At 40.3% G+C, this 188,872-nt stretch carries 171 protein-coding genes and 2 tRNA genes (1 of these 173 running past the window's edge); 96 read left to right on the top strand and 77 right to left on the bottom strand.

Features of this window, described 5'->3' with window-relative positions; genetic code table 11:
• The coding region (locus GYX91_RS05755) for an integrase core domain-containing protein (protein ID WP_144340592.1) at positions 1-117 on the top strand (117 nt) is incomplete at its 5' end.
• Between the two features lie 473 nt (positions 118-590).
• Here GYX91_RS05755 and guaA read toward each other — a convergent pair.
• The 12 genes from guaA to GYX91_RS05695 all read right to left on the bottom strand — a co-directional run bounded on the left by guaA (position 591) and on the right by GYX91_RS05695 (position 12,511).
• The gene (gene guaA, locus GYX91_RS05750) at positions 591-2,156 is read right to left on the bottom strand and encodes a glutamine-hydrolyzing GMP synthase (protein ID WP_084551170.1); all 1,566 of its coding nucleotides are present in this window, start codon (positions 2,154-2,156) and stop codon (positions 591-593) included.
• 183 nt (positions 2,157-2,339) lie between these two features.
• Entirely contained in the window at positions 2,340-3,035 is a 696-nt protein-coding gene (locus GYX91_RS05745) for a hypothetical protein (RefSeq protein ID WP_174830163.1), read from the bottom strand.
• 36 nt (positions 3,036-3,071) lie between these two features.
• A complete protein-coding gene (locus GYX91_RS05740) occupies positions 3,072-3,578 on the bottom strand; it encodes a hypothetical protein (RefSeq protein WP_174830162.1) in 507 nt (168 codons plus the stop codon).
• A gap of 304 nt (positions 3,579-3,882) precedes the next feature.
• Positions 3,883-4,416 (bottom strand): hypothetical protein, encoded by a 534-nt coding sequence (locus tag GYX91_RS05735; RefSeq protein WP_174830161.1) that lies wholly within the window; start codon positions 4,414-4,416, stop codon positions 3,883-3,885.
• Between the two features lie 295 nt (positions 4,417-4,711).
• A complete protein-coding gene (locus GYX91_RS05730; protein ID WP_174830160.1) occupies positions 4,712-5,227 on the bottom strand; it encodes a hypothetical protein in 516 nt (171 codons plus the stop codon).
• A gap of 107 nt (positions 5,228-5,334) precedes the next feature.
• Positions 5,335-5,592, bottom strand: a complete 258-nt coding sequence (locus tag GYX91_RS05725; protein ID WP_078474877.1) for a hypothetical protein — start codon at positions 5,590-5,592, stop codon at positions 5,335-5,337.
• A 321-nt stretch (positions 5,593-5,913) separates the two neighbouring features.
• The gene (gene smpB, locus GYX91_RS05720) at positions 5,914-6,360 is read right to left on the bottom strand and encodes an SsrA-binding protein SmpB (protein WP_078474876.1); all 447 of its coding nucleotides are present in this window, start codon (positions 6,358-6,360) and stop codon (positions 5,914-5,916) included.
• A 137-nt stretch (positions 6,361-6,497) separates the two neighbouring features.
• Entirely contained in the window at positions 6,498-7,838 is a 1,341-nt protein-coding gene (locus GYX91_RS05715; RefSeq protein ID WP_078474875.1) for an MFS transporter, read from the bottom strand.
• A 94-nt stretch (positions 7,839-7,932) separates the two neighbouring features.
• Complete coding sequence (gene ilvC, locus GYX91_RS05710; RefSeq protein WP_025330776.1) at positions 7,933-8,949, bottom strand: ketol-acid reductoisomerase; 1,017 nt, start codon at positions 8,947-8,949, stop codon at positions 7,933-7,935.
• Positions 8,950-9,035: 86 nt separating this feature from the next.
• Positions 9,036-9,527, bottom strand: coding sequence for an acetolactate synthase small subunit (gene ilvN, locus GYX91_RS05705; protein WP_025331818.1), 492 nt, complete (start codon positions 9,525-9,527; stop codon positions 9,036-9,038).
• A gap of 12 nt (positions 9,528-9,539) precedes the next feature.
• Entirely contained in the window at positions 9,540-11,264 is a 1,725-nt protein-coding gene (ilvB, locus tag GYX91_RS05700) for a biosynthetic-type acetolactate synthase large subunit (RefSeq protein ID WP_078474874.1), read from the bottom strand.
• Between the two features lie 389 nt (positions 11,265-11,653).
• The gene (locus GYX91_RS05695; RefSeq protein ID WP_174830159.1) at positions 11,654-12,511 is read right to left on the bottom strand and encodes a chorismate mutase; all 858 of its coding nucleotides are present in this window, start codon (positions 12,509-12,511) and stop codon (positions 11,654-11,656) included.
• A gap of 240 nt (positions 12,512-12,751) precedes the next feature.
• On the opposite strand from GYX91_RS05695, the gene GYX91_RS05690 reads away from it, so the two are divergent.
• From GYX91_RS05690 to GYX91_RS05655, 8 genes are all read left to right on the top strand, one after another.
• Positions 12,752-13,750, top strand: a complete 999-nt coding sequence (locus GYX91_RS05690; RefSeq protein ID WP_100115707.1) for an HlyD family secretion protein — start codon at positions 12,752-12,754, stop codon at positions 13,748-13,750.
• A gap of 1 nt (position 13,751) precedes the next feature.
• Positions 13,752-16,556, top strand: coding sequence for a ribosome-associated ATPase/putative transporter RbbA (gene rbbA, locus GYX91_RS05685; RefSeq protein WP_174830158.1), 2,805 nt, complete (start codon positions 13,752-13,754; stop codon positions 16,554-16,556).
• Positions 16,557-17,684: an ABC transporter permease gene (locus GYX91_RS05680; protein ID WP_037394999.1), complete on the top strand. Its 1,128-nt coding sequence runs from the start codon at positions 16,557-16,559 to the stop codon at positions 17,682-17,684.
• A 31-nt stretch (positions 17,685-17,715) separates the two neighbouring features.
• A complete protein-coding gene (locus tag GYX91_RS05675) occupies positions 17,716-19,194 on the top strand; it encodes an efflux transporter outer membrane subunit (RefSeq protein WP_174830157.1) in 1,479 nt (492 codons plus the stop codon).
• Positions 19,195-19,351: 157 nt separating this feature from the next.
• Positions 19,352-20,908 carry a patatin-like phospholipase family protein gene (locus GYX91_RS05670; RefSeq protein ID WP_110414243.1) on the top strand — a complete coding sequence of 519 codons (1,557 nt, stop codon included), beginning with the start codon at positions 19,352-19,354 and terminating at the stop codon, positions 20,906-20,908.
• An 893-nt stretch (positions 20,909-21,801) separates the two neighbouring features.
• The gene (aspT, locus tag GYX91_RS05665; RefSeq protein WP_037476278.1) at positions 21,802-23,502 is read left to right on the top strand and encodes an aspartate-alanine antiporter; all 1,701 of its coding nucleotides are present in this window, start codon (positions 21,802-21,804) and stop codon (positions 23,500-23,502) included.
• Positions 23,503-23,532: 30 nt separating this feature from the next.
• The gene (locus GYX91_RS05660) at positions 23,533-25,125 is read left to right on the top strand and encodes a bifunctional aspartate transaminase/aspartate 4-decarboxylase (protein ID WP_025330768.1); all 1,593 of its coding nucleotides are present in this window, start codon (positions 23,533-23,535) and stop codon (positions 25,123-25,125) included.
• Between the two features lie 168 nt (positions 25,126-25,293).
• Positions 25,294-26,034: a glutamine amidotransferase gene (locus GYX91_RS05655; RefSeq protein WP_202983729.1), complete on the top strand. Its 741-nt coding sequence runs from the start codon at positions 25,294-25,296 to the stop codon at positions 26,032-26,034.
• A gap of 19 nt (positions 26,035-26,053) precedes the next feature.
• On the opposite strand, the gene GYX91_RS05650 is transcribed toward GYX91_RS05655, so the two are convergent.
• Together GYX91_RS05650 and GYX91_RS05645 are read right to left on the bottom strand one after the other, a co-directional pair.
• Positions 26,054-26,410 (bottom strand): YkvA family protein, encoded by a 357-nt coding sequence (locus tag GYX91_RS05650; protein ID WP_078475639.1) that lies wholly within the window; start codon positions 26,408-26,410, stop codon positions 26,054-26,056.
• A 38-nt stretch (positions 26,411-26,448) separates the two neighbouring features.
• Positions 26,449-26,916, bottom strand: coding sequence for a histidine phosphatase family protein (locus tag GYX91_RS05645; protein ID WP_174830156.1), 468 nt, complete (start codon positions 26,914-26,916; stop codon positions 26,449-26,451).
• Between the two features lie 255 nt (positions 26,917-27,171).
• On the opposite strand from GYX91_RS05645, the gene ubiA reads away from it, so the two are divergent.
• The 12 genes from ubiA (at position 27,172) to GYX91_RS05585 (ending at position 38,240) form a co-directional block, all read left to right on the top strand.
• The gene (ubiA, locus tag GYX91_RS05640; protein WP_174830171.1) at positions 27,172-28,002 is read left to right on the top strand and encodes a 4-hydroxybenzoate octaprenyltransferase; all 831 of its coding nucleotides are present in this window, start codon (positions 27,172-27,174) and stop codon (positions 28,000-28,002) included.
• Positions 28,003-28,151: 149 nt separating this feature from the next.
• A complete protein-coding gene (gene ptsN / locus GYX91_RS05635; protein ID WP_025330763.1) occupies positions 28,152-28,607 on the top strand; it encodes a PTS IIA-like nitrogen regulatory protein PtsN in 456 nt (151 codons plus the stop codon).
• 12 nt (positions 28,608-28,619) lie between these two features.
• On the top strand, positions 28,620-29,582 hold the full coding sequence (gene hprK / locus GYX91_RS05630; RefSeq protein ID WP_025330762.1) for an HPr(Ser) kinase/phosphatase: 963 nt from the start codon (positions 28,620-28,622) through the stop codon (positions 29,580-29,582).
• Positions 29,563-30,423 carry an RNase adapter RapZ gene (rapZ, locus tag GYX91_RS05625; RefSeq protein ID WP_174830155.1) on the top strand — a complete coding sequence of 287 codons (861 nt, stop codon included), beginning with the start codon at positions 29,563-29,565 and terminating at the stop codon, positions 30,421-30,423. The genes hprK and rapZ overlap by 20 nt, the downstream gene beginning before the upstream one ends.
• Before the next feature lie 89 nt (positions 30,424-30,512).
• Positions 30,513-31,436 (top strand): ribosome biogenesis GTPase YlqF, encoded by a 924-nt coding sequence (gene ylqF, locus GYX91_RS05620; protein WP_174830170.1) that lies wholly within the window; start codon positions 30,513-30,515, stop codon positions 31,434-31,436.
• Between the two features lie 53 nt (positions 31,437-31,489).
• Positions 31,490-32,080 carry an SMC-Scp complex subunit ScpB gene (locus GYX91_RS05615; protein WP_174830169.1) on the top strand — a complete coding sequence of 197 codons (591 nt, stop codon included), beginning with the start codon at positions 31,490-31,492 and terminating at the stop codon, positions 32,078-32,080.
• A 10-nt stretch (positions 32,081-32,090) separates the two neighbouring features.
• Positions 32,091-33,128: a pseudouridine synthase gene (locus GYX91_RS05610; protein ID WP_174830154.1), complete on the top strand. Its 1,038-nt coding sequence runs from the start codon at positions 32,091-32,093 to the stop codon at positions 33,126-33,128.
• Between the two features lie 237 nt (positions 33,129-33,365).
• Positions 33,366-33,857 carry a PAS domain-containing protein gene (locus GYX91_RS05605; protein ID WP_232335786.1) on the top strand — a complete coding sequence of 164 codons (492 nt, stop codon included), beginning with the start codon at positions 33,366-33,368 and terminating at the stop codon, positions 33,855-33,857.
• Entirely contained in the window at positions 33,854-34,603 is a 750-nt protein-coding gene (locus tag GYX91_RS05600; protein WP_174830153.1) for a phosphate/phosphite/phosphonate ABC transporter substrate-binding protein, read from the top strand. Before GYX91_RS05605 ends, GYX91_RS05600 begins: the two co-directional genes overlap by 4 nt.
• A gap of 150 nt (positions 34,604-34,753) precedes the next feature.
• On the top strand, positions 34,754-35,707 hold the full coding sequence (locus GYX91_RS05595; RefSeq protein ID WP_174830152.1) for a tRNA-dihydrouridine synthase: 954 nt from the start codon (positions 34,754-34,756) through the stop codon (positions 35,705-35,707).
• Entirely contained in the window at positions 35,704-36,510 is an 807-nt protein-coding gene (locus GYX91_RS05590; RefSeq protein WP_174830151.1) for an RNA methyltransferase, read from the top strand. Before GYX91_RS05595 ends, GYX91_RS05590 begins: the two co-directional genes overlap by 4 nt.
• A 140-nt stretch (positions 36,511-36,650) precedes the next feature.
• Complete coding sequence (locus GYX91_RS05585) at positions 36,651-38,240, top strand: YdgA family protein (RefSeq protein ID WP_174830150.1); 1,590 nt, start codon at positions 36,651-36,653, stop codon at positions 38,238-38,240.
• 85 nt (positions 38,241-38,325) lie between these two features.
• On the opposite strand, the gene mutL is transcribed toward GYX91_RS05585, so the two are convergent.
• The 4 genes from mutL to GYX91_RS05565 all read right to left on the bottom strand — a co-directional run bounded on the left by mutL (position 38,326) and on the right by GYX91_RS05565 (position 43,231).
• The gene (mutL, locus tag GYX91_RS05580; protein WP_174830149.1) at positions 38,326-40,248 is read right to left on the bottom strand and encodes a DNA mismatch repair endonuclease MutL; all 1,923 of its coding nucleotides are present in this window, start codon (positions 40,246-40,248) and stop codon (positions 38,326-38,328) included.
• A 41-nt stretch (positions 40,249-40,289) separates the two neighbouring features.
• Positions 40,290-40,934 (bottom strand): DedA family protein, encoded by a 645-nt coding sequence (locus GYX91_RS05575; RefSeq protein ID WP_084554406.1) that lies wholly within the window; start codon positions 40,932-40,934, stop codon positions 40,290-40,292.
• 294 nt (positions 40,935-41,228) lie between these two features.
• On the bottom strand, positions 41,229-42,395 hold the full coding sequence (locus GYX91_RS05570; RefSeq protein WP_174830148.1) for an NAD(P)-dependent alcohol dehydrogenase: 1,167 nt from the start codon (positions 42,393-42,395) through the stop codon (positions 41,229-41,231).
• Positions 42,396-42,487: 92 nt separating this feature from the next.
• Positions 42,488-43,231, bottom strand: a complete 744-nt coding sequence (locus GYX91_RS05565; protein WP_084565693.1) for a glucose 1-dehydrogenase — start codon at positions 43,229-43,231, stop codon at positions 42,488-42,490.
• A 106-nt stretch (positions 43,232-43,337) separates the two neighbouring features.
• Here GYX91_RS05565 and GYX91_RS05560 point away from each other — a divergent pair, with 106 nt between their 5' ends.
• The 7 genes from GYX91_RS05560 to GYX91_RS05530 all read left to right on the top strand — a co-directional run bounded on the left by GYX91_RS05560 (position 43,338) and on the right by GYX91_RS05530 (position 53,129).
• Entirely contained in the window at positions 43,338-44,231 is an 894-nt protein-coding gene (locus tag GYX91_RS05560) for a LysR family transcriptional regulator (RefSeq protein WP_174830147.1), read from the top strand.
• A 91-nt stretch (positions 44,232-44,322) separates the two neighbouring features.
• Positions 44,323-45,990, top strand: a complete 1,668-nt coding sequence (gene ettA / locus GYX91_RS05555; RefSeq protein WP_025330751.1) for an energy-dependent translational throttle protein EttA — start codon at positions 44,323-44,325, stop codon at positions 45,988-45,990.
• A 195-nt stretch (positions 45,991-46,185) separates the two neighbouring features.
• Complete coding sequence (gene lon, locus GYX91_RS05550) at positions 46,186-48,630, top strand: endopeptidase La (RefSeq protein ID WP_084565690.1); 2,445 nt, start codon at positions 46,186-46,188, stop codon at positions 48,628-48,630.
• A gap of 200 nt (positions 48,631-48,830) precedes the next feature.
• Entirely contained in the window at positions 48,831-49,100 is a 270-nt protein-coding gene (locus GYX91_RS05545) for an HU family DNA-binding protein (protein ID WP_025330749.1), read from the top strand.
• Between the two features lie 153 nt (positions 49,101-49,253).
• A complete protein-coding gene (locus GYX91_RS05540) occupies positions 49,254-50,786 on the top strand; it encodes a peptidylprolyl isomerase (protein WP_174830146.1) in 1,533 nt (510 codons plus the stop codon).
• Between the two features lie 112 nt (positions 50,787-50,898).
• Complete coding sequence (locus GYX91_RS05535) at positions 50,899-52,245, top strand: aldehyde dehydrogenase family protein (RefSeq protein WP_174830145.1); 1,347 nt, start codon at positions 50,899-50,901, stop codon at positions 52,243-52,245.
• Positions 52,246-52,355: 110 nt separating this feature from the next.
• Complete coding sequence (locus GYX91_RS05530; RefSeq protein WP_174830144.1) at positions 52,356-53,129, top strand: toxin-antitoxin system YwqK family antitoxin; 774 nt, start codon at positions 52,356-52,358, stop codon at positions 53,127-53,129.
• Between the two features lie 9 nt (positions 53,130-53,138).
• On the opposite strand, the gene GYX91_RS05525 is transcribed toward GYX91_RS05530, so the two are convergent.
• The 5 genes from GYX91_RS05525 to GYX91_RS05505 form a co-directional block, all read right to left on the bottom strand.
• The gene (locus GYX91_RS05525) at positions 53,139-53,435 is read right to left on the bottom strand and encodes a CHY zinc finger protein (protein WP_078475625.1); all 297 of its coding nucleotides are present in this window, start codon (positions 53,433-53,435) and stop codon (positions 53,139-53,141) included.
• Between the two features lie 154 nt (positions 53,436-53,589).
• On the bottom strand, positions 53,590-54,828 hold the full coding sequence (icd, locus tag GYX91_RS05520; RefSeq protein WP_174830143.1) for an NADP-dependent isocitrate dehydrogenase: 1,239 nt from the start codon (positions 54,826-54,828) through the stop codon (positions 53,590-53,592).
• Positions 54,829-54,972: 144 nt separating this feature from the next.
• Positions 54,973-56,043: a DNA polymerase IV gene (gene dinB, locus GYX91_RS05515; protein WP_174830142.1), complete on the bottom strand. Its 1,071-nt coding sequence runs from the start codon at positions 56,041-56,043 to the stop codon at positions 54,973-54,975.
• An 85-nt stretch (positions 56,044-56,128) separates the two neighbouring features.
• Positions 56,129-57,175, bottom strand: coding sequence for a lysozyme inhibitor LprI family protein (locus GYX91_RS05510; RefSeq protein WP_174830141.1), 1,047 nt, complete (start codon positions 57,173-57,175; stop codon positions 56,129-56,131).
• A gap of 154 nt (positions 57,176-57,329) precedes the next feature.
• Positions 57,330-58,460, bottom strand: coding sequence for a M14-type cytosolic carboxypeptidase (locus GYX91_RS05505; RefSeq protein WP_084554133.1), 1,131 nt, complete (start codon positions 58,458-58,460; stop codon positions 57,330-57,332).
• 421 nt (positions 58,461-58,881) lie between these two features.
• On the opposite strand from GYX91_RS05505, the gene lepA reads away from it, so the two are divergent.
• From lepA to GYX91_RS05465, 8 genes are all read left to right on the top strand, one after another.
• Positions 58,882-60,672: a translation elongation factor 4 gene (lepA, locus tag GYX91_RS05500; RefSeq protein WP_084551952.1), complete on the top strand. Its 1,791-nt coding sequence runs from the start codon at positions 58,882-58,884 to the stop codon at positions 60,670-60,672.
• 3 nt (positions 60,673-60,675) lie between these two features.
• The gene (gene lepB / locus GYX91_RS05495) at positions 60,676-61,665 is read left to right on the top strand and encodes a signal peptidase I (protein ID WP_174830140.1); all 990 of its coding nucleotides are present in this window, start codon (positions 60,676-60,678) and stop codon (positions 61,663-61,665) included.
• Between the two features lie 77 nt (positions 61,666-61,742).
• Positions 61,743-62,468, top strand: a complete 726-nt coding sequence (gene rnc, locus GYX91_RS05490) for a ribonuclease III (protein ID WP_078475618.1) — start codon at positions 61,743-61,745, stop codon at positions 62,466-62,468.
• A 66-nt stretch (positions 62,469-62,534) separates the two neighbouring features.
• Positions 62,535-63,053, top strand: a complete 519-nt coding sequence (locus tag GYX91_RS05485) for a DUF2867 domain-containing protein (protein WP_084565680.1) — start codon at positions 62,535-62,537, stop codon at positions 63,051-63,053.
• A gap of 219 nt (positions 63,054-63,272) precedes the next feature.
• Positions 63,273-64,196 (top strand): GTPase Era, encoded by a 924-nt coding sequence (gene era / locus GYX91_RS05480; RefSeq protein ID WP_084565679.1) that lies wholly within the window; start codon positions 63,273-63,275, stop codon positions 64,194-64,196.
• A 192-nt stretch (positions 64,197-64,388) separates the two neighbouring features.
• Positions 64,389-64,949, top strand: a complete 561-nt coding sequence (locus GYX91_RS05475; protein WP_174830139.1) for a class I SAM-dependent methyltransferase — start codon at positions 64,389-64,391, stop codon at positions 64,947-64,949.
• A gap of 30 nt (positions 64,950-64,979) precedes the next feature.
• The gene (locus tag GYX91_RS05470) at positions 64,980-65,843 is read left to right on the top strand and encodes an ATP-binding protein (RefSeq protein WP_174830138.1); all 864 of its coding nucleotides are present in this window, start codon (positions 64,980-64,982) and stop codon (positions 65,841-65,843) included.
• Positions 65,844-65,917: 74 nt separating this feature from the next.
• Positions 65,918-66,748 (top strand): murein L,D-transpeptidase family protein, encoded by an 831-nt coding sequence (locus GYX91_RS05465; RefSeq protein ID WP_174830137.1) that lies wholly within the window; start codon positions 65,918-65,920, stop codon positions 66,746-66,748.
• Between the two features lie 204 nt (positions 66,749-66,952).
• Here the strand turns inward: GYX91_RS05465 and GYX91_RS05460 are convergent, their stop codons facing one another.
• Together GYX91_RS05460 and xseA are read right to left on the bottom strand one after the other, a co-directional pair.
• Positions 66,953-67,822 (bottom strand): DUF4261 domain-containing protein, encoded by an 870-nt coding sequence (locus tag GYX91_RS05460; RefSeq protein ID WP_174830136.1) that lies wholly within the window; start codon positions 67,820-67,822, stop codon positions 66,953-66,955.
• Positions 67,823-68,026: 204 nt separating this feature from the next.
• Positions 68,027-69,379, bottom strand: a complete 1,353-nt coding sequence (gene xseA, locus GYX91_RS05455; RefSeq protein ID WP_174830135.1) for an exodeoxyribonuclease VII large subunit — start codon at positions 69,377-69,379, stop codon at positions 68,027-68,029.
• A gap of 120 nt (positions 69,380-69,499) precedes the next feature.
• On the opposite strand from xseA, the gene lpxK reads away from it, so the two are divergent.
• The 6 genes from lpxK to GYX91_RS05425 all read left to right on the top strand — a co-directional run bounded on the left by lpxK (position 69,500) and on the right by GYX91_RS05425 (position 73,891).
• On the top strand, positions 69,500-70,537 hold the full coding sequence (gene lpxK / locus GYX91_RS05450) for a tetraacyldisaccharide 4'-kinase (protein WP_174830134.1): 1,038 nt from the start codon (positions 69,500-69,502) through the stop codon (positions 70,535-70,537).
• A 273-nt stretch (positions 70,538-70,810) separates the two neighbouring features.
• The gene (locus GYX91_RS05445; RefSeq protein WP_025330730.1) at positions 70,811-71,002 is read left to right on the top strand and encodes a Trm112 family protein; all 192 of its coding nucleotides are present in this window, start codon (positions 70,811-70,813) and stop codon (positions 71,000-71,002) included.
• A complete protein-coding gene (gene kdsB / locus GYX91_RS05440) occupies positions 70,995-71,762 on the top strand; it encodes a 3-deoxy-manno-octulosonate cytidylyltransferase (protein ID WP_037476341.1) in 768 nt (255 codons plus the stop codon). The genes GYX91_RS05445 and kdsB overlap by 8 nt, the downstream gene beginning before the upstream one ends.
• Before the next feature lie 49 nt (positions 71,763-71,811).
• Positions 71,812-72,459, top strand: coding sequence for an adenylate kinase (adk, locus tag GYX91_RS05435; RefSeq protein ID WP_037394928.1), 648 nt, complete (start codon positions 71,812-71,814; stop codon positions 72,457-72,459).
• 116 nt (positions 72,460-72,575) lie between these two features.
• Entirely contained in the window at positions 72,576-73,106 is a 531-nt protein-coding gene (locus GYX91_RS05430; RefSeq protein ID WP_174830133.1) for a CNP1-like family protein, read from the top strand.
• An 8-nt stretch (positions 73,107-73,114) separates the two neighbouring features.
• Positions 73,115-73,891, top strand: a complete 777-nt coding sequence (locus tag GYX91_RS05425) for a TSUP family transporter (RefSeq protein ID WP_025330726.1) — start codon at positions 73,115-73,117, stop codon at positions 73,889-73,891.
• Positions 73,892-73,914: 23 nt separating this feature from the next.
• On the opposite strand, the gene tadA is transcribed toward GYX91_RS05425, so the two are convergent.
• Both tadA and bioB read right to left on the bottom strand, forming a co-directional pair.
• Positions 73,915-74,646: a tRNA adenosine(34) deaminase TadA gene (tadA, locus tag GYX91_RS05420; protein WP_174830132.1), complete on the bottom strand. Its 732-nt coding sequence runs from the start codon at positions 74,644-74,646 to the stop codon at positions 73,915-73,917.
• 128 nt (positions 74,647-74,774) lie between these two features.
• On the bottom strand, positions 74,775-75,824 hold the full coding sequence (bioB, locus tag GYX91_RS05415) for a biotin synthase BioB (protein WP_174830131.1): 1,050 nt from the start codon (positions 75,822-75,824) through the stop codon (positions 74,775-74,777).
• Positions 75,825-76,014: 190 nt separating this feature from the next.
• Here bioB and GYX91_RS05410 point away from each other — a divergent pair, with 190 nt between their 5' ends.
• Entirely contained in the window at positions 76,015-76,743 is a 729-nt protein-coding gene (locus GYX91_RS05410) for an SDR family NAD(P)-dependent oxidoreductase (protein ID WP_174830130.1), read from the top strand.
• Between the two features lie 35 nt (positions 76,744-76,778).
• Positions 76,779-77,870, top strand: coding sequence for a tRNA (uridine(54)-C5)-methyltransferase TrmA (gene trmA, locus GYX91_RS05405; RefSeq protein ID WP_174830129.1), 1,092 nt, complete (start codon positions 76,779-76,781; stop codon positions 77,868-77,870).
• A gap of 90 nt (positions 77,871-77,960) precedes the next feature.
• Here the strand turns inward: trmA and aspS are convergent, their stop codons facing one another.
• On the bottom strand, positions 77,961-79,769 hold the full coding sequence (gene aspS, locus GYX91_RS05400; RefSeq protein ID WP_037395221.1) for an aspartate--tRNA ligase: 1,809 nt from the start codon (positions 79,767-79,769) through the stop codon (positions 77,961-77,963).
• A gap of 71 nt (positions 79,770-79,840) precedes the next feature.
• On the bottom strand, positions 79,841-80,557 hold the full coding sequence (locus GYX91_RS05395) for a DUF502 domain-containing protein (RefSeq protein ID WP_078475603.1): 717 nt from the start codon (positions 80,555-80,557) through the stop codon (positions 79,841-79,843).
• Positions 80,558-80,989: 432 nt separating this feature from the next.
• Here GYX91_RS05395 and GYX91_RS05390 point away from each other — a divergent pair, with 432 nt between their 5' ends.
• Together GYX91_RS05390 and GYX91_RS05385 are read left to right on the top strand one after the other, a co-directional pair.
• Positions 80,990-83,257: a DNA internalization-related competence protein ComEC/Rec2 gene (locus tag GYX91_RS05390; RefSeq protein WP_174830128.1), complete on the top strand. Its 2,268-nt coding sequence runs from the start codon at positions 80,990-80,992 to the stop codon at positions 83,255-83,257.
• A gap of 70 nt (positions 83,258-83,327) precedes the next feature.
• Positions 83,328-83,768: a hypothetical protein gene (locus GYX91_RS05385; protein ID WP_174830127.1), complete on the top strand. Its 441-nt coding sequence runs from the start codon at positions 83,328-83,330 to the stop codon at positions 83,766-83,768.
• Positions 83,769-83,832: 64 nt separating this feature from the next.
• Here GYX91_RS05385 and lolA read toward each other — a convergent pair whose 3' ends face one another.
• A complete protein-coding gene (lolA, locus tag GYX91_RS05380) occupies positions 83,833-84,447 on the bottom strand; it encodes an outer membrane lipoprotein chaperone LolA (protein WP_025330717.1) in 615 nt (204 codons plus the stop codon).
• Between the two features lie 285 nt (positions 84,448-84,732).
• Positions 84,733-85,146, bottom strand: a complete 414-nt coding sequence (locus GYX91_RS05375; RefSeq protein ID WP_078475601.1) for a DUF1090 domain-containing protein — start codon at positions 85,144-85,146, stop codon at positions 84,733-84,735.
• A 154-nt stretch (positions 85,147-85,300) separates the two neighbouring features.
• Here GYX91_RS05375 and GYX91_RS05370 point away from each other — a divergent pair, with 154 nt between their 5' ends.
• On the top strand, positions 85,301-86,152 hold the full coding sequence (locus GYX91_RS05370; protein WP_174830126.1) for a ferritin-like domain-containing protein: 852 nt from the start codon (positions 85,301-85,303) through the stop codon (positions 86,150-86,152).
• Positions 86,153-86,195: 43 nt separating this feature from the next.
• On the opposite strand, the gene GYX91_RS05365 is transcribed toward GYX91_RS05370, so the two are convergent.
• From GYX91_RS05365 to GYX91_RS05335, 7 genes are all read right to left on the bottom strand, one after another.
• Positions 86,196-87,083, bottom strand: coding sequence for a metal ABC transporter substrate-binding protein (locus GYX91_RS05365; RefSeq protein ID WP_110414211.1), 888 nt, complete (start codon positions 87,081-87,083; stop codon positions 86,196-86,198).
• 36 nt (positions 87,084-87,119) lie between these two features.
• On the bottom strand, positions 87,120-87,995 hold the full coding sequence (locus tag GYX91_RS05360; protein WP_078475598.1) for a metal ABC transporter permease: 876 nt from the start codon (positions 87,993-87,995) through the stop codon (positions 87,120-87,122).
• Positions 87,996-88,000: 5 nt separating this feature from the next.
• A complete protein-coding gene (locus GYX91_RS05355) occupies positions 88,001-88,729 on the bottom strand; it encodes a metal ABC transporter ATP-binding protein (RefSeq protein WP_110414493.1) in 729 nt (242 codons plus the stop codon).
• A 191-nt stretch (positions 88,730-88,920) separates the two neighbouring features.
• The gene (mnmC, locus tag GYX91_RS05350) at positions 88,921-90,501 is read right to left on the bottom strand and encodes an FAD-dependent 5-carboxymethylaminomethyl-2-thiouridine(34) oxidoreductase MnmC (RefSeq protein WP_110414210.1); all 1,581 of its coding nucleotides are present in this window, start codon (positions 90,499-90,501) and stop codon (positions 88,921-88,923) included.
• Positions 90,498-92,627, bottom strand: coding sequence for an AsmA family protein (locus GYX91_RS05345; RefSeq protein ID WP_174830125.1), 2,130 nt, complete (start codon positions 92,625-92,627; stop codon positions 90,498-90,500). The genes mnmC and GYX91_RS05345 overlap by 4 nt, the downstream gene beginning before the upstream one ends.
• A 266-nt stretch (positions 92,628-92,893) precedes the next feature.
• Entirely contained in the window at positions 92,894-93,349 is a 456-nt protein-coding gene (locus GYX91_RS05340; RefSeq protein ID WP_174830124.1) for a copper chaperone PCu(A)C, read from the bottom strand.
• 80 nt (positions 93,350-93,429) lie between these two features.
• Positions 93,430-94,221 carry an inositol monophosphatase family protein gene (locus tag GYX91_RS05335; protein WP_174830123.1) on the bottom strand — a complete coding sequence of 264 codons (792 nt, stop codon included), beginning with the start codon at positions 94,219-94,221 and terminating at the stop codon, positions 93,430-93,432.
• Between the two features lie 225 nt (positions 94,222-94,446).
• Between GYX91_RS05335 and GYX91_RS05330 the strand changes: the two genes are divergently transcribed.
• The 4 genes from GYX91_RS05330 (at position 94,447) to clpP (ending at position 98,361) form a co-directional block, all read left to right on the top strand.
• A complete protein-coding gene (locus GYX91_RS05330; protein ID WP_037395203.1) occupies positions 94,447-95,259 on the top strand; it encodes an RNA methyltransferase in 813 nt (270 codons plus the stop codon).
• Between the two features lie 44 nt (positions 95,260-95,303).
• Entirely contained in the window at positions 95,304-96,170 is an 867-nt protein-coding gene (locus tag GYX91_RS05325) for a DUF1853 family protein (protein ID WP_174830122.1), read from the top strand.
• Between the two features lie 174 nt (positions 96,171-96,344).
• A complete protein-coding gene (gene tig, locus GYX91_RS05320) occupies positions 96,345-97,664 on the top strand; it encodes a trigger factor (protein WP_174830121.1) in 1,320 nt (439 codons plus the stop codon).
• Between the two features lie 85 nt (positions 97,665-97,749).
• Positions 97,750-98,361: an ATP-dependent Clp endopeptidase proteolytic subunit ClpP gene (gene clpP, locus GYX91_RS05315; RefSeq protein ID WP_025330704.1), complete on the top strand. Its 612-nt coding sequence runs from the start codon at positions 97,750-97,752 to the stop codon at positions 98,359-98,361.
• A gap of 138 nt (positions 98,362-98,499) precedes the next feature.
• On the opposite strand, the gene rodA is transcribed toward clpP, so the two are convergent.
• Genes rodA through GYX91_RS05290 form a run of 5 tightly spaced genes read right to left on the bottom strand, consistent with a single transcriptional unit; the run spans position 98,500 to position 104,101 of the window.
• Positions 98,500-99,606, bottom strand: coding sequence for a rod shape-determining protein RodA (gene rodA, locus GYX91_RS05310; RefSeq protein ID WP_174830120.1), 1,107 nt, complete (start codon positions 99,604-99,606; stop codon positions 98,500-98,502).
• 8 nt (positions 99,607-99,614) lie between these two features.
• The gene (gene mrdA, locus GYX91_RS05305) at positions 99,615-101,654 is read right to left on the bottom strand and encodes a penicillin-binding protein 2 (RefSeq protein WP_078475591.1); all 2,040 of its coding nucleotides are present in this window, start codon (positions 101,652-101,654) and stop codon (positions 99,615-99,617) included.
• Positions 101,651-102,148 carry a rod shape-determining protein MreD gene (gene mreD, locus GYX91_RS05300; protein ID WP_174830119.1) on the bottom strand — a complete coding sequence of 166 codons (498 nt, stop codon included), beginning with the start codon at positions 102,146-102,148 and terminating at the stop codon, positions 101,651-101,653. Before mreD ends, mrdA begins: the two co-directional genes overlap by 4 nt.
• Entirely contained in the window at positions 102,141-103,031 is an 891-nt protein-coding gene (gene mreC / locus GYX91_RS05295; RefSeq protein WP_174830118.1) for a rod shape-determining protein MreC, read from the bottom strand. Before mreC ends, mreD begins: the two co-directional genes overlap by 8 nt.
• A gap of 32 nt (positions 103,032-103,063) precedes the next feature.
• Positions 103,064-104,101, bottom strand: a complete 1,038-nt coding sequence (locus GYX91_RS05290) for a rod shape-determining protein (RefSeq protein WP_025330699.1) — start codon at positions 104,099-104,101, stop codon at positions 103,064-103,066.
• Positions 104,102-104,291: 190 nt separating this feature from the next.
• On the opposite strand from GYX91_RS05290, the gene gatC reads away from it, so the two are divergent.
• The 14 genes from gatC (at position 104,292) to GYX91_RS05220 (ending at position 116,952) form a co-directional block, all read left to right on the top strand.
• Positions 104,292-104,579, top strand: a complete 288-nt coding sequence (gene gatC / locus GYX91_RS05285; protein ID WP_084551919.1) for an Asp-tRNA(Asn)/Glu-tRNA(Gln) amidotransferase subunit GatC — start codon at positions 104,292-104,294, stop codon at positions 104,577-104,579.
• Between the two features lie 90 nt (positions 104,580-104,669).
• Positions 104,670-106,127 carry an Asp-tRNA(Asn)/Glu-tRNA(Gln) amidotransferase subunit GatA gene (gatA, locus tag GYX91_RS05280; protein ID WP_174830117.1) on the top strand — a complete coding sequence of 486 codons (1,458 nt, stop codon included), beginning with the start codon at positions 104,670-104,672 and terminating at the stop codon, positions 106,125-106,127.
• A gap of 15 nt (positions 106,128-106,142) precedes the next feature.
• Entirely contained in the window at positions 106,143-107,585 is a 1,443-nt protein-coding gene (gene gatB, locus GYX91_RS05275; protein ID WP_255454431.1) for an Asp-tRNA(Asn)/Glu-tRNA(Gln) amidotransferase subunit GatB, read from the top strand.
• A gap of 18 nt (positions 107,586-107,603) precedes the next feature.
• A complete protein-coding gene (gene lptE / locus GYX91_RS05270) occupies positions 107,604-108,089 on the top strand; it encodes an LPS assembly lipoprotein LptE (RefSeq protein ID WP_084551916.1) in 486 nt (161 codons plus the stop codon).
• Positions 108,086-109,069 carry a DNA polymerase III subunit delta gene (gene holA, locus GYX91_RS05265; RefSeq protein WP_174830116.1) on the top strand — a complete coding sequence of 328 codons (984 nt, stop codon included), beginning with the start codon at positions 108,086-108,088 and terminating at the stop codon, positions 109,067-109,069. Before lptE ends, holA begins: the two co-directional genes overlap by 4 nt.
• 44 nt (positions 109,070-109,113) lie before the next feature.
• Positions 109,114-109,548 carry a type II toxin-antitoxin system RatA family toxin gene (locus GYX91_RS05260; RefSeq protein ID WP_037393303.1) on the top strand — a complete coding sequence of 145 codons (435 nt, stop codon included), beginning with the start codon at positions 109,114-109,116 and terminating at the stop codon, positions 109,546-109,548.
• Entirely contained in the window at positions 109,538-109,822 is a 285-nt protein-coding gene (locus GYX91_RS05255) for an RnfH family protein (protein WP_306181055.1), read from the top strand. The genes GYX91_RS05260 and GYX91_RS05255 overlap by 11 nt, the downstream gene beginning before the upstream one ends.
• Before the next feature lie 46 nt (positions 109,823-109,868).
• Complete coding sequence (pth, locus tag GYX91_RS05250) at positions 109,869-110,444, top strand: aminoacyl-tRNA hydrolase (protein ID WP_174830115.1); 576 nt, start codon at positions 109,869-109,871, stop codon at positions 110,442-110,444.
• Between the two features lie 18 nt (positions 110,445-110,462).
• A complete protein-coding gene (gene ubiD, locus GYX91_RS05245; protein WP_174830114.1) occupies positions 110,463-111,941 on the top strand; it encodes a 4-hydroxy-3-polyprenylbenzoate decarboxylase in 1,479 nt (492 codons plus the stop codon).
• Between the two features lie 59 nt (positions 111,942-112,000).
• A complete protein-coding gene (locus GYX91_RS05240; protein WP_174830113.1) occupies positions 112,001-113,638 on the top strand; it encodes a phospholipase D family protein in 1,638 nt (545 codons plus the stop codon).
• A gap of 60 nt (positions 113,639-113,698) precedes the next feature.
• Positions 113,699-114,268, top strand: a complete 570-nt coding sequence (locus tag GYX91_RS05235; RefSeq protein WP_078475581.1) for an aminodeoxychorismate/anthranilate synthase component II — start codon at positions 113,699-113,701, stop codon at positions 114,266-114,268.
• Between the two features lie 45 nt (positions 114,269-114,313).
• A complete protein-coding gene (trpD, locus tag GYX91_RS05230; protein WP_084548459.1) occupies positions 114,314-115,357 on the top strand; it encodes an anthranilate phosphoribosyltransferase in 1,044 nt (347 codons plus the stop codon).
• 109 nt (positions 115,358-115,466) lie between these two features.
• Positions 115,467-116,759: a serine--tRNA ligase gene (gene serS, locus GYX91_RS05225; protein WP_174830112.1), complete on the top strand. Its 1,293-nt coding sequence runs from the start codon at positions 115,467-115,469 to the stop codon at positions 116,757-116,759.
• 117 nt (positions 116,760-116,876) lie between these two features.
• Positions 116,877-116,952 (top strand) — tRNA-Lys (locus GYX91_RS05220).
• Positions 116,953-117,240: 288 nt separating this feature from the next.
• On the opposite strand, the gene GYX91_RS05215 is transcribed toward GYX91_RS05220, so the two are convergent.
• Positions 117,241-117,894: a LexA family transcriptional regulator gene (locus GYX91_RS05215; protein WP_100125565.1), complete on the bottom strand. Its 654-nt coding sequence runs from the start codon at positions 117,892-117,894 to the stop codon at positions 117,241-117,243.
• A gap of 208 nt (positions 117,895-118,102) precedes the next feature.
• Between GYX91_RS05215 and GYX91_RS05210 the strand changes: the two genes are divergently transcribed.
• The 3 genes from GYX91_RS05210 (at position 118,103) to polA (ending at position 123,182) form a co-directional block, all read left to right on the top strand.
• Positions 118,103-119,098, top strand: a complete 996-nt coding sequence (locus GYX91_RS05210; protein WP_174830111.1) for an SHOCT domain-containing protein — start codon at positions 118,103-118,105, stop codon at positions 119,096-119,098.
• Positions 119,099-119,267: 169 nt separating this feature from the next.
• Positions 119,268-119,798, top strand: a complete 531-nt coding sequence (locus tag GYX91_RS05205; protein WP_084587364.1) for an inorganic diphosphatase — start codon at positions 119,268-119,270, stop codon at positions 119,796-119,798.
• 588 nt (positions 119,799-120,386) lie between these two features.
• Entirely contained in the window at positions 120,387-123,182 is a 2,796-nt protein-coding gene (gene polA, locus GYX91_RS05200; RefSeq protein WP_174830110.1) for a DNA polymerase I, read from the top strand.
• Positions 123,183-123,333: 151 nt separating this feature from the next.
• Here polA and rpe read toward each other — a convergent pair whose 3' ends face one another.
• Entirely contained in the window at positions 123,334-124,029 is a 696-nt protein-coding gene (gene rpe, locus GYX91_RS05195) for a ribulose-phosphate 3-epimerase (protein ID WP_025330678.1), read from the bottom strand.
• A gap of 117 nt (positions 124,030-124,146) precedes the next feature.
• Between rpe and GYX91_RS05190 the strand changes: the two genes are divergently transcribed.
• Entirely contained in the window at positions 124,147-124,548 is a 402-nt protein-coding gene (locus tag GYX91_RS05190) for a Spy/CpxP family protein refolding chaperone (protein ID WP_174830109.1), read from the top strand.
• A 131-nt stretch (positions 124,549-124,679) separates the two neighbouring features.
• Here GYX91_RS05190 and GYX91_RS05185 read toward each other — a convergent pair whose 3' ends face one another.
• The 6 genes from GYX91_RS05185 to dnaB form a co-directional block, all read right to left on the bottom strand.
• Positions 124,680-125,135: a type IV pilin protein gene (locus tag GYX91_RS05185; RefSeq protein WP_025330676.1), complete on the bottom strand. Its 456-nt coding sequence runs from the start codon at positions 125,133-125,135 to the stop codon at positions 124,680-124,682.
• 27 nt (positions 125,136-125,162) lie between these two features.
• Positions 125,163-125,768 carry a PilX N-terminal domain-containing pilus assembly protein gene (locus GYX91_RS05180; protein ID WP_174830108.1) on the bottom strand — a complete coding sequence of 202 codons (606 nt, stop codon included), beginning with the start codon at positions 125,766-125,768 and terminating at the stop codon, positions 125,163-125,165.
• 36 nt (positions 125,769-125,804) lie between these two features.
• A complete protein-coding gene (locus GYX91_RS05175; protein WP_174830107.1) occupies positions 125,805-126,692 on the bottom strand; it encodes a PilW family protein in 888 nt (295 codons plus the stop codon).
• Positions 126,689-127,195 carry a hypothetical protein gene (locus GYX91_RS05170; RefSeq protein WP_174830106.1) on the bottom strand — a complete coding sequence of 169 codons (507 nt, stop codon included), beginning with the start codon at positions 127,193-127,195 and terminating at the stop codon, positions 126,689-126,691. Before GYX91_RS05170 ends, GYX91_RS05175 begins: the two co-directional genes overlap by 4 nt.
• A gap of 18 nt (positions 127,196-127,213) precedes the next feature.
• The gene (locus GYX91_RS05165) at positions 127,214-127,930 is read right to left on the bottom strand and encodes a Tfp pilus assembly protein FimT/FimU (RefSeq protein ID WP_174830105.1); all 717 of its coding nucleotides are present in this window, start codon (positions 127,928-127,930) and stop codon (positions 127,214-127,216) included.
• A 112-nt stretch (positions 127,931-128,042) separates the two neighbouring features.
• Entirely contained in the window at positions 128,043-129,434 is a 1,392-nt protein-coding gene (dnaB, locus tag GYX91_RS05160; protein ID WP_084548507.1) for a replicative DNA helicase, read from the bottom strand.
• 213 nt (positions 129,435-129,647) lie between these two features.
• On the opposite strand from dnaB, the gene GYX91_RS05155 reads away from it, so the two are divergent.
• Positions 129,648-130,232: a superoxide dismutase gene (locus GYX91_RS05155; RefSeq protein ID WP_078475568.1), complete on the top strand. Its 585-nt coding sequence runs from the start codon at positions 129,648-129,650 to the stop codon at positions 130,230-130,232.
• A 72-nt stretch (positions 130,233-130,304) separates the two neighbouring features.
• Here the strand turns inward: GYX91_RS05155 and GYX91_RS05150 are convergent, their stop codons facing one another.
• From GYX91_RS05150 to radA, 10 genes are all read right to left on the bottom strand, one after another.
• The gene (locus tag GYX91_RS05150) at positions 130,305-131,117 is read right to left on the bottom strand and encodes a MetQ/NlpA family ABC transporter substrate-binding protein (RefSeq protein ID WP_174830104.1); all 813 of its coding nucleotides are present in this window, start codon (positions 131,115-131,117) and stop codon (positions 130,305-130,307) included.
• 236 nt (positions 131,118-131,353) lie between these two features.
• On the bottom strand, positions 131,354-132,022 hold the full coding sequence (locus tag GYX91_RS05145) for a methionine ABC transporter permease (protein ID WP_174830103.1): 669 nt from the start codon (positions 132,020-132,022) through the stop codon (positions 131,354-131,356).
• Positions 132,019-133,032, bottom strand: coding sequence for a methionine ABC transporter ATP-binding protein (locus GYX91_RS05140; RefSeq protein WP_025330667.1), 1,014 nt, complete (start codon positions 133,030-133,032; stop codon positions 132,019-132,021). Before GYX91_RS05140 ends, GYX91_RS05145 begins: the two co-directional genes overlap by 4 nt.
• A gap of 195 nt (positions 133,033-133,227) precedes the next feature.
• Positions 133,228-134,007, bottom strand: a complete 780-nt coding sequence (locus tag GYX91_RS05135; RefSeq protein ID WP_174830102.1) for a ChbG/HpnK family deacetylase — start codon at positions 134,005-134,007, stop codon at positions 133,228-133,230.
• Positions 133,988-134,401: a GtrA family protein gene (locus GYX91_RS05130; protein ID WP_084551893.1), complete on the bottom strand. Its 414-nt coding sequence runs from the start codon at positions 134,399-134,401 to the stop codon at positions 133,988-133,990. Before GYX91_RS05130 ends, GYX91_RS05135 begins: the two co-directional genes overlap by 20 nt.
• Entirely contained in the window at positions 134,401-135,360 is a 960-nt protein-coding gene (locus GYX91_RS05125) for a glycosyltransferase family 2 protein (protein WP_084586193.1), read from the bottom strand. Before GYX91_RS05125 ends, GYX91_RS05130 begins: the two co-directional genes overlap by 1 nt.
• A gap of 84 nt (positions 135,361-135,444) precedes the next feature.
• Positions 135,445-136,848, bottom strand: coding sequence for a glycosyltransferase family 39 protein (locus tag GYX91_RS05120; protein ID WP_174830101.1), 1,404 nt, complete (start codon positions 136,846-136,848; stop codon positions 135,445-135,447).
• A 259-nt stretch (positions 136,849-137,107) separates the two neighbouring features.
• Positions 137,108-137,758, bottom strand: coding sequence for a fumarylacetoacetate hydrolase family protein (locus tag GYX91_RS05115; protein ID WP_174830100.1), 651 nt, complete (start codon positions 137,756-137,758; stop codon positions 137,108-137,110).
• Positions 137,759-137,900: 142 nt separating this feature from the next.
• Complete coding sequence (locus GYX91_RS05110; RefSeq protein WP_174830099.1) at positions 137,901-138,203, bottom strand: putative quinol monooxygenase; 303 nt, start codon at positions 138,201-138,203, stop codon at positions 137,901-137,903.
• Positions 138,204-138,292: 89 nt separating this feature from the next.
• Positions 138,293-139,666, bottom strand: a complete 1,374-nt coding sequence (radA, locus tag GYX91_RS05105; protein ID WP_174830098.1) for a DNA repair protein RadA — start codon at positions 139,664-139,666, stop codon at positions 138,293-138,295.
• Positions 139,667-140,290: 624 nt separating this feature from the next.
• Between radA and putP the strand changes: the two genes are divergently transcribed.
• The 5 genes from putP to secF all read left to right on the top strand — a co-directional run bounded on the left by putP (position 140,291) and on the right by secF (position 145,896).
• Positions 140,291-141,778, top strand: a complete 1,488-nt coding sequence (gene putP, locus GYX91_RS05100) for a sodium/proline symporter PutP (protein ID WP_174830097.1) — start codon at positions 140,291-140,293, stop codon at positions 141,776-141,778.
• A gap of 127 nt (positions 141,779-141,905) precedes the next feature.
• Positions 141,906-142,580 carry a DNA repair protein RadC gene (gene radC / locus GYX91_RS05095; protein WP_084551887.1) on the top strand — a complete coding sequence of 225 codons (675 nt, stop codon included), beginning with the start codon at positions 141,906-141,908 and terminating at the stop codon, positions 142,578-142,580.
• A 124-nt stretch (positions 142,581-142,704) separates the two neighbouring features.
• A complete protein-coding gene (gene yajC / locus GYX91_RS05090; protein ID WP_025330657.1) occupies positions 142,705-143,004 on the top strand; it encodes a preprotein translocase subunit YajC in 300 nt (99 codons plus the stop codon).
• 96 nt (positions 143,005-143,100) lie between these two features.
• Complete coding sequence (secD, locus tag GYX91_RS05085; protein WP_174830096.1) at positions 143,101-144,954, top strand: protein translocase subunit SecD; 1,854 nt, start codon at positions 143,101-143,103, stop codon at positions 144,952-144,954.
• A 6-nt stretch (positions 144,955-144,960) separates the two neighbouring features.
• On the top strand, positions 144,961-145,896 hold the full coding sequence (gene secF, locus GYX91_RS05080) for a protein translocase subunit SecF (RefSeq protein WP_100125577.1): 936 nt from the start codon (positions 144,961-144,963) through the stop codon (positions 145,894-145,896).
• A 179-nt stretch (positions 145,897-146,075) separates the two neighbouring features.
• On the opposite strand, the gene GYX91_RS05075 is transcribed toward secF, so the two are convergent.
• Positions 146,076-146,717 (bottom strand): hypothetical protein, encoded by a 642-nt coding sequence (locus GYX91_RS05075; protein ID WP_084554245.1) that lies wholly within the window; start codon positions 146,715-146,717, stop codon positions 146,076-146,078.
• A 194-nt stretch (positions 146,718-146,911) separates the two neighbouring features.
• Between GYX91_RS05075 and GYX91_RS05070 the strand changes: the two genes are divergently transcribed.
• Both GYX91_RS05070 and GYX91_RS05065 read left to right on the top strand, forming a co-directional pair.
• Positions 146,912-147,265 carry a Spx/MgsR family RNA polymerase-binding regulatory protein gene (locus GYX91_RS05070; RefSeq protein WP_037393418.1) on the top strand — a complete coding sequence of 118 codons (354 nt, stop codon included), beginning with the start codon at positions 146,912-146,914 and terminating at the stop codon, positions 147,263-147,265.
• An 18-nt stretch (positions 147,266-147,283) separates the two neighbouring features.
• Positions 147,284-148,024: a UDP-2,3-diacylglucosamine diphosphatase gene (locus GYX91_RS05065; protein ID WP_174830095.1), complete on the top strand. Its 741-nt coding sequence runs from the start codon at positions 147,284-147,286 to the stop codon at positions 148,022-148,024.
• Positions 148,025-148,313: 289 nt separating this feature from the next.
• On the opposite strand, the gene rho is transcribed toward GYX91_RS05065, so the two are convergent.
• The gene (gene rho, locus GYX91_RS05060) at positions 148,314-149,573 is read right to left on the bottom strand and encodes a transcription termination factor Rho (RefSeq protein ID WP_025330651.1); all 1,260 of its coding nucleotides are present in this window, start codon (positions 149,571-149,573) and stop codon (positions 148,314-148,316) included.
• Positions 149,574-150,180: 607 nt separating this feature from the next.
• On the opposite strand from rho, the gene GYX91_RS05055 reads away from it, so the two are divergent.
• The gene (locus GYX91_RS05055) at positions 150,181-150,753 is read left to right on the top strand and encodes an FKBP-type peptidyl-prolyl cis-trans isomerase (protein ID WP_025330650.1); all 573 of its coding nucleotides are present in this window, start codon (positions 150,181-150,183) and stop codon (positions 150,751-150,753) included.
• Positions 150,754-150,812: 59 nt separating this feature from the next.
• Here the strand turns inward: GYX91_RS05055 and GYX91_RS05050 are convergent.
• The 4 genes from GYX91_RS05050 to GYX91_RS05035 all read right to left on the bottom strand — a co-directional run bounded on the left by GYX91_RS05050 (position 150,813) and on the right by GYX91_RS05035 (position 153,223).
• Positions 150,813-150,888, bottom strand: a tRNA-Asn gene (locus GYX91_RS05050).
• 123 nt (positions 150,889-151,011) lie between these two features.
• The gene (gene argB / locus GYX91_RS05045; protein WP_174830094.1) at positions 151,012-151,926 is read right to left on the bottom strand and encodes an acetylglutamate kinase; all 915 of its coding nucleotides are present in this window, start codon (positions 151,924-151,926) and stop codon (positions 151,012-151,014) included.
• Between the two features lie 264 nt (positions 151,927-152,190).
• The gene (ruvX, locus tag GYX91_RS05040; protein WP_174830093.1) at positions 152,191-152,652 is read right to left on the bottom strand and encodes a Holliday junction resolvase RuvX; all 462 of its coding nucleotides are present in this window, start codon (positions 152,650-152,652) and stop codon (positions 152,191-152,193) included.
• Entirely contained in the window at positions 152,645-153,223 is a 579-nt protein-coding gene (locus tag GYX91_RS05035; RefSeq protein ID WP_025330647.1) for a YqgE/AlgH family protein, read from the bottom strand. The genes ruvX and GYX91_RS05035 overlap by 8 nt, the downstream gene beginning before the upstream one ends.
• A gap of 207 nt (positions 153,224-153,430) precedes the next feature.
• On the opposite strand from GYX91_RS05035, the gene gpmI reads away from it, so the two are divergent.
• The 3 genes from gpmI to GYX91_RS05020 all read left to right on the top strand — a co-directional run bounded on the left by gpmI (position 153,431) and on the right by GYX91_RS05020 (position 157,960).
• On the top strand, positions 153,431-154,954 hold the full coding sequence (gene gpmI, locus GYX91_RS05030; RefSeq protein WP_174830092.1) for a 2,3-bisphosphoglycerate-independent phosphoglycerate mutase: 1,524 nt from the start codon (positions 153,431-153,433) through the stop codon (positions 154,952-154,954).
• Complete coding sequence (locus GYX91_RS05025; RefSeq protein WP_174830091.1) at positions 154,954-156,258, top strand: murein hydrolase activator EnvC; 1,305 nt, start codon at positions 154,954-154,956, stop codon at positions 156,256-156,258. Before gpmI ends, GYX91_RS05025 begins: the two co-directional genes overlap by 1 nt.
• A gap of 139 nt (positions 156,259-156,397) precedes the next feature.
• On the top strand, positions 156,398-157,960 hold the full coding sequence (locus GYX91_RS05020; protein WP_174830090.1) for a S41 family peptidase: 1,563 nt from the start codon (positions 156,398-156,400) through the stop codon (positions 157,958-157,960).
• Positions 157,961-158,826: 866 nt separating this feature from the next.
• On the opposite strand, the gene ppsA is transcribed toward GYX91_RS05020, so the two are convergent.
• Positions 158,827-161,214: a phosphoenolpyruvate synthase gene (gene ppsA, locus GYX91_RS05015; RefSeq protein ID WP_078475550.1), complete on the bottom strand. Its 2,388-nt coding sequence runs from the start codon at positions 161,212-161,214 to the stop codon at positions 158,827-158,829.
• A gap of 420 nt (positions 161,215-161,634) precedes the next feature.
• Here ppsA and GYX91_RS05010 point away from each other — a divergent pair, with 420 nt between their 5' ends.
• From GYX91_RS05010 to GYX91_RS04995, 4 genes are all read left to right on the top strand, one after another.
• Positions 161,635-162,456, top strand: coding sequence for a pyruvate, water dikinase regulatory protein (locus GYX91_RS05010; protein ID WP_174830089.1), 822 nt, complete (start codon positions 161,635-161,637; stop codon positions 162,454-162,456).
• A gap of 674 nt (positions 162,457-163,130) precedes the next feature.
• The gene (locus GYX91_RS05005) at positions 163,131-163,901 is read left to right on the top strand and encodes a gamma-glutamyl-gamma-aminobutyrate hydrolase family protein (RefSeq protein ID WP_084586203.1); all 771 of its coding nucleotides are present in this window, start codon (positions 163,131-163,133) and stop codon (positions 163,899-163,901) included.
• 8 nt (positions 163,902-163,909) lie between these two features.
• Positions 163,910-165,244: a glutamine synthetase family protein gene (locus GYX91_RS05000; protein WP_174830088.1), complete on the top strand. Its 1,335-nt coding sequence runs from the start codon at positions 163,910-163,912 to the stop codon at positions 165,242-165,244.
• 87 nt (positions 165,245-165,331) lie between these two features.
• Entirely contained in the window at positions 165,332-166,720 is a 1,389-nt protein-coding gene (locus GYX91_RS04995; RefSeq protein ID WP_174830087.1) for an aspartate aminotransferase family protein, read from the top strand.
• A 69-nt stretch (positions 166,721-166,789) separates the two neighbouring features.
• Here the strand turns inward: GYX91_RS04995 and GYX91_RS04990 are convergent, their stop codons facing one another.
• The gene (locus GYX91_RS04990; protein ID WP_174830086.1) at positions 166,790-167,488 is read right to left on the bottom strand and encodes a class I SAM-dependent methyltransferase; all 699 of its coding nucleotides are present in this window, start codon (positions 167,486-167,488) and stop codon (positions 166,790-166,792) included.
• Between the two features lie 159 nt (positions 167,489-167,647).
• Here GYX91_RS04990 and GYX91_RS04985 point away from each other — a divergent pair, with 159 nt between their 5' ends.
• Positions 167,648-169,603: a LysM peptidoglycan-binding domain-containing protein gene (locus tag GYX91_RS04985; RefSeq protein ID WP_174830085.1), complete on the top strand. Its 1,956-nt coding sequence runs from the start codon at positions 167,648-167,650 to the stop codon at positions 169,601-169,603.
• Positions 169,604-169,680: 77 nt separating this feature from the next.
• Here GYX91_RS04985 and GYX91_RS04980 read toward each other — a convergent pair whose 3' ends face one another.
• A complete protein-coding gene (locus GYX91_RS04980; RefSeq protein ID WP_174830084.1) occupies positions 169,681-170,544 on the bottom strand; it encodes a DMT family transporter in 864 nt (287 codons plus the stop codon).
• 257 nt (positions 170,545-170,801) lie between these two features.
• Here GYX91_RS04980 and GYX91_RS04975 point away from each other — a divergent pair, with 257 nt between their 5' ends.
• The 4 genes from GYX91_RS04975 to GYX91_RS04960 all read left to right on the top strand — a co-directional run bounded on the left by GYX91_RS04975 (position 170,802) and on the right by GYX91_RS04960 (position 176,441).
• Complete coding sequence (locus tag GYX91_RS04975; protein WP_174830083.1) at positions 170,802-171,128, top strand: hypothetical protein; 327 nt, start codon at positions 170,802-170,804, stop codon at positions 171,126-171,128.
• Between the two features lie 29 nt (positions 171,129-171,157).
• Positions 171,158-172,486 (top strand): MFS transporter, encoded by a 1,329-nt coding sequence (locus tag GYX91_RS04970; protein WP_232339906.1) that lies wholly within the window; start codon positions 171,158-171,160, stop codon positions 172,484-172,486.
• Between the two features lie 123 nt (positions 172,487-172,609).
• Complete coding sequence (gene uvrA / locus GYX91_RS04965) at positions 172,610-175,438, top strand: excinuclease ABC subunit UvrA (RefSeq protein ID WP_174830082.1); 2,829 nt, start codon at positions 172,610-172,612, stop codon at positions 175,436-175,438.
• Positions 175,439-175,598: 160 nt separating this feature from the next.
• Complete coding sequence (locus GYX91_RS04960; RefSeq protein WP_037393445.1) at positions 175,599-176,441, top strand: MetQ/NlpA family ABC transporter substrate-binding protein; 843 nt, start codon at positions 175,599-175,601, stop codon at positions 176,439-176,441.
• An 84-nt stretch (positions 176,442-176,525) separates the two neighbouring features.
• Here the strand turns inward: GYX91_RS04960 and GYX91_RS04955 are convergent, their stop codons facing one another.
• From GYX91_RS04955 to GYX91_RS04930, 6 genes are all read right to left on the bottom strand, one after another.
• Positions 176,526-177,098 carry a pseudouridine synthase gene (locus tag GYX91_RS04955; RefSeq protein WP_037393446.1) on the bottom strand — a complete coding sequence of 191 codons (573 nt, stop codon included), beginning with the start codon at positions 177,096-177,098 and terminating at the stop codon, positions 176,526-176,528.
• Between the two features lie 65 nt (positions 177,099-177,163).
• Positions 177,164-177,958, bottom strand: a complete 795-nt coding sequence (locus GYX91_RS04950; RefSeq protein ID WP_037393448.1) for an ABC transporter ATP-binding protein — start codon at positions 177,956-177,958, stop codon at positions 177,164-177,166.
• Positions 177,955-178,857, bottom strand: coding sequence for an ABC transporter permease (locus GYX91_RS04945; protein ID WP_025330629.1), 903 nt, complete (start codon positions 178,855-178,857; stop codon positions 177,955-177,957). The genes GYX91_RS04950 and GYX91_RS04945 overlap by 4 nt, the downstream gene beginning before the upstream one ends.
• A 103-nt stretch (positions 178,858-178,960) precedes the next feature.
• The gene (locus tag GYX91_RS04940; protein ID WP_174830081.1) at positions 178,961-179,959 is read right to left on the bottom strand and encodes an ABC transporter substrate-binding protein; all 999 of its coding nucleotides are present in this window, start codon (positions 179,957-179,959) and stop codon (positions 178,961-178,963) included.
• A 288-nt stretch (positions 179,960-180,247) separates the two neighbouring features.
• On the bottom strand, positions 180,248-181,051 hold the full coding sequence (locus tag GYX91_RS04935; RefSeq protein ID WP_174830080.1) for a squalene/phytoene synthase family protein: 804 nt from the start codon (positions 181,049-181,051) through the stop codon (positions 180,248-180,250).
• A gap of 129 nt (positions 181,052-181,180) precedes the next feature.
• On the bottom strand, positions 181,181-181,846 hold the full coding sequence (locus tag GYX91_RS04930) for a DUF421 domain-containing protein (protein ID WP_174830079.1): 666 nt from the start codon (positions 181,844-181,846) through the stop codon (positions 181,181-181,183).
• 381 nt (positions 181,847-182,227) lie between these two features.
• Here GYX91_RS04930 and rlmB point away from each other — a divergent pair, with 381 nt between their 5' ends.
• Genes rlmB through GYX91_RS04915 form a run of 3 tightly spaced genes read left to right on the top strand, consistent with a single transcriptional unit; the run spans position 182,228 to position 184,420 of the window.
• Positions 182,228-182,971 carry a 23S rRNA (guanosine(2251)-2'-O)-methyltransferase RlmB gene (rlmB, locus tag GYX91_RS04925; RefSeq protein WP_037393454.1) on the top strand — a complete coding sequence of 248 codons (744 nt, stop codon included), beginning with the start codon at positions 182,228-182,230 and terminating at the stop codon, positions 182,969-182,971.
• A 58-nt stretch (positions 182,972-183,029) separates the two neighbouring features.
• Positions 183,030-183,464 carry an NfeD family protein gene (locus tag GYX91_RS04920; RefSeq protein ID WP_025330624.1) on the top strand — a complete coding sequence of 145 codons (435 nt, stop codon included), beginning with the start codon at positions 183,030-183,032 and terminating at the stop codon, positions 183,462-183,464.
• A 2-nt stretch (positions 183,465-183,466) separates the two neighbouring features.
• Positions 183,467-184,420: an SPFH domain-containing protein gene (locus GYX91_RS04915; protein WP_037393457.1), complete on the top strand. Its 954-nt coding sequence runs from the start codon at positions 183,467-183,469 to the stop codon at positions 184,418-184,420.
• A 128-nt stretch (positions 184,421-184,548) separates the two neighbouring features.
• Here GYX91_RS04915 and GYX91_RS04910 read toward each other — a convergent pair whose 3' ends face one another.
• Positions 184,549-184,926 carry an Mth938-like domain-containing protein gene (locus tag GYX91_RS04910; protein WP_174830078.1) on the bottom strand — a complete coding sequence of 126 codons (378 nt, stop codon included), beginning with the start codon at positions 184,924-184,926 and terminating at the stop codon, positions 184,549-184,551.
• A gap of 146 nt (positions 184,927-185,072) precedes the next feature.
• Between GYX91_RS04910 and GYX91_RS04905 the strand changes: the two genes are divergently transcribed.
• The 3 genes from GYX91_RS04905 to GYX91_RS04895 form a co-directional block, all read left to right on the top strand.
• Positions 185,073-186,386: a homoserine dehydrogenase gene (locus tag GYX91_RS04905; RefSeq protein WP_174830077.1), complete on the top strand. Its 1,314-nt coding sequence runs from the start codon at positions 185,073-185,075 to the stop codon at positions 186,384-186,386.
• A 337-nt stretch (positions 186,387-186,723) separates the two neighbouring features.
• Entirely contained in the window at positions 186,724-187,230 is a 507-nt protein-coding gene (locus GYX91_RS04900; protein WP_174830076.1) for a type IV pilin protein, read from the top strand.
• 96 nt (positions 187,231-187,326) lie between these two features.
• On the top strand, positions 187,327-188,872 hold the 5' portion of the coding sequence (locus GYX91_RS04895) for an ATP-binding cassette domain-containing protein (protein WP_084565603.1). Its footprint extends 359 nt past the window's final position; the window shows 1,546 of its 1,905 coding nt (coding positions 1-1,546); it begins with the start codon at positions 187,327-187,329; the stop codon falls past the right edge of the window.

Raw genomic sequence — 188,872 nt, 5'->3', positions numbered from 1 at the left:
GAACAAGCAAGAAAAATAACGGAAGAATGGTTAGAAATATATAACACAGAAAGACCGCATGAAGCATTAAATAATATGACACCAATTGAATATAGAAACATGAAACAAATAGCATGATTTTCTACTTGGTTTGTGTGCTAACAATGGGGTATTTACACTTAAGAAACTTGTTTTGCTTAATTGCAGCCTGTCAAAGCCAAGTTAAATCTCTAATAGTTTGAGTGACCCATAGGCTTTAAAAGATGTTGATAAAGTACGTCAACTTGGACGAGTGTTATTCGTTTCAAATTAATGTGGTAGGTTAGCGCAAGTCTAAAACTTAGCTAATAATTAGAAAAAAAAACAACAAGCAAAGGGATTAAGCTTACACAAAGTCCTTTACTAATATTTATTATCTAATTTTTTCACTTGAACAAAGGCACTGACATAGAATTGTCGGCATTCTCTGAATATATTAAGCTTTACCTTTTATTTTACGATAAAAAATAGTAGTGGATATTACCAAGCTTTAATAAATAGAAAAACCAGCTAATCTAATCGATATAACTGGTTTTAAGAAAGAATATTAGGAGTTAATAAAAACTAAATTTCTATTCCCACTCAATAGTGGCTGGCGGTTTACCGCTGACATCATAAACGACACGGTTAATGCCGCGTACTTCATTGATGATGCGATTGGAAACACGGCCGAGCAGGTCGTAGGGGAGGTGGGCCCAGTGTGCTGTCATGAAATCGCTGGTAATTACTGCTCGCAGGGCTACTACGTATTCATAGGTGCGGCCGTCTCCCATTACACCTACGGATTTTACTGGCAGGAATACAGCAAAAGCCTGGCTGGTTTTATCATACCAGGATACACCGTCTTCGTCGCAGGTATTACGCAACTCTTCAATGAATATATGGTCAGCACGGCGCAGTAAATCGGCGTATTCGCGTTTTACCTCACCCAGAATTCGCACACCCAGACCCGGACCGGGGAAGGGGTGACGGTAAACCATATCACGTGGTAATCCCAGCGCAACACCCAGTTCGCGTACTTCATCTTTGAACAAATCGCGCAGTGGTTCCAGCAATTGCAGATTAAGTGTTTCAGGCAGGCCGCCTACATTATGGTGGCTTTTAATAGCATGTGCTTTTTTGGTTTTAGCACCGGCGCTTTCGATTACATCAGGGTAGATGGTACCTTGTGCCAGCCATTTTGCATTTTGGCGTTTGCCGGCTTCTTGCTGAAAGACTTCGACAAATTCGGCTCCGATGATTTTACGTTTACGTTCAGGATCGGTTTCACCGGCAAGTTTGGCGAGAAAATCGGCAGAGGCATCAACGTGAATTACATTGACGCCAAGGTTTTTGCCGAACATATCCATGACCATTTGCGCTTCCTGATAGCGTAACAGCCCATGATCTACAAAAACGCAGGTGAGCTGGTCGCCAATGGCGCGATGAATCAGTGCAGCAGCTACGGATGAATCTACTCCGCCGGAAAGGCCAAGAATAACTTCATCGGAACCAACCTGTTCGCGAATTTTGATAATGGCTTCTTCGATATAGTTAGGCATAGTCCAGCTGGGTTTGGCCTGACAGATATCAAGTACAAAGCGGTTGATTAGTTCACGTCCCTGTTTGGTATGGGTAACTTCAGGATGGAACTGAACACCGTAAAAGTGCTTGTGCGGGTTTTCAATGATGGCATACGGACAGCTTGGTGTATGTCCGATACTTTTAAACCCTTCTGGCAGTTTGCTTACTTTATCGCCATGGCTCATCCACACATCCAGTGTGTTAGGCTGGTTATCAAAAATGCCATTGGTAAACTGGCTGTCTTCTGTATGTACCTGAGCATAACCGAATTCGCGCTGATCTCCACCGCTCACTTCGCCGCCCATGGTATGTGCCAGCCATTGCATGCCATAACAGATGCCAAGAATGGGTATACCGAGATTGAGAATTTCCGGGTTAGCCTGATAGTCTGATTCATAAACTGAATTGGGACCACCGGACAGGATAATGCCTTTAGGGGCGAATGCCTTGATATCTTCAATAGGCATGTCAAATGAATGTAATTCACAATAAACATGAGCTTCACGTACGCGCCGGGCGATAAGCTGGGTTACTTGTGAACCAAAATCGAGAATTAATATTTTATCCTGATTCATGCTAGGCTCTTGACAGGTTTTATGTATGAAGCCAGTTATTTTAACACTTTTCCGGTTTTATTTCTGCAAGTGCTTTGTTCTGGAAAAAACAGTTTTTGAAAACCAGACATCAGATTTGGATAAAGATATTTAATAAATTGATATGTGATTGTATGTTAGGTTATCTGCTCAGAATATTAGTGGTTATATTGCTGTACTCACACATTTTAATGATTCTCTTTTTTCTTTTGCAAAAGATTTCAGAATATTGATAAAGTTGTTTTGATAATCGTAATCAGCGATATTTTCTACAATTCCGTCACTAAATTGTATATAAAAGTGTATATCTTCTTTTATGTTTGAGTTTTTATTAAATGTCATAACAAATTCAAAGGCTTTTATATTGTCAGGATAATTTTCGCTGGAGATTAATGCATTAGGTTTGATTATATGCTGAACAAATACAATAGATTCCAGATAAGATATATCTATTTTTTCATTTTCTACATAGATTGCATCTGGTGTGAAAAGAACCTTTTTAATTAATTCATTAGTATTTTTGAATTTAATAACTGCAGGGATTACTATAAATAGAAGAATTGTTGACCAAAACCAAAAGTATTGCCCAAAGACGAAAGGAATCAAATAAGCACAAAAATAAATAAAGTAAACGAAATAATTAATATGTGCAAAAAGTTTATTAGAGGTAAATTTTTTAGATTCACTTCTCCATTCTTGCATGACTTTTAAATTTTGTGCTTGGTCATTCATAAAATCTCTTTCTTGGATTCTGCATGATTTAAAATTTACAGGATAGATTTTTATAAAGTTTGATGCAATAGATAAAGTGGTTTGATTTTTAAGTAAAATATGTTGGTGGATATTTTTTTTCTTATTCATATTCTACCAGCATGAATAATTTATTATTCAGAAATATTAGATTGCTTTACCAGAATCTTTTAGTAACTCTCTTCTTTCTTTTGCTAAAGTTTCCAGTATAGTGATAAAACGGTCTTCAAAGTTATAATACTGATATCTTCGTCGAAATGATTTAACAAATGCCATGTAAAAATATATTTCTTCTTTAATTATTGGATTTTCAGTAAATTTTATGCAGAATTTACATGTAGTCCCTTTATATGGAGAGTATACATGATTAATAAATGTAATTGATTTAAGATAACAGATGTCTATTCTTTTTTCTTCTATATAAATTGCTTTTAATGAGAAATTAATTTGTTTAATATTTTTTCTTTGAGTTTTATAGAGTATCCAGAAAATAAAAGTCACTACTGCTGCAAATAAAGCTATTGATATGATAAAAAAATCTTGATCTTTAAATGATATATTTGATAGATATATAAAACAAACATAAGCACTTAAAGCTGTAAAAAACAAATAAATATATGCATAATCATTTGAGCAACAATGCCATTCTTGCATGATTTGTAAATATCTGGATCGGTCATTCATAAAATTTAAGTACTCAGTTTTCTTAAATTAGGTATGGAATGTTAGTAGTGCTTGCTTTTATTGATAGAGCTATATAATTTTAACACAATTTAACTTTTGTATCTGGTTAAATTATTAAATTCAATGTGATTTAAAGTGTATAGGAGCGGTTTTTATGTGGTTTGATGCAATAAGTAAATTAATATGACTTGATTTTTAAGTTAAAAATATGTTGGTGGATATTATTTTTCTTATTCAGGTTCTACCAGCATGAATAACTTATTTTTCAGTAAAATTAGATTGCTTTACAGGAATCTTTTAGTAACTCTCTTCTTTCTTTTGCTAAAGTTTCCAGAATAGTGATGAAACAGTCTTCAAAATTATAATCCTGATACTTCCATCGAAATGGCTTACGGAATTCCATGTAAAAATATATATCTTCTTTAATTACCCGGTTTTCAGTAAATCTTATGCAGAACTTAAATGTAGACCCTCTATTATAAGTTGGGTATTTAAGTTTAATAAATGTAATTGATTTAAGATAAGATATATCTATTTTTTTGTTTTCTATATAAATTGCTTTTGGTGTGAAATAAACCTGTTTAATTTTTTTTCTTTTAGTTTTAAAAAGTTTCCAGAAAAAAAAAGTACTTATTGCTGCAAGTAAAGCTATTAATGTGTTTAAAATCTGATCTTCAAATAATATATTTAACTGTTGATCTTTTAATATTATATTTAATAGGTACATAAGGCAAATATAAGCACCCGTAGCTCCAAAATACAAATGAATAAATGCATGATATCTTGAACAACAATGCCATTCTTTCATGATTTTTAAATATTGGGATCGGTCATTCATAAAATTTGAATATACAGTTTTTTAAATTAGGTATGGAATGTTAGTAATGGTGTTTGCATATATTGATGTAGCAATACTATTTTAACATAATTTAACTTTTTTGTCTGGTGAAATTATAAAATTCAATGTGATTTAAAGTGCACAGGAGCGGTTTTTATGTGATTAGATACAATGAGTAAAGTGATTATGTGATTTGATTTTTAAATAAAAATATGTTGGTAGATATTATTTTCCTTATTCAGATTCTACCAGCATGAATAACTTGTCATTCAGATATATAAGATGCTTTACCAGAATTTTTTAGTAGCTCTCTTCGTTCTTTTGCTATAGTTTCCAGAATAGTAATAAAGCGGTTTTGATAGTCATAATCTTCATTCCATTCAAATAGCCTATTACCAAATGCCATGTAAAAATATACATCATCTTTAATTACTGGGTTTTTGGTAAATTTTATGCAGAACGTAAATAGAGCTTTATTTAAACTAGGGTATGGTTGTTCAATCAATGTAACAGATTCAAGATAAGATATATCAATTTTTTTACCTTCTATATAAATGTCTTTTGATGTGAAGTAAACCTGTTTAATATTATTTCTTTTAGTTTTAAAGAGTTTCCATAAAAAAAGTGTACTAATTGCTGCAAGTAAAACTGTTATTATGCTAAAGTTTGGACATTTAAATAATATATTCATTAGGTACAAAAAACAAATATAAGCACCTACAGATCCAAAATATAAATAAATAAATGCATAGGCTCTTGAACAACAATACCATTCATGCATGATTTTAAAATCTTGTGGTCGGCCATTCATAAAATTTGAATAAACAGTTTTCTTAAATTAAGTATGGAGTCTGATGGTAAATAAAATATTTATTTAATAATTCATGTTTACCGGCATTTTCGCGGACTTTTTCCTTTTAGTTCTTCATTTGTCCTGGTGTCGTAAATCCGGACTGTGGCTTTAGGAAATGCCTTACATAGTACAATTTTTGAGCGATAAATTCCTGTTCCGTGAGCCAGCATTTGTACTTTAGGTGCCAGGTCGTTACCATTTTCATCCAATGCAACGAGACGGTAATCTCCGTTTAATGTCATACAGCCGTTTAGCAATAAAATTATTGATAGCAGACCGATTTTCTTCATCATTACACACCCTGTATTGTTAATAATGCTTGCCTGTATTGATACAGTAATACAAGTTTAACATAATTTAACTTTTTTATGTCTAGTTAAATTTAACTATTTATTATATTGAGAATGGATGTTAAAGGATGATTTATAAAATACTGATTTAATAATAGATTATGATTAATTTGATTTGGTTTATATGAAATGTGATTTTCTGGAGTTTATTAGCTGTATTATTTTACCAGATAAAAAGAGATGCTTTAATTAGTTTAATTTTTTTATTTATACGGGAAATTAATGAATTTAATTTCCCGTTTTATTATTAATATTTGCCAGGATTTAGCGTGTTTGTTTAAGCAGGCGTTGTTTTTCACGATTCCAGTCTTTTTCTTTACTGCTTTGGCGCTTGTCATGCTGTTTTTTACCTTTGGCCAATCCCATATCGATTTTTACATAACCATGGCTGTAATGCATGTTAACAGGCACAAGGGTATAACCACTGCGTTCTACTTTGCCTATCAGTTTGTTGATTTCTGATTGTTTCAGTAATAGTTTTCGCTGTCGTACCGGGTCGGGTTTTACATGATTGGATGCAGTGGGTAGTGCAGTAATATGACTGCCAATCAGGTAAAAAGCACCTTTTTTCCATTGAATATAGCTTTCTTTGATTTGAACTCGTCCTGCACGAATAGCCTTTACTTCCCAGCCTTCAAGAACAATTCCGGCTTCTATCTGTTCTTCGATAAAGTAATCGTGAAATGCTTTTTTATTGTTGATAATGCTCATTTTAGATATCTGCTACATAATATTTTTGTGTCTATTTTAGCAGAAAGATTTATTATGAAAAGAGATTGAAGTAATAATAATGTGAATTAACTGCAAAAATTAAAAAACCGATTGGTTAAATCGGTTTTTTATCTGCTTTAATTTTCAATTTCCTGTTTATGTGTTTCTGGTAGCAGTAGTACTGCAATCATACTCAGTATACAGGCGGCAATCAGAAACCAGCCTATATATACTGTACCCTGTAAACCATATGTTTCAACCATCCATGCGGCAGCAAACGGGGTCAGTGATCCGCCCAGAATACCGCCAAAGCTAAAGGAGATAGCTGCACCGGTATATCTTACGTTGGTAGGGAATATTTCAGGTAAGAAAGCCGCTAAAGGTGTCCACAAGATACCCATTATAAACAGAGCAGAGGATAAGAAAATGGCAGCTGTAATGGCACTGGAAGAATTGATTAAGTCACCAAAAAAGAAACCGATTATGATTGTGGCTATACCACCTATAAGAAATACCGGGCGACGGCCGATTCTGTCTGAAAGCCATGCAGATATCGGGGAACCGACTGCCATAAATACAATGGCACCCATGAGAATGGATAAATACTCAATTTTATTAAATAATGCTGTACTTTGCCACTCATGCTTTGTAGTAGCATATTGTAAAGAAAATACGGTTGTTAAAAAGAACAGGGTAAAGCACGACGTGGCGGCCAAAGAGCCTAAAAAAAGCTGATTGTAATGTTTGCGTACAGTGTCAGTCAGAGGGATTTTTACAGCACTCTGTCTGGCAACCATGGTACGAAAAGCATTACTTTCAATAATGGACATGCGAACATACATACCCAGACCAACCAGAACAATGCTCAGTAAAAATGGGATACGCCAGCCCCACGACATCATTTGTGCATTATCAAGATTTTTGGATAAAACAATGAAAATCAGGCTGGCAGTAATGAATCCGATAGGAGGCCCAATTTGCGGAAACATAGCAAAAAGAGCACGTTTACCTCTGGGCGCATTTTCGGTAGCCAGTAAAGCGGCTCCGCCCCATTCACCACCTAAGCCAAGACCCTGACAAAAGCGCAGGACGCATAAACAAACCGGTGCAATAATACCTGCCTGCTGATATGTCGGCAGAACACCGATCAGGGTTGTACTGATACCCATTATCAGTAATGATGCTATCAGGGTGGTTTTACGGCCAACTTTATCGCCAAAATGTCCGAATAATCCAGCACCAATAGGGCGGGCAACAAAGGCTATTCCAAAAGTAAGAAATGAGGACATGATGGCAATTGCCCGATCCTTGGTTGGAAAAAACAGGTCGCTTAATACGAGTGCAGCAGCAAGCCCGTATATGTAGAAGTCGTAAAACTCTACGGCTGTACCTACGAGGCTGGCAATCGCTACTTTGGTAGGGGAGTTCTGAGTAATTTTGTTTGCAGATTCAGACTGCGGAGCGGGTGGAGTAGTCATATTCTTTCTTGAATTCGGGGTTTAAAAAAAGCTTGTATATGAAAATGCATACACAAGCTTTTTGCTTTGTTACAAACAGACTTAAGCAGCTATATTAGTTTTTATCCTGATCAACCAGTTTGTTTTTGGCAATCCATGGCATCATGCTGCGTAACTGGTTGCCAATGATTTCGATCGGATGATCAGCATTCTGACGACGGCGGGCAGTCATTGACGGATAGTTGGTTGCACCTTCTACGATAAATGATTTGGCATAGTCACCATTCTGAATGCGTTTTAATGCCTCGCGCATAGCCTGACGTGAATGTTCATTTACGACTTGCGGGCCGGTGAAGTATTCGCCGTATTCGGCATTATTGGAAATGGAGTAGTTCATGTTTGCAATACCGCCTTCGTAGATTAAATCTACAATCAGTTTCATTTCGTGCAAACATTCAAAATAAGCCATTTCCGGAGCATAGCCTGCTTCTACCAGTGTTTCAAAACCGGTTTTGATTAATTCAACCAGCCCGCCGCACAATACGGCCTGTTCGCCGAAGAGGTCGGTTTCAGTTTCTTCTTTGAAGGTTGTCTGAATCACGCCGCCTTTGGTACCGCCATTGGCGGCAGCATAGGATAAAGCGATGTCGCGGGCACGACCGGTTGCATCCTGATGTACTGCAATCAGGCTGGGCACACCACCGCCTTTCAGGAATTCACTGCGTACCGTGTGACCAGGGCCTTTGGGTGCAATCATCACTACGTCAAGATTTTTGGCCGGAATAATCTGGTTGTAATGAATATTAAAACCATGAGCAAAAGCTACTGTGGCATTGTCTTTCAGATTAGGCGCGATTTCATTCTGATAAACTGCCGGCTGAAATTCGTCAGGTGTCAGAATCATCACTACGTCGGCCGCTTTTGTGGCTTCTGCAACTTCCCGTACGTCATGACCGGCATTTACTGCTTTATGCCAGGAATTACCGCTTTTGCGCAGCCCGACGATTACGTTTACACCTGAATCTTTCAGGTTGGCAGCGTGAGCATGACCTTGTGAGCCATAACCGATGATGGCTACGGTTTTGCCTTTGATTAATGAGAGATCTGCGTCTTTATCGTAATAAACTTGCATTGCTATTCCTTCAATTTAATGTGTTGATTTTAAAATCAGGGTTTTAATATGTTTTTAGGTCGGATAATGCTTTAAAAATGTCCGGCTTAAATACGTAACATGCGTTCGCCGCGACCTATGCCTGCTGCACCGGTACGTACGGTTTCCAGAATAAGGGTTTTGCCCACGGTATCCAGAAAGGCATCTAGTTTGCTGCTGGTGCCGGTGATTTCCACTGTATAGGTTTTGTCGGTTACATCAATGATGTGTCCGCGGAAGATATCGGTCAGACGCAGTATTTCATCGCGATCCTTGCCGGTAGCACGCAGCTTAACCAGCATTAATTCACGTTCAACGTAGTTGCTATCGTTCAGATCGATAACTTTGATAACTTCTATCAGTTTATTAAGCTGCTTGGTTATCTGTTCCATTACTTTGTTATCGCCGCTGGTGACAATTGTCATTCGTGACAGGGTTTTGTCTTCTGTTGGAGATACGGACAGGGAATCGATATTGTAAGCACGGGCTGAAAACAGACCAACAATACGGCTCATGGCTCCGGCCTGATTTTCCATCAGAATAGATAAAATGTGTCTCATGATGTGCTCCGGCTATTCTTCTCTCATATGTGGCGGTAATACCATTTCATCCAGACCTTTACCATTGCCTACCATGGGATAGACATTTTGAGTACGGTCGGTAATGAAATCCATGAATACCAGTCTGTCTTTGAGTGCAATGGCTTCTTTCAGTGCACCTTCGATGTCGGCTGCTTTTTCCACTCTGATGCCAACATGCCCGTAGGCTTCAGCCAGTTTGACAAAGTCAGGCAATGATTCCATATAGGTTTCAGAATAGCGGTTGTCATAATAGAGTTCCTGCCACTGACGAACCATGCCAAGGAAGCCGTTATTAAGATTGATCACTTTAATCGGCAGACGATACTGATAACAGGTGGAAAGTTCCTGGATATTCATTTGTATAGAACCTTCACCGGTAATACAGAATACGTCTTCTTCCGGTTTAGCCAGTTTGGCACCCATAGCATAAGGTAGTCCAACGCCCATTGTGCCCAGCCCGCCGGAGTTTAGCCACTGGCGTGGGCGTATGAATGGATAGTACTGTGCTGTAAACATCTGGTGCTGGCCAACATCCGATGTGATGAGGGCATTGTTGTCGGTCAGTTTTGCCAGTGTCTGGATTACTTGCTGAGGTTTGATAATTTCATCTGAACTTTCAAACCAGATGCTGTCACGGCTGCGCCAGTTTTCGATGTTTTTCCACCATCTGTCCAGTGCATTACTGTTAAAGTTCAGATTCTGCTTCTGCCACAGGGCTAGTAAATCAGCCAGAACGTTTTTAACATCACCAACAATGGGTACGTCTACTTTTACGCGTTTGGCAATGCTGGACGGGTCGATATCAATATGGATGATTTTTTTGCCATCGTCAGTGAATTTATCGGGTACGGAAATAACACGATCATCAAAACGGGCACCGACAGCAAGTACTACATCGGCATTTTGTAAAGCAATATTAGCTTCGTAGCTGCCATGCATACCTACCATGCCAAGAAATTGACGGTTGGTGGCAGGAAATGCGCCTAATCCCATCAGGGTAGAGACACAGGGTGTACCGGTAGACTGAATAAAATCGGTAAGGATGTTGCTGGCATTACCCAGGATTACGCCTCCGCCGTACAGTACAATTGGTCGTTTAGCTGCAGCCATCACTTGTGCTGCTTTTTTTATCTGACCTGTATGTCCCTGCGTAACGGGCTGGTAGGAGCGGATATTGATGTCTTCCTGCGGGTAGCTGAATTTCGCCATTGCCTGGGTCACATCTTTAGGTACATCAATCACTACCACACCGGGTCGGCCGGTGCGCGCAATTTGAAAGGCTTTTTTAACTGTTTCTGCCAGCTCACTTACGTGGGTAACCAGAAAATTATGTTTTACACACGGGCGGCTAATGCCGACAGTATCGACTTCCTGAAAGGCATCAGTACCGATAGCAGGTGAGCCAACCTGACCGGATATGACCACGAGCGGGACAGAATCGGAATTGGCGGTGGCTATGCCGGTTATGGCATTGGTAGCACCCGGACCTGATGTTACCAGGGCGACTCCGATTTTTTCTCCGTTGCTGGCGCGTGAGTATGCATCAGCAGCATGAACTGCAGCCTGCTCATGACGGACTAGTATGTGGCGGAATTTTTTTAATTGAAAGATGGCGTCGTAGATTTCGAGAACTGCTCCGCCGGGATATCCGAAAACATATTCTACATTCTCGGCTTTAAGACTCTGCACGAGTATTTGTGCACCTGAAAGTTGCATATCAACCTCTTATGTTCTAGTAGTCCGACTGATACATTGCCAATGCATCTTCATCCGGTAAGATTAATAAGTGTAAACGGCGGTTTAGGGTACGCGAATATACTTATTGTGATGATCTGTTGGCTCTGCATCCGGTAGTCGGAATAGCAGGTTTGGGTTAGCTAAATGAGTGTTTACGATAAAACAGGTATAGATGTTAAGCAAGCGCTAATTTTGAAAAGAATGCTAGTTATATGATTATATTAATTTATTTTATGCTAAAAATTTTATATTTTGCGCAATATTATACTTGTTTTAGACAAATTTAACGTTGCAAATGATTAAATTTGTCTAAATTTATAAATAATATATGTTTTTATAAAATTATTGATTTTGGACTTATTGTCCAGTTAATGTATGACAATATGAGCACCTGCAGCTTGTGCCAGTTGCATAAGTGTTGCACTGTCCATATAGGCATGAGCGAGGCGGGAAATATTGGCCACAATGGGCAAATGAGTAATCTGTCTGGCTTTAACAATGGCTTCTACATCAAGGCGGTAAGGAGCGTTTCGCTCCAGACTTAATGTGCCTGCTTCACCCAGCATCAGATGATGATTGCCTTTTAAGGCAATATGCTCAGCTGCAATCAGCCATTCATCTACCTGATGATGTTTGTCTTTGCAGAGTACAACCGGAATATTCAGACAGCCTACTTCGTTAAGGAGGGTGCGATTAGACATTAATTCTCCGCCCAGATAAATAATATCTGCTTCTGCCTGTAAAGCTGGTTCTAGCTGGCGCACATCCCTGATACGCAGCCAGACGGGCTTGTTGGCTGCATGTGCCTGCTTAATCTGTTGTTGCATGCAGATATTGGTTTGCGGCACTGTCGAATAAGGTGAAAATGCCTGATAAAAAGGATCGATAAAGACATTAGCTCTTTCCGGAAGCCGGGTGCCGCTCATGCTGTCGACTATATGAAAATGGTTGCCGCCAAAGTTCTGTCCTCGTACGGTGATAACTGTATCCTCGGGCTGACTTTCACGACTGATGATGCGCCAGTCCTGTAGTATGCGCATGGCTTTTTCAACGCCGGCAAGTGCTTCTAGTTCGCGTGGTTCGAAGACTCTTTCATCACCAACAGCTCCGATGATGGTGCGTTCTGCGCCACGGGATAAATGTTCGTGCAATCCGCGTCCACGGATAAAACTGATGACATTGCTGATCTGTGTTTCGGTTGCCTGACACTGCATTACGATAATCATATCCGAATTCCTTGAAAACAGTATTCTGATTGTCAGAAAAAAACAGAATGCTGACAAGTGGCAATTAGTTGTTTAGCACTCAGAATTTGCTTGGCGTAATTTTCGCAAATATGTAACAGTAATAGTAAACTATTGTTATTGATGAAATGAATGGATATTTTATGTGTTAAATTGTGTGAGCAGGATATGGCGAGTTTCGTGATGCGGAACCAATAAAACAGTTTGTTCAGGGAAAAATAAATGAAAACAAAAAAACTGTTGTTTGTGTTGGTGGTACTGGTATTAGCCGGACTGGCGGTGTGGATTAATATGCGCAGCCATACTGATTTACCTGATGGTTTTGCCGGCGGTAATGGCCGTATGGAACTCAAGCGGCTGGATGTGGCTACTTTATATGCTGGTCGTGTCATTGAGATGAAAGTGGATGAAGGTGATGTAGTTGCTAAAGATCAGGTTCTAGCTGAGCTTTCATCTGATCAGACCAGTAGCAGGCTGGATGCTGCCCGTGCAGATAAACAGCGTGCACAGGAAAATGTCTCTAAAGCAGAAGCAGAAATTGCCGCTCAGCAGCAGATACATAAGGTTGCTCAGATGGATTTGGATAATGCGCGTCAGCTTAAATCAGATGAGCTGGTATCCTCACCTGAATTACGCCGGAGACTGGCTGAACGTGATGCTGCAATAGCCAGAGTTAAATCTGCTCAGGCAGCCCGCGCTGAAGCTCTGGCAGCAGTACAACAGGCTCAGGCTCAGATTAATGCTACTTCTTCTGCTAATAACGATATGCTGATACGTGCGCCTAAAGCCGGGCGTGTAGAGTATCGTATTGCCGAGGCCGGTAATGTACTGGGTGAAGGTAATAAAGTTGTGTCATTACTTGATCCATCTGATGTAACGCTGTCGGTGTATTTACCCACAGATACTATCGGTAAATTAAAGCTTGGGGATGAAGCAAGGATTATTCTGGACGGAATGAATGCAGTCTGGCCGGCTAAGGTGGATTTTATTGATTCCAATGCTCAGTTTACGCCTAAATTTGTAGAAACTCAGAATGAACGGCAAAAGCTGATGTATAAGGTTAAGCTAAAAATTCCGCCTGAGATTGCATTGAAATACAGTGGACTGCTTAAGGGCGGGCTGACAGGTAACGGATATATCCGTTTTGATAACAATAAAACATGGCCGCAGCAATGGCAGGTAAATTTACCCAGTATAAAACAATCTGCCAAAGGTGCCTGATATGGATAGTACGGCCAAAGCGCAGGCTGTAACAGGAGAAGAATGGGCTGTAGATTTACGCCATGTTTTTCATCAGTACCGTCAGACGAAGGCATTGCAGGATGTATCATTGCAAATCCGGCGCTGTGCAACGGTGGGTCTGATTGGTCCGGACGGGGTGGGTAAGTCTACTTTGCTGTCTTTGATAGCCGGTGTAAAAATTATTCAGCAGGGCGAGGTACTGGTATTTGGCGCCAGTATGGCGGACAAGCATAGCCGGCAGTCGCTAAGCCACCGGATTGCGTTCATGCCGCAAGGGCTTGGTCAGAATCTTTATCCAACATTGTCGGTTAATGAAAACGTAGATTTTCATGCTCGTTTATTCGGTTTGCGCGGACGTATGCGTCACGAACGTATTGCGCGTTTGTTGCGGGCGACAGGATTATCACCTTTTGCTGACCGACCGGCAGGTAAGCTTTCAGGCGGAATGAAACAGAAATTAAGTTTATGCTGTGCGCTGGTGCACAATCCGGAATTACTGATTCTTGATGAACCAACTACTGGGGTGGATCCGTTATCGCGCCGGCAGTTCTGGCAGTTGATTGATGAATTGCGAGCAGAAAATCCAGATATGACGGTGATTGTGGCCACGGCGTATTTTGATGAAGCAAAGCGCTTTGAATATCTGCTGGCAATGGATAATGGTCGTCTGATTGTCAATGCGCCCACTCAGCAGGTTTTAGATGATACCCATACGGATACGCTGGAACAGGCTTATGTCAAACTTTTGCCCGAAAATAAGCAGAATAAATCGGGCAGTCTGCAACTAACGCCGTTTGTTCCGGATAAAGACTCTCCACCGGCGATTGAGGCAAAAGATTTAACCAAACGTTTTGGTGATTTTATTGCCGTTAATAATGTTAGTTTCAGGATTGAGCGGGGCGAAATTTTTGGTTTTCTTGGTTCGAATGGTTGTGGTAAATCAACAACCATGAAAATGCTGACGGGGCTGCTGGATGCCAGCTCCGGTTCTGCTGAGCTGTTAGGTCATACGGTTAATGCCAATGATATGACGACTCGGATGAAAATCGGTTATATGTCGCAGTCGTTTTCTTTATATGAAGAGTTAACGGTACGACAGAATCTGGTACTTTCAGCCCGATTATACCGTATGGATGCTGCACAGATTGATTCTTCTGTTCAGCAGTCTTTACAGGAATTTGATCTGCTTGAATTTGCAGACATTCAGCCTAGTGAAATGCCGCTGGGTATCAGACAGCGTTTGCAGCTGGCAGCAGCCTGTCTGCATCATCCTCAGGTATTAATTCTGGATGAGCCGACATCAGGGGTTGATCCGGTGGCCAGAGATATGTTCTGGCATCATCTGCTAAATTTGTCGCGAAATCATCGTACTACTATTTTTGTCTCTACGCATTTCATGAATGAAGCAGAGCGCTGTGACCGGATATCATTCATGCATCAGGGGCGGGTTCTGGCTATCGGGACACCAGAAGAACTGTGTGAAAGTAAGGATACAGATGATCTTGAAACCGCATTTATTGATTACTTGCAGGAGGCTGTAGATAAAAATCAGCCTAAATCTCAGGTATCTGCTTCAGATACAAAAGAAACCCAAAACACCGCGCATGAAAGCGGATTTGGTCAATCTTCGGGTAAAACAACGGATGTTGATAGCCTGGCTTACTGGCTACAGACTATATGGACATTTGCTGTACGCGAAGGCAAGGAATTACTGCGCGATAAAATTCGTTTATTCTTTGCTTTGTTTGGGCCGGTGGTGTTAATGATGATGGCTGCATGGTCAGTATCATTTGATGTTGAGCATGTGAAATTTGCGGTAATAGATAGGGATCATACGGTAGAAAGCCGTGCTTTGATTGAGCAATTTCAGGGTTCGCGTTATTTTACTTTCACCAGCAATCTTCACAGTGCTGCTGAGATTGATAATACGCTTAAGGTTTCCAATGCGAGAATGGTGATTGATATCCCGCCGCATTTTGGTCGTGATCTGTTGCGTGGCAATAAGCCGGAAGTAGGCTTTTATATTGATGGTACGATGCCGTTTATGGCAGAAAATATTAAAAGTTTTATTTTATCGACACTAAATAACTATACAGCGATGAAATGGACTGAAACAGGTTTGCCAATCTCTCTTAAGCCGGCTGCGCAGATCGCGCCGCGCTATGTTTATAATCAGGATTTTAAAAGTATTTTTGCAATTACCCCCGGTATGATTATGATGGCTATGATGCTGATACCGGTAATGATGACGGCTCTCGGGGTAGTCAGAGAACGGGAAATCGGTTCAATTACTAATTTGTATACTTCCCCCGCATCGGTTAGACAGTTTCTGATTGGTAAACAGCTTCCTTATGTGTTTGTTTCTTTTCTCAGCTATCTGATTCTCGTATGGCTGGCCGTAGTGGCATTGGGTGTACCTGTGCGTGGCAGTTTTCTGGCGATGAGTCTGGGTGCGCTGGCATTGATATTTGCAGCGACAGCTTTCGGTTTATTGATTTCCAGCTTTGTAAAGTCGCAGGTGGCTGCCATTTTCGGTTCGGCAATCTTATCATTAATTCCAGCGCTGAATTTTTCCGGTCTGCTGTATCCGCTGTCTACACTCAGCGGGGTTAATTATTGGTTTGGCTGGAGCTTCCCGACTGCATGGTATCAGTTAATCAGTTTAGGCGGTTTTACTAAAGGCTTAGGCTTTCTGGACTTTATTAATTATTACTTGATATTAATGGTATTTTGTCTGGTATACGTTTTTCTGGCCGGCTGCTTACTGAAGAAGCAGGAGGTATAGATGCTGCAATGGTTTAAAAATGTATGGGTGCTGAGTGTAAAGGAGCTGAAAAGCCTGCTGAGTGATGTGGTTTTAATTGCATTAATGGTAGTCGTGCTGTCTTTAGCCATTTACTCAGTTGCAACCAGTATTACTACCGAAGTGCGCCATGCTTCAGTTGCCATTATGGATGCTGATCACAGTGTTTTGTCTTACCAAATTCGTGATTCTTTGCTGGAACCTTATTTTAAACAGCCGGTAGAAGTAAAGCGTGAAGAAATTGATGCGGCTATGGATAAAGGTGATTATGTCTTTGTACTGGATATTCCGGCCAATTTTGAACGCGATGTGGTCGCAGGACGGTCTCCTACCATTCAGGTGCTGGCTGATGCGACGTCAGTAACGCAGGCTGGTATAGGTTTTAATTATTTAAGCCAGATAATTGATGCACAGACACGTTCTTTTTTACATCAGCAGTCTGCAGTGAAGTTATCTCCGGTTACGCCGGTGTTAAATATTCAGTTTAATCCCAATGGTGAATCCTCATGGTTTATCGCTACGATGAATGTGGTATCCAATCTTACTTTACTGGCGATTATTCTGGTCGGTGCCGCGGTAATCCGTGAGAAAGAGCATGGTACGATTGAACAGTTGCTGGTTATGCCGGTACGACCCAGTGAAATTGTGATGGCCAAGATTTTTGCTAATGGTGCGGTTATCTCAGTAGCTTCTCTGCTGTCTTTATGGCTGGTTATTCAGGGCTGGCTGCATATCCCGATAAACGGCTCAATATTTTTATTTAGTATGGGCATGTTTATTTATTTGTTTTCTGTGGCGTCTCTGGGTATCTGGTTTGCAACGCTGGCTCCTACCATGCCGCAGTTTGGTTTGTTATGTTTGCCGATTTATGTGGTAATGCGTTTACTTTCGGGCTCTGAATCGCCATTGGAAAGTATGCCGGCAGTTTTTCAGTATATAACTTGGTTTTCACCGGAAACTCAATTTACTCAGTTTAGTCAGGATGTGCTCTTTCGGAATGCCGGTCTGGATATTGTCTGGCCGAAAATTTTGATGATGAGCATAATGGGTGTGTTGTTTCTGGCTCTGGCGCTATCGCGATTTCGTGGCATGCTGGCACAGCATTCTTGATGCTTACACCGGATTTTAGGGAAGTATGGTGATGAATAAAACATGGTTGTCTGTATTACTGGCTTTAGGATTGGTGGCAGGTTGCGGCAGAACTGATATTCAGGTGAAATCTACTGTCGGTATGCCACAGCAGTTTGATCAGAATGCGGCAGCACGCGGCTCAGCTGATATCAGCCGCTGGTGGCAAAGCTGGCCGGATCCGGTATTGAATGAGTTAATTGAAACCGGATTAAAAAATAACCGGAATCTGGCCAAAATGAAAGCAAATATGCTTGCAGCACGAGCCAGTGCTGCTATGGCTGAGTCTGATTTAGGACCGCAGGCAGGTGTGGAAAGTAGCGGAGGATTACATCGTTACAATGGTGATAATTCACTTAAAGATTTAAACTTACCGGCAATTGGTAATGCAAAGGATTACTTGCAGGCAACTGGTTCGCCGCAGGGTAATAATCGCCAGCATGTTCATGGTAATACGGTTCAGGCAGGTTTTACAGCCAGCTGGGAGCCGGATGTATTCGGACAGAAACGCAGTGATGCTGATGAAATGCATTATCTGAGCCTGAGCGAAACAGAACGCTGGCATGGTGCGCAGATGATGCTTGGCAGTGAAATTGCCGATAATTATCTGAAAATGCGTGCAATGCAGCAACGGGTAAAAGTAGGTGAGCACAGTGTTGCTACTCTTAAGCAATTGCAGCGATATACGGAAGGGCGTTTTCGTGCAGGTCAGGCATCGGCTTATGATGTCAGAGAAGTTGCGGCAAAACTTTCAGCTATGCAGGCAAAAATTGCTACTTATCAGGCACAAGCTGATGTTTATCAGCGCAATATAGCAGTATTGACCGGTCAGTCTTCGCAAGGATTTGTGGTTGCGCCTGCGTCTTTGGATATTTTTCAGCATTTACCTTCTGCTCCGGCGGGACAGGTTCCACTGGATCTCATTACCCGGAGACCGGATATCCGCACTCAGGAAAATCTGGTGAAAGCGATGAGTGCCGGTTTAGCCAGTGCTAAAGCTGACCGTCTGCCACGATTTTCGCTTAATTTTTTATGGCAGACCGGACAAATACATTTAGACAGCAGTACTTCATATTTAAAAAATACGGCCGGTTTGCTGAATGCAAGCATGACTATTCCTGTGTTTACTGCAGGCAGAATCAAACATAATATTGAGCGGGCTGATGCTCAGTTACAGGCAGCTATTGCCGGATATGACCAGATGATTTTACAGGCTCTGGCTGAAGTAGATAGTGCATATCAGATGCAATTTAGTCTGAATAAACAAAACCGGTTAATGCATGAGGCTCAAATGCAGGCTGCCAGTCAGGCCGGTGCGGCTGAAAAACTGTTTCGCTATGGCGATATGACCCTGGACCGCAGTTTACGGGCACGCCTGAATGCAGAAGATTTGGATGATCAGCAAATTCAGGGCAAACTGGAAGAGGCACGTAATCTGGTTAATCTGTATAAGGCATTAGGCGGTGGCTGGCAAATTACTGATGAAAACTGATTTAAGATAATTAAGCTGAAAATTATGTTATCGTTTAATTTTCTGTTTGTATGAATAAGTGGCAGTAATGGTACACTGATAGATTACATGATAATAGCAATTATTAATTAATCAAAATATATCAGGTATCCTGATATTTTCCGCTCCGGGAGCTGTAATGCCGCTAAGTATTACGAGATCTGTTAGATGGTACCTGCTGATACTGATTGCCGTATTGAGCCTGAGTGCCTGTTCTACACTGCAATATCAGCCTATAGACACAATTGATCATATTGATGAACAGGAGGGTTATCGTATACAACATGCATTGTTAAACAATGATGCGAAGAAAATAGACGATGTAATCGGTATTGTGATGCTTTCCGGTGGCGGAACCCGTGCAGCTGCGTTTGGTTATGGGGTTCTGGAATCTCTGAAAAAGCAGCAAGTAAAAATAGACGGTAAACAGGTGAGTCTCCTTGATACGGTTGATGTGGTTTATGGTATATCCGGAGGCTCAGTTTTAGCTACTTATTTTGGATTACATGGAGCCGATACAATACCGAAATTTGAGCAAAATTTTCTCAATTTAAATTTGCAGAAAATGTTAGTTGGTCAGGTTTTTTCGATGGCTAACTGGTCGCGGCTGGCTTCACCGGAATTTGGCCGCGGTGATTTGTTACAGGAACAGCTGGATTTACATTTATATCATGGCGCTACTTATGCGGATTTAAATAATAAACGTAAGGGGCCGTTTGTGGTAATTAGTGCTACTGATATGAGTTTGGGCAGCCGGCTGGATTTTACGCAGGAGTATTTTGATTTACTCTGCATTGATTTAACTAAATTACCCATTTCCCGTGCCGTAGCGGCATCCAGTGCTGTGCCACTGGTTTTTGCACCGGTAACTCTGAATAACAATGGCGGTAATTGCCATTATCAGTTACCAGATAATCTGGTTGATAGTAATAATGCTGATGCTACCGGCACGACAGCTTTCCGTGCTCAGACACGTACAGCTTATCGTAATAATCTCAAGCAATATCAGGATAGTCAGAAAAGACCTTATATTCATTTACTGGATGGTGGATTAACGGATAATCTCGGATTACGCAGTTTGCTGGACACAACTGAGTTATATAGTAATGAAACTTTGTATGACCAGCTGGAATCAGCGAATATTCATAAAATTATCATTATTAATGTCAACGCCCAGACACAGCGCAAAAATGAAATTGACAGTAGCGCCAGTGTTCCCGGAACTACTGAAGTAGTGAGAGCTTTAACCAGTATTCCGATTGAGAAGTATTCAGAAGATACTCAGCATCAATTTCAGAAATATGTAGACTGGTGGAATGAAAATCGTAGTGAGGGTACACCGCGGGTATATTATATAAGTGTGAATTTACTGGATTTACCTTCTTCCCCTTTAAGGGATAAAGTAATTCATATACCAACAACGTTTTATCTGGCACGCAGTGAAGTGAATAATTTGCGTAAAGCTGCGAAAGAGCTATTAGCCCAATCTGCCGAATATCATCGGCTGATTAAAGATATTGGTGTAGATTCATCCGATACTGATACAAAGGCATTTAGTTTATATGATGAAGAATCTGATGATGGTGATGATTCAGCAGATGCTACAGATCAACCGAATGCAGAAGATAATCCTCAAAATAATTTGAGTAATGTGGTTAATTTTATCAATACTGAATCATTACCTTTATTACGCTGAAAAATTTTATTGTATAGTGAAGCAGATACTTTTATCTGTTTGATTGTTTGAAAAGAGCCTGAAAGAAAATTATTCAGGCTTTTTTATATTCATTTCTGGAAATACTCAGGCTCTTATCAGATATAGCGTGTATATGTCAGGCTAAAATTCTTGTCTGAATTGATTTATTTTAAGTATTAAAGAGTTATTGGTATAAATGTCAATGAAGTAAACCCTTATCAATAAAACCATCTGCCAAAATTCAAATTTGAGAAATCAAAAAATAATTATGTAAAATTTATGTAGTTAAATGGTTTTAATTAGTTATAATTTGAAATGGATATTTTAATTAGCAATTTGTGTTAATTTTAATATCATTTTTTTTAGAAAAAATAGATGATTTGTTGTGAAATGGCAACAGAAATCTGACTGTTTAGCGTAGTTGTTAAACAGGATTCTTATTATCATTTCAATATGTTATAGATTATCAATCGTATTGAAAAATAGTTTATATAGTTTAATAATTAAATATGCATTTTGACTAAATATATTCAATTAGAAATAAATTATTTTATTGGCTAGTAAGATATAAGAATAACAGATTATTTAATAAATTTTATTCAATATAGATATTATAGTTTTAAATTATATTAATATATTAATAAAAAATTCTGAACAAAATCTTAACTTTTCTCTTTAAAATCAGTTGAAAAAAGCAAAAAACAGGATTGGCGCAGGAATGTGAAATTATTCTTACATAGTAATTAAACGCGATTAATTGGATTAATTAAATGCCAATGTTGTTAACAAAATACCAAAATTATCATTAATTTTCGTACATATGAATATTTAGACAAAAATTAAAAGCGCACGAGCGCACACTAGCCTTCGTTCTTTCAGGAGAAGGTAGACATATGTTGAATTGGGTATTGACTAATATTAAGGAATCACCGGTTATTCTGATGTTTCTGTCGTTAAGTCTGGGATATTTGCTGGGCAATATACGCTTCGGTAAGTTCCAGCTTGGCGGGGTTGCCGGTTCCCTGCTGGTGGCAGTGGTCTTAAGCCTGCTCAATGTTCACATTGATTCTGGCCTTAAGGCATTGCTGTTTACTTTATTTATTTACGCTGTGGGTTATGAAAGTGGTCCTCAGTTTTTCCGTTCACTGGGTGTAAAAACTCTGCGTGAAATCTTTCTGGCATTGTTTATCGCCATTACCGGCTTTATTACGGTAATGATTATGGCACGCCTGTTCCATCTGGATAAAGGTCTGGCCGCTGGTCTGGCTGCCGGTGGTTTAACTCAGTCAGCAATTCTGGGTACGGCTGCTGATGCTCTGACACATATGGGTCTGCCTGCCGATCAGTTACAGCAGTTACAGGCTAATGTAGCTATTGGTTATGCGGTGACATATATCTTTGGTTCTCTGGGCGCAATCATAATTTGTATGAATGTGTTACCGAAAATTATGGGTCGGGATATTCGCGATGATGCGGTAGCTGCAGAAGCTGAACAACTGAAAGGTGCTATGGCACTGGAAGGTAATCAGGGGATGGCAATTACGCAGATGGTGGGACGTATCTATGTGGTTGAACATGATATTCAGAAATCTATTAAAGATATTGAATTAGAAAATCTGGGTATTACGATTGAACGCATTAAACGTCACGGTAATCTGATTGACTGCACTCCGTCTACGATTCTGAAACCGGAAGACATCATCCTGATTGTTGGTCGTCGTGAAGCTGTTACTTCTGTCAGCACTTTATTCGGCCGCGAACTAGATGCCGAGCCGGGTCTGGAAGTCATTGTTGATACTAAAAATGTGGTTTTCCGCAATCCTGAGTATGCGAATAAAACCATGGCTGAAATTCGTTCCAAAGTTCATATGAGCGATAAAGATTTTGAAATTCAGCATGGTATCTATCTGATTGAACTGCATCGCAATGGTGAAAAACTGGATCTGACACCTGATACAGAGTTCAAACTGGGCGATGTAATGACCATTTACGGTTCTACAAGTGATATTAACCGTGTCGTACACATCATCGGTGCACCTATTACGGTTAATAGTAAAACTGACTGGGCTTATCACGGTCTGGGCGTAGTACTTGGTCTGATTATCGGCTGGGTAGTAATTCGTATCGGCAATATTCCGATTACGCTTGGTGCCGGTGGTGGTGCATTGTTATCTGGTCTTTTCTTTGGCTGGCTGCGTGCCCGTAAACAGACATTCGGCAATATGCCTGCTGCGGCTTCTCAGTTTATGAAGGATTTCGGTCTGGCCGGCTTCGTATCTGTTGTGGGTCTGCAATCAGGTTTACAGGCAATTACCACTATTAAAGAACATGGTCTGACTCTGTTCCTGATCGGTGTGGTGGTTACTCTGGTTCCGATGATTCTGGCTATTTTCTTTGGTCGCTATGTGCTCCGTTATGACAATGCAGCTGTATTTGCAGGTGCCTTGGCTGGTTCACGCAGTGCCAATCCTGCATTTGGTGAAGTTCTGGATAAAGCAGGCAATGCAATTCCGACTACTCCATTTGCCGTTACATATGCATTAGCCAATGTGTTCCTGACATTGTTAGGTCCGTTGATTGTGGCTCTTGTTTGATATGTGCTTTAACTTCTTGAGGAAACTATTATGACTTCAAAACATGATTTTGAAAAATATGCTAATTTAAGCCCGTTTGAGTTGAAAAATCACTTGATTGATCTGGCACAGAGCCGCAACGATCGGATGATGCTGAACGCCGGTCGTGGTAACCCTAACTTTTTAGCAACATTACCACGCAATGCCTTTTTTGAATTAGGTTTGTTTGCTGCAGAAGAGTCTGAAATTTCTTTCTCTTTCCTGGATCAGAATATCGGTGGTATGCCCTTTAAAGATGATCTGATGGCACGTTTTGACGACTTTATCCGTCGTAACCGCCACAAACCAGGCGTTGATTTTCTGAGCAAAGCCATGTCCTATGTACGTGACCAGCTTGGCTACAATCAGCATCAGTTCCTGTTAGAAATGACTGAAGGTATTTTGGGTTGCAATTATCCTGTACCTGACCGTATGCTGCGCTTGTCTGAAGAAATCGTTAAAACCTATATTCTTGAAGAAATGGGTGCTAAAACGATGTCTAATGATGATATCGATCTGTTTGCAACTGAAGGTGGTACTGCTGCTATGGCATACATTTTCAGTTCTCTGAAACAGAATGGTCTGATTCGTCATGGCGATAAAATTGCTCTGGGCGCACCAATTTTCACACCCTATCTGGAAATTCCAGAACTGAACGATTATGAACTGGAAGAAGTTCTGATCAATGCTGATCCGAAACTGGACTGGCAGTATCCTGAAAGCGAATTGCGCAAACTGGAAGATCCTTCAATCAAAGCATTCTATCTGGTTAACCCATCCAATCCGCCTTCAGTGAAAATGGACGACCGCAGTCTGCAGATTATTGCTGACATTGTGAAAAAACGTCCTGATCTGATTATTCTGACTGATGACGTATACGGTACATTTGCTGAGAACTTTGAATCTCTGTTTACTCTGTGCCCGTACAACACTATTTTAGTGTACTCTTTCTCTAAATACTTCGGTGCTACCGGCTGGCGCCTGGGTGTAATTGCCATGGCCAAAGAAAATGTACTGGACAAGAAAATTGCTGAGCTGCCTGAAGAAGAACGTCAGGTATTGCACAAACGTTATCTGTCTATTACTCCGGAACCGGAAAAACTGAAACTGATCGACCGTATGGTTGCTGACAGCCGTGCTGTTGCTCTGAACCACACAGCTGGTTTGTCTACACCACAACAGGTGCAGATGGTACTGTTCTCTCTGGCCGAAATGATGGATACCAAGAAACAGTATAAAGATGCTCTGATGGCTCTGATTCGCAACCGCAGTGCTGCCATGTACAAACAGTTGGGCATTAAACATGAGTTTAATGAAAACAGTGTGGATTACTACACTCTGGTTGATATGGAAGATACTGCACGTCAGCTGTATGGTGATGAGTTTGCTGAATGGGTTGTTAAAACCAAAAATCCGAATGAACTACTGTTCAGAATTGCGGATGAATCCGGCGTAGTATTGTTACCGGGTAAAGGTTTTGCCGTACGCCACCCATCCGGCCGTGTTTCATTAGCCAATCTGAATGAATACCAGTACAAAGCTATTGGTGCATCTCTGCATAAACTGGCTTGTGAATATCATGAAGAATTTAAAGCCAGCAAGTAATTAATTTTACCTTAGCTTAAATCAGCGCCGCACTGTTTGTGCGGCGCTATTATATTTGCTTTGACTGTATCCTAAATCAAAAATCTGATGAATGGAGATCCTTATATAATTGGATATCTACTTGAAAAAATCGTATAGTTTAACCGGTTCATTCTGATTTTATTGTATATGAGGAGAATAAAATTGCGGGTACATTTTATTATTCATCAGGATTATGAAGAAGCTGCAGCTTGTGAAGAATGGGCATTCAGCAGAGATTATCAGATTTCGCATTCACGAGTATATCTTGGCGACAAATTACCCGAATCTAAAGCCGGTTTCGATATGCTGATTATTATGGGGGGGCCGCAATCACCAGTTACGACAATTGAGGAATGTCCCTATTTCGACACTAAAGCAGAGCAAAGTCTGATTCTCAATGCTATTAATGATGGTAAGGCTGTGCTTGGTATTTGTTTAGGTGCCCAATTAATCGGGCAAGCTTTAAACGGAATGTATGAACACAGTCCTAATAAAGAAATTGGTTATTTTCCAATTTATTTAACTCAAGCAGGTATGGCTGATGAACTTATCTCTCATTTTGATAAAGAAATGCTAGTGGCACACTGGCATGGTGATATGCCGGGTCTGACCGAACAGGCACAAGTGCTTGCCTATAGTAAAGGTTGTCCGCGTCAGATTATCCGTTATGCATCGTTGGTATACGGTTTTCAGTGTCATCTGGAGCTGAATGCAAAAGCTATTGATAAATTAATTTCAGCTTCTGCATCTGAATTAGAGAAAGCAGCTAATTATCCTTTTATTCAGTCAGCAGAGGAAATCAGATCTTTTGATTATTCTGTTATGAACCAGCAGCTTTTTATTTTTATGGATAAACTGATGCGGCTATATCAAAATAATATTGAATAGCTTAGCAGAAAAATATGATTTAACGGTGAAAGAATCGGGAAACAGCTGTTTCAGCCTGAGCTTTAAGTGCTGGTGTGATGGCTTTTTGCAGCTGTCTGCATACCATGGTAATAACCGCAATATCATCAGTAAATCCTATTGGTCCGAGTAAATCGGGAATCAGATCTATAGGACTGAGAAAATAGAGCAGTGCACCCAATATCAGCATTTTACTGCGTAGCGGTGTTTCTGCTGATTTAAAAAGCAGATATAAGGTGTATAGCTGCACCATTACGGGTTTACCCAGAATTAAGGCATTTTTACTAAGCTTTGTGAAAAAGCTTTTTTCATTGAACTGATTATGTCCGATATTGACATTTTTATGTAACCAACTCATCGCTATATGCTTTCATTTGTTGATTATATCTGTATGGTTTATTTTAAAGCAGCGGGTGAAAGAACGACTTTTAGTCGTGCCTGATGGCGCTGTTGATAAAAACGGATATCAAACCACCAAAAAGCTGATTTTTTCACTGACCAGAATTGCTGCGGTAACCAGATGCCGTTGAGCAAATAAGCGCAGAACTGACCTATCCAGGGTTGATGACCTACCCATATCTGTGTAGAAGAAACAGCGTTCTGTTGTTGCAGAAAAGTAGCGAGATTAAGCGGATGGCTGTTAGGATTCAGTAATTTATTAATAGTCAAAGGCTGTTTAAGAAATTCTGCAGTTTGCTGTGCTCTTACTGCTTCTGAGCAGAAAACTTGAAAGTTATCCGGTAAATGCTGATGCAACCATTGAGCACTGGACTTTGCCTGCTGCTGACCTTTAATTGTTAATCTTCGTGCCATATCATTGCGGCTGTCTTCAGCCTCAGCATGACGCCATAAAATTAAATCCATATCTTACTCCTTTGGATTATGGTTTCAGAGTGCAGTTAGCTGTTATGCTTATGCTACAATTATTTGGTTTGCCGACTTCTTTCTGATAGTAGTAGCATCAGTAGTGTTCTGGCAATGTGGCAGAGGCTATCTTTGTATTTTTTAATCATGCATTAACATTGAAAGACAGGTGTGAATCGATTTTTTGTAGAAAGGAAACTGCAAGATAAAAAAAACGGGCAGTTGGCTGAGCGCTTTCAAGTCTATACACAGTTAATGCGTATAGACCGGCCGATTGGTACGTTATTGCTGTTATGGCCAACCTGGTGGGCTTTATGGATTGCTGCAGACGGATATCCGGACTGGTTAATCGTGCTGCTGTTTACAATCGGCACTTTTTTAATGCGTAGTGCCGGTTGCGTGATTAATGATTATGCAGACCGCGATTTTGACGGTGCTGTTGATCGTACCTGTCAGCGACCTTTTGCTTTAAAAAAGGTAAGTAAAAAAGAAGCGCTCATACTGACATTACTATTGTGTATTTTATCTGCATTCTGTTTGCTGCCTATGAATCGGCTTACCTGGCTGATGAGTATTCCCGCACTATTTCTAGCCATGACATATCCGTTTACTAAACGTTTTTTTCCATTACCGCAGTTATATCTTGGTCTGGCATTTTCGTTTGGGATACCTATGGCGTTTGCAGCGATAACTAATCATGTGCCGATGATTGCGTGGATTTTGCTGGCCGCCAATATATTGTGGACTTTAGCTTATGACACTATATACGCCATGGCAGATAAGGAAGATGATTTAAAAATCGGCATTCATACATCTGCAATTACTTTTGGTAATCACGATATTACTGCTGTTATGTTGTGTCATGCAGGGTTTGATCTGCTGATGATTCTGGCTGGCTGGCAGATTCACGCCACTATCTGGTACTGGCTGGCACTGGTAATTGTATCTGTTTTGCAGTATTGTCAGTGGCTCAATATTCGTACGAGAGACCGCAAAATATGCTTTACCATGTTTGTTCGTAATAACCGGATTGGTCTTATCCTGTTTATTGGATTACTTCTGCATTACTGGATAGGCAAATCATGAACGATGAAAGCATTATCAGGTAGAAATAAGAGATAATTTTGTAATTTGATTGTATTGAAATAAATTGCATCTGAATCAGCAAAGTAAATTAGTCCCCTTTTCGGATTAGCCGGCTGTACAGTGCAGTTTGATAGGAATTGAATATGAGCATGAGTTTAATTGGGGATATTTTACCGGTTTCACATGTGGTTCTTGATTTAAATGTAAGTAGTAAGAAACGTCTGTTTGAAGAAGCCGGTCAATTATTATCCGAAGAGGCAGGTTTGTCGCAGGAAGATGTTTTTAATTGTTTGTTTGCACGCGAAAAGCTGGGCTCAACCGCACTAGGTAAGGGTGTGGCCATTCCGCACGGGCGTACCGGTGCAGTGAAGGATACGGTAGGTGCGTTTTTCCGTCTGCAGACACCCATCGCATTTGATGCTCCGGATGAGCAACCCGTCAGTCTGGTATTTATACTATTGGTACCGGAAAATGCATCAACCAAGCATTTGAATGTTTTATCAGAACTGGCCGGAAAATTTTCACAAAAATCTGTACGCAATGCATTATTGTCTGCTACCAGTGCCGAAAGTGTGCGTGAAATACTGATAGCAGAACAGGTATAAGGAAACATTACTATGCCCAGTATTTCGGTACGGCGCTTATATCATGACAATCAGACAAAACTGAAACTTGCATGGTCTGCCGGCACAGCCGGTGCGGATAACCGTATCAGTATTGACGCCGATAAGCCGGTACTGGCGCTGGTAGGACATCTGAATTTTATTCATCCCAATCAGGTACAGGTAATCGGGATTGCAGAAGTCGAGTATCTGAATAAAATTGAAGCGGGTGAAATCAAAACCACGCTTAATGAATTGTTCGATTTGACTATGTCACTGATCATAGTCGCAAATGATTTACCTGTGCCCTATATGCTGCGTGATTATTGTCATACGCATAATGTTCCTTTGCTGACATCCAAAACAGAAAGCCCTTTTCTGATGGATGTTTTGCGAATTTATCTGCAGAGGGTGCTGGCAGCTTCTACAGTTAAATACGGCGTATTTCTGGATGTATTTGAAGTTGGTGTGCTGATAACCGGTCAGTCAGGTCTGGGTAAAAGCGAACTGGCACTGGAACTAATATCACGCGGACATGGCTTGGTGGCAGATGATGCGGTGGAGTTATACCGTATCGGGCCGGAAACACTTGAAGGCCGCTGTCCGGCTATGCTGAAAGATTTTCTTGAAGTGCGCGGTCTTGGTGTTTTGAATATACGGGCAATTTTCGGTGAAACTGCTGTACGACCCAAAAAGCAGTTACAGTTGATAATCAATCTGGTATTGGCCGATGATACCCATATGCAAAGGATTGACCGTCTGAGTATAAAAAGTGAAACTGAAAGCATTCTCAATGTATCTATTCGCAGTGTTACTCTGCCGGTAGCAGTGGGTCGAAATCTGGCTGTATTGGTAGAAGCTGCTGTCAGTAACTTTATTTTACAAATGCGTGGTCAGGACAGTACCAAGCAATTTCTGGATCGTCATAATTCAATGCTGAAAGAGGATGCGGTGAATCATGAGGATAGTATTGATTAGCGGATTATCCGGTTCCGGAAAATCCATTGCTTTACGTTTACTGGAAGATGTTGGCTTTGTCTGTGTTGATAATTTACCAGTAAAGCTGTTGCCTGGTCTAATTGAACACTATGCAGCCAGTCATGTAGCGCAACTTGGCGTAAGCGTAGATATCCGTTCACGCTTCAACCCTGCAGATCTATTGGAACTGGTCACACAGTTACGTACTCTGGGACATCAGGTAGATTTGCTGTTTTTAACTTCTTCAGTAGCCGTTTTACTGCGCCGGTTTTCAGAAACACGCCGCAGCCATCCATTGGCACGGGAACATAAAACATTAAGTGAGAGTGTTTCTGCTGAACAGCAATACATGTCCACTTTGCAAAGCTATGCTTATGTAATAGATACTTCATTACTGAATGTACCGCAATTGCGCCGTCAGATTCAGCAATGGTTGCACTTGCCGGTAGCGCCAATGCGTGTTGTTCTGGAGTCTTTTGGTTATAAATTTGGTGTACCTGCCGGTCTTGATTTCGTTTTTGATGTGCGTTTTTTACCTAATCCCTATTACGATTTCCACTTACGTCCGTATAGTGGTCTGGATGAACCTGTAAAGACATTTTTTTCCGGACAGCCAGTTATGGCAGAAATGATAGATGATTTATCCGGTTTTCTATTGCGCTGGTTACCGCACATGGAAAAAGAAAGTCGCAGTTATGTTAATATTGGCATCGGCTGTACTGGTGGTCAGCATCGTTCTGCTTATATTGTAGAAGCACTGGCAAACAGGTTAAATGCTTATTCAGTATTGATTCGGCACAGACAGTTAGAATTAAGTAATCATTCTGAAAAAACGGTATAATACGCATTATGCGTTATTCAGGCAGCCTGATGTCAGGCTGCCTGAATGTTTTCAGTTTTGATATTTTTGATTTCAGACAAGGACAGTTTATGGCTATTCAGTGGTACCCCGGGCATATGAACAAAGCCAAAAAAGTCATTGCCGAACGGATAAAGAGCGTGGATATGGTAATTGAAGTGCTGGATGCCCGCCTGCCTGCTTCCAGTGCCAATCCTTTGCTGGCAAAACTGTCCGGGAATAAACCAAAATTAAAAATTCTGAATAAGCAGGACTTAGCTGATCCCGAGCGCACAGAGTTGTGGCTGGCTGATTACCGTTCCCAGCCCAATACTAATGTCTTGGCACTGGATGCATCAGAAAAGCAGGCTGCTAACAGAATTATTGCGGCCAGCCGTGCACTGGTTCCTAATCGCTACGGTTTGGACAGACCTCTGAGAGTGCTTATTTGCGGTATTCCCAATGTAGGTAAATCTACCTTAATTAATGGCATGCTGGGTAAACGCAGTGCTAAAACCGGTAATGAACCGGGTATTACTAAGGCTGAACAGCGACTGATACTGGCTGATGATTTCTGGTTATACGACACGCCCGGAATGTTATGGCCGAAAATTATAGTTGAGGAGGCCGGTTATAATTTAGCTGCCAGTGGGGCTGTGGGTCGCAATGCCTTGGATGAAGAGGTGGTAGCACTGGAATTACTGGATTATCTGCGCCGGCATTATTTGCCATTACTACAGCAACGCTATCAGGCTGACCTGAGCGAAAGCCCGCACTGGCTTGATGATCAATGGTTAGAATGGGTAGGTAAAAAGCGTGGTGCATTATTAAGTGGCGGGCGCATTGATTACCAGAAAGCTGCTGAACGCCTGCTGACCGATTTTCGTGACGGACTAATCGGTCGTATTACATTGGAAACGCCCAATCAGTGGGCAGTTTGGTTGAAAAAAGGTCAGCAGCATGAAGCACAGCTTAAGGCAGAACGGGCAGCCAGAAAAGCTGCGCGCAAAGGTTAATCTTTATAGATTATTTAAAACGGATTTCAATTTAAGTATAGAAATATATGACTATGAATCAATCTGTTTCTATCGATGCATTAATTGAAGCTGCATTGCTGACCCAAAGTGAGGCATTAAGTGAAAAAACTTTGTCTGCTCTTACTGAACCACCTTTATCATCAGATGAGTTAACCAGCATACTGCAAGCACTGCAAATACGCTGGCAGGAAAGGGCACTTAATCTGGTGCATAGTGCTGAGGGCTGGCGCTTTCAGGTTACTCATGCGGCTTATCCCCGTTTGGCCAGTCTGGATGTTCAGCGCACCCCCCGTTATTCCCGGGCTGTACTGGAAACACTGGCCATCATTGCCTACCAGCAGCCGGTAACGCGAAGTGATATTGAGGCTATCCGTGGTGTTGCTGTCTCAAGTAATGTTTTACAAACATTACAGGATCGAGGCTGGATAGAAATTATCGGACAGCGTGATAGCCTGGGACGGCCAAATTTATGGGCTACCACAGCTGGCTTTCTGAGTGATTTGCAGCTGGAAGATTTAAGCCAGTTACCACCATTAACAGAATTGGGTGAACTTGTCTTACCTGATTTAAATGAACCTGCCGTAGATCAGTCTACCGCAGAAGAACTGTCTGAAGACAGATAGGAGTATATGAATGAATCAAGCCAAGAAAAAATTAACTAAACGTCAGATACGTGACGGAGTAGCCAGTAAAAGCAATAAACATGTTTCCGGGCGGCACTCTGGCAATAAGACCAAATCAGCTCTCAGACAGCAAAATAATACTGGTGGTAAAGCGGATAGTTCTGTAATTACAGCTAATACAAAAACGAAAGTTCAGCGTGCCAAAAAACTGGTGCAGCGTACGCCTAATCAAGAAATTCAGCAACGGGCACGGATGTTGAAAGAACAGCGTATCAGTCTGGAAAAAATGGAACCTGTAAGACTGCAAAAAGCTCTTGCCGCTTCTGGTGCCGGTTCAAGACGGGAAATGGAGCAGTGGATTAGTCAGGGGCTGGTACGTATTAACGGTAAAGTGGCTCAATTGGGAGACAAAATCACGCCGGATGATGAAGTCAGTGTGCGCGGTTCTGCTATTAATATCAAATGGCCGGATCGTTTGCCGCGCATTATGGTTTATTACAAACAAGAAGGTGAAATTGTCAGCCGTGATGATCCGCAGGGAAGGGTCAGTGTATTTGACCGATTGCCTCAGACAGCCAGCAGTCGCTGGGTAGCCATTGGTCGTCTGGATATCAATACATGCGGATTATTGATATTAACCACCTCCGGCGAACTGGTTAACCGGTTTGCTCATCCGAGTTTTGAAGTAGAACGCGAATATGCTGTTCGTGTTCTGGGTGAACTGAGTGAAGAACAGAAACAGAGTTTGCTCAATGGTGTCGAACTGGAAGATGGTATTGCTCAGGCTCAGCATCTGTGGGAACAGGGTGGCGAAGGAGCGAATAAATGGTACAACATCATCATTAAAGAGGGTCGCAACCGAGAGGTAAGGCGTTTATTTGAAAGTCAGGGGCTGACCGTAAGCCGTCTGGTTCGTGTACGTTTTGGACCGATTGCTTTACCAAATAGGCTGAAACGTGGTCAGTATTACGAACTGAATGAATTTGAAGTAGCCAATGTTATGAAATGGGCTGGTTTATATCAGTCTGAGTCCTCAAAGAAACGGTAAATATAGAGCTTTTTGGAGGTGATAGATGTCTCAACTGTATGTTATATCTAATTAATCAGTGTATATTTTTTTTTACATTAAGTTGAATATTGATTGATTCGTGTCAATAAATAGTGTCTTTTTTTACACAACCTGATTAAATGCTTTGTGTTCTTTTGCTAATCGGCGCAATATATATTGCAAATTAATTTTTGCATTATTTGCTTGGTTGTCCACATTCAAGAAAATGGAGTCATAATGATTTCACCAATGAAAGTGCCAGAAATCGAACACCGCACATTTGAATTGACACATTACGATGGTGTGAAACGCACGGTATATTGTACTGATGTAGAAACAGAGTTTCCTGATGGCTGTCTGATTACTTCCAGAACAGATCTGAAGGGAATTATTACTCATGCAAATGAAGTGTTTGTACACATGAGTGGCTGGTCGCGCGATGAACTGATGGGTGCCGAGCACTATATTTTACGCCATCCTGATATGCCCAAAGTAGCTTATAAAGATTTGTGGGATACTGTAGAGCAAGGAAAGAAATGGCATGGCTATGTAAAAAACCTGCGTAAAGACGGTGGTTTTTACTGGGTTTACGCTACGATAGTACCTAATATCCGCGATGGTGTTATTGAAGGCTATACCTCTGTACGACGTAAACCTTCCCGCAGTAAAGTATTAGAAATGCAGGCATTATATGAAGGCCTCATGAAAGAAGAGCGGGGTGACTCATGACAATCAATTTTTTAATTGCCCCAGACTTTCCTCCTGAATACTATGCCGGCTGGCATTTTCTTAATACTCGCCTGCAACGGCTGATTGATGCACCGGTGCATTTATCTATGGCCAGCAATGCTGAAGAAGAACAGCAGGAAATTGATAAGGATAATGTTGATATTATCTATGCTAATCCGTTCAATGCTTCCAAGCTTATTCGCGAACTTGATTATTTGCCGGTGGTAAAGCCCGTCAATTGTTTTGATGAGATGATTATTGCCAGTAGTGCAGACAGTGAGATCAAGTCACTTGCAGATATCAAACCCGGTATGTCAATTCTGTGTACAGAGAATTACGATGTTAAACTAATTGCTTTGCGACTGTTGGAAGCCGTTGATATAGATGAAAAAGATTTAACGTGGATTAAAAGTGAATCTTTTGCAGCTGTTGCCCGCGGACTGATTCAGAAACAGGGTAATATTGGTTTATTTATGTCCTCTGCCTATCATAAATTAACTGCTATTACACGTAGTCGCTTAAATCTGTTAATTGAAAGTAAAATCAATGATTTATATCATTTGATTTTATTGCATCCGCGTAATGCAGAAATGCTGGAAAACTTACAGAATGCATTCAGTACCATGCGTGATACTCCGGCTGGTGAAATGTTGCTGGAGGACTTGGGTTTAAATGACGGCTTTGAAGTATTGAAAAAAGAAGATGTTGAATTATTAATCGATCTGATTGAAACATTACGCGATTAAAGCTTTTAAAAGCAATTTTATTTTATAATTGTCGACGCAACTTGTTTATAAAACGAGTTGCGTTGTTTTTTGATTTAAGTAATTGTAATTTGTGTGAGCTGTATTATTTTGCAAACTAAAAGTACTGTACCAAAATTATTTTTGGCGCCTATGCAGGGTTTAATAGATGCGCCAATGCGCGATCTGCTAACACGCATTGGCGGATTTGATGTTTGTGTTACCGAATTTGTGCGCATAACTCATACCATTCATGGTCGCTCTATCTGGCTGAAATATATGCCTGAACTGGCAAATAATAATCAAACTCAGGCCGGTACTGCTGTGGCCGTACAGATATTAGGAAGCGATGCAGAAAATATGGCACTGAATGCTCAAAAAGTGGTTGAACTGGGGGCTACACATATTGATTTGAATTTTGGTTGCCCGGCTCCTACTGTTAACCAGCATCAGGGTGGTGCAGTTCTCCTGCAATATCCGGATAAAATTGAACAAATAGTAGCCAAAGTACGCAAAAGCCTGCCAGATAAATTTATGCTGAGTGCCAAAATGCGTCTGGGTTATGAAAATAAAGATCTGGCTCTAGATTGTGCACAGGCCATAGAACAGGGTGGTGCACAGCAGCTAACCGTACATGCACGTACAAAAAGCGAAGGATACCGGCCTCCCGCTCATTGGGAATGGATAGGGCGTATTAATCAGGTAGTTCGTATTCCGGTTATTGCCAATGGTGATGTATTTACACTGGCTGATTATCAGAAAATCCGTGCTGTTAGTAATTGTAAAGATGTTATGCTGGGGCGCGGGGCAATTCAATGTCCGGATCTGGCACGCCAAATTGCTGCCTATAATCATGGGCAAGTAATATCTGCACTATCATGGCAAGAAATTCTGCCGTGGATTAATGATTTTTTTAATAGTTGCTGTGATAAAGCTGCCGAGGGTTCTGCTTATCCGGTATCCAGACTAAAGCAATGGCTGGGCATGCTTAAATTAAATTACCCTGAAGCCGGAAAGTTATTTACCCAGCTGCGTACTTTAGCAGCCGTTAATCAAATCAGTCAGGTTCTTAATCAGCAATTAGAAGAAAGCCAGAATATTGTATGAGTTATAAAATTATACAATCTGCCAGTAATAATGAGCTAAAGCATTTGTCCAGATTAATTGCTCAGTCTCATTACCGCCGTCAGCATCAGCTTGCTGTACTGGAAGGTGTTCATCTGATTGAAACATTCATTCAGGCAGGATATTTAATTCAGACATTATATTTACCGCAACAGCGTATTCATGACTCGGAAATTTCTGATTTACTCGCAGCGATTCCGGCACATCAGGTTGTACTGGTTGCCAACAATCTGCTGGATAAAATCAGTGATTTAGTTAATTCAAGAGAACCTGTGGCAATAGTGAAGTTACCGGAGGTTGTATCTGCATCAGATATTCAGGATGTTATTCTTTTAGAAAGAGTACAGGATCCCGGTAATACTGGCACCATTTTACGCAGTGCTCTGGCTGCCGGTGTTCATAATATTGTACTGAGCAAAGACAGTGTCGATGTCTGGTCACCCAAAGTATTACGTGCGGCAATGGGCGCGCATGCCTATTTGAATATACAGACTGTTTCCGATTTAACAGCCTGGTGTACAGATTATGTCTATCCGTTGTATGCTACGGCATTGAGTCCTGAGTCGCATAGTCTTTATACATTAAATCTGAACGAACCTGCCGGCTGGATATTTGGCAATGAAGGAAGCGGGCTGAGTGCAAAAATGCTACAAGCTGCTTCCAGACTCGTAATTATTCCCATGACCGGTCAGACTGAATCTCTTAACGTGGCTATGGCTGCAACTATTTGTTTATTTGAACAACAGCGGCAGCGGCTTCAGGTAAACACCCTACCAAACAATTAATATTTTTATTTTTCGGGTCTGATTTGCAGATACCGGAATGAAACCAGGGCAGTTATCAGCAGCAAACCCGGCGGACAAATGCTCTGTTTGATGTTATCCTGCTAATCTTGCAGAACGTAGATATATAAGACATTTCAAGCATGAATAAACGTATTGTAACGATTGTTGCTGCCTTAGTGGCGGTTGTATTACTGATTTTACTGGGTTTGCCATATTATCTGGGTATTAAAGCCCAGCAAAGTCTGGACGAACAGCGTGCTTTACTTGCCAAAAATTCTTTTCTGCTGATTGAAAAGCAGAACTATGAACGCGGCTGGTTTAGTTCAACAGAGACTATGCAGATTCGCTTTAAACCCAGTTTTTTTGCCGGTGTACAGCAACAGTTACCGGATAATGTACGCACGGTACTGCAACAACCGATTACTTTGGTTAATCATGTCCATCATGGGTTATTTGCCGGTAGTATTCGTCCTGTACGGGCTCATGTAGAAACTGAGCTGCAGTTCACGCCTCAGGCAAAACAGATTCTTGATCGTTTTTTTGGTCAGAACGCGCCACTACAGCTTGAAAATACTATTAATCTAAGTGGAAGCGGACAAATACATGTTGTAATTCCGAAATTCAATTATGAAGAGTTATCCGGAATTAAAATCAATTGGCAGGGGCTGGATTCAACAATTGATTATGCTAAAGATTTTAATAGTTATGATAGCCATACTGTCAGTCCCGGCCTGGATGTGATTCTGGCGACTAAAGGACATGCGTCTTATCAGGATTTAAAGCTGAACAGCCATACAGAACATGGTAAAACATCACTGGCTTTAGGTAATAGTGATCTGAGTATCAAAAACATTACATTTACATGGAATGATGCATCTGATAACAGTATCCGTTTAGATCAGCTGGTTAATCTGGTAACTAATTTGCAGATAGGTGCATTTATTAGTCCGGCTGGTAGCAGTATTCCTGCCAAAATTAACATTCAGGATCTGAAACTGGCTACTTCTACTCAGGAAAAAGATCAGTGGATTAATAGTAATGGTAAATTTGGTTTTGCTAAATTAGAGTATGGCAATGATGTTTATGGTCCGCTGGATATTGATGCATCTGCCGAACATCTGGATGCAGCCAGTCTGGTGGCGATCAATAACAAAATTACTCAGTTATCAACTCAGAATCTGAATAATGAGCAACTTCGCGCAGCAATTGTATCTGCTGTACGTAATGAGGGGCAGGGACTGTTTACTCATGACCCGCTTATTAAACTGAACAGTTTTAAATTGCAAATGCCGCAGGGCTTAATAGATATACATGGCAGCCTTGGTTTTAAAAACCTGCTTGCCTCTGATATGCAGCAGTTTGGATTAATGCTGAACAAAACTGAGTCAGAGATGGACTTTGCCATTCCTCAGGCGGTAATGGAAAATTTTGCCATCAGTCAGGCGCGTGCCTTTTTTACTGTGGATGCCAGTGCAGGGGGGCCGGAAGCTCTTGAAGATATTGATCAGACAATCCGCTTGATGATTGATAGTGCGGTTAAATCCATGCAGACCAAAGGCTATATACAGGTCGACAATGGGGTTATTAAAACTCATCTGAAATTATTGGGCGGCAAGCTTTATCTGAATGGCAAAATGTGGAATACCGAATCAGAACCTGAGCCGGATTATGCTGAATTACCGGCAGCGTCTGAAACTGCTTCTATCCCTCAAGCTGCCACTAATCACTAACTACCATTAGTATAAAACCTCTTAATCTTGCTGATTAAGAGGTTTTTTATTAATTCATATATCAAATTTTAGTATAGATAATTATTTATTGTCCTCTCAAAAATAAAGCATCCAAATCCTGTAAGCGAAGTTTTACCCATGTAGGGCGACCATGATTACACTGATTAGCACGTTCTGTATTTTCCATATCGCGCAGTAATGCATTCATCTCCGGTAAAGTTAATTTACGTCCTGCACGTACTGAACCATGACAGGCTAAAGTGGAAAGAATGCGGTTTTCCCGTTCCCTGATGACTTCGCTGCTGCCAATTTTCATTAAATCATCCAAAACTTCCTGTACCAGCAGCTTAATATCGCTTTTTACCAGCATAGCCGGTACGGTATGCACCACCAATTGCTGATGATTTTCAACCGAAATATCCAGACCATAATCTTGTAAAGTAGCAGCATATTCATTTGCCAGGGCAATTTCTTCATGGCTGGCATTAAAGCGGATTGGAATCAGTAATGTCTGACTACTTACTTTACCCGTTGCATCACGCTGTTGCTTCATTTTTTCATAATTTACTCGTTCGGCACTAGCATGCATATCGACCAGAATAAGTGCGTCTTCTGCTTGTGCCAGAATATAGATATCAAGTAGCTGGGCAATAGCATATCCCAGTGGGGGAACTATCGTTTCATTTGCCTGTATTGATTGATAAGTAGAATCTATACCGCGTACTTGCTCCAGGTTGGCCAGTTCATTATCAACTTCTGCTGATTGTGGGATACTGATTGTATTGTTTTCAAGTACTGGTTCTGATTTATATAATTCAGCATAAGTATTCAGAGCACTCTGTGATTCTTTTAAACTCAGATTGCGCTGAACCGGTGTATGGCTTCGCTGATATGGTGCCGGAGACTGTATTGCAGTATTGATTTTATTAGAACCAAATACTTGTTGAACTTCAGCCGGCTGTTTTTGCATAATATCTTTGAGTGCTGTTTCCGGCTGGGATACAGAGGTGGTATGGCTGGCATTCGTAGAAGCCAGACATTTATTCAAAGTATGAAATACAAGCTGATGTACAGCCTGACCCTGGCGGAAACGCACTTCAGTTTTGGTTGGATGGACATTTGCATCAACTTCGGTAGGCGGCAAGGTAAGAAACAGGATAAATGCAGGTGTTAAAGCCTGATGTAAAACATCGTTATATGCCTGTTTAACTGCATGCAGAATAATTTTATCCCGTACAAATCGCTGATTGACAAAAATATATTGCTGGCTGGTTTTACCATGTGTAAAAGTGGGTTTACTAATGAGTCCGTGTAAACGCATTTCATTGAGTTTTTCGTCAACACTCAGGCTGGCAGCGGTAAAATCTGCTCCCATAATGACTGAGCAGCGCTCTTGCAGGGATTGTGCAGGCAATGAAAGTATATTTTTATTATTATGCTGTAAACTGAATGCTACTTCAGGATGAGCCAGTGCCAGACGTTCTACCATGGTACGACAATGAGCAAACTCAGTTGCAGGAGATTTAAGAAACTGACGCCTTGCCGGTGTGTTGAAAAAAAGTTCAACTACATCAACAGTCGTTCCAGTGGAATGTGCAGCTGGTTTAACATCACTGAGTTTACCGTCTTCTGCGTAAATTTGAGTTGCGTGATTATCCAAATCCGTACGACTAGTCAGAGTCAGGCGGCTGACTGAGGCAATACTGGCCAGACCTTCACCACGAAAACCCATGCTTACTACCTTTTCCAGATCTTCCAGAGAACTGATTTTACTCGTTGCATGACGATGTAAAGCTAGCGGAATATCTGTCTTATCTATGCCCTGGCCATCATCAGTAACTGACAAACGTTTGATACCACCGGCTTCCAGCTGAATATCAATATGGCTGGCTCCCGCATCCAGACTGTTTTCAATTATTTCTTTCAGTGCATTGGCCGGACGTTCAATCACTTCTCCGGCAGCTATCTGGTTAATTAAATGATCGGGTAATACATGTATCTGACTCATAACATGCCTGTAATATCGTTATTAACAGCAGAAAAGAATATTTAATTTTGCTTTGAAGCTGCAAATCTGTGGCGCAGTATTTCTATAACAGCCGGCAATAGAGAAACAGCAATGATAATAATCAGTGCCAGAGAAAGATTCTGTTTAATGAATGGCAGATTACCAAAAAAATACCCGGCATAAGAAAACAGCACAACCCAGAGGATAGCACCAATACAGTTATAGCGTATAAAATGACCATAATGCATATGTCCCATTCCGGCTACAAACGGTGCGAATGTACGCACTATTGGCACAAAACGGGCAATGATAATCGTCTTTCCGCCATGCTTTGCATAAAATTCCTGTGTTTTGTGTAAATAAATTTGTTTGAATATTTTCGAATGCGGATTTGCAAACAGATGGGCACCAAATTTTTTTCCGATTGAAAAATTCACGGCATCACCGATGATAGCGGCAGCCAGTAACAACACAACCATAAAATGCACATTCATCTCGCCTATAGCAGCGATTCCACCGGCTGCAAACAACAAGGAATCCCCAGGCAGAAACGGAGTAACTACCAATCCGGTTTCACAAAAAATCAAAGCAAACAGAATTACATAAATCCATATTCCATATTGAGTCACAATAAATTGCAGGTGCTGATCAATATGTAAAATGAAATCTATCAGAGTTGAGATTATATTCATGAAGGATAGCAAAGAAATAAATGGTGGTATTTTAACGCAAAGCATTCGGAAACAGCAGGTATATGCATGCTAAAATTAAAATCATAATCATCAGCTCTTCCTTTCAGGCTGATTCTGACTAATTTACACTGATGAATATGCTATGAGCCAATATGTATACTCAATGCTGCGCGTAAGTAAAGCTGTACCGCTACAAAGTCGAAAAGTTCTACCATATTTTTCTTCAATGCTATATCTAATTTGAATGATTTATGACGCAATATCTTGTCTTTAATTGGCTAATTATATCTAAATTGTTGCGGTATCAATTACATAGCGAAATCGGGCTTTTTTAGCTATCACATCTTTCCATGCTTGATTGATTTGATTTGCGCTGATCATTTGAATTTGTGGACGTACTCCCGTTTTAGAACAGAAATCTAAAACCTCCTGAGTTTCAGGAATACCGCCAATCATTGAAGCATTAAAATTTACCTGTGAATATGACATCACAAAATTGCTAATATTGAGCATAAAATCTTTACCCATTCCAACCACTGTAAAATAACCAAATGGCTTCACAGTTGCTCCATATTGTGCCGCATCAAACTGTTCCGGAACTGTAGCAATCATATAATCTAATTTGCCCTTATATGGTTGTAATTTACTGAGATCATCAACCACAATCACTTCTTCTACACCAAGTTGACGGATGTCCTGTTCTTTTTCAGCAGTGGTTGTAAAGGCATAAACTTTGGCACCTTTAGCAATTGCAATTTTTACCGCTAAATGCCCTAAGCCACCAATACCTACTACGCCGACTTTATCTCCTGATTTAATTTTATATTTCATTAGTGGTGAATATGTAGTTATACCAGCACACAATAATGGCGCTGCTTCTGGTAAGCTAATATTATCGGGAATATGTACTGCAAAATGGTCGCGTACAACAATGTGTGTAGAATAACCACCTTGTGTGATTGTGGTTGGTTCACGGCTGTCTGGATTACCATAGGTAAATAACGTTTTATCACAATATTGTTCTAACCCATTTTTACAACAATCACACTCCAAACAAGAATCGACCATACAACCTACACCCGCACGATCACCTACTTTAAATTTGGTCACATTTTTTCCTACAGCAGCAACAATGCCTGTAATCTCATGACCCGGTACTTGCGGATAGGTCTGTTTGCCCCAGTCACCTTTTTGTTGATGAATATCTGAATGACAAATACTGGCATATTTGATTTCGATTAAAACATCATTATCTCCTACAGGTCGGCGTTCAAACTCCCATTGACCCAGTTCTCCGGATTCATCAAAAGCGGCATAGGCTTTGGTTTTTACATTACCACCTATATAGTGATAGGCACTTGGGTCTGATGCTTGAGCGGAGTGAGCCGAGGATATACCTGCTCCGATAGTAGGAGATAATTTTGAATTATGACGATCAGAAAATAAAATACTCATAATAAAATCCTTATCCATTATCTAAAAATGAGGTCGATTTTTTAAGTTTGTTTTTTAATAATTATTGTTAGAAGGAGTGTTTAAAAGTAGAACTAATGGATAGTAAAACCACCGTCTACTACTAATGCATGACCATGCACAAAACTAGCTTTAGAACTACAAAGCCAAAGCACCGCATCCGCAATTTCACTTGGTTTGCCAAGACGACCGACTGGTATATCACGTACTAAATCTTCACCTAATTTTGGATTACGTGTAACTAATTCTTCTAACATGGGTGTGGCAATAACACCTGGGCAGACTGCATTGATCCTAATATTTTTTGCTGCATAATCTAATGATGCGGTGCGGGTCAGACCAATTACACCGTGCTTGCATGAAATATAGGCTGCTTGCCCTGAGAAGGCGGTCAAACCACCTTGTGATGAGGTATTGACAATAGCTCCTTCTCCCTGTTTTAACATTTGCTCAATTTCAAACTGCATACAATTCCATACTCCTTTAAGATCTACTGCTACTGTACGATCAAATTCATCATTAGTAATCTCAGCCATCGGACGTTGTGGGGTTTGAATTCCTGCATTATTAAGAGCCGCATCTAAGCGTCCATAAGTTAACACAATCCATTCAATCATTTTTTTAACAGCATATACGTCAGACACGTCACACTGATATGCTACGGCATGATAACCAGCATCCACTAATTTTTGAGCTTGCTCATTAGGCTTTTTAATGTCAGCCATGATTACTGTTGCACCTTCTTTAGCAAAGGCTTCAGAGCAAGCCAGACCAATTCCCATTGCTGCACCAGTTATTAACGTGATTTTGTTTTTCATGGCTTATTCCCTCTTGTTAAGTAATTAAAATAAATTGTAATCCTCTAAATTATTCCTTAAAATGAATAAAATAAGAAAACACAATTCCAAAAAATGAGATCATGAAATGAATCGATTAGATGCGTTGAAATATTTTGTGATAGCAGCAGAAGTGTTAAGTTTAAAAAAAACCGCAGCGCGATTTTCTGTCTCACCGCAAGTAATCACTCGAGTGATCGCTGAATTAGAAGAGGATTTGGGTGAGCCGCTATTTAAACGGAATACACGAAGTATTACTTTAACTGATTTTGGCGAGGCATTTGTACCTAAAGCAGTACGATTTTTGCAGGAAGAAGAACAGCTATTTGGCACATCTAAAAACGCAGAAGATGAATTATGCGGTACGGTTCGAATAACCTTACCATCGTATCCATATTTTGACCGCATTTTATATCGCTTATTGACTGCACTTGCTCCATATCCACAAATTAATATCGAATGGCGGACTGGTTTTGATATTCTAAAAACCGTAAACGACCAAATTGACATAGGCATTCGCATTAGTAAAAACCCTAATGAACATTGGATTGCTAAAAAAATCTGCGCATTGCAAGAACCGATTGTGGCTTCGCCAAAACTTATCGCTCAAACCGGTTTGCCAAAAGATATGTTTGAATTGGTACAAAAATTTCCGGTGGGTAATATTTTTAATCCAAATAGTGGTAAAGCATGGGATTGGTGTATTGGTGACTTGTCGATACCGCTGGCCAATCCAAGTGTTGTCACTACAGATTTAAAAAGCTTATTACAAGCTGTATTAGCCGGTCGGATTTTTGCACCGATTACTCATCAGGACTGCCAGTGTTATCTTGATTCGGGCGAGTTGGTTATCGTATTCGACAATCATGAAATTGAAATTTGGTCATTTTATCTTTATCGCCCATATCAAACGATTACCCCAAAACGGGTTTTACTGGTCTATGAAATATTGGAAAAAATTTTAACGCAAAGCATTCGTTAACAGCAGGTATATGCATGTTAAAATTAAAATCATAATTATTAGCCGTTCCTTTTCAGGCTGATTCTGACTAATTTACACTGATGAATACACTATGAGCCAATATGTATACTCAATGCTGCGCGTAAGTAAAACCGTGCCGCCTCAAAAACAGATTATCAAGGATATTTCTTTATCTTTCTTTCCCGGTGCCAAAATTGGTTTGCTGGGACTTAATGGTGCAGGGAAATCCACTGTTTTAAAAATTATGGCCGGAGTAGATACCGAATTTGAAGGTGAAGCCATTCCAATGAGTGGTATCAAAATCGGCTATTTACCACAGGAGCCACAGCTTGATGCTGATAAAACAGTAAGAGAAGAAGTGGAATCCGGTTTGGGGGATGTAGCCGGTGCACAGAAAAAACTGGAAGAAGTCTATGCTGCTTATGCAGAACCGGATGCTGATTTTGATGCGCTGGCCGAAGAGCAGGCACGGCTGGAAGCTATTATCGCGGCAGGGGCCGGAGATAATTTAGAACATCAGCTGGAAATTGCTGCTGATGCACTGCGGTTACCAGAATGGGATGCACGGATTGGTAATTTATCCGGCGGGGAAAAACGCAGAGTTGCATTATGTAAATTGCTATTAAGTAAGCCGGATATGCTGTTACTGGATGAACCGACTAATCACCTTGATGCAGAATCAGTAGAATGGCTGGAACAGTTTCTGGTTCGTTTTCCGGGTACAGTAGTAGCTGTTACGCATGACCGCTATTTTCTGGATAACGCTGCAGAGTGGATTCTGGAATTAGACCGTGGGCATGGTATTCCATGGAAAGGTAACTATAGTTCATGGCTGGAACAAAAAGAAGCCCGACTGGAGAACGAAGCTAAAACCGAGGCCGCAAGAATTAAAGCCATGAAGCAAGAGCTTGAGTGGGTAAGACAGAATGCACGCGGTCGTCAGGCTAAATCTAAAGCGCGTCTGGCGCGTTTTGAAGAAATGAGTAATTACGAATATCAGAAACGTAATGAAACTCAGGAAATATTTATTCCTGTAGCTGAGCGTCTGGGTAATGAGGTGATTGAGTTTGAGCATGTCAGCAAAAGTTTTGGTGACAAATTACTCATTGATGATTTAAGTTTTAAAATTCCGCCTGGTGCCATTGTCGGAATTATCGGACCAAACGGAGCCGGTAAATCTACATTATTTAAACTGATTACCGGACAGGAACAGCCGGATACGGGTGAGGTAAAGATTGGTCAGACAGTAAAATTATCAATTGTTGATCAGAGCCGTCACGGTCTGCATGATGATAAAAACGTATTTGATGAAATAGCAGAAGGGCGTGATATTTTACAGGTAGGACAATTTGAAATTCCTGCCCGAGCCTATCTTGGCAGATTCAACTTTAAAGGCAGTGACCAGAGTAAAATTGTAGGAAAACTATCCGGAGGTGAGCGCGGACGTCTGCATCTGGCCAAAACTTTAATTTCCGGTGGTAATGTATTGCTGCTGGATGAACCATCAAATGATCTGGATGTGGAAACTCTGCGTGCACTTGAAGAGGCCTTACTGGAATTTGCCGGCAGCGTACTCGTCGTTTCACATGATCGCTGGTTTCTTGACCGGATTGCCACACATATTCTGGCTGCTGAAGGCGAATCAAAATGGGTATTTTTTGATGGCAATTATCAGGAGTATGAAGCTGATAAAAAACGTCGTCTGGGCGAAGAAGGTGCAAAACCCAAACGCATTCGCTATAAACCGGTAATTCGCTAGTTTGTCTGGCCGGACATATTAAATTCAGATGCTATATATATTTGTCCGGCTAATATTTCTCTTTTTAAAATAAATCTTCTTGATACAGAATTTTTCAATAATTATTCAATATTTGAAATACTTGAAAAAAACTGGTTTAGCACCATTTTAACATCCAATTTAATTGCATATTTCCAGGAAAGATTGAGGCATTACATGGCTGAAATTTATGATTCTGCTCCGTTACAGCCAACCACGATGGCAATGTTGCCTTTGCGTGATGTTGTCGTTTACCCGCATATGGTATTGCCCCTTTTTGTAGGACGTGAAAAATCCATAGCGGCTCTGGATGCTGCCATGGAGCATGATGAACCGGTATTTTTGCTGGCACAGAAAAACGCAGATACTGATGAGCCACATGCTGAAGACATGTATGACATGGGCACAGTAGCCAGTATTCTGCAAGTGCTTAAATTACCTGATGGTACGGTTAAAGTACTTGTGGAAGGTCTGTACCGGGCTAAGGTACAGTATATTGATGAAAGCGGGCCATATGTTGAGGCTCATATAGAAAAATGTACGGATGCCATTGAAGAGGATAAACATGATGATGAGGCATTACGTCGTACCTTATTATCCCAGTTTGAACAGCTGGCGAAATTGAATAAAAAAATTCCGGCAGAAGTCATTACTACTATTAACGGTATCGATACTCTTAGCCGTCTGGCTGATACTATTGCAGCCCACTTGCAGCTGAAACTTGACCAGCGCCAGCAAATCCTTGCTATGACCAATGTGACTGCCCGTCTGGAACATTTACTTCATTTGCTTGAGTCTGAGCTGGATATCCTTCAGGTAGAAAAACGTATTCGCGGGCGAGTAAAGCGGCAAATGGAAAAGTCGCAGCGTGAATATTATCTGAATGAACAGGTAAAAGCGATTCAGAAAGAGCTGGGTGAAGAAGATGATGATCTGGCTAATCTTGAAACGCAGATTCGTCAGGCTGGTATGAGCAAAGAGGCAGAAGAAAAATGTCTGTCTGAATTCAAAAAATTGCGCATGATGCCTCCGATGTCAGCTGAATCAACTGTTGTTCGTAATTATATAGATACGCTGCTTGAATTACCGTGGAAAAAGAAATCCAAGGTAAGCAAAGATATTGGCAAAGCCGATATGATTCTGAATGCCGACCACTATGGTCTCGAAAAAGTTAAAGAACGCATTCTTGAATATCTTGCAGTGCAAAAACGCATGAATCAGCTTAAGGGGCCTATTTTATGTCTGGTCGGCCCTCCGGGTGTAGGTAAAACATCACTGGGTGAATCCATTGCTAAAGCGACCGGACGAAAATATGTTCGTATGGCGTTAGGTGGTGTGCATGATGAGAGTGAAATCCGCGGCCACCGGCGAACTTATATCGGCTCAATGCCTGGTAAAATTCTGCAAAACATGGCCAAGGTTGGTGTTAAAAACCCACTATTTTTACTCGATGAAATTGATAAATTAGGTAATGATTTCAGGGGTGATCCTGCCAGTGCTTTACTTGAAGTGCTTGATCCTGAACAAAACCATTCTTTTTCTGACCATTATGCAGAGGTTGAATTTGATTTATCAGATGTAATGTTTATTGCTACCTCTAATAGTATGAACATTCCGTCTCCGCTACTTGACCGTATGGAAATTATTCGTCTTTCCGGTTATACCGAAGATGAAAAAATTAATATTGCCATGAAATATCTGGTAGCTAAACAGATCAAGCAAAATGGTGTACGCGACGGTGAAATCTGCATTGAGGAATCAGCTGTACGCGATATTATCCGTTATTACACCCGTGAAGCCGGTGTACGTTCACTTGATCGTGAAATAGCCAAAATTTGCCGTAAAGTAGTAATGAAGCAAGCGGTTGCAGCAGAAAATACCAGTAAAGGTAAAAAAACTAAAGCAAAACCAGAAACTATTGTCATTAATGCAGATAATTTACATGACTATCTTGGTGTCCGCCGCTTTGATTATGGAGTAGCGGAAAATGAAAACCGTATTGGTCAGGTAACAGGACTAGCCTGGACAGAAGTGGGTGGTGAACTTTTAACTATTGAAGCCAGCAAATTTCGTGGTAAAGGCAATATTCTGCGTACCGGTAAGCTTGGTGATGTGATGCAGGAATCTGTCAGCGCTGCGTGGAGTGTTGTTCGTTCACGGGCTGAAAGTCTGGGTATCGAGCCTGATTTTTATGAAAAAAATGATATTCACGTACATGTTCCAGAAGGTGCTACGCCGAAAGATGGTCCGAGTGCTGGTAGTGCCATAACTCTAGCTTTGGTTTCTGCTTTTACCGGTATACCGGTACGTGCGGATGTAGCCATGACTGGCGAAATTACTCTGCGAGGAGAAATTCTGCCAATTGGCGGGCTGAAAGAAAAGCTGCTGGCTGCTTTACGCGGCGGAATAAAGCATGTGCTGATTCCGAAAGACAATGTTAAAGATCTGGAAGAAATTCCGGCTAACATCTGTGAACAGCTGACTATTCATCCGGTACAGTGGATAGATGAAGTACTTGATCTTGGACTGGCTTATCCACCCAGCCCATGGCAAAGTACACCGGAAGAAAATGTAATAGCTAATTCAGCGCCTAAGTCAACAACAAAAACCGTAAAACACTGAGTATGCAGCCATTCACCAACACTAATGGTGAATGGCATTGTTTTTGGCATGATTTAACTCAATGTAGATGTGTCGGCGCTTGACATAAAGAATTTGGGCTTGTTATAAAGTAATCGTAATGTATTGTTCAGTTTTTGCCATAAAGGAAATGGTCGGAAACTGAAAATCATATGAACATAACAACAGAAAGGGACTTTATTGTGAATAAGTCTGAATTGATTGAAGCTATTGCTCAGGAAGCCGATTTACCTAAAGCTTCTGCAGCAAAGGCTCTGGACGGTATGATTAGCTCTGTTACTAAAGCACTGAAAAGTGGTGATACTGTAACTTTAGTGGGTTTCGGTACATTTTATGTTGGTGAACGTGCTGCACGTGCCGGACGTAACCCGAAAACTGGCGAGCCATTGCAAATCAAAGCAGCCAAAACTCCTAAGTTCCGTGCAGGTAAAGCACTGAAAGATGCTCTTTGATTTGAATTTTGTAATCAAGCTGGGCGGGATATTTTCCCGCCTTTTTTATTGTTTGTCGCTTTTGTGCATTAATTCTTTAATCAACATGGTTTAGCTTAATAAAAAAAGTTACAATATCGTTCTGTCTGTTTTAAATAAAGTTAACTGAATCTCATGTTTCACATTGTAGAAAAATATAAAACCCCGGCTCAGATTATTCTAGGCGCGATTTGTCTAAGTTTTGTATTTGCAGGCGGCTATTCACTGGCTGTTCCCGGTTCTGATTATGTCAGCAAAGTAGGCGACATAAAAATTAAAATAAACGATGTCAATGATTTTCAGCGGCGTTTACAGAACGCTTCCGGTAATCCGGTAAGTAAACAGCTTGCTTATGAAACACTGCGTGATCAGGCTTATATTCAGCAGGCTGCTAATGATATGAATATTAATGTTTCTATCAGCCAGATAAAACAGGTGATTGCATCTGACCCGAGTTTTCAGGAAAACGGAAAATTTGTAGAAGCCAAATATCGCGCATTTTTACAACAATCAGGAATGACAGAAGAAGCTCTGATAAACGGTATGCGTAAACAGTACGCTATGCAGACTATGCTGAATCTTATGAAAGCCGGTAATCTGGTAAGTGACGTACAGGCCAGACAAATGATTAATCTGTTGCAATCTGCACGTCAGGTACAAACAATTACCTTTCCTGCAACTAATTTTGTCAGTCAGGTAGCTGTTGATGACAGCAAGCTAAAAGCTTATTACGAAGCGAATAAAAAACGTTATTATCTTCCGCAGGCTGTTAAATATGAATTTGTACAATTGTCTGCTGCAGAGCTGGGCGCTAAGGAAACAGTCAGTGAAGCTGAGCTGCAGGAAGCATATAATCAGATTCCGACTTCCGCATCAGCTCCGAAACCTTCTTTGGAAAGTGTAAAAGCACGATTAACTCAAGAGATTCAGATTCGTAAGGGTGCGGCTGTTGTTGCGAAAATGAAAGAAACTGTCAGTGATCTGGCATTTAATAACCCAAAAACATTACAGCCGCTTAATGATAAGCTTGGTTTACAAATTCACAAGGTAGATCAGGGCTGGGTAACACGCGATATGGCCAATGCCAGTGGAATGCCAAAAGCGCTACAAGATGTTTTATTTGGAAATGATGTACTGATAAAACGATATAATTCTGAACCAGTTGATTTGGGTAACGGAACATATTGGGTGGTACGTGCACTGGATGTACGTAAAGAACATCAGGCATCTTTTGCAGAGATTAAACCTCAGATACAACAGGACTACATTGCCGAGGAAGCCAAAAAGCTGGCGACAGCATCAGCTAAGCAGGCTCTTGAAACTTTAAATAAAGGTGACGTTTCCAGTCTGCCATGGTCACCAAGTACAGATCTTACGCCACAACAAGCTGTAGCGATGATGTCTAAGGGTGATTTCCAGCTTTGGATTAAAGCCAAACCTGCAAACAATAAACCGGCATATATTTTACTTACTGATCAGCAAAATCCAGTATTGATTAAAATTAATGCAATTAAACCACCTCAGGATATGGGTAATGTTTTGCCACAGGCTAAGCAAATTATCAGCGAAAATCTGGCACAGAACCTTGCTGTTGCTAATCTGCAATGGTTAAAAAATCGCTATAAAGTGAAGCAGGGTGTACAAAAGCTGGATACGGCTGACGAATAATAAAATTATTATTGACCTTATAAGTTTTATAAGGTCAATATTTTTTGCAGACATATATTGTCTTGTATTCAATACGTATGGATTTACCGTTTGCAGTTGAAGGATTTTTGAGTTGTATACCAGTTATCATGCCATTACAGGTGAAGTTCTATTTACCCGTGAAAATCTGACCAGAGCTGAATTCGATTTACAGTATCAGCAGCTATCCAGTAAACAACGTAATTTTGCCTGTGAAAATGTGCAAACACGCACTCATTATCTTTTAGAGTTTGCTCAGCGACTGGAACAAGCACAAACTGAACTGGCCTATCAGATTTGTATTGAAGTAGGGCGCTGTTTGCGTGAATGTGAAGCAGAAATCAGTAAATCTATTGCTCTGATTCGTTATTATGCACATTTAGCGCCCGAGCTGCTTGCTCATAAAACTATTGCCACGCAGGCAAGCCTGAGTCAGGTTCGTTTTGAGCCTCTAGGAACAGTATTGGCAGTAATGCCATGGAATTATCCGGTATGGCAGATTTTGCGCTTTGCTATTCCTGCTTTATGTGCCGGAAATGCCTGTCTGGTGAAACCGGCACCTTCTGTAGGCAAAATCAGCCAGATGCTGTTTGAATTGATAGGGGATGATTTACCTTTACAACTTGTCTGGCTCAGTAATGATGATATTGAATATGCTATTGCTCAAACACAGGCACTGGCTTTTACCGGTTCAACCCAAACTGGGCGATATCTGGCAGCACTGGCCGGCCGCCATTTACGCAAATGTGTTATGGAGCTGGGCGGAAGCAATGCCTTCATTGTATTAAATGATGCGGATATTAAGCAGGCTGCTGCAGATGCTTGTTATTCACGCTTTCGCGATGCCGGTCAGTCATGTAATGCGGCCAAACGACTGATTATAAATAATGACATTGCTGATGAATTTCTGGCTGTTTTTATGCAACACTGCCGGAAACTGCAAATGGGGGAGCCATGGCTGCCGTCTACAACTTTGGCACCACTGCATCGCAATGATTTACGTACATTGGTTCATGAGCAGGTTCAGGATGCACTTACCCATGATGCACAATGTTTACTTGGCGGTAAAATCCCGGAAAATATACAAGGCTGGTTTTATCCGGCGACTATTCTGGATAAAGTCAATCCGGATTGTCGTGTATATCATGAAGAAGTATTTGGACCAGTAGCGATTATTCTGCGAGCCAGTGATAATCATCATGCATTAACGCTGGCTAATGATAATCCTTTTGGTCTGGGAGCCAGTATTTATACGCAGAACACTTCACAGGCATGGAAATTCGTAGAACATTTAAATGTCGGTAGTGTATTTATTAACCGACATACGAGTAGTGATTTACGCCTGCCTTTTGGTGGAGTAAAAGATTCCGGATTCGGACGCGAATTGTCAGAATTTGGTATTTATGAGTTTGTTAATGTGAAAACCTACTGGCAAAAATAATTGATACATTCATATAATCAATAATTTATTTGAAAAAGAATGTAATATCTATAGATATAATTTTTATTGCATAAAATAATGATTCTACTTAGTAAAAAGGGACAGAAACTATGTATGTAGCCAGACGCTTTTACTGGTTCGTACTCGCCATAATACTTTTTTTGATTGTAATAACAGTTGTATGGCAGATAAAGTCCCAAGCGCATAAAACTGTCAATACAGATATAAACCAGCATGTTGTGAATAAGCAGCCAAAGGTTCAATATCATCAGAATTCTCACCAATCAAAAAACGATCAGGTTAATGAACAGATTCTTCCCGAACCTGAAAAAAACAAATATGATGCTGAATATGCTTTGCCCATAGATCAGTTACAACAGTTAATTCCGGCTATGAAAGAAGGCGTATTACAACTATCGTATCCGGATGGTAAAAAGAAAATACAAGGCAGCTATAAAAAAGGTAAACCAGTCGGACAATGGCATAGCTGGTATCCAAATGGCCGGCTTGCGATTGAAATAAGCTGGAAAAACGGTTTACCGAATGGCAAAACACGCAGCTGGTATGAAAATGGCCATAAACGCGGAGAAATTTATTTCGTTAACGGAAAAGCAGAAGGGCGCTGGCAGCGCTGGTACGCTAACGGGCAGATAAAACAGGACATGACTGTTCATCAAGGCGTGGTAAAAACGATGACCACGTGGGATAACAGCGGACATCTGATCTCTGATGTTGCAATTATAGATAATAAAGTTAGCGGAGTTGTTCTAACTTGGTATGATTCAGGTGCCAAAAAAAGTGAATCTGTATTTGAAAAGAACGAACTAGTACGTAAAACCGAATGGGATGAAGACGGACTAATTGTTGACCTTGATGATAATTAATAATATATATTATTTAAAATAAATATTTTTATGTGATGCACAGCGTGGGTTAAAAGAAGCCTGACAAAACGGACACTGATATTGCTGATACTGTTTATAGGTTAAGAGGGTTTTGCAATTTCCACACATAACCGGTTGGCTATTTTCAGTTGTCATGGCTACAAATGTATGATCACACATCAAATCATGGCATTTAAAGCAGGCATAGTATTGTTTACACTGGGCACATTGAAGAGCAGCGATATCATTTTCATTATGATAGTGTACACAGCGACCGCAAGAATCGGTTTGAATTCCTAAAATCATTGTTTTCAACTTTTCAGATAATATTTATTATAGCTGAACATAAATGTTTTTAAAGATAACTGTCTTTATATATCGAATGGATTATGAATTTTATTTTATAAAAAAACCGAATCCCGTTTCAGGATTCGGTTTTGTGAATACATGATATAAAAATTTACATACGTTCAATCAGAGCCTTACCAAAATCAGAGCAGGAGACTTCTTTTGCACCTTCCATCATACGGGCAAAATCATAGGTGACAATTTTGTCGGCAATGGCTTTTTCAATTGAGGTAATAACCAAATCTGCAGCTTCTTTCCAGCCTAAATGACGTAACATCATTTCGGCAGACAGAATGATAGATCCCGGATTAACTTTATCCTGACCAGCATATTTAGGTGCAGTACCATGTGTTGCTTCAAATACGGCATATTCATCAGAGATATTGGCTCCCGGAGCAATACCGATACCACCAACCTGAGCAGCCAAAGCATCTGAAATGTAGTCACCATTCAGATTCAGTGTCGTAATCACATCATATTCAGCCGGACGCAGCAAAATCTGCTGCAGGAATGCATCAGCAATACAATCTTTAATGACGATATTTTTACCGGTTTTCGGATTTTTAAATTTGCACCATGGTCCATCATCAATTAAAGTTGCGCCAAATTCATTTTTAGCCACTTCATAAGACCAGTCACGGAATCCGCCTTCGGTAAATTTCATGATGTTACCTTTATGAACAATGGTAACACTGTCACGGTCATTATCAATAGCATAACGTATAGCTGCGCGGGTCAGACGTTGTGAACCCTCTTTAGAAACAGGCTTAATACCAATGCTGGATGTTTCAGGGAAGCGGATTTTGGTAACACCCATTTCACCTTGCAGGAAATTGATAATTTTTTTAGCATCTGCTGTTTCTGCAAACCATTCAATACCTGCGTAAATATCTTCAGTGTTCTCACGGAAAATAACCATGTTAACTTTACTAGGATCTTTAAGCGGAGAAGGTACGCCTTTGAAATACTGTACAGGACGTACACACTGATATAAATCCAGTTGCTGACGAATGGCAACATTCAGTGAGCGAATACCGCCGCCTACCGGTGTAGTCATCGGTCCTTTGATTGCTACTTTATATTCTTTAATGGCTTCCAATGTTTCTTCCGGTAACCATACATTTTCACCATAAACTTTAGTGGCTTTTTCACCGGCATAAACTTCCATCCAGACAATTTTTCTGGAACCGTTATAGGCTTTCGCTACTGCTGCATCAATAACGTCTTTCATCACTGGCGTAATATCAACACCAATACCATCCCCTTCAATAAAAGGAATGATTGGATCATTCGGAATAGCTTGGCCAGAAACGATTTTATGACCTTCTGTCGGCACTTTAATGTGACTCATGGTAACTCCTGTGATGTTACTTTTTCTGATAAAGGGCTACTTACTCCCGCTTGCAGCCTGACAGCCTCATTATCCTTTATTTTGTTAACTTAAGCCAGAAAAATGTAGTGCGATGTAGTCGGAAATTGTTTCAGGGCGATATCATCAGAATGCATTTTCAGAAGCCCATAAATCAGGCTGATATTCATGCTGATAGAAATGGCTGATACCCAGACCAATTAGCCGGAATTGTTCGCCATTGTCCGGTAATCGTTTGAGTAAATCCTGCCCGGCAGCAATCAAAGCTGCAGCATCAGGTAAAGGAGAAGAGTAGGTCTGCGAACGTGTATGAATCTGAAAATCGGCAGTTTTTAATTTTAAAGTTACACAATTTCCCTGCAACTGTTTCTGTTGCATCGTTTCTACCAATGTCTGTGCCAGGTCAGGCAGATGGCGGGCGATTTCAATCAGATTTTCATTTTTGATAAGTGTAATTTCCGTAGATATCTGCTGGCGGTTACGTTCAGGAGTAACTTCGCGGTCATCACGCCCCTGAGCTAGATCAAACAGCCGGTATCCCCAGCGACCAAAATGATGCACTAAAACAGATAAATTTACCTGACTTAAATCTCCGACTGTTTTCCAGCCTAAGGCATTCATTTTCTGCTCTGTTACTTTACCGACTCCGGGAATTTTACCTAACGGTAATTTCTGCAAAAAATTCATCACTTGCGAAGGTGCAATAACAAACTGACCGTTTGGCTTGCGCCAGTCAGAAGCAATTTTAGCCAGAAATTTGTTAGGAGCAATACCGGCGGAGGCTGTCAAACCGGTTTCTGACAGAATTGATGCGCGTATTTCACTGGCAATATCCCGGGCATAAGGCAGATTGCCCTGATAATTAGTGACGTCGAGATAAGCCTCATCCAAAGATAAGGGTTCAATTTGATGTGTATAACGGTTAAAGATACTGTGAATATGCTGTGACACTGCACGGTATTTATTGAAATCCGGAGTAATATAAATTGCCTGAGGGCATAATCGCTTAGCTGTAGATACAGCCATAGCAGAATGTAATCCATATTTGCGAGCCGCATACGAGGCAGCACAAATTACTGACCTTGGTCCATCCCATGCTACAACAACAGGTTTGTTTTGAAGTTCGGGACGATCGCGCAACTCTACTGACGCATAAAAAGCGTCCATATCAATATGAATAATTTTCCGATCCGACATGTTTATACTTTATTTATTAAATATGTAGGATCAGACACCAGTAATATAAAAAAATAATACTGATGTCCAGACTAATAATGACGAATTAATGCAGGCTATAACCGTTAAGATACTTAATACGTTCATTAATCATTAGTGTATCACATTCCAGCCGTATTAGTTCCGCCTGAGCGGGCGAACCGGCTTTAGCAGCTTTTGCCTGACACTGACTGGTTTTCTGGGCTATCCATTTCTGTTCTTCCTGCTGCAAGGTATTACGAACAGTATCGTTCAGATTATGCCATTTCGCATTAATAACACTATTGGCATTGCGGTTATTATCCCGTGCCTGCTGCAACTGATCAGCAGTTATATCATTTTGGATAACATGATTGTCATCAGCCTGATTATTACTCTCTGTTGCTAAAGAATGACCGTTAAGAATATCACTAGCCTTCTGAGCTTCCGGGCTGAGGCGATCTAATGGTAAAACCTGGGCATTGGGATTAGTGATCAGCTTGATAGCATCTGCACGATTGTACATATGCCCGGCAATCATGACTGTATCCTTGATACCATAGGGTAATAGTGCATTACCTAAAACAGTACTTAAGGTTTGAATACCCGTCTGATCAAATTTGCTGGCAGAATTGGTTACAGATGCCGCATTAGCATTTGTTCTGTCTGAAACAGGTGCATATTGGATAGGTTTAGAGAAAACATTATCATGCAGAGTAACTTCATTACCTTGCAACTGCTGATTCAGATGGGCAATAAAATCGGTTTTACCAAATAACAACGGAGCATTTGTCTGAATTTGCTGCCAAATATTAGTGGGAACGGTAATTTTTAGCTCACTGCTGCAAACAGGATTACCATTATTGTCTTTATCCAGCTTGCCATCAGATACGGCTACAGATAATTCATGGCTGGCATTGATTACTTTATCTGCATCTACAAACTGACGGCTGTCATTTTGAGCGAACTGATGAACATTATTATTGATACCTGTCTGTAGGGTTTGCTGAATCTGACTGCGAAGCTGCTCACTATTGCAGCTTAGCTTTGCTTTAGATGCTTCTGAATCATCCTTTGAACAGGCTGCCAGAGAAATAATACCGATGATGCTGTATACAAGTATGCTTCTTTTCATGATTGTTTCCTATATTGATGATGGATAAAAGACAACTTGATTACAAATAATGCATCTTTATTATGCTGCGTATGTAATTATTAATCATTTGATTTTACTAAAAAATACAAAAAGCCTGAAATATCTCTCAGGCTTTGGAAACAATATGACTGATTTAACGCAAACTATCCAGTATAGAGTAAATCGGGCTTAAAATTGCCTCCCCCAAACGCAGAGAACGCTGGCCGTTCCAGCCAAAATCGTCATCCGGCCATTGATTATTATCTTTAAATGGCATTTCAAGTGTATAAGCTAAACATTTAAAGGTTTCACCAATGTATGCAGTAGCAATATTCAGATTGGCTTTACCCGGTTCATCTTTTTCATAACCATATTTATCCTGAAAATCCGGGCTTGCTACCAGAAAGGCCTGTTTGAACATTTCCTGTAACGAATGCAGCCTGTCATCGAAGGAAGGAATTCCCTCATTACCTGAAAGAAATACATAAGGAATAGATTCATCGCCATGAATATCCAGGAATAAATCCACCCCTGTTTCATGCATTTTTTCACGTACCAGATAAACTTCCGGACTGTTTTGCATGCTGGGCTGTAACCATTCGCGATTGAGATTTGCTCCGGCAGCATTAGTACGCAGATTACCGAGTACTGATCCATCAGGGTTCATATTCGGAACAATATAAAATGTAGCCTGATCCAGTAAAGCACGTGCTGTCGGATCCTGATGATCTAATAATCGGCCTAACAAACCTTCAATAAACCATTCAGCCATAGTTTCGCCAGGATGCTGACGCGCAATCACCCAGATTTTCAAATCGCTGGCAACCTGATTGCCAATTGTCAGCAGATTAATATCACGCCCCTGAATAGTGCTGCCTAAATCTTCTATCTGACATAAACCGCTGCTCTGGCTGTCACCTAGTAAATTCAGATGTTGTTCATATGAATAAGGTTCGAAGTAGGCATAGTACACACTATTGGATAACGGAGTATGAGAAATAGTTAATATGTCGTTTTCGAAAGTTGTAGGAACACGAAACCAGTTGATGCGATCATAAGAGCACATTGCCTGATAATCTTCCCAACCCTCCGGATAAGCGGATTCAGTTGTATTAATGAAGTTCAGGCGAATATTCTGATAGGCAACACCCTGTACACGGAAATAAAACCATTGCCGAAATTCGGCCGCATTGTCTTTAGGTAATTTGAGCTGGATATTAGCCGGATCACTGGCATCGACAATCTCAATATTACCACCATCAAACTGTGTGCTGATTTTTAGCATACAACTACTTTCATTGAAATAAACAACTGAGTTAAAGATATTGTAGTCTTTCTGGCAGTGACTTTCTATGTTTGTCAGACAAAATTTATGGCAGGATAATATAGTATCGCTTTGCTAATAAATAATTTCTGTACCGCTTAAAATTTATTTTATGAGTTTAAAATTTAATTTGAACATTAAAATATCTGCTTAAAGTGTGAATATTTAAAAATCTGTTAATTTATTAGCACTTTGCCCGGAGTGATAAATTTAATGAAAGCTTTTAAGCTCTAATGTTTGAAAATTAAAAGCTTTTCTGAATTATTATAAATTCTTGGGCGCACTACAGTACATTCCGCTAAAATAAGCAGTTATTTTCTGGTTTTCTGGTATTGATTTATCAGAATGTTGCTGTCTGAATTAATTTGAATTATTGGCTTACATGAACAATATACGCAATTTCTCTATTATCGCCCATATTGACCATGGGAAGTCGACACTGGCTGATCGTTTTATTCAGTATTGTGGCGGTCTTGAAAATCGGGAAATGAGTGCACAGGTACTCGATTCCATGGATATTGAAAAAGAGCGCGGTATTACAATTAAAGCTCAAACTGCAGCTTTACAGTATAAAGCCCGTGACGGGCAGATTTATCAGCTTAATCTGATTGACACCCCGGGACATGTGGACTTTTCCTATGAGGTATCCCGTTCTCTTTCTGCCTGTGAAGGTGCATTACTGGTGGTAGATGCATCACAGGGTGTAGAAGCTCAGACCGTAGCCAATTGCTATACAGCTATTGACCTGGGGGTAGAGGTTTTGCCCGTTCTGAATAAGATTGATTTACCTTCAGCAGAACCTGAACGGGTCATAGAAGAAATAGAAGATATTATCGGAATTGAGGCCATTGATGCTGTACGCTGTTCTGCTAAAAGCGGCATCGGTATTGAGGATGTACTGGAAGAGATTGTAAAAAAAGTACCGGCACCTACTGGTAAAAATGATGCACCGTTAAAAGCGTTAATCATTGATTCATGGTTCGATAATTACGTTGGCGTAGTAATGCTGATACGCATGGTCGACGGAACGGTACGTCTGAAAGATAAAGTTCGTTTCATGGCCACAGGAGCCGAAACACAGGTAGAACAATTAGGTATATTTACGCCTAAATCTGTGCAGAAGCAGGAATTAAAAGCTGGTGATGTAGGCTTTTTAATTACCGGTGTCAAAGAGCTTGGTTCGGCTAAAGTAGGTGATACGATTACCCTGGCGCGGGAGCCGGCCAGCGAACCTTTACCCGGTTTTAAAGAAGTGCAGCCACAGGTGTTTGCCGGTTTATACCCTGTTGAGAGTCACGATTACGATGCATTACGTGAAGCTCTGGAAAAATTACAGCTCAATGATGCTGCACTGAAATTTGAACCGGAAGTTTCACAGGCACTGGGATTCGGTTTTCGCTGTGGTTTTCTTGGTCTGCTGCATCTGGAAATTGTCCAGGAAAGGCTTGAGCGAGAATTTAATATGGATCTGATTACCACTGCACCAACAGTGGTATATGAAATACTGATGAAAAGCGGTGAACGCTTAGAGATTGAAAACCCGTCTAAATTACCTGATATCGGTACACTTGAAGCAATTTATGAACCTATTATCACGGCAACTATATTATTGCCTCAGGAATATGTCGGTGCGGTAATGACATTGTGTAATCAGAAACGCGGTGTTCAGAGAAATATGCAATACATGGGCCGGCAGGTAATGCTGACTTATGAAATGCCAATGAATGAAGTCGTGATGGATTTCTTTGATAAGCTGAAATCAACTTCACGCGGCTATGCTTCGCTTGATTATGAGTTTCTCGAATTCAGGGCTGCAGATCTGGTTAAACTGGATATTCTGGTTAACAGTGAAAAAGTCGATGCGCTCAGTTTGATTGTTCATCGCAGTAATTCAGTTCATCGCGGCAGAGAGCTGGTAGCTAAAATGCGTGAGCTGATTCCGAGACAAATGTTTGATATTGCTGTTCAGGCGGCAATCGGCGGTAAAATTATTGCGCGTGAAAACGTAAAAGCTCTGCGCAAAAATGTGCTGGCCAAATGTTATGGCGGCGATATTACCCGTAAGAAAAAATTATTGGAAAAACAAAAAGCCGGTAAAAAACGTATGAAACAGGTAGGTAATGTAGAAATTCCACAATCTGCCTTTCTGGCGATTTTACAGGTTGGAGATTAATAAATGTCAAACACGATGATTATAGGCGCAGCAATCCTTCTGGTGCTGGGGATAGTTCTATTTTTGAAAAGCTCGAAAAAGCGTGAAGAAAACGGGGAATGGAGCGGAGCATTACAATGGGGGTATTTGCTGATTCTGGTTGGTGCGTTTGGTGTATTGTCGTACAAAATGAGTTTTACCGCAGTTCTGCTGATTTTTGTATTGTTAACAGGAATAGCCTGGATTATCCATCGTAGTCTGAAGAAAAAAAATCCGGGGCATGTAGATAACAATCATTTTACTGATTACATGAGTGGTTTTTTTCCGATTATTCTGGTGGTATTTATTCTGCGCACTTTTTTAGCTGAGCCTTTTCAGATTCCATCTAGCTCTATGCGTCCAGGTCTGATTACCGGTGATTTTATTCTGGTGAATAAATTTACTTACGGTATCCGTTTGCCAATTCTGAATAATGTACTTATTCCGGTAAACAAAGTAGAGCGTGGTGATGTAATTGTATTCAATTACCCCCGAGATACACGTATAAATTATATTAAACGGGTAATCGGTCTGCCGGGTGATGTTATTACATACAAGGATAAAATCCTGTCAATCAACGGTAAAGTAATCACTGATACTGATGAGCAGAAAATTTATAATTATTCCGAACAGGTTCCTCAGTATGGAAATATCAATATGCAGGCTCAGCAGGTAACCGAACAGCTTGGTAATAAATCGATTCAGATACTGAAAATGCCTCAGCAACCCCCAGTTATTCTGCAAGCAGTACATACTGATTTTCCAGATCGGGAATTGTGTAACTATGATACTGATGGCAGCGGGTTTAGTTGTACCGTTCCTGCAGGAAAATACTTCATGATGGGTGACAATCGCGACAATAGTGAAGATAGCCGTTACTGGGGATTTGTAGATGATAAGCTTGTTGTAGGTAAAGCCTTTCTGGTATGGCTGAATATGGGTGATATGAAACGAATCGGTACGAAGATTCAGTAATATCTGATACCGGGCGCAAGATTTTTTCTTGCGCTTTGTTTATATAATTATGGTTATTTATTATCAAAGACGGTTAAATGAGAAAAACTGATGTACGCCATGAAAATGCTTTGAAATATGTACAACAAAAGCTTGGCTATCAATTTAAGCAGTCTGATTTATTGCTGCAGGCTTTAACTCACCGCAGTTACAGTGCATTACACAATGAACGTTTTGAATTTGTTGGTGATTCGATTTTAAATTATTCTGTAGCTAAAATGCTGTTTAATGCATTTCCGCGCCTGACAGAGGGTGAACTTTCACGAATGCGGGCGAATCTGGTTAATCAGGAAACACTGGCTCAGATTGCAACTGAACTAAAAATCGGAGACGCTTTATTGCTGGGTACTGGTGAGTTAAAAAGCGGTGGCTTCCGGCGGCCATCTATACTGGCCGATGCTATGGAAGCATTATTTGCCGCAGTGAGCTTTGACGCAGATTTTAATACTGCTGAGACTGTGGTAAGACATTTATACGCAGACCGCATCCGTAATATTAATCCTCAGAATAGTGGAAAAGATGCAAAAACACGTCTGCAGGAAGCCTTGCAGGCACGACATATGCCATTGCCAAAATATCGGATTGTAGATCAGATTGGCGATGTTCATGATTTACAATTTGTAGTGCAATGTGATTTAGGCGAAACCGGCTTTCAGACTGAAGCAGCCGGACACAGCCGGCGTGAAGCAGAACAACAAACCGCACAAACAGCTCTTGTTTGGTTAGAAAAGCAGTTTCCGGCAGCTAAACCTAGAAAAAAATAAATAAGTTACAATACATTGAAGGTGCCATATTGTTATTACTTATTGTCTTACAATAAAGGGGAAATAATGGGAAAAACAAAATCAATTTCTGAAATACTGAATGAATTACCCGAGTGTGTTAGCCTGATTACGGATAAACCGGACTATCTTGATTGTCAAAAAAAAGAAATCGGTAAAAATATTACAGCTTTTGAAGCATATAAAATGATGACATCACGTCAGCCTGAATGGCTAAGAATATTATTTAAAATCAGAGATAATATAGTTAGACCTGCTGGCATACGTACTATAGAGGGATTTACTTATCTGGATGAAGAGAGGATTCAATCCGGTGAAACAAACGCAGCCCATTTCTTTACTATTACTGAAAATACTGCTGATAAACTTACTTTAGTGATTAAAGATTCTCATTTAGATGTTTGTCTTTGCCTGCGTATTACTGATAATACCCAGCAGCCGGATAAAAAAATGCTTTATCTGATCGCTTCAGTAAAAAATCATAATTTCTGGGGACGGTTATATATGATGCCAGTTAGTAAACTTCATCCGTTTATTGTAAATAAACTATTTGAAAATATTGTTTAATCACTCTGAGGTCTTTCGTTACTTAAGGTATTCACTCGGTGTGAATGACTCTGTTTCTCTGAAATCGGTCGAATAAAACTGTATATATTCAGGTAATTTAGTAGTTTATAATTGGCATCTGCAATGTGTTACTTAGCAGAATTCATTTTACCTGTTTTGAAATAATTCAGCTTATTATCAACCATTTTATGGTTATTTGTATCATTTAAGAAAGAATGTATGTCTGAAGTATCCAGTTACAATTATCCACCTCAGTCAGAAAATTTTCGCTGCGGGTTTGTTGCAATTGTTGGCCGGCCTAATGTGGGAAAATCCACATTAATGAACCACCTTATTGGTCAGAAAATCAGTATTACCAGTAAAAAAGCCCAGACTACTCGCCATAAAGTTAATGGTATTTATACCGATAATGAAGCACAGCTGATATTTGTAGATACCCCCGGTTTTCAGACTTATCACCGCAATGCACTTAATGACCGTCTCAATCAGAATGTTACTGAGGCAGTTGCCGGTGTGGATGTTATTGTATTTGTGATTGAAGCATTGCGCTTTTCGGATGCAGACAGAGAAGTACTGCAACAATTACCTGCACATATTCCGGTAGTGCTGGTAATTAATAAGGTCGATAAGGCTAAGGCAAAAGACCAAAGTGTACTGCAGAATTTTATTGATGAAGTACAGCAGGCATATAAATTCACTCAGGTTGCTCTGGTGAGTGCAAAGCACGGACTGGGCGTGGCTCAGCTTGTACATATTCTCAAGCCCATGCTACCAATAGGTATTCCGCTTTATCCTGAAGATATGGTGACAGACAAATCAGCAAGATTCCTTGCTATGGAAATTGTGCGGGAGAAACTGTTTCGTTATCTTGGTGAAGAATTACCCTACGCTATGAACGTCGAAGTAGAACAGTTTACCGAAGAAGACGGACTATACCGGATTTATATTGCAGTTCTGGTGGATAAGGAAAGTCAGAAGGGCATTTTAATTGGTAAAAGCGGGGAAAAACTGAAAAAAATATCTACTGAAGCCAGACTGGATATGGAAAAATTATTTGAAACAAAAGTTTTTTTAAAGGTTTGGGTAAAAGTAAAATCCGGCTGGGCTGATGACATTCGCTTTTTGCGTGAATTAGGGATGTGAGGTAAGAGTCTGGCACTTCTAAACTTAATATGTATCAATTTTTATTCTGGTATCAGCATTACAGATAAATAAAATTACTATTCATAGTATGCCTGCTCATTTTGTTAATATATAATCTGATATGCTTAATGCTTATTTATCTTAAAGTTAGCCTTGGTGGTTAGCTAAACATCAGACAGCACAAATTAATTTATGCTTCTCAATATTCTGGATTTTGTACATAAAAACATTCAGCAGACTGTACAGGCTGGCGATACAGTCATTGATGCTACAGCTGGTAACGGGCATGATACTTTGTTTCTGGCCTCATGCGTCGGTGCCCATGGTAAAGTAGTCGCTTTTGATATACAGGCTAGTGCATTAGACGTTACCAGTAACAGACTGGTAAAAGCCGGTTATCGTGAGCGGGTACAGTTAATTCAAGCCGGACATGAACATCTGAGTGAGTATATTCAGAGTAAGGTTAGTGCCATCATATTTAACCTTGGATACTTACCTGGCGGAGATAAAAACTGTACAACCCAAGCCAATACAACCCTTAAGGCGATGCAAAGCGGATTAAACCTTCTTACCGATAATGGTGTATTGGCTGCGGTTTTATATCCGGGTCATGAAGAGGGAAGAATTGAAGCGGAAACAATACAAACATGGGCGCAAAGCTTACCGCAACAACAGATAGCAGTGTTGAAATATGCTTTTATTAACCGGATAAATGATGCACCCTTTGCATTAATATTGCAAAAACATTCATAATTCATAGCTATAGAAATTGAAGGGAAATAGATGAAACGTAAGGAATTTATCAATCTGGCTGCAACTGTTTTACAGCGGCTGGATGCCATTTTGCCACCATTGGCTCAGGAACCTGACTGGACGGCAGTTGCTTACCGCTGGCATAAATTAGGTAACAAGGGTATTCTGGAAAGTTTACCAAATCCGCATACTTTTTCTCTGGACTGTCTGGCAGCTGTTGATGAGCAGCGCCGACAACTGGTACGTAATACAGAACAGTTTCTTGCCGGCAGACCGGCAAATAATGTATTAATGACAGGAGCACGTGGTACCGGAAAATCATCATTGGTTAAAGCGTTACTGCATCAGTATGCAGATCAGGGGTTGCGTCTAATTGAGGTTGATAAAAGTGATTTGTTAACGTTACCTGCTTTACTTTCTTTACTAACCGCCAGACCGGAAAAATACATTCTGTTCTGTGATGATTTATCTTTTGAAGACGGTGATGATGCTTACAAAGCATTAAAAACTACCCTTGATGGCGGATTATCCCAGCGATGTGACAATGTACTGGTATATGCTACATCTAACCGCCGGCATTTAATGCCTGAGTATATGGCAGACAATGTGGCTCATACAGGTAATGGCGGAGAAGTTCATCCTCAGGAAGCCGTCGAAGAAAAAGTATCTTTATCGGATCGTTTTGGTTTATGGCTAAGCTTTTACCCATTTGATCAGAATGCATATTTACAGGCTGTACAGAACTGGCTGGAAGAAGCTGGTCTGAATCTGGATGAAACAGCAAGACGTGCAGCATTAAATTGGAGCCAGAGCCGTGGCAGCCGTTCAGGAAGAGTAGCATGGCAGTTTGTATGCGACTGGGCAGGAAGAAATCCTCAGGATAGAATTGTATAGCTAAATCAATTGGTTGTTCTGTATTCAGTTTTCTGATTAACTGCTGGATAACCCGGTCTCAATGGAAACAAATTATGTCTGTATTATTTAGCGAACAATTAATGATATTACTTCCCATATTGATATTTATCGGAAGCATCGGTTTAATTATTTATCCTTTTTTCGCTAATAAAAAAAATCAAGTAAAGACACTATCTCGAAGATTAATGACTATCTGTATGATTGTTATCGGATTTGCGGGGGTAGTTGCAAGTGTATCATTATTTTTTAGAAATTATACTATTGACCAGAAAATTAAAACTATAGATGTAAAAAATACGGCTGTAGTAGTTTCTCCTCCTATTAGTGGTGATAAAATTTATCTGCGAATATTCAAACAAGAGGGAATATTGGAAATATGGTATAAACATAAAAATAACAATTATCAGCTATACAGGACATGGGATATCTGTACATACTCAGGTGGTCTGGGACCTAAAAAAGCCGAAGGGGATGGCAAAAGTCCGGAAGGATTTTACGCAACTGAGAAAAATCTATTAAAACCAAATAGTAATTATCATCTTGCTTTTAACATCGGCTACCCGAATGCCTATGACCGCGCCAATGAATACACAGGGAGTTTTATCATGATTCATGGAAACTGTGTGTCCATCGGTTGCTATGCAATGACTGACAAGGGAATAGAACAAATCTACGCTGTTGTTAATCAGGCTATAAACAGCGGACAGAAGCGAATACCCATTCATATTTTTCCATTCAGAATGACAGCATCAAATATGCAAAAGTTTCAAAACCCAGCTTATATGCCTTTCTGGAGAGAATTGAAGCCTGCTTATGATATTTTTCAGTCAGAGCGCAGAGTAGCTGATATTACTGTACACAATAAGCATTATGTTATTAAATAAACAGAAGCAGTAAGGTAACTGTCTGATATCGTGATATTTAAAATATTAATTAATTGTGTTCGCATATCTGATTGAACAAACAGTTATTTTTTAATTTACCCAAATGTAAAACGACTTCCGATAACAAATTTAATATCAGAAGTCGTTTTTTATTATTTAATAATGGATAATTTTAGCTCAATAATGATTTATAGATTTGTTTAATTATCTACTGATCTCTACAACCAAAACATTACCTATATCTTTCAGAAAGTATTCATTCTCCTGCGGAGATCGCAATGACAACATTTTATTATCGCCAATTTCCATTGTATCCCCAGGATTCATAGTTGCTCCGCTCTGACGCAGATAGGATAAAATATTACCAAACATATCGAAATAGTCAGAACCTTCATCATGGTTATTTGCTAATACAGCAAAATCAGGCAATCCAAATACATCAGCACCGTAAGTGCGCATCCAGACACCTTTAACGTCTTCTAAAATATATTTAACAAACCCGCAGAAAAATAACGGTAAACAATCGCATAAACTCTTTGCACTGTCTTCATCACTAAGTAAGTTACTTAAAACATTTATAGGCAATGAGGAATGAGCGTTTTCATTAATAACTGCTAATGCGTTAAATTCTTCAAAACATACCGCCAGACGGGATAAAGCTAAATATTGTTCTAATACATCTTCATCATGTCCTGTATAGTACAAAATTACATGACTATCATTTTTACGAACTTGATTTTTGACATCCTGACTATAATGTGCTGGCTCTACACACGTTTCTAATGCATCAGCAGGAAAAGGCGCATTGAATCCGATTAGTTTAACTACGTGTTTTCCCCAGCTTATTAAAGCAAAAACGCCTTGTTCAAGCTCTCCGGCAGGGGTTTCGTATTTGACATTTGTTATTGAAGAATCCAGATATTTTAATTTATCTAATAATTTATCTTTATCAAAATTAAGAGAGCCTTTAAATACAACACTTAATCCTATTGATTGTTTAGTATTTGTATTTTCAGCTACCGTAGTATCTGTATCTTTAGATTTTTTACCAAATAAACGAGCAAACAGTGACATTTAAATTCCTATTCTTATTAAGTTAATTGCCTGTCAAAAATTTATTTAACATATATAATAATTTAATTAATTTTGCTTAACATTTCAAAGAATAATTTATTTTTAAATTAAAAATCTGAATTTAAATCAACAAACAATTAATCACCGAATTCTTAGTGATAGCAATTTATGCAATAGAATAGAAATACATTTGAAAAGTATATTTTAATTATCAAATAAATCAGACTGAATTTTCGGTGGAGCAACTTGTACGCTACGTTCACCACAAGCAAAGCGAATATTAAGATACTGGCCGGTTTTTAATTTGTTGGCATCGCGGATTACCTGCCCGCGCTGATTAGTGACCACGCTATAACCTCTGGCGAGAATCTGTAGAGGAGAGACTGCCTGTAACACAGATGTCTGCTGTTGCAGCCGTTGTTGCGCGCGCATAAAAATATTTTGCCAGATTTGATGTAATTGTTGTTTCCGGTATTCAAGTGCCTGTAGTGCATGAATAGTTTGCGGTCGTGTATTTTCCAAACTGCGTTGTTGCTGTATTAGATTTTGCCGATGCTGCCTAATCTGACGCTTCATGCCAATTTGTAACAGACGTGCTAAATCCCTTAGTTGCTGCTGCTGTTGCTGCCAGTTTTGCTGCGGGTGCTTTAACTGACGAGCAAGCCAGTCTAGTTTTTGTGAAGCATCATAATAACGTTGTTCCAGTAATTGGTGTATACGCTTTTGCCATTGAGTAACACTATGTCTTAATTGCTCCATATCAGGGCTAACCAGTTCGGCAGCTGCTGTCGGTGTTGGGGCGCGAACATCTGCGGCAAAATCGGTCAGGGTAAAGTCAGTTTCATGACCAACACCGCTCACAGTGGGAATTGCGCTGTCGGCTACCGTTCGTACGACGATTTCTTCATTATAAGACCACAAATCCTCAATACTGCCGCCTCCTCGGCAAATTATCAGTACATCAGCCAGTGCCTGCTGATTGGCACTGGTAATAGCAGCAGCAATCTGATGTTCACTCCCTGCACCCTGTACGGCTGTCGGATAAACAATCACACGGATACCGCTATGGCGCCGGCGCAGGGTTGTTACAACATCGCGTAAAGCTGCTGCGGCCAGACTGGTCACTACACCGACCACTTTAGGATGAACAGGTAGCGGACGTTTGCGTTCCTTTGAAAATAAACCTTCGGCAGTTAACTGCTGTTTCAGCCGCTCATAAGCTTCATATAATTGTCCCAACCCTTTGTGGCGCACTGCATTAATGGTAATCTGAAACTCACCTCGTGCTTCGTAAATACTGATTTTTCCGGCTACTTCTATATGATCACCTTCCTGTAAGGGCTGGCTCAGCTGCTGTGCCACACCTTTAAACAGTACACATCTGACTTGTGCACGGGCATCTTTTAAAGAAAAATAGAAATGACCGCTGGCTGCACGGGTAAGATTAGAAACTTCACCGCCAACCCATAAATCAATCAGATTGTCTTCAAGCAATTGACGGGCGTAAGCATTGAGTTCAGATACACTTAAAGCAGCCGGAGCAAAGAAATCAGACATAATGGATACCATATTCAGAGCGGTTTTATTCTGTAGATATTATACGGCGTTTTTTTATCATAGTTCAGTTCTGCATATACAGCGTGGTATAGTGCAGCTTTGTAATTAATAGGCAGAGTTATGGGCTGGTTAGCCGGTTTAATACAAAGGCACTGGCAGCATCCGCGTATAGTGCTGGTATTGTTACTGTGGCCGCTTGCACGATTATTTCAAAGTATTGCTTTGTTACGGTGCTGGCTGTACAAATCGGGCATTTTGCCGACTAAAAAACTGCCTTGTCCGGTAGTGGTAATCGGTAACATTCATGTTGGCGGTGTTGGTAAAACACCTTTAGTCGCTGCGCTGGTACAAACCTTACAGCAGCGGCAGATAAGGGTAGGTATCATCAGCCGTGGTTATGGACGTTTAAGTAAAGAAACGGTTATTCTGAATGTCCAATCTACCGCGGCAGAAGCCGGAGATGAACCATTAATGCTGTATCAGCAAACTCAGGCACCGGTTGCAGTTGCTTCTACTCGTGAAGCTGCCGGCAGAGCATTGTTAAATGCATATCCGGATTTGCAGCTTTTATTAAGTGATGATGGTTTACAACATTACGCACTTTGCCGGGATATGGAAGTTATAGTATTTCCGGCCGCAGATATCGGAAAAAAACTGGATATATTGCCTAATGGCCCATTGCGCGAACCAGTTGAGCGCTTACAGGGAGCAGATGCGGTAGTATTCAGTCAGGGTGATGCGAATTCTGTTCAGCAGGCACAGAAACTAAATTTAATAAAAACACAATGGTGTGGTTTCAGTCAATTGAACTATGGCGATTTCTATTGTTTAAATCAGCCGCAACAGACTGCAAAAGCCTATGAATTTTCAGAAAAAAAATGCGCGGCAATCGCAGCCATCGGACAACCGCAACGTTTTTTTCAGGCATTACAGATGCTGGGTATTCATCTGAAAGAAACGATTGCGCTGAATGATCACGCAACTATTCAACCCGAAGACTGGCCTGATGCAGATATAATATTTATTACAGAAAAAGATGCAGTCAAACTGAAAAAACCTTTGCAATATAATATTTGGGTCTTACCACTTTCAGCACAAATCTGCCCGGATTTAGCTGAATTGATTCAGTTAAAATTAGACTTACACCGTTCTAAATAAAATAAATACGTTTCTGCAATGAAAAAGATGCCATGGACTCCGGCTGCTGGTAAAATTTCAATAAATTGTCAGTATATCGTTGGAAGACGATACAAACTGACTACGATTTCAGGTTCTGTATTAAGCAGCCTCTATATTGCCATTTTAATATATGGTAAAGTCATTCAAAGACGATATTTATAAATTATTAACTGGTATTACTGCATTCAGGAAACCTGCTAAATCAACAACCATAAACTTCGCTTGCCAATTTTGCGAAACTAAGGATTAAAAATGAATCAAAAATATCTGGATATACTGGTATGCCCCGAGTGTAAAGGAAAACTGCAATGGCATGCACAGCAGCAGGAACTGTGGTGTAAAGCATCACGGCTGGCTTATCCGGTAAAAGATGGTATTCCCTATATGCTGGTAAATGAAGCTCGTAATTTAACTGATGAAGAATGTACGGCGACACATGAGTAATTTTGTTGTTCTGATTCCGGCACGACTATCCTCCAGTCGTTTACCCAATAAGGCTTTAGCCGATATACATGGTAAACCGATGGTAGTAAGGGTAGCTGAGCGTGCACTTGCCAGCAAAGCCGGAAGAGTAGTTGTGGCAACAGATCATGCTGATATTCAGACTGCATGTCAGGTTCATGGAATTGAAGCTGTTTTAACAGCTCCGGAGCATGAGAGCGGGACAACTCGTCTGGCTGAAGCAGCCGGCATTCTGAATCTCGCTGGAGAAGACTGTGTTGTAAATGTTCAGGGTGATGAACCTTTGATTGAACCTGAGCTGATTAATGCTGTAGCTGAACAATTACAACAAAGTTCAGCACCAATGGCCACAGCAGCACATCTATTAACTGATTACACAGATTTTACAGATGCCAATTGTGTTAAAGTTGTGTTAAACAACAAAAATAATGCCTTGTACTTTAGCCGTGCGGCTATTCCATGGCCGCGTGAATTAATGCGCAGCGGCGCTGAAGTCATGCCGGCAGATATTCCGGTATATCGTCATATTGGCATTTATGGTTATCGGGTACAGTTTTTGCACCAATATGCAGATTTAACTCCATCACCATTAGAACAGGCTGAATCACTTGAGCAGCTGCGCGTACTGTGGCATGGTTACAATATTGCGGTACAAATTACACCGCATGCTCCGGCTGCGGGTGTGGATACAGCTGCCGATCTGGAGCGTGTACGCACGAACTGGACAGAAGTAAAAAAATAAATATTAGTAATAATATTAAATCAAATCACAGATATATTCAGGAGTTGAAATGAAAGTTTTATTATTAGGTGCACCGGGTGCCGGAAAAGGCACACAGGCACAGTTTATTACTGCTGCGTTTAACATACCGCAGATTTCTACCGGAGACATGTTGCGTGCAGCAGTAAAAGCCGGCACACCTTTGGGCATTGAAGCCAAAAAAATTATGGATGCGGGCGGGCTGGTTCGTGACGATATTATTATAGGTCTGGTAAAAGAGCGTATTGCCCAGCCGGATTGTGCTAATGGTTTCTTATTTGATGGTTTCCCGCGTACACTGGCTCAGGCTGAAGCAATGGAAAAAGCGGGGGTGCATCTGGATGCTGTAGTAGAGATTGCCGTACCCGATGATGTCATTATTGAACGTTTGTCCGGTCGCCGTGTCCATCTTGCTTCAGGCAGAACTTATCATCTGGTTTACAATCCGCCAAGAGTCAACAATATTGATGATGAAACTGGTGAACCACTGATTCAGCGTGATGATGATCAGGAAGAAACCATCAAAAAACGTTTACAGGTTTATCACGAGCAAACAGAAGTACTGATTGATTTCTATGGTAAACAAAATGATGCCAATGCACCGGACTATATCCGTGTAGACGGAACCCAACCGGTAGAAGCAGTAAAAACTCAGGTTCTGGCCGCCTTAAAACTTTGATGGCAGAATCCGGCTGTCTGTTCTCATAAGATTACAGACAGCTTTTTGTTGTATGACAAATGATAAACAGTATTTCAGAATAAAGCCGGATTGTATATCCGGTTTCGGAGCATGGTATGAAAGTTACCAAAACCGTATTGACTGTATTACTTCTTGGTGTTTGTGCTTGTGCACTGGCACGCAGGGAAACTTTATATAACGAGCATTATATTGGACCTGATGAAAATCAGCCTTGGGAAGAGCAGGCTGTACCTATGCCTGCGTATCCGGCCAGTAATGAGCAATGGGCAGATATCTATATCAGTCAGACATATCAGGGCCAGCCAAAATTAATGCTGAACAGTATTCAAATCAATACAGACCGTACTATCCATTATATTCTGAACCAGCAATCAGATCAGGGGATTAATAACCTTACTGCTGAAGCTATTCACTGCCCGACACGGCGCATGAAGGTGTTCGGATATGGTGACGATGTGAATAAACGCTGGATACAGCCGCGCAATAGTCAATGGAAAGTAATCGGTACCAGCCTGAATCAACTGGATAAAGTGCGTTCGGTGCTGTATCAGACTTTCTGCGAAGACGGATTACCCCGTAATCAGCAAGAGTTAATTAAACGTATTACCACACGTGCCATGCGTTAGTAGGATATATCGTGGAATGGCTCAGTGACTCTCATATTTGGTGGTTATTAATTATCGGATTCAGTGCCGGTTTAATGGATGCGGCTGTCGGTGGTGGCGGGTTGTTACAGATCCCCGGGCTGTTTGGCGCATTACCACAGAAAACCATCACACCGGTTGTTCTAGGGGTAAATAAATTTGCTTCCGCCTGTGGTACTTTAGTAGCAGCTGTGCAATATACCCGCCGTATACCGGTTCCATGGGCAATGCTGTTACCTGCTGCTGTACTTGCATTTGCTTTTTCATACATGGGTGCTCACGTTGTGGAATATCTGCCCACAGCGTGGATGAAACCGTCCATTCTGGTTATTTTAATCATTATGGCGATTTATACCTTTTTGAAAAAGGATCTGGGTCAGGTTCAGCGCCAAAGCCAGCTGACCAGACGTGAGTATATTATCGGACTGTTAATGGGTGCCTTAATCGGTTTATATGACGGTATATTCGGTCCCGGTACAGGCAGCTTACTGGCTTTTATATTTGTTCGCTTTTTTGCTTTTGACTTTATTACCGCAACAGCATCTTCTAAAGTTATTAATCTCACAACAAATTTTGCCGCACTGATATTTTTTATTCCACATCAGTATGTCGTATGGCATTGGGCAATTCCACTGGCTATTGCCAATCTGAGCGGAGGGATCATCGGTGCTAGATTAGCAATGCGTGGCGGCAGCAAATTATTGCGTAAAGGTTTTATTATTCTTCTGTGTATTATGATTGGTAAATTTGGCTACGATTTACTGTAATTTATGATTGCAGCAACATTGGTTTATACCGGGTTGCGCTTGCGCCGGAAAAAATCCTGTAATAATTGAGTGGATTCATTAGCCAGAACGCCACCAATGATTGCAGTGTGTTTATTTAACTGCTGATTAGTAAATAAATTAATCACACTGCCGGCTGCCCCGGTTTTTGTTTCACAAGCTCCATAAATTACCCTTCTTATTCGTGCCTGTATTAATGCGCTTGCACACATAGCGCACGGTTCCAGAGTAATATAAACATCACAATTTTCCAGACGGTAATTTCCCAATGCTTTACTGGCTGCCGTTAATGCCTGAATTTCTGCATGATGGCTAATATTACAATCAGCGATACAGCAATTGTAGCCATAACCAACCAAGGTGTTTTCACAGACCACAACAGCGCCAACCGGTACCTCATTCAGTATAGAAGCCTGCTGCGCTGCATCCAGAGCCTGATGCATCCATTGCTGCATAATTTTTTCAGACGGAAAGACAGCTACTGGCGGATGCAGTTTAAGCTGCTTGCGCCAGTAATCTTTTTCTTCAGATGTAAACGACTGAACTGAGCGATCTTCTACTAGAGCAATAAATTGCCATAAAAGACTGTCTGTACAGCCTGTACTGATGCTTTTAAATTGTAAAAACGCCGTTAACGCTCCGCGAAGATGTAAATCTTCTAAGCAATGTATGTTAAGTTGTTTAAGAATAGCTATGGTTTTAGGTGCCAGCGGAGGCGTTGTTAACGGCGTGCTCATAAGTAAAGTGCAAATTTATTGTATTGTATCTTACTATAAATACAGGTTTGTGCCATTTGGAATTTTTATGTAATAAATAATAGAATTATTATTCTACTGTACAAAATATATTAAATAACAATGAGTTGTTAAGCCTCGTTAATATTACCAGACATATTATTTTGTGTTTGCTCGGAAATTGCCTGCATAATAGCTGCCCGGTGTATCTCATCACTATAATCTTCACATTGTTCCGGACTGATACCCAATTTAATAAATAAAGCATTATCTTTTTCAACTTGAGGATTGGATGTTGTAAGCAATTTATCTCCATAAAATATAGAGTTTGCTCCTGCTAAAAAAGCCAGTGCCTGCATTTGCTCATTCATTTGTTCCCGTCCTGCGGATAATCGTACATGTGATTTGGGCATCATAATACGGGCAACAGCAAGCATTCTGATAAAATCAAACGGTTCAATATCCTGTTCATTCGCTAAAGGTGTACCTTTAACCTTGACCAGATTGTTGATGGGAACACTTTCCGGATGTTCATCTAAATTAGCCAGTTGAATTAATAAACTGGCTCTGTCTTTTAAAGATTCCCCCATTCCAAGAATTCCGCCTGAGCAAATTTTAATGCCTGCTTCTCGGACATAAGCCAATGTTTGCAAACGCTCTGCATAAGTACGGGTAGTAATGATGTTTCCGTAAAATTCTGGTGAAGTATCTAAATTATGATTATAGAAATCTAATCCGGCCTCAGATAAAGCATGAGCCTGATCCTGTGACAATTTGCCCAGAGTCATACAGGTTTCCATGCCCAGTGCTTTAACACCTTTTACCATCTCCAGAACATACGGCATATCTCTGGCAGTGGGATGCTTCCAGGCAGCACCCATACAGAAACGTGTTGAACCAATTGCTTTTGCAGCCTTGGCTTTTTCAATTACTTTTTGAACTTCAAGTAATTTTTCTTTTTCCAGACCGGTATCGTAATGAACTGACTGGGGGCAATATTTACAGTCTTCCGGACAAGCACCGGTTTTTATAGATAATAAGGTTGAAACTTGCACTTTATTAGCGTCAAAAAATTGTCGGTGTATTGTTTGTGCTTTAAATATCAGATCATTAAATGGCAGTTGAAATAATTTGATAACCTCTGGTAGTGACCAATCATGGCGAATAATGCTTAACGACATAAAAGTTTCCTTTAAATAACAGGCATAAAATTTACATCGCATGATAATACTTAACTTAATAAAGTCAATCTCTCCGTAAATCAAGTTTATATTTAAACAAATTAAAATCTGATTTTTTTACTGCATAAGTAAAGTGTATGATTACTATCTGGCTAGAAACTCAGATAATTTTTGAAAAAGGGAATTTAATATGCAATGTTGTGTAATTATTACTGGTCATAGTCGTGGGTTAGGACGGGCTCTCACAGAATATTACCTGACCAAAGAAGTTAAAGTTGTCGGTCTATCACGGCATGGCTGGGATAATCCGCCGGAAAAATTACTGGAATATTCAATTGATTTTTCTGATGCTGATGCTATGGCGACATTAATCCGTTCAGCCAGCTGGCAAAGTGGTCTTGAAAATAAAAATGAAATTATTCTGATAAACAACGCTGGTATGGTAGAGCCGAATTCAATAATAGGCCAGCAGGATTGTGATGCAATTATTAAAGCGGTAGCCGTAAATATTACTGCACCATTACTATTAACTAATGCGGCGATTGCCGCTACGTCGAAAGCTGAAATTCGCATTGCGCATATCAGTAGTGGTGCCGGGCGGCATCCGGTAGCAGGCTGGAGCGTATATGGAGCCACTAAAGCGGCACTGGATCAGCATGCAGCAGTAGTAGCGGCTGAACAACATCCGCATGTACGTATTGCCAGTATTGCTCCCGGCGTTGTTGATACCAATATGCAGCAAAATATCCGTTCTGCCGATGCTGATAAATTTCCCCTGGTACAAAATTTTATTGGCTTAAAGGATAAAAATCAGTTGCAAAGTACTGAAGATACTGCAAAAAGAATTGCGGATATGATTGCTGCAGATGATTATGGCCGGCAAATTCTGCGCGATGTACGGGAACAGAACGGGGTTTGATATAATAAGCCCTTTTTGCTTTGGCTGATAACTATATGACCGGTATTACTTACCAGCAACAATTATCTGATAAACAGCACTATCTGGAGCAACTATTTGCAGACTGTGCTTTTCCGCCAATACAGATTTTCACTTCTCCGGCTTCTCATTACCGGATGCGTGCGGAATTTCGTATCTGGCATGAAGGAGATAGCTGTAGTTATGCTATGTTTACCCCGGGAGAAAAAGCCAGTACTGGTAATGTATGTAAAATACGTGATTTTGCCATAGCTCATGAAAATATTAACTCATTGATGCCAGTTTTACTGGACAAAATACAGGCCAGAGAAGAGTTAAAAACACGCTTATTTCAAGTTGAATTTTTAACAACACTGGCTGGCGATACGCTGGTTACTCTGATTTATCATAAAAAACTGGATGATGTCTGGGCTAAGTTGGCGAAGTCGCTGGCCACTGAACTGAACATTCAGATCTTGGGACGCAGCCGTGGGCAGAAGGTAGTTCTGGAACGCGATTATGTTATTGAACGCTTAAAAGTTCATAATGAAATCTTTGAGTATAAACAGTTTGAAGGTGGTTTTACACAGCCGAATGCAGAAGTTTGTCAGTCGATGCTGGGTTGGGCTGTTGATGTTGCTCAATCGATCAATGGCGGAGATCTACTGGAACTTTATTGTGGCAATGGTAATTTTACTTTGCCGTTGTCCCGCCAATTTCACAAAGTTCTGGCTACAGAAGTATCAAAAACTTCTGTACAGGCAGCGCATTGGAATATTGAAAATAATCATATCCATAATATTGCACTAGCCCGACTTTCGGCAGAAGAATTTACAGAAGCATTTACAGGCATCCGAACTTTCCGGCGATTGGCCAGCGAGCAGATTAATCTGGCTGATTATCAGTTCAGTACGGTTTTTGTGGACCCTCCGAGAGCCGGTATTGATCATGGCACCCTTAAGTTGTTACAGAAATTTGATAACATTATTTATGTATCCTGTAATCCGGTCACTTTGCACGAAAATCTGCAAACATTATTAGCTACTCATAGCGTTAAACAGGCCGCCATGTTTGATCAGTTTCCTTTCACACCGCATATTGAATCTGGTGTCTGGCTAAAGAGACGCTGATTAAATTTAATTTATAAATAGTACTTTGCCTAAATGATAAAAAAACTGCCTGATAAATTTTATCAGGCAGTTTTTTATCAAAAGAATAAATTAATTTTTCTCTTCAGTCTGCACTTTTTGACGTAAACGCAGGCCAAGCTCACGCAATTGTTTTTCGTCAACATGATTTGGTGCATCTACCAGTAAATCCTGCGAACGCTGAGTTTTCGGGAATGCGATAACATCACGAATTGAATCAGCACCAGCCATCAGGGTTACCAGTCGGTCCAGACCAAACGCCAGACCTCCATGCGGAGGAGCACCGAATTTCAGGTTGTTCAGCAGAAAACCGAATTTATTCTGTTGCTCTTCGGGAGTGATTTTCAGTGCAGCAAATACTTTCTCTTGAATATCTGCACGATGAATACGAATAGAACCACCGCCGATTTCCCAGCCATTTAGCACCATATCATAAGCACGGGCAATACACTGATCCGGTGCAGATACCAGTAAATCCTCATGACCGGCCTTAGGTGCAGTAAAAGGATGATGCATAGCAGACCAGCGATGTTCTTCTTCATCATATTCGAACATCGGGAAATCAACTACCCATAATGGACGCCATTCGTCAGCAAAATAGCCGTTAGCAGCACCATGCTCGTGACCAATTTTAACGCGCAGCGCGCCAATAGCTTCATTAACCACTTTGGCTTTATCAGCACCGAAGAAAATGATATCGCCATTTTGTGCACCGGTTTTCTCAATAATAGACTGCAAAGCACGATCAGAAAGGAATTTCACAATCGGAGATTGCAAACCGCTATCTTCTGTATTGTTTACTTTGCTAATGTCATTTACTTTGATATACGCCAGACCTTTTGCGCCATAGATACCAACAAATTCTGTATAGGTATCTATTTCCTTACGGCTCAGGCTGGCACCATTAGGGACACGTAAGGCAACAACACGGCCGTTTTTCATATCGGCAGCCGCACGAAATACTTTAAACTCTTCCGTTTTCATCAAATCGGTTAATTCGGTAAATTGCAGATTTACACGCAAATCCGGTTTATCCGAACCATACAGGAACATAGCTTCATGCCAGCTCATGCGCGGGAAAACAGGTAGGTCTACAGCCAGAGCTTCCTGAAAAACCAGCTTAACCATGTTTTCAGTGATATCCATGATTTCGTTTTCACTTAAAAACGAAGTTTCAAGGTCTATCTGAGTAAATTCCGGCTGACGGTCAGCACGCAGGTCTTCATCACGGAAACATTTTACAATCTGGTAATAGCGGTCAAATCCTGCCACCATCAGTAGCTGTTTGAATAGCTGCGGAGACTGCGGTAACGCAAAGAATTCACCCGGAAATACACGGCTGGGTACCAGATAGTCCCGTGCACCTTCCGGAGTAGAGCGGGTTAACATCGGTGTTTCGATGTCTATAAATCCCTGACTGTCCAGATAGCGGCGAACAGCCATAGCAACACGATAGCGCAGTCGCAGATTATTTTGCATTACCGGACGGCGCAAATCGATTACGCGGTTAGTCAGACGTACATTTTCACTGATGCTTTCATCATCAATTAAAAATGGCGGGGTGGCAGCAGTATTGAGTATGTCAATTTCTTTGGCTAATAGTTCAATACCGCCGGAAATCATTTTATCGTTTTTGGTACCTTCAGGACGTGCACGTACACGACCGGTAATACTCAGTACATATTCGTTACGGGCAGAGTCAGCCAGAGTAAAAGCTTCAGGTGTATCCGGGTCAATCACTACCTGTACGATACCTTCCCGGTCGCGCAGGTCAATAAATATTACACCGCCGTGATCGCGGCGGCGATGTACCCAGCCTTTTACGGTAACAGTCTGGTCGAGATATTGCTCATTAATTAAGCCACAATAGTTGGTTCGCATTTTGATGCCTTTGTTACTATGATTACGGTTAATTGTGTCATTCAGGATTATCATTTCCGGCCAATCATGCATTAATGCGGTTTGGCTGGTTTGTGTAAAGAGAAAATAGCCTGTAATGATTGGTTGTGCGGTGGTTCATCCGGCTGCACCATACCCAGTGAAATAACATATTTCAGTGCATCATCCACGCTCATATCAATTTCGCGGACATCTTTACTGTTAACCATAATATAGTAACCACCTGTCGGATTAGGGGTAGTGGGCACATATACTGAAATATAATTATCTGACGAAGTTTCTTCAGGGTGGTGTGGCAAGGCGGATGCTAGTTTATCCGGTATGTGACCTGATACGAATCCGATAGTCCAGATATCTGGCTGAGGAAATGGTACCAGTACGGGTGTTTTAAACGACTGCCGGGAATCTGACAATAGAGATTCAGAAACTTTTTTGACTCCGGAATAAATACTTTTTACGACAGGAATACGTCCCCACAACGCATCCCAGGCAGCGAATATTCTGCGTCCGAGCATATTTGCTGCCAGTAAACCAGTGAAAAATACGACAATAATAGCAAACAGTAAGCCTAAACCATGAATCTTGAATCCCAATATTGCCTGAGGCTGCCAGTGAGCAGGCAGAATGTTGACAAGCTGATCTGCCATGCCAATGATATAGCTGATTACCCAGATTGTTACAATAATAGGTAACCATACCAGCACGCCAGTGAGCATGTATTTCTTTAATGATTTTTTCAGTTTTCCGCCCTCGGCAGGCTGTTGTGCCATAGTGTGATTAAGTCCTTTTAATTAAAGCCGGCTTAAAATTATCAAACTTTATATTATACCCATATTTGTTTGTTTTCACAGCGGCATTACTGAGATTAATTAAATTTAATTCAACAGTACAGATACTGAAAATTCAGATTAGCAAAATAACTGTATATTTTCAAAACAACATATTGGAATTTCATCTTAATCCGGATTAAACAATTTTAATAGAACTGAATAAAACCCGTTAATCGAGTATTTATTTTTTCATTTGCCTGATTTAATTTTATGCATGATTATCTGTCCTGTTATTATTTCAGATTTCTATAAATCTAGTATTAAAAAAGCTTTAACGGCTAAAAAATTACAATAACATTTTTAAATTAATTCAGTATAATGTGGTTATGGTAATTACAAATAAATATTTATCTGAAATTAACAGCAGCTTGTATGTCAAAAACTCTCATAGTCAGTGGATGGTTACCGTGGTGGGTATTGGGTGTTTGCGGTTCTTATCTGCTGCCATCACCAGCGATTTTACCGTGGATATATGCTTTTTTTATTTTGTTAGTCTTCACAGTTTTTACGCGCTGGCAGTTTTTTTTGTTTGGTTGTGCTTTATGTGCCGGAATAATATTTGCATTATGGCGCACGGATAATTTATTACAAAATCAATGGCCACGTACTGATAAAGCAAGTGTGCAAAATATTACGCTTACTGTAAGCGATATCCCGCAATATGAACAGCAACGCAGTCGTTTTGTAGCACAGGTTAAATTACCTGATGGCCGGCAACAGCAATGGCTACTTACTGATTATTCAAAACAACAATGGCCGGCTGGCAGCCGATGGCAAATAAAAGCAAAAGTGCGAGCCATAATCGGTGAAGCTAATAAGGTTGGTTTCAATCGTGAAGCATGGGCACTGGCTAATCATATCAGCGCTCAGGCTACTGTGGTAAAAGGTCAGCGCAAAGCACTTCCGGCTGCGTCCGGCTGGAAGGAAAAGCTCACAAACTGGCGCGTCTGGTGCGGCGGCCGATGGGAAACACAATCTCAGATATATCCGCAGGGGGTAGCATTAATAAAAGCACTTACGGTTGGCGAACAGTCTGCATTACCGGCTGAGGCATGGCAGGTATTCCGTCCTTTGGGTTTAAATCATCTGGTCAGCATTTCCGGCTTACATGTAGGCATGTTAGCCATGCTTGCTGCATGGTTTTGCAGCAAATGCTTACAATATCTCCCTTTTCGGGTTTCACAACCATGGATACTGACACGTGGTGCAGCAGTAATTACTGCGATTGTATACAGTGCTCTGGCCGGATTTGCCGTGCCGACCCAGCGAAGTATGCTAATGATTATCATTCTGGCACTGACGTGGCGGCGGGGGTATTTGCGAGCATTTCAAATTTGGTGGCTGACGATAGCACTTGTATTGCTGTTTGATCCTCTGGCCGTTCTTAGTGTTGGTTTCTGGCTTTCTTTTTTGTTAGTTGCAGTTCTGATGTGGGCAGGAGAAGGTGTAAATCATAAAATTAAATTGTTTCAGTTAGTGCAGGCACAGTGGGCTGCCGGGCTTGCTTCAGTCGTACTGGTGGCTTTCTGTTTTGGTTCAATACCTGTCATATCGCCATTGGTAAATGCTCTGGCCATTCCGTGGTTCACACTGGTTCTGGTACCAATAGCATTATTATCAATGATTGTTCCGTTAGATTTCTTGCGTACTTTTGCTGCATATCTTACCGAAAAAACTATGCAGATACTGTACACAATAGCCGAATATGCGCCGGAATATTATCCCGCACATGCACCATTGGCTATGTGGTTACTGGCGATAATGTCTGTTTTAATTATGTTGCTGCCCCGAGGCTGGCATCTGCGTCCGCTATGCCTGCTAATTTTATTGTTAATGCTTAGTTACCGGCCTCCACGTCCCGCTCAGGGTGAAGCATTAGTTAGAGTATGGGACGTCGGGCAAGGTCTGGCTGTAAGCATTAGTACGGCCGGGCATGAATTATTATTTGATACGGGTACAGCATATGCTGCGCAATCGGTGTTATTACCTAATTTACGCGCAGCCGGTATCAGGCAACTTGATACGCTAGTACTCTCACATAATGATGCTGATCATGACGGGGGTGCTGTACTGATTAAAAAGCAGCTGCAACCTAAAAAAATCATCGCCGGACAAATCAGTGCATATCAGTATCCTGTCCACCCATGTACAGCCGGAGCTAACTGGCAGTGGGACAATGTCTGGTTTGAATTTCTTAATCAGCCAGTAGCAACTAATAAAAAAGGAAAAAATGATTATAGCTGTGTTTTAAGGGTAGTCAGTGCTGATAAAGCCGTGTTGATAACCGGCGATTTAGGTAAAAAAGGCGAGCAGGCCTTGCTAAAAGCTTATGGAGATAAATTATTTAGCCAGATTTTAGTTTTAGGTCATCATGGCAGCCGTTATTCAAGTGATGCTGCTTTTATCCAAACAGTTGCCCCTCAATATGCCGTGGCCAGTGCAGGCTATGCAAATCCTTACGGTCATCCGCATATTCAGGTGCAAGCGTTGCTGGCACAGGAAAATATTAGTCTTTTACGAACAGACCGGATGGGAGGAATACAGTCAATTTTATCCGAACGAAATTTGAGCTGGCAGCCATTACAGGTTTATAAACCATACTGGCAACGAAAACCGATAAAACAAACATCAAGGCTATAACAATTAAATGCCATAATGTCCTGGTGTATAATTATAAGGATCTGAAAGTAATCGGATAAAAGGAATCTGTATGTATTGGCGGAAAATTTGCTATTTAGGCATAGTCGTTTTAGCATTGGCTGCTTGTACTACACCTGAGCAAAAAGCTGCCCGTCAGGCCGAGCGTGCAGCAGCAGAAAAGGCTGCACAGCAAAAACTGCAGCTGGATCTGGCTGCACAGTGTGATACCCGTACTGCTGAATTAATGCGGGAACAAATGCAAAACCCGACATTTTTATCTGATCCTGCCAATGCCAAATTAGCAGAAGAATACCGGCAAAGAGTTAATTTGCCTATTTTTCAGAGTTGTTACAAGCTGGCATGGAATAATTATATTAACAAAATTAAATTGCAGCAGGCGCAGAACTGGGCAATGCAGCGCAGATGGGATGATGATATGGACTGGATGATGTTCCGTCCGCGCTGGTGCCGGGGTGTTCATAACGGACGCTCATACGTTTATCGTTGCTGACATCAAATTAATAAGCAATATAAAACAGGCAGGTACAGGCTGCCTGTTATGCTATTAGTCTATTTTACTGGCTTAATACATCTACACCTTTGGGCGGTGTAAATTTGAACTGATTGCGATTAAACTGCGGATGAGTATTAAGCTGACTGAAAGTAATATTGGTCAGATTACCAAAACTGTCTTTCAGCTGCATATTGGCCAGATTGTCACCACGAAAACCAATACGAATATTCTGATAGCCTGTATCGCTTCGTTTTGGAATGGCCCGAACATAATCAATGCCATTACTGCTGCCATCATCTGACAAGGTATAATTGGCATTCAACGCTAATTTATTCGAAAGAATAGCTGCCGGAGAATCGCCAATGGTCTGATTCTGAGAGCGCTTGGTTACCTGAGCTAAGTCCTGATCATATAACCAGACAGTTTTACCATCACCAACAATAGTTTGCTTATATGGCTGTGTATATTCCCAGCGGAAAAGTCCCGGGCGCTGAATGGAAAATGTTCCTGAAGTAGTTTGAGTACGCTTTTTACTGTGAACAGTCTGACTAAACTGACCGGAAATACCATCTGTATCGGAATTGAATTTTTGCAGAGTATCAAGACCTCCGGCATAGGCCAGAGTTAAATTGACAGTCATAAAGCCGGTTAGTATTGCTTTACTCAAAATTCGCATTAATTACTCCTTTGATGAACTACTAAAGGATATTTTAGCTGCTCCTGAACAAAGATGAAACTAAATTAAGCTATTAATCTCTGTTTGTATAATTACAAAATAAATGAATAATGACAATAGTCTTAACAAATAAGGAATTTGAAAATATCTGGCGAATATATCAATCAATGATGGTATAGGGATTTCTTATTAGTTTACATAAAATTTCTAAGAATTTTCAGAAAATAAATTTGCTAATGAAAAAGCCTTAAGTGAAAAGCTCTTTCATCAGCAATATTGGTGCATTTAATGTTTAGCAGCCTGCTCAAAACGGGCTAAATTCTGTTTAGCCTGTTGAAGCTTTGATGTATTTTCGTTTAATTTATTTTGTAATTCAGCAGTTTTTTCTGTATCTCCTTTAGCCTGAGCCTTGGCCAGTTTACGCTGTGTTTCACTGATTTTGCTGTCTAATTTATTAATTTTCTGAGTGTATTTTTGTCGTAAATCATCATTTGAGCAATTTTGGATGATGTCTGCTTTTTGTGCATTCAGCCGGTTAATTTGCTTTTGATTATGGTTAGCCTGTGCATATTGCAATTGTTTTTCAATCTGTTGCTGTTTTTCTTTACAGGTTTGCCAATTATGATCAGCTAGTGCAGGAATGGAAACTGCTAAAGTCAAAGTTAAAAGAACAGCTTTTGTTGTGCGTGAATAATACATTTTTAATCCTTTTATATATTAATAAATTGATATTGTAATTCATAATAGCTGATTAAAACCATTAAATTGTTAAATCATATTAAATCGCGGTTTATTTAGCAGCGACAGGACATGTATACTCAATCATAATTTTGCCATAACGTAACTTCTATATATGTCTATTGTCTTATTACTCGAATCTGCTTTGTTGAGTTGCCAGCCTGAGGAAAAATGTACGCTAAGTTTAACTGCACAGCAACTGTGCTCAGATACACCTGCGAATAGTCTGAGAAGGGATGAAACAGGTGAAATAAAAGATTTTCGTCTGGCCGGACATCCACCGAAACCTGAGTTAGTGCCTCCCTCCAGAGTTACAAACAGAAATTTAACTACTATAGAAGGTTATGCAGCTTTGTTGCATGCAGTTTGTCATATTGAATTTAATGCAATCAATCTGGCTTTAGACGCAGCCTACCGATTCAGATTATTACCGGAAGAGTTCACACGTGACTGGGTACGGATTGCTGCTGAAGAAGCAAAACACTTTCAGCTTATGCGTCATCGTTTGCAAGCAACCGGATATGATTATGGTGATTTTTCTGCTCATAATCATTTATGGGATATGGCTTATAAAACTGCATTTGATCCATTACTGCGTATGGCTTTAGTACCCAGAGTACTGGAAGCACGAGGGTTGGATGTAACACCGGGAATGCGTAAGAAAATTGCTCAAAAAGGGGATGATGAAACTTGTGCTGTATTGGATATTATCTATCGGGAAGAAGTAGGGCATGTACGTGCGGGAAATTACTGGTATCAGTATTTATGTAAACAGCGCGGACTTGAGCCACTGACATTATTTCGTCGCTTACTCAGTCGTTATGATTTATTTATTTTTCGCGGCTATGTTAATCTGGAAGCACGGGAACGAGCCGGTTTTTCCAGTTTTGAACTGGAAATGCTGGAAAATTTTGAGCAAAACCGCCAGACAGATATACATAACTGGCGGCAGGCTTTACAAAATTAAAAACAGCATATAGCCAGCTCTCACTATATGCTTATCTGTAAATTTATTTCATCGCATTGCATAAAGCATTTACATTATAACGGAACATATCAATGTATGTAGCTGCCGGAGCAGCTTTGCTCAGTGCATCAGAATAAAGACGACCAGATATTTTGGTTTGAGTCTCGCTGGCAATACGCTGAACCATCTTCGGATTTTTTATGTTTTCCATAAATATAGCTTTAATATGATCACGCCGGATCTGGCTGATAATAGCGGCAACCTGACGGGCAGAAGGCTCTGCTTCGGTGCTCATACCTTGTGGCGCAATAAATTCAATCCGGTAACGTTTTGCCATATAACCAAAAGCATCATGTCCGGTTAACACTTTTCGTTTTTCTGCAGGCACTGCATTAAACATTTTGCTTGCCCAGTTATTCAATCCGGCAAGTTGTTGCTGATATGCAGTCAGACGCTGCTGATAATAGGCTTTACCTTGCGGATCCACACTAATCAGAGCATTAGCAATGTTGCGTGCATATATTTGCATGAGAACAGGGTCATTCCAGACATGCGGATCGGTATGCTGATGATGTCCGTGACCATCATCAGCCAGCATTAACGGTTTAATATTCTGAGTAACAGTAAACATCGGTACTCGGCTTTGCTGAGCTGCACGTTGCAAAGCAAGAGGTTCAAGCCCCAGTCCATTAAGCAAAATCAGTTTAGCAGTACGCATGTCACGTAAATCTTTACTTACTAACTGATACATATGTGCATCCTGATCGGTACCAATCAGGTTTCGTACCTGTACTCGTTCACCGCCGATTTGCCGTGTAACATCTCCCAGAATACTAAAGCTTGTGATTACCGGTAATGGTGCTGCATGAATTATGCTGGCAAAACCAGTCAGAAATAAAGTTAACAGACAGATAAACAAACCACGTTTCATCAACTAATATCCTAGAATGAGTTTACTGAAAATTTTTCAGGCAATATGATGACGGTGACGTTTATATAACCGCCATAAAATACCGTTTTCACAACCAATAAATAAAGACAGAATATAAACAAAACCACAGCACAAAATAATTGCCGGACCTGAAGGCAGATCTATATAGTAAGAAAGCAGTAATCCGATAAATCCGCATACTATGGCAATACCGGCAGCAATCGTCATCATGCCTCCCATCGTTTTATGCCATAGCCTTGCACTGATAGCCGGTAACATCATCAAGCCTACAGACATCAGGGTGCCTAAGGCCTGAAAACCAGCTACCAGATTCAAAACGACAAGTATTAAAAAGATAATATGCCAGAGTGTCCCTTTTCCGTTTACGGCACGCAGAAACAGCGGATCGATACTTTCCAGCATCAGCGGCCGGTAAATAACAGCCAGTACCAGCATGGTTATACTGCTGACTACCGCAACCAAAGTTAAGGCTGCGCGATCAACCGATAAAATTGAGCCGAATAATAAATTCAGTAAATCGACGCTATTACCACCACGACTGACCAATACCACGCCTAAAGCCAGACAGGTAAGAAAAAAAGCTGCAAAGCTGGCATCTTCACGTACATCGGCAAAGCGGCTGGCCAGACCGGCCAGTAAAGCCATCAGTAAACCGGCAATAAAGCCGCCTAAACTCATTGCGGGCAGACTGAGACCGGCAATCATATAACCAGCAGCAGCACCCGGTAAAATTGCATGGCCTAAAGCATCACCAACCAGACTCATGCGGCGCATCATCAGAAAAACCCCTACCGGTGCCGTCCCCAAAGCAAGAAATACAATAGAGCAGAGTGCATAACGCATAAAATCGTAATCAGCAAAAGGTTCTGTAAGTAAATGGACAATATTCATCAGTTTTACCTGTCACACCACTGGTTTTGTTCATATTGCTGCATAGCTGCCGCTGCCTTTTGCAGATTATTTTCTGTTATGACTTTATCTGTTTTACCTGCTGCAATTTTTTCACGAGCAATTAATAGCGTATTGGAAAAATAGGCTTGTACTTGTTCATAATCGTGCAAAACGGTAATAACAGTACATTTTTGTTGCTGCTGATATGTCTTGAGTATATCCAGTAAAGCAAATGTGGTTGACGCATCGACAGCATTAAATGGTTCATCCAATAATAATACGCTTGCATTCTGAATCAGCATACGCGCCAGCAATACACGTTGAAACTGGCCGTTGGAAAGCTGAGCAATACTGCGGTCTTTATATTGCAACATCCCTACCTGGTTAAGTACATTAAAAATTCGCTGATACATGGTTTTAGATATACTGGCAAAAAAACCGGTTTCATACCATAAACCCATTGCTACCAGTTCAAATACACTCATCGGCTGGCTACGATCAATATCCGACTGCTGAGGCAGATAAGCAATATCGGAACGCTGCAATTTTCCCCAGCTAATTTGCCCGCTATCAGGGCGAACAAGATGCATAATGGCTTTAAGCAAAGTTGATTTACCCGCTCCGTTCGGACCAAATATAGCCCACATCTCATTCTTATTAAAATCAATATTGATATGATGAATAGCAGGTCGATGTCTGTAGCTCACAGTAACATTTAAAAGCTGAATACTCATGATCCGCACACCGCCCATGCATACATTAACCAGAGTAAAACCAGAATCAGGCTTACCCATGACAGACGTTTTATTGCTCCGCAAAGCAAGAGTGAAAACATACTGAGCCTTTAATAAGCAATTTTAATCAAGAATGTTACTATATAACATTACATAAATGATACCTTATAACATTATATATATGCAAAATGTTACTTAGTCTGTTCAGCAAATGTGAATGATTGGTGATGAGTGAGCATCCTGATGGGTAAACGATTCGGATGTAAAGCCTGCTGTAAGCGTACCGATAAAGGAGAGGGCAAACCAAGAATAGATGCAGCTATAGCTTCAGCGCATAGCGGAGCAGTAATCAATCCACGGCTGCCATGAGCGGTATTGATAAATGCTCCCGGCAGCCATGGACAGGGCTGAGTAAGCGGGTAGTTTTTATCCATACGTAACTGCGCATAATACTTGAACATAGCAGATGTATCGCCGATTGGTCCGACAACCGGTAAATGATCATAAGCATCACAGCGTATGGCTGCATGTCCCTGCAAAGGGTTATCAGAATCTAAGTTAGCTGCAAGATGCGGCATCCATTGGCGTAATTGCTGCCAATTTTCTTTTTCGTCTTCACTGGTTAAATCATCATTGGTTTGATTGGGATGAAAGGTAGCACCAAAACACAATTTATCACGCCATTGCGGGGTAATATAACTATTTGCACTCAATGCGCAGTGTGGCTGTACAGCCTTCTGTTTTATACTGGCAGTAGTTGTTTGACCACGTATTTTATGAAGCGGCCATCCGGCTACCGGATACAAAAAATTACTTTCGGCTCCGGCACAAATGACAATATGTGATGCATTAAGTGAAAATGCCTCAAGCTGATTCTGACAATCTATCTGCCATAAATCTTTTTGCCGGCAAATAGCATTTACTTTCGTTGTTGTTAATACCTGAATCAGCGGGTGCCTGAGCATATTCTGAATCCAGCTGAGAGGATTAATTGCAGCGCCATAAGGCCACCATAAACCACTATGCGGCAAATCTATACCGGCAATCTGACTGGCTTCTTCCTGTGTAACCGCATGAAATAATTTACTTTGCGGATTTTGATTAGCCAGCAGCATATTACGTTGCTGTTCTTTTGAATTGTAATTCAGATGGATAACACCGCAATCCAGCCAGCCCTGGCCGGCAGGCAAACAGTTGCTGAGCAGTGCCCGGCTGTAGCCATAGCTAGCTAGTAGTAGCTCAGTCTGAACTGTAGCATGCGCCGAAATTTTTGCGTATAACAGACCAAGATGATTGCCTGAGGCTGCGCTGGCAATTGTATGCTGTTCTATGACTGTTACTGCTATACCACGCTTTGCCAGAGCAAAAGCAGTGGCAGCTCCGGCAATACCTGCGCCAATCACCACCACGGATTTAACCGGTAATAAGTCCGGCAAAGTAAGCCATGGTTTATATCTGAATTCAGAATATACGGGCGTCGTACTTGTACAGGCTAGACCGGGATTAAGCTGAACCCATTGTTCATATACATGCGGCTGAATAAGAATAAATTTTCCTGCATGACGAAATGGATAACTAAATACCGGTTGGTGCTGCCAGAATATCCTGGCTTCAAGCCAGAGCTGTACAATAATCTGGCCAGCAGGTGATTGTGCAGTTAAAGACTCAGGCCAGTCTTGTGCAATTATTATGATTTCTGCCTGCTCATCACTGCCTATCTTCTCAGCCAGTTCATCTGGCTTCGGCCACCCGTGGAAAGTATAAACGCTCATGGCTGACGAGCAGAGGTATGAGTTTCAGAAGAAGAACTGGCTCCCTGATTAAGCCATAACCATTGCTGCTGTAATGTTTGTCGCAAACTGTCCTGTTTTTGTTGCGAAGTGTGTAAACCGGCAGTCAGTTTCTGATAATCAATAGTAAAGGAAGGGCGGCTAAAAGTGCCATTAATGCGTAATGGCAGTAAATTTTGCTGCTGGGCACGCCGGGTAGCAATCAGCACATTATAATCCATTTGCTGCTGTAACCATTTAACACTACCCATACCTTTAATATCAAAGTTATCAGCATGCAATTCTATTCGTCCGTTTTTACTATTACCGTTCTCTACCGGAATAAACAGCTTAATAATACGGAATGGTGTTTGGCTGGTTTCATTGTAAGCAACGGTAGTCTGATTTTCACCGTTTTGCAGAATATTATTGATATCAATCCCATTCCAGAAACCCTGATGGATTTGTAATTTAGCATTACCAGTCAGAGTCGACAGCCATTGATTACGGTTCATTCCATTACCATGTAACTCAAAATCGGCATCTGCAGTTCCATCAAGGTTATGCCAGCCAAATGTATCCTGAAGAAAAGATTTAATCTGCACGTTATTTACATGTTGCTGAATTTTCCAGCTCAAAGGATTGGCATTACTAATCTGTAACATTCCCTGAGTGTTTCCGCCATACATCTGAATACTGAATGGTTGCAGTGTAAAATTATGCACATCAATTGAAAGATTGGTTTTCAGTTGATTCAGCTGCACTTTATGTGTCTGCAAAGAATCGATATTAAGCAGGATATTAACAGAACGGTTTTTAAACCAGTTTTGCCACAACTTTTGCCAGTCAGACGGAAGTATACCGGTAGTATTATCTGTATACGGGCGCAGATTTAGCTGAACAAGATGAATATTTCCATGCACTTTTCCTGAATTTTTATCACTTTGGTAATTTAAATTAATATCCACAGGCTGATTATCGAACAGACCTTGTAATACTAACTGTGCATTTCCGTTGTCATCTCCATGAAGGCTGCCAGTCAGATCACTGATAAACCGCGAATTGGGCAGAGCATTAACAGTATCCTGATGGCTGTTAACCGATAAATTACTAATTTTCCAATGTCGCATATCCAGCCAGTTTAACTGACCGCTCACGGTTAAAGCCGTTTGATATAAATGGCTTTGCCAGCCGCTATCAATCTGAAACTGTGATAAAGACCATTGATTCTGTATCCAGCTAGTATTACTGGCTGATAAAGTTGCATTAATCTCATTATCACCAATTTGTGCGGTAGCCACACCATTTAATTGAGGTAATAAGAGTTTAGCCCAACCAAGTTGCCAGTTCTGGCCATTACCTGAAATATGCAACTGATTATGCTGACTGTGCCATTGCCATTGGACAGCAGTTGTCTGAAAAAGCTGCTGCTGAGGCAGCCAGCGCGCATCAAAATGCCATTGTCCGTTACTATCACCCAAAGAAGGTAAGTTAGTTTTTACTTCCAGATTGACATCCTGCCACTGCATAACTGCATCAGGACGATAAACAGCACTTAGCTGACATTGCATAGTCTGCATGTATTGGCCGCTGAGCGTCCCACCCAGTTTAAGCAAACTGTTATTACCAAGATTATGCCATTGTAAATTTAGCTGATTAATTTTCTGAATATTTTGTCCGTCATTGATGCGGAAGCTGGCATTTTCCAAAATAAAGCGATTAATTTTCAATTGATTATTTTTATGTTGTTGTTCCCATAAATCGCTCAGATTCCATTGCCCCTGACTATCTCTAACAAGATTAACGTGTGCATTTGTAAGCTGTAATTTTTCAATTGTCATGCGACCGAACAAACTTTGCCAACCTAAACCAATTTTCATATCATCAATATGAATATCGTCTGCTTTGCTGAATTTATTTTTAATACGTACATTGTGCAAAATAACTGTAGGGCGTGGAAACATAGCACGGTTTATATCCTGGTCAAAAACAACCTGATGGCCACTATTTGCCATCATGGCATTTACCCGTTTATTAATTTCTTCTGCATTAAATAAATAATGCAAAACGGCTATATCAATGGCCAGCAAAAGGATAATGCTCAGGCAGCTGAATACGATCAGCTTCAACCAGAATTTGCCTGAATGCAATAAGGAAATCATATTGAATTAAAATTGGATTATTCTCAAAAACTTTGTTCTGATTTATCATCAGAACAAAGAAACAAAATATATTTTTTAAATAAAACAAATTCAATCAATAAAATAAAAATATCCTACTGATTAAATTAGAAGCCAACAATCAGCTTAGTCAATTAAGTAAACGAATCTATTGAAAGACCAGTGATTGTAAGATAAAGATAAATGCCAGCCTGTTTAACAGACTGGCTGCAAATCTAATGATGCATATGATGATTATCTGAACCAGAAGAACCGACACTGACAGGAACATTAAGCATTAACGGTTTGGCATAACGAAAAGTTAAACGCACCGGAATTGTTGTCCCTTTTACTAAGGGCTTTTTTAAGCCCATTAACATAATATGCATTTTTCCCGGTTGAAGCTGCGTCACCTTACCGGCAGGCAAGGGCAGACCTTGCGGTAAAGGGCGCATTTTCATAACGCCATCTATTTCGGTTGTTTCATGCACTTCACCAGACATAGCCACCGGGCTGGATACACTCAGTAAAACATCATCTTTACCTGAATGATTATCCAAATCCATAAATACACCACTGGAAGACATTCCCGGCACACTGAACCGTGCCCATGCATGATTAGCAGCAATACCTTGTGCCAATACCAAACCTGCATATGAAGCCAATAAAGTCGAAAACAAAATTTTTTTCATAATTATCATCTTTATAAAAGCAGATATAAAATTTGTTGTACCCGTATGACCTTAACCGGAGCAAGTTGCCATAAAAAACATTATACAGCTAAATGCGGAGCAATAATTTGTAAAAGCTGGGCAAGAATTTTGGGATTTGCAGCAACAATATCCCCACTATCCAACCAAGTTTGTTCACCATGCATATCAGTAACAATACCACCAGCTTCCTGCACAATCAGAGCACCACCAGCAATATCCCAGGGTTTCAGGTTAAACTCAAAATATCCGTCAACTCTGCCGCAGGCAACATTACATAAATCCAGAGCAGCTGAACCTTCTCTGCGACCACCGGCTGTTTTAGCCAGTACGTCTTTTAAAATTGCCAGATAGGTATCCATCATGCTTTGATCAACAACTGGAAAACCTGTGGCTATCAGGCTGCGCAATAAGTCACTTCGATTGCTAACCCGAATACGCTTATCATTAAGCAAAGCGCCCTGACCCCGGCTGGCAACATATAAATCATTCTGTTCCGGTGCATAAACCAGTGCTTCGGCTAAAGTACCTTTATGCAGCAAAGCCATAGAAATAGCGTACTGTTTATGTCCGTGTAAATAATTGGTTGTCCCGTCCAGCGGATCAATAATCCATTGATATTCCGCATTAGTATTACCTAAATGACCAGCCTCTTCACTCAAAACAGCATGATGAGGATAGACTTCCTGAATAGTGTTAACAATAATATGCTCAGCCTCACGGTCTACATCTGAAACAAAATCATTAGCAGCTTTGTTATCAATTTTAATGTTGTTTAAATTGCTGCTGGCGCGATGCATCATTTGACCGGCTTTGCGTGCTGCTTTCCACGCAGTAGTTAATATAGGATTCATGCTAATTCTCGAGATAGGGCTTAAAAGCTAAAACAGATATACAATGGGTATTTTAAAGAACAAATGCCGCATAGAAACGCTGCGGCAATATAAACAGAATATTGCCAATTATACGACAAAAAGTGTTTTTGCCAAAATTATGCTCTCATAGCAGATTGAGAGGCCTGATTTTGCTATAATACGCAGAATTTCTGCATTCAGCAGATTTCTGTATTAATCACTGATATGAATAAACCTGTTCTACCGGATTTTCTCAACAACATTACTATTGTACTTAGCCGAACCAGTCATCCTGCCAATATCGGATCTGCAGCAAGAGCCATGAAAACAATGGGTTTAACCAGACTTACTCTTGTTGCACCGAATTTGATGCAGACGCCAATGACATCTGACCCTGCTAAGTTCGATTATGCCAATCCAGCTGCATTTGTATTACCTGAAGAAAGCTTTATCCTGGCCTCAGGTGCTCGTGATGTACTGGAAAATGCACGGATTGTCGCTACACTGGATGATGCTCTTGCAGATACTACTTTATCTTGCGCCTTAACCAGCCGGCGGCGTGAGTTGTCCGCTCCGCTACATACCCCGCGGGAAATCATGCCCTCATTAATTTCGGCAGCCGGTACAGGTCAGCAAATAGCACTGGTATTTGGAAATGAAACTTTTGGATTAAGTATAGATGAAGTTCAAAGTTGCAATCGTCTGATTACTATTAATGGTAATCCGGATTATTTTTCTCTTAATCTGGCCCAGGCGGTGCAAATTATATGTTATGAATTGTTCAGCCATGTTGATATCAGCATGACACATCTAAAACAAGAACAGAATCTGGCTACTCATCAGCAAACAAGCGGTATGGTAGAACATTTACAACAGGTAATGAATTTGGCCGGCTTCTTTAACCGGCGCAATGAAAAAAGGCTGATGCGACGCATGGCTGCAATGTTCGACCGTGCACAGTTAAGCACAGAAGATATCGATGTCTTGCGCGGATTCTACAATACTGTTAGTCAGCAATTACAAAAAAATCAAAATTAGTATTATATTGTAAATATTTGTCTGCAAAAGAAAAGGGTGCCAGTATGAATTATTCTTCAGATCCGATTTGGTGGCGTTTAAAAAAAACGATCGTACGCGATCTGGCCAGTCTGTTAACGGCACCACCTCCATGGATATCATCTGCCGAGATACCAGTTTCAGTACTATTGGGAGATGAAGGATTCCGATTTTTACTTTCTCTGGATGAGCAGCCTGAAAGCCTGTATTTATTTCTGAAAAAACATGGCGGATATCAGAGCCGCCTGGGCATTTATGCAGAACGTTTACTCAGGTATTGGTTTTTACATGCTCCGCACAGCAGACTGATTGCACATAATGTGCAGGTTCAGCATAATCAGCAAACATTGGGGGCTTTCGATTTTATCGTACAGTTAAATGAAAGTATTTACCATCTGGAGTTAGCAACTAAATATTATGGCAGCCGGTCAAATCAACTTGAAAACTTTACCGGTCTGAATCCGACTGACCAGCTTATTAATAAAATGCATAAAATCCAGCAGCAGCTCAGGTTAAGCACGGAGCCTGCTGCTGAAAATATCCTGAAAGATTTATCTTTGGAACATGAGCAATTGCAACATGCCAGCATTATTCGCGGTATGCTGTTTATGCCTGAACCACAGCAACAATTGCCAGCACCATTAAATTCTTTGAGCTGGCAAGGGTATTATGTAGAAAACTGGGATGAATTTAAATGCTCAGAAAATAGTCGTTTTTACGTACTTGACCATTTATCTTTTCTGTCTCCTGCACGCATCAGTAGTAATGCTATAGTTACCTTCAATCAGATTAAGCAAATCCGCCAGGGTATGGTTGTAGTGGTTGAAGTGCGTGCAGACGGCTGCTGGCATGAAGTGCAGCGTATAATGAAAACAAATTGTAAAAACAACTAAACCTGAACAGCGGCAAGTGTTTTTATCAGTACATAGGTTTTTGTAAGGGCTTATGGTACACTTGCCATTTAATTTTTGTCTGCATGAGTAAATGCCCGTGTGCGTACAGCCCAAAAGCAGTAGCTTAAGACAAATGAAACCAAAACCAGATCAACTGACATCTAAGGGTTTACGATGAGCGTAACAGTAGAAAAATTAGATAATTTAGAGCGTAAAATCATTTTGGCTCTGAACTGGGAAGACATCAGAGCAAAAGTCAACGCACGCATGAAAGTAGCACAGAAACGTGCCCGTGTTGATGGCTTTCGTCCCGGTAAAGCACCGCTGAGAATAATCGACTCTATGTACGGCTATGGTATTCGTGACGAAGTATTGAACGAAATGACCCATAAAGCATTTGAAGATATCATTGTAGCTGAAAAACTAAAAGTTGCTGGTCTGAAAAGCCTGACTGCTTTGGAAGATGCCGATCAGGATGATGAAAAAGTTTATAAAATTGCCGTAGTATTTGAAGAATTTCCAGAAATCAAAGTCGGTGATTTAAGTAATCAGGAAGTAACGAAGTTCAGCACTGAAATCGGTGATGCAGAAATAGATAAAACTGTTGATATTCTGCGCCAGCAGCGTACCCGTTTTAATCATGTTGAACGTGAGGCACGTGAAGGTGATCGGGTTATTATTGACTTTGCCGGCAAAATTGACGGTGAGGCCTTTGCTGGTGGTACTGCTGAAAATTATCCGTTTATGCTGGGCAAAGGCCAGATGCTGCCGGATTTTGAAGCAGGTATTGCTGGCATGAAAGAAGATGACGTAAAAGAAGTTGCCGTTACTTTTCCGGAAGATTACCAAAGCAAAGAGCTGGCAGGAAAAACTGCAAATTTCACTATTACTCTGAAAAACGTTTCTGAAGCAGTTCTGCCGGAAGTAAATGAAGAATTTGCCAAGTCACTTGGTATTGAAGACGGTGATGTCGAAAAAATGCGTGCTGAAATTAAAAAAAATGTCAGCCGTGAAGTAAACCGTCGCGTTAGCGAAATGACTAAAGACAGTGCAATTAATGCATTACTGGCTGCAACACCGATTGAAGTACCTTCCTCACTGATTACAGAAGAAGCTAAAAGCATGGCAGCAAGAATGAAAGAAAATTTTGCTGCTCAAGGTATGGATCAGAAAGATCTGGAATTACCTCTGGACATGTTTAACGAACAGGCTAGTCGTCGTGTTACCATCAGCCTGATTATGGGTGAATTGGTTCGTGAAGAAAAGCTTGAGCCAACAGAAGAGCAGGTGCGTAACGTTATTAATGAATTTGCTGATAGCTATGAAGATCCTCAGGAAGTTATCGACTGGTACTACAACGACAGAAAAAATCTTCAGGCACCTACTTCATTAGCCATTGAGCAGAATGTAGTTGATTATGTATTAGGCAAAGCAAAAGTGACTGATAAAGTACTGACTTTTGATGAAGTAATGGGTCAGCAGGCCCAAGCCTGAATCTAAAATACATAATCTGATATGACCAAGCACCGAAGTAGTTGCAAAGCTGCTTAGGTGCTTTTATTTCAACTGAGGAAAAAATATGTCACATATTGAAAATCTGGGTCTGGTACCTATGGTAGTAGAGCAGAGCGGCCGCGGAGAACGTGCATACGACATTTATTCACGCCTGCTTAAAGAGCGCATTATTTTTATGGTAGGACCGGTTACCGATGAAACTGCCAATCTGGTGGTTGCCCAGTTATTATTTCTGGAAAGTGAAAATCCTGACAAGGATATTTCTCTTTACATTAACTCTCCGGGTGGTTCAGTTACAGCAGGCATGTCAATTTTTGATACGATGAATTTTATTAAGCCTGATGTAGCAACTTTGTGTCTGGGACAGGCTGCCAGTATGGGTGCTTTTTTACTTTCTGCAGGGGCTAAAGGTAAACGTTTTGCCCTGCCTAATAGTCGCGTTATGATTCACCAGCCGCTTATCAGTGGCGGATTAGGTGGTCAGGCCTCAGACATTGAGATCCACGCACGTGAGTTACTTAAACTGAAAAAACAATTAAACGAGCACCTTGCCCGTCATACCGGACAAAAGCTTGAACAGATTGAAAAAGATACCGATCGTGATAATTTCATGTCAGCCGAAGAAGCGAAAAAATATGGTTTGATTGATGAAGTACTAGTCCACAGGCCTAAATAGAATTTTTAGAAGCAGACATTTAGATAGTATATCTACTACAATAAAAAACGAAACCTTCGAACAAGGTTTCGTTTTTTATTGTAGTATTTATAACATGTATGCTAACATTATTTTTATCTTGAATAAATAAATAGAATATTATTGTTTACGCTGATTGCTTATACCCATCAGCATAGCTAAGATTACCATTACTGATAAAGTAGCTGTACCACCATAGCTTACCAATGGCAAAGGCACTCCTACCACAGGTAATATCCCGCTAACCATACCCATATTTACAAATGCATAGCAAAAAAGGGTCATGGTTAATGCTCCGGCCAGGGTTCGGCAATATAAAGTGGGCGCTTTAAAGGTTATATAAAGGCCGCGCACAAGAATAAACGTATATACGGTTACCAGTAAAATATTTCCTATCAGGCCAAACTCTTCTCCAAACACTGCAAAAATGAAGTCTGTAGTTGATTCAGGAATATAATCTAAATGAGTTTGCGAACCTTCTAACCATCCTTTGCCCCATATTCCGCCAGAACCAATTGCTGTCATGGATTGGAGAATATGGTATCCGGCACCCAGTCGGTCTTTAGTTGGATCCAGTAAAGTCAATACACGCATACGCTGATAATCATGCATACCGTAATTCCAGATCAATGGCAGCATAGCAACGAAACCAATAACTGCTGAAATGATGACTTTCCACGGTAAACCGGCAAAAAATATCACGAACAGACCTGAAGCCATAATCAGAGTAGCGGTTCCCAAGTCCGGCTGTTTTAAAATCAGTGCTACCGGAATGAATATCAGTACGAAAGCAATAATATAATGATACCAGCGAATATTACTTTCATTTTTCTGAAAGTACCATGCAATCAGCATCGGGACAGCAATTTTCATAATTTCTGAAGGCTGAATACGGGCTACACCAACATTCAGCCATCGTGTGGAACCATTTACCGTAATTCCGGCAAAATGTACCCCAATTAATAGCAAAATCCCCAAACAATATGTAGGTAAAGCAAAATTACTTAATATCTGAGGAGGAGTACGTGCAATAACCCATAGTAAAATAAAACTTAGAATAGTATGCAGGGTTTTATTTTCAAGCTGACCAAAATCCTGACCATCGGCAGAATAAAGCAAAAATAAACTCATTACATAAATAATCAACATGGCATAAAAAAGCCATACATCCATCGGTGCCCAGAGTTTGATCCAGAGACGTTTAAACCATTTTTGTTCATTGATCATAGTTTATCTCACAGACCTGGTTGAGGACGATAAGCACGCAATAACGGAGGTAGGTCAGTCTGACTATGCTCATTATGTTGTTTTGCATCCATCATGGCATTATTGGATAAATCATTCACCGGTAAATCAGCAGAATTAGTTGCTTCTTTTGCACTAGGGAGATTTTTTAATTTCAAAAGATAAAAATCAGCTAATTGACGAGCCAGAGGAGCCGCTGTAGCACCCCAACCATTGTTTTCAAGAATAACTGCAATCGCTATCTGTGGCTTATCTGCAGGCGCAAATGCAATAAACCATGCATGGTCTCTCAGCTGTACTTTTAATGCTGCCGCATTATAACGTGCACCTTGTTTAATCTGCACCACCTGAGCTGTACCGGTTTTGCCGCCCATAGTATAAGCAAGACCCGAACCCACTGCCGCAGCCGTACCACCCGGTTTTAATACTTTTTGCATAGCATCTTTAACATATTCAAAATTGCCACGTTTGAAAGGAACAGTTCTAACCGGTTGCGGATCGATTAAAGTCATTTTTTTCGAATTATGGTCAAGTAATGCCTGAACCAAATGAGGGCGGTAAACAACACCATCATTACTGAGAATTGCTGTAGCAAAAGCCATCTGCAGAGGAGTATACGCATTATAGCCCTGACCGATGGCCATGCTCACACTATCAGCCGGCTGCCATACGCGTGCCTGAGGTTTAGAGCGGGCAAATCTTTTTTCTTTCCAAGCGCGTGTTGGCAATACACCAGCATATTCATGATTTATATCAATACCAGTCTGCTTACCAAGATTAAACTCAGCTAAATAAGGTGACATACGATCCACCCCCATTTCATAGCCCAGACGGTAAAAAAATGTATCTGACGAAACCTGAATAGCTTTATTCAGATTGGCTGATCCATGACCACCTCGCGCAGCATCCCTGAACTGATGAGTTGATCCGGGAATACTCCAAAACCCCGGAGCAGGTAAAACTGTACTCTGAGTCAGTTTGCCACTTTCCAAAGCAGCCATTGCCAGAAAAGGCTTAAATGTAGATCCGGGAGGATACATACCCTGAGTCGCACGATTTAAAAGCGGGTGACGCCAGTCTTCATTCAGACTTTTCCACGTATCAGTATCGATTCCGTCAATAAACAGATTCGGGTTATAGCTGGGTTTGGATACCATGGCCAGTATCGCACCCGTTTGCGGATTAATAGCAACTAAAGCACCACGTTTATCACCCATCAACCGGTCTGCTTCTTGCTGTACACGGATATCGAGTCCCAGGCGAAGCGTTTGTCCGGGCACTGCCGGCACTGTTTTAATAGTACGAACAATATGTCCCTGCGCATCCTTCTCAACTTCACGATAACCCGGAATACCATGTAATTGCCGTTCATAGTATTCTTCCAGCCCCATTTTTCCTATATGAGTACTACCACGATACAGTGTCGTCAGTTCAGCTTTGTCGAGAGCTGCCATATCGCGATCACTGATACGACCGATATAGCCTACGATGTGAGCAAGTAATTCGCCATAAGGATAGTCGCGAAATGTTCGCGCATTAATTTCAACACCCGGAAAGCGATAAAGTTCAGCCGCCAGACGGCTGGCTTCTTCCATTGTTAACTTAAGTTTTAAAGGTACTTTTTCATAAGAACGGTATTCTGCACGAAATTTATTAAACCGCTTCATATCGCTGGGGGTAATGTCCACATAGTTGCGCAAGGCATTAATTGTATCTTCGAGTTTACCCGGTATCTGATTAGGAGTTATCTCAAGAGAATAAGCCGGATAGTTATGTGCCAGTACCACACCATTAACATCAACTATTTCTCCACGAATGGGTGGCGTAGGAATTAATGAGATACGATTATTGGTAGCAGCAATGACATATTCATCATATTTGATTACCTGCAAGTATACAAACCTGGCAATCAGCATAGAAAAACAAATAATAATCAAAGCAAAGGCTACTGCAATCCGTAAACCTAGATCGCCATTTTGCGCAGGTTTAGATACACGCTTTTTTTTAGTTCGGAATTGCAGTGCTTTCATAGACGTCTTGAATAGGCGAGATAAAGCATGAATTTAGATAAAAGAGGCCAGAGCAGAGCACTGATAAATGGTGAAACAAACAGATTCCAGCCACTAAAATGATGGGTCGAAAAGAAGTGTACAACCACTAAAATCAAAGTCATTAGCATCAGACTCCCGAAAATAGTCAGAGCCTGATAAGTATATGAATAGCCGAGCATCTGATGTCTGTTTTGTTCAATCAGATAGACAGCTGCCATCAAACCTAATGCGTGCTGTCCGAACGGAGTACCAATTCCCACATCCAAGAGCAGTCCTAATACAAAAGCCATACCGATACCAATATTTTGTGGTCGGTGCAAGCTCCAATACAATGTCATCATAGCTGTTAATGCAGGCAGGCAGGCAGCCAGAGGCTGGGGAAACGGGATCAGATCCAGAAATAATGCAATTACTAAGCTTAATACAATAAGCCTTTTTCTGGTATGGCGGTGCAAGCTGTCAACTTCAGTCATGATTGATGGATAAGGTATTAGTGGCTTTTGCATCAGCATAATGATCAACTATCTGCGCATGCTTTTGCGGGATAACCAGTACAAAATTACTATTGCGTAGTTGCGCTACAGGTTCAATCTGTGTCCGGTAATAGGGTGAACCATTACCACTCTGCGCTTGTATGACAGTGGCAATAGGTATCCCGGCAGGATAAATACTATCCATGCCTGAAGTAACCAGTAAATCATTACGTAACAGGCTGGCATTAGCCGGAAAGTAACGCAGATCCAAACTACCTGAACGGCCATAAACCAGTGTGCGTACTCCGGTACGCATTACCATCGCCGGAATAACTGCATTACTATTTGTAATTAGTGTCACTTCAGAACTCAATGGCTGAACAGCTGTAATCTGACCAATCAGACCATGTTCATCACTTACGGCATCACCCTGTCGAATTTGATGATGACTGCCTTTATCTATAATGAAGCGGTCAGTCAGCGGATTAGTATCACTTGATACAATCTGTGCAACCTGCGCCTGAGGTAATGCTGCTTTTTGAAGCTGAGTCAGATGATCAAGACTGATTACTGACTTTAACTGTACGTCACGCTGACTAATTTGTAATTTAAGCTGCGCATTTTGAGCCTTCAACAATTTGTTTTCATCGCTCAGATTCTGCTGCTTTTCAAGAAACACCATACCATTAGATACAGCATTAACCGGCTGCATAGCCAGCCATTGTAAAGGATATAATGCGGTACCGATATAATTGCGGCTAATTTTAACCACATCATACCGGTTATCAAGCAACAGCAATACAACTGCTAACAGTGACAGTACAACCAGTTTACTGGTACTGCGCAGACCATTGTGTACAAAATTGAGTGAAGGCTCTGCCATTATTATCTTATGTCTGATAAACAGTGCTGCATTTACGGATTGGATACAAATACAGAGTTCATTTTACCAATCATATCCAATGCATGACCAGAACCCCGTGCAACACATGTCAGCGGGTCTTCTGCAATCATAACAGGCAAGCCGGTTTCCTCAGAAAGCAAACGATCCAAACCTTTAAGCAAAGCGCCGCCTCCGGTTAACACCAAACCACGGTCGGCAATATCCGCACCCAGCTCTGGGGGAGTCTGCTCCAAAGCATTTTTAACTGCCTGTACAATCTGATTAAGTGGTTCAGTCAGCGCTTCCAAAACTTCATTCGAACTGATTGTAAAAGCACGAGGAATACCTTCTGCCAGATTGCGGCCTTTTACTTCAATTTCTTTTACTTCCATACCGGGGAAAGCAGAACCGATATTTTTCTTAATTTCTTCAGCAGTAGATTCACCAATTAGCATGCCATAATTGCGGCGCACATAGTTAATAATGGCATCATCAAATGCATCACCACCTACGCGGATTGAGTGAGAATAAACCACACCAGATAAAGAAATCACACCAACTTCAGTTGTTCCGCCACCAATATCCACGACCATTGAGCCTGTTGGTTCTTCAATAGGCAAACCAGCACCAATTGCTGCTGCCATAGGCTCTTCAATCAGATTTACAATCGATGCGCCGGCTGCCAGAGCTGAATCACGAATAGCTTTACGTTCTACCTGAGTTGAACCGCATGGAACACAAATAACGATTCGGGGAGCTGTAAACCGGCTGTTGTTTACCTTTTTGATAAATTGCTTGAGCATTTTTTCAGTGACATTAAAGTCAGCAATCACACCATCTTTCATAGGTCGTATTGCCTGAATGCTTCCCGGCGTACGCCCCAGCATTTTCTTTGCTGCTGTTCCCACAGCCAGCATGCCGTTTTTAGCATTTATGGTGTCATTTTGCACGGCTACCACAGACGGCTCGTTTAAAACAATACCCTTATTTTTAATAAAAATCAAAGTGTTGGCGGTACCAAGATCAATAGCCAGATCATTGGATAAATATTTGGAAAAAAAGCGAAACATGAGGATGTCCTAATGAACTTTTAAATTATAAGTATGGCAAAAGCAGTTTTGCGGCGCACTGTACTCAGCAAATCAGTACGCCAAAGAATAGGGTTTTCGGTTATAATTCTATATTATGTAACAACCGAATCAGAACGCGCAATGATACCGCAGTTTGCCCGTTTTGCTAAATCAAATTTAAGGATTTTTGATGGCTTTAACATTAAGTGATGTAGATAAGCTCGCACGCCTCTCTCGCTTGAGTCTTTCAGAAGCAGAGCGAAATAACATGCTGACAGAGCTGAACCATGTATTCGATCTGGTCGAAAAAATGCAGGAAGTCAATACTGACGGGATTGAACCGATGGCACATCCGCATGAACTGGCCTTGCGTTTACGCGACGATGCAGTTACTGAAAAAGACGAGCATCATGCAATCCAATCATGTGCACCGCTGGTAGACAGGGGTTTATATCTTGTGCCTAAGGTTATTGAATAACTCAACCCTTACCATAATGACTTGTTCATTCATATTTAAATTTATTGCAGGTAACTACAGACAGTGTTGCCTGAAAGTTATATAACCACTATGCCAAAAAATTATACATTAAAACAGTGCAGTGACTTACTGCAATCAAAACAGGCTTCAGCTGTCGAATTGGCGCAGGAGTATCTGGCTGCAATTGAAAGTGAAAATGCCAGTCTTAATGCCTATATAACACTGGATAAAGAACGCACTATTGCTGAAGCTAAGGCAGCTGACACACGTTTGGCGCAGGGTTCAGCAAATGTATTAACCGGTGTACCCATAGCCTATAAAGATATATTCTGCCAGCAGGGATGGCGCAGTGCCTGTTCCAGCAAAATGCTGGATACTTTTACTGCACCTTATACAGCAACAGTAGTTCAGAATTTGCTTGATGCAGGTATGGTAACCCTAGGCAGAACCAATATGGATGAATTTGCCATGGGTTCAACAACTGAGTCTTCTTACTATGGTATAACTCACAATCCGTGGAAGCTTAATCATGTTCCGGGTGGTTCCTCTGGCGGTTCAGCAGCAGCCGTGGCTGCGCGGCTAGCACCGGTTGCGCTGGGTTCAGATACTGGCGGTTCCATTCGCCAGCCTGCCTCACACTGTGGTATTACTGGTCTGAAACCCACCTATGGTGTAGTTAGCCGTTTCGGTATGGTTGCTTATGCTTCCAGTTTTGATCAGGCCGGACCAATGGCTCAGACAGCAGAAGATTGCGCCTTGTTAATGAATAGTATGGCGAGTTTTGATGAGCGGGACTCTACCAGTATTGAGCGAAATAAAGAGGACTATACCCGCGATTTAAATCAATCATTACAAGGTTTAAAAGTAGGTCTGCCGCGCGAATTTTTTGGCGAAGGTCTGGACGCACAAGTACATGCATCAATTGATCGTGTTGTAGAAGTACTCAAAAAACTGGGTGCGGAAATTGTAGATATTTCTTTACCACATACAGAACTATCCATTCCTGCCTATTATGTACTGGCTTCAGCAGAAGCCAGTACAAACCTGTCACGCTACGACGGTGTTCGTTATGGACATCGCGCTGCTGAATTCGGTAATCTGGATGAGATGTACAGTAATACCCGTGCCGAAGGTTTCGGGTCTGAAGTAAAACGCCGCATTATGATAGGCACTTATGTTTTATCTCACGGTTACTATGATGCTTACTACCTGAAAGCACAAAAATTACGCAGAATGGTTGCAAACGATTTCCAGGCAGCATTAAAACAGTGCGATATTATTCTGGCTCCGGTTGCGCCTACTGCAGCACCATTATTAGAAAGCCATAATAGTGATCCTGTTGAAATGTATCTTTCTGATATTTACACCGTTTCTTTAAATCTTGCCGGTTTACCGGGTATTTCTCTGCCGGCAGGATTTACCACAAGCGGATTACCCGTAGGCGCTCAGCTTATCGGTAATTATTTCGCAGAAAGCCGTCTGCTAGGTATTGCACACCAGATTCAGCAACATAGTGACTGGCATACCAGAACTCCATTTGTACAATAATTGCCAGTATACGAATTGAAAGAAGACAGAATGAATTGGGAAACAGTAATCGGTCTGGAAATCCACGTTCAGTTAAACACGCGTTCCAAAATTTTTAGTGGATCATCTACTGCATTTGGCGCAGCACCCAATGCTCAGGCCAATGTTGTGGATTGCGCACTGCCTGGCGCCTTACCAGTAATGAATCGTGATGTAGTGAACAAAGCCATTAAACTTGGATTGGCTTTAGGTGCGAATATTAACCGGAAAAATGTTTTTGACCGGAAAAACTACTTTTATCCGGACTTGCCTAAAGGTTATCAGATTAGTCAGCTTGATTTGCCGATAGTTGAGCACGGAAAACTTGAAATCGTGGTTGGTAATGAAGTTAAAACTATTAATGTTACCAGAGCTCATATGGAAGAAGATGCCGGTAAATCCATCCATGATGAATTTGAACACTATACCGGAATTGATTTAAACCGGGCTGGTACACCGTTACTGGAAGTCGTGTCAGAACCGGAAATGCGTTCAGCAGCAGATGCTGTTGCTTATGCTAAAACAATGCATAGCCTGGTAACCTGGTTAGGCATATGTGACGGTAATATGGCAGAAGGTTCTTTCCGTATTGATGCCAATGTTTCAGTACGCCTGAAAGGACATGCTGAGTTTGGTACCCGTTGTGAAATTAAAAATCTGAACTCATTCCGCTTTCTGGAACAAGCCATTAATTATGAAGTGGAACGGCAAATTGAATTAATTGAAGACGGCGGTAAAGTCATTCAGCAAACACGTTTGTTTGATCCGAACAAGGGTGAAACTCGCGCCATGCGCAGTAAAGAAGATGCTCATGATTATCGTTATTTTCCTGACCCTGATTTATTACCAGTGATCATTACCGATGCCATGCTGGATGCAGCCAAAGCAGGCATGCCTGAACTACCTAAAGAGATGGCCGGCCGTTTTATCGATCAATATGGTATTTCTGATTATGATGCACGATTATTAACTAGCAATCATATACAGGCAAACTGGTTTGAACAGGCCGCAAAACTTCATGGTCACGGTAAACTGGTTGCTAACTGGATGCTTGGAGAACTTGCAGCTGCTCTGAATAAAGCCGGAATAGATATTTCTGAAAGCCCGATTAGTGCTGAACGTCTTGCTGGTTTAACAAGTAGAATTGCAGATAATACTTTAAGCAATAAACTGGCTAAGCAGGTATTTGAAGCCATGTGGAACAGTGATCTTACTGCTGATGCCATTATTGAACGTGATGGCTTGAAACAGATGACGGATACTGGTGCCCTCGAAAAAATTATTGATGAAGTACTCGCTAATAATCAGAAATCTGTAGAAGAATTCAAATCCGGTAAGGAAAAAGCATTTAACGCTCTTGTAGGGCAGGTAATGAAAGCTTCTCGCGGTAAAGCTAACCCTCAACAAGTTCAGTCTTTACTGCATAGCAAACTGGCATAAGCAAGATAAGGTTCAAACATGAAAAAATGGCTGCTATTGGCTACTCTGTTTGTATTAACAGGCTGCGGATTCCATCTGAAAGGAACATCCGGATTCGACACACCCATGCCATATCATAGCTGGAAGATTGAAGGCGGTAGTATGCAGCGGGCTCTGGAAGTCGTATTGCGGCGGCAGCCTAATGTAATTGTGGATACTGAACATCCAGAGGTAGTGGTAAAAGTCATTTCAGCGACACAGGATTCTTCCACATCAGCAGTAGATTTATCTGGCGGTACCAGTGAATATCTGCTCACACTGAAAGTGAATGTACAAGCCTATCATAATGATCAGCCACTAGGCGATCCGATACAAGTCACAGTACACCGTTATATGGATTATTCTGATCATGAGGTACTGGCCAAAGAAGATGAACAACGTATGATTTGGCATGATATGCGTACCGATGCTGCAGAACAAATTGTACGTCGCCTGGCTTTTCTGCCTGTAACTACTAACGAATGAGTAATTTATCAGTCCAGCCTCTGTCTGCAGCATATCTAATTCATGGTGAAGAAGAATTATTGCGAATAGAGGCTCTAGACACTATCCGTTCAGCTGCACGTAGTCAGCAATATAATGAGCGCGAAGTTATCAATATAGAAACCGGTTTCGACTGGACATCACTTCTGTCCTCAGTCCATTCCGTTGGATTATTTGCTGATAAAAAATTACTGGAAATTCATATTCCCTCTGGTAAACCCGGCAAAGAAGGAGCCGTAGTATTACAACAATTGGCTGAACAATTACCGGAAAATACCTGCCTGCTTTTAATACTCCCTAAACTGGAACGATTACAAACACAGAGTAAATGGTTTTCAAGCTGGGCAAAAAATGCTCAGATATTTGATGCAAAAGCTATTAACCAAAATGCATTACCTCAGTGGATAAAAAATCGGCTGGCGGCTCAGAATCTGAATATCGATAATGATGCACTTGCCCTGTTTGCAGAGAAAGTAGAAGGCAATCTTTTAGCCGCAAAGCAGGAAATCGATAAACTGGCTCTAATTCATTCGGCCGGACATACCGTTACTCTGGATGACGCACAGACAGCAGTAGCCAACGTAGCACGTTTTGATATCTTTCAATTGTCAGCAGCATGGATGAGCGGAAACTCAGAACGGGTATTGCGTTTACTGGAGGGTCTTGCATCGGAGGGAAATGAACCGGTACTATTATTATGGGTTATCAGTGAGGATATTCGTACTCTCATACGCTTACTTGCAGCATTCAAGCAAGGTAAATCAATCAGTGAAATGCGTCAGAGCCTGCGTTTATGGGGTGAAAAACAGACTTTAGCACCACAGGCTGCCAGACGTATCGGCATCAGACGTCTTCTAGAAGCTTTACAGATATGTGCGTATATCGACCGACAAATTAAAGGTGCAGAAGAAGGTAATGCATGGGCAGAAATCAAACATCTTTTTCTGTCTCTGACCATCTGAACATTATTCTGGTAACTCACCGTTAAACTATTGATCCAATAATGATGAAAACAGTTGAAAAAAGCGTTTTAGTACTACATAGTGCCGAACACATATTTGATCTGGTCAACACAGTTGAAGATTATCCTAAGTTTTTACCCTGGTGTAATCGTACGGATATTCTCAAACGGGATGAACAATCTCTGGAAGCTGTATTGTACATGGACTATATGAAAATACGTCAGTCATTTGCTACCAGAAACATTAATCAAAGACCAAATAAAATCCAGATGAGTTTGCTTAATGGTCCTTTTCGCAAACTGGAAGGCACCTGGCAATTTACTCCTATCGATGATCTGGGCTGTAAAATCGATTTTCGTCTGGAATATGAATTCTCCAATGCAGTACTTTCAGCACTAATAGGCCCGGTCTTTAATATTATCGCTACAACATTGGTTGATGCTTTTATTAAGGAAGCAGACAGACGCTATGATGACTGAAATTATTGTTGAAGCAGTATATGCCACCACTGATTATCAGCATCTCTGGCAGGGAAAAGTTCCGGCAGGAAGCAGTGCACGTCAGGTATTATTACAGTCAGATTTACCAGAAAAATTTCCACAAACTGATTTCTATGCAGCACCCATTGGTATATTCGGTAAAAAAGTTAATGATGATTATATATTATCCAATTGGGATCGAATTGAAGTTTACCGACCGTTACTGATTGATCCGAAAGAAAACCGGCGACGGCGTGCAAAGCAAAAAGAATAGTTTTCCAGTTAACTTTTAAACAGTTTGTAATTCCTGAGGAATATACATGTCTCATATCAGACTAATAGTTGGCTTGGGCAATCCGGGCACAGAATATGAACATACACGGCATAATATAGGTTTTGATTTCGTTGATGAACTTGCCAGGTTATGGAAAATCAGCTTAAAAGAAGAAAAAAAATTTTTTGGACAAGTAGCAAAAGTTAACTTACCCGAAAATGAAATCTGGCTGCTTAAACCTTCCACATACATGAACAAATCAGGCACATCCGTGCAATCTATAGCCAAATTCTTCAAAATTTCACCTGAGGAAATACTGGTAATTCATGATGAGCTGGATATTCCCTGCGGCCAGATCAGGTTTAAAAAAGGCGGAGGAAATGGCGGTCATAACGGACTAAAAGATATACAGGCCTGGCTGGGCACCGCAGATTTTTACCGGCTACGACTAGGTATTGGTCATCCGGGTGATCGTAATCTTGTTGTCCATTATGTATTGCATAAACCATTGGCTGAAGAAAAAATTTTGCTAGACGAAGCTTTACACAAATCTCTGAATGCTATACCCCTGCTGTTAGAAGGAGAATTCGGCAGGGCGCAGCAACAATTACACAGCAAGTAAAATTTGAAAGATCATGTTATGAAATATCGTGACTTGCGGGAATTCATTGCTGTTCTTGAGCAGCAGCAATTATTAAAGCGGATTCAAACATCAGTTTCTCCACATTTGGAAATAACAGAAATTGCTGATCGTGTATTGCAAAAGCAGGGACCGGCATTATTATTTGAAAATACTATAAATCAGACAGGAACAACATACCAGTTTCCTGTTCTGGCTAATCTTTTTGGTACTCCGGAACGTGTTGCCATGGGAATGGGGGCAGACGATACCAGTCAATTACGGGAAATAGGTAAAACACTGGCTTACCTGAAAGAGCCGGATCCTCCTAAAGGATTCAAAGATGCCCTTTCCAAATTACCTTTACTCAAAGATTTATGGAGCATGGCTCCGCATATCGTCAAAAAAGCACCTTGTCAGGAAATTATTCTAGAAGGTGATAAAGTAGATTTAACACAATTGCCAATTCAAAAATGCTGGCCGGAAGATGCGGCTCCCCTAATTACCTGGGGCTTAACAGTTACACGCGGGCCAGAAAAAAAACGCCAGAATCTAGGCATTTACCGACAGCAACTACTGAAAAAAAACAAGCTAATCATGCGCTGGCTTGCTCATCGTGGCGGTGCTCTGGATTTTCAGGCTTTTAAACAAAAATATCCAAACAAACATTATCCTGTATCAGTCATACTGGGTTGTGATCCTGCTACCATCCTCGGAGCAGTCACCCCGGTACCAGACAATCTCAGTGAATATCAGTTTGCCGGTTTATTAAGAGGATCGCGTACTGAGCTAGTTAAATGTATCGGAAATGATTTGCATGTTCCTGCCCGGGCAGAAATCGTTCTTGAAGGAGTTATTTATCCAGACGAGACTGCACTGGAAGGTCCTTATGGAGACCATACCGGTTATTATAATGAACAGGATAATTTCCCGGTATTTACCGTAGAACGCATTACCATGCGCGAAAATGCTATTTATCACAGCACTTATACCGGTAAACCGCCTGATGAACCGGCAATTCTGGGAGTCGCACTGAATGAAGTGTTTATCCCATTATTACAAAAACAATTTCCAGAAATTATAGATTTCTATCTGCCTCCGGAAGGTTGTTCATATCGCATGGCCGTTGTCAGCATAAAGAAACAATATGCCGGACATGCCAAAAGAGTAATGATGGGTTGTTGGAGCTATCTGCGTCAGTTTATGTATACTAAATATATTATTGTAGTAGATAATGACATTAATATAAGAGACTGGAAAGAAGTTATCTGGGCAATTACCACACGTATGGATCCGGTGCGGGATACAACACTAATCGATCATACACCGATTGATTATCTGGATTTTGCCAGTCCGATTAGCGGACTTGGCGGGAAAATGGGTCTGGATGCAACCAATAAATGGCCCGGAGAGACAAACCGTGAATGGGGTAAAGTAATACACAAGGATCCGGCAACTATAGCTAAAGTTGACGCCATATGGCAAGATTTAGGTTTATAGCTATTTTCAGTCACTATGGATTTTACAGATTGAAGTTTAACAATATATACGGCATAAACATGGGAAGTAAATATATAAATCGTATCTGTACATGGTGCCTGAAACTGGGTCTGATCTCTATTCTGGCGGCCTGCCAAAACCTGCCTTCACAACAGGGGCGTAGTATTGAAACACATATTACTGCCGACACCCCATCTTCTCTTGCCTATGCTAATGCTTCACTTGTATCCGAACATAAAGGTTTATCCGGTCTTTATCCGCTTGATGACGGACATGAAGCATTCGCCGCACGGATAGCTCTGGTTCGCGCCGCAGAACACAGTCTGGATGTACAGTACTATATCTGGCGTAACGATACGTCTGGTCAGCTACTTTTTCATGAATTAGTTTTAGCTGCTCAGCGCGGTGTACATGTTCGCTTACTGCTTGATGACAATAATACTGTCGGCCTTGATAATATATTAAAAGCACTTAATCAAGAACCCAACATCGAAATCAGATTATTTAACCCTTTTATGCACCGGCACTGGCGCGCTTTAAGCTACATGACAGATTTTGCCCGCCTGAACCGGCGTATGCATAATAAATCTATCACAGCTGATAATCAGGCCACTATTCTAGGCGGACGGAATATTGGTGATGAATATTTTGATATGGGTAAAGGCACACTTTTTGTAGATTTAGATATTCTCGCCATAGGACCTATTGTTAATCAGGTTTCAAACAATTTTGACCGCTACTGGAACAGTGCTTCGTCATATCCTTTAAACGGTATAGTTCACCCCCGCCATATTAAATTACAGGCAAGCATGCCTATATTCAAACATCGCAGTTTCAATCATCTACGTGCCAATAGTTATGATAATGCTTATAATCGTGACAATTTTGCCAACCGATTATTAGACGGATCACTGGATTATCAATGGGCACACCTGATATTGGTAAGCGACAATCCTGATAAAGCTCTGCCCAAAAACAGGAGAAAAGTAGAAGCTACCCAGTCTGATAATAATCTTTTAATTGAACCTGATACAGAACAACCACCGGTAATTAAATATCAAAAAGCCAGTTTAACTCTGAACGCACTCGCTGCATCTGTTGTTGAACCACAAAAAGATTTACTGGTTATCACTCCGTATTTTGTACCTACACAAACAGGTCTTGAGTATCTGCAAAAATTACGAGAAGAGGGTGTGAAGATACGTATTCTCACAAACTCTTTAGCAGCAACCGATGTGGCAGCAGTACATTCTGGTTATTCTCACTATAGAATACCGCTGTTAAAAGAAGGAGTAGAAATTTATGAACTCAAAAATCAAGGCTTTTTAAAAGGGCCCCGTGACCGTGCATTTACAGGTAACTCCGAATCAAGCTTGCATGCTAAAACTTTTACTATCGACGGACAGCAGCTTTATATCGGTTCATTAAATTTTGACCCTCGCTCAGCACGGCTCAATACAGAAATGGGTGTCGTTATTCAGTCTCCGGAAATGGCACAATTTATGAATCAGGCAATTAATGAAGCATTGCCGGATGTTACTTATCAGGTAAAACTATCACCACAAGGCAAGCTAGAGTGGACGGAAACCAACGACAAAAATCAAACAAAGGTTTATCATCATGAACCGGATACTACTTTTTGGCAGCGTGTCTGGGTAAAAATGCTCTCCTTACTCCCACTGGAAAGCTTACTTTAACCAGTTTTAGCCATCTCTCATTTGTTCACAACTTGATATTTCTTTTAAGAGGTATTGCCAATGCTTTTGTTTATAGATAATTACGATAGCTTTACCTTTAATATAGTGCAATACCTTGGTGAGCTTGGCGAAAACGTAATTGTTAAACATAATGATGAAATTACACTGCAAGATATCAGCAGACTGGCTCCGGATAAAATTGTCATCGGTCCGGGGCCATGTACACCCAGAGAAGCTGGTATTTCTGTAGACACAATTAAACATTTTGCGCTCACAATACCGATACTGGGTATTTGTCTGGGACATCAGAGTATAGCTTATGCTTTTGGCGGAAATATAGTACGTGCCAAAAAAGTTATGCATGGTAAAATTTCACCTGTTTACCATCACAATAACTCCCTTTTCAATAACCTGCCTAATCCGGTAAATTGTACCCGATACCATAGTCTGGTTATTGAAAAAGAAACTTTACCCGATTGTCTCGAAATAACCGCTTGGACTGATGACAACGAAATTATGGGTATCAGACATAAAACTCTGCCTGTAGAAGGTGTTCAGTTTCATCCTGAAGGATTACTTACCGAAAATGGTTATGCAATGTTGCACAATTTTCTGCAACAGCATAACTAATAAAGTAAAAATTTTAAAAATAGTTATATTTTAGAAAGAATTATCATGATAACGCCGCAACAGGCACTTAATCGTTTACTGGACAACAATGAATTATTCTATGATGAAATGACAGATTTAATGCGCCAGATAATGAACGGAGAAGTGGCGCCTGAAGTCATAGCTGCTATTTTAATCGGATTACGTATTAAAGTAGAAAGCGTATCGGAAATCGCGGCTGCGGCAACTGTTATGCGTGAATTCTCAACAAAAGTACCTGTACAGCAGCGAGAACATTTAGTCGATATCGTTGGGACGGGTGGAGATAATGCACATACATTCAACATATCTACAACCAGCATGTTTGTAGTTGCAGCAGCCGGAGCAAAAGTGGCCAAACATGGAGGACGTTCCGTATCTTCTTCAAGCGGCTCTGCTGACATCATTGAAGCCATGGGTGCTGCACTCGAATTAGCTCCTGAACAAGTAGGAGAATGTATCGATCAGCTTGGTGTCGGATTTATGTATGCACCAAATCATCATAACAGCATGCGTTATGTAGCTCCCGTACGTCGGGCATTAGGCGTACGTACCGTCTTTAATATACTAGGACCATTAACCAATCCGGCAACAGCATCCAACCAGGTTTTAGGGGTATTCCATATTGATCTGGTCGGGATTTTATCTCGTGTGCTGAAACAGCTTGGCAGCAAACATGTTTTAGTTGTACATGGAAGTGACGGACTGGATGAAATTACACTTACCGGCACAACCCGCATAGCTGAATTAAAAAATGGCACTATCATGGAATACGATATCCATCCGACTCAGTTTGACATGCCGGTAATTGAAGACTTAAAACCTTTAAAAGTGGCCAATAGTGAAGAATCGCTGCATATCATGAATAGCGTATTAAATGGAGAAAAAGGACCTTGCCGTGATATAGTCGTGCTCAATGCAGCTGCTGCAATCTATGCGGCAGACATAACTTCTTCATTAGAAGAGGGTGTTGATTTAGCCATTACCGCCATAGATTCTGGTAAGGCAAAAGCGAAACAAACAGAATTTATCCAAAAAACACAACAATTGGCTAACCTGTCAAATAGCTAACATTAAATAAACCCGGCTTATAAGCTAAATAAAATTTGTATGCATTCATTTTAGCAATGAATCGTTTACAATAATGGCTATAATCTGTCACTAAACACACTATATTATTATGCTAGACATTCAATTACTCCGTCAGGATATCAACAGTATTGCGGAAAAATTACAGACTCGTGGTTTTAATCTGGATACCGAAACTTTCACCCGACTGGAACAACAGCGTAAACAATTACAAATACGCACAGAAGAGTTGCAGTCTAAACGCAATAATCTTTCCAAGCAGATTGGTGCACTAAAAGGTCAGGGCAAACATGATGAAGCTAACCAGACAATGGCTGAAGTTGCCCAAATCAAGACCGAACTGGAAAAGGTTGATCAGGACTACCAAACCATACAAAATCAAATTAATAATTTGATCCTGACAATTCCGAATCTACCGCATAGTGACGTTCCTGTGGGCAAAGATGAGAATGACAACATCGAAATCCGCCGATTCGGTACGCCAAGACAATTTAATTTTGAAATTAAGGATCATGTTGATTTAGGTGAACCGTTAGGCTTAGATTTCAAAACCGGCTCAGAGCTATCCGGAGCAAGATTTTCATTAATGCGGGGTCCGATAGCTCGCCTGCATCGTGCACTGGCACAATTTATGCTTGATACCCATACTCAGCAGCATGGTTATACAGAACATTACACCCCTTATATTGTTAATCCTGAAATTCTGTTAGGTACCGGACAATTACCTAAATTTGCTGAAGATATGTATAAAGTAAGCTGCGGAGGCGAAGAAAATACACAGGAACAATATCTGATATCAACCGCAGAAATTACCCTGACTAATACCGTGCGTGAACGTATTCTAAGCAAAGATGAATTACCTAAAAAACTCACCGCACACTCACCATGTTTCCGTTCTGAGGCCGGTTCCTACGGTAAAGATACTCGCGGGCTGATTCGGCAGCATCAGTTTGACAAAGTAGAAATGGTGCAGATTCAGCGACCGGAAAATTCTTATGCTGCTCTGGAAGAAATGGTTGGTCACGCCGAAAAAATTCTTCAGCTTTTGGAATTACCATATCGGGTAATTGTTCTCTGTACAGGTGATATGGGATTTAGTGCCGCTAAAACCTATGATTTGGAGGTATGGGTACCTGCACAAAACACTTATCGGGAAATTTCCAGCTGCTCAAACTGCGAAGATTTCCAGGCACGGCGTATGCAAGCAAGATTTAAAGATAATGACGGCAAAAATCAGCTGGTACATACATTAAATGGTTCAGGCCTGGCAGTTGGCAGAGCTTTGGTAGCATTACTGGAAAATCATCAGAATGAGGATGGAAGCATTAATATTCCAGAGGCTTTACAGCCTTATCTGGGCGGATTAAGCGTATTACGCGCATAAATATCAACGATTTATTGAATCTCAATTTATAAAAATTTTACTAAGGGCAATATTTATACACCACCGTATTAAATATTGCCCTTCAGTGTAAAGACGCGTATAATCAGCAATCCTATTGGGTCGTTAGCTCAGTTGGTAGAGCAGTGGACTCTTAATCCATTTGTCCAGGGTTCGATCCCCTGACGACCCACCACAAACTAACCCATTATATTCAATAGGTTACAGTACTGTTTAAGTGTTAATGAATAGTCCATTGAATTTCTGTTTTTGCCATTTTTTTGACATGCAATTTGCATGAGGCTGTCAATCTTAGCTGCGTGTGCGTGTAAATGATCATTGTCCAGATGAGCGTACTTCTGCAACATTTCCAGTAATTGCAATCCTACCATTGCTTTTAGCTCATACATCGAGACTCTATTCTGCATCAGCTAGCTTACATATTTATGCCTTAAATCAAGGCTTTTGTGTTAATAAAGTTCTATTACAAAGTTTTGAATGCAAAAGCAGCTTCAATCTTTCCATAAATATGTATAGATTTCAGCTTTGCAGGTGAAATGATTTCTTGGGCATAATTTTTGTTATCACTTATTATTTTTAAATCACCGCAAATCGTTGCTTGTATACGCTTAACAAGCAGACTCTTCGGTGTAGCAATCAGATATACACCATCGCCACGATGACATTTAATTGCAATATTTACAAATAACAAATCCCTATTAGAAAAAGTTGGATACATAGAATCATCTGGAGCAGTAATTATAAAAGTATTTTTAAAATCATTACCTATGTTTTTCCTGACCCATTCTTCTGAAATTTCAACCAATCTTATTTCGTTTTCAGAGTCTGCGAATAAGTCAATCTTCTTGAATTGAATAAATCCGTTTCGTGCTTGATTCTCATAAATCATTTCATCTGATTTATAAGCATTTTTCATTTGTCCATTACCAGTTTCCAACCATACAGGGTCGACACCAAGTACCTGTGCAATTGTTGCAATATTTGTACTTTCTTTATTGCGTCCTGATTCAAGGGCTGCAATTGCCGACTGGGATCTGCCAATTCTGGTTGCTAATTCCTTTTGACTTATTCCTTTTTCTAACCGCGCTTTTTTTAAGCGTTCATTTAAGCCATTCATATTATTACCTTAAAATAAAGGCACTATTGTACTGATTAAATTAGTATTTAAATACCTTTAAATAGTTTGGTTATAATATTATTTTTGATAGAAATCATCGTAAAACTAAAACCCGGATACCAGAAACAAATAAAAATTTGCTATAAATAAATCTTTAATTTATGTTATAACCTTTATATATTAACAGTCTGCATTAAAGGGTTAGGGTATGGATAAATCTTCTGTAACTGAAGAATTGGAAGCATTATTCGATTTGCTTGAAAAAGGAGCGATTACTAAAGAAGAGTATGAAGCTCAAAAAGCTTTACTCTTATCAAATCAAGAGCAACAGCCTATAAATACAAATACATCCTTCCCAGAATCTGTAGAATCTCAGGATGAATCAATCCCAGTATTTATAGAACAGCCTGCTCAAATTCAAAATCAGCAATCTCACAGTAACAGTGTCAAGATTATTTTAATTATCATGATTGGAATAATTATACTTGTAGCAATGTTTTTTATTTTCTTCAGCAATAGAGCAAATACCCCTTCTGTTAATGACCAGAGTACTCTTTCAGCCAGTATGGCCAGTAGTGTTATCACAGTGAATGCCCAGCAACCCAGTGATACAACCTCGGAAGCAGACACAGATGAAACAGGTTTGAATCTTAATAAAAAAACGCCAGAAGAACTCAATAAACTATTGATTAAATTTCAGCAAGAGCGTGCTAATGCGGTAGCTAATTTACGCTCTGTATGGGCTGGTCTTGATCCTGATTTCAAAGCTACAGTACAGCAAGAACAGAAAGATTGGGATAGCACTGCATTAGCAGCTAACTGTTCTTTATCAGGTTACAGCACACCATTAGCACAACAGGTAGCTAATCAGTATTGCGAAACCATGATGCTAAATAGCCGGGCACAAAGTTTACTGGATGAACAGGCATCCTCTCTGGCTGATATTAAACAGGAAAAAACTGCTCAAATGGATAAAATGGCAACTGACGCATTAAAAAGAGTGAATTTAACCTGGTCAACAATTCCGGAAGATATACAACAGAACCTGAATCAGACATTTGAACAGTGGTCTGATGAGGTAAATCAATATTGCCTTTCCAGACCAACAGCCCAGAATCTAACTGAAACTCAAATAAATTATGATAATTGTGTCATTAAAAAATCTGAAAGCAAAATCAAAGAACTGAACGGCTATAAAATCTAGTTTTAATCCAAAAGGCAAACTTAATCATAGTTTGCCTTTTAGTAAAAACTTTCGAATACGAATAGCTATGAATTGTTTTTACCCGGTAAAAATTTAAATAAAATATGGGCAAACAAAAAACCATTGTTTACAATACGCCTACTTAAACTTTAAAGCAGGACATTTAATTATGGCAGATTTTAATCAGATTCTGGATGCTGGTAATGTAGACGGCGGTATTATTAATGTAGTAGTTGAAATTCCGGCCGGATCAAACCATAAAATAGAATGGGACAGAAAACTGGCTACCATGAAACTGGATCGCGTTGAACCTGTGATTTTTGCTAAACCAACCAACTATGGGTTCATACCGCAAACACTGGATGAAGATGGTGATGAACTGGATGCATTAATCATTACCGATCAGCCATTGACTACTGGTATTTATCTGGAAGCCAGAATTATTGGCGTTATGAAATTTGTTGATGATGGCGAAGTTGATGACAAAATTGTTGTTGTACCGGCCGACGATCGCAATAATGGTAATGCAATTCAAACACTGGCCGACTTACCAGCACAATTAATAAAACAAATTGAATTTCATTTTAACCACTATAAAGATTTAAAAAAGGCCGGTACAACTCAAGTAACACATTGGGGCGATATAGAAGAGGCAAAAAGTGTTATTCGTGAATCTCAGCAACGCTGGAAACAAAAATAATTTAAACATACAATTTATGTAACCATAATATATTAGAGTGCTGCGAAATTTGAAGTTTGGTATATTCAGATATCGCAGCAAAATTTTAAATACAATAACTTAATTTCTTTAAAGAAGATTACTAGCGGATAAATTGCTACAAGTTAACAGACAATAAAATGTAAACAGATCGCAATAGGGCATGCGTCCACTATTTGTATAGCAAAGGCTTATAAAGATGATGGAAATGCAAGGATAGATGCAGGAAGCAGTGCTCATTGCAAACAGCTGGATAAGGTTGCCAGAAAGTCTTTCCCATAATGCTAAAACAAGTCAACGATATTAAGTTTAATATATTAGGGCAGTCAGGTTGTTATTGATATTTATTACTAGCTAAATATAATACTAAAATTTAACATAATATATATTATGCGAAATTGAATCTATTAAAGCTTCGTTCAATAATACTTGGCTAATTCAATCATAGTTTTAAATTACTGATGATATTTTTTATCGTAAAATACAAATTAATTGAGGCTTTATATCTAACATCTGTTTCTTGTTTCTAATGATGAATGTGTAGTAAGAACTGATATTTCTGGAATAATTATGCAAAAAAAACTATTACTGGTAGACGGTTCATCTTATTTATATCGGGCATTTCATGCTCTTGCGCCATTAACCAGTCCAACAGGTATGCCCACAGGTGCATTATATGGTGTACTAAATATGTTACGGCGTTTACGCTTAGATATACCACATGATTATGCTTGTTGTATATTTGATGCTAAAGGCGAAAATTTTCGCCATCAGCTTTATCCTGAATATAAAGCTAATCGTCCGCCGATGCCGGAAGAACTTAGACCACAGGCTGAAGCGTTACCAGAATTAGTGAAATTAATGGGCTGGCCGGTCTTATCTGTCAAAGGTGTTGAGGCAGATGATGTAATTGGTACCTTAGCTTATTCAGCAGAACAAGCCGGTTATCAGGTTATTATTTCTACTGGTGATAAAGACATGGCTCAGCTGGTTAACAGCCAAATTACGCTTGTCAATACCATGAACAATGAAAAGCTTGATATTGAAGGTGTAATTAATAAATTTGGCGTAAAACCGAACCAGATAATAGACTATCTTAGTCTGATTGGTGATAAAGTTGATAATGTACCCGGTGTGGAAAAATGTGGTCCTAAAACAGCGGTTAAATGGCTGCAGGAATATGGTTCATTACAAAATATTATTGAACATGCTAATGAAATTAAAGGTAAAGTTGGTGAAAATCTTAGAATTGCATTATCAAAATTGCCCCTGTCCTATCAATTAATTACTATTAAAACTGATGTAGATTTACATCATGAGATACCGCACGGAATTGAAGATTTACAGCGAAAAACTCCGAATTGGGCAGAATTAATTTCACAATTCAAGCAACTTGGTTTCAAAAGCTGGTTAAAAGAAGCACAAAATCATTGTCACGAGAATATGAATGAAACTTCTCAGCCTGCTAATGATCTGTTTAGTGATATTGAAACCGATGATGATAGTACTGATACTAAAATTATAGAAAATACAGCAGAAACTGAACAAATCAGAAATATATCCAAAAACTATTCAGCTATTACCACAATTGAACAATTAAATAAATTACAACAACAATTAGACAACGCTAAAGTTATTGCTCTGGATACAGAAACAGATAGCCTGGATGCGATGAATGCGCATCTTGTCGGTATCAGTATTGCTCTAGAGCCAGGAATAGCATTTTATATACCTGTCGGACACAGCCCGGCAGTAATTAGTGAGCAATTACCTATTGAAACTGTGCTTGCTACCCTGAAACCTTATCTGGAAGCAGATATACCCGAAAAAATTGGTCAAAATATTAAATATGATCAACATGTTCTGGCTAACTATAAGATTAATTTACAGGGAATTACCGGTGACTCAATGCTGGCTTCTTATATAATTGAAAGCCATTTAGGCCATGGTCTTGATGAATTGGCACTTCGTCATCTGAACTGGCAAACTATTCATTATGAAGATTTATGTGGCAAAGGAGCAAAACAAATCAGTTTTGCTGATGTCGCGCTTGAAGATGCCGTTAATTACGCAGCAGAAGATGCGGATGTTTGTTTTCGCCTTGAAATTTTACTAAGAAAACAGATGGATACAGCGCAACTTGAGTTGTATCGTAATCTCGAAATCCCTGTAGAGAACATACTTTATAACATGGAGCGCACCGGAGTGCTAATAGATCGTCAGGAACTGGCTCAGCAAAGCCATGAGCTTGGTACTGAATTGGTTCGACTCGAAGAACAGGCATATCAACTGGCAGGACAGCCTTTTAATTTAAACTCACCCAAACAGCTTCAGTCTATTCTATTTGAAAAAATGGGAATCCCTACTTCCGGCCTGAAAAAAACTTCATCCGGAGGTACTTCTACCAATGAAACCGTGCTGGAAAAGCTTGCAGTAGATTATCCCCTACCCAAGCTTATTTTACAAACACGTAGTCTGGCTAAATTAAAATCCACTTATACTGATAAATTACCGCAACTAATTAATCCGAATACCGGTCGTGTACATACTACCTATGCTCAGGCTGTCGCTATTACAGGTCGTCTGGCCAGTAATAATCCAAATTTACAGAATATTCCGGTACGTACTGAAGAAGGACGGCGTATTCGTAAAAGTTTTATTGCCCCCCCCGACCAGTTAATTGTTTCTGCGGATTACTCACAGATTGAGCTAAGGATTATGGCTCATCTTTCTAATGATTCTACCTTAATTGATGCCTTTCAGCATGATGAGGACATTCATAAGCGTACCGCAGCAGAAATTTTTTCGACAAATCAGGAACAAATAACTGCAGAACAACGTCGTTATGCTAAAACCATTAACTTTGGTTTAATCTATGGTATGAGCGAATATGGTCTGGCCAAATCATTAGGAATTGAATTGCAGGCTGCGCAACACTTTATATCACGTTACTTTAACAGATATCCGGGTGTACACGAATATATGGAAAAAACTAAAGAACAAGCATTACAGCATGGGTATGTAGAAACCTTATTCGGGCGTCGTCTTTATCTGCCTGGTTTAAAAAGTACAAATGCTAACGAACGCGCCGGAGCATTCAGAGCTGCGATAAATGCACCGATGCAAGGGACGGCATCTGATTTAATTAAACGAGCCATGATTGCTGTATATAAATGGCTTAATCAGGAAAAAATGCAAACCAGATTGATTATGCAGGTACATGATGAGCTTGTATTACAGGTACCTGAATATGAGTTGTCATCTGTACAAACACATTTGCCTCAATTAATGGCAAATGTGGCTAAATTAAAAGTTCCATTAATTGCTGATGTCGGATATGGGCATAATTGGGATGAAGCTCATTAATGGAATACTCTATTTGAAATATCAGGATTAATAATAAAAGGTAGTCTGAAATTTATCAGGCTACCTTTTTAAAAATTAACAATAAAAACTTTATTTTTATGACAGAATATATCAAAATAGTAACATATTAATTAAATGCTAAATAACTAATTTATTTTATTTCAGCTAATTGTGCACGCATAACAGAAATCTGTTTAAAATAATCGTTATGACCAAAAATTGCAGAACCTGCAACAAATGTGTCAGCTCCTGCTGCTGCTATCTGAGCAATATTATCAATTTTGATTCCACCGTCTACTTCTAATCGGATAAATCTTTTACTTTCATAGGCATATTCATCAATTATTGCCCTAACCTTACGAATTTTTTTCAGTGTGGATGGAATAAAATTCTGTCCACCAAAACCTGGATTAACCGACATCAGTAATATGACATCTACTTTATCTAATACTTCTTCCAATAAGCTTATTGGAGAAGCCGGATTTAATACCACCCCTGCCTGACATCCAGCTGTCTTTATTAGATTTAAGCTTCTATCTACATGCTTACTTGCTTCGGGATGAAAAGTAATAATATCCGCACCGGCTTTTGCAAAAGCATTAATCATTTCATCAACTGGTTCTACCATTAAATGTACATCAATGGGAACAGAAGCATATGGTTTTATTGCCTGACAAACCATAGGACCAAACGTAAGATTTGGCACATAATGATTATCCATAACATCAAAGTGAATCCAGTCTGCTCCACTGTTAATTACGGAAGTAATTTCATTGCCCAAACAGGCAAGATCTGCTGATAAAATACTAGGAGCAATATAAAAATCCGGTTTCGTTAACTTATTCATATTAAAACATTATCTATAATAAATTATATTATTTACGCAAGTTTACTACCATTATATGTGTTTGACTGCTATTGAAGTATACTCATAATAACTGATAGAAATCAAAGGGAGAACAAAATGATATTTTCATACTGGCAAAAAATGGCTCGCTATTGTGCCGGTTTTGTCTTATTAACATTTACTTTTTCTACTTTTGCCTCCGGTCAGATTAATTGTGACTTACGCAAGCTTGAATTAACTCAAATGCAAAAAACAAGGCTTAGGCTTATCAGAATGCAGTACAAACGAAATCAGGACACTAATTTGCAGCATACCGCAAACAATAAACGTAAAAGTGAGCAATTAACACAGATTCTGATGAAACCAAAATTTGATGAAACTGAAGCAAAACGCTATGTGTTGAACTATTATATGCCTCGTATACAACAAGATATAGATGAATTAAAAGTACAATATGAGTTTTTGCAAGTTTTAAATCAGCAGCAAAGACAGAACTGGATTAATAATTGTTTGCGTTAAAACTATAAAATTAGTACTTGATAGATAACTATTTGAATTAAATATTATTTTGAATAAATCAATTATATGAATTCAGATTTAACTTAATAGTGTTTCATAAAATAAAATATATTAATACGATATAAAAATGCTTATTGCCTGCTACACAAAGAATTTTGAGATGGATCTGTAATACTTTTTACAGATTTTGTATTACAAATGTAAGTACTAGAGTCATTACTCATCCAAACTGATTTTTTTAAATGGACACCATTTTTGGGTTCTGCATATAAACGAAATTTTGTGCAATCATCAGTTGTACTACATGTAACTCCAATTTCATATTTTTTGTCTACATTACCATTTTTGGTCAATTGATTCTTAATTGATGAATCGAGATCATCTTTTAGTAAATTTCTATTAAATAGTTTTAGTTTTGTTTGTGCTATATCCTGATTGATATTGGCTAGTGTAGTAGTAGCATCTGTTAAATCTGCTTTCTCAATATAGCTACTATAAACCGGTATAGCTAAGGCAGTCAAAATCCCCATAATTGCAATTACCACCATTAGCTCAATCAAAGAGAAACCATTTTGATATTTTTTCATGCATTTATCCAGATATAAATCTTTATATTAATAATCATATAAAGCAGCTTGAATAGTTTCTTCAATAATACTTGAAGTTGAAGCATTTTGTCCCCAGCCCTTTGCAGTAATTCGGAATATATAATACCCTACTCCCGCCCCAGTATCAGGACCCAGATATTCAATTACATAACGATATTTGGTTGCTGAATCTTGAACAGTTCCAGATGCAGTATTGCCTGAATTAACTGTATTTTTGATTGATGGATCTTTTTTTGAATCTGTAAACACTTCAGACCGTTTCCAAACATCCTTTAAATCAGTACATGATTCAACTTCAGCTATTACACTTTTTACTTTTGCCGGATTTATTCCTTTTGCTGCACATAATCCTGCTTCGCAATCACATTTAAATTGCTGTTTTGTCTTTAAGCCAGGCCATTCACTAATTTTCTTTTCAGCTTCAGCCAGACCAAGCTGTGCGTTTTGAAATGCAAGCTGATGATCACTATCATTAGCACTGGTCCGCGTATCCATCGATGTACTTTGCATAGTTACTACTACAAGAAAAGCAATAACTATCATCATAACCAGCACTAAAAATAATGCAAAACCAGACTGCCTGGATTGTAAGGTTTTATTTTTAATTTTCATGTCTGTAACGGTTTCCAGAGTAATTGGTCTATAAAATTAAATTTTGCTACTTACACAAACTTCACCTTGTCGTACAGAGGCATTAATTTCATAATTTATAGTTGTATTATCATTTGTTCCATTAGGTCTTACTGTCAGGGTTACTCCAATTAAAACAGGTGGCTTTTCATACTTGAAATCAAGATCAGTTGTACTAGTTATATTGGCATCCAAAGGCGGAGATGGTGTGTTGCTGGCAGCACTGGCTTCACTGGGGCAATCATTTGCAGTATGATCATCATAATCAAAATGATAATTTACAGCAGTAACATTTCTTACTATCAATTGTGGAGCACTAAACGTTTTATTTGAATAGCTTACTCGATAAAATCCAGGATCACGATCAAATTGTGTGGTTCCAACTACATAAACTGCCCCACTTATGTCTTTATCATCTATATTAGTTTGACATTGTGAAGACAAAATACTATTGGCTAATTTATCACTTATATAAGTTAACACTAAAGGGCGACTGCCTGTCACCGGTTCAACAGCAATACTAGAAGATGCCGTTGGTAACTCAGTTGATAAAAACTGTTTATTTTTTCCACTAAATGCATTTTCGAATATAGAGTTTAATTGAGATGTCGATGGAGGATTCATACAACTAAAATCAGCTAACTGCCGCATATCGCTACGAATTACATTTGCTGCATTACGCACATCTTGTTCATAACTAATACGTGTTTTAACCTGCTCTTTTAATTTATACGTTGTTAAAAATGTAGAGCTGGCAGCCATTAAAACAATTATGCTGATTGCAGTTGCCACCATCAATTCGACCAGACTAAATCCATGCTGCCGGCGTGGAATTTGTTTTAATTTAGTGATTTTAACTATTTTCATTATTGGATCAATCTTTGTATTTTTGTCTGTTGTGTTCATGACTGACCTGCTGTCAGGGAATACGAAAATAGATTTTTATCATTTAAATCTTTATCATCATTTTTATCATCCTTATTAAGAATCTGCCCCCACCAGGTTACAGTAATCTGACCATCTTTAATTACACAGCTTTTTACTTTAGCATTTGTTAAATTGATATTAAGAAGAACTGAACAATTTTTATTGTTAAAATTTGAAAAATCTTTTTTTAAAAAAAATATCTTATTTTTTGAAGCATCTTTTGTTTCTTGTAAAGAAATTCTTGGTTGAGAATTCATCAGCTCAATGTAATTTTGAACTGCTCTGGTGACCTCTCCCTGATTCGCTGCATTTACAGATGTATGAACTGCAGTGATCTGAGCCAGCATTAATACAAGCACACCGAATGATAAAACGAACATGGCCACAATAGCTTCAATGATTGTAGATCCATTCTGACGCTGAAATCTATTTGGTGAATATAATATCCTGACTGAAATATACCGGTACATATACTTATCCATATAATTCCTTGATATACTCTATTTTAGGCTTGCACTACAAAGTGTAGAAGCAGAAACAGAACCATTTTTAGAATTACCATAACATACTACAGGTCTGCCGCTAGGTGATATAACAATGCGACGTTTAATATCTTTGTAATCGGCATCAAATATTTCTATAGCTACATTGGAAGTCCCTATTGTCCATTTAGTAGAATCAGCACCATAACCTAGACCGAATTGTCCATTCGGCATAAATGCCAGCATGTCTGAATCTGTAATTTTACCGGTACAATTATTTGTATTATTTTTACATACTCCCCAGTTAAGTTTTACTTTGATTTTATTTGTGTTCTGATTTATCGCAACAGTTCGCACAGGTGTATCAGGTGATGTATTAGTGGATGGATTAGCGCTTGTAAATTTACCATCTAAATCGTTATCATTAAATGCAAGAAAACCTTCCCATCCGGTACCATCGGAATAATCCGCAAATTTACTACATCCATTAGATGTACCTGTACCATTTCTGATTACAGTAGGACAAATTAATACAGGTTTATTGGTACGAATAGCTTCAGCTCTTGCAAACTGAAACATTGCAAGCATCTGATCTGCTCGGTTATTTGTCCTGTGTGATGCAACCAATCTGTTCATAGCCGGTAATGCTATTGCAGCCAGTATGGCAGTAATAGCAATGACAATTAACAGTTCAATTAAAGTAAAACCAGCATTTGTTGGTTTAGATGAAGCCATTTTCTAACCTTAATTCTAATAAGCCGGACACAAGTTAAATATACACTTATTTTAAATTAATTTTACATCAAAATATATGATTTAGACTACTAATATAATAAATAAGTGACTTTTATTCATCAAAATAACCATCAGGCATGGCCGCATTATCAAATTTAGTAAACTGCCCCTGAAAGGTCAGATGAACTTTTCCGGTCGGACCATTACGGTGTTTACCAATAATACATTCTGCCAATCCTTTAAACTGACTGTCTGGATGATAGTATTCATCACGATACATAAACATAATAAGATCAGCATCCTGTTCGATAGCTCCGGATTCACGTAAATCTGACATCATAGGTCGTTTATCGGTACGTTGCTCCACCGTACGGGATAGTTGTGACAAAGCAATTATAGGAACCTGAAGTTCTTTAGCCAATGATTTTAAAGATCGTGAAATCTCACCCAGCTCTGAAGCCCGATTATCTGAGCGGCCAGAACCAGACATTAATTGCAGATAATCCAGTACAATTAATCCCAGTTTACCGCCTTGCTGACGTGCCAGTCTGCGAGCGCGGGCACGCACTTCCAATGCTGTTAATCCGGGAGTTTCATCAATAAACATTGGGGCTTCTGTGAGCTTGACTACTGCATCATTGAGTTTTCCCCAATGCTCATCCTGCAATTGTCCGGTTTTCAGAACACTTTGATCGACACGGCCTACTGAACCAAGCATTCGCAATACCAGTTGAGCACCACCCATTTCCATTGAAAAAACAGCTACCGGTAATTTTTCTGCAATAGCGACATGCTCTGCAATATTTAGTGAAAAAGCCGTTTTACCCATAGACGGGCGGCCTGCAACAATAATCAGATCTCCCGGTTGCAGACCTGATGTCTTTTTATCAAGATCAATAAAACCGGTTGAAACACCAGTTACATCGTTTTTGTTATCACGCGAGTACAAGTAGTCAATTCGTGCCACAACTTCTTTTAGCAGTACCGGCATTGTCAGGAAACCCTGTTTTGATCGTGCAGTTGATTCAGCAATCTGAAAAACGCTGTTTTCAGCTTCATCCAGCATTTGTGCTGCATCTTTTCCCTGAGGACTATAAGCCGAACGGGCAATTTGCGTTCCTACTTGAGCCAGCTGGCGCATTATGGAACGTTCACGAACGATTTCTCCATAACGCCGTATATTTGCTGCTGAAGGGGTGTTTTGTGCCAGTGTTATTAAATATTCCAGACCACCGGCCGTTTCAAGCTCTTCTCTCTTTTGCAGCTCTTCCTGTACTGTTATCACATCCGCCGGACGTGAAAGCTCTACTAATGCTTTAATTGCTCTGAATATAAGGCGATGCTCATGACGATAGAAGTCGTCTTCATCAATTAAATCTGCAATTCTGTCCCATGCACTGTTTTCGAGCATCAGCCCGCCTAAAACCGACTGTTCTGCTTCCATCGAATGCGGCGGCATAGCTAACTGATTTGTTTCTTCTGCACTGATATCGTTTTCTTCCATGTCTTCTGACTTTTTTAACAACTTTTTTAATTTTACCATTAAGTGACTGCTTATTTGCGGGTAATAAGGGCTGTGTATTACAATATTAACGAACCACATAATGGTTTAAAGTGAGTTAAATGTTCTATATATTTGCAAATTTATCTTATATAACTCTACATCGAGCTCACTGCAAAAAACGCAATACTCACTCTATCAGAAGGAATCGCAACCATGGAACATAAATTACCAGTACTACCATACTCCCTTGATGCTCTGGCACCACATATTTCAAAAGAAACAATGGAATATCATTATGGCAAACATCATCAGACCTATATCACCAATATGAATAACCAAATTAAGGGAACAGAGTTTGAGAATATGCCTTTGGAAGAAATTGTCAAAAAATCTTCGGGCGGGTTATTTAATAATGCAGCTCAAACCTGGAATCATACATTTTACTGGTTTGGCTTTACACCTAAAGGTGCGGCATTAACTGAAAATGGTGCTCTGGCAAACGCTATCAATGCGAAATGGGGCAATTTTAATGCATTTAAAGAAGCGTTCGATAAAGTAGCCGCTGGTACTTTCGGTTCAGGCTGGGCCTGGCTGGTAAAAACACCGGATGGTAATCTTGATCTGGTTTCTACAAGTAATGCAGCCACACCACTGACCACTGACAACACTCCTTTACTGACATGCGATGTCTGGGAACATGCATATTATATTGACTATCGCAACAGCCGCCCGAATTACTTAAGTAATTTCTGGGAAATCGTTAACTGGAATGAAGTAGAAAAACGCTTTGCAGCATAAGCTATAATTCACGGCACATAATTAAAACTGCCTTTTGTTTAAAGGCAGTTTTTTTATAACTGTACATCTGTTTCAGTTATTTTCTTTCGGCACATACCAGTAATTTTTAGTATTGTGTGTTTGCATATACTGTTTGAATTCTGCTGAGCTATAAGCTGATTTCACAGCCTGTGCCCATGCTTTTGGTGCATTATCTGCTCTTACCGCTACAACTAACTCAAATGAAGGAATAATATCTTCCTGTAACAGGGCAAGATCAGGATTAATTTTGGCTGCGTATGCCCTGCTTCCGGGTATAACTGAATAATCAAAATCTGATAAAGTACGCGGAATATTACCCGGATCCAGCTCAGTGATATTCAATTCATAAGGATTTGTCTTGATATCATTTTTAGAGATCATTCCCGGATTGGTTGAAGGCTTAAGGGTAATCCAGCCAGCTTTTGCCAGCAGACGATAGGCTCGTGCAGCATTTGCCGGATCATTTGGTACTGCAATAGCACTTCCCTTTTTTATTGCCTGCAAGTTTGTATGGCGTTTAGAATAAATTGCTGTTGGCACAGTAGGAATATGAGTTAAAGCAATCAGATCGGCTTTTTTATTCTGATTAAATGCATCCATATAGGCAGTATGCTGATCAACATTTACATCAATATTACCTTGTTGTAAAGCGATATCAGCTTGCATTAAATCAGAAAAATCAATTTGTTTAATTTGATATCCCTGTTTTTCCAGAATAGGTTTTACTGCATCAAGAAAAAGCTGGCTATAGGGGCCGGGTGAAGTGCCGACAATAATCTGTTTATTACTGGTTTTATCCTGCTGACAGGCTCCCAGTACCAGACAGGCAGTAATTAAAATAATAATTTGCTTAAAAAACTTCATGCTATTGGCTCCGATGATAGTCAATTTCATATTTTTAATTCACATAACAGCAAGTACGTTTTATTTATGTGAATTAAAAATTAATTGGCTTATGGAAAAAATATAATATAGCCGAGTAGTCTAATCATTGCATATGAATATTAAAAGACTGACTGCTTATAACCAAAGATAAGAAATTTATATACATGCAGACATTAAAAACGGCTTAAAATAAGCCGTTTTTAATAAATAGAAAGTTAATTTTTTTTGGCCTTAGCTGCGAGCCAGTTACCCAAGGTCTGAATAATTTGAACAATTAATACCAGAACGACAACTGTAACAATCATAATTACATAATCAAATCGCTGATATCCGTAATTAACAGCTAAATCACCGATGCCTCCGCCACCAACTGTACCAGACATAGCTGTAGCATCAATTAATCCGATAAGAGCTGTGGTTAAGGCCAGCAAAATAGAGGGCATGGCTTCAGGTAAAATAAAATAGCGAATAATCTGAAAATTAGTCGCTCCCATTGACTGAGCTGCTTCGATAATACCTGCCGGTACGCTTAATAAGGAATTTTCAATTAACCGGGCAATATAAGGCGAAACAAAAATAATCAACGGAATGATCATTGCCTTGGTACCAATAGATGTATGGATAGCAAGACTGGCTATCGGTAACACACAAATCAGCAAAATGATAAAAGGTAATGAGCGAATAATATTAATAATTATATTTAGTAAATTATATAGTATCGGCTTTGGCCATACGCCTCCCTGACGGGTAAGTAATAACAGTACACCTAAGGCCGTTCCCAGCATAGATCCCAGAACAAATGAGATACTGACCATATTAAAAGTTTGCAATATTGCCGTACCAAACTGGTCAGCAGTTAATGAGGTATCTAACCACTGATTCATACACCACCTCTTTCCACTCGAACGCCTCTGTCCTGCAAAAATGCCAACGCTTTTTCTACATCTGTCTCAATACCATTCATCTGGATAAACATACTTCCCAGCACTACTCCGCCTATTTCGCGCATATTGGCAAAAAGTATGTTAATTTCCACCAGTTGTTTTAAAATAAGCTCATTAACCACTGGTTCTCTGGCTGAATTACCTAAAAATTCCAACCTGAATATATTTTCCTGTTCAACCAGACTATCCAACACTGCTTCGGGTATTTTTGCATTGATTACTGTGCTGACAAATTTTTTCGTTGTCTCTTGCTGAGGGGCGGAAAAAATATCAAGTACAGTTCCTTTCTCAATTACCTGCCCCTTTTCCATCACCGCTACTTTATTACAAATGGAGCTAATCACTTCCATTTCATGAGTGACCAGTAAAATAGTGATATTGCGTTCGCTGTTAATTTGTTTTAATAGTTTCAGAATAGATAAAGTAGTCTGAGGGTCTAATGCGGAAGTAGCCTCATCACATAATAATATTGTTGGTTCTGTAATCAGAGCACGGGCAATCCCGACACGCTGTTTTTGACCACCGGATAACTGGCTGGGATAACTTTGCTTTTTACCTGCCAGATCAACATACGATAACATAGCATCGACTCTGCGGTCTATTTCATCACGTTTTAATCCCTGTAAAACTAATGGAATTGCAATATTCTGAGCAACCGTTTTAGATTCAAGTAAATTAAAATGCTGAAAAATCATGCCGATTTTTTTCTTATGCTCACGCTGAGCCTTGGTATCCAGTTTGTTTAAATCTACACCGTCAACAGTAACCGTACCGGATGTTGGTTTTTCCAGCTGGTTAACCAGACGAATTAAACTGCTTTTACCTGCGCCACTCCACCCAATCAGCCCATAGATATCACCTGTATCAACTGTAAGGTTAATATCATTCAGGGCATGAACCTGCTGTTTATTTTTGATATAAGTTTTTTTTATATTTTCAAATATGATCATAACGATCCTTAAATACTCGCTGCGATCTGATTTCCAATGATCCAGATGTAATGCAATACAGATAGTGTACTTGATAAATCGTAAACGTGCTGACTGATTTTCTAATGAATACGGCTAAAAAATGCAAGTATACTGTAAATATTCGTGATTAAGTTCATTATTATGTATTACTCTTTTTTAGCGTATAAAATAAAGCTATTGTTTAAAATTATGCCAGTTAACGCCATAACAATCATGTTGCTGCCAGCATTGCGCAAATGCTTCACTTTGTAACCATTGCCATTCGTATTCGCGCGCATTTTTAATTTCATCATTCCAGTGCTCTGAAGGTACTGCCGGATGGCACATAATTAACAATGGATGTTCAGCAAACATGCCAAGCCAGTTGTTCCATTTATGCTGTAAATTTTTTAAATCGGCATTAAAGTTATAGATACCTGCAAAGAACTGATTGTGCGTAATATTTGCCGCATCTAAAGCGCTGTCGAGAGCATGACCGCCAAGGGTATGAATTAATTTTGCCTTAATATCTTTCTGAGAAGTTTTTGTGCTGCGTACTGCTATTATATTTCCATAACGCTGCAATATTATATTTAGTAGCACAGAACGTATCTGCGGGAACTGATGTACATGCTGATGGCCATCGATAAAAACAGGTATGTCACCAATTTTATCTTCAAAAGCATCCAGCTGGCGATTAATAATATCCTGCAAAACTTTTTCCGGCCATGCATGCAGGTAAGATTTAACTAGTACCTGTTTCAGCGTGCCCAGCCCGGCAAATCCGGTGAAATCCAGATGCAAACCAATATCAGTATGCTGCTTTTTCAATTCTGCAACTTCATCTGAAGCAATGGCGCCCAGACTCATAAAGCTGCTTGCCTGTATGCGTCCCATCTCAGACAGACGAAGTACAGCTTCATTTACAGCTGCAGATAAACCCAGATCATCTACATTAATCATTACTGGTTTCATTGTGTGCCTTTTCATTAAATGCCCAGAATTTACCCAGTATAAAAGATAAAACTGTCACTATCAGCGTAACAATAAACCATACCCACCAATAGGCCTGATTTCCAAACCAGTGTATACCTGCCATAAATAAAATCTGGTTTATCATAAAACCGGTTATAGAGCTGAATAACCAGCGCCAGAGAGCCTGAAACCATGTATGTCGCGTCAGACTGAATGTAAGGTAATAATGACCGCTAAAACTGATAACAAAAGCACAAAGAAAAGCCAGAGGATTGGCCAAAACAGGTAAAAAGTGAGCATATCGGACTAACACCACCAAACATAAAAAATGCATAGCAGCGGCTGCTCCTCCTACCAGAGTAAACCATATGCCCTGTGCAGATACAGATTTCATTATTTTTCGCGACTGTCCCACACTTTGTCTACCAGATAAAGCGGCCGCTGTTTTACTTCTTCATAAATCCGACCGATATATTCGCCAATTACACCAAGACAAACGAGCTGTATCCCGGCAGAAAACATAATTCCGGCTGCCAGCGTCGGCCAGCCAGCAAGATCTTTACCAAAAAACAACGTATCAGCAACGATATACAATCCATAGACAATCGACAGGAATGAAATAATCATTCCCATTCTGGAAATCCAGCGTAATGGACGCTGGGAAAACGAAGTAATGCCTATTAAAGCCAGCTCAAACAGGCTGAAATAATTAAATTTACTCTTGCCTGCCTGCCGTTCAGATGCTTGAAAAGGAATATAGATGGTAGAAAATCCTACCCATGCATACAACCCTTTCATAAACCGCTGCCGCTCAGGTAACTTGAGTAAAGCTTCAACAACACAACGTTTCATCAGTCTGAAATCACCGGCATTAGGTGTCAGCTCATACCGGTGAGTATCCTGCATAAAATGGTAAAAGCCATTTTTCAATATCCGGGTTAATAAGCCTTCATGTTCACGTGAAGCTTGTACGGCAGCCACCACATCCACATTATTGGTCTGAATTAATTCAAGCATTTGTTCCAGCACTGAAACCGGATGCTGTCCGTCAGCATCCATCATGGTAACCAGTTCACCCTGAGATTGCGCTAATCCGGCCGTAAGTGCAGCTTCCTTACCAAAATTACGCGAAAATTGTATCAGCCTCAATGCTGTATTACTTGGTAATTGCTGTCGAAATGTTTCAAATAATGTGGTCAGATGATCTTTACTACCATCATCTACTAAAATAATTTCACAGTTCTGTTGTTGCCGGCTGGTAAAAACAAACAGTTCAGGCAAAAAGCGATTTATAGCTGCTGCATCATTATATACCGGCAAAATAATACTTAAACCAGTGCTAACTTTATCCATATCATTTACCTCTCAGCCTAATAGCAAACTGAGATAATCCAAATGTATTATTAATCATTTTTAATTTTAAATAAATATAAAAAATCATTGTTGTTTTAAACATTTTTTCGGTATGTATGCCTGCCAGACTACCTTAAGAGGCTCTCGATCAGGTAATTTATTCCATCGAACTATCCACTCACCCTGTTTTACAACCAGCTCAGAATGATGGGCTAAAGGTTCTAACCATGGTGTCTGAGGATGTTCATCCGCAGGCCATAATGCCAGCGTACCTTGCTGCTGTAAACGACTATTGCTCATCCACGGAGAATAAGCGGAATTACCGGAAACCATGACTGATGGAGCAAATTTTGAATAGGAAGCTACCAGCAATACTACCCAGTCTGAACCAGTCACACTATCAAGCTTACAAGAAGACAACTCCTGCCATTGATCATCAGCCTGTTTGGCCAGTGCAGCCTGAGGCCAGTCCATCCGAGAAGGTTTATGACGGATTCTGGCTCCGAATCCTACATAAACAGCCATCAATATGGTAACGATAAGAGCCCAGACTGCTATACCTTTCAGCAAAGATTTATCTTTAGATATAAATACTGGTTCGGGAATCAGAGACACGATTATGAGTCCGGATAAACCCCACATCGGCATACCCCACATATCACGTAATCCTAGTCCAAAAATCAGTCCGGCAAAAACAAGTATCAGCGTAGGAACTAATCCCATCCATAAAAGAAAATACCAGTCACGCTGACGCAATACCTGAACAGACGGGCGTAAACTCAATCGTGTACGGGTAAACAGCAAAATAAATAAAATAGGTAAATGATTAAGTAGCTGAGTGCCGAAATAGCCCAGAGCCGCCAGATGCCCGTTACGGTTTGCATCTTCAGCGGAGCGTGCTGAAGCATAAGTCAGTGGTAACCAGTTATGCTTTATCAGCCAGTATATATTCGGAGCAAACACAATCATAGCAAGCAGTATTGCCAACCACGGCTTTGGTGTCAGCCATAACCGTCGGTTCGGTGTACACAATGAATATAACACCATAGTTAAGAGCAGTAAGGCAACGGTATATTTTACCAGCATGCCAATACCAGCCAGCAAACCAAACAATAACCAGTATTTCCAGCGATTTTCTCGAATAGCCAGATAAAAGATATAGACTAAACCCAGCCATACGGGCATTTGCGCTATATTATGATTGAATTCAAGAGAAGGCCACGTGTAATAAAATATTGCTAGCAAAAACAATGTACCGATAAAAGCCCGGCTTTTGCTCATCAGTTGCCGGCCGAACAAATAAGCCAGCCATAAACTCAATGCTATTGTACACTGACTTAAAATATACGGACCAATATGACCAAAAGTATAATAAAAAGAATAGAGTACCCAGCTTGAAAATGGCGGATGCTTATAATATCCCCATTGCCATTCACGTCCCCAGTAAATACCCTCCGGAACATCTAAGGGATAACTTGAGGAAAGCATAAAAGGTAATACCGTCCACAAGATAAAATAAAGTATTAACCAAAAGGGTAGTCTGAGCGACAACGGTTTGCTTGGCATAAAAAGATTTCAATTTTCAAATTAAGTTATTATAAAGGGTGCGGTTACTGTTAGACACTACTGTATAGCAATATTATCAAGAAACTTATCTGTTGATTTTAAAAAATCATTTACTCAAAGCATTCAGGCGCAATGAAAAATTGCGCCTGAATAATGCAAAATCTGCTCAACTAAAGCTAGCTTAAGCTACTCGGAATGTAGCTTTGATTTTATCTGGCCAGATTAATTCCAGTTCATCACCGGATTGAATCGCAGCAACTCCGGCAGGTGTGCCGGTGTAAATAATATCACCTGCCTGCAAACCATAAACCCTGGACAGATAACTGATAATTTGCCGGCACGTAAACATCATATCTTTTGTATAACCCTGCTGGCGTATCTCTCCATTTACCTTTAAGAAAAATTCCTGTTTCTGGATATCATCAATTTCAGCTGGTGGAATAAAGTGCGATAAACAGGCTGCTGTAGAAAACCCTTTGGCTTTTTCCCATGGCAAACCTTTACTCTTTAACTCTGCCTGTACATCTCGCGCAGTTAAATCCAGACCAATAGCATAGCCACCGACATAATCTAACGCCTCATTTTCCTGAACATCGAAAGCATCTTCTGCCATATAGATAACCAACTCACATTCATGATGTACATCAGAGCTATAGGATGGTAATTGAATATCATCCGGCTCCAGAGCCAGAGAAGAAGTTGGCTTCATAAATACCACGGGTTCTTCAGGTTTTACATTATGTAACTCTTTAATATGCTCTGTGTAATTTCTTCCAATACAAAAAATATTACCTAAAGCAACTTTTTGTTCTTCGATATAAACGGTTTTCATCTTGTGTCACCAAAAATTAAATCCAGATTTGAAATTAATCATCGTCTGGAAATAGCAATTTATCCGGCCAAAATCAGTTTATCAAAATTGAAAATTCAGCCGGTATAGTCTGTGAGAACCAGAGATAATATATTTTGTAAAATTAAAAAGCAGTAATTTCACTTAATTTTATTAATTGCATTGGTTCTCTCAAGTATGGTTCTACTGTTTTAATCAGGTTTTGAAAATGTTCAGTATTACCATGCTCATTAATTGCTGCATCATCAGCCCAGCATTCAATAAATATAATCCGGTCAGCCTTATCTAAATCTTTATTAACAGTGTAAAACACATTTCCTTTTTCTTTACGTGACAATTTCACACATTGCTCAACCGCAGCAGCAATATTTATCCAGGCATTGGCTTTCAGGTCCATGATCACAATTAGTTTAATTGGCTGTGACATATTTTATCTCCTTGATTTTTCTTAAACGATACTCAGGTATTTGCAAATGTAAAGCCTATTCTTTTAATCAGCTAAAGGCAAATATAAAATCAATCACGTCGTGTAGCATCTACACCTTCCTGTACCGAATTTACCCCGATAATAGTCAGCCTCGGAAAATCTGCCGTCCGTTTGGGACAATTAGCTGCAGGTACTATGGCATGAGTAAATCCAAGTTTTTCTGCCTCTCGCAAACGTTCCTGTCCGCGCGGAACAGGACGAATTTCACCTGATAACCCGACTTCTCCGAATACAATCAGCTTTTCCGGTAATGGTCGATTACGATAGCTTGAAAGCATGGCCAGAATCACAGCCAGATCTGCTGCCGGTTCGGTAATTTTCACACCACCTACAGCATTAAGAAACACATCCTGATCATAACAGGCAATACCGGCATGACGGTTCAGCACAGCCAGCAACATTGCCAGACGCTCCTGAGCCAGCCCTACAGTTAATCGTTTTGGAGCAAAACCATGAGCATCATCAACAAGCGCCTGAATTTCTACCAGTAAGGGGCGTGAACCTTCCTGAGTAACAAGAACGCATGAACCGGGAACATCATCGCGATAACTGGATAAAAACAATGCTGAAGGATTGGAAACCCCCTTCAGCCCTTTTTCTGTCATTGCAAAAACACCTAACTCATTAGCGGCACCAAAACGGTTTTTAATGGCGCGAATCATACGATAATTTGAATGAGTTTCCCCTTCAAAATACAATACTGTATCTACCATATGCTCCAGCACCCGGGGACCGGCAATCGCGCCATCTTTGGTTACATGACCAACCAGCAGCATGCTAATACCCTGTTGTTTTGCCAGACGGGTTAACTGTGCTGCACATTCCCTAACCTGTGATACAGAACCGGGTGCTGAAGTAATACTATCTGAATACATGGTCTGAATAGAATCGATTACTACCACTCTGGGTTTTTGGCGCGCAATAACTGCACTGATTGCCTCTACACGTATTTCTGCCAGTAAATGAACTTTGTCTGCATGTACACCAAGACGCTGGGCACGTAAAGCAACCTGCTGAGCTGACTCTTCTCCGGAAACATACAATACGGATTCCTGTTCGGCCATCAAGGCTATTGTTTGTAGCAATAATGTAGATTTACCAATACCCGGATCTCCGCCTAGCAGAATAACAGCTCCGTCTACTAAACCACCTCCAAGTACCCTGTCCAGCTCACCCATTCCTGTTGGCGTTCTCTGTATTTCAACCGCACTGACTTCTGCCAGTAACTGTACCGCCGATTCACTTGATGCCCATGATTGAAAACGGCTGCCAGAAGAAGGTGCAGATAAAACTGTTGTTTCTTCCAGAGTATTCCATTCGCCACAATGAGGACAACGCCCCTGCCATTTAGGTGAGCTTCCACCACAACTGCGACATTGAAACTGAGTTTTCTGCTTTACCATGAAACCTTTCCAGCAAGACTTGCATTAAATTCAAATATAGTATCCAGTAACTATTGGCAAATAAAGATTCAATAAAATTAACCAATTGTATTCAGTTCTCAATTTTATCTAAATCTTCACTTAAGTTAGAACACAAGAACCAAGCCATAAATTTTACCCTTTAACAGCGTATAATTTAGTTAAATTTTTGAAGCTAAAACCATTAAATAAAAATAGTAATATCTATAATTATAAACAATTGAAGCATTATAATGGTTTTAATCATAATGATTAGCAGATTAAAAAATATGGCAATTTACTGATTCAAATTCAAAAGAGTCTACACTGATAACTGAACGATAAAATCAAATGTTTTGGCAAATAGTAATTGCTTCCAAAAACAAATTATAATAATTACTTTGTCTGGCAATTATTATATACTCCGTCAATTCGTGCAGGTTAAATCCGGTTTTACCTTGATATTCTCTTGCATGGTCAATTATTACATTACACTATTTAATCTTTAACATACATCGAAAAAAATGGAATGAATTTTTGTCTTCGGCTAATTTTTGGCGGAATATTTAAATGTTTTAAATCAATCCATATTTATTTCAATTTTTATACACAGGGTTTTTCAAAACTATGTCCTTGCCAATGATTGTCACATTCGCTGTGTACATTTTAGGAATGATTGCAATTGGTTTTTTTGCCTATCGGTCAACACAGAATTTTGGTGATTACATTCTGGGCGGACGTCGGATCGGCAGCGTAGTAACTGCACTTTCGGCCGGAGCTTCTGACATGAGCGGCTGGCTACTGATGGGATTACCGGGTGCAGTATTTTTATTTGGTATCTCACAAAGCTGGATAGCAATTGGCTTAGTACTTGGTGCTTACCTGAACTGGTTATTGATTGCCGGACGTCTGCGTGTTTTTACAGAAATCAACCATAATGCGTTAACTTTACCCGATTATTTTACGCATCGATTTGAAGATAACAGCTCGTTACTGCGTATTATTTCAGCAGTAATTATTCTGATTTTTTTTACAATTTATTGTGCATCAGGAATTGTTGCCGGAGCTAAATTATTTGAAAGCACTTTTGGCATGAGCTATGGCTGGGCTATGCTGGCAGGAGCTGGTGCAACTATTCTTTATACGCTTATAGGCGGTTTTTTAGCGGTTAGCTGGACAGATACCATTCAGGCAAGTCTGATGATGTTCGCTCTGATTTTAACCCCCATAATGGTAATCATTAATGCCGGTGGTTTTTCTGATGCACTCATTCATATTGAAAATCTGAATCCGGACTATACCAACCTTTTTGCCCATATGGATTTTATCGCCATAATCTCATTGCTAGGCTGGGGATTGGGCTATTTCGGGCAGCCGCATATTTTAGCCAGATTTATGGCTGCTGATTCGCATGAAGTAATGAAAAACGCACGCCGCATCAGCATGACATGGATGATTTTGTGTCTGGCCGGTGCCATTACCGTCGGTTTTTTCGGAATAGCATATTTTGCTAACCATCCAGAATTAAGCTATCTGGTCAGCAATGGAAAACATGAACGGATTTTTATCGAGTTATCCAAATTACTTTTCAATCAATGGATCGCCGGTGTTATTCTCGCTGCAATTCTGGCTGCTGTGATGAGTACCTTAAGTTGCCAGCTGTTGGTCTGCTCAAGCGCTTTGACAGAAGATTTCTATCGTGCATTTTTCCGTCCAAAAGCAAAACAGAAAGAATTGGTCTGGATTGGACGAATAATGGTGTTTATAGTATCTGTGATTGCCATTTTACTGGCAATTAATCCGAATAACAGCGTTCTGGATTTGGTGAGCCATGCGTGGGCTGGTTTTGGGGCTGCATTTGGTCCGATTATTATTTTTTCCGTATTCTGGTCACGTATGACACGAAACGGCGCATTAGCCGGTATGATTACCGGTGCTGTCACAGTATTGCTGTGGATCAATTTTAATTGGTTTAATCTGTATTCACTCATCCCTGGATTCATACTTGCATCAATTGCAATCATTATTTTTAGTTTATGTGATAAAAAACCAAGTGAGATAGTACAGATTCATTTTAAAGATGCTTATAAGCGCTACCATACTAAAACAAAATGAACTTTAATTAACCTGGCGGATTAAACTGTTTTTAAGTTAATCAGTAATCCGAATATGCTCTCAAACCAATTTATTTTATTACATAGCTATATTATGATTATGTCCTTTAATTCACATAATCGTAATAATGAGCATCAAGCATTGGCCGCAAAACGATCGCCCTCGGGAAAAACTTCTTAATCTGGGCGCCTCAGCGCTAAGTGATGCCGAGCTACTCGCAATCCTGCTGCGTACAGGTACTCGGGGTATAAGTGCGGTAGATCTGGCAAGAGAGCTTATTTCTCAACTGGGCAGTCTGCGCGCACTGCTTGAAGCAGATTGTCAGCAAATTTGTCAGTATCACGGTATGGGCATTGCCAGTTATACCCAGTTTGCAGTAATTAGAGAAATAAGCAGACGCATGCTGGCAGAGAAAATTTATTGCCGCCCTATTTTTACTCAGCCGGCTGTAGTGGCTGATTTCCTGCGTTTACATATAGGCCATGAAAAAGTGGAAGTTTGTGTAGCTTTACTTCTGAACCAGCGTAACGAGCTTATGCAAACCATTGAACTGGCTCGCGGTACCATCAATGAAGCACGGGTTTACACTCGCGAAGTTGCTACAGCAGCTTTAAAACACCACGCAGTCTCAATTATTCTGGCACATAATCATCCAGGACAATCTACTATGCCGTCTAATGGCGATATTCAATTTACCAGAGAAATAAAAGCCGCTTTAAATCTGCTGGATATTCGTTTATTGGATCATTTTATTGTTACTGCTGAAAAAATAACATCAATGGCTGAATTAAATCTAATGTAGTAAAAATTATTAATTAAACGTTCTATCTTAATAGCATAATAGTGCAAAGCTGGATAAATTTATCATTGCCGATTACAATAACTGGTTTAATAGCGTTATTTACCTTAATCATACGGAGTACCCCATGATTGATTTTGCTTATGCTGCCAACACTGCCGGTTCACAGAGTGGCCTTATGCAATTCGTCCCACTTTTATTAATTCTTGTTGTCTTTTATTTTCTGATTATCCGCCCGCAGCAAAGCAAACATAAAAAACACCAGCAAATGCTAACCGAACTGAAAAAAGGCGATAAAGTTGTTACTCTGGCTGGAATAGTTGGCAAAATCACTAAAGTAAATGAACAATATTTCACTTTAGAAATTGCTCCTAAAGTAGAAGTTGAATTTGAACGCAATGCCATCAGTGGTAAGGCACCAGAATAAAATCAGTAATCCTGCCGCAACTTTTCAGTTGCGGCCTTTGTTTGTTTTCTTTCTTTTATTAACTGAAGAACAACAGTCTGCAACAAGGCAGCAAATATGAATCGTTATCCTATATGGAAATATCTGCTTATTATCGTCTCAATAGCATTGGGTCTGTTATACACCATTCCCAATTTTTTTGGCGAAATACCGGCAGTACAAATCTCTACCAACCGGCAGGCCATTACTATCAATGAACAAACTGAAAATACAGTTAAACAGGCTCTGGAAGCTGCACACATACAGCATCAGGGTATGTTCATTACTGATGGCAGCCTGAAAGTGCGTTTCAGTGATACTGAAACTCAGCTTAAAGCACGTGATGCTATTGCTTCTAAATTCGGCGAAGGCTATATCGTAGCTCTGAATCTGTTGGCCAATACTCCGGAATGGATGGAAAAAATTCATGCCAAACCAATGTTTCTTGGTCTTGATTTGCGTGGTGGTGTACATTTTACCATGCAGGTGGATATGGATTCAGCCGTTGATAAAACACTTGACAGTTATGCCGGAGATATCCGTCGTCAGCTGCGCAAACTGCAAATCCGCAGCGGCAATATTGTTAAAAACGGACAGACACTGGTTGTTCCTTTCCAATCTGCAAACGATGCTTCCACTGCAATATCCGGATTAAAAAAATATCTTAATGATGCAACACTAACTCAGAATGGTGACCGTCTGGTAGTTAGTCTGAGTAACACTGCGCTGACCAGAATTCGTACAGATGCAGTGACCCAGAACATTAATACCCTGCACAACCGTGTTAATGAGCTGGGTGTTGCTGAACCGGTTATACAGCAGGCCGGACCGAACAGGATTGTCGTACAACTGCCGGGCGTTCAGGATACTGCTAAAGCTAAAGATATCATTGGCCGTACTGCAACTTTACAGGTACGAATGGTAAGTGATGATCCCAATCTGTATCAGCAGGCGCGGCAAGGACACAATCCAGATGGATTTGAACTACTGCCATCTGCCGGTAACGGAGCACCTACACTGGTCAGCAAACAGGTTGAACTGACTGGGGACAATATTAATGATGCTCAGGCCAGCTTTAACGACCGGGGATTGCCGGGTGTAAGCGTAAATTTTGACAGTACAGGTGCCAGCATTTTTGCTGACCTCACCCGCAATAATGTTGGTAAACGTATGGCGATGGTACTTATCGATCAGGGTAAGGCAGAAGTGATTACCGCACCGGTAATCAATGAACCTATTCCCGGCGGTAAAACCATTATTTCAGGAAGTATGAGTATTGCTGAAGCCAATGATACCGCATTGCTATTGCGTGCCGGCTCACTGGCTGCACCAATGAAAATTATCGAAGAACGAACCATTGGCCCGTCTCTGGGTAAAGAAAATATTAGCAAAGGCTTTCATTCCACCTTATGGGGATTTGTAGTAGTAGCCATATTCATGATGCTTTATTACCGGATGTTCGGACTGTTTTCAGTAATTGCCCTGTCATGCAATCTGTTGTTCCTGATCGCTATTTTGTCTGCCATGCAGGCTACTCTGACACTGCCGGGTATAGCGGCAATTGCTCTTACACTAGGTATGGCGATTGACTCGAATGTATTGATTAATGAACGTATCCGCGAAGAATTACGTCATGGTAATACACCACAAATATCAATTAATGCAGGTTACGATCACGCCTGGCATACTATTGTAGACTCTAATATCACTTCACTGATTGCCGGTCTGGCGTTACTGATTTTCGGTTCAGGCCCTATTCGCGGATTTGCTGTCGTACATTGTCTGGGTATTATTACATCTATGTATTCGTCAGTAGTGGTTTCTCGTGCCTTTGTTAATTTGTGGTATGGTCGCAAACGCAAACTGAAAACACTTTCTATCGGCCATATCTGGATTGCAGATAAAGCTGCCACTGGTAAAAGTAAGGCTTAATAAATTATGGAATTCTTCAAAATAAAACGTGATATCCCGTTTATGAGCTATGGTAAGCTGACAACGGCGATTTCATTAATTACTTTTATTCTGGCTGTATTTTTTCTTGTTACTCGCGGGCTGAACTTTTCTGTAGAATTTACCGGCGGTACTGTAATGGAAGTGGAATTCAAACAGAGTGCGGATTTAAATAAAATCCGTACAGAACTGGATGGATTAAAACTTGGAGAAATACAAGTACAGGCACTCGGCACAAATAAACAAATCATGATTCGGCTGCCCAACAAAGCCAATATGACTTCAGCACAATTGTCCAATCAAGTTATGGACTTGCTTAAACAGCATCAGGAAGATGTAAGTTTACGTCAGGTTGAATTCATAGGGCCGCAAGTAGGCGAGGAACTGGTTACTCACGGCTTACTGGCTTTAGGCATGGTTGTGATTGGCATCATTATTTACTTATCCATGCGTTTCGAATGGCGCTTTGCTGTTTCTGCCATTATTGCCAATATGCATGACGTAGTGATTATTCTGGGTTGCTTTGCCCTCTTTCACTGGGAATTTTCTCTTACCGTACTTGCAGGCGTACTTGCCGTGCTCGGCTACTCAGTTAATGAATCAGTAGTTGTCTTTGACCGTATCCGTGAAAATTTCCGAAAACCACATATGCGTGGTAAAAGTGTTCCGGCAATCATAGATAATGCCATTACCGCAACCATGAGCCGTACCATTATCACCCACGGATCAACTGAAGCAATGGTCATTTCTATGCTGGTATTTGGCGGAGCTGCTTTGCATGGTTTCGCAATGGCATTAACAATTGGTATTGTGTTTGGTATTTACTCATCAGTATTAGTAGCGAGTCCGTTATTACTGATGTTTGGACTGAACCGGCAAAATCTGGTTAAGCCGCCAAAACGGAAAGAGGAAGCTGTAGTTTAAGATTAAATTACTATTGTTTTGCTCTAATTAATTAAAAAACTCCAGAATAATATTTTATTTCTGGAGTTTTTTATGATTTTAAAATTTACCTACAAAATTAGGTTTATCTATACGGCAATCAAAAATGGAATTTGAAAAGCTAACAAACTGATGTTCCTAAGCCGAACAATATCTGATTGCTAACGTAGTGCCCGTTCGTCTTTCCAACCTTTATCCGTCAGAACCAATACAGCCGCACGACGTTGAGGTTCCTGCATAGACTTCCACCAGTTTTCATCGGTAGTTTTCAATAATTTTTCAGCCCATTTCTCAGGTACCAGTTTTGCATCATAAACTACCTTGGAAATAGTCATTCCATTTGCTGGGGTAGGTTCAGTAAAGAGCACAATTTTATCTACTTTTTGTGTTCCAAGGCACAGCATACTTCCCTGAGCTGTATTTTGCACATTGTCCTCACCTTTACTTGTACGGTAATACACTGCCTGCGGTATATCTTTTCCGCCATTAACAACCAGAGTTGCATCCTTACCTTTTTCATACAAGTCTGCATCAGTTAAAATATCCATTTGCTTTAAAGCAGTTTTATTAACTTTATCGCCATCACTATTTTTTCTGGCAATACGTATTTCTTTATTACCAAGTGCAACCGTATTATTCATACCTCCCTGAGCATTATCCAGCATCAGATTAACCGCCAGACAAACTTTATCATTTTTAGCAAAATCATCTATCGCCTCAGTGAAATTGTGATTACTCGCCTCTTGCTTACCTCCGCAGGCAGCCAGTAACAGGCTAACGGCTAATACACTGATTTTTTTCATCCCGGTATTCCTTATAAAATAAAATCTATACTGATTAAAGCATACTGCCAATATGCCGGATTAGCAACGCAAGCAGTTTACCTTCACTGGTCAGAAACAATTTAAAACGCTCAATCGACATAAAACCAACACTTTAAGCAAATATAAGCAAAACGGTATAATAACAGCTTATTTCCGCAAACAGGCTTTCATCAATGAGTATACAAATTTATGGTATCAGTCAGTGCAATACTGTCAAAAAAGCCCGCAAATGGCTGGCTGATCAACATATTAACGCTGAATTTATCGATTTTAAGAAAACACCGCCAACATTAACCGATATCCAGTTCTGGCTTACACAAGTACCTAAAGAAACATTAATTAACCGTAAAGGTACAACATGGCGGAAATTAAGTAACAATGAACAGACAATTGCTTTAAGTAATGATGATGAAGCCATTCGCCTAATGATAAACCACCCCTCAGTGATTAAAAGACCAGTTCTGGTAAAAAATCAATTAATATTGGTTGGTTTTGATCCGCAACGCTATACTGAATTTTTTGCCTGATACTTCCAGATACAAACCATGAACAACACAACAATATTTATTTCTGATTTACATCTTTCTGAACAGACGCCGCCTTTAAATCAGCTATTTGAACGCTGCCTGCAACAATGGCAAGGAAATATCGATGCGTTATACATATTAGGTGATTTTTTTGACGTCTGGATAGGTGACGATGATGATAGTGATTTCATTCGTCATATTAAATCTCAGTTAAAATCTTTTTCTTCTGCGACACCAGTTTTTTTCATTCATGGTAACCGGGATTTCCTGATTGGTGAAAAATTTGCTGCAGAAACCGGAATACAACTACTTACATCACCTCAGCAAATAAACCTTTACGAGCATGAATATATTATTATGCATGGGGATGAATTATGCACTGACGATATTGCATATCAACAATTCCGTGCCCAGTCCCGCAATCCTTTATGGCAAATGGCAGTATTAAGTAAACCTATTGAAGAGCGTCGTTTACTAGCCGGACAAATCCGTCAGATGAGTGAAACACGTAAAAACAATGAGGGTAAAAGTGAGATTTCTGATGTAACAGAACAAGCCATTAATGAACTGATGAGTAGCCATATGCAACCTACTCTGCCTACACTGATTCATGGTCATACCCATCGTCCAGCCGTACATGAATCACAGTTGAACAACCAACCTTTCAAGCGTTATGTCATACAGGACTGGGCTGATAATTACGGCGGCTATCTGGCTGTAGACACAGATGGTGTACATGTACATGAGCTTAAGCTATAAATAGAAAAAATACATCGATACTATTAATGGGAATGCTCCTAGAAGTTAATTATCTCATTATTAACTAGGCAGTCAGATTTCGTATCTGAATACAACGCCAGTAAAATAAAAACCGAAAAGATTAAAAATTCTTTTCGGTTTTTATTTATTATTTTTCATTCCCAAATACCCTGATTTATCCGGGTAATAGCATATCATTATTAAATCACCCACTATATTCAGAGATTTTAAAATAAAAACCGTGTCTACTAAGCGTAAACACGGTTGATACTAGTTTTAAAAAAATTATTTACTTGCCGCGCATTAAATCAAAAAAGTCGGCATTATTTTTAGACTGCTTGAGCTTATCAATGATAAATTCCATTGCTTCAATATCATCCATTGGATGCAAGAATTTCCGCAGCAGCCACATTTTTTGTAAATGCTCATTAGAAACCAGCAATTCTTCACGGCGAGTACCTGAACGATTGATATTAATTGCCGGAAACAGACGTTTTTCAGCCATACGCCGATCCAGATGCAATTCCATATTGCCCGTTCCCTTGAACTCCTCATAAATTACATCATCCATACGGCTACCAGTTTCCACCAGAGCAGTTGCGATAATGGTCAGTGAACCGCCTTCTTCCACATTACGGGCTGCGCCGAAGAATCGCTTTGGACGATGCAGTGCATTTGCATCAATACCGCCAGTTAAAATTTTACCGGATGCAGGAATAACTGTGTTGTAAGCACGCGCCAGACGTGTAATTGAATCAAGCAGAATGATTACATCTTTTTTGTGTTCTACCAGACGCTTGGCTTTTTCAATCACCATTTCAGCCACTTGTACATGGCGGGTAGCCGGCTCATCAAAAGTAGAAGATACTACCTCACCCCGTACTGAACGGGTCATTTCCGTAACTTCTTCAGGACGCTCATCAATCAGCAGAACAATCAGTTCAGCTTCAGGATAATTAGCTGTAATCGCATGTGCGATATTCTGCAGCATCACTGTTTTACCAGATTTCGGCGGAGCTACCAGCAAAGCGCGCTGACCAAATCCGATAGGTGCAATCAGATCAATTGCACGTCCGGTAAGATTTTCTCCGGAACGAATATCCCGCTCTAGCACAAACTGGCGATCAGGGAATAATGGTGTCAGATTTTCAAACAGGATTTTATGTTTGCATACATCCGGATCGTCTCCGTTAATCTTATCCAGACGAACCAGCGCAAAATAGCGTTCATTGTCTTTAGGTACACGTACACTGCCTTCAATCGTGTCACCAGTATGCAGATTGAAACGCCGTATCTGACTCGGACTGACGTAAATATCATCAGGGCCTGCCAGATAAGATGTATCCATGCTACGCAAAAAGCCAAAGCCATCAGGCAGAATTTCCAGCGTACCGGAACAGGTAAACGCTTCTCCCTGCTTCATTTTAATGCGCACAATAGCAAACACCAGATCCTGTTTGCGCAAACGATTGGCATTTTCAATACCAAACTCTTCAGCTATGCCCAGTAATTCAGACACATGTAGATTTTGTAATTCAGAAACGTGCATAAAGATATAAATGAACTTATTTATTAGAATCGAAGATAAAATGAGTCAGAAAACTCATAATAATTCCAGTTACCAGTCTTTAAGTTGCAAAATACTTGCCAAAGACAGGTAAGGTTTTTATTGAAAGTTGATTTGGTTTAATTCTGCCACAAAAGACATTAATAAAAGATTTTTCAGAAGTGACATCTTCTTATGAAGAGCAATTCTAATCTTCAAACCACATAATGTCAAGTTATTATCAACTTTCAATAACACTTGTATGAAGCATACCCTTAAAATTTAATTCTGACATCAGAAAATCCATATAGCATAAAAAGTTATAATTGTATTTTTTAGTTTGTATCAGGAATTAACCGAACCGAACAACAATTCAGGTTAATATAAATTTCTTATTGTTATATTAATCACTAATTTTTAACTATAAACTGTTATTCAGGCCGGATTATAACCGCATTATTAAAATTAGTATAATAATGTAAATAGAAAAAGAATATATCAGAAAGACAACAGTTACAGATAGATTATATATTCAAAGAACTGAATTTCCAGATATCAAACAATAGCAAACAACCAGTAAAACAGCAGATAAGAAAATGCTTTTCTGCTGATGACTGCTATAATTGTCTCTCCTTTAAATACTAAAAGAGAAATTATGAAACACTTGTCTTTAACTACTCTGGGAATCACTACTGCACTGGTTTTATCGGCCTGTAACTTTGCTGATAATGGGTATAAAAATAACAGCAGTGAGCCGGTAGCAGCTTCAACTGCACCTTCGGCTACCCGAAACCCGCAGCGTGCAGGAGAGGAGTTTCTGGCCAAAAATAAAAATGTTTCCGGTGTAAAAACCACTACATCAGGTTTGCAGTACAAAGTTAATCATGAGGGATCCGGTAAAAAACCTAAAGCCACTGATATGGTGACGGTTCAATATGAAGGTCGGTTAATCGACGGGACTATTTTTGATAGCACAGCTCAGCGTAATAATGAGCCGGTTACATTTCCGCTTAATGGCGTGATTCCCGGATGGACTGAAGGATTGCAGCTTATGTCAGAAGGTAGTGACTACACATTCTATATACCAGCCCGACTTGCTTATGGCGAACATAGCCCGACAAGTGCCATTCCTGCTAACAGTGTTCTGATATTTGATGTGAAGCTGATTAAAGTTGGAAAGTAAATCTGATTGTAGGCATAATTAATGAAAAAGCACTCAGTAGACTGAGTGCTTTTAAAATCTGGCTCCCCGACCAGGGCTCGAACCTGGGACCTGCGGATTAACAGTCCGTCGCTCTACCGACTGAGCTATCAGGGAATGAGGCGAGATTATAGCGACTGTAATTTTACTGTCAAGCTTTTTAAACAACTTTATGATTACAAGTTGATTAAATTATTAATTACACAATAATAATATTTTAGTAAGCAGTTTTATTTCAAATTATTCAGCCTGTTCATTCTGACCTAGAATCATAGTTCCGACACCTTTATCAGTGAAAATTTCCAGCAAGAGAGCATGTGGAACACGTCCGTCAATAATATGAGTATTGTGAACGCCATGCATAGCAGCCTGCAAAGTCGCATTAATTTTAGGCAGCATACCATTTTGTAAAGTACCATCAACAATTAATGCATTGATATCAGATGGCGTAAGGCGACTTAATAATTGATTGTTTTTATCCAGCACACCAATTGTGTTGGTCAGCATAATCAGTTTTTCAGCCTTCAGACTTTCTGCCAGCTTACCGGCTACCATATCTGCATTGATATTAAATGCTTCACCATGTTCACCTACTCCAACAGGTGCCACTACAGGAATATAACCATGTTCCACCATTTCCTGAATCAGAGCTGTATCGATTTCTTCAACTTCACCTACCTGTCCGATATCCTGCTTTTCATTATCAGAAGTGGTAAGAAACAATTTTTTGGCCTTGATAAAATGATTGTCGCGGCCGGTAATTCCGACTGCATGCCCTCCATGCAGGTTAAGTAAAGATGTAATTTCCTTATTAACACAACCACCAAGCACCATTTCAACAATATCCATGGTCTCGCTGTCAGTCACCCGCATACCCTGAATAAATTGATTTTCTTTCCCTACTTTCTGTAACAGCTCATTAATTTGCGGCCCGCCCCCGTGTACAATAATCGGATGAATTCCCACCAGTTTGAGCAATACGACATCTTTAGCAAAACTTTCTTTCAATTGCGGATCAGTCATTGCATTACCGCCATACTTAATTACCATTGTCACACCGGAAAATCGCCGGATATATGGTAGCGCCTCGGCTAAAATATTAGCTTTTGTTTTAGCCTCAATAGCATTAATGTTCGTGAAGATGTCTGTGCTCATTATTTATCCCTGCCTAATTAAACTGATTATTTTTCTACGGTTAAGTTTATCTTTAGTTATGATAAAATAAAACCATAATTTGTTATTTAATGTTTGTTTAAAATTTTAAGCAATAATAAGTACAAATTGAAAAATAAATGAAAAATATACTTGATTGAAAAAGCAGTCTAAAAATTATCGAAATAATAAAACAGTATTTATAGTTATAAGTTCTGCGTTATCAGTAACCCGATATTTAGATTCATTTAAAACACATTTGAAAATTTAATCAAATTTGACCATACATGCGCCTGTACTGAAAAAAGTTGCCAGAATTGCCTGTGCTGCAACCTGATCCAGTATTTGTTTACGCTTTTTCCCAAAAACTAAAGCTTCATTCAGCAAACTTTCGGCGACTACAGATGTCCAGCGCTCATCTACCCAGTATACCGGTAAATTAAAACGACCATGTAAACGGTTACCAAAACGGCGACAAAGAGCAGTAGCTTCATCGTCCTCACCATCTGCATGAGTGGGAAGACCTACTACAAGCACCTGTGGCCGCCATTCATTTATTAAAGTTTTAATACGGCTAAAATACTGTTCATTACTGATAACAGTAATAGTTTCCAACGGATGTACACTCGCCAGCTCAGCTTCACCGACGGCTACTCCTATCCGTGCGCTTCCGAAATCAAATCCGAGTACAGTGCCACGCTTTAGGGGAGAAGGGATTGATTCAGGCATGGCCCACCAATACGCTCAGATTGGCAATATCAATATTTAATAACTGCAAAGCAGCTTTGTAACGTTGCTTATAAGGCATATCAAATAAAATCTGGTTATCTGCAGGCACGGTTATCCAGCTATTATTTGCCAGCTCCTGCTCCAGTTGTCCGGCAGACCAGCTGGAATAACCAATAGTAGCTACAGCTTTATCAACTTCATTTTCCTGCGTAAGCCCCAGAATAATATCGCGAGAAGTAGTCATGGCTATATCGTCAGTTACCAGCAAACTGCTTTCCCATGAACCTGTCGGAGTATGTACCAGAAATCCGCGGTCTACTTGAACCGGACCGCCCATCAGAACATTTTGTCCGTGAAAACGTTCCGGTGTAGGGGTTTTAGCAGAATCAAACAGTAAATCCATCATAATCGGTGATGGTTTATTTACAATGATACCCATAGCACCGTCTGCACTATGTTCACACAGATAAATCACGCTTTCTTTAAAAAACGGGTCTTCCATTGACGGCATAGCAATCAGAAAATGATTGGCCAGAGAGAATCCGGACGGAGCGTTTTGTTGTGCAGCCATATTGTGCTTATCCATGAAAATGATGTCAGACTATATAAATTAATTTGTCGTTAAATTGGGTCTGTTTTACAGTTTCTCAAGCGTATGCTTTTCGCTATAATTCTATCTTACTCCGAACCGGATTGTTTTATCCGGTTTTTAAAATTTTATCAAAACAGCTAATACTGGCAGACTGAGTCAAAGACAGCCATCACAGAAAGGTCAATTGTGTCATTAATTAAACCTGTTGTGCTTTTAATTCTGGATGGTTTCGGCCATCGTGCCGAAGGAAATGACAATGCAATTTTACTGGCGCATACTCCTTATATCGATAACTATCGTCAGCACTATGCTTATGGCACGATAGATGCTTCAGAACGAATGGTCGGATTGCCTGTTGGTCAGTTTGGCAATTCAGAAGTGGGTCACCTGAATATTGGTGCAGGCAGAGTTGTACCTCAGGATATTACCCGAATCGATATGGCTATTGAAGACCATACTCTTGAACAAAATCCGGTTTTGCAACAGGCATGGAATAATCCGAATCATACTGTACATCTGCTGGGCTTATTTTCTGATGGTGGTGTGCATAGCCATATAGAACATTTTTTTGCAGTTATAGATGCCGCACTAGCTGCCGGCATGCAAAAAATTGTTGTCCATCCATTTCTTGATGGGCGTGATACACCGCCGCAAAGTGCCCGTCCCTATCTGCAACGCCTGCAACAATATATGCAACAGCATTCTCAGATATTATGCGGTGCCCTTGTCGGACGTTTTTTTGCCATGGACAGGGACAATCGATGGGATCGCGTTGAAGCTGCTTATAATGCCTTATTCGGAGATGCGCCCTACCAGGCTGATTCCCCTGTTACTGCATTAGAGGCTGCTTATGTCCGTGGCGAGCAGGATGAATTTGTCAAACCTACCATTGTCAGCCCGCAGGCAAGGCTGCTAGATGGTGATGCCATTCTGTTTCTCAACTTCCGCGCTGATCGCGCACGTGAATTAACTCAAGCTCTTACTTTTGCTGATTTCGATGGATTTAAACGCAAGTATCGTGTACAACCGGGCTATTTTGCCACTATCACTGCTTACGGGACACAATTCAGCAATCCGGTAATGTTCGAAAAACAACCTGTAAATAATGGTTTGGGAGAATTTTTGGCCGGACAGGGTCTTAGCCAGCTCCGCATAGCGGAAACAGAAAAATACCCGCACGTAACTTATTTTTTCAGCGGTGGTCGGGAAGAACCTTATATTGGTGAAGAAAGGATTATGATTCCTTCACCCAAAGTGACTACATATGATTTACAGCCAGAAATGAGTGCTGTCGGCATTACTGAACAAATTATTGATAGTCTGAAACATCATCGCCATGATGTTATTATTTGTAACTTTGCCAATGGTGATATGGTTGGACATACCGGTTCACTTGACGCCGCTATAAAAGCAGTAGAAACACTAGATAGTTGTATTGCACAGGTTGTTGAAACAACACTTTCTGTAGGCGGAGAAGTGATTATTACTGCCGATCACGGTAACTGTGAACACATGTATGATGAAAAAAATCAGCAACCTCACACACAACATACAGTTGAACCGGTCCCATTTATCTATATAGGGCGTAAGGCTACAATCCGTTCAGGCGGAGCGCTTAAAGATGTAGCGCCTTCTCTTTTAACTGCTCTGGGACTGACTCCGCCTGCAGAAATGACGGGGCAGAACCTGATTGAATTCACAGATAAATAATGAAATCTTTATTCTGTCTCATTCTGATATGGTGCAGTACCCTTTTCTCTTTGGCTATCGCTGCCAATAATCAGAAAATCCAACAGCCAACTGGTGAACTGAAACAGGTTCACCAGGCTATTTCAGCAACACAAAACCAGATCAGTAAAACTACGGTTGAACAGAAAAAAATTGATGCCTCAATGGCTGCAACAGACCAGCAGCTTAATCAGGCAAAAAATGAGCTTCACCGCATTCAGCAACAGCAACAGACCAGTATGCGGCAGTTACAAACCCTGCAAACCAATCTGGATAAAACCCGTACCCAGATTGCAGAAACTCAGACCCAGATAGCCCGTTTACTTAACGCACATTACCGTAACCGTCAGCCGAACAGCGTATATTTGATGCTAATAAAGGATCGCTCCGACCAAAAAGGGCGCTTGTTACAATATATCCGTTATTTAAATGAAGCCAATGAGCAGGTCATTCAACGTTTACGTGAACAACAATCGCGGATGAATGCACAGCAACAGGCTATCAATATTCAGCAACAACAACTTTCTTCGCTACAAAAAAAACAACAGCAGCTTATTAACAAACTGCGTAATGAACATACTATTCAGCAAAGCAAATCCAGTGTATTAAACCAACAATTACAAGTACAGAATAAGCAATTACAATCATTAAAGGCTGATGAAAAACGATTGAACAATCTTTTAAGCCGTCTTTCTGCTCAGGCAACAATGCGTCGTCTGGCTCAGACTCAGCCTAAACCTCCTAAACAAACCATCAAACCGAAAAACACAGGTCAGCCACAAATTACTCCAAGTAACGATGCTGGTAACAATGATACAGACAGCACCAGACCGCCTTCTACCTTAACTGCAGAAGATTTAGCTTTACAGGCTACAGAAAATATTAAAACACCGCTTATTAAAGGTCTTGCACAGAAACAGGGACGCCTTCCCCGACCGGTTAACGGCAGCATATCAGGAAAATTTGGAGAAAACAGACCAAATGGCGGTATCTGGAAAGGATTGTTTTTTTCATGTAACAATGCGGCTGTGCACAGCATTTCTAATGGTAATGTGGTCTATGCTGCTTTTTTACAAGGTTACGGCAATACCGTTATCATTGATCACGGTGAAGGTTATATCAGCATTTACACAGGCTTGTCCTCCGTCAATGTTTCTGCCGGTAGCATTCTTAGCTCTGGTCAAACCATTGGTATAAGTGGTAAATTACCGGACGGTCAGAACGGACTTTATTTTGAAATTCGTTATCATAATCAGGCAATGAATCCATTATCATGGTTGCGTTAACACATATTATGCTTTGCTATTACTTTCAATAATTTTATAGTGTACACTCTGACCGATTTTGAATTTTCATCATAACCTGCTATAAACAGGTTATTGATATCCTGAATTAATGTCGTTATAAGAAAGAACAATAGTAATAATGGCTAAATCTAGATTAAAAAAAGCTGCTTTATATACACTGGGTGCTTTCAGCGGTGTCATTCTCACTTTAAGCATACAGAGTTATGCCAATGAGAAATCCGAGGCTTTACCGGTACAATCTCTGCATACCATGGCGGAAGTTTATGGACAAATTAAAGCCAATTATGTTGAGAATAAAACTGACGATACTATTCTTGAAGGTGCCATGAAAGGGATGGTCAATAATCTTGACCCGCATTCTGAATATCTGACTGTTAAAGATTACTCAGATTTACAGGAAAGCACTACAGGTGAATTTGGCGGCCTCGGTATGGAAATCAGCTCTGAAGACGGGCTGATAAAAATTGTGGCACCTATAGAAGACACGCCTGCTGATCGTGCCGGCATCAAAAGCGGTGACTACATCGTTAAAATTGACAGCGAATCAACTCGCAACATGACCACTACCGAAGCTGTAAAAAGAATGCGAGGTAAACCGGGAACCAGTATAACTCTGACTTTAGCTCGTAAAGATGAAGCACAGCCAATTGTATTACATCTGACAAGAGCAATTATTAAAGTTAAAAGTGTACGTTACAAACTTCTGGAACCTGATTACGGTTACGTGCGCATTACTCAGTTTCAGGAACATACTGTAAGTCTGCTGGCTGATGCTATTAAAGATTTGGAAAAACAGAACAAACAGCCTTTGAAAGGTCTGGTACTCGACTTACGCGATGATCCGGGTGGTCTGTTAAACAGTGCTGTTGGTGTATCCGCAGTATTCCTGAAACCGGGAGTAAAAGTTGTCAGCACGAAAAACCGTGATAAAAAAGAAGGTATGGTATTAAAAGCTATTCCTAAAGATTATGTAGTTAAAGGCAATGATCCGCTGGTAAATATGCCTGAAGAAATTAAAACCATACCGATTACAGTTTTAGTAAATTCAGGTACCGCTTCTGCTTCTGAAATTGTCTCCGGTGCGCTTCAAGACTATAAACGTGCTGTAATTGTAGGTACACAAAGCTTTGGCAAAGGTTCGGTACAAACAGTAATTCCTCTATCAAATGGTGGTGCGGTTAAACTGACAACTGCGCTGTATTACACTCCTAATGACCGATCAATACAGGCACAGGGTATCGTTCCTGATGTTGAAGTAAAAGATAAAAACCGAAAATTTGAAAGCCGCGAAGCTGATCTTGGCGGACATCTGAGTAACCCGTTAGGTGGTAAGGAGGTAAAAGGAGGATTAGAAGGCAGTCAGAAAAAAACCACTTCTCCGGCTTTTGCCAGTGAACCTGTAAATCAGCTTAACGAAGATTCGGATAAAGACAGTACCAAGGAAGTTAAAACTGGTAAAGACGAAAATCAAACCAATAAAGGTACAATTACTGCTGATAAAAAAGATAGCAAGAAAAAGGATGAAGAAGACTGGCTGGCGAGACGTGAACCTAACCCAGCAAAAGATGCTCAGTTAAAATCTGCTCTGGATCTGATAAAAGACCCGGTAAAATGGAATCAGTCATTGGGACTGGCTGCTAAAAAACCAGTTAAAACCAATGACAAAAAAGATAAAAAATAAAATTTCATCTTAAAAAACAGATAGCTTAAAGCTATCTGTTTTTTATTAAATGTATTTGATTAATTTGCAAAATCATATAGATAAACTAAAACTTAATTGCTGAGAAAAAGTACCTAATCCATATATGCTTTAATAATATTTAAAAGTACCTGATAATGAATTCAAATCCATATCTTTACACTTTTAAATAAAAAAACTTATAAAATAATTAAAATTCCAACTTACCCAAAAATAATGTTTGCAGAATAGGCTCAATAACAACAAATAAAATTGAATGAATATAAACAATTAACTTTCCACAAACTATTAAATAAAAGTTTTAGTTAAAACCTTAATACTTTTAGGTTGGGAAGTTTCCAATAATGATATTTGCCTAAAAAAGTTAATAAACCACTCCTTTTTTACTTTTCATCTAGTGAATTTTTAGCTCGAACAAAATTTATTTAATATTTAACTCAATTGAATTAACTACTATGATTTGAATAAAAAATTTTAAATTTAAAAATATTAAACAATTTTTTATTTTGCTAGTCATCCATTCAATAATACCGGTGTTTCAAAGTTAGTTGACAGTCATTTATTTGCAAAAAGGATTACAGCTAATGACGAATAACAAACAATTAGCTCAATATCTATAGACGCAGAAGATATAACCCGCTATGAAAACGATTTTATGACTTATTGGCACTTTATTATCATTCTCTAATACTTACTTATCGTATTAATTTTACATAATATAAAAGTTTAATTAAGCAAAACTAAAAATCTTTAAATAAATCATTTATATATGAAATTTCTATATTTATTAATCAAAAAATAAAGGCTGCTAATTTTATTAGCAGCCTTTATTTTACAAACCGGAAAATTTATTTTTTCAGTTCTTTAGCCAGATATAACCAAGTTTCAATTACGGTATCGGGATTCAGAGAGATAGTCTCAATTCCCTCCTCAATCAACCATTTAGCGAAATCAGCATGATCAGACGGCCCTTGACCGCAAATACCAATATATTTATTTAATTTACGGCAAGCCTGAATTGCCAGACTGAACATCACTTTAACAGCTGGGTCACGTTCATCAAAAGTACCTGCGATCGGACCACCACTATCGCGATCCACACCCAGTGTTAACTGAGTCATATCATTTGAACCAATAGAGAATCCATCAAAGTATTTCAGGAACTGTTCGGCCAGTACTGCATTGGTTGGCAGTTCACACATCATAATCAGGCGCAGACCATTTTTACCACGTTCCAGTCCGTTGTCTTTCAATGCGCGTACGACATTTTCAGCCTCTTTCAATGTACGTACAAATGGAATCATGATTTCAACATTAGTCAATCCCATTTCATCACGCACATATTTCAGTGCTTTACACTCAAGCGCAAAGCAATCTTTGAAATCATCAGAAACATAACGGGCTGCACCGCGGAAACCCAGCATCGGATTTTCTTCATGAGGCTCGTATTTATTACCACCTAAAAGATTGGCATATTCATTTGACTTAAAGTCAGACATACGCACAATTACTTTTTTCGGATACACAGAAGCTGCCAGTGTTGCCACACCCTCAGCAATTTTATCAATATAAAAATCTACCGGAGATGAATAGCCGGAAATTCTGTCAGTAATGGTGGCTTTCATCTGTTCATCCTGCTGATCAAATTCCAGCAAAGCACGAGGATGAATACCAATCTGGCGGTTAATAATAAATTCCATTCGTGCCAGACCAATACCATAGCCCGGTAAACCAGAGAAGCTGAATGCCAACTCAGGATTACCTACATTCATCATGATTTTGGCTGGTGATTCAGGCATATTATCTAAAGGTATTTCATTGACATCAACTTTCAGTAAACCCTCATATACATAGCCCGTATCCCCTTCGGCACAGGACACCGTTACTTCCTGACCATCCTGCAAAGCAGAAGTTGCATTACCACAGCCAACCACTGCCGGAATACCCAGTTCACGCGCAATAATGGCTGCGTGACAAGTACGTCCGCCACGATTGGTAATAATTGCAGAGGCACGTTTCATAACCGGTTCCCAGTCCGGATCGGTCATATCAGTAACCAGTACGTCACCTGGCAACACTTTATCCATTTCATCAACAGATTTGACCAGACGCACTTTACCTTGACCGACTTTCTGACCGATGGCGCGACCCTCTACCAGAATGGCAGATTTGTCATTAATCTGATAGCGACGCAGTACACGGCTGTTATTTTCCTGTGATTTCACAGTTTCAGGACGAGCCTGCAAGATATACAGTTTACCATCAATACCATCACGACCCCATTCAATATCCATCGGACGGCCATAATGTTCTTCAATAGTCAGTGCATACTGAGCCAGCTCAGTAATTTCTTCGGCACTGATTGAGAATTTTTTGCGGTCAGCAACATCAACATCTACTGTCTGTACAGATTTACCTGCCTGAGCCGCATCAGTGAAAACCATTTTAATCAGTTTAGAACCCATGGTTTTACGCAGAATCGCAGGACGACCGGCACGCAGAGTTGGTTTATGTACATAGAATTCATCCGGATTTACTGCACCCTGTACAACAGTCTCACCCAGACCATAGGATGATGTAATGAATACAACCTGATCAAAACCAGATTCTGTATCCATGGTGAACATCACCCCGGAGGCGCCTTTATCAGAACGCACCATCCGCTGAACACCGGCAGACAGAGCCACTACATCATGAGCAAAATTCTTGTGCACACGGTAGGAAATGGCGCGATCGTTATACAAAGAAGCAAATACATGATGCATAGCTTCTTTAACATTATCATAACCGCTTATATTCAGAAATGTTTCCTGCTGACCGGCAAAAGAGGCATCAGGTAAATCTTCGGCAGTCGCAGAAGAGCGTACAGCCACGCAAATCTGGTCAGTACCGGCATCAGCTACCATTTTTTCCCATGCTGCCTGTAAATCTGCTTCCAGTTCAGGCGGAAATGGGGTGTCCATGATCCATTGACGGATCTGTTTACCTACCCGAGCCAGTTCGGCAACATTATCTACATCCAGTGCCTTTAGCTCGTTATTGATACGTTCACTCAAACCTTCGTAAGCAAGAAAATTGCGATAGGCTTCGGCAGTGGTAGCAAAACCACCGGGTACACGCACACCTTTTTCGGTGAGCTGTGAAATCATCTCGCCAAGAGATGCATTTTTGCCGCCGACGCTTTCAACATCAGTCATGCGCAGATTTTCAAACCAGATTACGTTATTACCGGCCATGATGGTTATCCAGTGAGGAGTGGGAAAGTTGAAGACGACCTATTCTAACTAGTCAGGTATAAAATGTCATGTATTTTTGGCTATTTATCCGCCCATAATTGAGGATAATTTATCCCTAATCAAACACTATTCAAATACAAATCCTTGATACCTTAAGTATTTTAATTACATTTTCAATTATTTAGATTAAAATATCAATTTATACATTTTTTTAGCAATTTTAATCTAAAATTATCTTTTTTATTCAATAAAACATTAATTTTATTGCTTAAATTTTATATATTCAGTCTATTTTTATTTTTTTAGTATCAATGTTGAAAAAAAACCAATATTTTACGCAGGAACTGGAAGAAACTTCATTTACAATGGATAATTCATAAAGTCACATCCCTTTTTAACTCTGAATTATGTAGATTGATTATGAAACCAGTACGCCAAGTCTTTTTTGTTTCTGACCGAACGGGTATCACCGCCGAAAGTATGGGTCTTGCTTTATTGAACCAGTTTGACAATATAGAATTCAAGCGTGCTACTTATCCATTTGTAGATACAGAAACAAAAGCTCGTGAGATTGTTGCTTTAATTAATAATGCAGCAAACCACTGTGAAGCGCGTCCGCTGGTTTTTTCTAGCATCGTTGATGAAAATGTCCGTAAACTGATTAAAACCAGTGCAGGGCTGCATATGAGTTTTTATGATGCATTTATTGGTGAGCTGGAAGATGAACTTGCCACAGAAGCAAATCATTCCATTGGCAGAACCCATGGAATGCACGATACTGAACGCTATGATAAGAGAATGGAAGCAATCAATTTTACTCTTAATCATGATGATGGAATTACTGATCGCGAATTGAAAAAAGCTGATGTGATTCTGATGGGCGTTTCTCGCAGCGGTAAAACGCCTACTTGTCTTTATCTGGCATTGCAGTATGGAATTCGTGCTGCAAATTATCCTCTTATTCCAGAAGATCTGGAAAGCAGTGAATTACCTAGAATGCTGCAACCATTCCGGCAAAAATTATATGGGCTAACCATAGATGCAGACCGTCTGCACCATATTCGTTCGGAGCGTCGTCCTGATTCCCGTTATGCCAGTCGTGATAATTGCCGACGTGAGATTTTAACCGCCGAAGATATGTTCCGCCGTTTTAATATTCCATATACCCATACAACTCATAAATCTATTGAAGAACTGGCTGCAAGTATTATTTTAGCGGCAAAATTACAACGGCGGTTTTAGGTTGTTTCGTTATAAAGTTTTGCCCTGAATAAATTCAGGGCCTTTATTTTAACTTGCAATCATGATTTGTATTTATCTTGTATCAGTAATAGACGAATAAATTAAGCAGCTTTAATATTAAATCAATCTTTGAACGCGTGAATATTATTATCTAAACACATGGCATATTTTTTATATACTATCCAAGGTAACTGTACTATATCTAAATTTCCAAATTAAAATATGTCCAACTATTCAGATAACATCCGGAAGTGCTGAGACTATTATCCTGTGGTCAGACACATGGATAATAGTGTTGCAATGATATACTTTAGATTATTATTCTCTTGCTTTAATGACGTAATCAATAAAGCATGCTTATTTGTATTTCTTAATTACATTCTATAATTAATATTCATTTAACATAATCGTTAACATCAGTAATTATTACTTAGTCAGTAAATTTTCACGCCAGCAAAAACAACGAATAATCATGGCCTCAATATAATAATGATATTTTTAATTTAATTCTAAAAATTTATTTTTATTATGTGTTTAGATTAATATCTTTTGTTACCAATAAATCGAATTATTATCAATTTAAGTTAAGTTTTCTTGCCATTTTGTTTTTCTCATGGGATTATGAATCATAAAAATCAAAATTGTTTTAACTATTAATCCTTTGAGACAATTTTATGCAGCCGCGTCCAATCATAGGTATACCATGTGATGTAAAGCAGATAGGTAAGTGGAATTTTCACGCTGTCGGTGAAAAATACATTCATGCGGTTCAGGACAGTGTCGGTGATGTTATTTTACTTCCGGTACTGTCTGATCAGGAAGTTTTAACTCGCCTGCTCAAATTGGTTGATGGTGTTTTTTTACCCGGTTCTTATTCAAATATAGACCCGAAATGGTATGGTGAAATATCGGCACGAGAGGGAATGTTACAGGATGCTGCCCGTGACCATACTGTTTTACCGCTAATTAAATATATTATTGATAGTGGTATACCACTTCTGGGTGTTTGCCGCGGTTTGCAGGAAATCAATGTAGCACTTGGTGGTGACCTTCACCAGCATATACAGGAAATACCCGGTTATCTGGATCATCGTGAACCCGATAATCAGCCAATTGAAATTCAATATGGCGATGCGCATGCGGTTAATCTGAAAACAGACAGTTTATTGATGCTGTGGCTGGCAACAGACCACAAACAGTATCAGGTCAATTCTTTACATCAGCAAGGAGTAAAAACGTTAGCACCCGGGCTTAGCATAGAAGCAACTGCTCCAGATGGTCTTATTGAAGCATTCAGGATTGATGCAGCGTCAATATTTGGCTATGCAGTGCAGTGGCATCCCGAATGGCAATATGGGAGTAAGCCGCTTTCTATCGCTATTTTTAAAGCTTTTCGTGAAGCATGTATGCAATATAAATTGCACAGGCAAAAGGAATCATTTTAAGGTGACTTATGTATGATGACATATTTAACTGGCTTAAAGAACATGGTATCACTGAAGTAGAATGTATTTTACCGGACATTACAGGTGTGGCTCGCGGTAAAATTATTCCGAAAGATAAATTTATATCTGAACCGGATATGCGACTACCCGAGGCAGTATTATTGCAAACAGTAACCGGAGAATATCCACAATCCAGCCTTCTGGATGAAACAGATGCGGATATGGAGTTAAAGCCAGACCAGACTACTCTGCGCTTTGTTCCCTGGGCTCAGGATCCGACAGCATCACTGATATTTGATTGCTTCTCTCCTGACGGTTTACCGGTTGAAACTGCGCCGCGCAATGTACTCAAACGCATATTAAAATTGTATGAAAATATGGGGCTGGAACCCATCGTTGCTCCGGAAATGGAATTCTATCTGATTTCACCCAACCCCGATCCGGATGTCCCCCTGCAACCTCCGATCGGCCGTACCGGACGCAGTGAATTCGGACGACGGTCTTATGCTGTAGATGCAGTAAATGAATTTGACCCTCTGTTTGAAGAAATTTACGACTACTGCCATGAACAAAACCTTGAAGTTGATACGCTGATTCATGAAATTGGTGCAGCACAGATGGAAATCAATTTCCTGCATGGTAATGCTCTGGATTTAGCCGATCAGGTATTTTTATTCAAACGCACAGTACGTGAATCTGCCTTTCATCATAAAATGTATGCCACTTTTATGGCTAAGCCTATGGAAGGAGAACCGGGCAGTGCCATGCATATCCATCAGAGTTTGAACAACGTAGAGAATGGTAATAATGCATTCAGCAGTGATGATGGCACTCCTTCAGAACTATTTTTTCATTTTATTGGCGGCCTGCAAAAATACCTGCCGCAAACCATGCCCTTTTTTGCTCCGTATGTTAATTCTTTCCGCCGGCTGACCCGGTTTACAGCTGCACCCACTAATGTTGAATGGGGTTATGACAATCGCACTGTAGGTTTACGTGTCCCGCGTGCTAAAGCCAAAGGAAGACGGATTGAAAACCGGCTGGCCGGAGTAGATGTGAATCCTTATATGGCGATTGCCTGCTCACTGGCTTGTGGTTATCTGGGAATTAAAGAACAGCTACAACCGCGTGCTCCGCTGAGCAGTAATGCGTATTCATTACCTTATCAGTTCCCTACTACACTGGAAGAATCAATAGAACGTTTACGCCAGTGTGAACCAATTCATGAAATACTGGGTCAGCGCTTTGTTGAAATGTACATTGCCGTAAAAGAGCAGGAAGTTTCAGAATATTTTCGTGTTATCAGCCCTTGGGAGCGCAAATATCTGTTATTGCATGTCTGAAACCATCTCAATAGCATATTTCAACTGTTATTCTTGTACTTGTACATTGAATGATTGCTTATAACATTTTAAAACAAAGGAGTTTTTATGAGTAATAAAACCGATGTGAGACTGGCTGTAAAACATCATTTACATCCATTTTCCGATAATGCTGAGCTTAAAAAGCACGGTGTACGCATGATGGTTAAAGCAAAAGGCATTTATGTATATGATAGTGACGGCAATGAAATCATTGACGGTATGGCCGGGTTGTGGTGTGTCAATATTGGATACGGAGAAAAAAAACTGGCTAAAATTGCCGAGAAACAAATGCAAGTGCTGCCGTTTTACAATACTTTCTTCAAAACAACCCATCCTGCAATCATTAAATTATCGGAAAAACTGGTTGAAATCACACCGGAGGGATTTAACCATGTGTTTTATACCAACTCCGGTTCTGAGTCGGTTGATACCATGATACGTATGGTGCGCCATTATTGGGCCTCTGTCGGCAAACCTTCTAAAAAAGTGATCATTGGTCGCTGGAACGGCTATCACGGCTCTACCTTAGGCGGAGCAAGTCTGGGTGGTATGAAAGGCATGCATGAGCAGGGTGATTTACCAATTGCCAATATAGTTCATATAGAACAACCCTGGTATTACGGCTTAGCCAAAACTGGCGAAAGTGAAGAAGAATTCGGTATTCGTGCTGCAAACTGGCTTGAAGAAAAAATTCTTTCACTGGGTGCGGATAAAATTGCAGCGTTTGTTGCAGAACCGATTCAGGGTGCTGGCGGAGTGATCATTCCTCCTGCAAGTTATTGGCCGCGAATTGAAGCTATTTGTAAAAAATATGACGTACTACTGGTAGCTGATGAAGTAATTTGCGGCTATGGGCGCACTGGCAAATGGTTTGGATTCGAAACTTTTGGTTTCACGCCAGATATTTTTACGACAGCTAAAGGGCTGTCTTCCGGCTATTTACCGATCGGGGCAGTTCTGGTCAATGACAAAGTAACAGAAGGTTTGCTGGCTGGGGGTGAGTTTAATCATGGCTTTACTTACAGCGGGCATCCGGTTTCAGCCGCAGTTGCCTGTGCGAACCTGAATATAATCGATAAAAAGAATCTGATTGAAAAGGTACGTACCAAAACAGGTCCTTATATGCGTAAGCGCTGGCAGGAAACATTCAGTCAGTTTAAATATGTTGCTGATATTCGCAGTGAAGGATTGATGTGTGGTTTTACACTGGTAAAAAACCGTGATACTCGCGAGTTCTTTGATGATTTCGGCACTACAGGTTTGATTTGCCGGGATATCTTTTTTAAGAACAATCTGATTTTCCGTGCCTGTGGTGACCATATCGTAGCGGCTCCTCCGCTAATTATTTCCAAAAAGGAGATAGATAATATGCTGGCAATCGCCAGTGTGTGCATGCGTGAATTTGAGGAACTTATGGACAAAAAGCTGGACTGTAATACAGATAAGGCTGCCTGAAACTGATTAAATAAAAACCTGAGTGATAGCTCAGGTTTTTGTTTATTTTAGAGAGTGAATTTATCGCTCTTATTCTATGCTTTTCAAAGCAACCGATGGTGCCGGATTCAGTAATATATTTGCATTCTGCGCAGTTAAAGTGAGCGGTACAGTTCGCTTGACCAGTACCAGCCCGTAAATAGCTGCCAGATGCGGCCACCAGCGATTACCCATATACTCTATAGCCTTGTGACTATCACCGTAACAGGCCGGAATACCATAACCCATAAACTGGCCTTCTTCCAGAAACAGACCAAAGCGTTGCATCTTATCAACAGCCGTACGGGCAGATAGTAACTTTAAAGCAGAATGGCCTTTCAGACTGCTCTGATAAAACAGGCGCCAATATCCATGAATATTTAAGCCGGTCATTACAAGATGCCCACCGGGTACCAGAATACGGGCTATTTCAGCTATAGATTCTTCATGATCGGATAAAGTATCCAGACCATGAGGCCAGATAATGGTATCTATACTTTGCTGAGCCCAGGGTAAGGCCTTACATTCAGCAATAACTGCCGTACCACGACCGGCTATATTACTTTGTACAATATACTGGGAATCAGCTGCAAAAACATGCCGGAACTGCCATTGTGATATACCGCATTGTAATATGGTACCAAAACGCAACCCTGTTAATTTATGCAGGATAAACTGCTGCTCCAGCCGGCTTAAATAGAGACCAAATTTATGTTCGGCCAGCCAGTTTTCCAATTGCTGAGTATTCATTTAAACACCATTATGTACCATATTAAATCTAAGCTGCAGACTATTGAATTATTTTATTGCATTTACATCATTACTGTAAAAATAGGGATTTATCCTTGACCGTTAAGAACTTCCTCTTTAATATTAATAGGATTTTGCACAAATTTTACGGTTAAACGAATGGCTAAATTGAAGCATATGGTACTGGCACTTACTGGCCTGATACTTGCTCCCTCATTATCATTTGCCCAATCTTACACCAGTAATGGCATTGGCTTATCAATAATGAATCTGAATGCGGCTACCCTGAAAGGAAAAACGTATTCTAATCATGATATCTGGGGACGCATGCGTCAGGATTTCCGTATGACAGAGGTTAATCCTGAAATTATTCGCCGGCAGGAGCAGTATTATTCAAGCCACAGCGATTACTTTAACCGTACGGTTGTGCGCAGCCAGCCTTATTTATATCACATTGTAAATGAAGCAGAAAAACGCCAGATGCCGGCTGAAGTGGCTTTACTGCCGTTTATTGAGAGTGCTTTCGTCAGCAAGGCTCAGTCGCGGGTAGGAGCTTCCGGTCTGTGGCAGTTTATGCCCAGTAGTGGTCGACAGTACGGATTGGAACAGACTAATCTCTATGATGGTCGTCACGACGTATATGCAGCGACCGATGCTGCTTTAACTTATCTGCAATATCTTTATAGCCTGTTTGGTGACTGGTCACTGGCTCTTGCGGCCTATAACTGGGGTGAGGGTAATGTTGGTAAGGCCATTAAACGTGCTCAGCTTGCGGGTATAGATCCTACCTATGAAAATCTGCGCATGCCAAATGAGACCCGCAATTATGTGCCGAAATTGCTGGCTGTGCGGAATATTATCGAAAATCCGCAAGCCTTTGGTATTAATCTGGTTTCTGTGCCGAACCGTCCTTACTTTGAAGCAATCAGCATTGATCAGCCAATTGATATTGATGCAGCTGCCCGACTGGCGAATATTTCGACTTCAGAATTTCTAACCCTTAATCCAAGTTTCAAGAGTCCGGTTTTTATTCCTAAAGAAAATCGTAAAATGTTGCTGCCTATTACCGCAGTAAATACTTTTGAACGCAATTACCGCAACGCAGATAAAAATACTCTGCTTTCATGGAATATCTTTAAAGCATATTCAACCACCAATGTAGCTGATTTAGCTGCACAAACTGGAATGAGCAGTGCAGAAATCAAGCGGCTGAATAATTTGTCCAGCAATACTGTACCAGCCGGTCGCAGCCTGCTTATCAGTAAAAATAGTTTGAACACTCAGCTTATGGATTCTTTCAGCAACAGTGATACAGATCCATTACTGAATATTGCTATGGCAAAACCAGTATTACCTCCGGGCACGTTTGTGACTCATCCGGCAGCAACTACTGTTGCTCAGGCTGATAAAGTTACTGATACCGGCAATGCATCTGTACCAGCTCTTACTGAAACAGTTACAACCACAACATCCACTGTACTGAATACTGACCAGCCGTCACCGGTCAATACAACAGTACAAACCCAAACCATAACCGTGGCTGAAAACGCAGCAACCCCGTCTGAATTGCCTGCTCCTGTTGCAACCAATAAGGATGCACTGATGCAGGTTGCACAGGATGCGCAATTACAGGCAGCTGCTGCGGCTTCTGTTCAAAAAGCACTGGCACAGGCTGAACGTGAAGAAGCTCAGACTGCTGCTCGTCTGGCAGAAAACCGTAATGAACGCTCTTTACGCAATATCATCAACGTTGCGGACAAACGCAGTAATATTGCTCATAAAGTGAATAAGGGTGATACATTGTATTCAATTGCCCAGCGCTATAATATTAATGTAGCTGATCTGGTTACTGCCAATAATCTGCGCGGTCATAATCTGCAGGTTGGTCAGGTACTGAAAATTAGCCCGAATCAGGATAATAAACAGATGCTGGCTGCTGTACGTAAAGGTAAAGACTCTAAATCCAGTGTAGTTCCTGTTTCATACACGGTAAAAAAAGGCGATACGCTTAGCAGCATAGCTCAGCGCCTGAATATTCCTGTAAGTAAATTGCAAAAAGTACATGGGAAACAAGTATTACGTCCCGGTCAGAAAATTAAGCTGACCAATCTGTAGCTTTACAGCATATCATTGCAATTAATTCAAAAAGGTTAGTGTACATTCACTAACCTTTTATTTTTAGCTATATAAATTTAATTCTTTTTTGGAATAAATATACAGGTAGTTGCCGCTCCGATAACCATAACTATTCCGGCAAAAACCTGTATATTTACCGTTTCATTCAATAACAGAATGGCCGTTATTACTCCGAAAACCGGTTCCATAGCCAGAAATATCCCGCTCACACTGGCAGAAACATTTTCCAGCCCTTTATTCCAGCACCATGCAGCCACCAGACTGCATCCTATACCCAGATAAGCTATAGCACCAATACCCTGAAAAGAATAATGAATATCCCAGTTTTCAACTAGAAACAGCATAAACGGCAAACCAAATACAGTACCAGTTTGCAACGTTAAGGCTGTATATATCTTAACATTTATTTTGCGTAGTAACTTTTGTGACAAACGTATCCAGAAAGCCATGACAATAGTTGAAGTAAATACCAGCGAGGCTCCCAACAATGCAGTATTACCACTGGCTTTTTCTGGTTTACCTACTACCAGCAGCACTCCTATAAAAGCCACAATGCCCAGTATAAATACCAGTAATGGTGTTTTTTCGCGAAAAAAAATCAGACCCACCAGTACTATAATAATTGGTTCCATACCAATAATGGTGACCGCATTGACCGCAGGAATAAGTTTCAAACCTGTAACCTGTAACAGATAAGTTACAGGATATGTCAGCAATCCTAGTCCGATAATTTTGATCAGTTGTACTTTGGAAATAACATTATGGTTTTTAAAATAGCTCCACGTGATGGGTAAGGTAACTACTGCTGCCAATATCAGCCTGCCGAGTACCACAAGTGACGGATCCAGCATGTCATAAGCCATTTTTGTAGCAATAAACGAGCTACCCCACATAAATGAAGCAATTAAGAGATAAAGCATAATTTCAAACTAAACAAACTAAAAATTCTGCGCACTGACTCGTTTTAAATACATGATTCAATTAATCTGAACAAATATTTGTCAGTGTTTTAACCAAATATCATGTCTATTTGCAATACGTTTCAAAGCCAGTACGCTTTTCTGTACACAAAAGCATGCATATTAGCATACACAAACATTTATAAACTGCTAGAATCCTCCCAGCAGAATAAATAATTTGACTAAGCTCTTCTCAGAATTAAAAGAAATTTTTGACTATGTTTTATTTTAGTATTAACAGCCCGGACAACTGTCATCTTGGTTTTCTGGTACTCATGGATGAAGATAATTCAGCTTATACTGATGGAGCTACCGGCTATTATGCTGTTAAAGCACAGGCTGATGAAACAGACCAGCAAGCCTGTCCGGTACAATGGCAGATATTGCAGCAATTATCAGTTCAGGACTGTCTTCGTTGGTTTCGCAAAGCCGATTATGTTCAGCTTTGTGATGCTGAAAACAATATTATAGGGCGTTTACAGCAACAATATCTCATTTTATGTGGTCAGCATTTTATACTGAATGACCTCACCGGCACCCTGTAACCACAACATATGTATTGGTAAGGTTATTTATGTCTACACCTGATATGCTTCCATCCGGCAACCAGTTTGCTTTTGCCTGTACCAGACGATTTTTACCGCTGTTTGGTACTCAGTTTTTTGGAGCGTTTAATGATAATCTGTTTAAAACCTCATTATTCGTTTTAATCAGCTTTTATGGGCTTGGCGCTAATTCATGGTTACCAGCAAGCCAGATGCTGAATGCTGGTGCCCTGCTGTATATTCTGCCCTTTTTTCTTTTCTCTGCATTATCTGGTGAATTATCTAATAAAATGGATAAAGCCATTCTGGCGCGCTGGATAAAAACTGCGGAAATCTGCATTATGCTGATAGCAGGTATCGGCTTTTGGATGCAGTCTGTCACAATATTGATGTTATGCCTGTTTCTGATGGGCACACATTCTACCTTGTTCGGTCCGTTGAAATATGCGGTATTACCAGAATATCTCCCTAAATATGAACTACTCAACGGTAATAGCCTGATCGAAAGCGGTACGTTTCTATCAATATTATTCGGGCAGATTTTAGGTACTATTCTGGCTGGCACCAATACAGTATGGCTGTTTGGTATCCTGCTGTTTGTCGCTATTCTTGGGCAGATTGCCAGTATATTTATGCCAAGGGTACCCGCACAAATTCCACAGCAATATATTGATTCAAACATCATGCGGAGTACAAAACAGCTACTTCGGCAAACTTATCTGCAAAAAAATCTCTGGATTGCCATAATCGGTATTTCCTGGTTCTGGCTGATTGGTTCTGTATATATAACCCAGCTCCCTACTTTCACCCGTTTGAATCTTGGTGGAAACGAGGCTGTATTTAATTTAATGCTAACACTCTTCTCCCTTGGCATAGGTACGGGTTCTATTGTTTGTGCACGGATTAGCCGCCATCAGTTACATCTTAGTCTGGTTGTGATCGGGACAATCGGCCTGAGTATATTCGGTCTGCTGCTGGTATGGTTCACACCGTCACAACCTAATCTGCCAGTTGCCGGTATCGGTACATTTATCGGCCGGCCGGACAGCATGGCAATAATCATTTGCATAATCGGTATTGGTTTTTCCGGCGGCTTTTTCTCACTGCCGTTATACACATGGCTGCAAACAGCCAGCAGCAATCAGTTCCGTTCACATGCAATTGCTGCCAATAATATTATCAACGGCCTGTTTATGGTTTGTGCAGCCATATTAAGTGCTGTACTGATCTGGCTGTTTAACAGTATTAATGCCCTATACATGATTGTGGCGCTGGGAAATGTGCCCGTTTTAATTTACTTATGGCGAAGTCAAGAGTTACGTATTGATTTTAAGGAATTTATTTTACGAAAACATTAAAACGTTTACCTGATAGCTTTAAATTAGCGTTTTGAAATAGGTATAATACCGGATGGTTTTAATAAACAGCAATTTAATTAAAGCCGGTATCCTCTTTTATCCAGCTAGTTTGGGCAAGGCATTATGTCAGATAACGATACGATTCATATTCGCGGTGCACGCACACACAATCTTAAAAATATAGATCTGGATATTCCCCGTCATCAACTGGTTGTCATTACCGGTTTGTCTGGTAGCGGTAAATCCTCGCTGGCTTTTGATACTTTGTATGCAGAAGGTCAACGACGCTACGTAGAAAGCCTGTCGGCCTATGCTCGCCAGTTTTTGCAAATGATGGAAAAACCGGATGTTGATTTAATTGAAGGTTTGTCACCAGCTATTTCCATTGAACAGAAAGCAACCAGTCATAATCCGCGCTCTACCGTAGGAACAGTCACTGAAATTCATGACTATTTGCGCTTATTATATGCACGTGTCGGTACACCTTATTGTCCTGAACATAACCTGCCTTTATCCAGTCAGACTGTTTCTCAGATGGTTGACCATATACTGAACCTGCCTGAAGAAAGCCGGGTAATGATTCTGGCTCCGGCGGTACGCGGTCGCAAAGGTGAATTTCTTGAATACTTTGCTGATTTACAGGTACAGGGTTTTGCACGAGTTCGTGTTGATGGTGAGGTATATGCGATTGAAGAAGTACCAAAACTGCAAAAAAACATCAAGCATGATATAGATGTGGTTATTGACCGGGTAAAAGTACGCGCGGATATCAAACAGCGTTTGGCTGAAAGTTTTGAAACTGCACTGCGTCTGGGTAATGAGCGTGCTCTGGCCATCGAAATGGATAGTGGTAAAGAACACTGGTTTTCGGCACGCTTTGCCTGTCCGGTATGTTCGTATAGTCTGCAGGAACTCGAACCACGTCTTTTCAGCTTTAACAACCCTGTCGGAGCCTGTCCCAGTTGTGACGGACTAGGCAGCATGGATTATTTTGATCCTGAGCGCGTAGTAATGCATCCGGATTTATCGCTGGCCGCAGGAGCAATCAAGGGCTGGGATAAACGTAATACTTTCTATTTCCAGATGATTCAGTCACTCGGGCAACATTTTAAATTTGACGTTAATACGCCATTTAATGAATTAAAGGAAGAAATCCGGAATATTATTCTTTATGGTTCCGGTAAAGAGCAGATTGAATTTACTTATCTGTCTGAACGGGGCACAAAATTTACCCGCAGTCATCCATTTGAAGGTATTCTGCCCAATCTGGAGCGGCGCTACCGCGAGACAGATTCCGCTACTGTACGCGAAGAATTAGCCCAGTATCAAAGTCATCGAGCCTGCCCGGCCTGCGGCGGTGCCCGTTTGCGAACAGAAGCCCGATATGTCTATATAGGCGGAAAATCATTACCGGATGTCAATGCATGGCCGTTAACAGCCACACTGGATTTTTTCCAGAATCTGAATTTGGAAGGTAATAAAAAACAGATTGCTGAAAAAATTCTTAAAGAAATTAATGAGCGCCTTGGTTTTCTGATTAATGTCGGCCTGAATTACCTGAGTCTGGCACGCAGTGCTGAAACCTTATCTGGTGGTGAAGCTCAGCGTATCCGGCTGGCCAGCCAGATTGGTTCCGGCCTGACAGGTGTCATGTATGTACTGGATGAACCATCTATCGGCCTGCATCAGCGCGATAATGACCGCCTCCTCGATACACTGAAACATCTGCGCGATCTGGGTAATAGCGTAATTGTCGTTGAGCATGATGAAGATGCTATCCGTGCCGCCGATTTTGTTGTCGATATGGGACCTGGTGCCGGTGAGCATGGCGGACAAGTTATTATCGCAGCTTCACCTGAAAAGGTGGCAGCATGCAAAGAATCCATAACAGGACAATATCTGAGCGGAGAAAAAGCCATTAGCATGCCGGAACAGCGCAGTCCGGTTGATAAAGAGCGCTTACTGATATTAAGCGGCGCCAGTGGCAATAATCTTAAAAATGTAACCCTTACCTTACCTCTCGGCCTGATTACCTGTATTACCGGCGTTTCCGGCAGCGGCAAATCAACTTTGATTAACGACACACTGGCAAAAATTACTGCACGTGAATTAAATCGTGCTAGTGAAGAGCCTGCTCCTTATGAAGATATCAAAGGACTGGAGCATCTGGATAAAGTCATTAATGTTGATCAGTCTCCCATAGGAAGGACTCCGCGTTCTAATCCTGCCACATATACTGGCCTGTTTACACCCATCCGCGAACTGTTTGCTGGGGTACCACTGTCTCGCGAACGCGGATATACAGTTGGCCGATTCTCTTTTAATGTAAAAGGCGGACGCTGTGAAGCCTGTCAGGGTGATGGTGTTATTAAAGTAGAAATGCATTTTCTTCCTGATATTTATGTACCCTGCGAGGTTTGTCATAGTAAACGCTATAATCGTGAAACACTGGAAATACAATACAAAGGCAAAAATATCAGTGAAATTCTGGAAATGACCGTAGAAGAAGCCTGTACATTTTTCGATGCTGTACCAACAATTAAACGAAAATTGCAGACATTGCTGGACGTAGGACTGGGTTATGTACGATTAGGACAGTCTGCCACTACACTTTCCGGCGGTGAAGCTCAACGGGTAAAACTGGCGCTGGAACTCTCCAAACGCGATACCGGGCGGACACTTTATATACTTGATGAACCAACCACCGGCTTACATTTTGCCGATATAGCTCTGTTACTGGACGTTATTCATCGCCTGAAAGGGAAAGGTAATAGTATTGTTATTATCGAACATAATCTGGATGTAATTAAAACAGCTGACTATATCGTTGATCTGGGTCCGGAAGGTGGCGATGGAGGCGGTACGATTATCGCGGAAGGTACTCCGGAAGAAGTTGCAGCCAATCCTAAAAGCTATACCGGAAAATATCTTAAGCCAATGCTTGGCAAATAAATAAATTAAACTGTGCGGCTGTTATCGGCCGCATAGTTTAATTACCAGTTAAAAGAATTATTAACCAAAGTAAACATGCATATAAAAAATACAAGTAACATGCATTTTGTGTTAATGTTCAGCTGTATATTTCTATTGCGTATCTTACTCAAGGTTAAATATGAAAAAATTGTTATTTGCATTATTGTCAGTGGCAGCAATCAGTACGGTACTGACAGCGTGTACTCAGAAAACTGAATCCGTACCGGCCGCCAGTTCTGGCAGCACTCCTGCAACAACAGATAAAACAATACTGAAAGTTGCTGCTTCACCTGTTCCTCATGCAGAAATTCTCCAGGTAGCTAAACCATTACTGGAAAAAGAAGGAATTGATTTACAAATCATTCAGATGACTGACTATGTACGTCCGAATATCGCCCTGAATGAGAAAGATGTAGATGCTAATTTCTCTCAGCACAAACCTTATCTGGAAGATTTTGTCCAGAAACACAAAATGCAGTTAACACCGATTGCCAATATTCATGTAGAACCGATGGGTATTTACTCTAAAAAAGTAAAAGCACTCAGTGAAACACCTGATGACGGGCTGGTTACTATTCCAAATGATGCTACCAATGGTGGCCGAGCTTTGTTATTGCTGCAAAAAGCCGGTTTAATCAAATTAAAAGCAGATGCGGGTATCAGTGCTACTGTACGTGATATTGTTGATAATCCGAAACATCTCAAAATTACACCGATGGATGCGCCTCAGTTACCGCGTACTTTAAATGATGCTACTCTGTCTGTAATTAATACCAATTTTGCTATGGAAGCTAAACTGGTACCAACCAAAGATGCTTTATTTATTGAATCAAAAGATTCACCTTATGCAAATATTCTGGTTGTCCGCACGGGGGATGAAAACCGTGATGCAATCCAAAAACTGAAACAGGCCATGACTTCACCTGAAGTGAAAAAATTTATTGAAGAAAAATATCAGGGTGCCATCATCCCTGCATTCTGATTAATTATTTCATTTTAGAAAATACAAATAACCCTTATGTTTATAACAAAAGGGTTATTTTTAATGTATGACAATACAAAATATTTATGATAAATCTTTTGGATTCACAGCCTGCCACTTACCCAAAGGTAACTTAAGGGAAAAAACATCAAGCTGCCCTATTCCTACTCGCACTAAACGTAAACAAGGCCAGCCGACTTTTGCACACATACGTCGTACCTGCCTGTTTTTACCTTCACTGATTCGAATTTGCAGCCAGAAATCACTTACTGTTTTGCGTTCTCGAATTGGCGGTACTCGTGGCCATAAACGGGCACTATCAGCAGCACTAACCAATTGGACTTGAGCCGGCTGTGTAATAAAGTCGCCCAGATTTACCCCGTCAGCCAATTGCTGTATGCGTTCATTATCCGGTTTACCTTCCACCTGTGCCCAGTATGTTTTTATCAGTTTATACTTAGGATGAGCAATTTTTGCCTGTAAACGTCCGTTGGCAGTTAATAAAAGTAATCCTTCACTATCCGTATCCAGCCGGCCTGCCGGATAGACATCCGGTAATGATACATATTGCTTCAAGGTAGGATGTTTCTCATGAGCGCTAAACTGACAAATCACACCATAGGGTTTATTCAGTACAATCAGTTCAGGTACAGACATTATGCTTCCAATCAGAAAATCAGGCTGTCAGGAATGCTGACAGCCTGTTTTATAAACACAGAGGTTTAGCTCAGTAATAAAGCATCATCAGATACTTTTTCGCCCTGAGTATGTTCGAACATCTTTAATAGATCCGCCACACTCATACCGGCACGTTTGTCACCAGCCACATCCAGCACCACGCGCCCCTGATGCAGCATGACAGTACGTGATCCGTGATCCAGAGCCTGCTGCATCGAATGTGTTACCATCATTGCAGTTAATTTATTTTCACGCACAATACGGTCTGTCAGCTCGAGTACAAAAGCGGCTGTTTTAGGATCCAGTGCAGCAGTATGCTCATCAAGCAATAAAATTTTAGAACTTTGCAACGATGCCATCAACAAACTGACAGCCTGTCGCTGCCCACCGGAAAGCAAACCAATTCTGTCGCTCAATCGGTTCTCCAGCCCCAGGTTAAGCATTGCCAGTTTTTCACGGAACAGTTCACGATACTGACGTTTAATAGCCGGACGCAAACCACGACTACTGCCACGCCGCAGTGCCAGAGCCATATTTTCTTCAATGGTTAAGGCTTCACAGGTACCGGCAAGAGGGTCCTGAAAAACACGTGCTACTAATGGTGCACGTTTATAAGCAGGTTCACTGGTAACATCTTTACTGTTGATAGTAATCGTACCGGAATCTACCATGGTGTCACCGCTGATGGCATTAAGAAAAGTAGATTTACCGGCACCATTACTACCGATAACAGTAACAAACTCACCATCTGCAATACTTAAACTCATGCCTCGCAAAGCAGGATTTTCAATTGGTGTTCCCGCATTGAATGTAAGGCGTAAATTATCTGCGCGCATCATGCTTTGAATTTCCTTTTAAAGTAACCTTTGATTGCCGGCAACCGCAGCGCAAGTACAACTAAAATTGCTGTAACCAGATTTAAATCCTGCGGTCCAAAGCCTATATGCTGCAATGTATCACTGCCCAGCGCCAGCGCAATAAATGCACGGTAAAGTACTGCTCCCACTATAACGGCCAGTGTAATAATGATGAACCTTTTTCCTGGAATCAGGGTTTCACCAATAATCACTGCGGCCAGCCCGACGACAATCGTGCCGATACCGATTGATATATCTGCACCGCCCTGAGTCTGCACAAATAGTGCACCGGCCAAGGCAATAAATGCGTTTGATATCGCCATGCCTAACAGTAAAATACGTGAGGTATTCACGCCCTGAGCACGAGCCATTCGTGCATTTACGCCGGTAGCTCGCATTGATAAGCCAATTTCTGTAGCAAAAAACCAGTCCAGAAAAAATTTGGCAATCAGCACAAAACCAAAAATTACCAGCGGCTGCACCCAATACTGATTGCTTCCGTCAGCATTAAAAAACGGCGTAAATACACTCGGCTGATCCAGTAAAGGCAAATTAGGTGCACCCATAATACGCAGGTTAACCGAATACAAAGCAACCATAACCAGAATACTGGCCAACAGCTGCATGATTTTTAAAGAAACATGCAGCCATGCTGTTACCAAACCAGCACATGCACCGGCAACTCCGCCAAGTGCAGTAGCCAGCCACGGATTAATACCATGGGTAACACAAATGGCAAATACAGCACCGCCGAGCGGAAAACTGCCATCGGCAGTTAAATCAGGAAAATCCAGAATACGGAATGAAATCAGTACACCCAGAGCAACGAGAGCATATATCAGTCCGCTTTCTAAAGCGCCAAATAAAGCTATAGAAGACATATTAACCAATTAATAAATTGTGGTTGAAAATAAAAACAACATCGGCAAAGCCTGAATCAGCTTGCCGATGTTACGGTATCCGTCCCAGAGGCTTTCTATAATCCTAATCGACTAATTTAGCCTGTTTGAGTAATTGCTCCGAAAATGTAATACCTTGTTCGGCAGCATGAGATTTACTTACCATCAAATCAAGCTGATCTGCGGTCATACGCTGCGGAGCAATGTTACCAGCCTGCTCTCCTTTAAGAATCCGGCCTACAATTTTACCAGTAGCTGTACCAAGCTCATGATAATTAACCCCCAGTGCTACAGCTGCACCGCGTTTTACCGAACCGGTATCTGAAGCCACCAAGGGCATTTTCATATCTTTAGCAACTTTGTACATGGATTCATAAGCAGAAACCACATTATTGTCCAGAGAGGTATAAATCAGATCTGCCTTACCCTGCAAGCTTTTAGTAGCCATGGGGACATCAGTTGTACGCTGTGCCGGAGCTGCGGCCACAGTAATACCGTCCTTAGCCAGTAAAGACTGTAATTGTCCGAGCACAACAGTTGAATTAATTTCCCCCGGGCTATATACATAACCCACTGTTTTCAGGTTAGGTACCACTTGTTTCATTAAATCAATCTGTGGCTGTAAAGGCAGTTCATCAGATACACCGGTAACATTGGTTTTGCTGGGTTCCCAGCTTGTTACCAGTTTAGCTGCAACCGGATCGGTTACTGCTGCAAACACTATCGGAATTTTGCGCGTTGCTGCAACCATAGACTGCGCGCTTGGCGTGCCGATAGTAACAATTACATCCGGATTATTACCAGCGAATTTTTTAGCAATCTGACCGGCAGTAGCAGTATTCCCTTGTGCACTTTGAAAATCCAGCTGAAGATTTTTACCCTGTTCATAGCCTTCAGCACGCAGTTCATCAATCACACCCTGACGTACAGCATCCAAAGCAGGATGTTCAACAATTGCCGTAATGGCTACTTTTTTCGTATTGGTATCGCTGGTTTTATTTCCCTGTTCGGATTGCGAACAGGCAGAAAGCAAACAGGCAGCAGTTAAACCCAGAATAAATAAGGTTTTTTTTGCTCTGAGCATATGAGGTTCCTCAGCACAGGATTAATCCGGAAACAATTTAGCAATAAAATTGCTTACACCTGCACAAGTAAGCAGATGATGGCATAAATTATACAAAAAACCAGCCTTACTGCGTAATTAAAATTGCTCAGACATACGCTTTTACATTGAAATATAATTTCAATATTTTATTTATTTAAGCAATAAAATTTTAAAAATATAATTCAATTACAAAAATAGTTCTTATAACTCATAATACTCGCCATATCACACTTTTCTTAGAAAACACTCTGCTTCACATTTTTTAATCTATACCGGCCGAAAACCACACAACCATGTTTTCCAGAATAACCTTTGCTGACGCGGTCGCGGTACGACCAGCTGATATTGCATGATATTCTGTAGACCGTCCTGCTCAATTTCATTAAGCTGAGCCCAGACTACTGAGAGCATGGCCAGACTGGGGCGCTGCCTGCGGTTATCTGCGGAGGGCAGCAAAGCAAGAGCAGAATTAAACTGCTGTTTTAATGTAGCAAGCCATGCGTTCATCAATGCCGTAAATTCAACTCCACCGTGTCGGTTAAGTACCAAATGAGCCGGAACATTAAATTGCTGTAATAACTCTACTGGAATATACAGCTTTCCCAGCCTTGTATCCGCACCAATCCGTGAGTAAATCGTCACTAGCTGACATATTTCACCCACTTTATCGGCAAAATCCAAAGTTTGTTCTGCACTGAACCCCAGAACTCTGCTTGTTAAACGCCCCTGCACCATCCCTGCCTGTTTACTATAATGGCATAACTGTTCCATATTCTGAAATCTAGCCTGAGTTAATTGCGTACGAAGTGCATCAGGCAAAGCCAGTATTTCAGCCAATGGTAAAGAATATCGGGTAATAAATGGTTTTAAAGCCTGTAATAAAGGATGTTCAGGAACAGAATCAGAGTTATACAGCTTATCTAGTTGTTGCTCCCACCATCGCAGTGTTGTCAAAGCCACATTAGCATCAGAACAATCTTCTGCTACATCATTTAATTCTTGCTGCAAAGCATACAAAGCTATCAGTGCATGACGCTGCACCGAGGAAAGAAAAGGAAAACGAAAAGCCATAGCATTCCTGCTATGGCAAATTTTCTGAAGACAATATTCGAGTGGCTGCACAGCAATAAATTAAATTAACCTAAAACAGTATTGTAACCTTTTCCAGATATTTCTCCAGCCACTAATCTGCAATAAAAATTAACTTTTTAGCGTATCTTTTTTTACTTCGCCGTTACGAAGTACAAAATTTAAACTATTATTCCAGAATTCAACCAGAAATAAATCATCTTCTGTCAGGTGCTGCTGCTGAATTTTTTGCTCCAGCCACTTCTCATCCTTATTTATCCGATGCAATTCCGTTGTACGCACCTCTCCTTCCTTAAATAAAATTAATGAAGGATATTTGCCTTTATCAGTTAATACCGTCAGCGAACCACTGGGCTCAATCTGTGCATAACTGACTTCCTGAAACGAAGTAATACCCTGAGCATGCAAAAGTGAAGCCACATTAAGAATATCAATCTTATTCTTTTTACGCAGAATATTATCCATCAAAAAATGTCCGTCTTTCATAATCGGAATCGGTTCACCAATAGCAAACATTCGGATAAAGCTAACATGCTTGCATACCCAGTTTAATAATGAAATAAGGCAAACACCGATTAACAACACAATAATATACTGACAAATCGGAATATCCTGATTATAAATCACCCCACCGATAATACCGCCAAGTACAAAGTTTCCAATAAAATCTACCGGTGTCATCTGATTCAACTGCGTTTTACCTGTTACATTCAAATGCAGAATGACAATAATAAAACCAACAAGAAACTTAGCCAGCACCCATAAATAATATTCCATAAGAATTTTTCCTGTATTAAAGTTAAATTCCCGACCAGCTATCACCGGTCAGAGTTCATTCCCCTCATACAAGCATCATTCTTAACTTTATTCATAAACTCTGAAAATGAACATTAAGATACTTTATTTTAATCTGCTTTATTTTAAATAAATGATAAAGATAACATTTTACAAGCAATAATTTTTTATCAGGATGTAACTGATACCGTCTTAACCCTGAGCGAAAAATTTAATTACCTGTCAACGGTATTTATTTCTTTTATCAGGAAAATTACATCACAATTACATTTTTAAAAGAAGAATGATATTTATTCGGTATAATCAGATTAGTACACTAATTTCCGTTATAATCGGTTTCTTTACTCACTAAATGAAATATACATGTCAAATCAGCGCCTCATCATTGGCTTTCACGCAGTTAATGCCCGTTTATGGCAAAACCCGGACAGCATAATTGAACTTTATGTACTGGAGGGTAAACATGATGCCCGTATGCGCGAAGTATTAAATAAAGCTGAAGCAGAAAATGTGCGCATTATCAGCGCAGATCAGGCACGGCTCGATACTTTGAGTAAACATGCCCGCCATCAGGGTGTAGTGGGCTTTATCGATGCTTCCAGACAACATGTAGACATAGAAGATGTACTTGAAAATTTGAATGAACCACCGTTATTGCTGATTCTTGACGGCATTACAGATCCGCATAATCTTGGAGCCTGTTTGCGTGTTGCAGATGTTATGGGAGTTCACGCGGTAATTGCACCCAAAGATAAAAGTGTCGGATTAAATGCTACCGTAAGTAAAGTAGCCTGTGGTGCTGCTGAAACAGTACCTTATATTACAGTAACAAATCTGGCACGCACCATTCGTGAATTGAAAAAGCGCGGTATCTGGATTATCGGTACTGATATGAACGGTAGTGATGACTTATATCACTTTACGGCCCCGGAAGCAGTAGCATGGGTAATGGGTGCAGAAGGTAATGGCATGCGCCGTTTAACACGAGATCTGTGTGATACACTGGTATCCATTCCCATGTTCGGAACCGTTGAAAGCCTGAATGTTTCTGTCAGCACTGGTATCGTTCTGAGCGAAACCCGTAGGCAACGGATACTATCTGCCTGAAGTCGGCTTTACAATAAAACACATTTCTGTTAAATATTATAAAGTTAAGGAGATACTGATGATTTGGTGTATTGCAGCTTTGGTTCTGTTTGTATTGGAAATGTTTAGCGGCACTTTTTATATGCTGGTAATCAGTGCCTCATTACTAAGTGCCGGTCTGGCTGAATGGCTGCTGAAAACCAGTGAGAGCGTCAATGCTGTTATTGCAATAGTTTTTTCTATTCTGGGTATTACCATCGTACGTGCCTGGCAAAATAAACATCCGCGTGAAAACATGGCAAAACCAACTGATGATCCGGACTACGGTCAGACAGTGATACTTACTCAGCTCCTACCCGACGGATTATGGCAGGTACATTATCGGGGCACTATCTGGCAGGCTCGTTTTAATCATCCGACTGACGCAAAATCCGGTGACAGTGCTCAAATCATCAGCCATCAAGGCAATATTTTAAATATTACTTCTCAAGCCCCTTCTACTCAGCAGGAATAATCATGATTCTGACTTTTATTTTTCTCGCCGCCATTGTTGCATTTATCTGCATGGCATTTAAAGTTGTACCTCAGCAGGAAGTCTATATTGTTGAACGTTTAGGCCGCTATCACGCTACTCTGGTAGCCGGTCTTAATTTTATTATTCCGATTATCGATCGTGTCGCTTATAAACATACTTTAAAGGAAATACCACTGGATGTACCCAGTCAGGTTTGTATTACCCGCGATAATACACAGCTTACAGTGGATGGTATTATCTATTTTCAGGTAACTGATCCTAAACTTGCATCCTATGGCTCCAGTAACTTTGTAGTTGCCATTACCCAACTGGCACAAACAACATTACGTTCAGTTATTGGTCGTATGGAACTGGATAAAACTTTTGAAGAACGTGATGATATTAACCATACCGTGGTTGCCTCATTGGATGAAGCAGCGGTTTCATGGGGCGTTAAAGTATTGCGCTATGAAATCAAAGATTTGGTTCCGCCTCAGGAAATTCTGCGCTCAATGCAGGCTCAGATTACAGCTGAACGGGAAAAACGCGCACGTATTGCTCAGTCTGAAGGGATCAAGCAGGAACAGATTAATCTGGCGGCCGGTCAGCGTGAAGCTGAAATTCAGAAGTCACAAGGTGAAGCTCAAGCTTCTATCAATGAATCTCAGGGTGCCAAAGTAGCACAGATTAATCGCGCCGAAGGTGAAGCTGAAGCTTTGCGTCTGGTTGCACAGGCGACCGCGGAAGCAATTCGTCAGGTAGCTGCCGCAGTAAAAGAACCGGGCGGTACAGAAGCTGTGAATCTGAAAGTGGCTGAACAATACGTAGATGCTTTTGCTAAACTGGCAAAAACCAATAACACTCTGATTATGCCTGCTAATGTTGCAGATATTGGTAGTCTGGTAAGTGCTGGCATGAGCATTATCAAAGGTCAGAACAACACAGCAGTTAAATAAATAACTTACGTAACTATTAAAAAATCAGGTTCCGGTTAATGATACCGGCAGCCTGATTTTTTATCCTTAACCCTGATACTGATTATTTCTAAATTATTCTTTTTAAAAGCAATATATTTAAATACATACTACTCTTCTGTTAACGGCCACAACCATGCCCAGACACTGCGGCCTTCACTGCGCAATACCATAAAAGTACGGCAAGCAGCAGCTGTAGACATACTTTCTACACCGATTCCTTTTGCGACTAATTGTGAAGTCAGACGCGGATGAATAAACACATGATGATTTCCGGTACCGATTAAAATCACTTCAGGCTTAAACTGTAAAGCCTGAGTAAAATCATCAATGGTTAACTCACTGGCTGCTTGCTTATCCAGTGTGAGCACCTTATCAGCAGTAATACATACAGGTTGAGTATATTGCCGGCCGTTTACAGTAATTTTTCCGGTATCAACTTCCTCAATCCATAATCCTTGTTTATCCCGGATTTCTTCAATTTGCATTAAAATTTCCTCATGCATAACCACACAACATACTATGGCTGTAGTAGTCAAAAAAGTAGTTTTCGGCTAGCATAGTAGATTATTCACGTAAAATTGCAAGTATCAGGCAGTCCATAAATTAAATTTGTCTATTTGAAGGAGTAAACATGCAGCCTCTGCGTATAGGCTTGCTGGGCGTCGGCACAGTAGGTGGTGGTACCGTCAAGTTATTACAGAATAATGCGGATGAAATTACCCGCCGGCTCGGTCGCGAATTAATTATTACCCGTGCAGCAAGTCGTAATATTGAACGTACCCAGGAAATATGCGGTAACAGCACTTTTGTTAGTGATGATGTATTTGAAGTAGTAAATGCAACTGATGTTGATGTTGTGGTAGAACTGATTGGCGGTACAACAATAGCTAAAGACGCTGTGATTCAGGCAATCAAAAACGGAAAACACATCGTTACGGCCAATAAAAAACTACTGGCAGAGTACGGTAACGAAATTTTCCGACTGGCTTCTGAACACAATGTAATGGTGATGTATGAAGCTGCAGTTGCCGGCGGTATTCCCATTATTAAAGCTTTACGTGAGGGGCTGGCTGCCAACCATATCGAATCTATTGCCGGCATTATCAATGGCACCAGTAATTTTATTCTGAGTGAAATGCGTACCCGAGGCAGTACCTTTCCGGAAGCATTAAAACAAGCACAAGAACTAGGTTATGCAGAAGCCGATCCTACATTCGATATTGAAGGTCATGATGCCGGTCATAAATTAAGTATTATTTCCGCACTAGCATTCGGAACCCCGATTAATTTTAGCCAATGTTATCTGGAAGGCATCAGTCATCTGGAGAGTCTGGACATCTGTTATGCTGAGGAACTAGGCTATCGCATTAAATTACTTGGTATTACCCGCAAAACACCGCAAGGTATCGAGCTGCGTGTACACCCTACTTTAATCCCTGAAAGCCGATTACTGGCAAAAGTAGAAGGAGTTATGAATGCTGTATCTGTTCAGGCAGATATGATTGGGCAGACACTCTATTATGGTGCTGGTGCTGGTGCCGGCCCAACTGCCAGTGCGGTAATGGCTGATATTATTGATGTAACTCGATTACAGAATGCTGAAGCCAGCTACCGGGTTCCCTATCTGGCTTTTCAGTCTAATTCATTACAAAATATCTCCATTCTGCCAATGGATGAAATCACCAGCAGTTATTATCTGCGTGTATCTGCCTGCGATGAACCGGGTGTGCTGGGAGAAATTGCGAATATTCTTGCTGCAGAAAATATTTCTATTGAGGCTCTCATCCAAAAAGGTATGATTAATAAGGAATCTGCCGAAATTGTTATCCTGACACATTCAACCAAAGAACGTTTTATCAAACAGTCAATGGCCAGAATTCAGGCATTACCACGGGTGTTATCCCCAGTTACCATGATTCGGATGGAAAGCTTACATCCTAGATAATTCCATCACTGATCATGTTTCTGAAACGGGCATTATTTGCCCGTTTTTTTATTGTCGTTACAGAAGTCAGCACAAAGTTAGCTGTACCGTTTGTAAAAATAAAAATTTTTTTTTTACAATATCGACAAAAGTAATTTAATTCTCAATATCAGATTATTATTTCCGAACATATAATAATTGAATATGCATAAAATAATTAAGCCAATCATATTTATATAATGCATTTATAAAATTTCAATAATTTACAATTAATTCATCATTTAAATGAATAAAATATACAAAATAAATATATTCATATATAATATTATACCGAAAGATTGATTGTTTTTATTCCATAATGGTTCGTATATTCCATCAGTTATCAGTCAGACATCATCCGCAGTCTACCCGCAAAAATATACAGGGCTACAGCATGCTTCAGCTTCTGGTTACTCTGGCTGTTATCATCATATTAACCGTTATAGCTTATCCATATTATCGTCAGCATCAGTTACAGGCACGATTAAATCAGGCGAAGGCGGCACTGCTGATTAATAGTCAATTTCTTGCTGTACATTATCAGAAACATCTAAGTTATAAACAAAACAAGCACAACTGGCCTGAATTACCTGTCAGTAAAAATCAGCATTTTTGTTTTCGTATACAAGGGAACCCGACTTTTGCTCGCGAAGAGCACTTCACACTTAAAGCTGTAGCCATTAATACTGAAGCTGAACCCCGAATTATCAAACTAAATCAGGATGGCAGAATATTTATCTGTCAAAGCAGTACCAGCCGCTGCGATGAAGAAAATCATTTTTTTGATGGTAAAGGTCAGCCAGACAAAAAATGCCGGATTTTTTAATTATTCTATATACAGGACAATAGCAACATATTAACTGTTAAACTGATACAATACACTCGTTTTCATAATTGATATCAGAACATATCCGTTTTAATCATGAGTATTCTGTCACTCGATAATGCCTGCTTTGCTGTAGGTCACCACCCCTTACTGGATCATGCATCTCTGCAAATGGATGCAGGTGAAAAAATAGGCTTTATTGGTCGCAATGGTGCCGGGAAATCCACATTACTGAAAATTCTGGCCCGGGTACAGAAACTGGATGACGGATTGTTGACCATCCAAAACAACCAAAAAGTTGTGTATGTTCCGCAGGAGTCTTTTTTTGACCCTCAGACCACTGTATTTGACACCATAGCCCAAGGATTGGGTGAACTGCAAAATCTGTTACGTGAGTATCATGAGCTCAGCCAGAATATAGGTGATGAAGCCAGTCTGAATCGGTTAACTGAATTACAAAATGAGCTGGAAAACCGTAACGGCTGGCAATTTGATGCCTTAATTGCACAAACCTTAAGTGAATTACAACTGCCGGAAAACGAATTGATTGGCAATTTAAGCGGTGGTCAGAAAAAGCGCGTTGCTCTGGCTCAGGCATGGGTACAAAAACCTGATATCCTGTTATTGGATGAACCAACCAACCATCTGGATATTGAAGCGATAGAATGGATGGAAAATCTGCTAGGCAATTTTGCCGGCAGCCTGATTGTCGTAACACATGACCGACGCTTTCTGGATCGTGTAGCTACACGTATCATCGAATTAGACCGCGGACATTTACGTAGTTACCCGGGAAGTTTTAGTGCTTATAGTGAAAAAAAAGCACAGGAACTGGCTGTTGAAGCTGAACATAACCGGCTTTTTGATAAATTTCATGCTCAGGAAGAAGCATGGATTCGCAAAGGAATTGAAGCACGCCGCACACGTAACCAGGGGCGGGTTAAACGACTGGAACAACTACGCCGCGAACGTGCTGCACGTCGTGAGGTGCAGGGTCAGGTCAGCTTTAATTTAAATCGTGGTGAAGCCAGTGGGAAAATTATAGCAGAGCTTGAACACGCCGGATTTGCTTATGGTGAACACCTTATTATGCGTGATTTCTCTTGTGTTATTCAGCGCGGTGACAAAATCGGTCTGATAGGATCAAATGGTGTTGGCAAAACCACCTTTTTAAAATTGATTTTAGGTGAATTGCAGCCAACCTCAGGCAAAATTCGGCTGGGCTCACGTCAGGAAGTTGCCTATTTCGATCAGTTTCGTAGTGCATTAAATGAAAACGATACTGTTTTTGATACTATAGGTCAGGGTAATGATTACATTGATATTGGCGGCCAGCGTAAACACGTAATTGGTTATCTTGAAGAATTTCTGTTTTCTCCGGCCAGAGTTCGTAGTGAAGTCAAATCACTTTCTGGTGGCGAGCGCAACCGGTTATTACTGGCCAAACTATTCACTCGTCCGGCGAATATTCTGGTACTTGATGAACCAACAAATGATTTGGATATCGATACGCAGGAATTACTGGAAGAGTTATTGCGGGATTATAACGGCACCGTATTTCTTGTCAGCCACGATCGTACTTTTTTGGATAATGTAGTTACTCAATCCATAGTTTTCAAAGGTAATGGTCAGTTAAAAGAAT

Source organism: Snodgrassella sp. ESL0304, from assembly GCF_013344995.1.
Classification (GTDB): Bacteria; Pseudomonadota; Gammaproteobacteria; order Burkholderiales; family Neisseriaceae; genus Snodgrassella; species Snodgrassella alvi.
This window is presented reverse-complemented; position numbering and strand designations above follow the sequence as displayed.

Coding starts and splice junctions, on each gene's coding strand:
- GYX91_RS04900 (WP_174830076.1), top strand. CDS start 186,724: ATGGTTCGTATATTCCATCAGTTATCAGTCAGACATCATCCGCAGTCT.
- GYX91_RS05590 (WP_174830151.1), top strand. CDS start 35,704: ATGAGTTATAAAATTATACAATCTGCCAGTAATAATGAGCTAAAGCAT.
- GYX91_RS05645 (WP_174830156.1), bottom strand. CDS start 26,916: ATGGATTTAATTTTATGGCGTCATGCTGAGGCTGAAGACAGCCGCAAT.
- ettA (WP_025330751.1), top strand. CDS start 44,323: ATGAGCCAATATGTATACTCAATGCTGCGCGTAAGTAAAACCGTGCCG.
- radA (WP_174830098.1), bottom strand. CDS start 139,666: ATGGTAAAGCAGAAAACTCAGTTTCAATGTCGCAGTTGTGGTGGAAGC.
- GYX91_RS05610 (WP_174830154.1), top strand. CDS start 32,091: ATGAATCAAGCCAAGAAAAAATTAACTAAACGTCAGATACGTGACGGA.
- putP (WP_174830097.1), top strand. CDS start 140,291: ATGTCCTTGCCAATGATTGTCACATTCGCTGTGTACATTTTAGGAATG.
- GYX91_RS05340 (WP_174830124.1), bottom strand. CDS start 93,349: ATGAAAAAAATTTTGTTTTCGACTTTATTGGCTTCATATGCAGGTTTG.
- GYX91_RS05335 (WP_174830123.1), bottom strand. CDS start 94,221: ATGAATCCTATATTAACTACTGCGTGGAAAGCAGCACGCAAAGCCGGT.
- GYX91_RS04955 (WP_037393446.1), bottom strand. CDS start 177,098: ATGTCTGTACCTGAACTGATTGTACTGAATAAACCCTATGGTGTGATT.
- GYX91_RS05385 (WP_174830127.1), top strand. CDS start 83,328: ATGTATTGGCGGAAAATTTGCTATTTAGGCATAGTCGTTTTAGCATTG.
- GYX91_RS04905 (WP_174830077.1), top strand. CDS start 185,073: ATGCAGCCTCTGCGTATAGGCTTGCTGGGCGTCGGCACAGTAGGTGGT.
- GYX91_RS05395 (WP_078475603.1), bottom strand. CDS start 80,557: ATGGCACAACAGCCTGCCGAGGGCGGAAAACTGAAAAAATCATTAAAG.
- GYX91_RS05650 (WP_078475639.1), bottom strand. CDS start 26,410: ATGAGTTGGTTACATAAAAATGTCAATATCGGACATAATCAGTTCAAT.
- GYX91_RS05605 (WP_232335786.1), top strand. CDS start 33,366: ATGATTTCACCAATGAAAGTGCCAGAAATCGAACACCGCACATTTGAA.
- clpP (WP_025330704.1), top strand. CDS start 97,750: ATGTCACATATTGAAAATCTGGGTCTGGTACCTATGGTAGTAGAGCAG.
- GYX91_RS04960 (WP_037393445.1), top strand. CDS start 175,599: ATGAAAAAATTGTTATTTGCATTATTGTCAGTGGCAGCAATCAGTACG.
- GYX91_RS05475 (WP_174830139.1), top strand. CDS start 64,389: ATGCTTCTCAATATTCTGGATTTTGTACATAAAAACATTCAGCAGACT.
- mnmC (WP_110414210.1), bottom strand. CDS start 90,501: ATGAGCGTTTATACTTTCCACGGGTGGCCGAAGCCAGATGAACTGGCT.
- radC (WP_084551887.1), top strand. CDS start 141,906: ATGAGCATCAAGCATTGGCCGCAAAACGATCGCCCTCGGGAAAAACTT.
- GYX91_RS05235 (WP_078475581.1), top strand. CDS start 113,699: ATGCTTTTGTTTATAGATAATTACGATAGCTTTACCTTTAATATAGTG.
- GYX91_RS04935 (WP_174830080.1), bottom strand. CDS start 181,051: ATGGCTTTTCGTTTTCCTTTTCTTTCCTCGGTGCAGCGTCATGCACTG.
- mutL (WP_174830149.1), bottom strand. CDS start 40,248: ATGAGTCAGATACATGTATTACCCGATCATTTAATTAACCAGATAGCT.
- GYX91_RS05135 (WP_174830102.1), bottom strand. CDS start 134,007: ATGAAACCAGTAATGATTAATGTAGATGATCTGGGTTTATCTGCAGCT.
- GYX91_RS05075 (WP_084554245.1), bottom strand. CDS start 146,717: ATGAAAAAAATCAGTGTATTAGCCGTTAGCCTGTTACTGGCTGCCTGC.
- aspS (WP_037395221.1), bottom strand. CDS start 79,769: ATGCGAACCAACTATTGTGGCTTAATTAATGAGCAATATCTCGACCAG.
- GYX91_RS05735 (WP_174830161.1), bottom strand. CDS start 4,416: ATGAAAGAATGGCATTGTTGTTCAAGATATCATGCATTTATTCATTTG.
- GYX91_RS05525 (WP_078475625.1), bottom strand. CDS start 53,435: ATGATTTTAGGAATTCAAACCGATTCTTGCGGTCGCTGTGTACACTAT.
- GYX91_RS05365 (WP_110414211.1), bottom strand. CDS start 87,083: ATGAAACGTGGTTTGTTTATCTGTCTGTTAACTTTATTTCTGACTGGT.
- GYX91_RS05465 (WP_174830137.1), top strand. CDS start 65,918: ATGTCTGTATTATTTAGCGAACAATTAATGATATTACTTCCCATATTG.
- GYX91_RS05565 (WP_084565693.1), bottom strand. CDS start 43,231: ATGAAAAACAAAATCACGTTAATAACTGGTGCAGCAATGGGAATTGGT.
- GYX91_RS05170 (WP_174830106.1), bottom strand. CDS start 127,195: ATGGATAAGTATATGTACCGGTATATTTCAGTCAGGATATTATATTCA.
- GYX91_RS04930 (WP_174830079.1), bottom strand. CDS start 181,846: ATGGAATATTATTTATGGGTGCTGGCTAAGTTTCTTGTTGGTTTTATT.
- GYX91_RS05745 (WP_174830163.1), bottom strand. CDS start 3,035: ATGAATAAGAAAAAAAATATCCACCAACATATTTTACTTAAAAATCAA.
- GYX91_RS04950 (WP_037393448.1), bottom strand. CDS start 177,958: ATGATGCGCGCAGATAATTTACGCCTTACATTCAATGCGGGAACACCA.
- GYX91_RS05005 (WP_084586203.1), top strand. CDS start 163,131: ATGCAGCCGCGTCCAATCATAGGTATACCATGTGATGTAAAGCAGATA.
- GYX91_RS05570 (WP_174830148.1), bottom strand. CDS start 42,395: ATGAGTATTTTATTTTCTGATCGTCATAATTCAAAATTATCTCCTACT.
- trmA (WP_174830129.1), top strand. CDS start 76,779: ATGACCGGTATTACTTACCAGCAACAATTATCTGATAAACAGCACTAT.
- rlmB (WP_037393454.1), top strand. CDS start 182,228: ATGTCAAATCAGCGCCTCATCATTGGCTTTCACGCAGTTAATGCCCGT.
- serS (WP_174830112.1), top strand. CDS start 115,467: ATGCTAGACATTCAATTACTCCGTCAGGATATCAACAGTATTGCGGAA.
- GYX91_RS05470 (WP_174830138.1), top strand. CDS start 64,980: ATGAAACGTAAGGAATTTATCAATCTGGCTGCAACTGTTTTACAGCGG.
- GYX91_RS05035 (WP_025330647.1), bottom strand. CDS start 153,223: ATGGCTGCACAACAAAACGCTCCGTCCGGATTCTCTCTGGCCAATCAT.
- GYX91_RS04970 (WP_232339906.1), top strand. CDS start 171,158: ATGTCTACACCTGATATGCTTCCATCCGGCAACCAGTTTGCTTTTGCC.
- GYX91_RS05670 (WP_110414243.1), top strand. CDS start 19,352: ATGCCGCTAAGTATTACGAGATCTGTTAGATGGTACCTGCTGATACTG.
- adk (WP_037394928.1), top strand. CDS start 71,812: ATGAAAGTTTTATTATTAGGTGCACCGGGTGCCGGAAAAGGCACACAG.
- ylqF (WP_174830170.1), top strand. CDS start 30,513: ATGGCTATTCAGTGGTACCCCGGGCATATGAACAAAGCCAAAAAAGTC.
- GYX91_RS05165 (WP_174830105.1), bottom strand. CDS start 127,930: ATGGCTTCATCTAAACCAACAAATGCTGGTTTTACTTTAATTGAACTG.
- ubiD (WP_174830114.1), top strand. CDS start 110,463: ATGAAATATCGTGACTTGCGGGAATTCATTGCTGTTCTTGAGCAGCAG.
- GYX91_RS05370 (WP_174830126.1), top strand. CDS start 85,301: ATGTCTATTGTCTTATTACTCGAATCTGCTTTGTTGAGTTGCCAGCCT.
- ilvC (WP_025330776.1), bottom strand. CDS start 8,949: ATGCAAGTTTATTACGATAAAGACGCAGATCTCTCATTAATCAAAGGC.
- tig (WP_174830121.1), top strand. CDS start 96,345: ATGAGCGTAACAGTAGAAAAATTAGATAATTTAGAGCGTAAAATCATT.
- GYX91_RS04915 (WP_037393457.1), top strand. CDS start 183,467: ATGATTCTGACTTTTATTTTTCTCGCCGCCATTGTTGCATTTATCTGC.
- GYX91_RS04975 (WP_174830083.1), top strand. CDS start 170,802: ATGTTTTATTTTAGTATTAACAGCCCGGACAACTGTCATCTTGGTTTT.
- ruvX (WP_174830093.1), bottom strand. CDS start 152,652: ATGCCTGAATCAATCCCTTCTCCCCTAAAGCGTGGCACTGTACTCGGA.
- GYX91_RS05180 (WP_174830108.1), bottom strand. CDS start 125,768: ATGAAAATTAAAAATAAAACCTTACAATCCAGGCAGTCTGGTTTTGCA.
- ilvN (WP_025331818.1), bottom strand. CDS start 9,527: ATGAGACACATTTTATCTATTCTGATGGAAAATCAGGCCGGAGCCATG.
- GYX91_RS05510 (WP_174830141.1), bottom strand. CDS start 57,175: ATGAAAAGAAGCATACTTGTATACAGCATCATCGGTATTATTTCTCTG.
- GYX91_RS05530 (WP_174830144.1), top strand. CDS start 52,356: ATGTATGTAGCCAGACGCTTTTACTGGTTCGTACTCGCCATAATACTT.
- GYX91_RS05690 (WP_100115707.1), top strand. CDS start 12,752: ATGAAAACAAAAAAACTGTTGTTTGTGTTGGTGGTACTGGTATTAGCC.
- GYX91_RS05730 (WP_174830160.1), bottom strand. CDS start 5,227: ATGCATGAATGGTATTGTTGTTCAAGAGCCTATGCATTTATTTATTTA.
- ppsA (WP_078475550.1), bottom strand. CDS start 161,214: ATGGCCGGTAATAACGTAATCTGGTTTGAAAATCTGCGCATGACTGAT.
- GYX91_RS05145 (WP_174830103.1), bottom strand. CDS start 132,022: ATGAATCAGTGGTTAGATACCTCATTAACTGCTGACCAGTTTGGTACG.
- GYX91_RS05430 (WP_174830133.1), top strand. CDS start 72,576: ATGAAAGTTACCAAAACCGTATTGACTGTATTACTTCTTGGTGTTTGT.
- hprK (WP_025330762.1), top strand. CDS start 28,620: ATGCCCAGTATTTCGGTACGGCGCTTATATCATGACAATCAGACAAAA.
- polA (WP_174830110.1), top strand. CDS start 120,387: ATGCAAAAAAAACTATTACTGGTAGACGGTTCATCTTATTTATATCGG.
- mrdA (WP_078475591.1), bottom strand. CDS start 101,654: ATGAAAGCACTGCAATTCCGAACTAAAAAAAAGCGTGTATCTAAACCT.
- GYX91_RS05260 (WP_037393303.1), top strand. CDS start 109,114: ATGAAAACAGTTGAAAAAAGCGTTTTAGTACTACATAGTGCCGAACAC.
- GYX91_RS05375 (WP_078475601.1), bottom strand. CDS start 85,146: ATGTATTATTCACGCACAACAAAAGCTGTTCTTTTAACTTTGACTTTA.
- icd (WP_174830143.1), bottom strand. CDS start 54,828: ATGAGTCACATTAAAGTGCCGACAGAAGGTCATAAAATCGTTTCTGGC.
- GYX91_RS05410 (WP_174830130.1), top strand. CDS start 76,015: ATGCAATGTTGTGTAATTATTACTGGTCATAGTCGTGGGTTAGGACGG.
- GYX91_RS05505 (WP_084554133.1), bottom strand. CDS start 58,460: ATGCTAAAAATCAGCACACAGTTTGATGGTGGTAATATTGAGATTGTC.
- GYX91_RS05360 (WP_078475598.1), bottom strand. CDS start 87,995: ATGAATATTGTCCATTTACTTACAGAACCTTTTGCTGATTACGATTTT.
- argB (WP_174830094.1), bottom strand. CDS start 151,926: ATGAGCACAGACATCTTCACGAACATTAATGCTATTGAGGCTAAAACA.
- GYX91_RS05185 (WP_025330676.1), bottom strand. CDS start 125,135: ATGAAAAAATATCAAAATGGTTTCTCTTTGATTGAGCTAATGGTGGTA.
- smpB (WP_078474876.1), bottom strand. CDS start 6,360: ATGAGCATTATCAACAATAAAAAAGCATTTCACGATTACTTTATCGAA.
- GYX91_RS05115 (WP_174830100.1), bottom strand. CDS start 137,758: ATGAAAACCGTTTATATCGAAGAACAAAAAGTTGCTTTAGGTAATATT.
- lepA (WP_084551952.1), top strand. CDS start 58,882: ATGAACAATATACGCAATTTCTCTATTATCGCCCATATTGACCATGGG.
- lptE (WP_084551916.1), top strand. CDS start 107,604: ATGAAAAAATGGCTGCTATTGGCTACTCTGTTTGTATTAACAGGCTGC.
- GYX91_RS05390 (WP_174830128.1), top strand. CDS start 80,990: ATGTCAAAAACTCTCATAGTCAGTGGATGGTTACCGTGGTGGGTATTG.
- GYX91_RS05540 (WP_174830146.1), top strand. CDS start 49,254: ATGTTTCACATTGTAGAAAAATATAAAACCCCGGCTCAGATTATTCTA.
- GYX91_RS05025 (WP_174830091.1), top strand. CDS start 154,954: ATGAAATCTTTATTCTGTCTCATTCTGATATGGTGCAGTACCCTTTTC.
- mreD (WP_174830119.1), bottom strand. CDS start 102,148: ATGACTGAAGTTGACAGCTTGCACCGCCATACCAGAAAAAGGCTTATT.
- GYX91_RS05560 (WP_174830147.1), top strand. CDS start 43,338: ATGAATCGATTAGATGCGTTGAAATATTTTGTGATAGCAGCAGAAGTG.
- GYX91_RS05725 (WP_078474877.1), bottom strand. CDS start 5,592: ATGATGAAGAAAATCGGTCTGCTATCAATAATTTTATTGCTAAACGGC.
- bioB (WP_174830131.1), bottom strand. CDS start 75,824: ATGTCGTTAAGCATTATTCGCCATGATTGGTCACTACCAGAGGTTATC.
- ilvB (WP_078474874.1), bottom strand. CDS start 11,264: ATGCAACTTTCAGGTGCACAAATACTCGTGCAGAGTCTTAAAGCCGAG.
- GYX91_RS05120 (WP_174830101.1), bottom strand. CDS start 136,848: ATGCTTTCCTCAAGTTATCCCTTAGATGTTCCGGAGGGTATTTACTGG.
- GYX91_RS05290 (WP_025330699.1), bottom strand. CDS start 104,101: ATGTTTCGCTTTTTTTCCAAATATTTATCCAATGATCTGGCTATTGAT.
- GYX91_RS05020 (WP_174830090.1), top strand. CDS start 156,398: ATGGCTAAATCTAGATTAAAAAAAGCTGCTTTATATACACTGGGTGCT.
- GYX91_RS05355 (WP_110414493.1), bottom strand. CDS start 88,729: ATGAGTATTCAGCTTTTAAATGTTACTGTGAGCTACAGACATCGACCT.
- GYX91_RS05615 (WP_174830169.1), top strand. CDS start 31,490: ATGAATCAATCTGTTTCTATCGATGCATTAATTGAAGCTGCATTGCTG.
- GYX91_RS05460 (WP_174830136.1), bottom strand. CDS start 67,822: ATGTCACTGTTTGCTCGTTTATTTGGTAAAAAATCTAAAGATACAGAT.
- GYX91_RS05600 (WP_174830153.1), top strand. CDS start 33,854: ATGACAATCAATTTTTTAATTGCCCCAGACTTTCCTCCTGAATACTAT.
- yajC (WP_025330657.1), top strand. CDS start 142,705: ATGATTGATTTTGCTTATGCTGCCAACACTGCCGGTTCACAGAGTGGC.
- rodA (WP_174830120.1), bottom strand. CDS start 99,606: ATGATCAATGAACAAAAATGGTTTAAACGTCTCTGGATCAAACTCTGG.
- GYX91_RS05740 (WP_174830162.1), bottom strand. CDS start 3,578: ATGCAAGAATGGCATTGTTGCTCAAATGATTATGCATATATTTATTTG.
- GYX91_RS05055 (WP_025330650.1), top strand. CDS start 150,181: ATGACTGCTATAATTGTCTCTCCTTTAAATACTAAAAGAGAAATTATG.
- dinB (WP_174830142.1), bottom strand. CDS start 56,043: ATGTCGGATCGGAAAATTATTCATATTGATATGGACGCTTTTTATGCG.
- GYX91_RS05655 (WP_202983729.1), top strand. CDS start 25,294: ATGAGGAGAATAAAATTGCGGGTACATTTTATTATTCATCAGGATTAT.
- GYX91_RS05595 (WP_174830152.1), top strand. CDS start 34,754: ATGCAGGGTTTAATAGATGCGCCAATGCGCGATCTGCTAACACGCATT.
- GYX91_RS05675 (WP_174830157.1), top strand. CDS start 17,716: ATGAATAAAACATGGTTGTCTGTATTACTGGCTTTAGGATTGGTGGCA.
- lpxK (WP_174830134.1), top strand. CDS start 69,500: ATGGGCTGGTTAGCCGGTTTAATACAAAGGCACTGGCAGCATCCGCGT.
- GYX91_RS05330 (WP_037395203.1), top strand. CDS start 94,447: ATGAATAAACCTGTTCTACCGGATTTTCTCAACAACATTACTATTGTA.
- GYX91_RS04920 (WP_025330624.1), top strand. CDS start 183,030: ATGATTTGGTGTATTGCAGCTTTGGTTCTGTTTGTATTGGAAATGTTT.
- rho (WP_025330651.1), bottom strand. CDS start 149,573: ATGCACGTTTCTGAATTACAAAATCTACATGTGTCTGAATTACTGGGC.
- holA (WP_174830116.1), top strand. CDS start 108,086: ATGAGTAATTTATCAGTCCAGCCTCTGTCTGCAGCATATCTAATTCAT.
- secD (WP_174830096.1), top strand. CDS start 143,101: ATGAATCGTTATCCTATATGGAAATATCTGCTTATTATCGTCTCAATA.
- GYX91_RS05140 (WP_025330667.1), bottom strand. CDS start 133,032: ATGATCATATTTGAAAATATAAAAAAAACTTATATCAAAAATAAACAG.
- GYX91_RS05680 (WP_037394999.1), top strand. CDS start 16,557: ATGCTGCAATGGTTTAAAAATGTATGGGTGCTGAGTGTAAAGGAGCTG.
- GYX91_RS05130 (WP_084551893.1), bottom strand. CDS start 134,401: ATGAAATCTGTATCTGCACAGGGCATATGGTTTACTCTGGTAGGAGGA.
- lon (WP_084565690.1), top strand. CDS start 46,186: ATGGCTGAAATTTATGATTCTGCTCCGTTACAGCCAACCACGATGGCA.
- era (WP_084565679.1), top strand. CDS start 63,273: ATGTCTGAAGTATCCAGTTACAATTATCCACCTCAGTCAGAAAATTTT.
- xseA (WP_174830135.1), bottom strand. CDS start 69,379: ATGTCTGATTTCTTTGCTCCGGCTGCTTTAAGTGTATCTGAACTCAAT.
- GYX91_RS04940 (WP_174830081.1), bottom strand. CDS start 179,959: ATGCTCAGAGCAAAAAAAACCTTATTTATTCTGGGTTTAACTGCTGCC.
- GYX91_RS05660 (WP_025330768.1), top strand. CDS start 23,533: ATGACTTCAAAACATGATTTTGAAAAATATGCTAATTTAAGCCCGTTT.
- GYX91_RS05190 (WP_174830109.1), top strand. CDS start 124,147: ATGATATTTTCATACTGGCAAAAAATGGCTCGCTATTGTGCCGGTTTT.
- gatA (WP_174830117.1), top strand. CDS start 104,670: ATGCCAAAAAATTATACATTAAAACAGTGCAGTGACTTACTGCAATCA.
- GYX91_RS05150 (WP_174830104.1), bottom strand. CDS start 131,117: ATGAAGTTTTTTAAGCAAATTATTATTTTAATTACTGCCTGTCTGGTA.
- GYX91_RS05175 (WP_174830107.1), bottom strand. CDS start 126,692: ATGAACACAACAGACAAAAATACAAAGATTGATCCAATAATGAAAATA.
- GYX91_RS05065 (WP_174830095.1), top strand. CDS start 147,284: ATGAACAACACAACAATATTTATTTCTGATTTACATCTTTCTGAACAG.
- GYX91_RS05205 (WP_084587364.1), top strand. CDS start 119,268: ATGGCAGATTTTAATCAGATTCTGGATGCTGGTAATGTAGACGGCGGT.
- GYX91_RS05445 (WP_025330730.1), top strand. CDS start 70,811: ATGAATCAAAAATATCTGGATATACTGGTATGCCCCGAGTGTAAAGGA.
- GYX91_RS04945 (WP_025330629.1), bottom strand. CDS start 178,857: ATGTCTTCTATAGCTTTATTTGGCGCTTTAGAAAGCGGACTGATATAT.
- trpD (WP_084548459.1), top strand. CDS start 114,314: ATGATAACGCCGCAACAGGCACTTAATCGTTTACTGGACAACAATGAA.
- rbbA (WP_174830158.1), top strand. CDS start 13,752: ATGGATAGTACGGCCAAAGCGCAGGCTGTAACAGGAGAAGAATGGGCT.
- rapZ (WP_174830155.1), top strand. CDS start 29,563: ATGAGGATAGTATTGATTAGCGGATTATCCGGTTCCGGAAAATCCATT.
- lepB (WP_174830140.1), top strand. CDS start 60,676: ATGTCAAACACGATGATTATAGGCGCAGCAATCCTTCTGGTGCTGGGG.
- lolA (WP_025330717.1), bottom strand. CDS start 84,447: ATGCGAATTTTGAGTAAAGCAATACTAACCGGCTTTATGACTGTCAAT.
- kdsB (WP_037476341.1), top strand. CDS start 70,995: ATGAGTAATTTTGTTGTTCTGATTCCGGCACGACTATCCTCCAGTCGT.
- GYX91_RS04980 (WP_174830084.1), bottom strand. CDS start 170,544: ATGCTTTATCTCTTAATTGCTTCATTTATGTGGGGTAGCTCGTTTATT.
- GYX91_RS05155 (WP_078475568.1), top strand. CDS start 129,648: ATGGAACATAAATTACCAGTACTACCATACTCCCTTGATGCTCTGGCA.
- ubiA (WP_174830171.1), top strand. CDS start 27,172: ATGCGTATAGACCGGCCGATTGGTACGTTATTGCTGTTATGGCCAACC.
- GYX91_RS05210 (WP_174830111.1), top strand. CDS start 118,103: ATGGATAAATCTTCTGTAACTGAAGAATTGGAAGCATTATTCGATTTG.
- guaA (WP_084551170.1), bottom strand. CDS start 2,156: ATGAATCAGGATAAAATATTAATTCTCGATTTTGGTTCACAAGTAACC.
- aspT (WP_037476278.1), top strand. CDS start 21,802: ATGTTGAATTGGGTATTGACTAATATTAAGGAATCACCGGTTATTCTG.
- GYX91_RS05715 (WP_078474875.1), bottom strand. CDS start 7,838: ATGACTACTCCACCCGCTCCGCAGTCTGAATCTGCAAACAAAATTACT.
- GYX91_RS05070 (WP_037393418.1), top strand. CDS start 146,912: ATGAGTATACAAATTTATGGTATCAGTCAGTGCAATACTGTCAAAAAA.
- GYX91_RS05255 (WP_306181055.1), top strand. CDS start 109,538: ATGATGACTGAAATTATTGTTGAAGCAGTATATGCCACCACTGATTAT.
- tadA (WP_174830132.1), bottom strand. CDS start 74,646: ATGAGCACGCCGTTAACAACGCCTCCGCTGGCACCTAAAACCATAGCT.
- pth (WP_174830115.1), top strand. CDS start 109,869: ATGTCTCATATCAGACTAATAGTTGGCTTGGGCAATCCGGGCACAGAA.
- uvrA (WP_174830082.1), top strand. CDS start 172,610: ATGTCAGATAACGATACGATTCATATTCGCGGTGCACGCACACACAAT.
- GYX91_RS05485 (WP_084565680.1), top strand. CDS start 62,535: ATGGGAAAAACAAAATCAATTTCTGAAATACTGAATGAATTACCCGAG.
- GYX91_RS05125 (WP_084586193.1), bottom strand. CDS start 135,360: ATGGATAAAGTTAGCACTGGTTTAAGTATTATTTTGCCGGTATATAAT.
- GYX91_RS05215 (WP_100125565.1), bottom strand. CDS start 117,894: ATGAATGGCTTAAATGAACGCTTAAAAAAAGCGCGGTTAGAAAAAGGA.
- GYX91_RS05000 (WP_174830088.1), top strand. CDS start 163,910: ATGTATGATGACATATTTAACTGGCTTAAAGAACATGGTATCACTGAA.
- secF (WP_100125577.1), top strand. CDS start 144,961: ATGGAATTCTTCAAAATAAAACGTGATATCCCGTTTATGAGCTATGGT.
- rpe (WP_025330678.1), bottom strand. CDS start 124,029: ATGAATAAGTTAACGAAACCGGATTTTTATATTGCTCCTAGTATTTTA.
- ptsN (WP_025330763.1), top strand. CDS start 28,152: ATGAGTTTAATTGGGGATATTTTACCGGTTTCACATGTGGTTCTTGAT.
- dnaB (WP_084548507.1), bottom strand. CDS start 129,434: ATGGAAGAAAACGATATCAGTGCAGAAGAAACAAATCAGTTAGCTATG.
- mreC (WP_174830118.1), bottom strand. CDS start 103,031: ATGGCAGAGCCTTCACTCAATTTTGTACACAATGGTCTGCGCAGTACC.
- gatC (WP_084551919.1), top strand. CDS start 104,292: ATGGCTTTAACATTAAGTGATGTAGATAAGCTCGCACGCCTCTCTCGC.
- GYX91_RS05695 (WP_174830159.1), bottom strand. CDS start 12,511: ATGATTATCGTAATGCAGTGTCAGGCAACCGAAACACAGATCAGCAAT.
- GYX91_RS04990 (WP_174830086.1), bottom strand. CDS start 167,488: ATGAATACTCAGCAATTGGAAAACTGGCTGGCCGAACATAAATTTGGT.
- GYX91_RS05325 (WP_174830122.1), top strand. CDS start 95,304: ATGAATTATTCTTCAGATCCGATTTGGTGGCGTTTAAAAAAAACGATC.
- GYX91_RS05010 (WP_174830089.1), top strand. CDS start 161,635: ATGAAACCAGTACGCCAAGTCTTTTTTGTTTCTGACCGAACGGGTATC.
- GYX91_RS04985 (WP_174830085.1), top strand. CDS start 167,648: ATGGCTAAATTGAAGCATATGGTACTGGCACTTACTGGCCTGATACTT.
- GYX91_RS04995 (WP_174830087.1), top strand. CDS start 165,332: ATGAGTAATAAAACCGATGTGAGACTGGCTGTAAAACATCATTTACAT.
- GYX91_RS05240 (WP_174830113.1), top strand. CDS start 112,001: ATGGGAAGTAAATATATAAATCGTATCTGTACATGGTGCCTGAAACTG.
- rnc (WP_078475618.1), top strand. CDS start 61,743: ATGAGAAAAACTGATGTACGCCATGAAAATGCTTTGAAATATGTACAA.
- GYX91_RS04910 (WP_174830078.1), bottom strand. CDS start 184,926: ATGCAAATTGAAGAAATCCGGGATAAACAAGGATTATGGATTGAGGAA.
- GYX91_RS05585 (WP_174830150.1), top strand. CDS start 36,651: ATGAATAAACGTATTGTAACGATTGTTGCTGCCTTAGTGGCGGTTGTA.
- GYX91_RS05110 (WP_174830099.1), bottom strand. CDS start 138,203: ATGTCACAGCCAATTAAACTAATTGTGATCATGGACCTGAAAGCCAAT.